The following is a 190,605-nucleotide window of genomic DNA, read 5'->3' on the forward strand; positions in this document are numbered from 1 at the left end:
ATTTTGTGAAAACAGTTTAACCAAATTAACCTACGATGTTACGAGTAAGGAGCTAGTTTCGTTCATGATAACTCGGCATGCCTGCGGGGTCTCCCATTTCCTCTATTTTCCCGCAGGAGTCAAGTTTATCCTCCACAATCCACTTATGGTTTTAACATCAAGTCTAAAAGCAACAATGTTTACGAAAAGAGCCTTTATAAAAAATCTCCTATCAGTAATGATAGGAGATTTCTTGAATTCATGCAAATATTTGATTTTAGATCCAGCCTCTGAAGCGGGATGCTTCTGCCATTTTGCGGACCCCGACCATGTATGCTGCGAGACGCATATCAACACGTCGTGTTTGTGCTGCATCATAAATATTATTAAACGATTTAACCATAACTTTTTCAAGCTTTTCATCAACTTCTTCTTCGGACCAGTAATAGCCTTGGTTGTTTTGAACCCATTCAAAGTAAGAAACGGTAACGCCTCCTGCGCTTGCCAATACATCCGGCACAAGGAGGATGCCGCGGTCAGTGAGGATTTGCGTTGCTTCAAGCGTCGTCGGGCCATTTGCAGCCTCTACAACAATACTTGCGCGGATTAAGTGTGCATTCTCTTCTGTGATTTGATTCTCAATCGCAGCCGGCACTAAAATATCACAGTCAAGCTCGAGCAGTTCCTTATTTGAAATTGTATCATTGAATAACTTTGTTACTGTTCCAAAGCTGTCGCGGCGGTCAAGCAAGTAGTCAATATCAAGACCTTCTGGATCATGCAGACCTCCATACGCATCTGAGATCCCAATAATTTTCGCACCTGCGTCATGCATGAATTTCGCTAAGTAGCTTCCAGCATTTCCAAATCCCTGTACAACAACACGGGCGCCCTTAAGCTCAATTCCTTTTTTCTTGGCAGCTTCATATATACAAATCGTAACGCCCTTCGCAGTTGCTGATTCACGGCCATGTGAACCTCCAAGCACTAAAGGCTTTCCTGTAATAAATCCAGGTGAATTAAATTCATCTATTCTGCTGTACTCATCCATCATCCACGCCATAATTTGTGAATTGGTGAAAACATCCGGAGCAGGAATATCTTTTGTCGGTCCGACAATCTGGCTGATCGCTCTTACGTATCCGCGGCTCAAGCGCTCTAATTCACGGAATGACATATCACGGGGATCACAGACAATACCGCCCTTTCCACCGCCGTAAGGCAAATCAACAATGCCGCACTTTAAACTCATCCATATTGACAGCGCTTTAACTTCAGTTTCGGTTACACCCGGATGGAACCGGATTCCGCCCTTAGTAGGTCCTACTGCATCGTTATGCTGGGCGCGGTAGCCAGTAAAAATCTTGACTGAGCCGTCATCCATTCTTACAGGTATTTTTACCGTCATCATTCTCAGCGGTTCTTTTAATAATTCATAAACTTCTTCAGGGTATCCTAGTTTCTCTAGGGCTTTATGTATCACCGTTTGTGTTGATTTCAACACATCATGCTTTTCTCGTTTATGATCGGTGCTTTTTTCGGCTACCATTCGAGTAAACCTCCTACTGTCTTTTCAATTGTGTGGAAATGTCCACCTTTCATGACATAGTATACACCTTCAGATGTTTTCTGCAAAGTAGAAAAAGCAGAAATAAAACAAAAACAAACTCATTTTTGTAAGCGATTTCAATGATGTGGTGTTAATGGGTAAAATTGGCTATATATTGCGGATTGAAGTTTGAAAATAGTGAATATTTTCAACTGCTCGAGGATTTAATCTTCTTCGCCAGTCCATTTTTGAGCACAGTTTCAACATGACAAACGGCCAAATCAAAAAACAAAACCTGCAGTAAATCTGCAGGCGTTATTTGTTATTTTGTTTTACTCCAATAGTAGTGATGCAGTTTTTCAATTGCACCATCTGCCATTATGCATTTTCCGTATTCATGGAGATAATGAATGGAGATCATGGATGGATTACCGTATTCTGCAATGATTGAAATTAAGGAATCCACTTCGATCGGCTGATGCTCATCTAGCATGAAGTAAAATCTGTTCTGATGGGAGTATACGGCTCCTTCTTTTATTCCTTGCGAGAAGAGTGCATTTGACAGCTGTATGATGTCTTCAAACTCATTGAATTCAAAAATAATATCATAGCTTTGATCGAGCTCCACTTGCATCTCAATGTAATCATCTGCGTAATCTTCATCAGTCTCTTCTTCCTCATGGTTTTTGGTCACGATGATGACCATCCCCTGAGCTTGAAGAGAGTATACTTCAACTGCAATTGGCCCGCTTGGTTCAAAGCCAAGCTCTTCACTTGCTTCATCCATCATTTCTCTGAAAAGCTGATGCACTTTCAATGAATCTTTCCATAAGTCTTCCTTCGTAAGTCCTCTGTCCATTAGATCGTCTATTGTTAAGAAGATTTTTATCTTGTTATAGTTCAATCGCTCTAGCCGCATCCCTTACCCTCCTGCCGTCAGAACGCCCTTTTCCTTATCATATGAAATACAGATGGGATGGTTCGTTGATTTTTAACAAGTTTACACTCTCTTATCCCATTAAGACAAGCAAAAGATTTCGGGGTGCTCAGGTTACACAGAAAGGCGTTCTTTAAGCCAATTGTCCCACTGGTTTTTCGTATCCCCGACGAAAAATGATTCATAGTTTTTCAAATGCTCTCTTGGAACTTTATTAAAGGCGTTGCCTCCTAGACCTATGATCAAGCTGCTGTATTTTTTTGAAAGCTCCTCAACTGACTCGACCGTTTTTGCAATGTTTTCCTGCAGAGTGCATGAGTAGAATAAAAACCTCGGATTTACTTCTTCAAGGACAATATCGATATCCCCGTCGGCGATGCTCGTCCCAAGATAAATGACTTCAAACCCTTTTCTTCTTAAATAAAGAGTAAAGATCAGAAGTCCCAGTTCATGCCATTCTCCTGGCCCGCAAACAGAAACTACTTTCGGAAGCAGTCCGTTTACAGGCAGGGTATGTAGGATGATCCCGATTCTCGAACGGAGAAATGACGACGCAAAATGCTCATGTGCAGAAGTAATTTTGCCATTTTCCCACATGTCTCCGATTTTCACGAGAAGAGTTCCTAAAATGTCGATGAGGACTTTGTCAATTGAATAAAGACTAAAAGCCTTATTTAATAGTTCATGCGCCTGATTCTCATCAAATGAAAGCAAAGCCGAAAGCAGCTCTTCTGTTAAATCCAACGCATGGTCAGGTGTATCGGAACTTGCTGACACTGCAAGAGGCTCTTCTGAAGCAAGGCCGCTGTTTTCAAGCAAATTAACTGCCTGGCTGATGGTAAAGCCTTTATTTACTTTGTTGATCAGCCACTTTAAAATTTTTATATGTTCTTCTGTATATAAACGGTGCCCTGAATCATTTCGAACCGGTGCAATCATATTATAGCGTCTTTCCCAAGCTCTTAATGTCCCTGGTTGGATTCCAAGCATTTTGGAAACTGCCTTAATGTTGTATTTGCCTTCTTGACCAGACATATCTAATCCTCCAATAACAAAAATCACTGTACTCAAAGTATATAGGATTAAACAGCATGTGTAAACTTTGTATAACAAATGAATAATCCTGCAATTGCAGCACATTTTTTCATTAGATATGTACACTAAAATCTTAATGAGCTTTTTTAGGCGAGAAATTTTGAAGGTTTGCCGTTGCCAGCCCATATAAAACTGTAAAAGCTGCTAATACTAAAGTTTGCCAAAATCCTATTTGAAATAATATATAAAAATTAATAAAAACACAATAACTAATCGTCGTCTCAAGCACATCGCCTTCGTTTCTTGCGATTTTAAACGTTAGTCTTAATGCTGTTTTTATAAGAGAAGCGTGCAGGATAAATCCAATTGAAAATAGGATCATTGAAAAAAAGGATCTTGCAGGGTTTAATACGAGCATCATAATAAATTCAGACAGTTGAAACGGAAGCTGTACAGGTATCCAAATGCATGCTAAATAGGCAGATAAGTACCCGATGATCAAAAACGCGGCATGTTTAAACAAAAAAATCCCTCCCCTACACTTTTATATGTAGGGAAGGGGGGTTTATTCATCTTCGTGGATATCGAGGACTCTGAATCCTGACTTTTCTATTCTTTCGATAAACCGGCTGATATTGTCCTTTTTTTCAATTTTCATGACAATTCTTCTGACCATGCTTTCGGTTTCATCAAACGTTACAAGGGAAATGATGTCTTCATGAAACTGCCTTGCAAGCTCTGTCAGCCTTGCGATCCTGCCCTCTGTTTCAACTGAGGTAAATGCAATTCTGACTCCTTTTTTGTTCATTCCGAATGCGCTTTGAAATTGTTCAAGAACATCATATCTCGTAACAATACCCAAGTATTCCTTTTCTTCTCCAACTACGGCAATCAGCGGAAAGTCTTTTAACTGCAGCAGCGTTTTTTCAAAAATCTCATCACCTTCAAGGAAAACATCCCGATTGACGGCAATTTCTTCCGCTTTTTTATTTTTCAAGAAATCGTCTTTCTGTACATTAGATTCAAAAAAATGCTCATATAGGTGATAACGGGTGATCATCCCTATGTATGCCGTCCCCTCCAAAACCGGAATTCCATCAATCTTATGTTTTTCCAGCTTTTCAAGCACCGTATACAGCGAATCCTCCGCTGCGGCATGTATTGTTCTTGCCTTAGGAATCATCGTACTTTTAACAAACATCGCATCACCCCATTAACGTTTTAGCATACATTCGCTGTTATTTGCTAAATTCCTTTATACTCCTTCTATTTATTTGCTTTCAAAATACAGGTTAATATCAAAATCCTTCTTCATCATGTCATAAACCTCGCCTCTTTTTTTCCAGTGATAAGGCTGTGGCCACAATTCAGAGCTTTTCCGGATAATTTCCGTTCTTAAGCCATGATATTCCTTTTCGTACTTTTCTTCTTTTTTCTTATAATAATGAGATGTTGCATACCCTGCCCCTATGGTTAATATGATGAAAAAGTGAAAGGCGCTTCCAACTACTTGACCGAGCATATAGCCAATATCGCTTCCGTTGGGAACAACAATCAATTGATAAAAGTAGAGAAAAAAGGCCATCCCGCCTGTCAGTGTAAACATCTGGAATCTAAAACAGTTCTTTTTATACCGCTCATATTTTCGTTTTTTATTCAGTACGCTCTGAAGCATTTGTTTAGTCGCTAAGTCGGTAGAATCACTAAGCTGCTGTATTTGCTTTTCCACACACATCACATCTCCTGGGAAAGGTTCTTTTCTTATACCAGATTATATGATGTTGTCCATCTTGATATGAAAAGCAAGCATGAAAAAAAACGCATGCTGTTTTCATGCGTTTACTGTTTAATCGGTATTTTAAGTACTTGACCTTCATACACACCGTCTCCGCTCATCTGGTTCCATTGCTTAATTAAAGCCTCGCCTGAGCGGTCACTGTAATATTTCACGGAGATTCTGTACAGATTTTCTTCAGGACCCACTGTGTGTTCGATTACTTTGTACTCTTCTTTTGGTTCGGGTTCGGGCTCTGGTTTTGGTTCTGGTTTTGGTTCTGGTTCTGGTTTTGGTTCTGGTTCTGGCTGTGTTTTTTCAGGTTCAGGCTCTGCTGAAGTTTGCTGAGCTGCCGCCTCTGTTTTGAAAGTTGTTTCTGCTGAGCTTACAGACGCTTGATCAGCTTCTTGTGATTTTGTTTCAGATTCTTCTAAGGACTGTTCGTCAGAAGACTGCTCTTCTTCTTCCTCTTCATCACCATATTTTATTAAGACATCTTCATAGTCGGAAATATTTTCTCCATTGACGGTTTTACTGCGGTCATCGAAATAAGAAATAATGTAGTAAAACACTATGGGAAGCAGAAAAAAGAATAAGGCCAGTATGCTTATAGCGGGATATTTATACTTTGATTTCTTTTTGTCTTTCTTTTTATGAAGTTCACTTCTGGATGGATAGCTGCCAGTTCTTGATTTGTATTCATCTATCTTATTTTTCCTGGAAGAGCGTGACGCAGCTGCTTCTTCATTTTTACTCATATTTTTCACCTCCGTTAATGTACTGCAAACGAATTTGAATGGCAAACACCAAATCGATTAAGAAATGTGCAAAGACTGTGACGAATAAATTACCTGTCCAATCATACACAAAACCAAGCAGCAAACTGATCAGCATCACCATAATAAACAGCAGACCTTTTGTTATATAACGAAAATGCAGGACTGCAAAGATGATGCTTGCTGTCCAAATGCCAAAATGAGTCTGAATGACACCGCGAAATAAAAGTTCTTCTGTAAAGGAAATTAACAGACATAGAAAGAAAATATGCGGCAAGGAACGGTGTCTGAACATTTTTTCATTGATGCCGCCATCATCATACCATTCTTTCGGCATAGTGTGCATGATGATCCAATCGAAAATCATCACAATAACAGCAGTCAATCCGCCGAACAGCAAGATTTCTGCCAGTTCAGGCCTCCATATTTCCTTAAAATCAGACAATCTGTTAAATAACATCATACTTAAAAAGACGGAAATTGTAAGTAGTAAAATTTGAGTAAAATAGAGCTGCTGAAGCAGCTGCCCATCTGTCATTTTTTTGACAAGTTCATTTTGACGCTTAACCATTTCATCACTCGTTCTGGCCAAAAATAGCCTTTAATTCTGCCTTCCACTCAAGGAGATGCAGATGCGTATGCTTCTCTTTCTTTTCTTCATAAAGTAAAAGATCAAGTCCGCACCTGTCACAGCAAATCTCCTGTGATTGGAAATTTTTTTCTTCAAAGTAATTGAGAATGCCTTGTCGCCTGCATTCTTTTGACAGCAGCCATTTCATAACTGCGTCTAATTTTCTTTTTTTGAAAGAACGCCTGTCTTCAATTTTCCCCCAAATGAATTGAATCGCCTGTTGTTCATTTCCGGACAGGGGATATGGGATCTTTTCGATATGATGAAGAATAAATCTTCCCTGTATTTCATTTACGCCAGCCGTTTCAAATGATCCTTCAGCATCTCTGCCTGCAGAGATTTGATAAATGGTCTGATGGAGCTGTTCATACGTTGAAAACTCAGATTCCAGCAGGGATAAAGGTATTTCCATATCTCCGCTTCCAATAAGAGATATTGCTACACTTGGCAGTCCATCTCTTCCGGCTCTTCCTATTTCCTGCACGTAGGATTCCATTTGAGAGGGAAAATGAAAATGGATGACATATCTGACATTCCCTTTATTAACACCCATTCCAAATGCATTTGTGCAGCAGACCACATCTAATTGATCATATATAAACTGCTGCTGAATCAGTGTCCTCTGCTCTTGCTCCATCCCGGCATGATAACAGGCAGACTCGCTAATGCCCTCCATTTTTAGAAATTGCGCAAGGTTTTCCGTCCATTTTCTGCTTGAGCAGTATATAATACCAGGGCCTTTCAGGGTTTTTACTAGTTCAGATACTCGTTTCATCTTACCTTCAAGTGAATGGCACTCCTCAATTTTAATAGCAATATTGCTCCGGTTAACTGATTGAATATGCCTTTTTGCGTTCGTCATGTGGAGAGATTTTTCAATATCCTTAAGCACCTCTGGTGTCGCAGTCGCAGTCAGTGCCATGCAAGGTGCCCAGCCAAGTTTCTCTCTTAATTCACCTAGCTTTGAGTAGTCAGGTCTGAAATCATGACCCCATTGAGAAATACAGTGAGCTTCATCAACTACAAATAATGAGAGTTTTATCTCCCGAAGTGCAGAAGCAACTGCTTCAGACTGCAGAATTTCTGGCGATGCAAAGATATATTTGTATTGATTCAGTCTGCTTAATGCTCTTTGTCTTTCCATATAAGGGAGAGCGCCATTTAAGCCAATGACCCTCTTCTCCCCCCGGAGGCGAATTTGCTGAATCTGATCTTCCATTAGTGAAAGGAGCGGTGAAACGATCAGAACCGTCCCTTCCAGAATGTAAGCAGGCAGCTGATAGCAAAGCGACTTCCCTCCTCCTGTAGGAAGAAGGGCGATTGCATCATGGCCGTCTATAATGTCCGTTATGATGGTTTCCTGGCCAGTTCGAAATGAATCATGTCCGAAATGGCGCTTTAATGCTTGTTTAACGTTCATGACTTCCTCCTAAAGACGTGTAAAAGCGAGCCTGATCTGAAAATATGAATAACGGTCATTCAGCGCTTCTTTTACAATTCTCAGCTGATGCGTGTTTAATTCCTCAATCTTCCTAGCAATAACCTGAAGACAATCATCCGCTAAAAACATGGAAAAATCAAAAGCAGTGTCATTCAATGAAATCTCCACAACATGATCTTCAATCGTGCTTAATTTTAAATGCCTGATTCTTGCAATGTCCTCTATTGATTTTCCCAATTGGATCAGCTGCAGCGTTTTTGAAGTGGATTCGGTAAGAGGGTGAACTTTTGAAAGGTCTTGTATCACAGAGTTCAAAAGCGGATATTGATGTTTTTTCAGGCTGCATTCTTCTAGTACACGGTGTATAACGTTCCAAAACAGAAGTTTTATGTACTCTGCATCTTCTTTAAATTTTTCGCCAAGCTGTTCATATGTCAGGCCAATGCGCTGATTTGAAGTCAATTGATATACCCAAATCGCCGCCTCCCGATCTGAAAACCGCTGAAGATGACTGAGCATTTCCTGATAAAGACCATCTGAGAGCTCCATTTTATTTAGAGATGACCTTTTAAAAAAATGCTTTACCCAACGCTGCACTTTTTCATCTTTTGTAACAGGCAAGTATTTTGTGCTGCCTGCTTTTGTATGAGAAAGAACTTGAGTCATCAGCATCAGTCTTTTCCAGAAAAGAAATCCGCTTGATGAAAAGATGGATCCATTCAAGCTTTTAGGAAGTGGCTTATTTTTCAGTACTGTTTCAAGAAGAGTTTCAGCTTTTTTTGTTAAAATAAGAACATCTTTTTCTGAATAAATTAAGTATCCATTTTCAATGAGATTTTGCACAGCTGCTTCAAACTCTTTTCGCTTTAAAGCCGGATACATGCCGAATAAGTTTGAAAGGTGAAAAAGCTTGCTGTCCTGAATCGTCTGTGAGGATTTTTTCCCTTTTAATAAATGGAAAACGGCTGATGAAGAGCGTTCCCCGCCGAATTTCTTAAGACAATCTAAATAGACAATATCTAAATAATTTTGAGTCATTCACATCACCTTACACTTTTTGACACGTTTCGATTCTTGCTTCTATTGTAACAGATTCTATCTGAAAATTGGCGTTTAAAGTTGCCTGTAAAGGGTATCTTAATTACTAGAAAGCCTTGTATGATAAGCATTCTCATTGTACTTTCCTATTGAAAAGTTTCGAAAACAGATTTACAATGTATAAATATAAAGAGGTACGCACCTGATTTTTCAGTTTTTCACTGACAAATGAATGAATGTACCATATCATAGAGTGTGACCATTTCAGAGGAGGTTTTTTTATGGCAAAGTTTACAATCGTTGACAAAGATACTTGCATTGCTTGCGGTGCATGTGGAGCAGCAGCACCAGACATTTATGATTATGATGATGAGGGTATTGCATTCGTAACCCTTGATGATAACCAGGGAATTGTCGAAGTACCTGAAATCTTAGAAGAAGACATGATGGATGCTTATGAAGGCTGTCCGACAGATTCCATTAAAATTGCTGACGAATCATTTGACGGCGACGCTTTAAAGTTTGAATAGCACACAAAAAACCCTCTGCCGCGGCAGAGGGTTTTTCTTTATTCATTTATTATGCAGCACGTTTATAATCAGTTTGTGCATGAACCCATGTTTTAAGCTTCGCGAAGATTGCCATAAACACAAATCCCATGGCAATTCCTTTAATTAAGTTAAACGGCAGAATTCCCGCTGCGATTAGGGCGCGCAATTCTGGCGCTGCCATAGCCGGGGCATTAAGGAACCATGTGTATGCCGGAATAAACAGGTAATAGTTTAGGACACTCATGACTAAAGCCATCACGATTGTGCCGATTGAAAGTCCAATTGCAAGGCCTCTCATTGAATTCATTTTACGGTACATATAGGAAGCAGGCAGAATATATAAGACACCTGCAGTAAAATTAGCCAGCTGCCCTACAGGAACGCCTGTTGCATTTCCCATAATAATGTAATGAAGAATATTTTTGATTGCTTCAACCATAATACCGGCTCCAGGCCCAAACAAAATAGCTGCGATAATGGCCGGAACATCTCCGAAATCAAGCTCTAAAAAGCTTGAGAACCCAATCGGAAAATTAAAAATCATTAATACAAACCCTACACTTGCAAGCATTGCGATTGATACTTGCTTTTTCACCTTACTTTGCTGCATCTTTCTCTCTCCTTTTTCGATCCATCCGGAAAGAAAGGAAACGTTCTGTTTATCCAAGCAAAAATAAAACCCTTTGCGCATCGTACACAAAGGGAGAAATTAAGCAAGGTTAAATAAACGATTAAAATTTGCATTTTAACCGCCAGAACCTCCATCTTCTCCCATCCAGACTATACTGTCGGCTCTGGAATCACACCAGATCCTGCCAAACTGCAAACGGCTCGCGGGCTAGAAACATTTGTTTCATTACCGCCGGTCGGGAATTGCACCCTGCCCCGAAGATAGATCATATTATTTTGTTTTCGAGATAAGTATACTGCATCCTTTTCATTTTGTGAATATAAATGCTTTAAATCGGATCAGCATTCTTTTTCCAATTAAAGTCTTTACCCTTTTAACGCTTTACTGTTATTGACATAATAATCTTAATATGATAAATTATCTGATATTTAATAGAAGTGCTTAGGGGGATAATCATGTATCGAATACTAGTGTCAGATTCAATGAGTGCAGACGGGCTTCAGCTTTTGCTTGCAGCAGAAAATGTAGAGGTTGTTCAGAAAAAAGCGTCAGAGGCAGCAAATGAGCTCCATACGTTTCACGCCTTGCTTGTCAGAAGTGCCACTAAAGTTACGGATGAATTAATCGCTAAAATGCCGTCCCTTAAAATAATTGCAAGAGCCGGTGTTGGAATCGATAACATTGATCTTGATGCAGCGACTAAACATGGTGTTGTCGTCATTAATGCACCTGATGGAAATACGATTTCTACAGCTGAGCATACATTTGCGATGATGACTTCCCTTCTCCGCCATATTCCGCAGGCAAATGTATCTGTTAAGTCTAATGAATGGAATCGTACAGCATTTGTCGGAACTGAACTTTACGGCAAGACATTGGGAATTGTCGGACTCGGCAGAATCGGAACAGAAATCGCAAAACGCGCGCAGGCTTTTGGAGTAAATGTGCTTGTTTTCGATCCATTTTTGACCCGTGACCGCGCTGCAAAAATATCAGTAAAAAGCGCGAGTCTTGATGAACTTCTAGAGAAGGCAGATATCATTACTGTACATACTCCTCTCACAAAAGAAACAAAAGGACTTATCGGAGCAAAATCCTTGCCTAAGACAAAAAAAGGCGTTTATTTGCTCAACTGTGCACGAGGCGGAATTATCGATGAAGAAGCCCTTATTCCTTTCTTAGAAAACGGGCACATTGCAGGTGTAGCGCTGGATGTATTTGAAACAGAACCTCCAGTTGATCACCCGCTGCTGGCCTTTGACAATGTAATTGCAACTCCTCATTTAGGAGCTTCTACGAAGGAAGCTCAGTTAAACGTTGCAGCCCAGGTCGCACAGGATGTTCTGCATTTTCTGGACGGCAAAATGGTGACGACATCTGTTAACCTGCCGACATTAACAAAAGAAGTGTTCGAAAAAATTCAGCCATTTTACAAGCTTGCCAAAAAAATGGGGAACGTCGTTTCTCAGTGCATGAAGGAGCCTGTGAATGACATTTCCATAAAATATGAAGGATCTGTAGCAGAACTTGAAACTTCATTTATTACAAAAAGTTTGATTGCAGGGTTTTTAACACCCCGTGTTGCTTCTAATGTAAATGAAGTAAACGCAGGCATGATTGCAAAAGAACGCGGAATCAGCTTCAGCGAAAAAATCACTTCAAATCAGTCAGGATATGAAAATTGCATCACAGTAACAATCCATGGTGACCATACAACCTTTGAAATAAAAGGCACGCACATCCCTCACTACGGTGAACGAATTGTAGGCATTAATTCTTTCAATATCGACTTTTACCCATCAGGACATCTTATTTATATTCAGCATACTGATAAACCGGGGGTCATTGGGCGCGTTGGCCGAATTTTAGGTGATCATGAAGTAAACATCGCCACCATGCAAGTAGGCCGTAAAAATGCAGGCGGAGAAGCCATCATGATGCTCTCATTCGACCGTTCCCTGGACGATGCTCTGCTGAGGACCCTATCCGAAATTGATGATATCGTGTCAATTAGAGCCATTGAACTCTGAAATGCAGAATCGCCCGTTTAGCTCAGACAGACAGAAAAGGCTCATCCAGTAAAGGCGCTTTTTGCCTTTGCTGGATGAGCCGTTCTGGCCGAGGAGTTGGGCGATGGAGCTCTACACCATGAAATGCTGAACCGACTGCTCAGCAAAATAAAAAGAAATTAACATTAAAAAAACAGAGAACAGTCTTCCTGCTCTCTGTTTTTTTATGTTCTTTTTATCGGAATTTCAATCTCAACAGCCGTGCCTTCGCCAACTTTGCTGCTGAAAGATATTTTTCCATTATGTGATTCAATGATTCTGTAGCTTACGGTAAGGCCGAGTCCTGTTCCTTTTTCTTTTACCGAATAGAATGGTTCACCGAGTCTTTTAAGTCTTTCTTCTTCCATTCCTTCACCATCATCAGCAATCACGACGAAGGCATGTTCCTGATTGTGGCTGACTTTAATCTCAATGGTTTTAGAGCAGGCTTCAATCGAGTTTTTAATGACATTAATAAAGACTTGTTTAAGCTGATTTGGCTCACAATCAATATCCGGCATGCCAGCTGCATGCTCAAATTCAATATTAACGCCGTACATATTAGCCTGTGACTCCAAAAGCGATATAACGTTGCACATAAGCTGGTTCAAATTTGTTTTTTTGAAATGAATATTCTGCGGTTTGGCCAAAACAAGGAGTTCACCGACGATTTCATTAATCCGGTCAAGCTCGCTTTCCATGATTTCGTAATACATTTTGTTCACACTGTCATTTTTATTCATCAGCTGAACAAACCCCTTTAGAGAGGTGAGAGGATTTCTTATTTCATGGGCAACACTTGCAGCAAGCCCTCCCACAACACTTAATTTTTCAGCCTTCTGCAGACGGTCCTCGGCTTCTTTCATTTGTGTAATATCCCGCCCGATTACAACAAGAGCTTTTCTTGACCCGTCATCGTTAAATAGCGGAACTTTGATCGTATCAAACGTTTTGAAGGTTCCGTCAGGCAAAGGAATAATTTCTTCACAGCGGCTGACAGTTCCGCCCTGCCATGTAATTTCATCAGATTTTTCGCAAAATAAAAGAGCCTCTTTATAGAAATCCGTGTATTCAGCAAGCTCCCGGTCACTTTTCCCTTTATATTCAACACCCTGCAGCTGAAATAGATTCAAACCAAACGTATTGACTTCTATCCATTTGCCCTGGCCATCTTTAAAGTTCACAAAATCCACCATGGAATTAATCAGGGACAAAAGCTTTTCTTTCTCCCGCTCCAACTCCTTAAACTGTTCGTTTTCATTGATTAAGTAGTAGATGAAGATGCTTGTGGCGATGATAAAAACAATGGCTTTAAATTTTGAAATAATAACAAACGTATAAATATCGTAGTCTAAAATCGCAATTAAATGATCTGTTCCAAAAATCCAGATCAAACTGATAAAAAAATATATGTAAAGGACTTTTTTCTTTTTTGACATGAAATTCTCCCGCTAAATGATGTGTAGACTTTCATTTTACTACTATTAGCATCTAAATAGATAGGAGACGATTGAATTTTTTCTTATTTTATGAGATGAGAACCTTCAGAAACTAAACTCTTTCCATAAAAAAGTGTCACTCTATATAGAATGACATTTTTTTATACAACTATTTAAGCGGCACTTCTTTTCGCTCTCCTTTTTGGAACGTCATTAATGAAGTATATCCGACATTTTTTGCAAGAGCGATGGCCTGATCATAATCCGCCCCAACATCACCAGGTATATGTGCATCAGAAGAAAGGACAATCGGAATGTTTTTCTGAAAACATAAAGATAGAAGTCTTTCATCCGGATACAGCTGCCCAACAGGCTTTCTCAAACCGGCCGTGCTGATCTCAACACAGGTTTTCGATGCGGCAAGGGCATCTGTAGCTCTATCATATTGCTTCATCAAAAATTCTTCATCACTTGGCACATACTTAAAAATCTTCACTAAATCAAGGTGTCCTACAATATCAAATAAATTTGACTGAGCAAGTGTTACAACCTGATCGAAATATTTTTCATATACTTCATTTACATCGCGCCTGTCCCATTCGTGAAGAAACTCTTTTAAATCAATGCCAAAGTCATCAACCCAGTGGATGGACCCGATAACATAATCAAAATCATATGTATCAATGAAAGTTTTCATCTCAGCATGCTTTCCTGGTGTATAGTCCATTTCAATAGACATTTTCACATCAATTCCATGATTCCATGCCTCTTTAAAAAGTGCAACATAGTCCTTCATATCATAGTATCGTCTTTCTTCTACCCACGGATTGCTTAGTATATCTTTTGTCTGATAAAAGTGATAGGCATGTTCTGAGATTCCAAAGTGCTGAATGCCTTTTTTTGCAGCTTCATCTGTGAATTGCTTCAAATAATCAAGTGTCAGGCTGCCTCGTTCTAAATGATTGTGATAGTCTGTCCGCATCGTCTGCCCCCCGTAAGTTTTGTCCATTATAACTTTTTTTGGGCAGTGTGACAATGCATTTTCTGTTTATTCTGAAGAACTGGAATGATTAGAGATTTTCAAATTCTGATCGGGGAAGATCGCTTCCGTTTTTAAACGATTTTCTTTTTTCAGCTGATGAACAGTCACTTGAAACTCATCTGCAATCGAGAAAAGGGTATCTCCTTTTTTCACAGTGTACGTTTTACTATCCGGCTTATCTTTAACTATTAACATTTGGCCTATTGCCAAAGTGCTAGATGATAGTCCGTTCATCTCTTTCAAGGCTCCAATGGAAAGACCGTATCTCTTTGAGAGCCCCCACAGCGTGTCCCCTTTTTTCACAGTAATAGAATCTGGATTTTTCACCGCAGCTGATGCTGGCATCGTGAGGACCGGCACGGCTTCAATTTTACTTGCAGCCACCATCAGAAATGGATTAACGGCATTTTTCTTATCGAAGGTCCACTTTCCTTTATGTACTTCAAAATGAAGATGTGTTCCTCTGGATGCGCCTGTATTTCCAATAACGCCTATTTCATCTCCATTCTTCACTTTGGAACCTTCTGAGACTGATCTTTTGCTTAAATGAGCATATACGGTTTCATAGCCTTCTGGATGCTGAATAAATACCACATGTCCGTATGTATCTGAATAATAGGATTTCGTCACAAGACCTTCTTGTACGGACTGAATGATAGTTCCTTCTGGAGCTGCGATATCAATCCCTTTATGTTTTCCGCTTCTTGTTCCAAACGTATCAGTAATGGTCCCCTTTATGGGGCTGGACCAACTTAATTCTTCAGCGCCGGATCTTCCTTCAGCCTTTGCCAGGGTGCCGCTTACGAATAATAGAACGATGCATAAACCAACTAATAACGCGATTGATAACCTTCTTAACAAATCTAACATAACTTCCCCCTAAGCTCTTGTTTGTCAAAAAATGACCAATACTAGTATTATGCAGTGATTTCCAATTCATACATAAGGATTTATGGGGGATTGAATTGTTTAAGACGGTGCGAGCAGGAGTAACCCTGTATTTTCGCAGGAAAAGCAGCGTTCTATTTTAATCGGATTTTCTTTTAATTGCGAAAATCAATCATTCCTATGCGGAATATATCGGTTTCTTTACGCTTAGGGATCCGGCTGATTTCTCATAGGTTGTTGTATGGTGAATTGACTCTTCAAAATCACGAATCTCAATGCAAAATCAGTTTTGAGGGACTAACTTGGGTATTCAGGTGCGAGTTTGAGCTGCAAATTGGTTTTGAAGGTATTTTAACTTTGACTTCGGGTTTTCCCGCTTCCCCCTATTTTCCGCAGGAGCAAAGCAAACTTTACGAATTTATTTCCTAACAAGAAAAAACCGCAGCATTCATCGTGCAGCGGTCATAACACTTCTCTATTCATTTAAATCGACAGGATTTGGGGAAAACGGCACAGGCACTGCCTCTGTCAAATCCATTTCTCCAACTCTGTCTACATTTAATCCTTCGAACTTCACACTCTCATATCCAAACTCTTTAGCAGTCATTAAGATGGCTTCAAGCATCAGAGTATCTGTTTCATTATCATCAATCGTTGATTCAGAAGTAAATTCAATGGTCACATCATCATTTGTTTCTTCAATGTCTTTGATGACAACTGTTTTTTCGATGACAGGCTTAAGCCCGAGTGTTCCATTTCCTTTCATTGCGGACAATGCCTCAGACAGTTTATCGAATGGGAGCAAGGATGGGGCTAGAAGTTTAGGCGCTTCAATGCTCTCCTGGTAAAGGAAATACGCTTTTCTTTTAAGAGTGCCAAGTTTCATCCCTTCCAGGAAGCCATATGCACCCAGTTCTATTCCCTTCTCTCCATTCTTAAAGTACTCTGCTTCTTCAATGCCCTGCCAGCGGAAGGACTCTTCAATGCCTTCTGTAAAAAGTTTATTGTCCGTTTCTGATGCGGACAGAGCGAAAGGATTTTCGTTAACGTCGATTAAAAGTTTAGATGGAGTCCCTTCTGCATAAGCAAGCTTCAACCCTGATAAAGAAGAAGAACTTAGCCCTGCCTGTGCCGGATTAAAATCTGAAAGAACCGATTGAAACATGGTCAGATAATCTTCACTCTTTTCCATTTGAAAGCTGAGAGTGATCATATTTTGCACCTGCTGATCAGGATAAGCAGCAGTGACAATGGAAAAACCGTCTTCAGAACGGGCTACAAACGTGCTTTTTTCAGAGCCGCCTGTCAGTTCAGCCTCTTTTTTTGATTCAGCATTCTCTGAGAATGGCTGTGCCTGGTCTAAACTTGCTTTATCCATGCTTGATTCTGACTTACTGCTGCTTTGATTTATACCTAATTGATTAATGAAAAAAGGCGATATTAGTAATAGAATAAAAAGTGCGGCAATACTTGCGAAAGCAGGTGTTACCCAAGGCTTCCTGTGTTTATATTCTTTTTTAGGCAATCGGGCATAAATTTCAGCAGTAGTCCGTTTATCTTCAATCAGCGGCAGCTTTTTTAAGGCTTCGGCAATTTGATCTTCATTCCAATTTGATTTGTTCATCCTTTTAAAATCCCCTCCTCCCTCACATTATGGTCAATCAAATGTTGTTTCAATACTTTTAATGCCCTGTGCTGGGTGGTTTTCACTTTACTCTCAGTAAAGCCAAGTGCAGCAGCGGTCTCAGCAATGGACAGCCCTTGCAAATAACGCAAAATAATGACAGAGCGCTGATCAACTGTGCAGCTGTCGAGAGAACGGTAAATCCCCTGCAATTCTTCATTTTGAGCGGCAATTTCCTCAGGCATTGGCTGCAAATCCTTTATTTGCTGCCGGTCCCAATCAAATGTTTCCAGAATTCTTTGCTTCAAGGTTTTTTGCTTTCTGAAAAAGTCGATGGCTACATGCCTTGCTATGGAGAAAATCCACGTTTTTTCACTGCTTCTTCCTTCAAAGCTGTCATAGGATTTTAAAATTCGTATATAAACTTCCTGAACGAGGTCTTCAGCCTGCTCACGATTTTTCACCATATAAAATAAGAATTGAAAAATATCACCATGATACTTTTCATAGATCCTCTGAAAGGACTCTTCCATGAATGAACCCCCGATCACACCATTAGTCGATTTTCTTGTGTAAAAAGTTACATATTATTCACTATATATCTGTTCAAAATAAAAAGGAAGGTGCTCCCTTCCCTCATTTCCAACTATTTTATGACTGTTTGGGCTTCGTAAATACGATCGCGCTTCTTTCGTATTCCACATCTTTAGAACCGAGTCTCGCATTTGCGACTCTAGCTGCAGCAAAGAAGTAATCTGACAATCTATTCATATATTTTAATACATGTTCATTGATCTCTGTTTGCTTCTGCAGGGAAACGATGCAGCGTTCAGCTCTTCTTGCTACAGTTCTTGCAATATGTATGGCGGATGCGGCGTGTGTGCCTCCAGGAAGAATAAAGCGCTGCAGCGGCGGAGCCTCAGCAGAATACTGATCAATTCTTTCTTCTAAGAATGCAATCATTTCAGCTGTTGTTTTATACGGATGCTTTTGTTTGCCATGTATGACCGCAAGATCGCTTCCGCAGTCAAACAGCTCATGCTGAATTTTTTCAAATTCATGATACAGGTCTGTCAGTTTATCTTCATGGAGCCACGTCATGGCAAGTCCGACAAATGAATTTACTTCATCAATCGTGCCGTATGCCTCTACTCTTAAATCATCTTTATCGACTCGGCCGCCAATAATGCTTGTTTTCCCTTTGTCGCCTGTTCTTGTATATAAATTCATTTTTCAGCAGCTCCTTTAGGGTTTAAAAGTAAAAAGAGCGAAACTAATCGCTCTTTTATTTTACCATTTTTCTTATTGCATTGTTACGCCATAATCCTTCTTTTTCAAGTAATACTCAAACGTTTTTCTCATGACAGGATAAAGCAAAAGAAAGAAAATGCCATTTCCGATTGCATGTGCTGTATCAAACGGCAGACCAGCAAGATAATAGGCGAATCCATGGTCAGTCAAGACAAACATATTCAGTGAAACAACAAATCCGAATAGGTATCCTGCTAATACAGAAATCGGTGTAAAGATGATCAGGCGATTTGATTTCACATATTTGCCTAAAAGACCTGATATCAATGCGAGAATGCCCCATGCGAGCATTTGCCAGATTGTCCATGTTCCCATCCCGAGCAGCAAATTGCTCAGGAAGCATCCTAAAACGGCTACAATCATGCCATTTACAGGGCCAATTAATATAGAAGTGATGAGAATAATGGCAGTCATTGGCTGAATGTTCGGCACAAATTGAAAAGCCATTCTTCCAACAACTGATAATGCGATCAGCAGCGAAAGCAGACTGATTCTTCTAGTTGTCATAGCGCGCTCCAGGATTACTCATATTTTCTTAAATCGAACTCAACTTTATCTCCATCTTTCAGCTCGATTTCATTAGCTCCCGTCATAGCGTCTTCTCCATTAACAATTAAATGCCAGTAAGTTTTATCCGCATCGCTTGCCATGATTCCATCAATCCCGCTGATGAAGCCGCCAGCTTCTTCCACTTCGAAATTCGCTTTCATTGCATCCATCAGTGTCTGGCCTTCTTCAAAAGCTACTTCTTTAGAATCGACTTTCTCCGCCATTTCATTTTTAGTAAGTGTGACAGCAGCTTTCAATTCTTCTGCTTCATCAGCAGCCTGTTCAGATTTTGGAGCTTCCTTCTTCGGTTCCTCCGCTGTATTTCCGCAAGCTGCAAGCAGCGCTAAAAGGAAAACGGACAGTAAACTTATTAATTTTTTCATAACTAATCTCTCCTTCTTCTGTATGTATCTATTTAGTGGATCATGAAACCCATAAGAAAAGGTAAATTGCCTTGATATGCTATGACACGGAAGTCAGACTCTGGAGCTTGATCTTTATATTCTGAGAAATATGAAAAAGCCCATCTCCTCAGATGGGCTTAAAAACGGCATAATTAGATTCAGATTGTATGCAAAGAAACATAAATCCTGCCGTTTCTATGCTCAAGCCCCCGAAGAATACAAACAATGTAAGAGATATCGGCAGGTCTACTGACTTTTGCGTCATCCTCCACTCGAACCTTCCCATATAATAAACAGCAATAGAGCCATCTGATTATACAGTGGTTTAGCCAAAGTTTCGTCGGCAAATACAGTTGCGGGGACAGTTCAGGCATTTCACCTGATTCCCTATTAAGCGTAAAGCACCTATATCTCAAAGTATACGATTTTATTAATTCAGTCTTATTTTACATAAAACGACTAAGGTCTTCAACAGAAATTTCATTCGGTGTTTCTTATGAAACAAGAATTTTCGTCATGTTCTATCAGAAACATCGCTTTTTCGAGGCAAATAGAAGCTGAACGCTGTCCCTTCATTTACCTTGCTGTGAACATTGATAGTGCCTGCATGGGCATCTACGATGTTTTTTGCAATCGCAAGGCCAAGCCCAGTGCCCGAACGTCCTCTCGTTCTTGCTTTATCCGCTTTGTAAAAACGTTCAAAGACAAAAGGCAAATCCTCTTCTACAATACCTGTTCCTGTATCTTTTACGTCAATTTTCATGCCTCCTGCAACGGTTTGAACATGAATTTCAACAGATCCCCCTTCAAGGGTATGTCTGATCGCATTATCAACAAGGTTCGTCAAAACTTGTTCAATCTTATCCGGATCAAGGACAAACTCAGGATCATCTAGTGAAAAAGAGGAGGTTAACGAAATTTTTTTGTCTCTTGCAAGTCCCTGGAATTTCCGGCTTATTTTCTCAATAAACTCATGAACCAAGATTCGCTCTAAATTAAGAGAGATGTGCCCTGCTTCCATTCTTGCAAGATCAAGCAAATCGTTAACAAGTCTTCCCATGCGCAGCGATTCATCATAGATGACCTGAGCAATCTCTTTTTTTTCTTCCTCAGAGCTCGCAATGTCATCGACAATCGCTTCACTGTATCCCTGCAGCATGGCAATCGGCGTTCTCAGCTCATGACTGACATTGGCAATAAAATCTTTACGGAGCTTATCGAGTCTTCTTTCTTCTGTCATATCCCTCAGAACAGCAACTGCGCCCCGTACATAAGACTGGTTATAAAGAGGGCTCATGACCATCACCCAGCTCCTGCCCTGCAGATTGACCTCTACTATATGTTCTCTCTCTGTATTGACGACTCTTTGAAATAATTCTTTCGCTTCTGGAGGGATTTCCTCCCCCTCATTGATTTGCATCTTTTGTTCGTAGTACCAGGACTGAAGAAAACGTTCAGCAGGCGGATTCGTCACCAGAATCGTCCCATCAATATTAAGCGTGATGACGCCGTCTGCCATACTGCTTAATATGCTTGTTAAATGTTCTTTTTCCTGGTTAAGTGCATTAATGTTGAATTTCAGCTGCCTGCCCATCTGATTAAACGCGATGGCAAGCTCGCCAATTTCATCGTGACTTAAAATCGGCACCTTCGTATCGAACTTACCGCGTGTAAGCTCTTGCGTTGCTTCCCTCATTTTTCTGAGCGGATAGGTAATTCTAGTTGATAAAAAGAAAGCGAATATCGTCGTTAATACAATTGCAATACCTGCAGCAAGCAGAATATACTTTGTTGTATGCTTTGTTGTTTCGTGAACAGCAAGCAGTGACTGTGACATAAACACTGCCCCGTTTTCTCCATTTTTCAGCTCATAGGGTACGCCAACGACCAGCACTTCATCATTGTTGTCCGAGCTGATCTGCTGCTCTTTGGAGAGTTCCGTGAGCTTGCTGACATTTTTTTGATCTGTAAAAACTTTAGAAAGCTCGCGGTCTTTCTGAATATCCTGCATGTCAAAAACCGGGGTGCTCTCGAATTTTTTGGGCGAAAACCAGTATTTGTCCTGATCTTCAACGATGATGATGCTTGTAAGTTCATCCGCCAGTTCCCATGAAATTGACCGCGCCAGTTCCTGATCTTCATGTTTTTCTAGAATAACCGAGATTTTGTTGGCTAATTGTGTAAGCTCCCGTTCGGCCTCATCCACATGATAATTTTCAATGAATTCAAGAAGAAGCACAGTCAGAATTAATAAAACAAATGAAACGAGCAATAAAATGGTAAACCACAATTTACCGACTACGCTTTTCCAAAACATCATTCACTGCCTACCTCAAATTTGTATCCAACTCCCCATACCGTGACAATCATGGTGGCTGCATCAGGTGAAACCTTGCTCAGTTTTTCTCTCAGCCGTTTGACATGAGTATCAACCGTTCTCAGATCCCCGAAGAACTCGTATTGCCATACTTCTTTTAACAGTTTCTCGCGGTCGTATACTTTATCAGGCGTTTTTGCGAGAAAATAGAGCAGCTCATATTCTTTTGGAGTTAAACTGACCTCTTTGCCGTCTGCAAGCACGCGATGTGCATCGTGATCGATGGAAAGATGCGGGAAGACAATCACATTCTTAGCTTTCGTTTCTGTTTTCAGGAATGATGTTGTCGATGAGCGCCTCAGCAGTGCTTTCACTCTTAAAACAACTTCTCTCGGACTGAAAGGCTTGACGATGTAGTCGTCTGTTCCAACTTCAAATCCCTGAACTCTGTTCACTTCTTCCCCTTTTGCTGTAAGCATAATGATCGGAGTCGCTTTTTTCAGGCGCAGCTGTCTGCATACTTCAATCCCATCAAGGCCCGGCATCATTAAGTCAAGCAGGATTAAGTCGTATTCTGCAGACAGGGCCATTTCAAGAGCATCACTGCCGTTGTCAGCTTCTTCAATTTGATAGTTTTCTCTTTCTAAGTACATTTTCAAAAGTCTTCTGATTCTGTCTTCATCATCTACGACCAGAATTTTATAGTTCATGTTGTTTTCCATCTTGCTTCTCCTCCTTAAAAAACTCCTATAGCATTATCTTACCAAAAAACCTTCACTTTATATGAGTGAAGGCTCTTTAGCAAGAAAAGCAAGTTCTGCCTATGCGTAAGAATGCAGGCCGGCAATGACCAGATTAACGAAAATCAAGTTAAACATGATGATGGCAAATCCAATAACAGCAAGCCATGCTGATTTTTCTCCCTGCCATCCTTTTGACAGGCGCAAATGCAGGTAGGCTGCGTAGAAAAGCCATGTAATTAATGCCCATACTTCTTTAGGGTCCCAGCCCCAAAAGCGGGTCCAGGCAATTTGTGCCCAGATCATTGCAAAAATGAGCGCTCCAAGCGTAAAGACCGGAAACCCGATTGTAACTGAGCGATAACCGATTTCATCTACTAAGTCAAGATTCACATTTTTGGTGAGAGGCTGAAGGAAAGCTGAGATTCGCTTTCTCAGAATTAAACGGATTGCTCCGTATAATAATAACCCGGCAGCAATTGACCAGATGACAGTATTCAGCTTTCTGGCAGAAATGAGAGCAGGAACTTCGATAAAAGCTTCCATTTTACCTTCTGTTAATAGCTCGCCTTTATGCGGCCCTACAAGGGCAGGCAGATTATAGATCATTTCAGCATTCTGATCATTTTTATCTGTCCATTTATATACGGCTTCATAATCCATCATTCTGAAAGTGCTTGTAATGGCAACGAATGCAATCGTAGCTACAAGTGTATACATAACTACTTCAAGCCAGAATGTTTTCTTGGAATTTTTCGACTGATCCACTGTCCTGATCAGATAAATGACACCTGCTATAAAGCTGATGGCAAGAATCGCCTGTCCAAGAGCGGCTGTTGTCACATGAATGTGCAGCCAGCTGCTTTGAAGCGCAGGAATAAGCGGTGAGATATCTGACGGAAACATGCTTGCATAAGCGATAAGCAGCAAAGCAACCGGCAGAGTGAAAAGTCCTAAAATGGACACTTTATAAATAAAGTAGAGTACTATAAATGCAAGAACGAGCATCATGCCAAAGAACGTTGTAAATTCAAACAGATTGCTGACCGGTGCATGACCGGATGCGATCCATCTCGTTATGAAATAGCCAGCTTGTGCTGCAAAAGCAAGAATTGTGATCGCAATACCCGCAGACGCCCATTTGCTTGGCTTTTTATATTCTTTTCTCTTATCACGGATGGCTCCGCCAAAAAGAAATGTCGCAGCCAGATATAAAATGAATGCTGCAAATAGCAAATTACTGCTTAGAGCCGCCACACCTTTTCCTCCTCTATGATCTGTCTTATTTCTCGTCTGACTGATCCTTCAGCTTTTCAATTTGCGTGCCCTCAAGGACCGTATCAATCTCATTTTTAATTCCGTACCAGTTCTTATTTGTATGCGCTGCAAGAAGAATCCCATCTCCGCTTCGTCTGATCCAAATGCGGCGATGATTCCAATACATGCCCTGGGTGACACCGATCATGAAAATGGCTCCGCCAAGTCCAAGAAACCAAAGAGTATTGTCTTTGCGCACAGTAAGAGCTGAGAGATTCTTTGTTTCCACGCCCTCAAACTTCATTTTCAGCTGATTGTCTTCGTTTGGTTCAATTGTCTGCTGAATGGCTACGAAGCTTGTTTCGCCTTCAGGTTTATGTGGAGAAATCATTTTAAATACAAAAGCAGGATTATCCGGTATTCTCGTTTTCGTAGCAGGTTCTCCCTCGCTGTTAAAATAAAAATCAGGAAGGTAGCTTGCCACTTCTACTTTATAGCCATTGCCCAAATCAAATTCTTTTTGAGGATCAAGCAAGTCGATTGTCAGCTGTCCAAAGTTTTCCTCGGTCTCTTTGTCTACTAAACTAAATGTCATTTTGTTCAATTCATTTAATTTGAAATCAACTTGATACAAAGCGTATGAATCATGCTTAAGCGGCTGATTCACTTTGATTTGCTCATCCTTTATCTTCTTAAGCTCAGGCTCTTCACCAAGGACTGCTTCGCCTTGTCTTTCGTACAAAGTGACGTTTGTCTGATAATTCTTAGCAACGCTTCCATCACCTACTCTAGTAATAGCATCCTGGAAGACTTCATCTTCGCTGTCTTTTTTGTATGTTTCCATCACAAACTTTTCGCTCTTGAGAAAATATTTTCCTTCTGTACCAGGAATGACGTTCGTTTCCCCTTCGCGTATCCAAATGACATCATCCACATACATGCCAGGAACAAACCTGAGCATCGCTCCAAACAAAAAGATGATCAAACCGATATGATTGACATAAGGACCCCATCTTGAAAAACGATTTTTCTCAGCAAGGAGATTGCCATTTTCCACTCGGACATGATAGCGTTTTCTCTTTAACTTATCTTTAATGGCTTCAAGCTGTTCTTCCGTATTCATAACAGAAGCTGTTTCGCTGAATAACCGCTGTCTTCTCATAAAGCTTTCATGCCTGGTGACACCTTGTTTTTTCAGCGCCCGATAGAGCGGAACAAACCGGTCTAAGCTTGCAATAACCAATGAAGCAGCCAGCGCTCCAATTAAAACCATGTACCACCACGAGCTGAATAGTTCATGAAACCCCATTTGGTAATACAGCTGACCAATTACACCGTACTCCTCGCGGTAAAACTGTTCAGGCGTTACATTCGGCGGAATGTACATGACCTGCGGCAGAATCGTCCCAATTGCAGAAGCAATTAAGATCAGGACAATAATCCATATTCCGACTTTTACAGATGAGAAGAAGTTCCATATCTTATCGATTGGCGTTTTCTTATAGGTCTGTGAGCGTCTTGCACTCCCATCATATTTCATATCCAATAGCTTGTCAGGAGCAGCCTGATTATTCCTGTCCGTTTCCCCGGCAGGACGACCGCAGGATTCACAAAGAATCGTTCCGTGCGGATTATTGTGTCCGCACTTGCATTTCACTTCATTCATGATGAAAACTCCCCGTTTACGGCTTGATTGATTCCATATAATCCCTGACCATCCGCTCGTTCATCTGGCCCGTGATTATTTCAGCTACTTTTCCATCTTTATCTATCAGAAATGTAGTCGGAAGAGGGACAACACCGTATGCTTCTAACACTTGCCGGTCCTTATCGAGGACGACAGGAAAAGATAAATCATATGTATCCGTAAAATTCTGTACGGCAATCTTTGACTCAGCGATGTTGACGGCAAGCACCTCTACACCTTGTTCTTTATAATAATCATACTGATTTTGCATGTAGGGCATTTCGCGTTTGCACGGTTCGCACCAAGTTCCCCAAAAGTTCAGGAAAACGCCCTTCCCTTTATAATCTGAAAGCTGATGCTTGTCCCCGTTAATGTCTGTTAAAACAAAATCAGGGGCATCGCTTCCAACTTTTACCTTTTCCTTGCTTGAGAAAAAATTTGTGTATAACGTATATCCAAGTGCTGCAACCAGCACTGACAGAATAATCGACCTCATGAGCAAACGTCTTTTTTTCATAAAAAACTCTCCCATATCCTCATACATTTCAACTCATTATATCACTGTTTATTTCAAACATTTTCTTGATAATTTGAAGTTTATGTGAAAATTAAGGGCTTACTTTCCAAACTTGGCAAGTGATCTGAGCTGTTTGACTTCATGCGGAGATAATTCACGCGCATCTCCTGTTTTCAGCCCTTTCAGGTCCAAGAATGCATATGTTTCGCGCTTTAGTTTCAGTACAGGATGTCCAATCGCCTCGAACATGCGGCGGACTTGACGGTTTCTGCCTTCATGAATCGTCAGTTCAATAATGCTTGTTTCCTTCTTTTTGTCGAGTGACACAAACTTCACTTTGGCAGGAGCTGTTTTCCCGTCTTCGAGCATAATGCCCTTTTCTAGCGACTTCAGCTTTTCACGAAGCGGAATTCCTTTCACTTTGGCTACATATGTTTTCTCTACTTGATTGCTTGGATGCATAAGAAGATTGGCAAAATCACCGTCGTTTGTCATGATTAAGATGCCGGAAGTATCGTAATCAAGCCGGCCAACCGGATAAATGCGTTCTTTAATCTGCGGAAAAAAGTCTGTGACTGTTTTTCTTCCTTTATCATCAATGGCAGAAGATATTACACCGCGCGGTTTGTATAGGATAAAATAAACTGGCTCTTCCTTTTCAACAGGAACTCCTGCAACTTCAACACGGTCATTTCCAGAAACTTTAACGCCAAGCTCCCTTACGACTTTCCCGTTGACGGTCACTTTTCCTTCTAATATAAGCTCCTCTGCTTTTCTTCTTGATGCAAGACCTGCATGAGCTATCACTTTTTGTAAACGTTCCATTTCTTTCACCTCGTTAACATCTTACTTCTTATCATTTTTTTATACAAGTTCTCATTAAATCGTCAGCGCAGGCATGGCAGATAAGGATCCGGCAGAAAAGTCCGGGTTTGACTTTTTTACGGATCTGTTCTGACCGATGAGTCAGGTGCTGAAGTTTTACATCAATGCGCAAAATTATTTGCTTTCATATAAAATAAAGTGAACCTCTATAAAAAATGCATGAAGCCTTATTATCTCACAAAAACATGAACAATGAGACAAAAATATTTCATTCCAAAAAAAAGAGGACTCCTGCCAGGCTTGAGTCCCGTCAATAAAATTAAAGTTTGCTGCTCTTAGAAAAAATGGTTATAAACCTTGAGTGGATTGCAGCGGAAGGCACTTGACTCCTGCGGGAATAGAGGCTCCCAGCCGGACAGCAGAAAGTAATTGCCTTCAGCGGAATTAAATATCCAAAAACTACAATCAATGCGAAAACAGCGAAATTAAAATAGCATCATAACAATGACGATTGAAGCAATAATTCCCATAAGGTCAGCAAGCAGACCGACTTTAAGAGCATCCCCCATTTTTTTAACTCCTACAGCCCCGAAATAGACCGTCAGAATATACAAGGTTGTATCTGTGCTACCCTGCATGACGGCCGCAAGTCTCCCAATAAACGAATCAGGTCCGTAAGCTGCAATCAGATCTGTAGTCATACCAAGTGCTGCTGTTCCTGAAATAGGCCTGATAAATGCGAGGGGAACGATCTCGCTTGGAACACTGATGGCATCCAGAGCCGGTTTCATCATCCCCACAAAAAATTCAAGAGCTCCTGAAGCCCTGAAAATCGTAATCGCAACTAGCATGCCCACTAAATAAGGAATAATTGAAAACGCAATATCAATTCCTTCTTTTCCGCCCTCTACAAACGTTTCGTACGTAGGCACTTTTTTGAACGTCCCATATAATAGAATGAACCCGATGATCAGCGGGATCATCCATAAAGAGATTAAACTGATCATTGCCATCCTATTTTTTCTCCTTTCGCATTCTTCTATGATAGAAATAGCGGTCTATCAAAATAGCGCCAATCGCTGAAATAATCGTCGCAAGCAAAGTGGGGCCGACAATATCTGTTGGAGATTTAGAACCGTATGTCATCCTGACGGCAATAACGGTCGTTGGAATTAAGGTAATACTGGACGTGTTCACGGCAAGAAAAGTAATCATAGACCTGCTTGCTTCAGGTTTGTCTCCATTTAATTTTTTCATCTGTTCCATTGCTTTGATGCCAAGCGGAGTTGCCGCATTCCCAAGTCCGAAAAGATTGGCAATCATGTTTGACAAAATATAGCCCATTGCCGGATGATCTGCAGGAATTTCCGGGAAAAGTCTTTTTACGAATGGCTTAAAGAGCTGCCCAAGCTTTTCAAGCAAACCTGCTTTTTCAGCAACCTTCATCAGTCCGAGCCAGAATACAAGGACACTGATCAGTCCGATGCTGATGGTTACAGCATCTTTTGCACCTTTGAAAACAGCAGCATTCACTTGTTCCATCGTTCCATTGATCATGGCAAAGACGATGCCGATGACAGTCAGCCCAACCCAAATAATATTAATCATGATTGCTCAAGCCTGCCCTAATGAAAAACAGCTTGCGGAATTTCTCCCACAGCGAGGCGTTTGGTTTATTTGTCAAACCATTATCATAATAAATGGGCACTTCATCCACTCTTTCATCATCAACTATAATCGTCATTTTTCCCACAACGTTCGGAACATCCTCCGGGTCCTTCCAGCTTTTTTCCGGTTTTACTATGGAGACATCAATTCTAAGGTCGTCTTCTTCGTCCTCTGTTAATGGATAAAACACATCTCTTTTTATAAAAAGCTTATTTTTATAGATTTTATCTTTAATATCTATCTTTTTTAACGTACCAGATTCTTTAATTTTGAATAAATCATATTTGCTGAACGCCATGTTAAACATTTCAATATGATCATTCCAATCATCTGATGCATCAATAGTCACAGCGACGAGATTCATGCCATTTTTTTGAGCTGTGGAAACGAGTGTGCGTTTCGCTCTTTTGGTATAGCCTGTTTTCCCTCCGGTGCTGTACTCATATAGACTAGTCAGCAGCTTATTCTTATTTCTCCATACACGGTCCCATTGTTCATTCGGATTTGGTGCACGATGAACCTTTGTTCCGGAAATTTTTTGATACATCGGATTTTCCATTGCGTACCTTGTCAGGATCGCCATATCATAAGCTGACGAATAGTGATTTTCGTGATCATCCAAACCATGCGGATTGGCAAACTCCGTATTCATCATACCGATTTCAGCAGCTTTTTGATTCATTAAATGGACAAATCCCTCAACGCTGCCTCCCACATGTTCAGCAATGGCAACAGCTGCATCATTTCCTGAACGGAGCATCAATCCATATACAAGATCTTCAAGCTTAATTTTCTCTCCTTCTTGCAAATAGACCGCAGAACCCTCTGTATGTATCGCACGATTGCTTACCGTTGCCTTCTCGTCCATTTTTCCGGATTCAATTGCAAGAATCGCTGTCATAATCTTTGTTATGCTGGCAATTCTTCTTTTTGCATGGGCGTCTTTCTCAAATAGGACTCTGCCGGATTCCTGTTCAATTAATATCGCACTTCTTGCACTTACGCCCATTTCAGCAGAAGAATGGCGAGGCAATCCTGAAATCAGCAAGAAGAAGATGAGTACGATCGCTGCTATCTGTTTCCATTGCCGCATAACACCCACGTCCTTTTATTGTTTTGTACAAGTTTATGCGGATGGACAAAGGTTATGAACGTTAAATTTGAAAAACTGCAGGGGGAAACAGGGATGAATCAGCAGGAAGACATAAAAAAACAGCCGCTCTGTGAGTAACAGAACAGCTGCCATTTTTTTATTTGGGTCTTTTTATAAACTTTGTTGCTTTTAGATTAAATGTTTATACCCTTAAGTGGATCTACGCTGCAGGAACTTGACTCCTGCGGGAAATAGAGGGAAATGGGAGACCCCACAGGCATAGCCGAGGAGGCTCCCAGCCGGACCGCGGAAAGGCAACATTTATTATCAAAAACAACAATCATGCGAAATCAGACTTTTATTTCGACTGGATCATTTTCGTACGGTAATCTGTCTCGTAATACTCGAGTTCCTCGCGGATTTCCTGAAAACCGCTTTCTAGAGAGGCAATCATGACCTTAAGTGATTCTGGAGCCGTGTGGCGGTATTTGATTGCATTTTTGCCGGTATAGGCAGATCTGCTGTCTTCATACCAAACATCATTTTTCGGATTATAAAATTCTTCAATGCACTGATGATAAATTTTATATAGAGCTTTTTCAGCTGCCGGCTTTCTGAAAGGCTCATTTTGAAGAACAATGTGACAAGCTTCAAGCCCCTCTTCGCAATAAACAGAAAGTCTTCTCAAATTACGGAAAAGATCCTCATAATACGTCTCATCCCCTGCTGTTTCATCCAAAAATGATGAAATCGTTGCATGATTTAAAAACGTATTCAGCTCCTTTACGACGTTTCCTAAAAATACTTCAACTTGTTCTGTTTGTGCTTTTACGATCATATTTCCCATTGAAACACATCCTTTCAAATTCTTAAGCTATTTTTTATGTATGGGTGTTTTTAGCTTTTGAACAACTTCTGACCATTTCATCGTCTGATTTCGGTTCATCTCCGGAATCAATTCAATAGCTGCACGAAGGTCGATTCCCTGAAGATACATGAGAAATTCTTCTTCTGTGTTCAGATAGAGCCTTTTGCGCTCTAAAAGTGTTTCGTTTTGAATGATGCATATCAGTGCCATTACGTCTTTAATGCTCAGGTCCGACCCTTCAAAGAGAAAAGGATTTTGTTCTCTGAATTTGTCTTCGAAATACCTCACATACAAAACATAAAATGTTTTCTCCATCTTTTTTGACACAATTGTGATTTCAGAGCGGTTAAAAAAATCTTCGGATGTATTCGGCATCTCTTTTACTAATTCATACCCTCTGCCATTTTTTATAATCACCTGACAAGCACCCCTATGCGTTTTTCATTCAAAAAAAGGAACAAAGATATTCCTTTGTCCCGTTCTCCTCTATTTTATCATAGGTCATGATGCTATTGTGTAAATTATTTGATTTCTTCAAAAGTTTGATTAAAGTTCTCAAAAAAGAGATCGGCTTCTTCATTAAAGGAGTCATCATCATCTTTTTCAGGAAGCGGCGGAAGTTCTTTTATCGTTTTTAATCCGAAGTATTCAAGGAATTCCTTTGTCGTTCCATATAAAATCGCTCTTCCTGTTCCTTCAGCCCGTCCCACTTCTTTCACAAGCACTTTAGAAGTCAGTGTCTGCAGCGGACGCTCTGATTTTACGCCGCGGATATCTTCGATTTCAGCCCTTGTTATAGGCTGACGGTATGCGACAATCGCCAGAATTTCAAGAGCTGCCTGAGATAGTGCGGTGTGATTGGGTGTTTCAACCAGTTTTTTCAAATAGGCAGCATGCTTTTTTTTTGTCGTTAATTGAAAGACTCCCGCCACTTCAATCAATTCGATGCCGCGCTGTTTTTTCTTGTAATCATTCTGAAGTTCCTGTATGACTTCAGAAATCGTTCCCTCTTCTGTTTCAAGTACGGACGTCAGCTGTTTCATTGACAGCCCTTCATCCCCTGCAGCAAATAGAAGAGCTTCAATGATGGATTTCCATTTCTCCAAGGTTTTAAGACCTCCCCAGAATATAAATATCAGAAAAATTTTCTTCTTGTTCAATCATGATGTTGTTTTTTTTCATCAATTCCAAGATGGCAAGAAATGTGACAACCAGGTGATCCTTTTGATCGGACGGAAAAAGCTCAGTAAATTTTCGCCGCATTGGATTCCGCTTCAATTCCATAAGGATTTCATCCATTCTCTTTTCAATCGGTATTTCCTGGCGTGCAACTCTTGTCTGCAATGGTTTCTGAAGCTTCTTTCTCCGCATCATCTTCTGGAAGGCACCGAGCATATCGTAGATTGATACATTCATAGATTCTTTATCAAATACAGGCTCACCGGCAAACTCACTTAAATCGCTAGGGGGTTTTGTATAAACCTGAGAACGTTCTTCTTCCATATGTCTCAGATCAACTGCCGCCTCTTTGTACTTTCTGTATTCGATCAGCCTTCTCATCAGTTCGTCCCGCGGATCTTCCTCAGGTTCAAACCCAAATTCGTCCTCCACCAGCTCTTCCTCATGCTTTGGAAGCAGCATTCCGCTTTTGATGGAGAGCAGAGTTGCCGCCATTACTAAATATTCTGAAGCTACATCAAGCTGGAGTTCTTTCATCGTATGTATATAAAGCATATACTGCTCTGTAATTTCAGCTACTGGTATATCGTATATATCAATCTCGAGCGTATTGATTAAATGCAATAGAAGATCGAGCGGCCCTTCAAATGCGTCAATTTTCACTTTGTACTGCAACTTCATCCCACCACTTCATTCTGTACCATTCATGTCGGCTACCCTATAGTATAGAACATTCTGCTTCCAATCTCCAACACTTATTTTCAGAGAGGAAAAGTCCTCAGGTTCAAAAAAAGTCCAGAATTGTGATAAACGCCCAAACAAACACATGACAACCCACATAAGATACTTATGTAAATGCAAGATACTTAAGGAGGAACAAGTAAATGGGAGATAAAGGTTACGGTTCAGGCTTTGCATTAATCGTTGTATTGTTTATTTTGCTGATTATTGTTGGAGCAGCTTGGCTATACTAATTTTCATTCAAAAGGTGCTCTTCATGAGCACTTTTTGTGTTTCATAAAGGCAAGTCATAGAGTTTATGCTACACTAATCAATACATAAGCATAGACAATGGGGTGATGGTTTGTATCCGAAATCATATATAGAGTACCTTGTTCATTTTCACGGAGACCGCGATTACTTCGAATGCCATGAAGTGCTTGAAGAATATTGGAAAAAAGATCCTCCCGGGCAGAGAAAGATATACTGGGTTGGTCTGATCCAAATTGCGGTCGGCCTTTATCATCACAGAAGAGGCAACTGGAAGGGCGCTCACCGAATGATATCCAATGCCCTTGCCATATTGGAGCAGGAAAAAGACGCTATCCTCTCCCTTGGTTTAAATCCTGAGAAAACGGCGGAACTTTTAAGAAAAAAAAGCAAAGACATCGAAAACAAACGTCCATATGAAAGTGTGAATCTGCCGATTGAAGACAGCGATCTCCTTCGTACTTGCATCGAATATTGCACAAAGCATCAGCTTCAATGGGGGAATCCAAGCGACCTCTCCGATGAATTCCTGATTCATAAGCATACGATGCGGGACCGGAGTGATGTGATTGCGGAAAGGAAGAGCAGCCTGATCCGCAATCAGAAAAAAAACAGATGAAGCATATGCTTCATCTGTTTTTTAATCGCAATCTGTGCATTTCTCAAAAAATGCTTTTGTATGTTCGTCTGGGATAACTGTTTTTGTCTTGTACTGTTCTTTTAATGCCGTCACCATTTTCTTGCCGATTCCCTGATGGCGATGCGAAGGGTTCACACTTACATGCTGAATCTTCACGTGATCATCATCCTGAAACACTACTCCGATTGTTCCAATGATATCTTCATCTTTCCAAAGAAACAGCTGCCATTTCTCATCTGTTTCATATTGTTTCATCGTCTGCTGCAAATGTTTTAAATCTTTTTCATTTGGCATAAAAGACAGAAGACCCATTGCAATTTTTTCAAAGCTTTTCTTATAGCGAATTAACATATGAACCCCTCATTAACGAAATAACCTTCCGATTAGAGAAAGCAAAAACAATAAACTTGCGCCTATCATGATGTAAAATAAAATTCTTTCCTGATTTCTTCCTTTATCTTTTTGATCTCGATTCAAGAAGAATCACTCCTCAGAACATTATAAACAGTTTTCCGCCTATTTTAAACACTTTTGCCTAAAATTAATCCATTGTACGCATTAAATTCGCCATTTCAATCGCCGCAACCGCTGCTTCATAGCCTTTATTCCCAGCTTTTGTTCCCGCTCTTTCAATCGCCTGTTCGATTGATTCGGTTGTCAGGACACCGAAGATTACCGGTACTCCTGTAGACATTGAAGCTTGAGAAACTCCCTTCGCTGCTTCATTGCAGACATAGTCATAGTGAGTTGTAGAACCTCTTATGACTGTTCCAAGAGTAATAACTGCATCATATTTGTTTGTAGAAGCCATTTTTTTCGCAACGAGCGGAATTTCAAATGCTCCAGGAACCCATGCAAGCTCTACATTTTCATCTTCTACTCCGTGGCGTTTTAAAGCATCCACTGCTCCGCTTAAAAGCTTGCTTGTAATAAACTCATTGAATCTTCCTACGATGATCGCTACTTTTAATCCTGATCCGACTAAATTTCCTTCATATGTTTTCATGTACAGTTCCTCCGATTATAAGTTTAGTAAGTGCCCAAGTTTACTATGCTTTGTTTTCATGTAGCCTTCATTTTCTTTCTTAGATGGCATTTGAATAGGTACGCGGTCAACTACGGCAAGGCCATACCCTTCAAGTCCGGCAATTTTTCTAGGATTGTTTGTCAGCAGCTTCATTTCTGAAACGCCAAGATCTCTTAAGATTTGAGCCCCTATCCCATACTCTCTTAAATCATCTGCAAATCCAAGCTTGTGATTGGCTTCTACTGTATCGTAACCTTCTTCCTGCAGTGCATAAGCCTTCATTTTATTCAGCAGGCCGATTCCCCTGCCTTCTTGTCTCATGTACAAGAGAATGCCGCTGCCGGCTTCCTCGATTTGAGCAAGCGCTGCATGCAGCTGCGGGCCGCAGTCGCACCGGTTCGATCCAAAGACATCTCCGGTCAGACATTCAGAATGAACTCGGACAAGTGTCGGCTTATCTTCTGAAATCTCCCCCTTAACAAGGGCAATATGTTCTTTACCATCAAGGATATTTGAATATCCGACTGCCCTGAACATGCCGAATTCAGTCGGAAGTTTTATGTCCGCTTCTCTCTTAACGAGAGCATCTGACATATTGCGGTAATGAATCAAGTCTTTGATGGTAATCATTTTCAAATCAAGCTCTTTGGCAATTTCAATTAAATCAGGAACCCGCGCCATTTCGCCATCTTCTTTAATAATTTCACAAATTACTCCGACCGGGCTCACTCCGCAGAGTTTAGCCAGATCAACCGCTGCCTCTGTATGCCCTGCTCTTCTTAAAACTCCGCCCTCTTTTGCAATGAGAGGGAAAATATGGCCGGGTCTTTTAAAATCAAGCGGCTCTGCATCTTCTTTTAAAATAGCTTTAATGGTTTCTGAGCGTTCTGACGCACTGATTCCGGTTTTGGTTGTTTTGTAATCAATACTGATCGTAAAGGCAGTGCCATGCGGATCTGTATTGTCATTTACCATAGGATGAAAATTAAACTTTTCAGCATATTCCTCTGTCAGAGGTACACAAACAAGCCCTCTGCCGTGCTTAATCATGAAGTTAATGACCTCAGGCGTTGCATACTCAGCCAGCGCAATAAAATCACCTTCGTTTTCGCGGTCTTCATCATCTACTACGATGACTGTTTTTCCAAGTTTTAAATCGTCTAACGCTTCTTTAATGGAATGAAATGTCATGATGATCCCCCATTCTAATAAAAACCATTTTCTTTTAGAAAATCCGGTGTTAAAGATGAAGATTTTGAGTCTGACTGCATCACAAACTTTTTGACATATTTTCCGAGCATATCGCATTCGATATTTACGGTATCCCCTGCCTTTTTGCCTCCAAGCACCGTTTCAGACAAGGTGTGGGGAATAATTGATACCGTTACTTTTTCATCCTCTAAACCAAATATGGTTAGGCTGATGCCGTCAATGGCTATGGAGCCTTTCATGACTAATGTTGACGTTATTTCTTTACTCACCTTGATCTCATAGTAGACCGCATTGGCTGAAGGCTTTTTGCGGATGATGATTCCGGTGCCGTCTACATGCCCTGTTACAAAATGGCCACCAAAGCGTCCATTGGCGGACATCGCCCGCTCCAGATTGACGGATGAACCAGGCCCCAGCGAATTCAGGGAAGTTGCTTTGACTGTTTCGGGCATCACATCCACAGTAAACGATCCAGCAGTGTAGGCTGTTACTGTTAAACAAACGCCATTAACGGAAATACTGTCTCCAAGATTCACATCATCTGTAATTTTCTCTGCATGTATGGTCATTTCAATCGCATTCTCATTTCCCTGCATACTCGCGACTGTGCCGATTTCCTCAATGATTCCGGTAAACATTCCCTATCACCCCTCTTTTTTCACACAGACTATTTTGAGATCATCTCCGATTACCTCAGTTTCTTTTATTCTTAGTCGAATTGCCTCATTTATACGGCTGAAGCCTGCACCGGCTACTGCAGGAGGGGCCTCTTTTCCGCCGATGAGCATCGGGGCAGTATAACTCACCACTTGATTGAACAGCCCGCTTTTTATAAAACTGCCATGAACTGTGGCGCCGCCCTCTACGAAGAGCGATGTGATGTTTCTTTCTCCAAGCAGGTGTAGAAGATTATCTATCTCAATAGCCGGAGTATTCATTTGAATGATAACCGCGTTTTTCTTTTGAAAAGACTCTATCCTTTTAATAGAAACTTCACTGCCGGTAATAATCCATACAGGTGAAAGACCATCGTTGACCAAAGCAGCCGTTTCCGGTGTTCTAAGGTTCGTATCCAAAACAATCCTGACTGGCTGCTTTTTGGGGTTTTCAAGCCGGCAAGTCAGTGATGGATCATCTTTTATCACAGTTTCCACGCCAGCTAAAATCGCATCGTGAAGTTCACGGTATTTGTGAACATCTTTCCTTGCGGATTCACCTGTTATCCACTTGCTTTCACCTGTGACAGTAGCTGTTTTTCCATCAAGGCTGCCCGCCCATTTTAGTGTTACAAAAGGACGTTTCGTTTGAATGTAATGGAAAAAGACTTTATTCAGCTCTTCTGCTTCGTTTTTTAATACTCCTGAAACCACTTCGATTCCAGCAGCTTGAAGCTTCTCCATTCCTCTTCCTGCTACAAGCGGATTCGGGTCTTCCGCTGCAACAACCACTCTTTTCACCTTTGAAGAGATGAGGAGGTCAGCGCACGGAGGTGTTTTTCCATGATGACTGCAAGGCTCGAGCGTCACATAGACGGTTGAATCCTCAGCTTGTGAGCCTGCCATTCTTACAGCATGAACTTCAGCATGAGGTTCACCTGCTTTTAAATGGGCGCCCATTCCAATGATCTGTCCATTTTTCACTATAACAGCTCCAACGAGCGGGTTTGGACTTGTCTGTCCAGAACCTTGTTCTGCGAGCTGAAGGGCCACTTTCATATAATCCTGATCTTTCAATGCACTGCCCCCCTTTAGAATAAAAATAAAAAGCCCAAGGTAATAGATACCTGGGGCTTTGTAAGGGATTTCAGTCACATATGCATGCCAAACAAGAGTACTATTCATCTGTTTTTTCAGAAAAATAATACCCGCGCGTTCACATTGTGTTCCTTCTCCCATCCAGACTATACTGTCGGCTCCAGATTTTCACTAGATCCACCGCCCGCAATAAATGCAGCCGGGTCACGGACTTAAAAGCTTTTGCTTTATCACCGCCGGTTGGGAATTTCACCCTGCCCCGAAGGAATTCAATGAATATTAAATTTTCCTATATCCTATCTTATCGGGATATTTGAAAGAATGCAATGATTTAATCTCTTGATTTTCTTATGGGAGATGTTTTGGGATTCCGACGTTTGTTTACCCTCCCAGATCGTTTCTCGGTTTTGGAGGGCACGATTCCGACGTTTGTTTACCCTCCCAGAACGTTTCTCAGTTTTTAATGGTAAGATTCCGCCGTTTGCCTACCCACCCAAATCGTTTTCCGGTTTTTGAGGGTACGATTCCTCTGATTATTGCAAACATGATCTTTCTTTACTCACCAGGTATATAAAATGTAGCTTTGCCTTATCCTGCCTTTAAAAAATGATTATTTAAGAGTTTCCTTACCGTCTTTTTCGATTTTACTAGATGACACCATTCCCAAATCTGATCAACAGTCAGCTTTCTTTCCGGGAAGAGAAATTGAAATTCTTCAATTGCCCGCAGGATCGCAGGAGTGTACGCTTCCGTAGTTTTGCAAGTGGAGCAATGAAAATAAGAGTTTCTGAATGAAGTATAAATTGTGCCGCATAACCGGCATATTACCCCTTCCCAACCTCCCCATACTCGTACTCAGGCAAGCGCTCAAAAGGAGATTCCTCCATATGAAGTGCCAAAAGCTTCTCCGCAAGCTTCGAGTGAATTCCTTTCATGGTACCCTCATTATTCTTTTTTAATGTTTTTGCAAATCGGTTCAATTGAGAATGAAAAACGATAGGGTGTGAGGACGGTGCGTGATAGAGGTGAAATTGGGGATTGATAAAAACCAGAAAGGCTTCCACAGGAAATTGGAAGTGGTGTTCCTGCATCAAGATTCTAAACAGCGTATCGTTTCTCTTCAGCTGCAGCAAGGGGTTTTTGACTTCTTTTTTTACTGAAGTGAGCCATTTCTCTTTTTCCAGGTGATAGTCTCCTTCGAAGTTCTTCACTTCAAACAAATAGAGTTTTTGGGGCGTGAGGTACAAAGAATCGATTTGATAAGTTGTATGGTTCGTTTGCAGCAGCAGGTCACTCAGAATAATTCCGCTGCCTCGATTCTGTTTAAGCCAAATCTCAAATTTCTTCTCCCCTTCAAATCCTTTTTCAAGATTAAAATAATGATTTGCTTCTTCTGCGTTCAGTTCCAATCGGCTATTCAGCCTCCGGTACATCAGCAGCTCTTTTGACTCGCAAAGATTTTTCACTTGTTATTACCTCCTTTTTTCATCGTATAACAAGAAGAAAATTCCATCAAATGCCGAAAATTGAATTTTCTACGAATAAAAAAAGCGCAAGCGCCCGCTTACGGTTCTTAAGGAAACTTGGCACTTTTATGTGGCATCATGCTGCCACATAAATACTTAGCATATAAAAAAGCCGCCCCACAAAGGACAGCTTTAACCTTGCTTATTCTTCCCAGACTTTAACTTCTTTCATAACATCGCCTTGCTTGATTTTATAAATGTTGTCCATGCCTTCAACCACTTGGCCGAAAACAGTGTGAACGCCATTTAAATGAGGCTGCGGCTCGTGAACGATGAAGAACTGGCTGCCGCCTGTGTCTTTTCCTGCATGAGCCATTGATAATGCTCCTGCTACGTGCTTGTGAGGGTTTCCAGCTGTTTCACATTTAATAGAGTAGCCAGGGCCGCCAGCGCCTGTTCCAGTCGGGTCTCCGCCTTGAGCAACAAAGCCTGGAATAACACGGTGGAAGTTTACTCCGTTGTAGAAGCCTTCGTTTGCAAGCTTCTCAAAGTTTTCAACTGTTTTTGGTGCTGCCTCAGGATAAAATTCGATCACTAGTTGATCGCCGTTTTCCATTGTAATTTGACCTTTTTTCATATGTATGAAACCTCCTGCTTCTTTTTTTCGTCTAATAGACTGAACGTTATTCATTCTACTATATTACGTTCAAGAAAGCCAAGGAGATCGTCTGCCGCCGCACCAAGAAGATACGACAGCCAAAAAACTCTGTCGCCAATCAGAAAAAAATACTATAATGAAGGTTGCTGTCATGAACTAAGGAGGTCTTTTTTTGAAAAAGATATTGGTTTCTATTATGGCGTTTGCATTATTTGCGTTCCCGACGATCGGGCTTGCAGATGCAGCTGCCGGAGATAAAATTATCACACTCGGAAAGAACTTAACAGAAGAGCAGAAGCAGTCTATGCTTAGCGAGATGGGCGCTGATGACAATTCACAGGTTATTGAAGTGACGAATGAAGAGGAACATAAATATTTAGGAAACTACATTCCTAAAGCCCAGATTGGAACAAAGGCGATTTCATCATCAGCCATTACAATCGAAAAAAGCGGATCAGGTCTTGAAGTAGATACAAAAAATATTAATTGGGTAACAGATGAAATGTACTTGAATGCCCTGATGACAGCTGGTGTTAAGGATGCAACAATACAGGTTACAGCTCCTTTTGAAGTTTCCGGAACGGCAGCGCTGACCGGATTATTAAAAGCATACGAAGTTACTTCGGATGAAGCCATTCCAGAAGAAGTCAAGCAGGTGGCAAACGAAGAGCTTGTCAAAACAGCAGAGCTTGGAGATAAAGTCGGCGAAGAAAATGCAAGTGCGCTAATGGCGAAAATCAAAGAAGAAATTGCAAATAATGGCGTGCCGGAAACAGATGCGGAATTCCGCGAATTAATTGAAAAAGCGGCAAGCGACCTTGGCATTACTCTGTCAGAAGAAGAAATTAACAGTCTCGTTGAATTATTTAACAAAATGAAAGAAGTCAACGTTGACTGGGATCAAGTCGGACAGCAGCTTGATAAAGCAAAAGATAAGATTTCTAACTTTATAGATTCAGAGGAAGGACAAAACTTCCTTGATCAGCTGAAGGAGTTTTTTATCGCTCTATGGAATGCGATCATCTCCATTTTCAGCAATAAAGATAATGCATAAACAGTAAAAAAAGACGAGCCGGCCGGCTCGTCTTTTTTTCATCTTAACTTTGGGTCACTTTTGATTTTAAAGGCAGATCAAGCGCAACTAAATCCTGATACGTTTCTCTTTTAATCACAAGCTGTTCTTCTCCATTTTCTGCAAAAACAACCGGAGGACGCGGAATACGGTTGTAATTGTTCGCCATGGAGTATCCGTATGCTCCTGTACAGAATACAGCCAGCAGATCATCAGGGTTGGCCTTTGGAAGCGGCAGATCCCAAATCAGCATATCGCCGCTTTCACAGCATTTTCCTGCGATTGAAACAGACTCATCATTTTTATCATTCATGCGGTTTGCAAGCGCCGCTTCATATTTTGCCTGATAGAGGGCAGGGCGAATGTTGTCGCTCATTCCGCCGTCAACAGATACATACTTGCGGATATTCGGCACTTCTTTTTCAGACCCGATGGAATAGATGGTTGTTCCGGCATCGCCAACAAGTGAACGGCCCGGCTCAATCCAGATTTCCGGCATCTCAATGCCGCTTTCAGCCACAAGACCTTTTATGCTTTTAACGATTTTTTCAACATAATAAGTAGCCGGAAGAGGTTCATCCTCATCTGTATAGCGGATGCCAAACCCCCCGCCCAAGTTCACTACTTTAGGTTCATATTGGAAGGTATCTCTCCAGTAGCTGACTTTAGTGAAGATTTTTTCTGCAGCAAGAACGAAACCGGTTGCATCAAAGATTTGTGATCCAATGTGGCAATGGTAGCCGAGCATGTTGAAGGCAGATGAAGAAAGAACATTTTCCATTGCACGTTCCACTTGGCCATTTTGCAGATCAAACCCAAATTTTGAATCCTCTTGACCTGTTGTAATATAATCATGCGTATGCGCTTCAACTCCAGGAGTAACCCTGAGCAGAATCGGTACGACTGTATTTTCTTGTGCAGCAAGTTCTTTCAGAAGCTCTATTTCGTGAAAATTATCAACCACGATACAGCCGATTTTCAGCTTGATCGCCATTTCTAATTCTTCTTTACTCTTATTATTTCCATGAAAGTGGATTCTATCGGCCGGGAAACCCGCTGTAACAGCCGTATAAAGCTCTCCCCCTGAAACAACATCCAGTGATAATCCCTCTTCTTCAACAAGCTGAAACATCGCAACGGATGAAAAGGCTTTGCTTGCATAGGCTACCTGCGCTTTTACTCCAAGCTTTTCAAATGTATTCTTAAAGCTTCTCGCACGGTCGCGAATAAGCGCAACATCATAGATGTACAGGGGTGTTCCATATTTCGATGCCAGTTCGGCCGCATCAACTCCGCCAATTTCCAGGTGATTCCGCTCGTTAACTTTACTGCTTCCATGTAAGAACAATTTAACATTCCCTCTTTCATCTCGGGTAAAAAGGACAAAAAGACAGTCGCTGACTCATGGCTTTAACAACTGTCCTTTTATTCGTTTCCTTCAGGTAAATTAAACTTACAATATCACAAAAGCCATGCACTTTCAATCTTACTTAGGCTGTTTTCTTACATTTTGAGGATGGACAATACTGGGTCTGATTTTCGCTCCCGGAACTGACGTGCGAATGAGTATCTGCCAGAATGCTTTTGGATTAAATGGAAGGAATGGCCATAGGTATGGCGTATTCAGAGACCGGATGTGTGTCAGAAATAAAAAGATAACGGTTGCGCCAATGACCAATCCTTCTGCCTTGAATAAAGCAACTGACAGCAGCAGAACAAGCCGCATCATCTTATTGGCGATGCTGAGCTCATAGCTTGGAGTAGCAAACGTGCCAATTGCAGCAATGGCCACATAAAGAATAACTTCCGGTACAAAGAGCCCTACATCAATTGCAATTTGCCCGATCAATGCCGCTGCAATTAATCCCATCGCAACAGAAAGAGCGGTTGGTGTATGAATGGCGGCCATTCTTAAAAATTCGATCCCCAGATCGGCCATGAATATCTGAACGACAATGGGTATATTCTTTTGCTCATTCGGTCCGATATAGGCAATGTTCTCCGGCAATAAAGAAGGCTGAAGCACGTACATAAACCACAAGGGAACGATAAGGATTGAACCGATAATCCCAAGGAAACGAACCCACCTTAAAAACGTTCCGACAGCAGGCGCCTGGCGGTACTCTTCTGCATGCTGCACGTGATGGAAGAAGGTTGTCGGGGTTATGATCACACTTGGCGATGTATCCACAATAATTAATACATGGCCTTCTAATAAATGATTGGCTGCTACATCTGCCCGCTCTGTATATCTGACAAGGGGATAAGGATTATAGCCCTGCTTAACTAAAAATTCTTCCACCGTTTTATCCGCCATAGTCAGACCGTCAATTTTAATTGTTTCGAGCTCTTTTTTAACAACTTCTATCAAATTCGGGTCAGCAACATCTTCTATGTAACAAAGACAGATATCCGTTTTAGAGCGCTCACCGACCTTCATCATCGAATACCTTAAGCGTTCATCCCTGATTCTTCTTCGGATAAGCGCTGTATTCACTATGATATTCTCTACAAATCCGTCTCTTGATCCCCTTACGACTTTTTCAGTATCCGGTTCCTCAGGGTTTCTGCCGGGATAGCTCCTTACATCAACAACCAGCCCGTAATCGCACCCTTCAATCATAAAGACGACAAGGCCTGACAGCACTTGATCAACGGCTTCATCGATCGTTTTAATTCTTTGAACCTGCTGATTCACTAAGCGGTTTTCGACGATTTCGTTTACTTTCATCTTCTCGTGTTCATAATCATTTATCTCAATTAATTCTTTTAAAAGCTGAATGATGTAGGAGGTATCGCAAAGTCCATTGACATAATACAGATTCACGCCAATGCCCATCACAGTAATTTTACGGACACCCAAGTCAAAACTCTGATTTAACCCTACATGATTTTTAAAATAATTCTCATTTACAACGAGCTTAGGAGAGATTGATGTCTTTTGTTTCACGTTTTCGCTCATCTGCCATGCCGCTCCTTTCAAGAATCAGTTCTACCGCCTTCATTGTTATCGGTGATCCATGATCTAAACTGTCTTTACGGGACATTTTACCGATGTCCCCAATGCCGACTATGATAGGTACATCCAGTTTGTCCAGGCAATACACCGTATCACCAGTCATTTTCCCTACCTCAAATTCACGGATTCCGCTTTTATCCACTCCGTACTCAGAGATAAGTCCGTCACGGTCAATGGAAACGTCAATATTGGTCCACTCTGATCCGTGCGTTTTTGCGGCAACTGCAATCACACCAAGCACATCGACCTGCGGATGTTCCGCTACGTACTTCATGGCTCTTTCACCTGGTCCCTCTTCCAATAAACCGCAATCATCAAACATGACAAAAACAGGGTCGTAAGGGGTTTTCAATATTAACTTCACAATCTCAGGCCCCGTTAAAAAAGTTGGATTGCCTTTTGACTGAGAGATGCACCTCCCGCCGATCTGCTTTGCAGCATACGCAATGGTTTTAGCTGCATAAACATCCCCGTCTGTTACTAATATGACCCTTCTCGTTTCTGTCATAGGATGATCTTATCCTTTCGGCTTGAAAATAAGTGCTACAAAAAATGCAAAGACAATTGCTGAAGAAATCCCCGCTGATGTCAATTCAAAAATTCCGATTCCGATTCCAATAATGCCGTGTTCATCTGCCTGATGCATTGCACCATGCAGCAAAGAATGTCCGAAGCTTGTAATTGGAACAGTGGCCCCTGCCCCGGCAAATTTAATAAAATTATCATAGATCCCAAACCCGTCAAGAATGGCACCAGCTACAACAAACGAACTCATGACATGAGCCGGTGTCAATTTTGCCACGTCAAGGAGAAGCTGGCCGATGACGCATATTGCTCCGCCTACTACAAACGCAATTAAATATTCCATTATCCGATCACACCCCTGTTCACACGTTCAAACACGACGCCATGAGCAATAGTCGGTATCGACTCTTTTTGCTGAATCATTGTCGGACTAAGCAGCGCACCTGTTGCAACAACCATCACACGATTAAGGTTTCCGCTCTTCAGTTCATTAAATATGTGGCTGTAGGTGACAACTGCAGAACACCCGCATCCGCTTCCGCCTGCAAAAACATTTTGATCAGGACGGTAAATCATTAATCCGCAGTCATTATGATTTGCATAAACGTCGTAGCCTTCTTCTTTCAGCAGGTCCTTTAGAATCGGGCTTCCGACAGATGCCAAATCCCCTGTCACAATCAAATCGTAGTCTTCAGGCTTACTGTTCAAATCTTTAAAATGCTGCGCGATCGTATCGGCAGCTGCCGGCGCCATCGCGGACCCCATATCAAATGGGTCTGTAATCCCAAGATCCGCCACTCTTCCTATCGTTGCCGAAGTAATCATAATGTCACTTGGATCACGGCTAACGATGACGGCCCCTGAACCTGAAATGGTCGATTGTGCAGTATCCGGTTTTTGCCCGCCATATTCTGTTGGATACCGAAATTGTCTTTCCGCTGTTGCATTATGGCTGCTCGTAGCTGCCATGACGCGATTCGCAAATCCCCCGTCTACAAGAGCTGAGCTTACAGCGAGCGTTTCCATTGAAGTTGAACAGGCACCGAACATACATAGAAAAGGAATCTTATTTTGCCTGGCCGTATAATTTGCCGTCACGTTTTGGTTTAATAAATCTCCAGCAAGGAAAAAATCTATGTCCTCTTTCGTATAATTTCCTTTTTTCAATGCATGTTCAATCGCATCTTCCATTAAACGTCTTTCCGCAAGTTCCCAATTATCCTCATCACAGTGAAGATTATCATAGGTTTTGTCGTATAATTTCCCAAATGGCCCATCTGCTTCTTTCGGACCGACAGCAGTACCGCTTGCCTGCACGTAAATCTGATTCTCAAATTGCCATGTCTGTTTTCCAGTCAACCTCATTGCTCAGACACCTCCTCGTTAAAATGCCAATCCATATAGATACCGGATAATTCCAACAACATATGCTGCAACAACCCCAAAAACAATAACTGAGCCTGCCAGTTTAAACATGTTCGTAGCCACACCGAGAACTAATCCCTCACTGCGGTGCTCAAGCGCCGCACTTGTCATGGAGTTTGCAAATCCAGTAACAGGAACAGCTGACCCCGCACCGGCAAATTGTCCGATGCGGTCATAAATACCAAAGCCAGTCAGCAGTGCTGAAATGAGAACTAAAGTGGCTACAGTCGGATTCCCCGCTGTTTTTTCAGTAAAGTCAAAAAAGGTCATATACATATTCTGGATAGCCTGCCCTAAGGTGCAAATCAGACCTCCAACAACGAATGCCTTTATGCAGTTCAAAAGATAAGGCGGTTTAGGCTGATAGGTTTTTATGTTGTTTTTATAATCGTCTTTCAATTTTGAGGTACTCATTTCTTTCTCCTCTCATGTCTTATTGGTCAACAAAATAAAGCCAGTGAAACAACGATCCTGCTACTTTGCCAAAAACGATGGCCATTAAAAGAATCACGATTTTATCAGCAATCCCAATCCGTTTAGCCATAATTGGAAAGACATTTAAAACTTCTGTCAGCGCGGCTGCAAGCATTCCGATAAAGATTCCATTAATTAATCCAATCGGTACAAGAAAATACTCTGATAAGTAAAGCTTGGAGTCTCTGAGACTTACCCATCCCCCTGTAATGGCGCCGGCTACGATGGCCCATTCATATGCTTGAATCAGATCGACTGTTTTCGTCAGCTGTGTTAACCTCGGTATGATGCCAAGCACAGTTAAAAAGGCTACAAAGCCAGAGCCGACTGCAAGACCTCCCGAGAGTCCGATGAAAATGGTGATCAGAATATTAATTGTCATCAATTTTCTTCATGCTCTCTTTATTTTCTTTCATAGATACGTACATATCCATATCAAGCTGGTAGTTGAACATTTCTACCTCAAGAGGACTTGGCTCTTCATTAATTCTTTTCTTGAAAAGGTGATTGAAGAAAAGAATCATCCCTAATCCGAGGCCTATGGAATAAGGAACCTGCAGGAGAAGGGGATGTTCTGACGTCTCACCTGTAATAATGGTATAAAGACGCATATGCACAAGCTGCATGCTGACATCTTCGTGAAAATTCATAATCGCAAGAGCTGCACCCACAAAGAGCAGCAGCCAAACGAGTGCGAATAAAACAGGAGAATACGTCTTCTTTTGATACATAATTTCAACAATCGTCTGTGCTGGTCCAACCGCCTGAACATCTATATCAGGATCTGTTTTATGTACTTCAGACAGCACGCGCATGACATCGATCACAACAATATTTTTGTCACTTGGCTGAACTTTATGGACCTCAAGTTCTCCAATCATGTCGCGAAGCTGCTTTCCGGCAACAATCTGAGCAATCTTAGAGACGGTAATACAATCGTCCGGATGGACTTGTACGCGATGACGCAGTCTGATGTACACCGTTTTTTCCATCACATTTCACTTCCTGAAAATAGGATTGTATCTGTAGTATGCATTGGGAGAATTTATATCATGCAGATTGCCCGGATGGTCCATTAATTACCAAAGGGTTCGTTGGTGCAGTGATTAATGGCGGGTGATGATTGGATCGATGTTTACCAGCAGGATTTGCCTGCCTCCTATCTGATTCGGACTTTTTATTCGCCGCTAGGTCAGTCTCATTTACCGAAAAAGGCGAAAAAGGCTTCTTATTGGCCGGACATCTTCATGATTCAATGCTCAAAAAAAGTATGCCCCCTTATTCTGCATTTATTTTCTAAAAAGCAAAAAAGACACATCCATATCGGATATGCCTTTTCCATATTTATTGATCCATGCGGTCTTTCATCTGCTGGAGAATTTTCTTCTCCAGCCTCGATACTTGAACTTGTGATATGCCCAGCCGCTCAGCAACTTCTGATTGTGTCTGGTCTTTGTAATACCTTAAATAAACAATCAGCTTTTCACGTTCATCGAGCTCTTTGATTGCATCCTTCAGGACAATTTTATCAAACCATTTCGTCTCTCCTGAATCAGCGATTTGATCAAGGAGTGTGATGGGGTCACCGTCATTTTCATAAACGGTTTCATGGATGGAGGAAGGTGCGCGTACCGCTTCTTGTGCAAGAACGACTTCTTCAGATGTGATTTCAAGGTAGGCTGCAATTTCAGAAACAGTCGGCACCTTGCCTAATGATTTGGATAAATCATCTTTGGCCCTTCTGATTTTATTGCCGAGTTCTTTTAGGGAACGGCTCACTTTTACTGTGCCGTCATCTCTGATAAAGCGCTGAATTTCACCAATAATCATCGGTACAGCATAGGTTGAGAATTTCACATCGTAGGATAAATCAAACTTATCTACCGATTTCAAAAGGCCGATGCAGCCAATTTGAAACAGGTCATCTGCTTCATAGCCCCGATTTAAAAACCTCTGAACAACCGACCACACAAGACGCATGTTTTTCTCAACAATGGTATCTCTGGCTGTTTGATCGCCCTGCTGGCTGCGCTTAATCAACTCTTTCACTTCATGGTCCTTTAACTGTGTTTTTGAGATATCGTTCTTGACCTCCACATCCATAGCAAGTCTCCTTAATTTACTAAAGCTTTGCTTTTCGATAAGTGTTTTGTAAGCTTTACCGCTGTACCCCGTGATTTTGATGATTCAATCTGCACTTCATCCATGAAATTCTCCATGATTGTAAAACCCATACCTGACCGTTCAAGTTCCGGTTTTGTTGTATAAAGCGGCTGTCTTGCTTCCTCTACATCCGGTATTCCCATGCCCTCATCTCTGATCGACAGCCTGACCACACTGTCTTCTAGTGTTACTGAGATGTAAACAATACCGCTTGGATCATTATCATAGCCATGAATAATGGCATTGGTCACCGCTTCAGAGACAACTGTCTTAATTTCGGTTAACTCATCAAGCGTAGGATCAAGCTGAGCAATAAATGCCGCAACAGTCACCCGGGCGAAGGATTCATTTTGGCTGAGGGCTGAAAATTGAAGGTTCATTTCATTTTTCATGATGCTACCCCCAGTGTCATCAGCGCTTTTTCCTCCGATGGCTCCAGACGAATGATTTTAAACAGCCCAGACATATCGAACAGTCTTTTCACTGAAGGAGAAATTGCACAAACGACCATTTCTCCGCCAAATTGCTTCACTTGCTTATATCTTCCAAGAATTACGCCCAAACCAGAGCTGTCCATAAAGGATAATTGCTCCAAGTTCAGTACGATATGCTGAATGTCTTCTGATGCAAGAATTTCTGTCACTTTCTGCCGCAATTCCTCCGACGTGTGATGATCCAATTCTCCGATCAGACGAATGCACAGGACAGATTGCTTTACATCAAGCTCTACTGCTAGACTCATCCATACTCCTCCTTCAATTTCTGGATAATGTCTGTTTCGAGGTTTTGATGTGCTTTTCCTGCCCTATGACAAAACTAGTGGAGATTCGCCAACATCAGCTAGACTTCTTCATGCAGTCAGCCTGATTTCGTGAAGTCTCCAAGGACTCGTTTAAAGAGTGTCCACCAACCGGCCTGCTCTATGTCGCCCTCAGCAACAAGCGGACTTTCCACCACAACTTTATTGTCTTTTTTCAGAATCAGTTTTCCAAGTTCATCCCCTTTTTTCAGAGGAGCCTGCAAATTCTGCTTCATGACGACTTCCTGAGTAACATCTTTGACACTTCCGCCTTTTTTCGTCAAAACAGAAATCGGCTCTGAGGTAACAAGGTTGAGATTTTTGCTGTTTCCTTTGCTGATTTTCATATTCGCCACAACTTCATTGCGTTTAAATAAAGGATGTGTTTCATACTGGCTGAATGCGTAATCAAGCATTTTTGTCACCTGCGCATTGCGGTCTTTTGGTGTCGGTGCACCCATGATGACAGCAATGACACGCATGTTTCCTTTTTTGGCTGTAGCAGTTAAACAATATTTTGCTTCATTCGTAAACCCTGTTTTTACACCATCTACGCCTTTATAAAATTTCACAAGGCGGTTTGTATTGACCAGCCAGAATTTTTTGTCTGTATCCTGACGCAAATAATCTTCATATTGCCCTGTGTATTTTGTAATGCCTTCAAATTTCAATAGCTCTTTTGCCATGACGGCCATATCATGTGCTGTGCTGTAATGATCTTTTTCAGGAAGACCTGTCGGGTTTTGAAAGGAAGTGTTCTTCAGCCCGAGTTCTTTTGCCCGATTGTTCATTTTTTCAACAAACGCATCTTCAGACCCTGCAATTCTCTCAGCCATGGCTACAGATGCATCATTTCCTGAGGCAATCGCAATCCCTTTCAGCATTTCATGAACGGTCATTTCTTCTCCAGGCTCAAGGAAAATTTGAGAACCGCCCATAGAGGCAGCATGTTCGCTCGTACGGACTTTTTCATCCATTTTCAGCTGGCCTTTATCAATCTCTTCCATAATCAGCAGCATCGTCATAATTTTCGTCATACTTGCTGGAGGAAGTTTTTCATCACTGTTTTTATCATATAGAATGTTTCCGGTGTCACGTTCAATCAGAACAGCTGATTTTGCCTGATCTGCAAGCTGTACTGAACCTTCTTTTGCAAATGCCGGTGATGCAATGGTTAATATCATGGTGCTAATCGCTACGGTAGATAGTAGACGTTTCATCTCCAAACCCTCCATTCTTATACACCCCATTTTTTCCAATTGAAGAAAAAATATACTTGCGGACAATAAAAAATTGCATACAAAAAGCCGGGATTTTCTCCCGGCTTTCATGTACTATTATTCTTTAATTGTATCGTGAACAAGCGGCGGTGCTTTTACTGAGTCAGCTGTTACTTTAATGCTCTCATACAGCTTTGTTTTCACTTGTTCTACATCTTGCTGATTGCTGTAAATCGTTACAAGCGAATCGCCTTTTTTAACAGCATCCCCGATTTTTTTATTCAGCATCAGGCCTACAGCAAGGTCAATTTCTGATTCTTTAGTAGCTCGTCCTGCACCAAGCCACATTGCTGCAACTCCAACAGAATCTGCCACGATCTCAGAAACGTAGCCATCTTCTTTTGCTTCAAGTTCTACTTTGTAGCTCGCCTGAGGCATCTTGCTTGGATCATCAACAACTGAACCGTCTCCGCCTTGAGCTTCTAAGAAGATTTTCAGTGTTTCAAGCGCTTTTCCATTTTGGATAACTTCCTCAAGCATCGCTCTTGCTTCCTCAAGAGAAGAGGCTTTTTCAGCTAAGAATACCATGTAGCTTCCAAGCGTTAAGCAAAGCTCATGAAGATCCTCAGGTCCTTCGCCTTTTAATGTATCAATCGCTTCTTTAATTTCTAAAGCGTTCCCGATTGCATAACCAAGCGGCTGGCTCATATCTGAAATAACAGCCATTGTTTTGCGGCCGACAGCATTTCCGATTTCAACCATTGCCTGAGCAAGCTCTCTCGCATCATCAAGATCTTTCATAAATGCGCCTGCTCCTGTTTTCACATCAAGAACGATCGCATCTGCACCTGCTGCGATTTTTTTGCTCATGATCGAGCTTGCAATCAATGGAATGCTGTCAACTGTAGCTGTTACATCACGCAAAGCGTAAAGTTTTTTATCCGCTGGAGTCAGGTTTCCGCTTTGGCCAATGACAGCAATTTTATTCTGGTTGACCAATTTGATGAACTCATCGTTTTCGATTTCAACGTGGAAGCCAGGAACAGCTTCAAGCTTATCGATTGTGCCTCCAGTATGGCCAAGACCGCGGCCTGACATCTTAGCAACCGGAACGCCTACTGCAGCAACAAGAGGTCCCAGCACAAGAGTCGTTGTATCGCCTACGCCGCCTGTGCTGTGCTTATCAACTTTAATGCCTTCGATTTTGCTTAGATCAATCGTATCGCCAGAATGAACCATCTCCATCGTCAATTGAGCGCGCTCTTCCTTAGTCATTCCTTTAAAATAGATGGCCATTGTTAAAGCACTCATTTGATAATCCGGAATATCCCCATTTGTATAGCCTTTGATGATAAAGCTGATTTCTTCTTTCGTCAGTTCCTTGCCGTCACGTTTCTTTTCAATTAAGTCAACGATTCTCATGTTTTACCCACCTTTGTCAGTTTGATTCGTGTATGTCTGAAACAATTTTCTTTACTAGATTCAAGAAATTAGCTTTTACTTTTTCAGTCGTTTCCATGACTTCATCATGTGATAATGGCTGATCTAAAATACCGGCTGCCATATTAGAGATGCATGAAATCCCAAGCACTTTCATCCCTGCATGATTGGCTACGATTACTTCAGGAACTGTAGACATGCCGACAGCATCTCCTCCAAGCACGCGTGCAAGACGCACCTCTGCAGGCGTTTCATATGCAGGTCCTGTGTTTCCTACATAGACACCTTCCTGAACTTTAATGCCAAGCTCGGAAGCCGCATTTTTAGCAAGCGTTCTGAGCTCTCTGCTGTAAGCCTGAGACATATCAGGGAAGCGGACGCCTAAATCAGAATCATTTGGTCCGATTAATGGGCTGGTCCCCATATTATTAATATGATCAGAAATAATCATTAAATCACCAGGTTCAAACGATTCATTTACTCCGCCGGCAGCATTTGTAACAATGATCGTTTTTACACCCATTTCCTTCAGCACACGGACAGGGAACGTCACTTTTTTCATGTCGTACCCTTCGTAAAAATGGAAACGTCCCTGCATGGCAACAACGTTAGCTCCTTTTAAGGTGCCGAATACAAGCTGTCCTGCGTGGCCTTCTACAGTCGAAACCGGGAAATTCGGGATTTCCTCATATGGAATTTTCACCGCATTTTCGATCTCATCAGCAAGTACTCCAAGGCCAGATCCTAAAATCAACCCGATCTCAGGCAGGTCTTTAACTTTTTCTTTCATATATTGGGCAGATTGTTTGATTTCCTGAATATTCATTTACCGCTCCCCCTTATTTCTTTAATTCCATTAAGAAACTTTTTCCATGCTTTGGCATGCTCACTTTAAAGTTGTCAGCAATTGTAGCCCCAATATCTGCAAACGTGTCACGTACCGGAAGCTCAGAACCGCTACCTAATCTTGGGCTGTAAGCGAGCAGTGGAACGTATTCACGCGTGTGGTCTGTCCCGTGATGAACAGGATCATTGCCGTGGTCAGCTGTAATAATTAAGAGATCATCTTCTTTTAATTTAGAAAGCAGTTCAGGAAGACGCGCATCATACTCTTGAAGTGCAAGACCGTAGCCTTCAGGATCACGTCTGTGTCCGAACAGTGCGTCGAAGTCTACAAGATTGACAAAACTAAGACCAGTGAAGTCGCGATCAGCTGTTTCAGCAATCTTGTCCATGCCATCCATATTGGATTTCGTGCGAAGCGCATCAGTAATTCCTTCTCCGTCATAAATATCAGAGATTTTACCGATTGCAATGACATCAAGACCTCCGTCCTTCAGCTCATTCATGACCGTTCTCTCAAACGGCTTTAAGGCATAATCATGACGGTTAGGCGTTCTTTGGAAGTTCCCCGGATTGCCTACAAATGGACGTGCAATCACGCGGCCTACCATATACTTTTCATCAAGTGTCATTTCGCGGGCCATTACACAGATTTTCAGCTGCTCTTCAATCGGAACAATGTCTTCATGAGCGGCAATTTGCAAGACGGAATCTGCAGAAGTATAAACAATCAGAGCTCCTGTTTTCATGTGCTCTTCGCCAAGTTCATCTAAAATTTCAGTTCCTGAAGCAGGTTTGTTGCCGATGATTTTTCTTCCTGTTTTTTCCTCAAGAGCCTCGATCAATTCATCAGGGAATCCATCTGGGAATACTTTAAATGGTGTTTCAATATGAAGACCCATGATCTCCCAGTGACCTGTCATCGTATCTTTGCCGTTAGATGCTTCCTTCATTTTCGTATAGAAAGCTTGAGGTTTTTCCTGCACTGGTATGCCCTGGATTTCTTCGATATTGCTCAATCCAAGCTTTGCCATGTGCGGCATTTGCAGGCCGTTCATATGTTCCGCAATGTGTAGAAGAGTGTGTGAGCCAGTGTCGCCAAAATCAGCTGCATCAGGCGCTTCGCCGATTCCCACTGAATCCATGACAATCAGAAATATTCTTTTATATGTATAATCAGACATGTAAATCCTCCTTTAATCGTTCAGAGATCACTCTTTGTATAACATTCCCAATTGTCCAGGAATGATTAGCTGCTTTTTATTGGTCAGAAGTCTGACATCTAAAGTATAAACCGTTTTCATGCCTTCTGACAATAGATATCTTGATATTCTTCTATAGTTCCGTTTTCCTTTTACACGTTTTTTAAAACATGAAGCTGTCCGCAAATAGAATGTTTCATATTTGTTTCTCAGCAACAATTCCCGCAAACAGAACAAAAAAAGCCACCGCATTAACTGCGAATGACTTCAAGCTCTCGGATGATATTGTTTATATACATCTTTTAATCTAGTTTTTGAAACATGAGTATAGATTTGCGTTGTAGAAATATCGGCATGTCCGAGCATTTCCTGAACAGCCCTTAAGTCTGCGCCATTTTCAAGCAGATGGGTTGCAAAAGAATGACGAAGCGTATGAGGGGTCAGCTCTTTGCTGATGCCTGCCTCCAGGGCAATTTTTTTAAGATTCTTCCAATAGCCCTGTCTGGTCATGCGGTTTCCATGATGATTTAAAAACAAGGCTTCCGTCGGATTTTTCTTTGAGGCTAATTTCGGTCTGCCCAGTTCGACATAGGATTCAAGCGCTTCTGATGCTGTTCTGCCAATTGGAACGATGCGCTCTTTGTTACCTTTCCCGAAGCAGCGGATAAATCCCATTGTTAAATGAACATCGCTCAAATCCAGATTGATCATTTCACTTACCCGGATGCCTGTTGCGTAAAGAAGCTCAAGCATCGCTTTATCCCGGTATCCGAATGGCGAAATCAATTTTGGAGTATCAAGCAGTTTTTCAACCTCTGTAAGAGAAAGTACTTTAGGCAGTGTCCGTTCAACTTGAGGAGATTCGATATGAACAGTCGGATCATGATCGACTGCTTTTTCTCTTAGAAGAAACTGATGAAAGTTGCGGATGGATGCGGTATGGCGTGCAATCGTCTTGCTTGATTTTCCCGCTTCCTTCAATGATTTTAAAAAATGAATGATGGATAATCTAGTGACATCCTGAAATGAAGTAAGCTGCTCCTGTGCAGTAAGAAATTGATGATAGCTCTTTAAATCGCGTTCATACGAAATGATTGTGTTATGGGAAAGTCCTCTCTCCACAACCAGGTAATGCATGAAATCCTGAATTTGATCTTTCAATCTCCTCTACTCCCCGTTTAAATAGAAGAAAAACAGACGATTAAGCCAGTGCTCTTCTTCGTCCGCCACCATTTTCGTGACTTTCAGGGCTGCACCCTCAGGCTGGTCATATCGGTGGATTTCTTCATACTCTAAGTTAATCCAAATGATAGCATAATAGAAAAGAATCGTAAATCCAGTAAACAGGATAAATACTTTAATCATATCAAATAGTGTTCTCGCTGCTCTCATCGCGGCAGTCCTCCTTTGGCCGGTCTTTCATCTTAAAACATATGCCAAAAAGGACAAACTTTATACTAGAAAATACAAAAAAACCTCTCCTGTTTAACCGGAAAGGTTTATTGTTCATCTTCTTTTTCTTTTTTTTCCTGACAGCGGTAGCATATGCCATGAAACGTCAGACGATGATCTTTAATTTTAAAATTGAAGTCGCGTTCGACAATCTGTTCAACATCTTCTAAGAGGTCATCCTCAATTTCCGCGACTGAGCCGCATTCGATGCACACAAGATGATGGTGAAAGTGAGCTGCGCCTTCTTTTCTTAAATCATAGCGTGATACGCCATCTCCAAAATTTATTTTATCGACAATTTTAAGTTCTGTAAGTAGTTCCAACGTTCGATAAACAGTTGCTAAACCAATCTCTGGCGCCTTTTCCTTAACGAGGAGGTAAACATCTTCAGCACTCAAGTGATCTTCTTCGCGTTCAAGCAAAACCCTTACGGTAGCTTCGCGCTGAGGAGTCAGCTTGTAGCTGGATGAATGCAACTGCTTCTTTATACGCTCAATTCTGCTTTCCATAACACACATTCCTCCCTCGCCACGTTCCTCATTCATTATATCAAAAGAAAGGGATGTGTCCAACTAAAATAATTACAATCTAATAAATGAAATGATTATTAAGTAAAAATCATTCTATTTAGAAACAAGTTCAATGACGTTCTTCATCAGGATCGGCGACGCATATGCCTCAAGAGTTGAGGCAATCATCGTCAGCGCTGAAATAAACATAAAAACGGCCGCGTATTTTGTAAAAAGGGCGAAAGGCGATTCTGTTAAATTTGTTTTCTTCATCAGCAGCTGCTTAACAATTTTCAATGAGAAAGAGATTGCAACCGTCCCCATGATAATAAATGCCGGTATTAAGACTATATTCTGAGGCAAAACCGATACAAATGAAAGCATAAAGCCTTGCCATCCCATTTGATTCACTAAAAATCCCACCGTAAATCCAACGACCATTCCTTTTAAGAATAACATAATCAGAATGACCGGCAAACCGATAATTGAGATGCCGAGCACCCACATCAGTCCAAGATATTTCAGGTTATGAAAGAAACTCTGCTGAAGCATTTCAACCGAGCTTGCCACTTTCCCTTCAGATACTTGTCCGAAAAACCGGCTTAAATAAAAATACAAATCTTCTTTTTGTGTAAAATTCATGCTGTTGACAATGACTGCACCGAAAATGACCCCCATCAAAAACAAGACAAATACAAATAGATAAAGCGATGAGCGTTCTTTTATATGCTGAATAATCATTGCTTTTAATGGATGTTTGCGCATATACCTTCCTCCTAGTGTTCTCTTACTAGATTGTATGAAAAAAGGAAGAAACTATGCCATTCTATCATTGCATTTTTTTCCAAGTATAATATAATACTAAAAAATCAGAAAGGCGGTTTTATTATGAAAAATCCATTATTAATTGATTTTCCGACTGAAATCACGACTGAAAGACTCTATATCCGGGCTCCGCGTCCGGACGATGGAAAAGAAGTCAATGCCGCCGTCAATGAATCTTTGAATGAGCTTAAACCGTGGATGCCTTTTGCTCAGAAACCCCCTGCACTTGAAGAGACGGAAGCAAATATTAGACAGGCGTGTGCAAAGTTCGTCTTGCGTGAGGATCTGAGGCTCCTTATCTTTGACCGTGAGCAAGGTCATTTTATCGGAAGCACGGGCTTTCACCGAATAGACTGGGATGTTCCCAAGGTGGAGATTGGATACTGGATATCAACGAGATACGCAGGATATGGCTATATGATGGAAGCGGTTGAAGCTCTGACGATGTTTGCTGCAGAAGAGTTCGGGGCTAAACGGGTGGAAATCAGATGTGATCCTGAGAATATAAAAAGCCGCCGTATACCGGAGAAATTAGGTTTTATTTTAGAAGGAGTTCTTAGACAGGATGATGTTTCTGCTGACGGCAGGACATTGCGCGATACGTGTGTGTTTTCGAAAATTTTTTAATTTCTTTTAAGATAAACAGCTTTGCTGAAAATCGGATAGAAAGCAAAGCCTGTAAATATACCAAGAACATTTAACATGAGATCATCAATATCGAGGCTTCCTCTGTTTGTCAGCAATTGTGAAATTTCCACTAATGCAATCACTGATACAGAATAAGCAATTGTTTTCCTCTTGGAAGCTGCTCTGCTTTTAAGGTAAATGCCATAAGGGACAAACAAACCAATATTCGCTGCAAGATTATAGACAGCGATAATCGGTGAAACCTGACCTGAAAGATAGTAGCTGATTGTATCAAACGGAACGAGATTATAGCTGTTCCCTCCCGAATCCGGTCTCACAAACAGCAAGATCAGAAGACTGATGGTATAAAGGATCAGACAAGCATAAAACAGCTTTTGCGGGACCATCATCACCTGCTTCTTCCATAAGGAAAGAAGAAATGCCGTGAGTGCCGTTACACAGATCCATACCACAGCTATAACAACCGGGTGTAAATATGCGGTTAAGCGGAGCCATATCGGAAGCAGCAGAAAAAAGATGCTTTGCGAGACCGCAAGTGAAATCAAATACGTTTCTCTCATGTTCTAATACCTTTCAACCTTATATTTTCTGAAGGCACTTTACACTAAAGTGCCTTCATTATTTAGGAGCGATTTTCCCGTACACTCCTCCACCGCCAGGAACAGCACTAAGCTTCCCCTCCCTCGCTGCGATGATATAATCTGCTGTTTTGGCCGGCAGGACCATTAAAAGATCCTTTCTTGAGATTTCATTTAAAATAACCATCTCAGTTCCAAACGCCGTTTTCAATTTTTCAAGCGTTTTTGGACCGATTCCAGGGATAAACTGCAAAGGCACTTGATGGATATATGGCGGACGCTGCGGTTTCTCAGCATTGTTGTCTGAGAGCTCTTTCAAGCGCGTGCTGACCCCTTTTGTCGATCTTTTGCTGCCGCAGCTTTGACAAACCATGTCCACTGACTCTTTTTGTGTGCCGCATTTCTCGCAGGTTGTGCCATAATACTTTCCTAAAAGCGGATTTAAGCCATGATTGGAAAGAATCCCCCGGTTTCCTATTCCTTTTAGAGCCTTTTTCAGTTCTTCGAAGGATGGCTCTTCTAATTGAAGCTTCTGATACTCCCTTCCAATCTTAGCAAGAGAGTGTGCGTCAGAGTTTGTCAGAAAAGGATACGGATTCAGCTCAGACAGATGGGAGGCCATTTCAGTGTCAGAGCTTAAGCCAAGTTCAACCGCATCAATCAAGCCAGGGTCCAACACTTCTTCAAGTGCAGAAGATACCCCGCTGCCGTACAGACTTTTATGGGGCGTGAAAATATGAGCCGGAATAAATAAGCCGCCAAGCTCGTATACTTTTCCCTGAAGAACCCGCGCATCTGCATATATTCTTTGCGTGCTTAATGTCCTATTTTTCAGCCGCAGCGACAGCCATTCGGAAAACTGCTTCATCTGCTGAATAGCCGGCATATAGACAAGCACATGCAATGGACCTTTGCATGTGGAGTCATATACTTCAATTTCAGAGCCCAGAATCATGGTGGTCTGTTTGAATTGAATTCCTCCCTCAGCATGCTCTGTCCAAAGTCCTTCATTCAAACCCTGCTCAAGCGTATCCAAAATCTCGGGTACGTGGCAGTCAATAATTCCGATGATATCCATTCCTTTATGCTCGCTTGCTTCAATCAATATATTTTCAAGCGTAAGCTTATTTGAAGCAGTAATCTTAACAGGTTTGCCGGAACGTGTTCGTCCGATATGAATATGTAAATCTGCAAAATAGGTATTCATCTTATTTTTGAAGAGCCAGTTTCAGCTGCAAATACTGAACGGCGTATGCTGTTTTCGCATCGAAAATCCGCTGATCGTCAATCATTTGCTGCGCTTCCTCAAGTGTCACCTCCAGAACATCTACAAATTCATCCTCATCAAGCTCTGCCTTTTCGGTTAAAATCTGCAATTCTTCCGTAAAATATAAATGCACAAGTTCATCCGCAAACCCTGGTGAAGTATAAAAAGAGATTAAGTGCTGCAGCGAATCCGTTGTGTACCCTGTTTCTTCTTCTAATTCCCGTTTAGCCGTGACCTCAGGAGATTCCCCTTTTTCAAGCTTGCCGGCAGGGATCTCAACGAGGACACGCTCCATTGCTTTCCGGTATTGCTGAACCATGACAATTTTGTTCTCTTTAGTGATGGCGATAACAGCGACCGCACCCGGGTGCTTAATAATTTCCCTTGTGCTTGTTTTTCCATTCGGAAGCTCTACTTCTTCTAAGTACAAATCAATAATTCGACCGGAAAATAATTTTTCAGATGATTTTGTTGTTTCTTTTAAATGATTCATACTCATTCCTCCGCGTTCTACAAATTCTGCTTTTCACATACATTTTATCATATTTAGAAAAGCGGAACCGACTGTTTAGACCCGACAGACAAATAAGGATAAGGCTGAAAAGGCGCTTTTTGCCTTTACAGACGGAGCCGTTTTGGCCGAGGGGCTAGGAGGCGGAGCTAGACACCACGAAAAGCGGAAGCGCCCGTTTAGCTCAGGCAGGACGGGTTCGAGCTGGCGCGGAACAAAGATAGATGAGAAAAAATTAATACTCCTCACCAATTAACGAAAGAAACGAGGCGAGCGCATATGAAGATCTACCTTCTTGACAAAGGCGTCGTGCTGGTCGGCAAAGCTTGGGAAGTCCGGGAAAAACTGAAGGAATACAGCCGGAAATATGAAACGGTTGAACAGTGGACAAAAGATAAGTAAGCGTCACAATTGCATTTCCACCTCTCTTGTACTAATGTCTAATCAAGACATATAGGCAGGAGTGATACGATGAATAAAAGACAATTGGGCACATCAGATTTAATGGTCAGTGAATTGGGACTTGGCTGCATGTCTCTTGGAACAGATAAAGAACAGGCTGAATCCATCATTGATGCAGCTCTATATGAAGGAATCAATTATTTTGATACAGCGGATTTGTATGATTTCGGATTAAATGAAGAGTTTGTAGGCGATGCCTTAAAAAAACGAAGAAAAGATATCATTCTTGCAACGAAAGCCGGAAACCGCTGGAACGAGAACAAAGACGGCTGGACGTGGGATCCCTCTAAAGCCTATATAAAAGAAGCGGTGAAAAACAGCCTTAAACGATTAAAGACAGATTACATCGATTTGTATCAGCTGCATGGCGGCACAATGGAAGATAACATTGACGAAACGATTGAAGCGTTTGAAGATCTGAAAAAAGAAGGCGTCATCCGCTATTACGGAATATCTTCGATTCGTCCAAATGTCATTAAGCAGTACTTGGAAAAATCATCGATCGTATCCGTCATGATGCAGTACAGTCTGCTCGACAGACGTCCTGAGGAATGGTTTTCTCTTCTTAAGGATCAAAACGTCAGCGTGATTGGAAGAGGTCCTATGGCAAAGGGTCTTCTAACAGACAATTGGGAGTCCAAGCTCTCTGAGAAAGGCTATTTATCCTATAGCGAAGAGGAACTGCATCAGCTGCTTCCATCCATCGATGCTGAAACTGATTTATCGATGACAGAAACCGCCGTTCAGTACTGTCTGAAGCAGGCTGCAGTAGGATCCATCATTCCGGGTGCCAGCAAAATTGAACAGGTTCAGGCTAATTGCCGTGCTGCAAATGCTCGTCCTCTATCTGGCGAGGAATATATAGCGCTGCAGGCACTTACGAAATTTGATAAATATGAGCAGCATCGGTCATAAGGAATAGTTTAGAAGGTCTCCCCGGGTGTGGGGAGCCTTTTTTATCCCTCTCTTACTCGTTTATAGCCCTCATTGACTTCCTATTATTCAAGAAAAAATATATTGATCAATCTCAAACTCTGCTTGTATCTCATTTAAGGTAGATATTACTTCATTGTCTAAGTAATACGCAGGAGACTGTCCATTTTCCATTTTAGTAATAACTGTAAATAAGTAGGTCAAATTCCATAATAAATGTTGGTGCTACCGCTTTGGCATTGATACTATGCTTCGCCCTTTCGACCGCAAGTGCTTTCGTCAACTACAAGGCTTCCTTTACTGGACCTGTAAGCCGCACGTTTATAATAACCGACAAATGCCATTTGAGAGGAAATATTAAAAATTCTGCCACTGCTTTGAGCAATCAAATATTTTGCAGCTGCCTGACTGCTGAAAAATGCGGATTTCAAATTCAAATCGAGAACAGTGTTCCAATCTTCTTCTGTAACTCCCATCGCTGGCTTAGCGATATTTACACAGCATTATTCTTCCCTCTTATTACTTTCCCAGGAATTGCCTTTGCATAGTTGTCGTTGTAGAATTTCGAAGACAAAAAACCCGATTATTTGAAACGCTTGTTAAACGTTTCAAATAATCGGGTTATAGTCGTTAAGATAGTTAAGATAATATCCTCTATTTTTCTAAATTCTTAAAACCATTCCATCTTCTACAAGCTGTTTTTGAAGCTCTTTGACATTAATTTTCGATGGTGTTGTGCCAATTGTATGGGCAAGTGCAGCCGCAGTCCCAGCTGCCTGTCCAGCTGCCATAGCGCTCGGAGTTAACCGAGTGGTCGCAAGTGCTTCATGGGAAGCAGACATACAGCGTCCGGCTACTAGTAAATTCTCGATTTTCTTCGGAACTAGGCAGCCGTAAGGAATATCGAATGAACCATCGCCCTCAACAAATGCGATTTCCATCCCTCTTCCGCTCGGAGCGTGAATATCAATAGGATATCCGCTTTTTGCAATGACGGCGTCAAACTTCCGTCCGGCTACAACATCCTCTTTAGTTAATACATATTCTCCTTCAATTCTGCGGGATTCACGAATTCCAATTTGCGCACCTGTGCTGGAAATTGAGGCATTTTCAAAACCAGGGATCCACTTATTAAGAAAATCGGCCACCATTAGCACCTGTTTGCGGCCTTCGAATTCAGCCTTAGTTAAATCCTCAATCTTCGTTCCATCCAAATCCTGAACTCTCGTCATATTCACGAGTACTTCATCTTCAGCCGGGCCTGCAAAGAACAAAACCTGGTCACGATTTATTGGTAAATTCGCTTCCTTCCATTCCTTATAAAATCCCTGTACTGCAGTTAACGGCAGCTCAGGAATTTCTTCAAATGGGGTTTTTCTAAAAAAGTTTTCGGGATGCTTGATCATTTGTTCTTTCACTTTTTGAAGATCGACGCCTCTCATTCTGAACTTCATCGTTAATGGCTGAGTTTTCTGGTCATCATCACGGCCTTTAAGAGTTGGGGCTCCTGAAAGGTACGCGATGTCAGCATCGCCGGAAGTATCTACAAACACGTCTGCGTAAACCCTTTGACGTCCTGACTTTGATGTAATCTCAATATATTGAATGTGATCATTTTCAACTTCAACATGATCTACAAAGCTATGAACTAATAAATCAGCTCCGGCTTCTTCAAGCATTTCAACAGCTAGCACTTTGTACACCTCGGGATCATATGGGGTTACGGAATAGACAAACCCGCACGTATCACGAAGGTGCCCCGGCGAAGCACCGCGATCCTTTAAGCGCTGGACAATTTCCTCAGCAATCCCTTTAATCACCTGTGTCCCATTTTCAGTGTGGTAAGTCATCCACGGGTAAACACTTGCAATTGTGGACATCCCCCCAAGAAAACCATGTCTTTCTACTAATAATACTTTTTTATGTTTACGGCCTGCAGCAATAGCGGCGTTGATTCCGGCTGGCCCGCCGCCCACTACGACAATATCATACTGTTTTGTCATTTTTGTTCCTCCTAAAAGAAGCTTGTTGGTTCTACTAGTATACTAGCCGAAGAAGGCGGACTTTTTCTATAAAAGAACGAATGTTAAAACATGTTTCAAACAGGGAAGCATCTAAAAAACATGTTTTGAGAATTGCCATTTACGATAAATGCTGTGCTATAGTTACGTTGTTGAAAACGCAATCATGTATATGCAGAGGTTTTATAGGGGGGGTTTATATGAAAAAGAAATTACAAAGTTATTTATCAATGCTTGGTCGATCGTTTCTTTTAGCAGTAGCGGTTATGTCATTCTTCGTCCTGCTGTTAACACTTGGTGCGGTTCTGAAAAACCCGCATTTTATTGAAGCGGCTCCATTCTTAGGGAGCATTTGGATTCAATTTGTTGCTAATGCGCTTAGTGAGTCTGGCCTCGTTGTAATCCGGTTTATGCCGATCGTATTTGCAGTATCTATCGCAATAGGCATGTCGGAAAAGGGATCTAAGGATCTTGCAGCTTTTTCAGCTGTTATCGGCTACTTATTTATGATCACTTTCTCCGGCTTGACGATGTCCACTTTCGGCATGGCAGTGCCTCCCGATGTTTTAGTTGGCGAAAACAATATGGTAAGCATCACCCAAACGCTCGATATGAGAAAAGCGATGCAGACGATGATTCTTGGTGTCCAAACGATTGATACTGGGGTACTTGGAGGTGTGATCGTTGGTACCGTCGCAGCATGGGCAACCAAACGATACAAGTCAAAATCACTGCCGATGATTTTCAGCTTTTATCAAGGTAAGCATTTCCCTCCAATTGCTACTGGCTTCGTCTTTATGCTTGTGGGTATCGCAATTCCGTTTATCTGGCCAATTATCGGCGGCGGAATATACAGCGCTGCCCAAATTGTCACAGGAGCAGGGGTAGTTGGTTCATTCCTATTCGGTTTTATCGAAAGAATATTGATTCCAACTGGTCTTCACCACGTTTGGTACTCTTTGGCTCACTTTACTCCTGTTGGAGGAGTAAAAGAAATCTGCGGGGAAGTTTACACAGGGACAAAGGCTATTACAACAGGGGCGCTTGGCTGTGGCCAGTTCAGCGGAGATCTTTCAGAGATTACCCGCGTATGGCTTGGCCAGGGTGCTACGCCCATTAAAGTATTTGGTGTACCTGGGGCTTTAATTGGTATTTACCTAGCTGCAAAAAATAAGAACAGAGCAAAGGTTATCGCGATTTCAGCGGCAAGTGCTTCTTTCTTTGCTGGAGTAACTGAACCATTCGAATTCTTATTCATGTTTTTGGCCCCTGGATTATTCTTAATACATGCAGCATTAACTGGATTATCATTTGCCGTATTAGATGTTGTCGATGCGTCTTACTTAGGCGGAAACAACATTATCGAACTTGTCTTTAACGGTTTCTTTCAGGGACATAAATCAACATGGATTCCTGTCACACTAGTCGGTATCGCGATGTTCTTCATCTATATGTTTACGTTTAAGTGGTATATAGAGAAATTCAATATTATGACGCCTGGACGCGAACCGGAAGAGGAAACTGAAGATGTTTTAAAGGCAGAAGTAGAAGCTTCAAAACTTATTAGATCCAAAACTGACAAGAACGAAGTTGCCAAAAGTCTAATTGAGCACCTGGGCGGCAAAAAAAATATTAAAGATTACTCAAACTGTATTTCCCGTCTGCGAATATTCGTTCATGATCCATCGCTAATTAATAAAGATGCGCTCAAAAAGGTACCGGATTCTCTTGGTATGGCACAGCCATCTGACGAAGAAGTTCATATAGTCTTCGGCATGAAAGTATCTGAATACCGTGAAGCAGTTGACCGTTTGCTAGACTAATAAATTACTAAAAAATTGAGGTGCATATAAATGAAAACATATAAAATTGCCGTGGCCGGTGGAGGTTCCACGTATTCACCAGGAATTGCAAAAGCATTAATGCTCAAGAAGGATGAATTCCCGGTTAGCGAAATTCGTCTATACGATATCAATGAAGAACGCCAGAGGAAAGTTGCGCTGATTACAGAAAAAGTAGTGGCTGAATTTGATCCGAACGTAAAAATAACATCTTCAACAAATCCAAAAACTGCATTTGAAGACGTAGACTTTATCTTTGCACAACTTCGTGTGGGTGGAAACGCTATGCGTGAAAAGGATGAAAAGATTCCGTTTAGCCATGGTATTGTTGGCCAGGAAACATGCGGCCCAGGCGGGATGGCATACGGAATGAGGACAATTGCGCCAATGATTGAACTATGCGATTTTGCTTCAAAGTACGCTCCTCAAGCGTGGATCATAAACTATTCAAACCCGGCAGCAATTGTGGCGGAAGCAATTCGTAAAGAGCGCCCCAATGCCCGCATCCTGAACATTTGTGATATGCCTATAGGAATGATGCTTCGCATGGCAGAAATCCTCGGTGCAGATAAAGATGAAATTGAAGTTGATTACTTTGGTTTAAATCACTTCGGCTGGTTTACCGACGTGTATGTCAAAGGTGAAAGCCGCATGAATGAATTGCGCGAGTATATGAGCGAGAATGGCCTTGTGACTCCAGAACAGTCAAAGGACTTGCAGCACTCCGATGTTGACTGGATCAAAGCGCATAAGAACGTGGCGAATATGCTCAAGCTTTTCCCTGAGTATATACCAAGCTCTTACTTACAATATTATTTGATTCCGCAAACCGTTGTGGAACAGACAAATCCGGAGTATACAAGAGCAAACCGGGTTATGGATAACCGTGAGAAGAACTTGTTTGATTCCATTGATCACTTGGAGGAAACAGGCGAATTCAAGGAAGGCTTCAAGGTTGGGGTCCATGGTACATTTATCGTTGACGTCGCGATGTCAATTGCCTTTGACCGACGCGAGCGTTTCCTGCTTATTGTGGAAAACAATGGGGCTATTCCTAACCTCCCTTCCGATGCAATGGTAGAAATTCCTGCTTACGTAACAAGCAGAGGACCTGAACCTATACGTTTGGAACCAATTGGGCTGTTCTACAAAGGTTTGATTGAGCAGCAATTAGCATCTGAAAAGCTTCTTGTTGAAGCTGCACTGGAAGGTTCATACCAAAAAGCACTGCAGGCATTTGCCCTAAATAAAACCTTCCCTTCAGCTGAAGTGGCCAAAACCGTTTTGGATGACCTGATTGAAGAGAATAAAGAATTCTGGCCAGTTTTAAATTAATATAATGAAAAGAGGGGGCTTTCCGAAAAGTCAGTTATCACTGACTTTCAGGTTAGCCCTTTCTTTTGGGACCTTGCCCAATCAAAAGTGACAGCACTACGGCGACTAATGTCACTTTTTATGCTTTGCACCGTTATAAGTGGCAGCACTGCTGGAAATGACGCCTCTAATTATTTTCATAGAAAAGCAGGCAGGAAAAACAGAAGTTTTTCCTGTCTGCTTCATTTTAGGGACTTATTGGACACAGCCTCTTTTTCATAATTGGATTCTGCAGGTTTCTATTTTATAATGACGTTAAGACTAAAGGAGTGCGAACCATGAAACGTTTATTGCTTAATAAAGTCCTAGCTACCATTGGGGACACCATCAATGATACGGAATATACGATTCTTCTCGATTTAATTGAACATATTGATCAGCTGCAAACCTACAGCATCCGCGAAGCGGCTAAAAATAATTTTGTATCTACATCAAGTATTTCAAGGCTTTGTATAAAGCTTGGGTTAAGCGGTTACAGTGAATTGAAATTTCATTTGAAAAACCAATACGATTACCTTCAAGAGAATCAGGATGACACCCATTCTTCAATGAAGAAAACGGCTTCAGTGCTTCTGGATACTTTTCAGCAGAATTATAAGAAAACAATTGACCCGCTTAATGAGACAGACCTGAAACAGTTTATTAAACTGTTAACTGGTTCTTCACATATAGGTGTGTGCGGCTCAGGGATCTCAGAGATTGTCGCAAACTATTTTACCCAACGATTCCAAATCATTGGAAAGAATACATGGCTGGTTAATGTAAGTGCTCCTGGCGGAATATACATGAACCAATTGGCCAAAAGCCAGCTTATGGTTGTGTTTTCAAGGTCTGGTGAATCATCCTATATATTATCAAAAGCTCAGATCGCAAAACGTCAGGGAATTAAAATTGCGGCTATTACAAGCAGTCAAAACAGTACTCTAGCCGAAATGGCTGACTTAATTTTGCCAATATACGGTTCTCGTGAACCTCTTGATGTGTCCTATAATATCACCTCTTACAACTCGATTGTAGTTCTATTCATTGACCTTCTACTACAGTTGTATATGGAGGCTGCTGGTGATAGCAGGAAGTAAAAAATACTTACTGAATTGATATCTATCAGCAGGATTCATCAGTGCCAATTGGAGCGAAATTTTGGCTTGCAAAATAAGATAGAGTAATATTCATTAGTACTTTCATTGAATTCTATCATAACTATTTTTTACATTGGACTACAAAAAAACAGAACCACGCACCACTTCCCCTTTTAAAAACATTCTATCTTAAAGAACACCTTTTTAAGTATGAGCTGGTTTAACTATGACAAATTCGCTTCTGTTAATTCAATATACATCCCAAAGTTTGTATCCATGCGAAAAAATGCCTCCGCAACTGCGGAGGCATTTATCATCCTGTTATTTATAATCAGACCACTTCATATTGCTGTCATTGAGCAGCTCTTCAAAGCTTTTGTTCTTCTCTTTTTCTTTTTTCTCTTTGAGTTTTTGAAGGCGTTCTTGCTCTGCCTTCTGCTCCTGTTCTTCCATCAAGCCTTTTTTCATGTTTGATAGCTTTTGGAACAAGTCAGACTCAAGATGATCTTTTAAGTTTAGGCTGTCGTCTGTTTTTTTAGGCTGAGGTCTTTGCTGTTTTTTTTGTTTTTTAGCCATGATGATCACTCCCGTATCCTCTCATTATATACAAGAAAGGTGGTTTATAGAAAGCGATTTGACCTTTTAATAAGCATCAAGCTTTACATCGTCTCCGATGATCAGCTCGGGCTCTGTTGATTTTTTGATATCTTCGATTGTGTAGCCTTTTGCGACTTCGACAAGCTTCAGGCCAAGCTCTGTTACATCAATGACAGCTTGATCTGTAATGATGCGGTGGACAACTTGTTTCCCCGTAAGCGGCAATGTGCACTCATTGAGAATTTTTGACTCGCCGGATTTGTTCACATGCTCCATGATGACAATGATTCTTTGCGCGCCGTGTACTAGATCCATGGCACCGCCCATTCCTTTAATCATCTTGCCTGGAATCATCCAGTTTGCGAGATCTCCTTTTTCGGATACTTCCATGCCACCGAGAATTGCCACATTTACGTGTCCTCCGCGGATCATGGCAAATGATTCTGCACTGTCAAAATAAGCAGACCCTGGAATAGCCGTAACCGTTTCTTTTCCCGCATTGATTAAGTCAGGGTCCACATCCGCTTCTTTAGGATAAGGCCCAATTCCAAGAAGTCCATTTTCAGATTGAAGGACAACCTGTTTGTTTTCGCTGATATAATTGGCAACAAGTGTCGGCATGCCGATTCCCAAGTTCACATAGAAACCGTTTTCAATTTCCTGTTCCGCTCTTCTTGCAATTTTTTCACGCACTCCTACTTTATCCTGTATCATCCCTTTGCCTCCTGTCATCCTGTCTTTTGTACTGTTAATCGTTCAATGCGTTTTTGCTGCTCACCAAGTATCAATGATTGTACATAAATGCCGGGAGTGTGAATCTCACTTGGAGCAATCTCACCAACCTCAACAAGTTCTTCAATTTCAGCAATTGTTACTTTTCCCGCTGCTGCGATCATCGGATTGAAGTTTTGAGCCGTTTTATTGTAAAGTAAATTGCCCATTTTATCAGCCTTCCACGCACGGACAAGGCTGAAGTCTGCCGTAAGCGCTTCTTCAAGCAAATATTCTTTTCCGCCGAAGCTTCTCGTCTCTTTGCCTTCTGCGATTGGCGTTCCTACACCTGCAGGCGTATAGAAAGCCGGAATTCCTGCACCGCCTGCCCGAATTTTTTCAGCGAGTGTTCCCTGCGGGACAAGTTCAACTTCAATCTCCCCTGAGAGCACTTGACGTTCAAATTCTTTATTTTCGCCAACATATGAGCTGATCATTTTTTTGATTTGCTTATTTTTAAGAAGCAGGCCAAGACCCCAGTCATCTACTCCGCAATTGTTCGAGATGATCGTTAAATCCTTTACGCCTGTTTCTACTAATGCAAGAATCAGATTCTCAGGAATTCCGCATAAGCCAAATCCGCCAACCATTAATGTTGATCCGTCTTTTATATCCTTTACTGCTTCTGTAAAAGATGTATGCACCGTTTTCATTTTTTTCACCCCAGGAATTATAGATTTTCAATGATTGTTGCTACGCCTTGTCCGCCGCCGATGCAAAGTGTCGCCAAACCGCGTTTTGCATCTCTGCGCTTCATTTCGTGAATGAGTGTAACAAGGATTCTTGTGCCGCTCGCTCCGATTGGATGTCCAAGAGCAATCGCGCCGCCGTTTACGTTCAGCTTTTCTTTATCAAAATGAAGTTCGCGGTCAACGGCAATGGATTGTGCTGCGAATGCTTCATTTGCTTCAACAAGGTCAATATCCTTCATGCTGAGCCCGCTTTTCTTGAAGGCTTTTTGCACAGCTGCAACCGGTCCAATCCCCATAATGCTCGGATCTACGCCAGCGTTGCCGTTCGCCGTAATTTTAACTAGCGGCTGAATGCCAAGCTCTTCCGCTTTTTTTCGGCTCATCACAACTACGGCAGCTGCACCGTCGTTTATTCCGGATGCATTGCCTGCTGTGACAGATCCGTCTTTTTTGAAAGCTGCCCTTAATCCGCCAAGCTTCTCAGCTGTTGAACCCGCACGCGGAAACTCGTCTGTATCAAATGTGACGGCATCTCCTTTACGCTTGGGAATAACGACAGGCGTAATTTCATCTTTAAACGTTCCAGCCTGAATAGCGTCTGTTGCCTTTTTCTGGCTCCAGGCAGCAAACTCATCCTGCTCTTCTCTTGAAATTTCATATTTATCGCATAAATTTTCAGCTGTTACGCCCATATGATAATTGTTGAAAGCACACGTTAATCCGTCGGAAACCATTGTGTCGATCAGCTTTTGATCGCCCATTTTGAATCCGTCCCGTGCATTTTTTAATATGTACGGTGCCTGGCTCATATTTTCCATACCGCCGGCAACGATAATGTCAGCATCTCCGGACAAAATAGCCTGTGCAGCAAGATGAACTGTTTTCAGCCCTGAACCGCACACTTTATTGATTGTCATAGAAGGAATGTTTTCCGGCAATCCTGCTTTAATAGCTGCCTGACGCGCTGGATTTTGCCCAAGTCCAGCTTGAAGGACATTCCCCATGATGACCTCATCGACCTGCTCCCCTTTTAATCCCGCTTTTTCGAGAGCGTCTTTAATGACGATAGCTCCAAGCTCAGGAGCAGATACGCCCTTCAGCGATCCGCCAAAACTTCCAATTGCCGTACGGACTGCACTTACGATGACCACTTCATTGTTGCTCATTTTCTCATTCATCCCCTTTTTCATTGGTTCATAGATTGGTTTCGCTAAATAAAGATAAATTCCTTCAAAATTTTCAAGATTCAAATTTCATTTGCATCTAATCCTAGTTAACTACTAATATAGAAATATGTAAACCCTTTCATAGAAAAGCGGAACCGACTGCTCAGCTCCGACAGACAGATAAGTCTCATCCAGTGAAGGCGCTTTTTGCCTTTGCTGGATGAGACGTTCTGGCCGAGGAGTTAGGAGGTGGAGCTAGACACCACGAAAACCGGAATCGCCCGTTTAGCTCCGACAGACAGATAAGTCTCATCCAGTGAAGGCGCTTTTTGCCTTTGCTGGATGATCCGTTCTGGCCGAGGAGTTGGGAGCTGGAGCTAGACACCACGAAAAGCGGAACCGACCGTTTAGCTCCGACAGACAGATAAGTCTCATCCAGTGAAGGCGCTTTTTGCCTTTGCTGGATGAGACGTTCTGGCCGAGGAGTTGGGAGGTGGAGCTAGACACCACGAAAACCGGAATCGCCCGTTTAGCCCCGACAGGCAGATAAAGATCCAACAGAAAAGGCGCTTTTTGCCTTTACTCGTTATGCGTTCGAGCTGGAAATACAAAAAAGCGAAACCGTCCATTTATTCTCACATCACCCATTGCAGAAAGGCTGGTGCTTCAAGTTGAATCTTCCTGAACATGTGACATTAATTGAAGTAGGCCCCCGTGACGGGCTTCAAAATGAAAAAAATGAAATTCCGACTGATGTTAAGATTCAGTTTATCAAGGAGTTAAAAAAAGCTGGTTTTAAGGAAATGGAGCTGACATCATTTGTTTCTCCAAAGTGGGTGCCGCAATTGAAGGATGCTCTAGACATCATTCAATACTGCACAGATGAACACCGGAATCTTGTGCTGACTCCAAACGAAAAAGGCGTAATGCGGGCAAAAGAGGCAAAGTGCCGGGATGTAGCCTTTTTCGTAGGTGTAAGCGAGTCCTTTAACTTAAAGAATATTAATTCAACAACGAAAGAGAGCATGGATAAGCTTTTGCCGCTGATCCGCGAGTTAAAAGAAGACGGATTTTTTGTTCGCGCCTGTATTTCAACTGCTTTCTACTGTCCGTATGAGGGGAAAATTCACCCTGATGCTGTGCTGGACATTTGTCAGCAGTTTGCGGATGCCGGAGTGGATGATTTGAGTGTGGCTGACACGATTGGAATGGCTAATCCTCTTGAGGTTTATGAGCTTTTCTCCCGCTTGAAAGCGCAATTTCCCGACATGCTGCTGACAGCCCATTTTCACGATACACGCGGGATGGCACTGGCGAATATTTATGCTGCTCTGCAGGCGGGAGTCGACAGGTTTGATACTTCTGCCGGCGGGCTTGGAGGCTGTCCGTTTGCACCAGGCGCTACTGGAAATGCTGCGACTGAAGATGTTCTTCATATGCTGAAGGCTTTGAACATTGAGACTGGGATTGATATGAATCAGCTTTTAAAAGCAGTTGAAGTGATTGAGCCCCATCTTGCAGGAGCGATTCAAAGCAAACAGCATCAGCTGAACAAACAGGAAAAGGCGGTTAATTAAGACATGCAGAAAAAGCTTAAATAAAGAGAATGAATGCAGAAATAATGGCGGCAGCACAGCTTGGCAAGCCTAGTAAAAACAGCTGGATAGCCCAGTTTGTCCTCGCTTCCCTGTGCTCCTTTGTTTCTGAAAGAAAATTAGCCCTTATGCGGTCTCCGCCGAGAAAGGCATTTGTCAGCAGGCCTGAGATCCCGAAGCAAATCAGAACAACTCCTGACATCATGATGAAAAACAATTGAATATCATTTGCAGCAAAGCTGATGATACCTGCTATACATGCAGTCAGAATTCCAGTTCCCAATGCTTTCATGTTTTTCACGCTCCTTTCCCTTTATACGTAATGGACAAGCAGGATGTTTCGTTACATTGTATAATTTCTATTCTTTTTCCAAACGTTAGGATTATAGAAAGGAGCGATATCTCATGTCACATGAAAAAACATCAAAAAGTCAAAAAGGAAAACCGAATGCTGATACAGTAAAGCAAACGATGGCGTTTGAAGAAATGGAAAAGGCCGTACATCCGACAAAGCGGCAAAATTCTGAGCAGTGATCATGCGGCAAGCCGTCCCCCGGCTTGCTGTTTTTTTGCCCCAATTGCTGTAATCCTTATTTCCTGTCCCCCTTTTCTCATGCTAAAATAATTTCATTAACCTTTGAGAGGAAGAATGCAGATGAAAAAATGGCTGATCGGAGCAGGCATTGTTCTCTCCTATATTTTTATCGTGGGATTCTTTTTTACCAATCAGATGATGTATATGAAAAAGAAGACGGATAAAGAAATTATCGACCGTGAAACGAAGGATGGACATTACGACGAGAAGGAATATGATTCTTATAACAAAATTGAAGTTTCCATCCCTTCGAAATTCGGCTATGACATTAAAGGCTTGCTCATCGCCCCTCATAAAACCTATTCATATGTGATTATTTGCCACGGAGTCACAATGAACCGGTATAATTCCATCAAGTATATGAAGCTTTTTCTAAACCGGGGGATCAACGTGCTGATCTATGATCACCGCAGACACGGAGAATCAGGCGGCAAAACAACAAGCTTTGGACATTATGAAAAATTTGACCTGCAGTCTGTTGTGCACTGGCTGAAGGACCGGGTTGGCGATGAACTGCATCTCGGCATTCACGGAGAATCAATGGGAGCTGTTACAACACTGCTTTACGGGGGACTGGTTGAAGACGGTGCTGATTACTATATTGCCGATTGCCCTTTTTCTGATTTACAGGAGCAGCTGCTGTATCGCTTAAAATCCGATTTTAAACTTCCTGGCTACCTGGTTATGCCGATCGCAAGACGCTTTCTAAAACTCCGCGACGGCTATTCGCTTCAGGATGTTTCCCCTATTGCCGTGATTGACCGGATTCAGCATCCTGTTTTATTTATTCACAGCAAGGACGATGATTACATTCCGGCTGCGATGACACAGCAATTGTTTGATAAAAAGCCTGGCTTCAAAAAGATTTACTTTGCTGAAAAAGGTGCGCATGCTATGTCATATACTGAAAACCGGGAAGAATATGAGCGCATAATCGATGAATTTTTTGAAGAATTGAAGAAACACAGGCACACTGCCAAGATATAAGGGAAACGCCCGAATTCAGTCCCTGAATCCGGGCGTTTCCTATTAACCAAGAACATCTGTTATTTCTTTCATGTTTTCGCCCATATAGGCGATGGCTTCGTCAATTGTGGCAAACTCTTTTGCCTCAAAGGTCATTTCATCCTGCAGAAGCCAGACATCTTTCTTATCCTCGTATACTCCTCCGATGGACCAGTGAAGCAGCGTATAAGGATGATTGCTGTTTAAAAAGGAAACCCAAGTTTTATTCAACGCAATATTTTTAAGTGATGTTAAGCGGTCCTTCATCTTTTTCTCCACCTCACTTTACTGTTAAGCTCATGCGGGGATTCAAGATTTGTGAAGGACATGTCAGCATGTATGTGTTTGCTGTTTCATTAAAATCGATGGTCATTTTTTCATCTAAGAAAACCATTTTCGATTTTTCAACAAGTACCGGAAATGCGTTTGTGTCAATTTCCAGATCATCACTGTCTTTTTCATCTATGAGCCAGAGTGCCGTAACACCGCTGACAACGCAGCCGCAGCCGTCTGTATCATATTTTAATTTGATGTGCTTATCTGAATTCTCCTGAACGTTTCCTGAAATTTTTTTGATTGCACGATCTGTCCATTTTATTTCCATCATCTATGTCTCCTCATTTCAGCTTGCATACGGCCATTTTATCATAAGTTTCCAAAATACGCATAAGGGCCTGCTTTGTCACGTTGAAATGCCTGATTGAATACATCTGTGTATAGAAAAAAGGAGGGTCATGAAAGATGGATAAAGCTCAAATCAAAGTGAATGATAATGGATCGCTTCGTGTGACCGGTGATGTGGAATTAGTGGACGCTGAGGGAAACGTGTTTCAAACCAAACAAAGCTTTTCGCTTTGCCGCTGCGGGTTATCAAAGAAGATGCCGTTTTGTGATGGATCACATAAGGGCACGTTTCAGTCGGTTGTGCGCGCTGAATAGCGAAGTGTGAAAAACTTTACAGCTAAAAATTTCTGTTAAACCGAAAAATGGACTGTCCTAAAAGACAGTCTATTTTTCACGAATATCTGTTATTTTGTTCAATGGCAGATCAAAGCGGACTTCTTCTGCATTTACGATCCGAATGCATCCGCGGATCGGATCTACATAGTGCACATACCCTTCCTGCACATGAAAACCGTGATTTTCATAGTACGTAAAAGCAAGCTCGCGGTTTTCTTCCATGGCAAGACTGATCAATTCATTGAAATGCTCCAGCTGCTGCTCATCCACCGAAGGCTTTTCTGCATATCCCTGTTCAATTTCAAGCTCCCGCAAAATTTTCACATGCTCAGGCAGCATCATGGATGTCCATTTGATATTGCCCCGATCCCGAATCATGTCGATCCCTCCTTTTGTTAAGCTTTGTGTCCGCCGACAAGCTTGGCGCGATGCCTCGCGGTGCCGGCGTTTGTATAGGAAACGGCGCGCAGCAGGGCATTAGAGCCGTATTTCCCCCGAATGGAGTCCATCACATAACCGAGGATCTGTTCTTTTTCACGATTAGGCTGAAACAAATCCAGCTGCATTTCAGCATCATCTTCAATATTGGACAGAGCAATGGAGATTTTCCGGACAGTTTTATTTGCATAAAATTGATCAAATAACGCGATGCATGTTTCGTAAAGCTCCATTGTGATATTGGTCGGCTGGCGCATCGTCCGGGAGCGGTGAAAACCGCCCCCAAGCTCATCGTGACTGTAGCCGATGCCAAGGCTCACCGTTCTGCCCGCTTTCCGGTGACTGCGTGCTCTTCTTGCGACCTCCTCGCACATCTCAAGGATGACATGCTTCACTTCTTTCGGGTCGGGATAGTCCCGCATGAGGATCTGGCTTTTGCCAAAGCTGATCTGCCCCTGCAGAATCGGCGCTCCAATTTCAGACAGATCAATGCCCCAGGCATGATAATAGAGCTGATTTCCCATAATGCCGAATTTCTTCTCCAGCACCTCAAGCGGATGACGCGCAAGCTGTCCCACATTAAAGATTCCCATCCGGTTCAGTGTTTTTTCCACCTGGCTGCCTATGCCCCACATTTCCCGGAGCGGCGCGACCTTCCAGAGCTTTTCCTTCACATCAGCATACGTCCATTCGGCAATCCCCTTTTTCTTCGCCTCCAGATCAAGGCAGATTTTAGAGAGCAGCATATTAGGACCGATGCCAATCGCGCACGGGAGAGAAAATTCGCGTTCCATGTCATCTCTGATTTTTGCTGCAATGGTCCAGGCGTCTCCCCATATCCCCTCGACTCCATCGACTTGAATAAAGCTCTCGTCCACGCTGTAGGTATGGATGGCATCCTTTGGAACATACCGGTGGAATAGACGTGTAAGCTCTGTTGAAATGCGGACAAAGGATGCCATCTTTGCATTTACAATATGAATGCAGGGATCTTTTGGAATTTCGAACAAACGAGATCCGGTCTTAATGCCAAAGTCCTTTTTCAGACAAGGTGAAGCTGCGAGCACTATGCTTCCCTGCCGCTCTGTATCACCGACAACAGCTAAATGGCATGTCAGCGGATCAAGTCCTTTCAGAACCGCTGCACAGCTTGCATAAAAGCTTTTCATGTCAATGCACAGAATTTTTCGTTTTGGAAATTGACTGTAATCCTCAATCATAGTTCTTACTCCTCATTACAGAATATATGTTCGTGTTTATTATATGACTAATAGTAAGCGAATATACGTTCGATTTCAATGGTAGTTTTTACTACGAAAAGCGGAACCGACTGGTCAGCTCCGACAGACAGATAAGGATCCGTCAGTGAAGGCGCTTTTTGCCTTTGCTGCGGATCCGTTCTGGCCGAGGAGTTAGGAGGTGGAGCTGGACACCGAGAAAAGCGGAATCGCCCGTTTAGCGCAGGCAGACAGATAAGGATCAGGCAGTGAAGGCGCTTTTTGCCTTTGCTGGCTGATCCGCTCTGACCGAGGAGTTGGGCGATGGAGCTAGACAATACGAAAAGCGGAACCGACTGTTCAGACCGAGGAGTCAATACCGAATTGATGGGGTTTCCAATTTAATTGGAGGATTTTGTTTTGGCCGAGGGGCTAGGAGGTGGAGCTGGACACCGCGAAATGCGGAACCGACCGTTTAACGCAGATAATTCCCCGCTTGGCATCAGGCGTGCAGCCGCTTATAATCAGTGTAAGAAGAGGTGGAACATGGACGAAAAGTGGATTTATAAAATGATTCAGCAATCCTTTCAGCAGTATGAGCTGGAGGGATCGCTCAGTGAAAAAGAAGCACATGGCCTTGTTGTAAAAGCACTAGAAAAAAAGCAGCAGGAAGACACAGAATGGTTTGAAGTTATTGAGGATGTTGTATATGGATATGTGACGAACCAGGAGCTTTAATCACGAAAAGCGGAATCGTCCGTTTAGCTCAGGCATGACAGATAAGGATCAGCCAGTGAAGGCGCTTTTTGCCTTTGTCCTCTTTTTCGGGCAACAGCAGAAACCCCCAGCCAGCCTCCAAAAATGCACAAAACCGGCCTATCAACGGCCGGTTTTGTTTTATTTCCTTGATAACGCCTTCCCTGCCACTTTCTCAAACAAACGGGGCATTAGCTGATAAAAGCTGCTGCCGGCATTCATCCAGCCGGGCAGGTTAATTTCACGCCTGTTTGAAAACATAGAGTCAACGATTTTCTCTGACACCTTATCAGGACCCAGCATAAAGCGTTCCACATTCTTCACGTAATTGCCGCTTTGGTCAGCGATGTCGAAGAAGTCTGTTTTGATTGGACCTGGATTTACCGAGGTGACATGAATGTTCGTCTCTAAAAGCTCCATCCGCAGGCTGTTTGTAAAACCGAGCACAGCATGCTTGGTAGCAGAATACAAGCTTGATTTAGGCGTGGCAAGCTTTCCTGCCTGGGAAGCGATATTGATGATGTGGCCAGCGTTCCGCTCCTTCATAGCAGGCAGCACCATTTTTGTGCATGCAATCAAACCGAAGACGTTCACTTCAAACATGGATTTCATTTCATCAAGAGTCGCATCTTCAACCGTGTTAAAAATACCGAATCCGGCATTGTTTACGAGAACATCAATTTGCGGGATATCACTCAAAATCTGTTCAAATGTTTTCTGAACAGCATTCAAATCACTGATATCAAGCTGATAGTATGGACAAGAAATATTATAGTTTTTTGTAATATGCAGAGCGGCTGCAGCAAGGCGGTCTGCTCTTCTTGCAAGTAAAATAGGATGTCCGCCGCTTTTAGCTACGAGCACAGCCATTTTTTGACCGATTCCGCCTGACGCTCCTGTTATGACTACGTATCGATTTTTCAGTTTTTCATTCATTTCGCACACCTCAGCAAGAATAAATTTTCTGTGCTCCCTCCATATGCCCTTTAATTTCTCCCAATGCCTCTAAGTAATCCAGCTGTCCGACCGTTTCAGACATGGTGAGCATCATTTGTCTTTTATAAAGATGCGGAAAGAGCCTCTGACAGGCTTCAAATGCTGTCATCGGTTTTTCTTTTATGTAGCCGCGCACTTCAAATGCACGCTCCTCCTGTTTTTTCAAACGGTAGCGGATCAAATCATGCGGCTTTAGAACCGTTTCCCCGTGTCCTGAAAGAACGTTTGAAATCGGAATTTTCAGCAGGGAATTAAATGATTCGTTAAATTGGATCTGAGGTCTTGGCCGCTCTCCCCCATCCATTGGAGGCTCAAGCAGCGGATTTGCCGATATGTGCTGAAGAAGATGATCCCCGCCAGCCATCAGTCCGTCCTCTGCACGATAAAGGGCAATATGGGTTTGAGCATGCCCCGGGGTTTCAATGACATGCCAGCCATCCATGCCTGGAACAGCGTCCCCTTCCCTGAGAGATAATGTTAAGTTTCGTTTGCAGGCATACTTCATCGATGAATCAAACTTGGCCAAATTCGTAAGCAGGCGCTCATCAATGCCAAATTCCGTGAACAGTTTCATAAAGAATTCTTTTTGAGACGTCATAAAGGATTCATCCTGAATGATCCATGGAGCATTATATGGATGCCCAATCACGTCCACCGACTGAGGCAGGTAATCAAGCAGCCCGACATGATCTGGATGATGATGCGTCAGGATTACCTGCTCAATGTCTTCAACTCTGTATCCTGCCCGCTCCATTTGAGTGTTCAGGGCAGCGAGAGCTTCAGGTGTCTTAGGTCCGGCATCAATCAGTGTGAGCCTATCTCCTTTAACAAGATAAACATTCACATCTCCAACTGGAAAAGGAGTCGGCAAGGTTAATTTGATGATCATATCTGATTTCGTTTTCATACCATCTTCCTCATTTGTTATTTTTATATAAGTCTAATATATTCAATGCACCAATAATGAATGCTTATTCATTGATTATAAAGCTTATTTTACACGTTCCCTGCAAATGTGTCATTATTTTCAAATAATTCATCACCGAAAAAGGAAAAAAATCCGCTTGACAAACACTTGTCCAACCTCGCATAATGATGAAAATCACTTTAACGCACAAATGCACGAAATGAATATAGATGAAGCAATGAACAGGAATAGTAAATCAAGCAATGATAAACAGAGAGTGAAATCCGCCGGCTGAAAGGTTTCACCATCCTCTTGCTGATTGAACCTGCCCTGTGAGCTCTCAGGCAAACTTGACGTGATCCCTCGTTACGGGATTTTAAGTTGGGGTCATGCATCGCGCATTTCCCAATGAAGGTGGTACCGCGGAAACCTTTTCGTCCTTTATTTTTAATTGGATGAAAAGGTTTTTTTATTTGCGCTATACATGATCTGCTTTGCAGAAAAAAAGGAGGAATTCACATGAATACAATCGCGTTTGTAGGTGCAGGATCCATGGCAGAAGCCATCATAAACGGATTAGTCAATGGCGGTGTCTGCCTCCCTGAATATATAAAAGTCACAAATCGCTCAAGCATGGAAAGGCTGGACTTTCTTAATCAGGCTTACGGAGTGTCCGTTACAAAAAACAAACAGGAGACAGTTGGGGGTGCATCGATTATTATCCTTGCTATGAAACCAAAAGATGTCAAAGCAGGAATTGAGAGCATCAAGGATTATGTGGACAGCAGTCAGGTCATTATTTCCGTTCTCGCCGGCATCTCGAGTGAAACCATCCGGAAGCTTTTCGGAAAAGAGCTGTCGATTGTCCGCGCGATGCCAAATACATCGGCTGCGCTTCAGAGATCGGCAACAGCACTTGCATGCAATTCAGCTGTAACAGCGGATCAGCTGAAGCAGGCAGCAGGGCTTTTTGAGGCAATCGGGACCGTTACCCATGTTTTAGAACATCAGCTGGATGCTGTAACAGGCCTCTCCGGAAGCGGTCCCGCTTATATTTATTATATCGCGGAAGCACTTGAAAAAGCAGCTGAAGAAACGGGTCTTGAAAAAGAGACAGCGAAAGCATTGATTGCACAGACACTGCTCGGGGCAGCCGAAATGCTGCTGACTTCAGAAAAAGAGCCTGCAGTGCTACGAAAAGAGGTCACAAGTCCCGGCGGCACGACTGAAGCCGGTATAGAGAAGCTTGAGGAATATAAAGTCAGCGAAGCAATCGCTGCCTGTGTTAAAAAAGCGAAAGAGCGTTCGCATGAGCTTGGAGAGATATTTGCAAAAAATGCATTAAAAGAGCATACTTAAAGAGATTGGGTGCAGGAAAAACAGCGGGCTTGTTGAAGTAAAAAAGACAAGGTCAAGCCAAGTCATAATTCAGACAGGTGATAAAATGTATACAGTATTTTCGACTTTTGATGTGCCGAATGAAAAAGCAGATGAAGTCATTTCCATATATAAGAATCGTTCCCGGATGGTAGACGATGCAGAAGGCTTTGTCGATTTTCTCCTTCTGCAAAACGATAAGCGCGCAGGAGAATTAACGGTACAGCTTATTTTTAAGAGTAAAGAAGATTACTTGAACTGGGTAAAAAGCGCGGATTTCAAGAAGATTCATGATCTTGAAAAGAAATATCCCGATCAGGAACTTGCGGCTGTGATTCCTAAAGTCAAACAATACAAGGTGGTTGCGCGATGAGTTTTTTTCCGGCAGACCAAATTGTCCATGACGTAACCGAGAGAATCTATCAGAAGGAGCCTTCTCTGCTGGAACGTTTCGGAGAAAAAGGAAAAAAGAAATGCAGGGAAGACAATCATCACCACTTAAACCATCTTAAAACAGCTTATGAACTGCAAAATGAGCAGGTTTTTACAGATTATGCGAAATGGCTGAATGGGATTTTAGTGAAACATGGCATGAAAACACAGCATTTGATTGACAATTTCATGCTAATTAAAGAAGTGCTCCTCTCGGCTGAGTTCGAGGACGCAGAGACAGTATCAGATTATCTTTCATATTTGGATGCTGGCATCCGCTCACTTTTACTAGAAAAAGAGAAATAAAGAGAAACGGGGTGTTCTGTTTTGAAGAATTCTCAAGCACTGGAGTTTGCTCAATTACTATTGAATAGCGATGAGCATGCAGCAGTCCAGCTGCTCAAGGCACACAGTCACCTGTCACGGACCCAACTGTTTGAAGAACTGATAACGCCTGCGATGCAGCATGTAGGCGAGTTATGGGAAAACAATGAAATTACGGTAGCAGATGAGCATTTGGCAAGCGTAGTTTGTGATTTTATTTTATCAACGCTTTATCCGCCGATGCAAAATTCAGCATCGGAAGGCAGAAAGAAAGCAATGCTTTTGTGTGTTGAAGGAGAGCAGCATTATTTGGGCCTGAAAATGGTCAACAGCTTATTCGAAGAAAAAGGGTATGAAACACACTATTTAGGCCCTAACCTTCCGCTTGAATACGCCATTAAGAAAGCTGAGCTCTGGAAGCCTGAAGTCATTTGCCTCTCCATATCCATTGTGTATCATCTGCCGAATATAAAGAAGTATGTGGATGCACTGGCAGCATTGCCGAACCATCCAGTCATCCTTATCGGAGGCAGAATCGTTAATCAATATGATCTGCATCCTTATTGTTCAGGCCAGGCAGAAATTATGTACGATGTAAAAGCCGTAGAGAACTGGCTGAACAAAAACAGCATGATTGAGAAGTATAAAGATCACACGCTCGCAGAAGAAAGCAAAACTTTAACTCCATTAAACTAAGAAAAGCGCAAGCGCCCGTTTAGCGCAGGCATGACAGATAAGGATCTGCAAGTAAAGGCGTTTTTTGCCTTTACTTGCAGATCCTTTCTGGCCGAGGAGTTGGGCGATTCCGCTCGCCATGGAAGCGCAAAATTTTATACTTCTTATCTCTTAAAAAAAGAGACTGTCCTGCATCCTTTTATAGGATCTGGCCAGTCTCTTTTTTCAGTCTGATAGAGTTAGAGAGCTGAATGCTGTTTTTAAGCCATGGCGGAGCAGCCTCATTCGCCATGACCTCTTCAAATGTCATCCAGGCAGCAGATGTGACCTCATCTTCGCTCTTTGCATAAGGCCTCCCGCTCTTATGTTCACACAAAAAAACCACATCAACCACATGGACTCCGTCATCCGAAACAAAAGAAGTACTGTGCACATAACTCATGTCCTCACTAATCTCAATGCCGGTTTCTTCCTCGATTTCACGTTTCAGCGTCCGTTCTAAAATATTGGAAGAAACCCCTTCCTGTTCCACTTTTCCTCCTGCAAGGGAAAGCTGTCCCGGTGCATGTTTTTCCATCATGCTTCTTTCAATAATCAGCCATCGGCCATCTTTAAAGACAGCACCTTCAACATTCACAACAAACATGCAAACCGCTCCCTCATCCGTAAATTAAATCACAAAAGCTCTAAAAGTACTTTTTCCTTCAGGCAGAACGCCATGCCATAAGTAATTCTCCGCAGAAACCTTCATAAAAATGAAATCAGCTATTCTCATCCTCAGGCCTTCAGATGCTGCAAAAGCCAATCCATCGAGAGCTCTTCCACCACGTCCAAATACCCCATAAAACTATGAGCTGCGCCATTTATAATAACAAGCTTCGATTCCTTTGACAGAAACTTCATTCCTTCCCGCGATTTATCTGAAAGCATCTTTTCTTCCCTGTCATGATTGCCATGAATGATTAAGACAGGACACGATATGGAAGACAGCAGTTTTTTCTGATTACACTGTTCAAAGTCATCAAGCATTTGCTGCTCAATGATCACTTTCTTTCTAGGTCCATTTGTCAGCAGCTGTGTTATTTTCCCGGTTTCCCTCAGTTCTTTCATTTGCACCGGTGTAAAGTGCTCGTTCCAGTCATATACCGTCCCGCCTGTCGAAGCACCAGTAAGCACCATTGTCTGAATGTCCTTAGAATAGCTCATCAAACAGATTCTGCTCCCTAAACTGTGTCCGTAAAGAGCAATTTTATGTAAGCCTTTTCGTTTTACAAACGCAATTGCAGCCTGCAGATCATCTGCTTGTTTAGCCATTGTAAGTGAATCGTCATCGCTTTCCCCGCAGCCGCTGAAATCAAACGCCAGTACATGAAAGCCTGACGCTTGAAACCGCAGCGCAAAGCGGTCAAACCTCCCGCGGGAGGACTTATCTGAAGTAAAACCATGGCACATAATGATGACGCCATCTGATGGTGCAGCATAAAAATTACCGATCAATGTTAATTGCCGGGAATTCTTTATTTCAACTCGCTCAAACTTCATTGGTCAAAAATCCTCTTCAGTGTAAAGGAAAGCAGCTCGGGACACGTTTCAAAAGAATAAGGAAGATGCAGACGCTCCGTCCATTTATGCGGATCCTTTCCGAATGGCCCCACATTTAAAACAGGAATGTTCAGTGCTTTGATTTCCTCAAGAGGAAGCTGATAATGGTCCCCGTAAATCGGCATATTGTCTGTCAGCTCACGGATGGATTCTTCGCTTTCTTTAATCTGCAGAAAGCTCAAATCGGAGAGTCCGGCAAAATACTGCTGATTTTTGAGTGAAATCTGAAACTGATCCTTCGCGCAGCTTTGAACTTCAGAAAGAATGCCCTGTATAAAATCATCCTCTTTTGATGAAACAGATGGATAAAAAGGCGGACTGTAAAATACAACAATCAAAGGCGCAAGCTCCTTGCACAGCCCGGATAAGCCAGAGACGATTTTATTTGTGAAATGACGATCATCCAGATCGCCGCGGTTCGCTTTTAAATAATGAATATGCCGGTTCACTTCAGCCTCTCCAACTTTCATCACGGCGTATTTAAGCAGATCATCATAGGACATAACGGTTACCTTATATGATGCGGGTGTAAAGGATACTGACTGGCTGTAATGTTTTGCTTTCTTATCGTAGAAGCGCTCAATATTGTCTGCCGCCTGCTCTGCTGTTTTCATGAGCATGCCGTGGAGTTCAAGCATGCTGCGTTTCATTGTTAAAATATTAAAAAGTGTAACGGCTTCGTGCGGAATTTGCACCGAATACTCTTCCTTTAAATCCTTTTGCATCAGATTCATCGGCGGCGGTGTGACTTCGTCATCGACTTTTTCGCTGAAGCGCTCGTTCAGTTCAAGGAGCCTATTCAGCTCAGATACCATAAGGTTTGCGTTTAATCCTGAAAAAGGCTCTCCTACATGGGTTTCGACTCCGCTGCAGTAAAATCCCGCAAGCACTTTTCCGATTGAACCGCTGTATACATAATAATTTTTATCATTCGGGTATCTTGAAAACATTGGCTCAGAATTTACGCATGCCCGGTATGAAAGATTGAATTGATTTTTCAGCTCTGTCAAAACAGGAACCGCGCCGAGCATTCCGGCAGAATTCACTTCTTCGTCAGGGACAGTCAGCAAAAGGAGGTTCCCTTCAAACTCGCCATTCATTGCACGCTCAAGCATTCCAAGCTGAACCGTAAGACCCGCTTTCATATCCATAGTGCCGCGGCCAAAAAGCCACTCGCCTGTCTCGATATCGTCTTTAACATGAGGCGGCAGGAGATCAGCAGAGTTAAGCAGCTCCTTCGTTAATTCATGAGGATGGAACGCTAAATGCTGCAGATGACCGTAATCTTTCACATCAACCACATCAAAATGACTTAATAACAGCACGGTTTCATCTGTCTGCTTTTCGCTTTTTACAAGAGCAGTCAGAAAATACCGTCCATCAGCAAGCGGGTGAAGCTGCAGAAAGTCCGGATTTTCTTTAAAATAAGGGAAATCATTCAGCACATAATAAAGATGCTGGGCAAGTGCAATCTCATCTTTTGATCCTGTAATGCTTGCAAGGTTCACTAGGCCTGTTAATAGTTCCATCAGCTGCTGTTTTGTTTGCCATTTTGAATTCATGATGAGACCTCCTAAAATAGATGCTGTTTCTATTCTAAAGAATTTTCGCAATTTTTAAAAGAGGGTGTCAGGCAACTTAAATGAAGTATGGACATTAAGCTGTTATACTTTTTATAAAATTCACTTCAGGGAGGCAAATCTAAATGAAAAACCATTTATTCACACCATATACTGTAAAGAATATTACACTTAAAAATCGCATTGTGATGTCTCCAATGTGCATGTATTCTTCCCACCGCGAAGGCGGCATGGTTGAAGATTTTCATATGACACACTATATCAGCCGTGCTGTCGGCGGTGCTGGACTGATCATGATTGAAGCAACGTCTGTTACTCCCCAAGGAAGAATTTCCCCTCAGGATTTAGGGGTATGGAGCGATGACCATGTAGAGGGTCTTGCAAAGCTTGTAGACGGCATGAAGCAATACGGGGCAAAAACAGCCATTCAGCTTGCACATGCAGGAAGAAAAGCCGTTCTTGAGGGCGAAATTGTATCCGCCTCTGCTCTTCCGTTCAACGAGAAAAGCAAAACACCTGTTGAAATGACAAAAGAAAAAATCCAAGAAACCATTCAGGCTTTTAAAGATGGAGCAATCCGCGCTAAAAAAGCCGGATTCGATATTATTGAGCTTCACGGCGCGCATGGATACTTAATTAACCAGTTCCTTTCGCCGCTTTCCAATAAGCGGGCAGACGAATACGGCGGAAGCAAAGAAAACCGCTACCGCTTCCTGAAAGAAATCATTGATGCAGTGAATGAAATTTGGGACGGACCTCTGTTCGTCAGGGTTTCTGCGACTGATTACCATCCTGAAGGACTTAACCAAGAAGATTACGTAGAATATTGCTCATGGATGAAAGAACAAGGAGTTGACTTGATCGATGTAAGCTCTGGCGCCCTTGTTCCAGCAGACATTAAAGTCTTCCCTGGCTACCAGGTGAAGTTTGCCGAGCGCATCCGCGAAGGCGCAGGCATTGATACTGGTGCTGTCGGCCTAATTACGACAGGAATTCAGGCGGAAGAAATACTTGGAAACGGCCGTGCAGATCTGATCTTCCTGGCACGCGCCCTTCTCCGCGATCCATACTGGCCGCGTACGGCAGCTGCGGATCTCGGCGTTGAGATTGAAGCACCTAAGCAGTATGCTCGCGGGTGGTAAAACTGTGAAAAGCAGCCATTGGGCTGCTTTTTTGTGTGTGCTGGAATCTGGTTTAAGGAATGAATATTTGTGAATCGTACCACGAAATCCTGTTTTTCAATTTCATAGGGTACGATTACGGGCGAATCGCTACACGAAATTCTGTTTTTCGATTTCATAGGGTAAGATTACATGCGAATCGTATCACGGAATTCTGTTTTTCAATTCCAAGGGTACGATTACGCTCGAATCGTACCACGAAATCCTGTTTTTCGATTCCATAGGGTACGATTACGCTCGAATCGTACCACGAAATCCTGTTTTTCGATTCCATAGGGTACGATTACGCACAATTCGTACCACGAAATTCTGTTTTTCAATTTCATAGGGTACGATTACATGCGAATCGTATCACGAATTTCTGTATTTTGATTTCATATGGTGGCATAGCACCAGCCCCTCTTTCCCAATTGCTAAAAACCTTTCTCATCTACCAGCTTCACTTTATCCTTAAGCAGTTCAACCTCTCCTCCCCCGGGCACCAGCTCATCTTGCTGATAATACCAAAGGACTGTGTTTTGCAGATTGTATTTTTGAGCAATTTCCTGCTCCAGCATGCCGCCAACTTGGAGCGTGCGTGCTTCGGCTCCATTTATTTTTACTTCCAGAGATCCTTTCTCATCAGAGAGAAGGCCATAAATCATAGAGTTTCCATAGAAATGATAATTTAAGAGTTCACTTTCTGCAGGACGATCTTTCAGCGGATTCGTTGAAATGGAACTGGCTTTCCAGCCATAAATGCCTTCTTTTAAAAAGGCCGTTCCTAAATGATTCTTTTGGTCAATAAAAAAGAAGAGGGCTTCATCATTTATTTTATAGGCTGGAATGACTACTTCCATATCATGTTTCGTATGCTGCAGCGCTTCAAGAGGCTCATCGAAGGATTGTGATATTTCTGTCATTGACCAAATAACAAAGGCCAGACCAAAACAAATGAATAAACCTAAGAATACTTTGTATTTATTCACCAAATCCCCCCATTCTTCAAATGTCTCCTGTTATTTTTATATTCTAGGAATTTATGCCGTATTCCTTTTAACATAAGAGGGAAATAATCTGCAGTATTTCGCTATTTTCAGGCAAGAAAAAAGGAACTTCATCAAAAAGTGATGCCGTTCCTCTCTCATTCATTATTTTGTTTCGCGGTGCAGTGTCACTTTTTTAAGTCTTGGTGAATATTTTTTCAATTCCAGACGGTCTGGATTGTTTCTCTTGTTCTTTTTTGTGATGTAATTACGGTCACCAGTCTCCGTGCATTGCAGGGTTACGTTCACTCTCATGTCATGTTTCCTCCTATAAAAATCATAAAACGTAATAATTACGATTTGATATGATCATTCTATCTGCTCTTCCCTCCTGTGTCAACTCCATATTCTCTGAATGTCTGCTTCGCCAGCTTGTTTAAGCGTAATTTTATACACATCGGGATTCGTCATGATCATCAAGTGATCGTATCCATAAGTATCATCAAAAGATCTCAGCAGCAGGGTTATTAAATTCCCATGACTGACAAGCACTGTATGATTTTCCTTTGAAGCCGTGATTTCGGCTAAAAGAGAATAAACACGCTCCATGCCCGATTGGTTGGACTCACCGCCTTCAAATGCAAGAGATAGATCGTCAAATGTATCCTTAAGCCTGTCTTTCCAGTCCTCCATGTTCTTTCCGCTCATGACTCTTTCAGAAAGACGTTCATCAAGATTCAATTCAATGTTTTTCTTTTCTGCAAGCGGTACGGCCGTTTGAATGGCACGGAGAAAAGGACTTGAGATGATTTTATCCATTTCAAGTCCTTTAAAAAATTCTGCAAGATTTTGAGCCTGGATAAGTCCTTCATTTGTAAGCTTATCATCAAATGCCTGACCCTTTGCCTGACAATGCCGGACAGCATAAATAATTTTAGTCATGTGCTCTCTCCACTTCAAAACATGAAAAATCGTCAGCAACCGATGTATTTTTAAAGATTGAGGCTGCTTCGTGCAAAAGTGTGTCCTTATCATCATCCTGATAGCGTGCGCTGATGTGAGTCAGAACCAATTTTTTTGCATTTGCTTCTAAAGCAGCCGCAGCAGCCTGGGCAGTCGAAGAATGGAAATATTGGGATGCAAGCAGCTCATCTTCCTCTCCGAACGTCGCCTCATGGACAAGCATGTCTGCGTTTCTTGCAAGCTCCACGATTTGCGGACACTTCCTCGTATCTCCTAATATTGTCACGATTCTGCCTTTTTTAGGGGCTCCAAGGAAATCAGCGCCAGATAACATTCTGCCGTCTTCTAATTGAACGGTTTCGCCATCTTTTAATTTTTTATAAACAGGCCCCGGATCAACACCTGCTTCTTTTAATTTGTCCACAAGCAGCATTCCGGGAGCATCTTTTTCGGTAATCCGGTAACCGTATGAAGGAACCCCGTGTTCCAGCTTTTTCGCTTCAACTGTAAACTGCTCATCTTCAAAAACAAACCCATCCTCAATTTCAACGATTTCAAGCGGATATTTTAAATGGGTAAAGCTTAACTCAAGGGATGATTGAACATACTCTTTAATTCCGGCTGGACCATAGATTGTCAGAGGCTCGTCCCCTCCCTGAAAGGAACGGCTTCCCAAAAATCCCGGCAAACCGTAAATATGATCTCCATGCATATGTGTTATAAAAATTTTCTCGATTTTTCTCGGTTTAATCGTTGTATATAATATTTGATGCTGCGTTGCTTCTCCGCAGTCAAACAGCCAGACAGCTTTTCGCTCCTCCAAAAGACGGAGTGCGATTGAGCTGACATTTCTTGCTTTCGCGGGCATTCCAGCACCCGTTCCTAAAAACAGCAGATCCAAAATGGCTTCACCTCGTCCGGTTTTCTTATCTTTTAGAATACATGACTTAGAGGAAAATATGAAGAATGAAAAGGGATTTAAATGATTTAGAAGAATATATCTTTATTTTGAGGAAAGGTGATTCTATGGAACCCCCAAAACACATCGTAGCTGTATCAGCTTTTATTACAAATAAAAAACAAGAAGTGCTGCTGGTGAAAACCTTTCTCCGGAAAGACACGTGGGAGCTGCCTGGAGGCCAGGTTGAAGAGGGAGAACCGCTCCAACAGGCTCTCTGCCGCGAGATCCTTGAGGAAACAGGTTTCATTATTCAGCCAGCACGCATCAGCGGAGTTTATTACAACGCAACAGGCAGCATTTTAAACATCGTTTTTCATGCAAATCTGCTCAGCGGAAAACTCGAAAAACAGCCTGATGAAATCATGGAAGCTGCTTTTTTTAAGCTGGAGAAGGAAACAATAAAAAACTATATTAGACGGGATCACTTAGTCCCCCGTGTACTTGATGCGATGTCCTCTTCATCTTCTGTTCCCTGCGAAACATGGACAACCGCTCCTTTTAAAAGAATAGAGCGGCTGAATTAAAGCGAAAAGACACCGAAATCGGTGTCTTTCTTCTTGCCTATTCCTGACGCTTTAACACTTCCTGCAGCGAAATGTTTTTAATTTTCCGTTTTGAAAGCTGCAGAGATGTCCAATAAGCCAGATAGACAATGATAAACCCTGCTATAAGCATAATCGGTTCCGCTTCAATCGGCAGTGAAAAGCTTGTTGATTCGGAAACGGAAGCCATAAGACCTTTATAGCTGATGAAAGCGAGAGGAACTCCCAGAATATAGCCAATGATCACAATAGGAGTGTAAACATTTAAAAGAACAGATGAGATTTCTTTTTGCTCATATCCCATGACTTTAAGCAATGATATATTGACTGTATTTTCTTCCATGATCAGGCTTGTAATTAAATAAATGATGATTAAGCCGATTATAAAAGCAAATAAACTGATGACAGCGACAGAATATTTTGTAGGCTCAAGCAGAGTTTCAAACACCTTTTTCATTGCTTGTTTATCTTCAATCATAGTAATGGGTTCGTTTGGGTTCTCCTCTGGTTTTTCATTCGTCCATTTTCCAAGGTACGCCGTATTCTCCAAATCTAAAAAGCTGTTTACTTCTTCTCTTGGCAGATATATGGCGTGGCCAATGAATATTTCAGCAATGCCGGTGATTTTAACGGATTGTTCCTTCTGAGTCCACTGATTGCGGATGGTAACGGAATCTCCTTTTTGCAGACCTTCTGCAGCAGCCAGCGCCTGTGTGACAACAGCTCCGTCTGATAAGCTTTGATTCAAATCGGATCCCCTGCTGTCAATCAGCTTCAGCATGGAGGTATCCGCATCTATTCCATAGAGCTGTGTTTTTGCATCCTTTTTGTCTCCGCTTTTAAGTGTTACTTCAGAAACAGTAAACGGACTGTCTCCGCCCGTCATTTCATTGGTTTTTAAATCTTGATAATAAACTGCATATTCATACCGGTAAGCATCCTCGTAAGTCTTTTTCAGAAGCTGATTCATAGAGTTCATCGAAATGAATCCAAACGTGAGAAGGATAGCCGAGAAAAGAATTCCAACAAATAGAACGAAACTTTTCGACGGATTGCCAATCAGCATTTTTAACCGGAAACGTGCTTTAAAGGAAAGCCTTTTTGAAAGACTGACGGTTCCTTTTTTTGAAAAGGCAGGTCTAGTATTCAGCAGCTGAAGAGGCGGTTTTATTACCGTCTTTCGGATCGTAAAGAAACCGGCTGCTCCGATGACAATAATCGGCACTGCAAATCCAAGCACAATCGTATACGGATCAAAGGCAAAGCTTTTTAAAATCGGCAGATTATAAAAAGACGTATACAGACTTGTCATCGGCTTTGAAGCAAGTATTCCGATTGCCATTCCAGCGGCTGAACCGGCAGCAGAAACAGCAAGAGGGTATACCATAAAGGAAGAAGTAATCTCTCTTGCTGTATAGCCTAATGCTAAAAGAGTGCCAATTTGTTTAGCCTGAAGCTCAATTTGCCTTTTAACAATCAGGACGACGATGAATAAGGAAAGCAGTCCGATAAATAAGGGCAAAACCGTTCCAAATGACTGATTCGATTCAATCTCTGCATCGATATATGAAATCCGGATATTATCCTCAGCATCTGTCCATTTTGTGACAGGAACAACCGCCGAAACGGCTTTTTTCAGCTCATCCGTCTGCTGCTCCTCTTTTTTTAAAAGACCTGTGTAGTAGACGGGCGCCTGACGATTATCTGGAAAATCAGCCTTTCTTATTAATGCTGCACCAAAAGTCTTGGAATCATAAAACAGATCGTTTTCATTTTGTACGCCGTAAATGTAATCCGGCAAGTGCACATGTGCCGTTACAGTATAAGTTTTCCCGCCGGCTTTCCATTGATCACCGACATCAAGGCTGTGGTGGCTGGCATAGGCAACGGTAAGAGCAGCTTCATTTTTCTTCTCCGGCAGTTCTCCTTTTTCAACGAAGGGAAGGTTCATTCCGCTTTGAAGAGACAGAAAACGAACGGTCGTCCCCTCTTCCCATTCCGCATCAAGCCAGGATCTTTCCTCTAAAACAAGATTAAACTTATTTTCCAAGTCATCCATCTGCCCTTTTGTGAGCCTTTCGCCTGCAGCAAATTGAAAGTCTTCCTGCTTATAATTTTTTCTGAATAATTGATTGCTCGAATCCATCAGGGCCATCGAGCTTGAAAGCATGACAAACAGCATGACAGCTATGGCTAATAGAAATACAGCTCCTGAAAATTGCAAAGGCTTATGCCGCATCCCGCGCACAGCCATTTTACGGATTTTCATACCCATCTCACCTGCTCAGCCTCGATTGGCTCTTCATTTTTTATCGTTTCAATGACCATGCCGCTTTTCATTTTCAAAACGGTATGTGCCATATCCGCAATACCTGGATTATGAGTGATGATCAGCACCGTCGTTTGATAAGCGCGGTTCACTTCTTGAATCAGCGACAGAATCTTTTTACCTGTCTCTTCGTCTAAAGCACCTGTTGGCTCATCGCAAAACAAAATACTTGGATTTTTGACGATGGCACGGGCTATCGCCGTTCTCTGCTGCTCTCCTCCGCTTAATTGGTGCGGAAATTTATGCTGATGGTCATACATTCCCACTTTTTTAAGAATTTCATCTTTCTGCAGCGGTGAGGTGCTGATTTCAGAGCCAACTTCAACATTCTCCCTTACTGTCAAAGACGGAATCAGATTGTAGGATTGAAAAATAAAACCTGCATGTTCTCTCCGGTAAGTAGTCAGCTCTTTATCTTTTAACTGATGAAGCTGCAATCCTTGTACAGTCACTTCTCCTTTATCAGCCCGGTCAATTCCTCCGGTGACATTCAGCAGCGTAGACTTCCCTGATCCCGATGGACCCAATATCACGACAATTTCACCCTGGTTGATCGTTAAACTTACATCTTTGAGTGCAGCAACCTCTACTTCTCCTGCTTTATAAGATTTGCTGACGCCTTTTAATTGGATACTCATTTTGCACCCCCGTAAGTTATGAAATATTTATTAAATTAAATTTCATAATTATCGTACATCAGAAAATTGCCGTCGACAAGTAGTTTTTGAACTATTTTTCAAATTCCATTTCATCTTTCATCTTTTTTTCCGATTTATGGATAGCAATCAATTGGTTCATACTACTTATGTATGAAAATAATCTTAAATGTTTGATTTACTTCATTTTTAGCATTAAAATTAAGTACTTGAACAGGTTACATACTTTTTTAATAAATCCGGCTGATATAAAGTGAGGTTCAATACATGAATACGGAACAAAAACCAAAAGCAGTAATTGTAATATTCGGAGCAACAGGAGATCTTGCAAAACGAAAGCTTTTCCCATCCATCTACCGCCTGTACCGCAGCAAGAAAATAGATGCTGATTTTGCAGTTGTCGGTGTCGGAAGAAGACCGTGGACAAATGATGAATTCCGCTCGAATATCAGTGAATCGATTCAATCATCGATCAAGAAATCATCAGAGCTTGAAGAATTCACATCACACTTTTATTATCATCCGTTTGATGTGACGAACCCATCTTCGTACTTAGAATTAAAAGGAATCCTTTCCGATATGGACAGCAAGTATCAAATTCCGGGGAACCGCATGTTCTATATGGCCATGGCACCTGAATTCTTCGGAACGATTGCGCGCAATCTCAAAAAAGAGGGCTTAACTGCAACAGAGGGCTGGAGCCGCCTTGTGATTGAAAAACCATTTGGACATGATTTGCCTTCAGCACAGCTATTAAATGATGAAATCCGCGAAGCTTTTTCTGAAGATCAAATTTACCGGATTGATCATTACTTAGGAAAGCAAATGGTCCAAAATATAGAAGTGATCCGTTTTTCAAACGCGTTGTTTGAATCTGTCTGGAACAACCGCTATATCTCAAATATCCAGGTAACTTCAAGCGAAGTGCTTGGTGTGGAAGACCGCGGACGTTACTATGAAAATTCCGGCGCCCTTCGGGATATGGTTCAGAATCACCTAATGCAAATGGTTGCCCTGCTTGCAATGGAGCCGCCAATTAAGCTTGAAACAGATGAAATCCGTTCGGAAAAAGTAAAGGTCATGCGTGCACTCCGCCCGATGACGGAAAAAGATGTTCCGGATTACTTCGTCCGCGGACAATACGGCAAAGGCGAATCTGAAGGAACAGCGGTTCCCGGCTACCGCGAAGAAAGCAACGTAGATGCGGAATCCAATACAGAAACATACGTAGCAGGCAAAGTCATGATTGATAACTTCAGATGGGCAGGTGTTCCATTCTACATCCGTACCGGAAAACGAATGGCCGCGAAATCCACAAAAATTGTTGTTCAATTTAAAGATTTGCCGATGAACCTGTATTCAAATGATGTTGACAGCAAGCATCCAAACCTGCTTGTGATTCATATTCAGCCTGATGAAGGTATTACCCTTCATTTGAATGCTAAAGAATCAGGCGGCGGATCCTATGTAAAACCGATCAAGCTAGACTACTGCAGCAATTGTGTTGATCAATTCAATACACCTGAAGCGTATGAAAAGCTCATCTACGACGGCTTGCGCGGAGATGCTACTAACTTTACTCATTGGGATGAAGTCTCCCTCTCATGGAGCTATGTTGATACGATTTCAAAAGCATGGGAATCGAATAAAGCGGAATTCCCTAACTATGCATCCGGCACTATGGGACCAAAAGCAGCTGACGAACTTCTTGAAAAAGACGACTTCCAGTGGTGGCCAATTACCGATATGGTCGATTAATTTTTCGAAAACGCCTGAGAATTCAGGCGTTTTTCTTTGTATATGCCTGCTGAGGACATCTGTTATCATGCATAAAAAAATCACTTCAACTGTGAAGTGATTTTTTCTTTGATTCGATTTTGACGTACGACCAGAAAATAAGGAAAGAGAGTCCAATCAGGCCGGTCAATCCCCAAAAGATGTTTGCATAGATCAAGGAAGCTGGAATGCCTTGCTGCCATTCAATCAATATACCTGAGAGAGCTACGCCAAAAGCCCCTCCAAAGAATTGAATCAGCTGGGTCAGGCCCATTCCCGATCCAATATCATCCTCCGGCAGGATGCGGGATGCCTCATTGGCTATACTTGAAGTTAAGCTTGAAAAACCAGTGCTCATAAACATATAGGCAATCAGGATGGCGTATGGGGATTTTCCAGCGAACAAAGCCAAAATCAGCAATGAAATCAGCAGCATCCCATGGCCAAAAGAAATCAGCGGTACATTTCCAAACCTGTCAATCAGCCTGCCGATGAATTGGGCTGCAACAGCAGACAAGATGGCACCAGGAAAAATAATAAGTCCGATGGCTGCCGGATCTTTACCAAACAGTTCAGTAAGAATAATCGGCATCATAAAGAGTGCTGAAAAATGAAGGATAAATCCTGAAAAAGCAGCTGCAGCCAGCTTGACATACTGCCTATTTCTAAACAGCGAAGGCTGAACAAATGGGATGCTGACTTTGTGGATATGCTTCCAGAGAATGAACAGCATCAGCAGTGTTCCTGCCAGAAGCGGGAATGATAAAGTGGATAAAAAGAGCAGCAGTCCCGTGACGCCGAGTCCTGTAAGCAGCCCGCCGACCGAATCGAAATGCACTTTTTGCACGTCCTCTTCAGGCAATAGCTTTTTGAACATCGGAAGAAGAAAGACAACAAATCCAGTAATGACAAAAAGGTAATTCCATCCGAGGTAGGTTGTAATGGCTCCTCCGATGACCGGACCAAGGCCGAAACCAAGCGATGCTGCAGAGGAAATCAGCGACATCGCCTTTCCCCTTCTTGAAATCGGGATGTATTTGCCGGCAAGAACCATCGCAAGGCCCGGAACTGCTCCCGCCCCTGCTGCCTGCAGAACTCTTGCGAATAAAAGCAAATAAAAGCTATGTGAAAAGAAACCGATGATAGAGGCTGTTCCCAGCATGGCAAGCCCGATGGCCAGCAGCCTTGATATAGGAATAAAATCTGACAGGCGGCTGTAAGTCAGTGTTGATATGGCAAAAGCAATTGAGTATCCGGACACAATCCAAGAGGCAGTGCCTGATGAGAGAGACAAATCACGAAGCACACTAGGCAATGCAACATTAAACATGGTTGTGTTCATCACGACGAGCCAGACTGTTAAGCTCCAAAGCAATACAATTTTGTTTTCATGCTTTAAGCCGGGGACTGCTAAACGTCTCTCTGCAGATATAGTTGTCATGCGATCCCGCCTTCAGCTAATTATTTCGTTTACCTAAAGAAATATATACTCCGCCGGCCGGATACGTCAACTTTTTTGCATCACAAAAATAACGGACAATCATAGTCTAACGGGCTCCGTTTTGACTGAAATCTAACTGACAATATTTATTTGCATAAAAAAAGAAGGCTAACTTGTTATGGATAAGCCCCCGATCGCTGAATAAAAGTGCACCTGCAGAAACCATCACCTTTGTTGAAGAAAGTCTCCTGTGAATGTATATTTTAATACCTTTCGGAAAAGGCCCGGTTGAAGCCTGGAAGATGCTAAAACCCTGGAAAGTCAGCACCTTTGCTAAAGTTATTTGCAGTTATAAAAATTGACCAGCGTCTATCCTAGTGGAACTTTTTCCCTTAACCTGCTTTAACGTCGCTACTATAAGAAAGCTGACAATCACTAATAGAAGCCATGAACTCACCTTTCCCAGATGAACGAGACTCCAAGCATCGGATTGGTTTGGATATTCCCAAGCTCCAAAGAACGTTGCAATATTTTCGGCTATCCATATAAAAAATCCGATGAATACAAAAGAAAGGGCGAGCGGCATACGGTAACGTGTTCCATCAACCTCGTATGTGACCCATGATTGCCAAAAGACGATTATTACAAGTCCAGATAACCAAAAGCGGACGTCAATCCAATAATGGTGTGTAAAAAAATTTAAATAAATCGCAGCGGCAAGAGGTACAACTGCCAAAAACGGCGGCCATTTAACCAGTTCAACTTTAAGCCTCCTCCACGCCTGGCAAAGATAACTCGCTACACTTGCGTACATGAATCCGCTATACAAAGGAACTCCAAAAATTTTAAAATATCCTTCCTGTGGATAAGACCAGGAGCCCATATGTACCTTAAAAAGTTCAAGAGCAAGTCCAATAAGGTGGAACAATGTGATCACCTTTAGTTCATCACGTGTTTCAAGCCCAGAACGCACCATCCACCACTGCATCAGAAGGCAGATGAGGAGCAGACAGTCATACCTTGGCAGGAACGGAAGCGGCAGGATTTGTGTAAAAGCCAAAGAGGCAAAAATAACGACAGGAAACAAACATGATAGGACCTGCTCCCATCCAAAACGAACGAGTTGTGTGATTGCTCTCATAAATTTTGCCTCCAAAGAATTTTTCTGAATAAAATGTACGTCCTGCTTAGTTGGTGTCTTCATCACTTCGGTATTCTAAAATATCTCCCGGCTGACACTCTAAAGCCTTGCAAATCGCCTCTAAAGTTGAAAATCTAATTGCCTTTGCCTTTCCATTTTTCAAAATAGAAAGGTTAGCCATTGTTATGCCAACCCTCTCAGAAAGTTCTGTTACGCTCATTTTCCTTTTAGCCAGCATCACATCAATATTGATTATAATCGCCATGTTATTCACCTCAGACCGTTAGATCATTTTCTGATTTTATATCAATAGCCTCTTTTAATAGTTTTTGCAGAACTGCGGCAAAGACTGCAATCACAAATGAAGCAAAGATGATGACCAATCCGATTAATATGATACCCGGGGCGTCGTCCATCTCAGCCATGAGATAGAACAGCGGCATACCCAGCACATACAAGATACTGATACTGAATGCACAGTATTTTATATTCTTTAAAGCTCCTACAGATAATTCCGAGAAAGCTTTATTCTTGTCAATATAGCTTAAAAGTTTAAAAGCTTGATACAGAGCAAAGTAAAAAGGTATTGCCGTAGCATACAAATCAATTAGAACGAGATATTTCATATAAGCAAGATCTGGATACAATTCAGCTGCAAAATCCGCTATCTCAGGCACCAAAAATATGCACAAAGCAAGAACTGGAATTCCAATAAGAATGACAGCTACCTTTAAAAAGAGTGTTGTTCTCCGTTTCATAAAAATCACCCCGCGATTTATTTTCAATTTGAATTTAACACAATATTTATCGATTTACAATAAAAATTTATTATTTTTTATAATGTTTTTGTTGAAATACAAGTGTTAGTTTTATAAAAAAACGTCACCCATTATAAAGAAATGCTCTAAACGCTATCTCATTCTAAGAGTAAAAAACTTAGTTTGTTCATTAGACAAACTAATCTATGTTTGATATAATTCAGATAATATTAATTCTGCTATTCTATGAATCAATTCATTAAAGAAGGAGGAATGGGGCAATGGCAGATCATTATGGACCGTTTTCATTATTAATGTAAGCGCTATCTCTCCCATTTTGGCCTGACCATTTGCCCAACACACATGACACATCAAAAAAGTTCTCGTTACATGATTTTCATTACTTTAGTTGCAACGCTCGGCGGATTGCTCTTTGGCTACGATACGGCCGTCATTTCAGGTGCGGAGAAGTCGGTTCAGACATATTTAATTGATAGCCTGGGCCTCAGTTCATTCATTCACGGGGCGACCATTTCCAGTGCCTTGATCGGGTGTATTATAGGCGGATTGCTGTCCGGTTATTTTTCATCGGCTTTTGGACGCAAGAAATCGCTGATCATCGCTGCAGTCTTATTCTTACTATCTGCTTTAGGCTCGGCTTATCCTGAGTTTCTCTTTTTTACGAAAGGGGAACCGACCATGGGATTGTTGCTTGCCTTCAACCTTTACCGAATTATAGGAGGAATCGGGGTCGGACTAGCCTCTGCGATTGTCCCGATGTATATAGGGGAAATCGCTCCAGCAGGTATACGGGGCAGATTGGTTTCTTTCAATCAATTTGCCATAATCTTCGGCATGCTTGTAGTGTACTTTGTGAATTGGGGTATCGCCAAAGGACAGACCCTTGATTGGATAAATGATCTCGGATGGAGATACATGTTTGCTTCAGAAGCAATTCCGGCCTTGTTATTCGGCGTGTTCCTCTTCTTTGTTCCCGAATCGCCCCGCTACCTGTCGCTAAAGAACAAAAATGAAAGCGCATTATCTGTATTAATTAAGATTAATGGTGCTTCAGCAGCCAAGTCCATTTTGCGTGACATTAAAGAATCCGTAAATGTTTCGTCTGAAAAACTGTCTGCCTTTGCGTATGGTAAAACGCTGATTTTCATCGGCATCCTGCTTTCTGTGTTTCAGCAATTTGTCGGGATTAATGTTGCTCTTTACTATGCACCGCGGATTTTTGAAAGCATGGGAGCCGGGAAGAGTGCTTCCATGCTCCAGACGATCGTGATGGGTCTGATCAATGTCATTTTTACCGTCGTGGCCATCATGACGGTCGACCGTTGGGGACGCAAGCCTCTCTTGTTTGTAGGATCGATTGGGATGGCAGTAGGGATGTTCGGTGTCTCCGGCCTCGCTTTTTCAAACATTATCGGGATCAGTACGCTGTTATTCATCATGATTTACACAGCCTCCTTTATGATGTCCTGGGGTCCAATCTGCTGGGTATTGATTTCAGAAATCTTCCCGAACCGGATCCGCGGGCAGGCCGTTGCCATCGCCGTAGCCGCCCAGTGGGCAGCCAACTATCTGGTCTCCTCCACATATCCGATGATGATGGAATACAGCGGAGGAATGACATACGGCATTTATGGCTTGATGAGTGTCCTTTCTGCACTGTTTGTGTGGAAATTCGTCCCTGAAACGAAAGGAAAATCCCTTGAGCAAATGGAAGAGTTGTGGAAAGTACCTGCAGCTTCCAAGAAAACAAACGCAGTATAAAACGTTGAAGCATCTGTGTATGTTCAGATGCTTTTTTCTAAATTAAATAGAGGTGAAATCATGAACATAACAGAAAAAAACCTCCCATCCAACTGGAAGGAGTTTACATTAACAAATGATAATGGAATGAGCATCAGTCTAGTAAACTATGGCGGCATCATTACACGCATTATGGTTCCTGACCGCCATGGCCATGCGGAAAATGTCGTCCTTGGCTATAAGAATCCCAACGATTACAAGACCGATTCCAATTTCTTCGGAGCCATAATCGGCCGTGTTGCCGGCAGAATCAAAGACTCCTCCTTTGAACTCAATGGTAAAGTATATCATCTTGAATCAAATGAAGGATCCCATCACATCCACGGTGGATCCCATGGCTTTCATCAAGTCCTGTGGAAAACGGAAACCCATCAGGAAACCGGCCATGTCGCAGTAAAACTCACCCATTCCACTAAAGACGGAGATGGCGGCTACCCGGGAAACATCAGCGCGTCGGTCACCTATCGGTTAACAAATGAGAACGAACTGATCCTTGATTATACGGCAGTAACCGATCAGCCAACTCCCCTTACCCTGACCAATCATTCCTACTTTAACTTAAGCGGGGAGGCAAAAGAGACCGTCCACCAGCATGATGTTACCATTGATAGTCACCGCTATCTGGAGCTTGATGACGACCTGATTCCAACAGGCTCTATCCTGGAAGCAGCGAACACCCCTTTTGACTTCCGTCACGGCCGCCGGCTGCATGAGGGCATCACGTCACGAAACGAACAAACGACCTGCGCCGGCAACGGGTATGATCACTATTTCCTTTTCGGCCACACCCGGCCAGAAAGTGTTGTGGTTAAAGAAGCAACCAGCGGCCGGGTGCTGGTCATTGAATCGGATCAGCCCGGTATGGTCATGTACACGTCTAATAATCTGATAAACGGTCTTGAATTGACTGGTGCTCCATCCAGGAAGTATGCAGGGGTCTGCTTTGAAACCCAAAGCTCCCCTGCCTCTCTCCATCATCCGGGGCTGCCAGAAGTGATCCTGCATCCAACTGAACGCTATCAGCAGCGAACTGTCTATCGTTTTACAACAGAATAAGAAACAGACCTCCAGCATGAACTGGAGGTCTTCTCTTTTCTTTAATATGCGCCGCGAATATACTTATGAACTTCTTTCTCATAAAACGCCTTCAGCTTCACAAGCTCCTCCCGGCTGAACTCCTTCACCTCCAAAGCCTTCAGATTGTCCTCTGCCTGCCTCACATTTCTGAATCCCGGGATGACACTGGTCACCCCTTCCTGCTGCATGATCCATTTGATGGCTGCCCGGGTCCGGTTCCCCCGCTCCTTCTCGATCCATGACAGCTTGTCGCTCAACTCGACACCTTTTTGAAAATCAAGCCCGCCAAACGTTTCCCCGACATTGAAGGCATCTCCGTTCCGGTTAAAATTCCGATGGTCGTCCTGTTCAAACGTCGTCTCATGCGTAAACTTCCCTGCTAACAGTCCGCTCGCCAATGGCACTCGTGCCAAAATCCCGACGTTCTTTTCCATTGCCATCGGAAACAGCTTCTCTAAAGCCTTCTGCCTTAAAAGATTGAAAATCACCTGCAGGGAGCTGACCCCGGTATTCTCCAAGCAAAAGATTCCTTCCTCAATTGTCTCGACACTCACCCCATAATAGCGGATTTTCCCTTCATCCTTCAGCTTTTCGAGCACTTCAAAAACCCTGCCTTCCTTCAAGATCTGAATCGGCGGGCAATGGATCTGATAGAGGTCAATTGATTCCCGCTCCAGTCTTCTGAGACTGTTTTCACAAAAAGTCCGTACACTCTCCATGGAGTAAGTTTCCGGGTCGCAGATATCGGCACTCCGGCAAAATTTCGTCGCGATGTGAATGGATGATTCTTTTCCTTTCATCGCTTTTGCCAGCAGCTCTTCACTATGCCCGTCCCCATAAACATCGGCCGTGTCAAAGAAATTGACCCCCTCCCCGATCGCGTGGTCCAATGCTCTTAGCGCTTCCTGATCATCTATTTTCCCCCATGCACCCCCGATGGCCCATGTTCCGAAGCTCAATTGACTGATATTCATATCCGTATTCCCCAGTTGGTTATAGTTCAAAATCATCCACTCCTTTTCCAGTCAAAATAATGAAAGGCTGCCTTTCGAATAATATCGTCAAAGGCAGCCTTATCATGTGTGTCGTCTTATTTCCGGTAAGAAACCAACTTCTCATTTAGTGCTTTCGTCTGGCCGTACACTTCTTGATAGAGACTGAATAACTCCTTGTAGGTCTCTACACGGCTCTCATCCGGTACAAATTCTTTATCGATTTTCAAAAACGTGTCCGCACATTCTTGTAAAGATGCAAACCATCCACAGCCGTAAGCCGAAAGCATCGCAGCCCCCATTCCGGGTCCCTGCTCGCTTGAGAGCTTCACAATCCTCGCATCGAAGATATCCGCCTGCATCTGAAGCCAGTCTTCATTCTTCGTCCCGCCTCCCGTGGAGACAATCGTATCAATTTTTTTCCCATTCTCACGGAAAATCGTCAGCGACTCATTCAATGAAAATGTGATCCCTTCCATGACAGCGCGAACAAAGTCCTTTCGTTCATGGGAGCTGTCCATGCCAATGAAACTTGCCCGTATGGCGGCATCCGCATGGGGTGTCCGTTCCCCTGCCACATACGGGGTAAACAGCAATCCATTTGAACCAGGAGGCACCGTTCCCACCTCACTTACGAGATCTTCAAAGGGTTCATTCGGGGCAAACACATTCTTGAACCAGCTTAAGCTGTAGCCGGCTGCAAGGGTCACCCCCATCGTATAATATGCGCCCGGTGCTCCATGATTGAAATAATGGACCTTTCCTTTAAAATCCTTATCATCACTGGACTCATAAGATAGTACCACGCCTGACGTACCTATACTGCACAGTGTTTTGCCGTTTTCCAAAATTCCGGATCCGATTGCGCCGCAGGCATTATCAGCCCCGCCGGCAAACACCTTCACGGAAGGGGATAAGCCGGTTAATTCTGCCATTTCAGCAGAAATTGTCCCTACCTTCTCATGAGACGCTACCAAAGGAGGGCACAGTGCTTCATCGATTCCTGTCAGCTCGCAAATTTCTTTGCTCCATTCATTTGCCGATATATTCAACAGTAATGTCCCAGCAGCATCCGAGTACTCCATATGCAGTTCTCCCGTCAGCTTGAACCGCAGATAATCCTTCGGCAGGACAAAGGTTTTTGCCTGCTCGAAAATTTTCGGTTCTTGCTCCTTGACCCACAGCAGTTTCGGCAGAGTAAAGCCTTCCAATGCCGGGTTCTTCGTGATGGCAAGCAACCGCTCTTCGCCCACCATATCATAAATCTGCTGACACTGGGCCGTGGTCCTGGTATCATTCCAAAGGATAGCATTCCGGAGCACCTCATAATTCTCATCAAGGAGTACCATCCCATGCATCTGCCCGGAAAAGCTGATCCCCTCGATATCCTCGTGGTTTCCCGTAAAGCCCTTGAGAAGATCGGTCAGTCCGGAAACGGTCTGTGTCACCCATACTTTCGGATCCTGTTCACTATAGCCGTTTTTTTCGTGGATAAGGGGATAGTCCTTGGATACTTCTTGAACAACGTCCCCGTTTTGATTTACAAGTAATAGCTTGACTGCGCTTGTTCCAAGATCTACTCCAATAACGTATTTCATCCTGCACCTCTTACCTCTTTATTCTCCCGCATACGCTTTCAATAAATATTGATTGATGGTGGCTTTAAGGCTTTCCAGGCGTCCGGATTGATGCTTCACTTCCGTTAAGCCAAGGGCATGCTCCTCAAGCTTGCGGAAATCAGTCTTTCCTTCTGCAATCTCAAGCCCGATGCCTTCTGTAAAGCTCTTATAGCGGTTTTCTAAGACGCCGTCCAGTACCTTATCATCGATGAGCTTCTGAGCAACCTTTAAGCCGACCGCGAAGCTGTCCATTCCGGCAATGTGGGCATGGAATAAATCGTCCGGCTCGAATGATCCTCTTCTCACTTTTGCATCGAAGTTCAGACCGCCGCGTCCAAGTCCGCCATTTTTAAGAATTTCGTACATTGCCAGAGTAGTAGAATATAAGTCTGTGGGGAATTCGTCCGTATCCCAGCCCAATAACGGATCTCCCTGGTTGGCATCAACAGAGCCAAGCATATTGTTCACACGCGCATAACGAAGCTCATGCTCGAAGGTATGCCCAGCCAATGTTGCATGGTTCGCTTCGATATTGAATTTAAAATGCTCTTGCAGGCCGTAATGCTGCAGGAATGCATAGCCTGTTGCCACATCGAAATCATATTGGTGGGTCGTCGGCTCTTTTGGTTTTGGTTCGATCAGAAACTGAGCATCAAAGCCGATTTCCTTTGCATAGTCGACAGCCATATGCAGAAAACGTCCAAGATTATCCAACTCAAGCAACATGTCTGTATTCAGCAGCGTTTCATATCCTTCACGGCCGCCCCAGAAGACATAGTTTTCTGCCCCTAATTCCTTCCCGATTTCCAAGCCTTTTTTTACTTTCGCTGCAGAGTAGGCAAAGATATCAGCACTGTTCGACGTAGCGGCTCCATGGACAAAACGGGGATGAGTGAAATTGTTCGCCGTATTCCAAAGCAATTTTGTCTTGCTGCCTTTCATATAATCCTTAATCATGCTGACGATCACATCAAGGTTTTGATTTGTTTCCCGCAAGCTGCTTCCTTCAGGCGCGATGTCCACGTCATGGAAGCAAAAGAATGGGACATCGAGCTTTTCAAAAAATTCAAAAGCCGCTTCGACACGTGCTTTCGCTAAATCCATCCCTGTGTATTGACCCCATGGACGAAGCATTGTGCCGGTTCCGAATGGATCCGAACCATCCATCGTAAAGGTATGCCAGTACGCTATGCCAAAACGAAGGATCTCTTCCATCGTTCTTCCGCCGATCTCTTCCTTCGGATTATAAAATTTAAACGCAAATGGGTTGGTTGATGCTGAACCCTCAAATTGAATCTTATCAATGTTTGCAAAGTAAGCCATTGTTTGTTCCTCCTAAAATTTTTTCATGACGTGCCTCGTTATCCGGAGTCATTAACTCCCAACGATTGTTACGTAAATCAATACTGCCTAACTATCTGCTTGATGCTAAAGAAAGAAAATGTAAATGCTTACAACGATATTATAGCAACATCCCATTAGTTTGTCTATTGAATAAACAAAGTTTTTACAAAGAGCTGTCATACCGGACGAGATGCCGTATAATAGTCCTTAATGATTAAATCCTGCCTTTTCAATGGAGGTGCTTAAACTCTTGAACACTTGGAACAACGTGTTATACAGCTTATTTGTATGGATTACACGGCTGGCTCTCATTCATATTTTGTGGGTGTCATTCACCGTCGCAGGCGGCCTCTTACTCGGATTCTTCCCGTCGACGGCGGCTTTATTTGTGATCATGCGGGATTGGATCAGGGGAAAAACGGATCTTCCGGTACTCTCTTCCTATTGGCACTATTATAAAAAGAATTTCTGGAAGAGCAATCGCCTGGGAATCTATATCATGGCCCTCGGGCTCTTGATCGGTCTTGATTTATGGTATATTCAGTCGGCTGCCGGTGAATGGTTCACATGGACCCGGATCCCCCTTTTCGCCTTCATGCTTCTTTTTCTATTATTCTTGTTTTATCTGTTCCCTGCATTTGTTCACTTCGACTTGAACGTTCGGAATGTCCTGAAGCAGGCGTTCCTGATCATGCTGATCAGCCCGTTCCATACACTGCTGATCCTGCTCTGCCTTGCCGCGCTTTTCGTGTTCATGTACTTGGTGCCGGGACTCGCGTTTTTATTTGGCAGCAGCGCATATGCCTTTGTCACAATGTGGCTGTGCCTTCATGCGTTTCAGCGGATCCAGTAAAAAAATCACTTTCTCTGCCACCAGAGAAAGTGATTTTTTTTTGAATCACCCTTTCACTGCACTGGACGAGATCCCTTCGACCACTTTATTACTGAAGAAGACGAAAGCCAGCAGGATCGGCAGCACACTGATAATGAGCGTGGCCCCAATCGCTCCCCAATCCGTCATGTACTGCCCGATAAAGTTCTGGATCCCGACTGTCAGGGTTTTATATTCATCCGAGCTGATGAACGTATTCACAAAAACGAACTCATTCCAGTTATAAATCATATTGATGATGACGGTCGTCGACATAACTGGGACCGTCATTGGAAGGATGATGCTGAAGAATAACCGGTGAACGGAACATCCATCTATGATTGCGGCCTCCTCGATTTCACGCGGCAGCGTATAATAGAATCCCAGGAGGATCATCATTGTGATTGGCAGATTATAAGCCGTATACGTGATGACGATGGACCACGGATTGTCGATTAAATTGATGTTCAGGAACATATTGAACAGCGGGATGATGGACGAGTGAATCGGGATCATCAACCCCACCATGAACAGTCCCAGCACCAATTTGCTGAGTTTCCATTCCATTCTCGTTATCACGAATGTGGCCATGCTGGCGAACAATACTGTTAAGAGAATGGCGACCCCCGTAATCCAGATGCTGTTCCAGAAGTAGCCGCCGATTCCGCCTTCCCACACCTTCGCATAATTCTCCCATCTGAATTCAGACGGCAGGGCAAACGGAGATTTCGAGAAGATGTCCTGATTGCTCTTCAGGGAAAACAGGAACAGCCAGAGCACCGGAAAAATTTGAAAAATGGCAACCACTGCTAAACAAAAATAAAGAATAAAGTATCCTGTACGTTTCAAGATCCAGCCCTCCATTTAATATTGAATTTCTTCCTTGGCTGCTGTGATATTACGGACTATGACCGTAACGACTAATGTGATGATCAGCAATAGAAATCCGATGGCACTTCCATAGCCGAAGTCATTGCTGGAAAAGGCCAGTTTATACATATAAGAAGCCATGACCTCACTCGCACCATTCGGTCCCCCTCCGGTCATCACATAAATCAGATCGAAATATTTCAACGATCCGACCACCGCCAGGACAATCGTAACTTTCACGACCCCCATGATTAAGGGAAGCTTGATCTTATAGGCAATCTGAAACGCGGTCGCCCCATCAATCTTTGCCGCCTCCACCAAGGATTCCGGGATATTTTTCAAGGCTGCATAATAAATCAAAATATAAAATCCGGCATATTGCCAAAGAATCGGAATAAAAATCGCATACAGAACAACCGAAGGCTCAGCAAGCCAAGCCGGCGGATCTTCCACCCCAAGCTTCATAAGGATATTATTCAACATCCCGTTTGACGGGTTATAAACCTTGATCCACAGCTGTGCAATGGCGACAGACGACAGGAGCATCGGAATTAAATAGATCTTCCGCAGTAAGTCGGCTCCTTTTATTTTCGAGGCCAATATTAATGAAATGGCCAGATAAATGATCAAACTGAGCGTGGAAAAAACGGCGAGTAAAAAAGAATGAAGGGCACTGTCCCAGAATTTTTCATCCTGTATGGCATCCACATAGTTCTCAAGCCCGATGAACTCCATGGCCCCGATGCCATCCCAGTCCATCATTCCATAATATCCGGTCAGGATGAGCGGGATAAAAATTAACACGCCAATCAAGAGAAGCGCCGGAAAAAGATATAACGCAATCACCCATTTATTTGACATTACTTGTTTCACAGCATTCAACCCCATAGTTAAAAATAGAAAAGGACAAGCCGGTGTAAGGGTATGTCCTTTCCTTTTTGATCGTTCAATCCGGCATTCTGCTACTCTTCCAAAAGAGCCTTTTCATGTGCTTCTGTAAATTCTTCCGGTGTCACTTCTTTTCCAAACAATGATTGAATCATATCCAAATGAACCTGCGCAGCATCTGCACTCATTTGAACATCAGCAAATAACGTGATATTGCTTGTGTTACTCAAATCATCCAGTACGTCGACATACATATCCGGCAGGTCCAATGATGCGGCATCAACCTTCGTGGCCGGAATGACGCCAGCATCCGTCACCGACTTCTCTCCCCACTCCTGTACGAAATAGGAGACAAATTCCTTCGCTTCTTCCTTCACATCCGAATCCTCCGCCACGAATAACCCGACACCTGGACCTCCGACATAACTGTTCGTATCCCCTTTTCCATCAACGGCCGGGAAGCTGAAGTATCCAATTGAATCCCTGAATTCCTGAGGAACATCTTCATTGGTCGTGTAATTCGGAAGATCCCACGTTCCGATTAAGTACATCGCAGCCTGTTCATTCATAAACATGCTCTTCGCTTCTTCATCGGACAGTCCATTGAATCCTTTGACAAACGCATTCATATCTACTAAGTTCTGAATCTCTTCCGCAGCAGATGCAAGGGCCGGATCCTCGAATGAACCGGAGCGGTCAATCGCATCCGTCAATGCTTTCCCTTCTCCTAGTCGATCTGCCATATACATATACCATAGAGAACCCGTCCAGCGGTCTTTATTCCCGAGCGCAATCGGAGCAACCCCATTCGTCTCTAACGTTTTCACGATATTCTCAAACTCTTCATATGTTTTCGGAGCATCGACGCCGTATTTTTCAAAAATGGCCTTATTATAAAAGACCGTCGCAATATTTAATTCGAGCGGCAGTCCATATGTACTCTCATCTACCGCATAGGCTTCTGCCGTACCTGAAACAAATTTGTCCTTTAAATCTCCTTCAAGCAATTCATCAAGCGACGCAAACTTATCGCCCTTAACATAAGGCTCCATGAATCCTGCCGCCCAGGTCATCCCCACATCCGGCAATTCATTGGATGTTGATAATACTTTTAGCTTATCTTTATACTGTTCATTGCTCAGCACTTCCATTTCAATGTTTACATCAGGATGTTCACTTTCAAAATCTTTAATGATTCCGCTTACAATTTGATGATGCTGCTTTGAACTTCCTTCTGGCCAAAGATGCATGAACTCAATCGTTTTCCCATCTTTTGAATCGTTGGCTTCATCAGATCCAGAGCATCCCGTCACCAGCAGCAGACAAGAAAAAATGGCAAACAATGTTGTAACCGCTTTCTTATTTCTCAAACCAAATACCCCCAATATTCGTATTTTTGAAACAACTTTAGTACTAAAATTAGATTACCACCGAAAACAATGTTTGTCTAGTGGATAAACTAAGTTTATAATAGAAGCAGCAAATGGTACAATATAGGTAAAAATAGAGAGAATGGAGCTTTCGAATGAAAATGATCCAAACGTACAACCAGCATGTTGTCAAAAAAGGCAACAAATCACTCGTGCTGCAAACCATCCAGGAGTTCACCCCCATCTCCCGGGCCGACATTGCCAATAAAACGGGACTGAATAAAGGAACGGTATCCTCCCAGGTAAGCGAGCTTCTGAAGGAAAATCTGATCCTTGAGTCCGGCCCCGGGGTATCAAGCGGCGGAAGAAGACCGGTCATGCTGCTGTTCAATCAGGTCGCAGGCTACTCGATCGGGGTGGATATCGGGGTAAACTACATCCTCGGAATCCTGACCGACCTTCAAGGGAATATTTGTCAGGAGCAACAGGTTCAATTCCATGATTTAAACTATGAAGAAATCAAACTGAAATTATTCAGCATTGTTGAATCCCTGATCAATTCTATGCCCAAGAGCCCCTATGGTCTGGTTGGCATCGGAATCGGTGTACCGGGGACGGTGAGTACAGACGGAGAAATCCTCCTCGCACCCAATTTAAATTGGAAAAATATCAACCTTAAAGAAACAATGGAAGAAAAATATAAAGTCCCCGTTCAAATCGAGAACGAAGCCAACGCCGGTGCCTGCGGCGAGAAGAAATTCGGTGCAGGTAAGGATTTGACCAACATCATTTACGTGAGCGTCGGTATCGGAATTGGAACCGGCCTGATTCTGAACGGTGAATTGTTTAAGGGGAATAACGGCTTCTCCGGCGAGCTTGGCCACATGACCATTGAAGCAGACGGCCCTGAATGCAGATGCGGAAATAAGGGATGCTGGGAATTGTATGCTTCGGAAAAAGCCCTTATCCAATCTGCCGAACAGGACGGAATCCAGGCTGAAAACGGCCGCAAGCTTTCTCTGGAAGCACTAAACGAACTGGCTGAAAATGGGGATGCGAAGGTCATCAAAGTATTCGAAGGAATCGGTGAGTATTTAGGAACCGGGATCACAAACATCATTAACATATTCAATCCCGAACAAGTCATCATCGGCAACCGGCTGGCCTCCTCTTCCAAATGGCTGGAGGAGCCAATAATTAAGAAGCAGCATCACTCACTTTTTACACACCAGAAAGATTTAAGCATCACCTTTTCACAATTATCCACCCATGCTGCGGCATTGGGTATGGCTGCTTATGCAAGTGAGAATTTCTTAACCATCGATATTCAAGAGGTATAAGGATATTTTTTATAAGGAGAGGTGCAAACCCATGACCATGATTCAAAACCCGATTCTACCGGGATTCAACCCGGATCCATGTATTTGCCGTGCAGGTGAGGATTACTACATTGCGGTCTCAACCTTTGAATGGTTTCCTGGAGTAGGAATCTATCATTCGAAAGATTTAAAGCATTGGCGGCTCGCATCGCGGCCGCTGAACCGCCTAAGTCAATTAAATATGTTGGGCAATCCGGACTCAGGCGGTATTTGGGCACCTGCCCTGTCTTATCATGATGATACATTCTGGCTGATCTATACCGATGTCAAGGTGGTGGATGGTCAGTGGAAGGACTGCCACAACTATCTTGTTACGTGCGACGCCGTCGACGGTGAATGGTCCGAACCGATCCATTTAAACAGCTCAGGCTTCGACCCCTCCCTCTTCCATAACGACGACGGGAAAAAATACCTCGTCAATATGCTCTGGGACCACCGTCCTGGCCATCACAGCTTCTATGGCATTGTCATGCAGGAATACAGCATCAGCGAACAAAAGCTGATCGGAAAAAAGGACATCATCTTCAAAGGAACCGATGTTTTGCTGACCGAGGCGCCGCATATATACAAAATGAACGGGTACTACTACCTTCTGACCGCAGAAGGCGGTACCAAATACGACCATCAGGCTACCATCGCACGTTCCAAACACCTTTGGGGACCATATGAAGTACTTCCTGACAATCCGTTGATAACGTCCTTCCCATATCCGAGGAATCCGCTGCAAAAAGCAGGGCACGCGTCGATGGTGCAAACTCATACGGATGAATGGTTCCTGGTCCATCTGACGGGACGGCCGCTGCCTGAGGAAAACAAACCGCTCCTTGATCCACGAGGCTATTGTCCTCTCGGCAGAGAAACAGCCATTCAGCGCCTGGAATGGAAAAATGATTGGCCATATGTCGTTGGCGGAAACCAGCCTGCCGTTGAAATCCAGGGACCTGATATTGAAGAATTCAAATGGGAAAAGGACGTTGAAGAAAAGGATGATTTCGACACGGACATCCTAAACCTTCACTTTCAGTCCCTGCGCATCCCGCTTGGGGAAGACATCGTGTCCTTAAAAGACAACCCCGGTCACTTGCGCATGTATGGAAGAGAATCCCTTACATCTAAATTCATTCAGTCTTTTGTGGCGAGACGCTGGCAGCATTTCAACTTTACGGCCGAAACAAAAGTCGCCTTTTATCCAGACACCTTTCAGCAGGCTGCCGGACTAGTAAACTACTACAATACTCAAAACTGGACTGCCTTTCAGATTACCTGGCATGAACAAAAAGGGCGCATACTCGACCTGACTATCTGCGACAATTTTAATTTCGAACAGCCAATGCAAAAAAATCCAATAGTCATACCTGACCACATTGAATATGTCTACTTACGAGTACACGTTAATACTAATATCTATCATTACTCCTACTCATTCGACGGTGAAAACTGGACGCAGATCCCAATCAAACTTCAATCCTACAAGTTGTCCGATGACTATATCAATGGCGGAGGCTTCTTCACAGGTGCTTTTGTCGGGATTCAGTGTCAGGATACCTCCGGTCAGCGATTGCACGCAGACTTTGATTACTTTATTTACCGTTAAAGAAAAGGTTTACGGCAAAAAACACATGATCGCCCTCGTTAAAGGGTGTCATGTGTTTTTTCGCCTTTACAGGTGTAACTTATAGCGAGCTTTTTCGCCTTTTCAAATCCTGTCTGACGCTGTTAGTTTCAAATTCCGTTTGTTACTCTGCAACGCTCTTTTCATAACCCCGGATTTACCAGTTGAGAAACATAAAAAACACGGAGCATACCGCCCCGTGTTTTTTTCATTACTTAGACATCCATTCTGTATGGAAAATACCTTCTTTATCTGTACGCTGATACGTATGAGCTCCAAAGTAGTCACGCTGCGCCTGAATAAGGTTGGCAGGAAGCGTTTCTGTACGGTAGCTGTCATAGTAAGATAACGCAGCTGAGAAGCTAGGCACTGGTACTCCCTTCTCAATCGCAACCGTTAAGACCTTGCGGAGTGCTCCCTGGTACCCTTCAGCAATTTCTTTAAAGTATGGATCTAAAAGCAGGTTTGCAAGGCTTTCATCCCGGTCATATGCATCTTTGATTTTTTGCAGGAATGCAGCGCGGATGATGCAGCCGCCTCTGAAAATCATCGCGATGTCACCATACTGAAGGTCCCACTTATATTCATCAGAAGCTGCTCTCATTTGAGCGAAGCCTTGTGCATAAGAACAAATTTTACTCATATAAAGAGCTTTGCGCACAACTTCAATCAGCTCTGCTTTGTCGCCTTCATAAGAAACAGCTGCAGGTCCTGATAAGATTTTGCTTGCTTTCACGCGCTCATCCTTCATGGCAGAAATGAAGCGTGCAAATACAGACTCCGTAATAATCGGAAGCGGAACACCTAAATCAAGGGCGCTTTTGCTTGTCCATTTTCCAGTTCCCTTTTGGCCTGCAGTATCCAAGATAACATCTACTAGAGGCTTTCCTGTTTCTTCATCCGTTTTAGTAAAGATGTCAGCTGTGATTTCTATTAAATAGCTGTCAAGCTCGCCTTTATTCCAGTCCGCAAATACTTCATGCAATTCCTCTGCAGATAAACCAAGAACATTTTTTAAAATAAAATAAGCTTCTGAGATCAGCTGCATGTCGCCGTATTCAATGCCGTTATGAACCATTTTCACGTAATGGCCTGCACCATCAGGACCGATATATGTAGTACATGGATCTCCATCAACTTTTGCAGAAATCGCTTCGAAAATAGGTTTTACTAGATCGAATGCTTCTTTTTGTCCGCCAGGCATAATGGATGGTCCTTTAAGTGCTCCTTCTTCGCCTCCGGATACACCAGTGCCGATGAAGTGAATGCCGCTCTCGGCAAGCTCCTTGTTGCGGCGCTGTGTGTCTGTATAAAGCGTGTTTCCGCCGTCAATTAAAATATCCCCTTTGTCTAAATGAGGAAGCAATTGTTCAATAGTAGCATCTGTTGCAAAGCCCGCTTTGACCATTAACAAAATTTTGCGGGGAGTTTCTAGTGATTGAACAAATTCTTCAATGCTGTATGTACCAACAAGATTTTTACCGCTGTTTTCTTTCAGCATTTCCTCTGTTTTATCAGAAGAACGATTATAAACCGATACGGAATATCCGCGGCTTTCTATATTAAGAGCGAGGTTTTTGCCCATGACGGCCAAACCGATGACGCCAATTTGCTGTTTTGACATAATAATACTTCCCTTCTCAATCAATTTTTTTAAAGACAGAGCTCATGTATACATGCACATGGATTCTTCATGTAAAATAACACAGGAACCTTGCTTTTATCAAGTAAAGTGCCTTGCTCATTCCCTTAAAAAATCTTTATTAAAACTTGTGCCGCTTGTCTTATCATCTTCTGATTTGTCCACTTTCATCCCGCGTTTCACCATGCTGCCGCCATATTTTCTATTAATATCTTCAATGGTTTTGTAAAGCGGTTCTTTTTTGGCATCCTCCTGAAAAGAAAAAAGATCCAGCTGCTTATAAGCGTCCTCTTTCTGAACGAGATCCTGGCATGTAATCCCAAGAAGGCGGATTGGTTCACCTGTCCAATGTTTATCAAACAGAGCTTTAGCATGTGTAAGAATATCTTCTTTCTCTACAACGGGGTTGTTCAGCTTTTTACTTCGAGTAAATGTGCTTCGGTCAGAATAGCGAATTGTCGTGAAGATTTTCGTGCCGAGAACATCCTTCCGTTTCATTCTGCTGCTTACCGATTGGGACAGACGGTTCAGTGTTTCATAAAGAATTCTCGGCTCTGTCGTATCTTTTGATAATGTAGTTGAATTTCCAATGCTTTTAAAATCATAGATAGAGTCAGGATTTACCTCTCTGTCATCGATTCCATTCGCTCTTTTTTTAAGCCTCTCGCCATTAATTCCGAGAAGCTGCTTTAACCCGATCGCATCTGCATCTGCAAGGTCTTTTATTGTTTGAATGCCAATTGTTCTTAATTTATCCGCTGTTTTTTCGCCAACCCCATGCATCTCGCTTACAGGAAGCGGCCAAAGCGTTTTACCCAGTTCCCGCTTTCTGAGTACTGTGATGCCAAGCGGTTTTTTCATATTGGATGCCATTTTGGCGAGAAATTTATTAGGTGCGACGCCGATGCTTGCAGGCAGCAAAAGTTCTTCCATCAGCCTGTCCTGAATGGTCTTTGCGATTTGAAGAGGATTGCCCTCCTTTAAAAACTCAGTTAAATCCATATAACCTTCATCAATTGAAACGGGCTCTACAAGATGGGTAAACTCCCGCAAAAGATCGAACATGGCTTTAGAGGCTTTTCTGTAACGGTCAAAGTTTGGTTTGCGCACAATCAGTTCAGGACAATGGCGTTTCGCCTGCCAAAGCGGCATTGTTGTTTTTACTCCCTTAGCCCTCGCCTCGTAACTGCAGGTAACCACAATTCCTTTTCTTTCTTCAACGTTCCCTGCAATGGCAAGCGGCTTTCCTCTGAGTTCGGGATCAAATGCCATTTCAACCGATGCATAAAAGCTGTTCATGTCCACATGAAGAATCACTTTTGGCCCGCTTTGCTCTTTCATTTCCGTTCAACTTCTTTCCAGACTGTTGTTAATCTTAAGTTTACCATAACAGCAGGAAAAACCGCCATTCAGCATAAAAAGATTGACAAGTTGCTGTTTGTCAGAGTAAATTATATCTTGTCTGTTTTTTATTATACTGAACAAATGAATAACAAGCTTAATCTATCCAGAGCGGGGGAATCATGCAATTGGTAATCCATTTACCTTGGGGTGAATCCTTTAAACAAAGGCAGGGAACTCTCAATCCCGAATCCGACAGTTAACCTCGTGTGCTTTATTGAGAGAAAGAACTTTAGTAAATTAAAGACCTTTCTTTTTTAAGAGCGGTCTTTTTTTGTATTTTCAGACAACTTACAACTTAGAGGGGGTTCATACATGAAGAAATTTAAATTGGGACTGGCTTCCCAAATTTTCATCGGTTTGATTTTAGGGATTTTGGTAGGTGTTATTTGGTTTAACGATCCGCGTGTTGCAGCGTTCCTGCAGCCGCTTGGTGATTTATTTCTTCGGTTAATTAAAATGATTGTCATTCCTATTGTCATTTCCAGCTTAATTGTCGGTGTTGCCGGAGCAGGCAATGGAAAACACGTTGGAAGGCTTGGCGGCAAAACAATCCTTTATTTTGAAATCATTACAACAGTTGCGATTGTTCTTGGCGTATTGCTTGCCAACGTCTTCCAGCCTGGACAAGGTGTTGACCTTGAGTCTGCTCAAAAGACAGATATCCAGCAGTATGTGGACACCTCTGAGGAACAAAGTGAAAAAACGGTCGCAGAAACGTTCCTTCATATCGTTCCGACAAACTTCTTTAAATCTGCCGTTGAAGGAGACATGCTTGCTATTATCTTTTTCTCAGTTCTGTTTGGACTTGGCGTTGCCGCCATTGGAGAACGTGGAAAACCTGTCCTGCAATTCTTTGACGGTGTTTCACACGCGATGTTCCACGTCGTGAATCTTGTTATGAAAGTCGCTCCGCTTGGTGTGTTTGCCCTGATTGGAGTAACCGTGTCAAAGTTCGGAATCGATTCTTTATTGTCTCTAGGAAAATTAGTTCTGCTAGTATACGCTGCCCTGATATTCTTCCTGATCGTTGTTTTAGGAGCAGTTGCCAAATGGGCAGGGGTTAATATCTTTTCACTCCTGCGCTACATTAAGGACGAATTGCTTCTGGCATTTAGTACATCCAGCTCTGAAACCGTTCTTCCGCGAATCATGGAAAAGCTTGAAAAAATGGGCTGTCCTAAAGGAATCGTTTCATTTGTCGTTCCGATTGGCTATACCTTTAACCTCGATGGATCTGTGCTCTATCAGGCAATCGCAGCGTTGTTCCTTGCTCAGGTTTATGGCATTGAATTGACAATTGTCCAGCAATTGACGCTGATCTTAGTCTTGATGGTCACTTCAAAAGGAATGGCTGCTGTTCCAGGCACATCATTCGTTGTCCTGCTTGCTACCCTTGGGACCATCGGAATTCCTGCAGAAGGACTTGCCTTTATTGCAGGTGTTGACCGCATCATGGACATGGCGCGCACGGTAGTAAACTTAGTTGGAAATACATTGGCTGCTATTGTCATGTCAAAATCAGAAGGAAAATACAATCGCATTAAAGCGGACGAAGTGATGAAAGCAAGTGCATAAAATAGGATAGCTCCCGGCGGTTTGCCGGGGGCTTTTTTTATGATTAATCAGCTGGAAAACTCTTGCAAGCCTTATAACTTTCCAACCACAATGAATATTTTTTAACACATTTTAATCAGTTGACTCATATTCTTAAAACGATGGTATGACAGGAGGCGATTTGTATGAAAAATGATCAGCAAACGGACGCATTATCATTGCTGACCTGGTGCAAAGAAGCGGAAGAATATGTGGAAAGTCTACGTGATCAAGTTCAAATCAAAGAAATAACTGCGATCAAATCTCAACTTCTGCAGTTAATAGAAGATCTGAATTCTGTTGACGAGGAAACAAATGCAGGTCCTTTCTTTCAAAGAGCACATGAACTTCATAATCAAATACTTAATACTCTCGTTGATGAGAGAACAACTGAAGAGCTAAATCGAGCTTTAACAGTCCCGATTGGAAGGCATAAACTTCCCCCGCTCCCATATGCTTATAACGCATTAGAGCCCTATATATCAGAAGAAATTATGCGTTTGCATCACTTGAAACATCACCAAAGCTATGTCGATGGACTGAATAAAGCAGAAAAAGAGATGGAAACAGCCAGGAGAAATAATGATTATAAGTTAATAAAACATTGGGAAAGAGAAGCAGCATTCCACGGAGCCGGTCACTATCTGCACACCATTTTCTGGAGTATTATGGCACCTCATTCCGGAGGGAAACCTGGCGGACAGCTTCTTCGGGCAATCAATGAATCATTTGGAAGTTTTGATTCATTCAAAATGCATTTTACAGAAGCAGCCAAAAACGTAGAAGCAGTCGGCTGGGCAATTCAAGTTTGGTCACCTAGATCTCACAGACTGGAAATCTTAACAGCTGAAAAACATCAAAATCTGAGTCAATGGGATGTTATCCCTTTACTCGTGCTGGACGTTTGGGAACATGCCTATTATCTGCAATATAAAAATGAGCGTCCAAAATATGTGGAGAATTGGTGGAATGTAGTTAATTGGAAAGAAGTTGAAAGGCGGTTTAATGCCGCAAGCTCGCTAAAGTGGCAGCCATACTAACCAGAATTAGCTGATTTTGTGAAACCCCTTCTTTATCAAATCCAAACCGATCAAAAAACACATTGGTTGTGGCAGAAAATTATTATATTCAAGCCAACACTATTATCTTAAGTTCGATTCATTGGGAGAGTGTATCCACTTTCTTCTTCAAAAGCCTTTAAATAAAATGGGGTCTTTCGTACTTTATAAAATCGACAAACAGTTTTTAAGGGTGCGATTTCGTCGTGCCCCTATATAATTTTCGAAGTACAGCAAAACACACCACTCAGCCAAAATGGTGTGTTTATATCCACTTCTTTTCAGCTAACTTCAAAATTACTTGCACTCCACCTTTTCATACCCAAACCGCTCAAGAAACTCATTGTAGGCTTCCATTCTCCCAAGGATTTTCCCTTTCTCAAGTTCATTCATGTTATTCTGCAGAAGCTTGCAATTCTCCTCCGCTCTTGTTTTCACATAGGAAGCGATGGCGCTTTCATTAAATGTATTCATATTGATCACCTCTCCTTAATAAGGAAAGTACCCCGCTGCCCTCTTTGACAAACTATTATTAGCACATTCAAAAAAGCCCCTCACCTGTTTAAAAGGCAAAGGGCTCAGAGCTTACTTCTTCCAATTTTTCTGAATAAATTCTTCTCTTCCAGACTCTTCTCTTTCTTGCTTATACTTCTGCGGATTTTTAGCATAAAACTTTTGATGATATTCTTCTGCAGGGTAAAAAGGAGCTGCAGGCAGGATTTCAGTGACAGCCGGATTTTTAAAGCGGCCGCTTTCGTCAATTTCCTGCTTTGTCTTTTCTGCTTTTTGCTTTTGTTCTTCGGTGTGATAAAAAATAGCTGTGCGGTACTGGCTTCCTCTATCAAAGAACTGTCCGCCGTCATCAGTCGGATCAATTTGCGGCCAATACAGCCCGAGCAGTCTTTCATATGAAAATACTTCAGGTTCAAAGGTAATTTCTACAGCTTCGCGATGGCCTGTCTCACCTGTCTTAATTTGTTCATAAGAAGGGTTTTCCAAGGTTCCGCCTGTATAGCCTGAAACAACCTCAATGATTCCAGGCTGCTCGTCAAACGGCTTGACCATACACCAGAAACACCCTCCGGCAAACGTTGCTTTTTCTCTCTTATTCATGCATGACACCTCTATTTTCTAAATAAGAAACAGCAGGAGCAATCGCTGCGCCTGCCATTCATTTTGGATTATTCGCCTTTAGCTACTTCTTCAATGATAGCCACAACGAGTTCAGCTGTTTTCACAAGCTCTTCTATCGGCATCTTTTCATTTGTTGTATGAATATCTTCGTATCCTACTGCCAAATTCACGGTTGGAATGTCAAATCCGGCAATCACATTGGCATCACTGCCTCCGCCGCTTGTTTGAAGCTCGCTTGTGCGTCCGATTGCTGCAGCCGCTTTTTTAGCGACTTCAACAACATGATCACCCTCGCCGAATTTAAATCCTGGATACATCACTTCAATATCCACTTCAGCTCGTCCGCCCATTTCAGCAGCAGCGCTCTCAAAAGCTTCTTTCATTTTCGCCACTTGAGCTTCCATTTTTTCAGGAACCAAAGATCTTGCTTCAGCTAAGATATTCACATGATCGCAAACGATGTTAGTTTGCGTGCCTCCTTCAAAACGGCCAATATTAGCTGTTGTTTCTTGATCAATTCTGCCTAAAGGCATTTTTGCTATCGCTTTGGCTGCAATGGTAATCGCAGATACACCTTTTTCAGGAGCGACACCGGCATGAGCCGTTTTGCCAAAGATGGCTGCTTTTACTTTAGCCTGTGTTGGAGCTGCTACAATGATTGTGCCAACTTTGCCATCACTGTCTAATGCATAACCGAATTTTGCTGTGATTTGAGAACCATCTAAAGCTTTTGCGCCTACAAGGCCAGATTCTTCACCTGCGGTAATAATAAATTCGATTTTTCCATGTGCGATGTTATTTTCCTTTAAAACGCGGACGGCTTCAAGCATCGCGGATAAACCAGTTTTATCATCAGCACCTAAAATCGTTGTTCCATCTGTCACGATGTAATCATCTTTAATGGAAGGCTTAATGCCTTTTCCAGGAACAACTGTATCCATATGTGACGTAAAGTAAATTGGATCTACTCCGTCCTTTACAGCTTCCAGAGTACAAATTAGATTTCCTGCTCCGTGTCCAGTGACGCCAGTTGTATCATCTTCCACTACATGAACTCCAAGTGCTGAGAACTTTTCTTTTAAAACTTTTGCTATTTCTGTTTCGAATTTCGTTTCTGAATCAATTTGCACAAGCTCCAGAAATTCATTCACTAAGCGTTCTTGATTAACCATATGTATTTCCTCCATAAATTGTATTAAAGCGGAATGTTTCCATGTTTTTTGACAGGTCTTTGCTCCTGCTTTGTCCGCAGCATTTCAAGCGCCTGAATCAATTTGATTCTTGTATCCCGCGGATCAATGACATCATCGACCATGCCCTGACTTGCAGCAACATACGGATTTGCAAATTTCTCCCTGTATTCTTCAATTTTATTTGCTCTTGTTTCCTCAGGATTATCACTGTTTTCAATTTCTTTAGCGAAAATGATATTCGCAGCACCCTGAGGGCCCATTACAGCAATCTCGGCATTAGGCCATGCAAACACAAGATCCGCTCCGATGGATTTGCTGTTCAGTGCAACATATGCTCCGCCGTAGGCTTTTCGCAAAATAACCGTCAATTTAGGAACAGTTGCTTCTGAATAGGCATATAAAATTTTTGCTCCGTGTCTGATGATTCCCCCGTGCTCCTGCTTAATTCCCGGGAAAAATCCCGTTACATCTTCAAATGTAATAATCGGAATCTGGAAAGAATCACAAAAACGGATGAACCTGGAAGCTTTATCTGAAGAATCAATATCCAGTCCGCCCGCCATATACTTTGGCTGATTGCAGACAAGTCCTACGACTTCTCCTTTTATTCTTGCAAAACCGACGACAATATTTTTTGCAAAGTCCTTTTGCACCTCATAAAAAGAATCGGCATCAGCCACTTCTTGAATCACCACTCGAACATCATAAGGCCTGAGAGCATCAAATGGAATGCAGTCTGTCAGATTCGGACGATAATCTGAATCATCTTCGAATGGCAAAATCTGTGCTTTTACCTGATTATTCTGCGGCAAATAAGTGATTAATTTTCGAACTTGAGAAAGCACCTCTTCTTCTGTTTCGCCAGAAAAATGGGCATTTCCGCTGATTGTATTATGTACTTTAGCTCCGCCTAGATCTTCGGAACTGATTTTTTCGCCTGTTACGGTTTCGATCACTTTAGGCCCTGTTATAAACATTTGACTCGTTTTCTCGACCATAAAGACAAAGTCTGTAATGGCAGGAGAATAGACGGCACCGCCTGCACAAGGACCAAGGATAACCGAAATTTGCGGTATAACGCCTGAATAGATGGTATTGCGGTAAAATATCTGCCCATATCCATCTAATGATACCACACCTTCCTGAATTCTAGCACCTCCGGAGTCGTTGAGGCCAATGAAAGGCGTTCCGCTTTTCGCGGCAAGATCCATGACTGCAGCAATTTTTTTGGCATGCATTTCTCCAAGTGCTCCTCCAAAAACGGTAAAATCCTGTGAGAATAAGTAGATTGGCCGCCCATGGACTTTGCCGTAGCCTGTGACAACTCCGTCTCCAGGTCCTTTTTTCCCGCTAAGGCCAAAGTCATTGCAGCGGTGCTCAATAAAAGGATTCATCTCTACAAAAGTTCCTTCATCTACTAATAGATCAATTCGTTCTCTCGCTGTCAGCTTTCCTTTTTCATGCTGTTTTTCAATGCGTTCATCTCCGCCGCCCATTTCCACTTCACGCCTTCGATCATACAGTTCATTTATTTTTTCGAAAATATCTATGCTCATCGAACATTACCTTCTCTCTTTTCACATAGTTCCACTAATACTCCATTTGCAGCTTTAGGATGCAAAAAAGCGATGGAAGCGCCGCCTGCACCGCTCCTTGGAGTTTCATCAATCATTTTCACTCCATTATTCCGTAAATCTTCGATCCGTTTCTTTATATCATCCACTCCTAAAGCCAAATGATGTATGCCCTCTCCCCGTTTTTCAATAAATTTGGCTACAGCACTGTCCTCTGAAGTGGGCTCAAGCAATTCAATTTTCGTCTCGCCGATTTTCAAAAAAGCGACTTTCACCTTTTGCTCTTCCACGTGCTCAATACCCTGAAGCTGTAATCCGAGAGTCTTCTCATAAAACGGAAGCACCTCAGAAATGGAACGCACCGCTACCCCTATGTGATCTACCTTTTTAATCATCTCTTCCCTCCTCTTGTTGAAAACGCTTAACTATTATGAACATGACTTACTTCTTTATTTACTGTCAATATTCCTGCTGTTTCGACTAAAATGTGCAATTTTGTTCATACTCCTCCCTTGTCCAGTCTAATTATACACGTTAAAATATAGACAGAATCCTATATAGGAGTGAAGATAATGTCTAAAAGATTTCAAAAAGTAATTGTTTATTTGATGCTTGCTGTAATGATTGCAACAACATTGCTTGCTGGGATGAGCATGTGGTTTTAATAAGAAATGCGGAGCCGGCTGTTTAGCCCCGAAAGGCAGATAAGAATCCGGCAGTGAAGGCGCTTTTTGCCTTTGCTGACGGATTTGTTCTGTAACGGAACCGGCTGATGACCGGCATCTTATACTAAAAAAGGTGATTCCCTTATTGGGAAACACCTTTTTTCATTGCGCCTTTTTCAGCAGCTATTTTTTCAAACGGCTTATTGTTTTTTGTAATAAATACCTTTGTGCCGATTGGAATATGTTCAAACAGAATTTCTACTTCCTCATTATACATACGCACACAACCCTGGGTCACAAAGGAACCAATTGAATCTTCATTATTCGTTCCATGAATGCCATACGTTCTGCCATCAGAATTTTCTGCATCGAATCCGATCCACCTGGTCCCAAGCGGGTTTTTAGGATCGCCGCCCGGAATATTCTTTTTTCGGTAATACGGATCTGCCGCTTTCACAGTGATCGTGAATTCTCCTTCTGGTGTAAGCTCTTCATTCTTGCCTGTAGCAACGTCAAAGATTTTCATAACCTGACCATTATCTATATATGCAAGTTCGTTCGACTGCTTATTGATAATGACATATGGATCCCCGACAGATGGATTTTCTCCGAGCGGCCAAAGCGGAGAGAGAAACAAGATGGAAAGAAGCAATACTTTCATGATGAATCATCCTTTTTTCTTTATGTTGCACTGGAAGGATGAAATTCATGCTCTGCAGATATGCCTTTAAACTGACTTTTTATGACAAGATACTGCTCCATTTCCCGTACAAAGTGCAGAAGAGCGGCTCTTGCTTCAAACTCTTCCCGGGTTTCAGGAAGCGGCATTTCTTCAAAACTTTTTCTCATATGATGAAGTTTGACTAAAAACTTGTGTGCCGTATTACCAGGGTGTATCGCTTCTCTGACTTCCTGAATAAATTCAGCGATAATTTCGGCCTGATCAACCGTTACATTCACGGAAGTAATAATCGGAAGGACCCGTTCGATAATTTCAAATTGTTTTTCCCTCATTTTAAAATAGTGGTAATAGAGATTTTCATGTCTCATAAAATGGTTTTCGACATCTCTGAATGCCAGAGTTTTGGCTTCGTTTATTAAGAGAGCGGTCTCCGTTATTTCTTTTCCGTCCCATGAACTATCGTTTGATAGTAAATACTCTTCAATTTCCAGAAAGATCTTCGAAAGATTATCTTCAATTTTCAGCTGATATTCTTTCAGCTTTTTATCAACACTCGGCATATAAAGGTTCATAATCAGGGCAACCCCTATCCCGGTTGAGATAAGCGCGATTTCATTCAAAACAAGACTGAACGTAATATGTGAGGATGTGTATAAGTGCAAAATGATAACTGAACTGGTCACAATCCCTTCTTTTGCATGGACAATTACTGTCACAGGAATAAAAAACAGTAAAAGAAGACCGATAACAAAAGGATAATAGCCAATTCCTTCAAAGAAGACAAATGAAAAGAGAATGGCAATTAAACAAGCAAAAAATCTTGCCCAGGAAGTCTGCAATGATTTCTTCTTTGTTACCTGAATACAGAGAATCGTCAGTATCCCGGCTGATGCGAAATTATCGAGCTGAAACAGCTGCGCCAGACTGATGGCAATCGCTGCTCCCAATGCAGTTTTAAGTGTGCGGTATCCGATTTTAAACATTTTCTTGCCCCTTGCTTCATTATTCTGTTTGTTAGTGTAACCAAAAAGAAGAATGATTTTTGAATAAGTCTTATGTGTGCTGCTGCGGTTTTTAAAAGAACCGCTAATTTAATGGTGTTTCTTTTCAAATTAATATGTATAAATGATTATGGCCAAACCTTTTAAAAAACCAAAAAGAAAAAGATGATCATCATGATCATCTTTCACTTTAGGATTATAGCATTTTTTCAAGGAAAATTTGTGCACGTTTCGTTTTAGGATTTGTAAAAAATTCCTTAGGCGGTGCATCTTCAACTAAAATGCCCTCATCCAAAAAGAGGACTCTGTCTGCTACTTCTCTTGCAAATCCCATTTCATGGGTTACAATCGCCATCGTCATACCGGAGAACGCAAGATTTTTCATAACCTCCAATACTTCCTTTACCATCTCTGGATCAAGAGCAGAGGTAGGTTCATCAAACAGCATAACCTCGGGGTTCATTGCAAGCGCCCTTGCAATCGCAACCCGTTGCTTTTGTCCGCCTGATAACCTGCTTGGATATTCATGAGCTTTTTCAGCAAGACCGACTTTCTTTAAAAGTTCGTGCCCCTGTGCTTCTGCTTCCTTTTTGGAAGTTCCCTTAACCGTTAATGGTGCGTATGTTAAGTTTTCCAAAACGGTTTTGTGAGGAAAAAGATGAAAATGCTGAAAAACCATTCCGACATTTTGACGAACTTTATTGATATCTGTTTTTGGATTTGTAATATCATGATCTTTAATCCAGACATGTCCGTCTGTTGGATCTTCCAAACGATTCAAACAGCGCAGAAAGGTAGATTTCCCTGAGCCTGATGGCCCGATAATCGCGACAACCTCTTTTTCAGCAATTGATGTGGTAATTCCTTTAAGCACTTCTAATTTACCAAATGACTTATGAAGATTTTCTACTTTAATCACTGCGCGCCATTCTCCTTTCAACGAGTTTGCCAAGGAGCGTTAAGATGATAACCATGACATAATAGATTAAACCCGCAATTAAGATCGGTTCAAAATAACGGTATGTTTGTCCTCCGACAATATACGAACTTCTCATGATATCCTGTACGCCAATGATGGTTACAATCGCAGATTCCTTAGTGAGCGTAATGAATTCATTCATCAGTGCAGGAAGAATATTTTTGATGGCCTGAGGAAAAATGATATCTTTCATCATTTTTGAATAAGGAACACCTAGAGCCATTGCAGCTTCGCGCTGCCCTTTATCAATTGCCATGATGCCTGCTCTGATAACCTCAGAAATGTATGCGCCTGAATTCAGGGCAAATGTTGCAACTGCTGCTGGATAAGGATCAATCTCAAAGCCAAGTATTTGCGGTGCACCATAATAAATGATTAATAATTGCAAGATGAGCGGCGTGCCGCGAAAAACGGATGTATATGCATCTGCAATCCACATCAGCGGCTTAATTCTGCTGATCTTAAGCAGTGCAAGAATGACAGCAAGAATAAATCCAATTAAAGCAGAAAGTCCTACAATTTTCAATGTAACAGGTATCCCCTGAAGAATAAAAGGTATGGAGGGTGCTATAGCCGGAAAATCCAGATTCATTTTTCATGACACTCCTTTCTGTATAAGGAAATAAGAAAAGCGCAATCGCCCGTTTAGCGCAGGCAGACAGATAAGGATCCGACAGAAAAGGCGCTTTTTGCCTTTCCTGTCGGATCCGTTCTGGCCGAGGAGCCTGAGCGTTGGAGCTAGACACCAATGCGCAAAAATTTTATACATTCTTATTTCTTAAAAAACGTTCAACACTCGTTCCGTTGAACGTTTTTTTAAGTTAACTTATTTTTCTTCTCCGCCGAACCATTTCACGACTAATTTTTCAAGCTCGCCGTTTTCTTTCATTTTCTGAAGCTCTTTGTTGAATTCTTCTGCATACTTGCTGTCTTTAGGGAAAGCAATCGCAGAACCTGCTTCTTCTGTTTCACCGTCTTCAATTGTCACGCCTTCTAGCTCTTTATCCTTTTCAAAATAGCCTTTTGCTACTGTGTCTTCAATAATCGCTGCATCAAAACGGCCTGATTTCATTTCTTGAATCAGTTCAGGAATTCTGTTGCGGTTTTCAACTTTGATGTTTACCTCTTTAGCGATTTCCTCCGCTTTGCCTTCTTGGATTGAAGCAAGCTGAACGCCCACTGTCTTTCCTTCTAAATCTTCAACAGATTTAATGCCGCTGCCTTTTGGAGAGACGATCATATGTTTAGCTGTATAGTATACATCTGAGAAATCCACGCTTTTTTTTCGTTCTTCCGTTGGTGTCATCCCTGCTAAAACAATATCAGCCTTGTTAGCCTGAAGTGCTGGGATTAAACCAGTGAAATCCATGTCCTGAACTTCAATTTCATAACCAAGCTCTTTGCCGATTGCTTTGGCAAGGTCGATGTCAAATCCAATGATTTCACTTCCTTTAGCAGTGTCAATGTACTCAAAAGGAGGATAATCTGCCGATGTTGCCATTTTTAATACTTTTTTCTCTTCTCCAGATCCATTGTCTGAAGATCCGCATGCAGCTAGAACTCCAATCACTAAAATCGAAATCACAAATAATAATAGCTTCTTCATTTTCTTCCCCCTGTAATTTTCTTAAAATTCTAAATTTATTAATATTATCTTCTATAGAATAATATTTTACAAGTGTTTTTTTACGAATAAATATCCGAATAAATGTATTTTAACACATACTTATAAATATGCAATATATAGATTAATAATTTATTTTTATGCAAAAATATTATATTGGAAAAGAATGTTAAACTTTTCGGAAATATAAAAAACCACAAAAAAAACTGCCGTAAAAACGGCAGTTTAGATTTCTTCGCAATGCTGATCAAAAGCTTCTTGAAGCTTTGCTACAACACTCATTGGATCGTGTCCTTCAATTTCATGGCGCTCAACCATAGCTACAAGCTTGCCGTCTTTTAACAGGGCAAACGATGGTGAAGAAGGCGGATAACCAGTGAAATGCTCTCTTGCATATGCAGTTGCATCTTTATCCTGTCCTGCAAACACAGTGACAAGACGGTCAGGTCTTTTATCATAATGAACAGAGTGAGCAGCTGCAGGTCTTGCAATACCGCCTGCACAGCCGCATACTGAGTTGACCATCACAAGAGTTGTTCCTTCTTGCTTAAATGTTTCTTCCACCTCTTCAGGTGTAGTTAATTCTGTATATCCTGCAGCCGTGATTTCTTTTCTTGCTTGTGCGACTACATCATTCATAAACATATTAAAATCGATATTCACGTTATAACCTCTCCTTTACTAACAATACATACAGTTTACCAAGAGTTGCGGCAAATGACCACTGAAATGCGGAACCGACTGTTCAGACCCGACAGACAGATAAGAATTCACCCGAAAAGTCCGGGTTTGACTTTTTGGGGGAATTTGTTCTGGCCGAGGGGCTAGGAGGTGGAGCTGGACACCACTGAAATGCTGAACCGCTTGTTTAGCGCATGAAGATAGATAAATTTTGTCTTCGGGAGAAAAACGGCACTTATCTGCTTAAAAAAGCAGAGATCAGCTCTTTTACACTGCCTGAAACCGGACGCTTTCCTTCCACCACATCTTTTTCATAGCTCTGCATATTGCCTTTTATATAAGTATGCTGAAAAAAATGATGCTTCAGCTGTTCTTCAATCATCTCATAGAGCCATTCCTTCTGCTGAAGCTTCCTTCTGCCATCGAACATTCCGCTTTCTTTTGTTTTCTGTGCAAAAACATTGATTGTCTCCCATATTTCCTGTATTCCTGTTTCATGGAGGGCAGAAGCAGTCACTGCTTTCGTTTCCCAGCCTTGTGTATAGGATTTTAGAAAATGAAGAATATGATTGTACTCATGTTCCGCTTTTTTTGCATGATCACGATTATCTCCATCAGCTTTGTTGACGACCACGAGATCGGGAAGCTCCATAATTCCTTTTTTCATCGTCTGCAGCTCATCTCCGGCACCGGTCAAAACCAATAAAAGGAAAAAATCAACCATGCCTCTTATGGCAAACTCACCCTGTCCGACACCAACAGTTTCAACAAGGATCACATCGTACCCTGCGGCCTCGCAAACAATGATGGATTCCCTTGTTTTCCTCGTGACGCCTCCAAGTATTCCGCTTGATGGAGAAGGTCTGATAAAGGCATCCGGATTGCGTGAGAGCCTTTCCATTCTCGTTTTATCTCCCAGTATACTTCCTTTTGAAACTTGGCTGCTCGGATCGACAGCAAGTACAGCCACTTTATGTCCGAGGCTGCACAAATACGTCCCGAAAGAATCAATGAAAGTGCTCTTTCCTGCACCAGGAACCCCTGTTATCCCGATTCGTATCGAAGAAGTCTCTTTTTGCTGGAGCTCTTCAATCATTTGCTGCGCTTTTTCAAAATGCTTTTCGGCATTGCTTTCCACTAGAGTAATAGCCTGGGCAACAGCCACTCTGTCGCCATTCAGAACACCTTCAATATAGTACTCTGCACTCTTTTCCATACTTCCCGCTTTTTTACGCTTTTGAGGACTTCCTGTCATTCCTCTGCATCCTCATAGCCAAGTCTTTCGTAAATCTTCTCAAGCATAACTTTTGCTGCATTCGGAATAACAGTACCTGGTCCAAATATAGCAGAAGCCCCGCTGTTTAATAAAAATTCATAATCCTGATATGGAATAACTCCTCCGACAATAACGACAATGTCTTCTCTGCCAAGTGCCTTCAATTCTTTTATCAATTGCGGAAGAAGGGTTTTGTGGCCTGCTGCAAGAGAACTCATGCCGACAATATGAACATCATTTTCAACTGCCTGGGCAGCTGTTTCCGCCGGTGTTTGAAATAATGGACCGATATCCACATCAAAACCAAGATCTGCATATGCCGTTGCCACAACCTTTGCACCGCGGTCATGACCATCCTGTCCCATCTTGGCGATTAAGATGCGGGGTCTTCTTCCTTCCAGCTCGGAAAATTCATCCGTCATTCTTCTTACACTTTCGATTTCTTCTTCATTAGAAAATTCAGAGCTGTACACGCCGCTGATGGAACGGATCACTGCCTGATGCCGTTTGGATGCCTTTTCAACCGCATCAGAAATTTCGCCTAAAGTTGCTCTTGCTCTAGCTGCCTCAACAGCAAGCGCAAGCAAATTCCCTTCTCCGCTTCTGACAGCCTCTGTTAATGCTTCAAGTGTCAGGTCCACTCTGCCCTGATCACGTGCCTCTCTCAAAGTCTGAAGCCTTTCAATCTGTTTTCTTCTTACGATTGTGTTATCTATATTCAAAATTTCAATCGGGTCCTCTTCCTCCACTTGAAATTTATTGACGCCTATAATTGTTTCCGTTCCCGAATCTATCTTAGCCTGCCGTTTAGCTGCCGCTTCTTCAATTTTCATTTTAGGAAGCCCTGTTTCAATCGCCTTTGCCATTCCTCCAAGGTTTTCCACCTCTTCAATATGCGCCCATGCCTTATCCATCAGCTGTTTTGTAAGAGATTCTACATAATAAGAACCCCCCCATGGATCGATCACATCGCAGATACCGGTTTCCTGCTGCAAATAAAGCTGAGTGTTTCTGGCAATGCGTGCTGAAAAATCAGTTGGAAGTGCGATGGCTTCATCCAGTGCATTTGTATGCAGTGACTGGGTGTGGCCCATAACAGCAGCATGTGCTTCAATGCATGTTCTGACAACATTGTTAAACGGATCCTGTGCTGTCAAACTCCAGCCTGAAGTTTGGGAATGTGTTCTGAGAGCCAGTGATTTAGGGTTTCCAGGATTAAATTCTTTGACAATTTTGGCCCACATTAGCCTTGCCGCCCTCATCTTTGCAACTTCCATAAAATAATTCATGCCGATTGCCCAAAAAAAGGAAAGTCTCGGAGCGAATTCATCAATATCAAGGCCTGCTTTTAACCCTGTCCGGATATATTCAAGTCCGTCAGCCAATGTATAAGCAAGCTCGATATCCGCTGTGGCACCCGCTTCCTGCATATGATAGCCGGAAATACTGATGCTGTTGAATTTAGGCATATATTTCGCCGTATATTCAAAAATATCCCCGATAATCCTCATTGATGTTTCTGGAGGATAAATGTATGTATTCCGGACCATATATTCTTTTAAAATGTCATTTTGAATCGTGCCTGCCAGTTTATCCTTAGAAACTCCCTGTTCCTCAGCCGTCACAATATAAAAGGCCATGATTGGCAGAACAGCTCCGTTCATCGTCATTGATACTGACATTTGATCCAGCGGAATCTCATCAAAAAGGATTTTCATATCAAGAATGGAGTCAATAGCTACGCCTGCTTTCCCTACATCCCCTTCAACTCGCGGGTGATCAGAATCGTATCCTCTGTGGGTCGCGAGATCAAAAGCAACGGATAAACCCTTTTGTCCCATGGCTAAATTCCGTCGGTAGAAAGCATTGCTGTCTTCTGCGGTTGAAAAACCGGCATACTGCCTGATTGTCCAGGGTCTGTTCACATACATGGTTGAGTAAGGCCCTCTAAGAAAAGGCGCAATGCCCGGATAGCTGTCCAAATAAGGCATATTTTTTCGGTCTTCTGAAGTATAAGAAGCTTTTAAGGGAATCCCTTCATTCGATTGAAAAGATTCGGCAGCGTGAACGTTTTCCTGATTTTTTTCGGCAGAACTGCCGCTGATCAATTCTACATTCGCAAGATTAATTCGAGTCATATTACGATACCCCCAATTGAAGCTGCAATTTTTTTAAGAAGGCATAAACATCCATTCCGTGATAGATGCATTCATGAATGCCGCGCTGTTCAAGTTTATCTTTATCAAGCCGTCCCGCTGCATAAACGCTTGCGCCTTGCAATCCCTTTATGAAATCAAGCGATTCGTACGCCTCATCTTTCCCGCATACGATGATAGGCTTGTCCGGCCATTCCAGCTGATCAGCTTTCAAAATCACAGTCTCTATACCACCTGCAGAAAGCATGCCTGTTACAAAATCAAGCCGCGGTTTATATTCAAGCAGCTTTCCAAGCACTATGACTCCAACTTTTGGATAGTTCCCGAATTTGCTTTTGTATCTAGCTGAATCAGCCCTGAGTCCTTCAAATTGTTCAGCAAGCCTCATTGATAACAGATGAGTCAATTCGTCATTTGACTTGTCACCTATTAATCCTGCATTTATTTCACTTGCTTTTACCGTTTTTGCGTCTTTCATCCATTCTTTCAATGAGGCGTCGCGGCCAGTCCCGCCCGCTTCTGTAATTGGAATTTGCCCTTCAGTTTTTCGGATTTCTAGTTCAGGCTCCTGCAAATTCGCATAATGGTTCGTTCCAATCAGCTGCACCTTTCGTTTACTGACATCTTCCAGTCTTAGCGCCAGAAGAGTACGCAATTTTTCCTGAATATAATTTTGCCTTGCTGCCTGCACGAATCCGCCCATCGTTTCAATCGACTGAATTTCCTTCCAGGCAAGTTCCGCAAGCTCAGCAGTGATCTCTTCAATGTACCATGAGCCTCCTGCAGGGTCAGCAACTTTAGACAGAAGACTTTCTTCTTTCAAAATAAAGTGAGTATTTCTTGCAATTCTGTCTCCTGTTTTGCTGACGTCACCAAGCACTTCATCAAAAGGTGCAATCGTTAAGCTGGTCACCCCGCCGATAGCAGCTGAAAATGCTTCTGTAGTTGCTCTCAGCATATTTACGTGCAAATCATGCTTTGTCTTATTGAATGTTGATGCAGCGGCATGCAAAACAAGAGGATAACGATCCGCACTTGCCCCAAATGCTGTCAGGATGGTTGTCCATATTTTTTTAGCCGCTCTGAATTTAGCAATCTCCATAAAAAAATTAGATCCGGCAGAGAACGTAAAACCGACCCTGTCAGCAAACTGGTCGATCCAAAAGCCACGTTCTTTTAATGCATTTAATAACTCAATTGCATTAGAAAACGTATATGCCAGCTCTTCTTTTGCAGATCCGCCTGCATTGTAGAAAATTTCACCATTAAATAAAACAGCTCTTACATTAGGCAAATTTTCCTGATCCAGTATTTCGATCATTTCCGCCAGCCATTCTATTTTCTTCGTTGAAGAAACAAGGTCCGATCCGCTAATCCATTCACCGTATGGATCAAAAGCGAACGAGCCTTTACAATCTTTATTTTTCAAATACGTTATAAACAATGGGAAGAATCCGATATTGCCCTGCAATGAGATATGGAATTCTGTTTGTTCCAAGTCGATGCCATCGAATGCTGTGCAAATGTCCTGATAGGTTTCCAAATACCTAATGTCTTCTAAGTGAATGATATCCTGGCCCCGCTGCATGGTTTGCCGAATTTCTTCATTTAACTGTTCTGGTGTTTTTGAGCGCTGAAGTTTTTGGCTGACAGACCAATCATTTCTTTTCTGGACAGCGGTGCCCATATTTTCCCCGCTGGATTGCGTATTGTGCTCAGTATATAATGGATTTAGAGTAATGCCTTCATATGTTTTTTTGGAAAGACTTTGAATGCTTTTCCCCTTTAAAGCTTTCTCGGCCTCTTCCACCCACATTTGTTCGGATGCTTTTTCAAAATCATTTATTTCATGATTGATTCTTTGCTTCATACTCCCGCTTCCCGGATAGGAAGCCCACCCCCTTGACGCAAAAGAATGCGTTTACATTTTTGAAAATAGTAAAAACTTAATCTATTTCATTTTATTATACCTTTACGCAATCAGCAATTCTATTTCAATAATGAAACCTTAAAGCTCATTTAGACGTATTTATCTAAAAAATGTTTCAATTATATTAAGAGAGGTTAATTTAAAGATGAAGAGAAAATTCGGAGAAAAAAAGAAACGCAAAAAACGGGGGAATTGGTTAGTCGACACTTTACTTGAGTGTATCGGCTTGATTGAATATCTTATCCTTCTTCCGTTTAGAATTCTCATTTTCACTATAAAGTCCTTAATCAATTTATTTAATTTTTAATCCTATTCTGCAAACTCATAAGGGGTTTTTTTATGGCGAAATATAAAAAAGGCATGCTGATCTATAATGGAAATGCCGGCCAGAAGGATGCTGAAAAAACACTTGGCATCTGTGTTCCGATTATTTCTCTGCATGTGGAACAGCTCTTGCTGCTTCAAACATCAAAACCTCTGGATGCACAGGAATACTGCAGGTCGCACGGTGAGAACATGGACATCGTGATTATACTGGGCGGAGATGGCACGGTACATGAGTGTATAAACGGACTTGGCGGACTGATTCAAAGACCGGTTATCGCCATTTTGCCCGGCGGAACATGCAACGACTTTTCAAGAACACTCGGCATTCCGCAAAATTTAAAGAAAGCCACTGAATCATTATTTGCAGGTGAAATCCGCGGAACAGACGCTGCAGAAACCAGCGAAGGATACTTCCTCAATTTTTGGGGCATCGGCCTTGTTGCGGAAACATCTGAAAATATTAATGACACCGAAAAAGCACTGCTCGGAAAAGTCAGCTATTTTCTAAGCGCGTTTCGAACGATTAAATCCATGAAGCCCTTTCACTTCAGACTGAAGCTTGATGACACCTGGATTGAAGAAGAAGCGATTATGGTGCTGATTGCCAATGGCAAAATCATCGGCACAAATGTGCTGCCTCATCCTGATATCAAAATCGATGACGGCCTTGCCGATATTTTCATTATTAAAGAAGCCAGTTTTTCACTTATTAAAGAAGTGATGACAATGAAAGATAACATTGAATGGAATCATATAGATTCTCAGCTGATGCACTATCAGGCAAGCAGCATGCAAATTGAAACAAAAGAAGAAATGAGCGTCGATACAGACGGCGAAGTTTATTCAAAAACACCAGAAACCATCACGATCTTACATAACCACTTTCAAATGCTTTCTCCTAAGGAGCAAATATAATAAAAAGCCATCACATGACAAAAAGTGATGGCTTTTTTACTTATTGTTAAGGAAATTATAAAAGGTAAAAAGTTGTGGATATATAAATAAAGTTATCTGCGGTAAGCGTAAGCGTCTAGATCCTCGGTAAACGAATCCGCCAAAAAAGTCGGAACCCGGACTTTTCTGTCGGATTCTTATCTGCCTGCCTGCGCGGGCCTTGGCATTTCCGCTTTTGTTCTTAATAAACAGAAGTCGTTTCTTTTGACGTATTCTCTAAAATTTCTTTTACTCTGGCCAGGAATCTGCCGCACACTAAACCGTCAAGCACACGATGATCAAGAGACATGCATAGATTCACCATATCGCGTACCGCGATCATACCGTTGTTCATCACAACTGGACGTTTTACGATGGATTCCACCTGAAGAATGGCAGCCTGCGGGTAGTTGATGATCCCCATAGACTGTACAGATCCAAATGAACCTGTATTGTTTACTGTAAAGGTGCCGCCTTTCATTTCATCTGCAGTTAACTTCCCAGCACGGACCTTGCCTGCAAGTTCAGAAATTTCACGGGCTATGCCTTTGATTGTTTTTTCATCAGCATGTTTAATCACGGGAACATACAAAGCATCTTCTGTTGCAACCGCGATTGAGATATTGATGTCTTTCTTTTGAATAATGCTCTCGCCTGCCCACATTGAATTGATCTGCGGGAATTCTTTTAATGCTTGAGCGACAGCTTTGACGAAAAATGCAAAGAATGTAAGATTAAATCCTTCTTTTTGCTTGAATTCATTCTTGATTGTATTGCGGTATTCAACCAGATTGGTTGCATCCACTTCAATCATCGTCCAGGCATGAGGTGCCTCATGCTTGCTTCGCAGCATGTTAGAAGCAATCGCTTTGCGGATGCCGGTAACAGGAATTTCAATATCTCCCGGCTGTGCAGAAACAGATGCAGCAGGTGCTGATTGTGCAGTTTTCTGCGGTGCAGCTGCTGGTGCAGTTTGCTGTACGTCTGCTTTAGCTGGTGATTCTTGTGCAGCAGCATTTCCTTTGTCCGCTGATGAAGGGATATTTCCGCTCTCAATGATTTGCTGCAGGTCTTTTCTTGTAATTCTTCCGCCGGCGCCTGTACCTGCAACCTGTTCAAGATCGATGTCGTTTTCCTGTGCTAAGCGCAGGACAGCAGGAGAATATCGTTTCTTGTTTGATTGGTCTGTTTGCTCTGCAGGTTCTGCTTTTTGCATTTCCTCTGAAGCCGATGAAACTGGTGCGATTGATGCTTTAGCATCTTCGCTTTCACCGCCGACTTCAACTTTACAAATAATTTCGCCGACAGCGAGCGTATCACCTTCATCTGCAACCAATTCTTTGATTACGCCTGTAAATGAAGATGGAACTTCTGCATTTACTTTATCTGTCATAACCTCAGCAATCGGATCGTATTTGTTTACAGTATCACCGACTGATACAAGCCATTTGCTGATGGTGCCTTCCGTTACACTTTCCCCAAGCTGGGGCATTGTCATCTGTTCAACTGCCATGTCTGTTCCCTCCTCAAATGAAAATCTTCTTTAAAATTCAGCAAGCTTCCGCATAGCCGCTTCTACTTTATCTGGATTGATCATAAAATATTTTTCCATTGTTGGAGCATATGGCATTGCCGGCACATCAGGCCCTGCAAGACGCATGATTGGAGCATCCAAATCAAATAGGCAGTTTTCAGCGATGATGGCTGACACTTCGCTCATGATGCTTCCTTCTTTGTTGTCTTCTGTAAGCAGCATCACTTTTCCTGTTTTAGAAGCAGCTTCAATAATTGCTTCTTTATCAAGCGGATATACTGTGCGCAAATCAAGAATATGCGCTGAAATGCCATCCTGTGCAAGTTTTTCTGCAGCTTGGAGTGCAAAATGCACGCACAGGCCGTAAGTGATGATTGTAAGATCTTCACCTTCACGCTTCACATCGGCTTTTCCGATCGGCAGTACATAATCATCGTCAGGAACCTCGCCTTTGATGAGGCGGTATGCTCTTTTATGTTCAAAAAACAGAACTGGATCATCGTCTCTAATTGCAGCCTTTAAGAGTCCTTTTACATCATAAGGAGTTGAAGGCATCACAATTTTAAGACCAGGCTGATTGGCAAATAAAGCTTCGACCGATTGAGAGTGATAGAGAGCTCCATGTACGCCTCCTCCATAAGGAGCACGGATCGTAATCGGACAATTCCAATCATTGTTTGAACGATAGCGGATTTTGGCAGCCTCTGAAACGATTTGATTGACTGCAGGCATGATAAAGTCCGCAAATTGCATTTCTGCGATTGGTCTCATTCCGTACATGGCAGCGCCAATTCCCACACCTGCAATCGCTGATTCTGCAAGCGGAGTATCAATGACGCGCTCTTCTCCAAACTTGTCGTACAATCCGGCTGTTGCTTTAAAAACTCCGCCTTTTTTGCCTACATCTTCCCCAAGCACGAAAACTTTTGGATCACGTTCCATCTCTTCACGAATCGCCATCGTGACAGCTTCTATATAAGAAATGACTGGCATTGTTCTTCCCCCTTACTCTGCGTATACATATTTAAGTGCTGACTCTGCATCTGCATATGGAGCACTTTCAGCGTAATCTGTTGCTTCGTTTACAACCTTCATGATCCCGTCATGAATTTCTTTTTCCAACTCATCCGTCATGACGCCAGTTTCTTTTAAATAAGCGGCAAATTTTAAGATCGGATCATTCTTCTTAGCTTCTGAAACTTCTTCCTGCCCGCGATATGAACGATCATCGTCATCACTTGAGTGAGGAGTCAGACGGTATGAGATTGCTTCTATAAGTGTAGGACCCTCTCCGCGGCGGCCTCTGTCTGCAGCTTCTTTTACTGCCTGATACACTTCAAGCGGATCATTTCCATCCACTGTAAAGCCAGGCATTCCATAGCCAATCGCACGGTCTGAGATTTTCTCGCATGCAACTTGCTTTTCGTAGGGAACACTGATTGCATATTTATTATTTTCACACATGAAAATAACAGGCAGCTTATGTACTCCTGCAAAGTTTGCTCCTTCATGGAAATCTCCCTGGTTTGAAGAGCCTTCCCCAAACGTGACAAACGTGACAAGATCCTTTTTCTCCATTTTGCCCGCAAGAGCAATTCCAACCGCATGCGGCACTTGAGTTGTAACCGGTGATGAGCCTGTAACAATGCGATTTTCTTTTTGGCCAAAGTGACCGGGCATTTGGCGGCCTCCTGAGTTTGGATCTTCTGCTTTTGCAAATCCGGAAAGCATCAATTGCTTTGCAGTCATGCCAAACGCAAGCACAACACCCATATCACGGTAATAAGGAAGGGCATAGTCTTTTTTGCGGTCAAGTGCAAATGCAGCACCAACCTGAGCCGCTTCCTGTCCCTGACATGAAATCACGAATGGAATTTTCCCTGAACGGTTGAGCAGCCACATGCGTTCATCGATTTTGCGCGCCATGACCATTGTTTCATACATTTCAAGAACTTCTTGATCAGATAAACCAAGTGTTTTATGACGATTTTCAGCCATCATTTTGCCTCCTTAAAAATCAGTATGTAAGGGATATGTTCCCTTTAAGAATGAATTGCTTTCCCATCAACAGCAAGTGCCGCTTCACCTATTGCTTCAGACAGAGTTGGATGAGGATGAATGGTTTGTCCAATTTCCCACGGTGTTGCATCAAGCACCATCGCAAGCCCTGCTTCAGAAATCATATCAGTTACATGCGGTCCAATCATATGAACACCAAGGAGATCATCTGTTTTAGCATCGGCAATTAATTTGACAAACCCATCGGATTCCCCAAAAACAAGCGCTTTGCCGATCGCACGGAATGAAAATTTACCTGTTTTCACTTCATATCCCGCTTCTTTCGCTTCATCTTCTGTATAGCCGACACTTGCAATTTCAGGTGTGCTGTATACACATCTGGAAACTTTCTTATAGTCAATTGCAGAAGGAGTATGTCCGGCAATATGTTCAACTGCTGTAATGCCCTCATGTGAAGCCACATGCGCAAGCTGAAGTCCGCCAATAACGTCGCCAATCGCATAGATATGTGATTCTTTCGTCTGCATAAATTGATTGGTCTTAATGAAGCCATTTTCAAGCTGAATATCTGTATTTTCAATCCCGATGCCTTCAACATTTGCCTGACGTCCAACAGATACAAGAATTTTTTCAGCAGAGAATGTCTTCACTTCACCTTTATGCTCAGCACTGATAGAAACAGCTTCTCCTTTTTCAAGGGTTTCAGACAGAACTTTAGCCCCTGTTACAAGGTTAATGCCTTTTTTCTTAAGCAAGCGCTGCATTTCTTTGGATATTTCAGCATCTTCAGTAGGAAGGATACGGTCTGCGTACTCAAGGACAGTTACCTCAAGTCCAAAATCAGACAGCATGGATGCCCACTCTATTCCAATTACTCCACCGCCAACAATAATGATTGATTTAGGCAGCGATTCAAGCGCAAGTGCTTCATCTGACGTTAAAACAGATTCACCGTCAATTTCAAGGCCAGGCAGACTGCGCGGTCTTGACCCTGTAGAGACAATCACATTTTTAGGAATGAGCATTTCATTCTCTTCGCCGTTATTCATTTCAACAGAAATGGTTCCGGGCATTGGGGAGAAAATAGACGGACCCAAAATACGGCCTGTCCCTTCATAGACATCGATTTTTCCCTGCTTCATTAAATGCTGGACGCCTTTATGCAGGGCATCAATAATCGATTGTTTGCGCTCTTGAACCTTCGTGAAATCGAGCTCAACACCTGATGTAATGACGCCAAACTCTTCGCTTCTTTTCGCTGTAGCAAACACTTCCGCACTTCTAAGCAACGCTTTGCTTGGAATACACCCGGCATGAAGACAAGTGCCTCCTAGTTTTCCTTTTTCAACAATCGCTGTTTTTAAACCCAGCTGGCTTGCGCGAATCGCGGCTACATATCCGCCTGTTCCGCCGCCTACAATGACGAGATCATAATCTGTTGCCATGCTGATGCTCCTCTCTTTTAAACCTGGTTGTAGATCTTAGAATCCACTCTTTTATTCGGATATTCCTTGGCTTCTTCTTCCCCGCGGAGAACGCGAAGAGCCCCTTCAGTTAATGCCTGAAGTTCATTTTCACCCGGAAAGACATTCACATCTGCAATCCAATCAATGTAGGAAGAAATTTCTTTTACGAATTTTTTCCCGTAGGCAAGGCCTCCTGTAAGAATGATTGCATCTACTTTCCCTTTTAAAACAGCGCTTGCTGCACCGATTTCTTTGCCGATTTGATAGGCCATTGCATCAAATACAAGTTTAGCCTTTTGATCACCAGCAGAGATCATGCGTTCAACCTTCTGGCCGTCATTGGTGCCAAGATACCCGACCAGCCCGCCTTTTCCAACAAGCATTTTCATAACTTCCTCACGATAATAATCACCTGAATAACAGAGGTTCACCAGATCACCTGCAGGTACAGTGCCTGCCCGTTCAGGACTGAAAGGGCCATCTCCATGAAGTCCGTTGTTGACATCAATTACTTTTCCAAGCCTGTGTACGCCGACCGTGATTCCGCCGCCCATATGAGCCACAATCAGGTTCATTTCGCTGTATTTTTTGCCGTACTGCTGAGCAACTTTCCTTGCAACGGATTTTTGGTTTAAGGCATGAAAAATACTCTTTCGTTCGATGGATGGAACTCCGGATACTTTTGCAATCGTTTCCATTTCATCTACAACTACCGGATCCACAATGAAAGAAGGTATATTTAGCCCGCCGGCTATTTCAAATGCGATGATGCCTCCCAAATTTGAAGCGTGCTGTCCTGCAAAACCGATGCGGAGATCTTGCAGCATTTGTTCATTTACATGGTATGTTCCGCCCTCTATCGGACGAAGCAGTCCGCCTCTTCCGCATACCGCGCTTAATTTAGAGATGTTAATGCCTTCTTCATCCAGCGTTTCAAGTATTGTTTGTTTTCTGAATTCATACTGATCAATAACGCTGTTAAAAGCATTAATTTTATCTGCATCATGACGGATTGTTTTTTCAAAAATCGATCGTTCATTATCAAATACACCAATTTTCGTCGAGGTCGAACCCGGGTTTATGACGAGAATCCGATATTCTTTTTCTTGCAACTTCCAAAACCTCCAAATATGAGAAAGATCAGACAGCGCATCGACACGCTGCCTGCTTAACTCTTCTCAAAAAAATTGCCTATTAGCGGCGGCTTAAAATGTGATGTCCATTTTGCAGAAACTGACTGCGGGAATTTCTCATTCTTTCAATGCGCTCTTCCGCTAAACGATCAGCTGCCGCATATGTAGGGATGCCGTCGCGTTTTGCAATTTCAAATACACGTTCAATATTTTGATAAATGCCTTCTACTTTTTTCATCGCTCTTTCGCTGTTGTAGCCAAGCAGCTCATCCGCTACATTAATTACGCCTCCAGCATTAATGACATAGTCCGGTGCATAAGCAATTCCCATTTCATGTATCGTATCGCCATGACGAGTTTCTCTTAATTGGTTATTTGCAGCACCTGCAATGACCTTAGCTTTGATTTGCGGGATCGTATCGTCATTGATAGTAGCTCCAAGTGCACACGGTGCATAAATATCGCAGTCCACTCCGTAAATTTCATCTGGATCTACAGCTTTAGCTCCGAAAGCTTCAACAGCTCTTTGAACCGCTTCTTTATTAATATCCGTCACAATCAGCTGTGCGCCTTCTTCGTGCAAATGTCTGCAGAGGTTGAATGCAACGTTGCCGACACCTTGAACTGCAACAGTCTTGCCTTCTAATGAATCTGTGCCGAACGCAGCTTTTGCAGCAGCTTTCATTCCGCGGTATACGCCGAACGCCGTTACAGGAGACGGGTTTCCTGAAGATCCGAAAGCAGGTGAAATACCCGTTACATAATCTGTTTCTTCGTGGATCAAATCCATATCTTCAACAGTAGTGCCGACATCTTCAGCTGTAATATAACGGCCATTAAGTCCTTGAATGTAGCGGCCGAAAGCGCGGAACATTTCTTCGTTTTTATCTTTGCGGGGATCACCGATGATAACTGTTTTCCCTCCGCCAAGGTTTAATCCTGCAGCTGCATTTTTGTAAGTCATACCCTTGGCTAAGCGAAGAGCATCTTCAATTGCATCTGCTTCTGAAGCGTATGTCCACATGCGCGTGCCGCCAAGTGCAGGTCCTAAAGTTGTATCATGAATAGCGATAATAGCTTTCAGCCCTGATTGTTTATCTTGGCAAAATACCAATTGCTCATAATCATATTGTTCCATATATTTGAAAATTTCCATGTGTAATTCCTCCTAAAGTTCTTTTCATTTCATATCCGGTTTGTCTCTTAACTAGAACAAATCGCCAAAGCTAGCGAGTATAGCTTGCTTTCAGCTGAATCAGCACGGCTGGTTAAGACAATCGGGGCTTTTGCACCTGCAATGATGGCTCCTACTTTTGCATTAGCAAAATACATGAGCGATTTATATAAAACATTGCCAACTTCAATGGTTGGTACTAAAAGAATATCAGCCTGTCCTGCGACAACGCTTGTGATGCCTTTATGCTCTGCAGCTTCAAATGAAACAGCATTATCAAGTGCAAGCGGGCCATCAACGATACAATCTTTTATCTGCCCTCTTTTGTTCATTTGGCTGAGAGCAGCTGCATCGAGCGTCGCCTGCATGGAAGGATTTACAACTTCAACAGCTGCAAGGGGCGCTACTTTTGGAACATCTATCCCAATCTTCCTTGCTACCATGACAGAATTTACAAGAATCTGCTTTTTCTGCTCCAGATCTGGTGCAAGATTCATCGCTGCATCCGTTACAATCGTGTATCTGTCGTAGCCTGGCACTTCAAAAACCGCTACATGGGATAGAATTTTGCCCGTGCGAAGTCCATATTCCTTGTTTAAAACCGCTTTTAAAATAACGGCTGTAGGAACATTTCCTTTCATTAATACGTCCGCTTCATTTTGAAAGACAGCTTTAACAGCAAATTCTGAAGCTTGTTCAACGGATCTTGCATGCTTAATTGAAAACTTTTTAGCGTCAGCACTTCTTTCTTGAAGCATGATTTCAATTTCTTCTTTATTTCCGAACAAAATAAATTCGGCCAGTCCCCGTTCTGAAGCTTCCAAAACTGCTTCAAGCACTTCTGGATCTTCTGCAGAGGCCACTGCCACTGTTTTGTTCTCAAGCTGGGCTGCTTTTTCTAGCAGGTCTTCTAAGTTCATCGTGTTTTCAACCCCTTCAAGATGTAGTCACAGCACCCGTTATTTTATAATGCAAGAAGCGTGCCAACATAAAATCTTGTAAACGCTTCATCTCATCGAGCATAAAACATGCAATTTGTTTCATACCATGCAATATATTGCGTGCATTACTTTGCAAGATTGTATTTTTCTATTTTATAATACAGGTTTCTTAGCGAAATACCTAATGAAAGGGCGGTTTTTGTCCGATTAAAATGATGCTTGTTCAATGCTTCTCTTATTAATACTTCTTCTAGCTGTTCGATTGATTCTGCAAGAGTCTGATTGCCGCTGCCTTCTATAGAATAGGCTATTACCCCGGACTTTTTTTCATCATCCTGTGCGAGTTCCGGCAAATGCTGAGCAGTAATTTCGGTTTCATTGTATTTCATAAAAATCATGGCTCTTCCTAGAACATTCTCAAGCTCCCTTACATTACCAGGCCAGCTGTGCGCAACAAGCATGCTTAAAGCTGATTCTTCAATTCCTTCAATACTTCTGCCATAGTCCTGATTCAGTTTTCTGATAAGATGCTCAGCAAGCATAGGAATATCACTTTTCCGGTTCCTGAGCGGCGGGATCGAAATTGGATAACGATTTAACCGGTAATACAAATCTTCACGGAATGTGCCGTCTGCCATAGCCTTTTCAATATTAATATTTGTTGCAGCGATAACTCTTACATTAATTGGAATGGTTTTCGTTGAACCAACGCGGACAATTTCTTTTTCCTGCAGCACACGGAGCAATTTTGCCTGTACATTTGCCGAAAGCTCGCCAATTTCATCAAGAAAAATGCTCCCTTTGTTGGCTTCTTCAAAAAAACCTCTTTTTCCGCCCCTCTTCGCTCCTGAAAAAGCCCCTTCTTCATAGCCGAACAGCTCGCTTTCAAGCAGCGTTTCTGAAATAGCCGCACAATTCACACGGATAAACTTGTTATACTTCCGGTCGCTTGCATTATGGATTGCATGGGCGAATAATTCTTTTCCTGTCCCTGATTCCCCTCTTAATAGAACAGTCGCAGGTGTTTTAGCCCCTAGCTTCGCTTGTTCAATCGCAAGCTTGATCTCTTCGCTTCCCCCGATAATATCTTCAAAGGCATACTTCGCTTCAAGTGTTCTGATGATTTGTCTGGCTCTGTGCAATTCTGTCGTTAAAGTCTGAATCTCGGACACATCATGAATAATGCCCACACTTCCTTTTAGTTTTCCATCAACAATGATCGGAGCTACATTTACAATGACGTCTTTCTTGCCAGGGCCAACCTTCATCCGCACACCTCTGACAGGTCTTCTCGTTTCAAGAACCTTCATATGCATGCTTTCACCCTCAGATATATCAGCCGTCGCAGGCTTTCCCAGCACTTGTTCTTCAGTCAGGCCAGTCATCCTTGAATAAGCAGGATTAATCAAAATCCCTCTTCCTTCTTCATCTACAACAGTTATGGCCTCGTCAGATGATTGAATGATGGCTTGAAGAAGCGTTTGAATTTCCTTTAAGTTTGTCATTTCTTCTGCAAGGTTCACAATATCGGTAATATCTTTAAACAAGGAAAGGGCACCGAGCAGTGTTCCCGAGTCATCAAAGATCGGGATTCTTGTTGTAATAATTTTAAGGCCATTTTCAAGTACCTGTTCCTGATTCATTTCCACTTCTTTTGTTTTCAGGATTCTTGGAAGCTTGCTTGAAGGAATCATCTCTTCAATAAGACGTCCAATCACATTTCCCTTTTTTAACCCTGTCATCCGCTCTGCTGTTTTATTGAAAAGAATCAGCCGTTCCTTATCATCGATGACGATCATGCCGTCATTCGTTGAATCAAAAATGGTTTCATGCTTATGTGTAATATCTTTTAACGCTGTAATTAAATCCTCTTTCTGATTGATCAGATTGGAAATAATGTGAGCGACAGTCCCTGGGATAATGACCGTATTTCTGCTTCTGCACTGCAGCAGGTCCTCAAATACCTCATTGCTTCCAGTTGCCTCAATCACAATATTGATCTGATCGGAAAGCAGCGGCTTCCATTCAGAACTTGTCAAAATTCCAAGCTTTTTTGCAAGCTGCATGCCTGGCGCTTCCGGTTCAATGTCCACTACTGCCATAATTTCCATCGCTTTTATTTCCAAAAGCATTTTGAGGAGTGTTGTCCCGCCTTTTCCCGCACCTACCAGCAAGACCTTTTGCATAATGTTAACCCCTTACCGTTTTTTATATGTAAAATATGTATATGAATGATTTGTGCAAAATTTTGCACGGTTTTATCATATCATTTTTTGTTCACTTGACAAATTGTTTTTTTCGTTGAACAATTTAAACAGACAAAGGGGAAAGGAATAAAAAAATGATACGAATTTTCGCTTTATTAATCATGGTGATTCCCGGAGTTTTGGCCGGCTACGGCATTAAATTAATGCGTGATATGCTCTTTGGAATTCTTCAAGCTCCTTTTTCAAACCTGGGTCTGCAATTCACTGCCGGGCTGCTTTTATTTATAGGCGGATTAAGTTTTGTCGCAGGATTTATTTTTTACCGTGACCGCAAACGAAATAAAGTGCAGAAAAAATTCCAGAAAAATAAAAGAACCCCGTTAGTTTAAGTTAAACGGGGTCAAATTATTTCTTTTTTTAGCAATAGGGCCTTTTCGGGGTAATCCGTGAAAAATCCTGCACACTCTGATCTGAAAAGCATTCGCATTGTTGTGTCATCGTTGACTGTAAACGGACGCACCTGGATTCCATTAGCCTGAGATTGAAAGATCACCTGCTGATCAGCTGCATAATGGATAGGATGAATTCCGCTGGCTGAAAGTGTTTTGGCATAATTCCAAGGTTCAAATAACCTCTCGCTTATAAGGGCTGCGGTTTCAAGTTCAGTTGAGATACTGCGGCATCTCATCAGACTGTCATGATTAAAAGATGAGAGAATGACGCGATTTTGCATGTTATGAGTGAAAATCTGCTGTATGACTTTTTCTTCAAGGTTTTCATATTGAATCCGATCATTTTTCAGTTCGATATTCACCAGAAAATTTGAAGTTCCGCTCCATGAAAGCACTTCTTCAAGAGATGGGATACCTGCTATTCCTGTGTATTCAGGAAAGCGGCAGCATGCATCCAATGTTTTAAGCTGCGAAAAAGTTAAGTCTTTCACAAAACCATTGCCATTCGTTGTACGATCAACCGTTTCATCATGAATAACAACTGGAACTCCGTCCTTGGAAAGATGAACATCCAATTCAATTCCATCGGCACCAAAATCAATTGCCGCCTTAAAAGAAGGCATCGTATTTTCAGGATATGTACCTGCAGCACCTCGGTGCCCGAATATTTTGGTCATGAGCATCACCTGTTTCCAGTATTTTTTAGAAAGGAGCATATAAGAGCTATGAGACCACTTCCAATATCCGCTGAAACAGCGATAAAGCTTTCAGAGGAACTAAACGTGCCGATTGAACAAATCATGCATATGCCCCAGCATATCCTTCTTGCTAAGCTTGCTGAAATGCAGAATAAAAAAGACAAAGAAGAGCAGTAAACAGCAAAGAACCCAATTTTCACTTGATTGGGTTCTTTTTTATGATCCTGCCTCTAAGATTCTAGCTCTCTCAAGAAGCTTTATGCTCTAAACGCAATTTGTCAGCGACCATTGCGATGAATTCTGAATTTGTCGGTTTCGCTTTAGACATGCTTACTGTATATCCGAATAAAGAGGAAATCGATTCAATATTCCCGCGGCTCCACGCTACTTCAATTGCATGGCGGATCGCACGCTCGACACGGCTTGCTGTCGTGTTATATTTTTTGGCGATATCAGGATACAGCACTTTTGTAATGGATCCAAGCAATTCGATATCGTTATACACCATTGAAATGGCTTCTCTTAAATATAAATAGCCTTTTATGTGGGCAGGAACGCCAATTTCATGAATGATGCTCGTAATGTTCGCATCAAGGTTTCTTCCCTTATTTTCGGACTGGGATCTGAGAGAGGAGTTAGATCTTGAAAGAATCGGCGCTGCTGATTTTCCGCTTACTTGACGAATATGATTAACCAGGTTTTCCATATCAAAAGGTTTTAAGATGAAATAAGATGCACCAAGGTCAACTGCTTTCTTTGTCACATCTTCTTGCCCGAAAGCTGTAAGCATGATGACATTAGGCTGTTTGGATTTTTCCATCTCTCTCACCTTTTTCTAAAACAGCTAGTCCGTCCAGATGAGGCATGATAATGTCCAGAACCAAAACATCTGGATCTTTATCCTTTAACATATTCAGACACTCTTGTCCGTTGTAGGCAATACCAAGCACTTCCATGTCTTCCTGACTTGAAATAAATTCATCCAAAAGCCCCACTAGCTCCCGATTATCATCAACGACACACACTTTTATTTTCTTCAATTAAGCTTCCTCCTCAGTCTTCATTTCCCGCCTAAATCGATAGTATCTCTATACATCATTCTAAATGAGAATTTCGACAATGCAACAAAAATTCCTCTTATTTTTTTAAAAAATACCAAAAAAATGAAATATCTAAATTATTCTTCAATTTGCTCACGTTTTCGACGAGTTACGCTATTTTTCTTTTCCAAAGTTAAACAGTTTTGTCGAAAAATCTTCTTCCTTACATTTTACCTAAAATTAGACGATAAATAAAGTCAAAAAAAAATAGCTGTTAAGAAACTTGTCTCAACAGCTAATTCATCAGCTCGCTTTTTTTGCATCTTTATGATAGATATCAATACCTGCTTCACTCAGCATCCACTCGATATGAACACCATAACCTGACGTTGGGTCATTTACGAAAACATGTGTGACTGCTCCGATTACTTTCCCGTTTTGAATAATAGGACTTCCGCTCATCCCCTGAACAATACCTCCGGATTTCGCTAAAAGTGCCGGGTCGGTAATTTTAATGACCATCCCTTTTATCGCAGGAAATTTTTGAGGAGTTGAACTGACGATTTCAACATCAAATTCTTCTACTTTATCCTGGTCGACCACTGTCAAAATGTGAGCGGGACCTTCTTTTACTTCGTTTGATAATGCGATTGGCATTGGCTTATCGTAAAGTCCATTTGCCATGTCCTCATTTAGCTTCCCGAAGATTCCAAACGGGCTGTTCCTTGTAATATTGCCGATTACATGACGGTCGCTTGAAAATCTTGCCAGCTTTTCGCCAGGATTCCCGTTGCTTCCTTTTTCAATCGATGTCACTGTTGATCTTACGACTTGCCCATCCTGTACGACAATCGGCTTTTTCGTATCCATATCAGATATAACATGTCCAAGGGCGCCGTATTTTTTTGAATTTGGATCATAAAAAGTCATGGTCCCAATTCCTGCTGCGGAATCACGTATATATAAACCAATTCGGTATGCACGTTCATTTTCATCTTTCAAAGGAACTAATTTTGTTTCAATTTCTTGATTCTCTCTGGATATAACTAAATCAAGCGGTTTGCCTGTTTTTCCAGCTTCCTGTATAAACGGCGTTACATCACTCATGCTCTCGACTGTTGAGCCATTTATTTTCTTAATAATGTCTCCGACCCTAACACCTGCAATTTCGCCAGGTGACTTTTTGCCTTCTGCTGTTTTAATTTGATGATGACCTACAACAAGTACACCAAGCGTATTCAGTTTCACACCGATTGATTGACCGCCTGGAATGATTTTAAAATCTTCAAGCACTTTTACATCAACTTTTTTTATGGGAATTCCCGCTAAATCAAATACTATTTCACCAACTCCGCTTTGCTTTCCTTCGATCTGAAGGGATTCAGCACCGGTTTTAATTGAAAAAACCTGTTCTGAATCGCTGGCTTTGGCACCAGCCTGCAGAGATGTTTCCATTGATAATTGCTGATTTTCAAATACGGTTAAAGAATTTGGCAATTGAATGTATTCTTTAACAGGTTTTACAAATCCTAAACTCATTAAAGAAACAAGGAGAATACAACCAATTATTTTTCTAATTTTATCAAAGCCCAAATATACACACTCTCCTCGCTCCTTACACCACACCAATACATCGGCTACATTCATTAATTTTGCCTTCTGAAGGCGCATTTATAACTGATATTAAAAGAAAATGTTGCTGTTTTGATGTATAACGCATGTAATGCTCAGAAATAAGGAAGCGGATTGGTTAGTTGGCCGTGATAAATCGGCTATATGCTTGATTTGACGTAAAAAATCCAAAAAAAATACTGCCGGGGATGGCAGTATTTATAAGCTCTTGACCGTGTCAGCTAGAGCAAGCAGTTCTTTTGCGTGCTGTTTTGTTAAATCTGTTACTTCAACGCCGGCGATCATCCTGCCGACCTCTTTTATTTTTTCTTCTTCCAGAAGCGGTTTTACGCTTGTTTTGGTTCTTCCTTTAACCGTTTCTTTTGATATGAAAAGGTGTGTGTCTGCCATCGCAGCTACTTGTGGAAGATGCGTAATACAAAGGACCTGTGACCCGACAGAAACTTTGTAAATTTTTTCTGCAATCGCCTGTGCAACCCGTCCGCTTACACCTGTGTCCACCTCATCAAAAATAATGGATGTGACACCCTGGTGCTTTGAAAAGATGCTTTTCATGGCAAGCATAATCCTTGAAAGCTCTCCGCCGGAAGCAATTTTAGAGAGTGGTTTTAATGGTTCACCAGGATTGGTCGATAAGTAAAATTCCGTTTCATCCACGCCATTTTCTCCAAATTTAGCAGGTACACCATCAATTTGAGGCGCATCCTTGCTTCCTTCCCTTACGCCAAAAACAACCTCAAATTTTGTTTTTTCCATATACAATTCTTTCAACTCCCGCTGAATTTGCTTTGTCAGCTCAGCGGCGCTTTTTTTCCGGACGGCAGTCACGTTTTTTGCTTCAACGATCAGATCTTTCACCAGGCTGTCCAACTCGTTTTTCAGCTTGAACAAATGACTGTCTCGGTTTTGGATCGTATCAATTTCTTCTTCAATGGCCGCTGCGTATTCCAGGATTTCTTCTACATCCTGTCCGTATTTTCTCTTAAGATGAGTAATTTCCCCAAGTCGTGTTTCGATTTCATTCAATCGCTCAGGATCGAATTCCAATTGATCCAGCTCATTTCGAATCTGAAAAGATAAATCCTCTAGCATATAATAGCAGTTTGAAATGGTTTCGGACATTTCTTTCAGCGACTCATTTATTGCTGATACTTCTTCTAATTGACTCATGGAATGGCCAATATAATCGAGGCCTCTTTGCTCGCCGTGCAGTGAATTATAGCTATTTTGAAGTGATTCAAATATTTTTTCAAAGTTGGATATTTGGCTTTTTTCTTCCATCAGCCTCTCATCTTCTTTGATTTTTAAATCTGCTTTTTCAATTTCTTCAAGCTGAAACTGAATCAAGTCAAGCCTATGGGCCATTTCCTGTTCATTTTCAGACAGCTGTTTTATTTTTTTCACAAGCTTTGCGTATGTATCGTAAATTTCTCTGTATGAAGCAAGTGCATGATTGATTTTTCCCGAGCCGAACTGATCGAGAAGCTTCCAGTGGTTTTCCTCGTTCATGAGCTCCTGATTGTCATGCTGTCCATGAATATCAATAATCATTTGTCCGATTTCTCTAAGAATTCCAATGGTGACAAGCTTCCCGTTAATACGGCAGATGCTTTTTCCTGAGGATGAAATGTCGCGTCTTAAAACAATCATTCCGTCGCTCGTATCGATTCCAAAATCATTGCATCTGTCTATACAGGGGTGTTTTTCATCATCAAGTAAAAAAAGACCCTCTAATTCAGCACGTTTCTCTCCGTAACGAACAAATTCAGATGAGCCTCTTCCGCCGACAAGCAAATGGACGGCATCAATGATAATCGATTTACCTGCTCCGGTTTCTCCAGTTAAGACGGTCAGCCCTTTCTCAAAGGAAACCGTCAATGATTCAATAATTGCAAAGTTTTTTATTGAAAGTTCCGCTAACACAGCGCCGGATCCCCCCTTAAATATTTCGTTATTAAAGCATATCCAGAAAACGTTTCGAAATAATTGAAGTATCCTCAGGCGTACGGCAAATGATGAGAATCGTATCATCTCCGCATATAGTGCCCAGAATTTCATTCCAATCAAGATTATCAATTAATGCACCAATGGCATTAGCATTGCCAGGCAGCGTTTTCATGACGATGTTATGCCCTGCTGAATCAATTTTCACGAAGGCATCCATTAAAGCCCGCTTCAGCTTTTGCAGCGGATTAAAACGCTGATCTGCAGGAAGACTGTATTTGTACCTGCCGTCAAGCATAGGCACTTTCACTAAATGAAGCTCTTTAATATCTCTTGAAACAGTGGCCTGTGTCACGTTGAAGGCAGCTTCCTTAAGCATGTCCACTAACTCATCCTGAGTTTCAATTTCATTATGAGTAATCAGCTCGCGGATTTTTATGTGTCTTTGACCTTTATTCATTAGGCACCCCTTGTTAACTGTATGTTTATACTGAATATGTTATATGATATTTTAATAAAAGTACACGTTTTTGTCGAAGTGTATGTTCTTATTTTAATCAAAACAAACAGGAATAATAGCTGCTCTATTATTCCTGTTCCGATTTTTTGCTTTTTAGTTCATTATGGGCTTTTTCAACCACGCTGTCGATTGTATCCGGAAACCTCATGCTTCCGGGGGCATCTGATCCGTTCCAGAGCAGATGAAGCAGAAATTCAATATTGCCGTCTCCTCCCGTTATAGGAGAAAAAGACAGATTGCAGCAGTCATACCCTTCTTTTAGCGCAAAGTCAGTAATATACTCCAATACCAATTTATGCGTTTTTGGCTCCCTGACAATCCCCTTTTTCCCCACAAGCTCCCTGCCTGCTTCAAACTGCGGTTTAACAAGCGCGATGCAGTCACCGCCGGCAACTAGAATCTTTTTAAGTGCCGGCAGAATTAATTTCAGTGAAATAAATGAAACATCTATCGAAGCAATTTCAGGCAGCCCTTCTGAAAAATCAGCTGGCGTTGAATATCTGAAATTTGTCCGTTCCATGACAACAACCCGTTCATCCTGGCGGAGTTTCCATGCAAGCTGGTTATAGCCAACATCAAGGGCATATGACAGCTTGGCCCCATTCTGGAGGGCGCAATCCGTAAATCCTCCTGTTGAAGAGCCTATGTCGAGGAGAATTTTATTTTCAACTGAAAGATCAAATTCTTTTAATGCTTTTTCAAGTTTCAAACCTCCGCGGCTTACATATCGCAGCATATTTCCCTTAATCGTAAGATTTAAAGCAGGATCTACTTTCTCGCCCGGTTTTTCAACTCTTTCTTCGTTTGCATAGACGAGCCCTGCCATAATGGCACGCTTCGCTTTTTCTCTCGTTTCAATCAGCCCTCTTTCAACGAGGAGGATATCAATTCTTTCTTTTTTCGAACTCATTCATTAAACCCTTTTCTCTTTCGGTTTTGATATGCTTAAAATCCGTTCCTCTGCGTGAAAAGCCGTTAATCCTATTTCTTCAAGCAATTTATTTACGCTGCCGTGTTCAATAAAACGGTCAGGAATGCCCATTCGGTCTATAACGGCATCTGAATGGCCATGCTCATGAGCAAATTCAAGCACCGCACTGCCGAATCCGCCTTGCAGAACAGCCTCTTCAATTGTAAGCACAGGAATTTTTTCAGCAAAGATTTCTGAAAGCAGTGCCTCATCAAGAGGTTTGATGAACCTTGCATTCACCACACGGACTGAAATATCTTTTTTCGCAAGACTTTCCGCAGCCTTCATAGCCATTTCAATCGTTGTGCCGAAAGTCAGGATAACAGCATCTGTACCCTCTCTGATTACTTCCCATGTTCCGATTGGGATTTCTTTCAGCTCGTCATCCATTTTCACGCCAATTCCATTTCCTCTAGGATAACGCAGTGCGATTGGTCCATCATTATATTTTAAAGCAGTATAGACTAAATGCTGTCCTTCATTTTCATCTTTAGGCATCATGACTACCATGTTCGGCAAATGCCTCAAGAACGCGATATCAAAAACACCCTGATGTGTCTCACCATCAGCACCAACTAATCCTGATCGGTCAATTCCGATGAAAACATTGAGGTTTTGACGGCATATGTCATGAACGACTTGATCGTATGCACGCTGAAGGAATGTTGAATAGATGGCCAGAAACGGTTTCATATCCTGTGTGGCAAGTCCGGCTGCCACTGTAGTTGCATGCTGTTCTGCAATTCCGACATCAAACATCCGGTCAGGAAATTCGCTTGCAAAGCCTTCAAGTTTTGAACCGACAGGCATAGCCGGTGTAATGGCAACGATTCGATTGTCTTCCCGCGCCATTCTTCTGACGGTCTCGCTGACAAGACTGCTCCACGCAGGACCTGCGGTTTCACCCTTTACAAAATCGCCCGTTTCAATCTTATACGGTCCAGTTCCATGCCATGTTCCAATTTTATCTGTTTCAGCAGGCTGATATCCTTTGCCCTTTTTTGTAATGACATGTAAAAGAACAGGTCCTTTTGTTTTTTTAGCATACTGCAGATTCTCAAAAAGATCATCGTAATTATGGCCATCTACAGGGCCGAGATATGTAATTCCAAGCTCCTCAAAAAAGATGCCTGATACAAGCATATATTTTAAGCTGTCTTTTACACGTTCGGCAGTCGCTGCAAGCTTACCGCCAACAGCAGGTATTTTCTTCAGAAGATACTCAAGCTCATCTTTAACCCATTGATATTTTCCTGCAGTTCTTAATTTTCCAAGAACATTATGAAGAGCACCTACATTTGGTGCGATAGACATTTCATTATCATTCAAAATGATGATCATATCTTTTTGTTCGTGTCCGATATGATTAAGCGCTTCGAGAGCCATTCCTCCTGTCAAGGCGCCATCACCGATAATCGGCACGATATGATCTTTTGTCCCCTTTAAATCTCTTGCAATGACCATTCCCATTGCTGCAGATAAAGAAGTAGAACTGTGTCCTGTTTCCCAAACATCGTGCTCGCTTTCGTTGCGTTTAGGAAATCCGCACAGACCCTGATATTGCCTGATTGTATCGAATTCGCATGCCCGGCCAGTCAAAATTTTATGAACATACGATTGATGCCCCACATCCCACAGGAATTTATCATTTGGACTGTCAAATATTTTATGCAAAGCAATTGTCAGCTCAACAACGCCAAGATTAGGTCCGATATGACCGCCGCTGACAGAGAGCTTCTCGATTAAAAATTTGCGAATTTCGGCACTCAATTGCTCTAGTTCATTATTTGATAGCTTCTTAAGGAATGAAGGGTCTTTAATGGATAACAGATCCAAATGGATCACTCACTTTCAGTTCATTTTCTACATGGTTTATTTAGTGTTTAAAATAGCCGCTAACACAGCTGTGATAACGGCGACATTTGCAGCATTTCATGAAATTCTTTTTTCATCCTGATATCCCGCGCTGTATGGAATCGATATGTATAAAATATGGTGTAAGTATAACATACCGTAATAAAAACCTCAATTTGATGGTGTGCTATAACAGATTGAAGAGATATTGAGCAGAAGGTGAAACCGAATAGAGGTGAAAAAAACCGTTAAAATCAAAAACGTGACATTCAGCTGTCACGTTTTTGGTTTAATGATCTCTTGAAGCAATTAAGTCGCATAATTCCTCAAGCAAGCCTGAATGGATATTAATATCTGTCAGAATCGCTTTTGCATGGCTAATATGGTCTTCCAGTTTCTGTTTTGCACCATGTAAAGTAAGAAGTGACGGATAGGTCGTTTTTTGATTCGTTTCATCCGATCCGACAGGTTTTCCTATTTTAAACTGCTGGCCTTCAATATCTAAAATATCATCCTGAATTTGAAAGGCAATTCCGATATGATAAGCAAATTCACGAAGCTGAGCGATTTCCGCGCGTGAGGCATCAGCTAAGATTGCTCCCGCGATAATACTGAAAGCGAGTAATTTTGCCGTTTTATGTTCATGAATAGATTCCAGCTCTGAGAGGGTCAGGTTTTTCGCTTCTCCCTGCATGTCTGCCACCTGGCCCCCTACCATTCCTTCAATGCCTGCAGCTTTTACTAATTCACTGATCAGGGCAAGGCGCTTCTCTGCAGAAATGTCCTCCTGATCAGCAATCAATCCAAAGCTGTGCGTAAGTAGGCCGTCTCCTGCAAGAATGGCCAGTGCTTCTCCGAACACTTTATGATTTGTAGGCTTTCCTCTTCTTAAATCATCATCATCCATAGAAGGAAGATCATCATGAATAAGAGAATATGTATGAATCATTTCCACTGCGCAAGCAGCAGGGATTCCGATTTCTTCCTTCTTTCCGAAAGCATGCAGCACGGCGAACACTAAAGCAGGGCGAATTCTTTTGCCGCCCGCGCTAAGCGAGTAAATCATTGCCTCTTTAATAGAAGGAGGGGCAGAGAGCCTGCTGATGTATAAAGGCAGCTCTTCCTCAATTTTTACTTTTCTGGAAGAAAGAAAAATGTCAAGAGACAGCGTCATTACTCTTCCTCCTGCAGATCAAAAGGGGCAAGCTCTCCGTCTTCGCGGAGAATCTGGTCCATTTGCTTTTCAACCGTCTGCAGCTTATCATGGCAAAGTTTTGAAAGCTTCATTCCGTCCTGAAAATAAGCGATTGCTTTCTCAAGAGGCACATCGCCCTCTTCAAGCTTTTCGACTATTTGTTCGAGCTCTTCCATGGCTTGTTCAAAAGTAGCTTCTTTTTTCTCACTCATAAGCTTTTCGCTCCTCCACTCCTGTAACTTGGCAGATAACCTGCCCGTCCTGCATTTGAATGTGAAGATCATCACCTGTTTTGACTTGCGAGATGCTTTTCACAAGATTTTCATTCTGATAAGCAATGCTGTATCCCCGCTCCATTATTTTCAGCGGACTCAGTGCGTTCAGGCTTGCGGTCATTGACTGAAATTCCGCCTGTTTTTGACGCAGCAGAACGGACATATCCCTGTTCATTTTCTTGATCAATTGCTGATGCTTCTCTTTTTCACGGTGGATTTGTTCACGGGGATGCAGACGGGATAAACGATTTTTTAATTGATCATATTTGTCCTTTTTCAGCTGAATGGACCTGATGCTTTCTTTTTGCAGTGCTTCTACTAATTGATCGAGCTGCTGTTCCTTTTGCTGATACAGCTGCTTCGGATATTTAAAGGCATAAGACTTTTGATAATAAGCCAATTGCTCTTTTTTCGAAGAAATCTTTTCCTGCATTGCGCGCAGCAGACGGGTTTGCCGATTGGAAGTTCTCTCCAGAAGCTCTGCAAAATGCGGCACTGCAAGCTCTGCTGCTCCAGTTGGAGTAGGCGCCCTTAAATCTGCAACAAAATCTGCAATTGTATAATCCGTTTCATGTCCCACAGCTGAGATGACCGGAACCGCGGAATTGAATATTTCTCTAGCAACCATTTCTTCGTTAAAAGCCCATAATTCTTCGATCGATCCTCCGCCGCGGCCAACAATCAGCACGTCCAGATAGCCCAAGGCATTGGCCTGCTTAATCGCTCCAACAACAGACGGGCCAGCATGGATTCCCTGCACAAGTGCAGGGAGAATGATGACTTTAGCTGAAGGATAGCGGCGCTTGATTGTAATCAAAATATCCCGGATTGCAGCTCCTGTAGGCGAAGTAATGACACCTATTGCCTGAGGGTATTTTGGAATCGGCTGTTTATGCTTTTGATCAAACAGTCCTTCTTGTTCGAGTTTCTTTTTAAGTTCCTCATATGCAAGGTACAGACTTCCGATACCGTCAGGCTGCATTTCTTTCACGTACATTTGATAGCTGCCGCTCGGTTCATAAACAGAAATTTCACAGCGAAGCAGCACTTTCATGCCATTTTCAGGCTTGAATTTAAGCGATGAATTTTGGCCTGCAAACATAACGGCTGCAATCCGGGCACCTTCATCCTTTAATGTGAAATACATATGGCCTCGGCTGTGCATTTTAACATTTGAAAGTTCACCCTTCACCCAAATATCCTTCAGGTGGGGATCGACATCAAACTTTCGTTTAATATACTTTGTTAAGGCTGTAACTGTCACATACTTCATTTCACTCATCGCCAAAGACTCCTTTAAAGCTCTTTACTTACCTGCAGTCTTTCAGCGGAATTTCTTGCTGATTTTACTACATTGTGAGCAAGCATAGTAATCGTCATCGGACCTACCCCGCCCGGAACAGGAGTGATGTGGCTTGCTATTTGCTTTGCATCTTCAAAAACGACATCGCCGCACAGCTTCCCTGTCTCAAGCCTGTTGACACCAACATCGATTACAACAGCATTTTCTTTTATGTGCTCGCCTGTAATGAAATTAGCTCTGCCGACAGCTACAACTAAAATATCGGCTTGCTTTGTTACTTCTTTTAAATCCGGCGTTCTTGAATGACAATACGTAACGGTAGCATGCTCATTCAGAAGCAAGATGCCGACCGGTTTGCCTACGATATTGCTTCGTCCTACTACTACAACATGTTTACCCGCAATTTCAATATTTGCAGATTTTATCATTTCCACAATTCCAGCAGGTGTGCACGGCAAGAATGTATCTTCGCCGATCATCATTTGCCCGATATTAAGAGGATGAAATCCATCTACATCTTTTAAAGGAGAAATTTTTTCAATGACTGCTTTTTCTTGAATATGATCTGGCAATGGAAGCTGTACAAGGATGCCATGGCAGCTTTCATCATGATTATATTTCTCAATCACATCCAGAAGTTCTTTTTCTTCCATTGATTCAGGAAAATGTTCAAGCGTGAACGCCACGCCGATTTCTTCTGACGCTTTTTGTTTTCCTTTAATATAAGAAATAGATGCTGGATGATCGCCTACTAAAATTACGACAAGTCCGGGCACAACACCTTGCTGTTTTAATTCTTTCACTTCCTGTGCAAGCTGTTTGCGTTTTTCCTGAGCTAATTCTTTTCCGCTGATTATTGAAGCTGTCATTGTTTGTTCCTCCTCCGAGTATTGTGATTGGTTATTTATCAATCGTCTGTTTAATGTTTGAGAGGACACCATTAATAAACTTCGGTGATTGATCATCCCCAAAGGTTTTTGCGAGTTCAATTGCTTCATCAAGAGTTACATTGACTGGAATTTCTTCAATATACATCATTTCGTATACAGCGAGACGCAGTACAGATCGATCTACATTTGCAAGTCTCTCAAGTTTCCATTTCACTAAATGAGGTTTGATTTGTTCATCAATCTCTGCCATATGCTCAATTGTTCCAAGAACAAGAGCAGTCATAAACTCGTCAAGTTCTTCCCCGTCAAGCGCATGAGACATCGCTTCTTTAGGATCAATATCACTTACATCTATTTGAAAGAGTGCCTGCAGCGCTTTTTCTCTTGCTAATCTTCGTTTCATTTGTTCTTGCTCCTTTATGTACAAAAATGTCGAAATGTCATAAAAAGATAATACCATATTTCATGGACATAAGCACATCGTTAAAAACCTTTTCTGTCGAAATGACGAATAAAAAACTTCACATACAACTTAACATTCGTATTTAACCAAATGTTCAATCTATTTAGGTAAAAAAAAACCAAAGGAAGATCTCCTCTGGCTTTACATTTCCTGGTCGACTTCAATTTCCTGTGACTTTGTTTCAAATTGAATGCCCACTACATGAATATTAATTTCATTGATTTCAAGTGCTGTCATGTTGTATAAAGCCTGGCGCGTATTATCCTGAATGCGCTGAGCAACCGTAGGAATGGAAACTCCGAACATCATGACACAATATACATCAATCGTAATTCCGTCTTCTGAAAGATCAACTTTTACACCTTTGCCGTGATTTTTTTTCCCTAAACGCTCAACTACGCCAGATGCGAAGTTGCCGCGCATTTGGGCAACGCCTTCTACTTCAGAAGCTGCAATACCGGCAATAACCTCAATGACCTCAGGGGCAATTTCAACCTTGCCAAGACCATTTTCTTCATGAGTCATTTCAAGTAATTTGTTTTCTTTCAAGAATCAGCACCTCCATATATTTTTCAAGCTTCCATCACTTTATGGATTTCTAAAAATTTCGTATTAAACTCCCCAGATACAAACGTTTCATGCTCAAGCAGCTTTTGGTGAAAAGGAATCGTTGTATGAATTCCTTCAATCACAAATTCACCCAGGGCACGCTTCATTCTCGCAATTGCTTCTTCACGCGTAGCGCCGTATGTAATCAGTTTAGCAATCATCGAGTCATAGTATGGCGGAATTGTATAGCCCGGGTACACTGCAGAATCTACTCTAACACCCAGTCCGCCGGGCGGCAAGTACATCTCTATTTTTCCAGGTGACGGCATAAAATTCTTCTCTGGATTCTCTGCGTTGATCCGGCATTCGATGGCCCAGCCATTGAAAACAACATCTTCCTGCTTAACGGACAGGGCAGACCCTGAGGCTACTTTAATTTGTTCTTTAATCAAATCAATGCCTGTTACCATTTCAGTCACGGGATGCTCAACTTGAATACGTGTATTCATTTCCATGAAATAAAATTTATTTTCAAGATAATCAAAAATAAATTCTACTGTACCTGCTCCCGTATAGTTTACTGCTTCTGCTGCTTTAACAGCTGCTCTTCCCATCGTCTCGCGCATTTCCGCTGATAATGCCGGAGAAGGTGTTTCTTCAAGTAATTTTTGAAGACGGCGCTGAATTGAACAATCTCTTTCACCCAGGTGAATGACATTGCCCAGGGAATCAGCCATAACTTGAATTTCTACATGCCTGAAATCCTCAATGTACTTTTCAATATAGACTCCGGGATTTCCAAAAGCAGTTGCTGCTTCCTGCTGAGTAATTTGAATGCCTTTAATCAGCTCTTGTTCTGTTTTAGCGACCCGGATCCCTTTTCCGCCTCCGCCTGCTGTTGCTTTAATTATAACAGGATACCCGATATCATTTGCAAGCGAGACAGCGTCGCCTGAATCTTTAATAATTCCCTGTGAACCCGGAACAATCGGCACTCCCGCTTTTCTCATCGTTTCCCTTGCAACATCCTTTGTTCCCATTTTAGAAATGGCATCAGCGCTTGGTCCCACAAAGATGATGTTGCATTCCTGGCAAAGCTCTGCAAAGTCAGCATTTTCAGCTAAAAAACCGTAGCCGGGATGTATGGCTTCACTGCCGGTTAATTTCGCAACACTAATAATGTTCGTGAAATTCAAATAGCTGTCTTTTGAAGCTGTCGGACCGACACAATACGCTTCATCAGCCAGCTGAACATGCAATGAGTCCCTGTCTGCTTCTGAGAAGACTGCTACCGTCTCTATTCCAAGTTCTTTGCACGCCCGAATAATCCGAACCGCAATTTCTCCTCTGTTTGCTATAAGCAATTTCTTAATCATAGTTTCTCTCCTTACTCTGGTCTGACAAGGAATAATGGCTGACCGTATTCAACAAGCTGACCATTTTCAGCTAGAATCTCAACAATTTCCCCTTTTACTTCTGCTTCTATTTCATTAAACAATTTCATGGCTTCAACGATACAGACAACTGAATCAGATGTCACTTTTGATCCTACTTTTACATAGTCGTCTGTGTCCGGAGAAGATGCAGCATAAAACGTTCCAACCATAGGAGACGTGATTTTATGTAATGATTCCTCCTGAACAGGAGCTTCTGCTTCTTTCTTAGGCTGTTCTTTTACTTCCTGCATTGCTGCCACAGCCTGTGGAGCAGGGCTTTGGCTCTGTTCGACTGCTGCTACTGAAGTAACGCGATTTGCAGCTTTCTCTAATTCATCCAAACGTTTTTTCAATTTAATTTTTGAACCTTCATGTTCATAAGTAAATTCATCAATAGAAGACTGGTCAATGAGTTTGATCAGTTCTCTGATTTCTTGTATCTTCAACATCTGCTGGCACCCCTATTCAAATTCTTGATGATTTCTTGACCATCTTATTTGTTTTATAATCTAGTACTAAAACTTAGTCCTATTATACATCTTACGACAGGTCATGCATTAAATTCAATATTAATTCTTTCCTGAAGAAGAGGATCTTAATATGTAAGACTACTTTAAATTATAAGGTAAATCAAAAAAATATGAAACGTTTACACCAATTAAATAGAAAATCCCCGTGTGGCAGACACACAGGGAAGTTGCTGTTTATTGATTAGAAGGCTCCAATGTAACCGCTACATCTTTCATGCCTTTCATCTCACTGCTGACAAGCTGAATGATTTTGTTTGCTTCAGATGCTGAGCTCTCTTTTGCTTTCACCGTTACTTTCACTTTCTCTCCTTCGATGCGGACGAGAGCATCGTCATAGCCATTGGATTTAATGAACGTTTCAAGAATTTCCTCATTGGCCACCGCTTCATCAATCGCATTCATTTCATCTCTGGCTGCACTTTTTTCAGCGGCTGATACATCTTTGCTTGCCACGATATCCTCTAAGCTTTCTTTCCTAGCACTTCTTGTATCTTCAAGCTGCAGACGCATGGTAGCAAACAGCTCATCGTTTGAAACCGATACAACTGTTCCATCCTCAGCCTCCTCGATCGTAACTTCCCCTTTATCATTTTCCTTTTCTGTCTCTTTCACGGCTTCTGCTTTGTCACCTTTTTCAGCCTCTGCTCCAGTTAATGCCACATCGTTTTTCACTTCTTCGGGAGTTGTAATATAGTAGACTGACAGGACTACAACCAAACTTAACATCGTTAATAACCAAACCGTTTGTTTTTTCAGCATCATTCGTGAATCCTCCTTTATTTCCCTTTTTTAGCTGCAACTGCAACGCGGTGGCTCGGTACCCCAAGCACTCTCGTTACAGCTTCAACAATTGATTTTTTTATTTGAATGTTATCAGCACCCGCAGCTACAACAAGCACTCCCCTTATTTCCGGTTTCTTGGTCTGAAGGATGATTGGAGTTTCCTGCTCTCCCTTTCGGATAATGACAACGGATTCTTCTGTTGATCCATCTTCGACCGTCCTCTTCCCTCCCTGAGGATCAGTCTCTTCTGTCGTCTGGCTTTGTGACACGCTGTTTTTTTCAAGAATTTGCTCTGATGTGGCATCTACATTGACGACAACCATTGCATTCTCAATGCCAATCATTGAATCGAGCGCTTCTTTTAATTGATTCTCATATTCTTGCTCGTATTTATCGATAGACCCTGAACCCCCGCTTTCTTCAGAGGGTTTAAAGACATCGGCATCACCTGAAGCTGTTGATGTCAGACCGGAGACTTGCGACACCTTCGGCAAACTTGCCTCATTCGTGAAAAGGTTGCTGATCAGCATAAAACCAATTCCGATTGCCAAAACGATTAGTACATAGTGATACTTAGATGGTTTTTTGCCGTTTTCAATGTTTATCATGCTTTTTAGCTTCTCCAACAAATTCTTTGGATTACTCATCTGTGCTGCCCTCCCCTCCTTCCATTTTCAAGGAAATCTTATCAGGGTCAACTTCCCAGATACTTGCCAGGTACGATTTAATCTCTGATGCCTGCCTGATTTGATTTTCTTTTTCAGTCTCTTCTGTTTCCGCTGCACCAAGTAGAACTGGCTGAATGGTTTCAACCGCTTCGGATTCTGCTTCCTCTGCTTCAAGTATCACCTCTATGCCCTGCAGACTTTTTTGAATTTCTTCAAATGGTTCATCTACAGTTAGAGAGATATGTTTAATCGATACATCATAGCTTTGCACCAGCTCCTCTTTTGCCTGTGATTTTAATTGGACAGCCATGTTTTTTAAAATATATGCATCGTTGGAAGCTTGTATTTCTTTTTTTTGCAAATCAATCATTTTTTTTATCTCTTCTTCCTTTGTTGGAGATTCCATTTGAACATCTGATACAAGCGTATTGATGTCAGCTGATAATAATTTGAAGACCGGCGAGAGAATGATGACGATAAGCAGAAGACTGATGACCATTTTTGCGTACTTTTGCATGGCTGAATTCGGCAGCAGCAAATCAAGGATGACAGCAAGCATAATAAATAGAATGATATTCGCTATCCATTCTGTTAAAAAAGACATGCCTCATCCTCCTAACGAACCATCATGGTAATGTTTCCAGCAGCAATAATGACCGTAATACTTAAGAAAAACATCAAAGAAACAATGGCAAGTGCGGCAAAAATATAAATCACGCTTTTACTGATGATATCGAGGCACTTGATAATCGGTCCTCCGCCGAGCGGCTGCAGCAGGGCAGCCGTAAATTTATAGATAAAGGCAAGTGTCAAAACCTTTATCGCAGGAAACGCTGCGATAAAAAGCAGGATCGCGACGCCGATAATCCCGACTGTATTCTTTAAAAGGACTGAAGCACTGATGACTGTATCCGTTGCGTCGGTGAACATTCTGCCAAGCACCGGAATAAAGTTGCCTGTGACAAATTTAGCTGTTCGAATCGCCATACCGTCAGATACGGCTGCAGATGCTCCCTGAACAGAGATGACACCGAGAAAGACGGTTAAAAACGTTCCGAGAAGGCCAATACTTATATTGCGCAGCAGCTGTGCAAGCTGGGTCACTTTGTATTGATCTGTCAATGTACTTACGATGCTTAACAGAGCTGAGAGGAATAACAGCGGCAGAACGATTTTTTCAATCAATACCCCGCTTGTGTTCATAAGGAAGAGGATGACAGGATGGAAAAACGCTGCTGAGATTAGGCCGCCAGAAGCCGCCATGAGCGCAAGCAGCAGGGGAATCAGCGCCAAGATAAAACTTGTCATCGTCTGTATGGCTTCAACTGTGTATTCAATCGCTATGTGAAAACTATTAAGAGCGATAATCATCAGCACCATATAGACAAGCGCATATGCTACTTTGCTTACCGTACTTTGGCTGAATGCATCTTGAAGCAGCTGCAGAAGCATACTGAAAATCGTCAGCAGAATTAGAGTTCCGAGCAACTTGCCGTTTGCAATGATTTCATGAAAAATATATTTCAAAAACGCTTTTGACCATTCCTGGAAGGACAATTCCTTTTCTCCATTTAAAAATTGAAGCAAGCTTCCTTTTTGACTCTCTGGAAGATACCCTCCATACTCTGTCATAATGTCATCCCAGAATTTTTTGATTTCCTGAATTCCGAGCTTGTCTATTTGCTGATCAATTAAGTCCTGCTGCGGTGGAGGGGGAGAGGCTTGTACAATCACTGGAAAAGAAAAAAAGAAAAGAAAGAAGATGGCGATGATTCCTTTTTTCATTTTACTCACCCCTTAAAGCCTCGCTATTAAGCCGGTATTAATCCGATAATGGTTTCTATAATGACAGTTAATATCGGCACTGCCATGGCCAGAATCAAAATTTTTCCGCCAAGCTCAATTTTTGAGGCAATGGCGCCCTGTCCGGCATCTTTTGTAATCTGAGCTCCAAACTCTGCAATATAGGCGATTCCGATTATTTTTAAAATGGTTTCTACATACATCATATTAATATTTGCATTCAATGCTATTTTTTCAATCATCGTGATAATCTGTGAAACCTGATCGACCAGAAATAGAAAAATGACACAGCCGACAAAGACTACAAGCATAAAAGCATATGTCGGCTTTTGTTCTTTTACGATTAATGCTAGAAAAGTGGCCACTAAGCCAAGTCCGACAATCTGGATAATTTCAATCGCAGAGCCCCCCTATCCCTGAAAGAGGAAGACTGATTTTATTTTTTGGAACAGATCCTCAACTATGGAAGCAACCATGAACAGAATGTAGATAAATCCAAGCAATGTAACCCATTGTGCATATTCTTTCTTTCCCATTTGATCAAGTATCGTATGAAGAAATGCCACAACAATTCCAATTCCCGCTATCTGAAAAATGATATTCACATCTACTCCCATTACATGTAATCCTCCTGACTGCTACATCAATAAAATAACGAGCAATAATCCAGATAAAAAACCTAAGCTTTTCAGCATTGTTTCATAGCGGCTTTGTTTATCAAGAGCATCCGCTTCTTCTCGTTCAAGATGGGTTAAGGTCAGGCGAATATGTTTTTGCTGCGACACTATGTCGTGCTGTCCGAGCGTCTCTCCAAATTGCTTTAAAATTTCATATTCTCCCTGCTTAAATGCCGTCATCCGCCAAACTTCCTGCAGGCTATTTTCCCAGGCTGCCTTCACACTTGTATGCCCTGCGGACAGTCGTTTTGAAAACTCTTCAAAAAACCATGAGAGCGGCTTTGGCATCTGTTTTGACAAAGTGGCTGCTGCTTCTTTGAGAGGTGTGTGCGCATACATAATTTCTGCCTCAAGAGCCTGGAGAGCAACCTTTAGCTGCCTCAGCTGGCGAGGACGCTCACTTATATGCTTCGCCACTTCAAACCCTGTCCATGTAGTCGCTAGCAAAATAAATACAGCTCCAAGTATTTTTATCATGACGGTATACTCACTTCATTCCGTATCAGCCGTCTATCAGCATCCAATATTCTTTGAACTGTCCCAGGCCCATTCGTTCTTGAGAGTTCAATATACCGTTTAAAAATGCCATGCTCTGCCAAAGGCTTTATTGTCGGGCGTGAAATGAGGTCGTCAAGTGAATAGCCGTGCACAGAAATGAAAAGCCCTACTCCGGCATGAACGGCCTCTAAGATAGCTTCTGTATCTTCCATCCTGCCTGCTTCATCCACAACCAGAACATCCGGACTCATCGACCTGATCATCATCATCATTCCCTCTGCTTTCGGACAAGCATCAAGCACGTCCACTCTTTCCCCGAATTCATGCTGGGGAATTCCATTGATGCAGCCTGCAATTTCTGACCGCTCATCCACAATTCCTACTTTTACGGAAGGAATACTGCCTGTTCCTGTACTCATTACTCTTGCAAAATCACGAAGAAGAGTTGTTTTTCCTGTTTGAGGGGGACCAATAATCATTGTATTCATCCAGGCTTTATGATAGATGCTGGAAATAAAAGGTTCAGCAATGCCTTTTTTCTGTTTTGCCACACGAATATTAAAGGATGTTACATTTCGAATTGCTTTCACAGCGCCGTTTTCTGTAATAACACGGCCTGACAGTCCCACGCGGTGGCCGCCCTGTATCGTAATAAAACCTCGCTTCAGCTCCTCTTCAAGCGTATAGATGGAGTATTGGCTCAGCTCATTTAAAAGAGATATTCCGTCTTGATAAGTAGCCTCGCAAGGCAGAAAAAATGGTTCTCCTGCTATTACAATTTCTACTCTTTTCAAAATCCTGATTCGGATCTCTTCAATTTTTTCAAGCGCTTCCCGCGGCAGGTTCAGCACGTGTTTTCTTATAGTTTCAGGAAGCATCTCTGTAATCTCGTTCAACTGGCTTCCTCCTTGCATAGTCTCTTGATACTCTAATGTTTATGCAGGCTTGGACACAATATGACTTCTTATGTTACTTATAGACTCCAATTAATATAAAAGACACCCCGATTGCGATAAAAATCAGTTTTGCATATGAAAGCTGCTCTGCAATCTGAAAGATTCCTATTGTCATGGTTAAAATAAAAATAATCGGGCCAACAATGGCAAGCATGGAATTAATTAATACAGCTTTGCGCACATCGTTGAAGACGAGCATTAATATAGCTGCCGTCATTTCAATGCTTGCAGATAATAATCTTAATAGAGCCATTGATCTTACTGCCGGATCTAAATTAGCAAGGTAGTGTTTCATCTTGTCCTCCTCCGTGGTTATTACTAAAACCTATGAAGAATAAAGGATAAATAGACAAAAAGAATTCTTGACAGAATTTTCAGATTTAATAATAATAGGTAGAAAGGGGGATGTGTCATGGGATTTGGAGTGGAAGCTTATGAATTATATAACTATTTACAATGGTTCATTGGAATGATGATTTATATTTTCATACCGGCAGCACTTCTTTTCAGAGCGGGTAAAAAGAAAGAGGATAAGGGAAAAGTCTTCCAGACGCAGCCACTATTAGAGGATACAAAAAACTCCATCTGAAAAGATGGAGTTTTTGATGACTAAGCTCTTGAAACGTATGAGCTGTCAGTAGTATTAATAATAAGAACGTCTCCTTCATTTACAAAGAAAGGAACGTTTACAACCAGGCCAGTCTGCACTTTTGCAGGCTTCGTTCCGCCTGAAGCAGTATCGCCTTTGATGCCAGGCTCCGTCTCAATAACTTCGAGTTCAACTGTGTTTGGAAGTTCAACTCCAAGCGTTTCGCTTCCGAACATCATGATGGACACTTCCATGTTTTCTTTTAAGAACTTCAATTCGTATTCAATAGATGCTTCCGGAAGTTCCACTTGATCGTATGATTCATTATCCATGAATACATGCTGATCTCCATTTGCATAAAGATATTGCATTTTGCGGTTCTCAATTTGAGCTTTCGCAACTTTTTCACCAGCGCGGAATGTTTTTTCCTGAACAGCTCCTGTACGCAGGTTGCGAAGTTTAGAGCGTACAAATGCTGCTCCTTTACCTGGCTTTACGTGCTGGAAATCCATTACGCGCCAAATGCCATTATCTACTTCAATTGTTAAGCCTGTACGAAAATCATTAACTGAAATCATTTATGTTCCTCCTATGTAAATGCTGCTTTATTAACGTTCTGGAAGCTTTTATTATAAAATAATAAGCTCTTTTGGGGAGTGTGTTAGCGACTCATTACCGTCCTCTTTAACGACTGTATCATCCTCGATGCGGACCCCGCCAAGCTTTGGTATATAGATGCCAGGCTCGACAGTTACGATCATGCCCGGTTCAAGAACCGTTTCAGATTTGACAGACAGTGACGGCCCCTCATGAACTTCCATGCCGAGACCATGACCAGTTGAATGGCCGAAATATTCACCGTAGCCGTTTTCGGAAATATAGTCTCTTGTTAGAGCATCTGCTTCTTTTCCCGTCATTCCGGCTTTTATCCCATTCATTCCCCGCAGCTGTGCTTCGAGTACAATGGAATAAATCTTCTTCAGCTCATCACTTGGATCTCCCACCGCAATCGTTCTTGTAATATCTGAACAATATCCTTTGTAGTATGCACCAAAATCAAGTGTTAAAAAATCGCCTTTTTCAATTTCTTTTTCACTGGCTACACCGTGCGGCAGCGCAGAGCGATATCCTGATGCAGCAATAATATCGAATGAAGAAGAAACAGCGCCTTGTTTTCTCATGAAAAATTCAAGCTCATTTGCGACTTCAATTTCCTTCATACCCGGACGAATGACTGTCAAAATGTGCTTAAATGCAGCATCTGCAATCTCCGCAGCTTCCTTTAATATCTTAATCTCTGCTGCAGACTTAATCAAGCGTAACTTTTCTACAGCACCGGAGACGGGAACAAACTCAATCTCTTTTAATTCATCCTTATAAGCAGTGTATGAAGCGAAGGATAGATCATCCTGCTCAAAACCAAGACGTTTTATCGACATCTTAGCGGCTTGGGCTGCCACCTCTTCAAGAATCGGTCCTTTATGCTGAACAATCTCAAAACCCTCAATTTGTTTCGCTGCCTGCTCGGTGTATCTGAAATCTGTAATAAATACAGCATGCGAGTCAGTTATGACCGCAACACCGGAAGAGCCTGTAAAGCCTGTCATATAACGGCGGTTGTAGCTGCTCGTAATAAGAATCCCGTCCACATCAAGTTCTTTTAATCTGTTTCTCATTTTCTCAAGCTTCATCTTATTTCTCCCCCATCTTTTTATGTAATGCGAGTAAAGCATATTGATAACCCTCAAAACCAAGGCCGATAATTTGCCCTGCAGTTACAGGGGCCGTAACAGACTGATGCCTGAATGGTTCACGGCTATGTACATTAGATATATGAACCTCGATGACAGGCAGGGAAACGCTTGCAATTGCATCTCTTATGGCATAGCTGTAATGAGTAAAAGCCCCGGGGTTAAGCACAATTCCATCATACTGATCGTCTGCCTCATGAATCGCATCAATCAAGTCCCCTTCATGATTTGATTGAAAGCAGGTGATTTGAAATGCTTGATTTTCTGCAAATAACATTAATTCACGTTCTAAGTCTGTAAGCGTTTTGCTGCCATAAACATCAGGCTCCCGCAGACCAAGTCGATTGAGATTTGGACCATTAATAATCAAGAAATGCCGCATCATAAAAACTCCTTGCTTATATAATCTAAAAAAAATAGAATGTTCAATTTATGAACATTCTACCATAATCGCCGATTACTTTCCTTAATGTTGAGGTGACGCCTTCGCATTTTTTTTACTTAAGAGCTCGTTATGTTCAAAGGAAATGGTATAGCCGACAAATACTCCATATAAAATATAAAGACATATTGTCGTAACGGTAGTCAGCCGTTCAAGTTCAAAGACAGATTTTAAATTAGGAAAAATCGGATTTAAAAGGAAGAATACGAGCGCCCATAGCGAGAGACCAAAAGCAAGGCCAACAAACATGGATGAGAATCTCTTTAAAACAAGATAATACAAAAGCGCCGTACCGACGGAAAGAATGCCAATGCAGAATACTGAAACAAAGTTTCCTATGACGCCATTTTTCCATTCTCCTAAAATAAAGGGCTGAAGCAATAAATTCGGGCTAATTTCTGTTAGATTCAGGACATAAGCTAAATAACCGAGCAAACTCCAAATCACTCCGCCTGCAAAACCTGTAATCACCACTCTTCCTATAAAAGGAATCGATTCACCTGGCTTATCAGGATCATCTCTTTTTTCTCCGGCAGAATTAGATTGAAAATCATCTGTCATATGTACACCTCCTGCTCTTAGTATGTGCAGGAATTCTGCTCCCTCATTCAAAAAGGATACAAATCAGATGTCTAGCAAAGATCTGCGGGGTTATACTACTAAGAGTGAGACATCGCTTGTTCAGCACTGACAGTAAAATATAAGCTGATCTTTGTCTTAAGCTCTTTTCGTAAACTTTGTTGCTATTAGTCTAAATATTTGAACGCATAAGTGGATTGTAGCGGAAGGAACTTGACTCCTGCGGAAAATAGAGCAAAATGGGAGACCCCACAGGCAAAGCCGAGGAGGCTTCCATGCTCCCCGCGGAAAGCAAGTTCCTGGAGCGGAAAGGAACGGTCAACATTAATAATCGAAAACAATATCCTTTGCGAATACAGCAGCCTTGTCTTAAAATAGAAAAATTGATCACAATCTAAAAAGAATTAAATTCAACTGCCTAGAGGTTTATCCTGTTTTTATGTAGAATATAAACATAACATTCTCTGCAGCTTTGTTTAAAAACAGTCCAAAAAGAGAATAGATAGGTAGGTTGGTGAAAAATGTCAAAGCAGAATAAGCCTGCATATGGCGGGCAAGCAGTGGTAGAAGGCGTCATGTTCGGCGGAAAGCATCATTATGTAACAGCCATCAGACGCAAAAACAAACAAATCGACTATTTCCGGTTACCGCGAAAATCAAGCAGCATGATGACAAGCCTTAAAAAGATTCCATTCATTCGCGGCATCGCAGCTATAATAGAAGCAAGCGCAAATGGAACGAAGCACCTGAATTTTTCAACAGACAGGTATGATCTCGATCCTGAGGAAGATGAAATACTCAAGCAGCCTAAAAAAGAATCAAAGATGACGATGATTCTTGGAGTTGCAGCAATCGGTGTTCTTTCCTTTCTCTTCGGGAAATTCATTTTCACTTTAGTGCCACTGTTTCTGGCTGAGCTGACAAGGCCCATTTTCTCTTCTGACCTTGCACAAATATTAATCGAAGGGCTATTCAAATTAATTCTGCTCTTAGTCTATATTTATGCGATATCATTTACTCCGCTGATCAAGCGTGTTTTTCAATATCACGGTGCAGAGCATAAAGTCATAAATTGCTATGAAAATGAAATGCCGCTTACGATAGAAAATGTTCAGAAACAAACTCGTTTGCATTACCGGTGCGGAAGCAGTTTCTTGTTATTCACTGTTATTGTAGGGGTATTTGTTTACATGCTTGTTCCGACAGAACCGCTTTATGTGCGTGTCCTTAACAGGCTGGCATTAATACCTGTCGTGATTGGCATTTCATTTGAAGTCCTTCAGTTTACAAATAAACTCAGGGATGTTCCTGTTTTAAAATGGCTCGGTTATCCCGGCTTAAGTCTTCAGCTGCTGACGACGAAAGAACCTGACAACGATCAGGTCGAAGTTGCCATCGCAAGCTTTAATGAATTGCTGCGGATGGAAAAGGAAACTGAAGAAGGTATAAAAACGGAACAAATTGTATAAGCTGAACTTCATTAATTCATTTTCATCTTGGGAGGTGGACTCATGAAAAATCGTGTGAATCCATTTGTGATGATTGTGTTAGCTCTTGGCGGCATCGGGTTCCTGGTTACACTTATAACCAGACCCGGATTCCTCTTCAGAGAAATGCTGATCTTCGTTATTGTTCTAGCCATCATCTATTTTGTTGTCCGTTACTTTACAAAACAAAGAATGGGAAAAGACTCTTCCTCATACTCTAAAGCTGCTAAACATTCTAAAAGACGTTTCAGCGACCGCAATCAGAGCAGCTCCCATTTGAAAAGCGTTTCAACGCAAAAAAAGAGCAGCAAAACATCTGCTCTTAAAAAGAAACAAGCCTCTCATTTAACAGTGATTGAAGGAAAAAAAGGCAAAAAGAAAAGCAGGGCATTTTTCTAGCCTGCTGTTAATACGTCCATTTTTTTAAGAAAAGTTCAGTACGGCTTCTTCCTAGCTCAATTAGAGCTAGTTTTTTTTGTTCTGTTAAGTCAAATTCAGTCGTTAAAATACTTTCGACGGGCAGAAAAATGATATTTTTTTCATGCCTGCTCGAAATATGCCTGGCATCATGCGCGTCTTTCATCGTTTCAAAAAGAGCGCCATACATTTCTATTGCATTTCGGATATTGTTTCTCGGCCTCTCTTCATCTCTTGGACTTAGTTTAATGCCAAGAACCGGCCGTGCCTGAATCGATTTCTTTTCTTTAAACAGCCAAATTGGAAAATTGCTTAAAACTCCCCCATCCACGACAATATTGGTTCCTTCAGCAGAAGTCAGTTTGACAGGTTCAAAAAAATAGGGAAGACTGCAGCTCATAAGTACAGCTCTCGCAACAGAAAAACGTTCTGGAACAAGCCCGTACCTTGGCAAGTCATCCGGAAGCACAATAATTCTTCCATTAGTCAGATCAGAAGCAACGATTTTAAGGGAGCCTGGTCTTAAATCACCAAAGGTCGATACCCCTCTCTCCTTCAGCTTGCCTGCTATCCATTCTTCAAGCTTGCCGCCCTTATAAAGACCCAGCCGCCAATAGATATTCAGCCATTTCATAAATTTAAATGGAAGGATGGTAGGATTTCGTTCTAAAAACTTTCCAAGCTCCATATCATCCATCATTGTTATAATTTCATCACTTCGGTATCCCGCAGCAATAAAGGCAGCAATAATGGATCCGGCGCTGGTTCCTGCTACCCTTACAAATTGCAGGCCCCTTTGCTCAATTGCCTGATAAGATCCAATTAGTGCAAAGCCTTTAATTCCACCGCCAGAGAAGACGCCATCAATATACACAGAAGTTCCTCCCCTCTTCTCCCATTCTTACATTGTAAGTTGGGGAGGCGGAAAATAGACCTTTTCTGCACGTTTAGGACAGCGCTCTTTCATTGAGCATTTTTTGTTAGGCTATTTTCGCATAGATTGTTGTTTTGATGATAAATGTAGTCCGTTGCTTTCCGCGGTCCGGCTGGGAGCCTCCTCGGCTTTTTGCCTGCGGGGTCTCCCATTTCCCTCTATTTTCCCGCAGGAGTCAAGTGGTTCCACCACAATCCACTAAGGTTTACAGCATTTAGTCTAAAAGCAACAATGTTTACGAAAAGAGCCTTTTGTTAATATTCAAAATGGATTCTGAGGCCATTTTTCAGTATAAAAACAATTAAACGCAAAAAAGACGGAAGCATTTGCTTCCGTCTTCTTAGGACTCGCTGTCCTGTTCATTCTGTTTTTGTATAGCACGCAGCGTTTCAACGCGCGCTTCATCCCCTTCGAAGAATTGCACAAGATCGCCGATGCGGTCAATGGCATTCCAGCTAAGATGATGCTCGATGCCTTCAACATCATTGTAAATTTTTTCTTCATCCACGCCGATCAGCCTCATGAACTGCTCTAAAAGCTCATGACGGTAAACAAGACGCTTTCCAATTTTTTTGCCTTTTGGCGTTAAGATAAGTCCACGGTATTTTTCATATATGAGATATTCATCTTTATCTAGTTTTTGGACCATTTTTGTTACTGAGGAGGGATGAACGGAAAGTGCTTCCGCAATATCAGAAACGCGGGCATATCCCTTTTCTTCTATTAATAAATAAATTTGTTCAATATAATCTTCCATACTCGGTGTTGGCATGAGGTCCCCTCCAAAAAACGTTCAAAACATAGGAAATCATTACAAGTGTACACTAGTTTAAGGGTGATGACAAGGAAGGCTTCGTTCTAATTGCGAAAAGAAAAGAGCTGGCAATCCAGCTCTTTATCTTATAAACCACACTTCAATTGTGCTCCGCAGCTAGTACAAGTGTTGCAGCCGCCGATGTCTTCAACCGTACCTTCCCGGCAGACGGGACATGTATTTCCTACCTCGTTGCCAATCGTTACATTTGTTGATCTTAATGCCTGTATTGTATCAACCAGCACAACTTTTCCTTTTTCTTTAGCTGGTGCTTCTTCACTCTCAGCGAATGTGTTTTCTTCCGCTTTTAAAGTCAGAACCTGCGTGTCACGGCTGCCGTCAACGTAAACCGTTCCGCCTTTTGCGCCGCCTTTATATAAACGTTCGTAAACTTTTTGTACTTGATCGACCGTATATCCTCTTGGTGCATTTACAGTTTTGCTGATTGAACTGTCAATCCAGCGCTGAATTACACACTGTGCATCTGCATGAGCTTCTGCACTCAATTCCATTGCTGAAATAAACCATTTTGGCAAATTATCAGGATCTGCTTCCGGATGCTGATCCAGATATTCCTGAACGATATCCGCTTTAACTTCGATGAACTTTCCTAATCTTCCGCTTCTGTAGTAAGAGAACGAGAAGTAAGGCTCTAGTCCAGTGGATACTCCAACCATTGTCCCTGTGCTGCCCGTAGGTGCAACAGTCAATAAATGGGAGTTTCGAATGCCGTATTCTTTAATATCATCTAAAAGATCAGCAGGCATTTTGCTCATAAAGCCTGTTTTTGTGAATGCATCACGCAAACGATTTGTATCTTCTTCTGTTTCACCAGTGAGGAACGGAAAGCTTCCTTTTTCTTTTGCAAGCTCAACAGAAGCTTTATAAGCAGTTGTAGCGATCGTTTCAAAGACTTGATCAATCAATTGATTGCCTTCTTCTGAACCGTATTCTGTTTCACAATAGATCAGCAGATCATGCAAGCCCATAACGCCAAGGCCGACACGGCGTTCGCCTAAAGCCTGCTTCTTATTATCTTCTAAGAAATAAGGTGTTGCATCGATGACGTTATCCTGCATGCGGACACCGACTTCAACCGTTGTTTTCAGCTTTTCAAAATTGACTGTTTTGCTTTCTTTGTCTGCCATTTCAGCAAGATTGACTGCTGCAAGGTTGCAGACAGAATAAGGTGCGAGAGGCTGTTCTCCACATGGATTTGTTGCTACTACCTTTTGTCCATACGCTTTAGCATTCGTCATGTCGTTTGCATTGTCGATAAAGAAAATGCCGGGCTCTGCTGAATATGTCGCACAAATATTGATTAAGTTCCAAAGTTCTTTCGCTTTGATTGTGCGGTATGTGCGGACTTTGTATCCCAGCTTCTCCCACTCGCGGACATCGCCATGATTGTGCCAGTCTTCGTTATAGGCTTTCATTTGGTCTGTATTATAGCTTTCCACATCAGGGAAGCGAAGCTCGTAATCTTCATCTTTTTCAACAGCATCCATGAAATCCTTCGTTAACGTAACGGAAATGTTGGCGCCTGTAAGGAATTCAGAGTTATGAACGCTGTATGTTCCTCCAGTCACAAGCTTTAATTCTGCATCTTTAATGATTTTTTCGTTAAATCCGCCGAAGCCTGGAATTTGCTTGTAGTTCACAATGCTTTGGTACATAGCTTTTTCATCCTCAGTCAGAGGCTTGAACTTTAATTTTTCCTGTGCGTATTTCTTGATTGTTTCGTCATTCGTATTTTCTATTAAATAGCGTAAAATACGAGGGTTTTGCATTTTTGAAATGATAAATTCGATAATGTCAGGATGCCAGTCGGCAAGCATGATCATTTGAGCGCCCCTGCGCGAACCCCCTTGCTCAACTAAATGCGTCAGTTTCGCTATATCATCCAGCCATGAGACAGAACCGGACGATTTGCCGTTCACACCGCGTGCGAGTGTATTTCTTGGGCGCAGTGTTGAACCGTTTGTTCCAACGCCGCCGCCTCTGCTCATGATTTCCATTACCTGCTTGCGGTGCTCTGAAATGCCTTCGCGTGAATCCTGCACAAATGGCATCACGTAACAGTTGAAGTAAGTCACGTCTGTGCCTGCTCCAGCTCCGTATAAAACACGTCCCGCCGGCACAAAGTTCAATCCGACTAATTCCTGATAGAACTTCTGGAACCATTCATTCCGCTTCTCTTCTGTTTTTTCAACAGATGCAAGCCCTGTTGCATTTCGTTTTGCAATTTGCTCGTAAAATACTTCAAGCGGTTTTTCAATGACATCCAAAGAACGATGGATAACTCCCGTTTCAACCTCTTCAGGCTTTTCAAGTGAATGGCGGTACTCTTCTTCAACCTGTACACTTGCCATTTTAGTCTGCCAGTCAATCTCTAAAATATAGCCAAGCCCTCTTGCAGGGAATTTTGGATCCTCTTTAATCGTCAGAACGACAAAATCCCCTTTTGATAATGTCAGCTTTTCAGTGTCTTTAAACGTGTATCGGTCAAGCATGACTAAACGCGATACCCCTTTGTGTGTCAATTTCATGTCATCAGTTATTGGGTGAACTTGGGGAAACAATGTAATATCGTGGTTCAGCTTGTCCACATCAAGTTTTAAATTTTCATTTAGTGCTACGGTCATTCAAACAACTCCCCTATCTATCTTTACTTGATTTAATTTATCACACAGCGACCTTTTTATCAATATATAGTATTCTATTTTTGTTCAACAATACTATATATGGATAAACAGGCAAACCTATTTTATTTTGTCAAATTAATAACTGCACAAATGAAGCAGAAATAATGAGAAAAAAGAAGATAGGAACTCCATAATCACTTTTTTTGATGAATTTTGTCGCTTGCAAAATCCGAAGAGATCTCGAAGTTAGAAAAATAAGGAATGGTTTGAAATAATTTGAAAAGCATCACAAAAAAATAAACAAAAGCGACTAAGTTCAAGTCGCTTATCGTTTATAGTTCCACTCATCTGTATCATATTTTTCCATTGCAATCTTCTCTACATATGCATGTTCTTCATCTGTCAGTGTATAAGGCTCAAGCGAAATATTCAGACCCATCTCAAAGCCCTTTTTAAATGCATGCTTTGCCTCATACAGAGTAACAGGAATTTCACGCAAAGCATTGACAGCAACTGCCTTATTTTTAAAATTTTTCTGCATTCGTTCTTTTACCCGCTCACTTGGATACTTAAACAGGTTAAAAAGCATTTCTTCATCTATATCGAGCAAAATGGAGCCGTGCTGAAGAATGACTCCTTTTTGGCGCGTTTGAGCGCTCCCTGCTACCTTGCGTCCTTCTACAACAAGTTCATACCAGGATGGTGCGTCAAAACATACGGCAGACCGCGGATTCTTAAGCCCCTGTTTCTCTTCCTCCGTTCTCGGAACGGCGAAATATGCATCAAGTCCCAGTTCCCTGAAACCCTGAAGAATACCTTCAGATATGACTCTATATGCTTCTGTTACAGTCTTTGGCATTTCAGGATGCTCTTCTGACACGATGACGCTGTAGGTCAGCTCTTTGTCATGAAGAACTCCCCTGCCTCCTGTCGGCCTGCGCACAAAGCCCAGCCCGTACTCTTTAACGGCATCAAGATCAATTTCTTTTTCGGCTTTCTGAAAATATCCAACTGAAAGAGTGGCCGGGTTCCAGCCGTAAAAACGAATGACCGGCGGGATGATCCCCTGACTGTTCCACTCAAGCAGCGCTTCATCTAATGCCATATTATAGGACGGGGAACAATTCCCTGAATCAATAAATCTCCAAGTTTCTTTTGCCATCTTCATACCCCATTTTCCATGATAAGTATGTATTTCATTTTCTGTGCCTTACCTAGTCTATCAAAAAGAAGGCATGGTTGAAAATATTTATGTCTTATTCATAGATGACAATTTGATCCTGCTCTTATATAATAGTAATTGTCCAATATTATTAAAGTTCATTTGAACTTGTCTTAGAAAAGTTGCTTATAAAGGAGTCGGGTCAGCTTGACAACATGGATTTTTTTATTGATTCTATTAGGCGCACTAGCAGCCTACACGATTTACTCTTATTTTTATCAGCGTAAAATTATGAAAACATTAACGGAAGAAGAATTCCGAGCAGGATACAGAAAAGCTCAGTTAATTGATGTCCGTGAACCAAATGAATTTGACGGCGGACATATTCTTGGAGCAAGAAACATTCCTTTATCCCAAATGAGACAAAGACATAAGGAAATCCGCAAAGATCAGCCTGTCTACATCTACTGCCAAAACACTGTCAGAAGCGGACGCACAGCTCAAATGCTGAAAAGAAAAGGCTACAATGATCTTTACATGCTTAAAGGCGGCTTTAAAGGCTGGGGCGGAAAAATTAAAGCAAAGAAATAAGAAAAGCGCAAAATTTTATACTTTCTTATCTCTTAAGAAGAAGTCTGCAGACAGTTCTGCAGACCCTTTTTTGTCTAATATAGAAAAAAGGATCCGCATAAAGAGCGAATCCTTTTTTTTGCGCCTTTTATTGCTTTTGATAACGCAAGATCGGTTTTCTTGCTGCAGTAGTTTCATCTAAGCGGCTGACAACTGTCGTATGCGGAGCTTCCTGTACGATTTCAGGGTTTTCTTCCGCTTCTTTTGCGATTTGGAGCATTGCCTCAATAAATGAATCTAAAGTTTCTTTTGATTCTGTCTCAGTCGGTTCAATCATGATGCACTCTTCAACGTTTAACGGAAAGTAGATTGTTGGAGGATGATAGCCGAAATCAAGCAGCCTTTTTGCAATATCAAGCGTACGGACCCCTAATTTTTTCTGGCGCTTGCCTGAGAGAACAAATTCGTGCTTGCAATGTCTGTCAAACGGCAGATCATAAGCTTCTGAAAGTCTTCTCATCATATAGTTGGCGTTTAGTACTGCATATTCCGTCACCGCTTTTAATCCATCAGGTCCCATTGTGCGAATATAAGTATATGCACGGACATTGATGCCGAAGTTTCCGTAGAATGGCTTCACTCTGCCGATGGACTGCGGGCGGTCATAGTCAAACGTATATTTATCATTTCTTTTTACTAAAACAGGTTTTGGCAAGTACGGAATCAGATCAGCTTTTACTCCGACCGGACCAGATCCAGGACCGCCTCCTCCGTGAGGACCGGTAAATGTTTTATGAAGATTTAAATGAACGACATCGAATCCCATATCGCCGGGGCGGGCCTTGCTTAGTACGGCATTTAAATTTGCACCGTCGTAATAAAGCTTGCCTCCTGCATCATGAACAATTTTCGCCATTTCCAATATATTTTCTTCAAAAAGACCAAGGGTATTAGGATTCGTCAACATAAGCGCAGCTGTATCGTCCCCTACCACACGCTTTAAATCATCAAGATCTACAAGGCCCTGTTCGTTTGATTTAACTGTAATTGTCTCAAATCCTGCTACTGTTGCTGATGCCGGATTTGTTCCGTGAGCCGAGTCAGGAACAATCACTTTTGTCCGGTTCAGGTCATTGTTCGCTTCATGATAAGCACGGATCATCATCAGGCCGGTCCATTCACCATGAGCTCCTGCTGCGGGCTGAAGTGTAACTTCATCCATTCCGGTAATTTCAATGAGATGTTCCTGTAAATCATACATTAGCTCAAGGGCACCCTGAACTGTACTTTCATCCTGCAATGGATGAATATGAGCCAATCCTGCCATACGTGCAACATTTTCATTAATTTTCGGATTGTACTTCATCGTACAGGATCCAAGCGGATAAAACCCTGAATCAACTCCATGGTTTCTCTTGGAGAGAGCTGTATAATGTCTCATAATATCAAGTTCAGATACTTCCGGCAGTTCAGGTTCATCTGTACGCAAATATTCACTTGGAATCAATTCATCTGCTGCCATTTCAGGGATATCCAATGAAGGCAAACTGTAGCCTGTTCGTCCTGGTTTTGTCAGTTCAAATATTAATGGCTGATCCTGCTTATTCATGTCCATCCCCCAATTCCTTAACAAATAAGTCAATTTCTTCTTTTGTGCGCAATTCAGTTACCGCAACAAGCATGTGGTTTTCAAGCTCCGGGTATACAGTGCCCAAATCGAAACCGCCAATGATGTTCTTTTGAATAAGTTTTGCATTTATCTCTTTAATCGGTTTGTTTAATTTAATGACAAATTCGTTAAAAACAGCCCCTTCGAATGGAACGTCAATCCCGCTTGCAGCAAATGCTTTTTTAGCGTAATTTGCTTTTTGAATATTTTGCAAAGCCATCTCTTTTACACCTTTTTTTCCCAATGCAGTCATGGCAACCGAGGCTGCCAAAGCGTTTAAAGCCTGATTTGAACATATATTAGAAGTCGCTTTGTCACGTCTAATGTGCTGTTCACGTGCCTGCAGGGTTAACACAAACCCGCGTCTGCCCTGTTCATCTGTCGTTTGTCCCACCAATCGTCCCGGCACTTTGCGGAGCAATTTCTGAGTTACAGCAAAATAACCGCAGTGTGGACCGCCAAAAGCAGTAGGAATACCGAATGGCTGAGCATCGCCTGCCACAATATCAGCTCCAAATTTCCCAGGAGGTGTTAAAGCTCCCAGCGCAAGCGGATTAGAAGACACGATAAACATGCTCTTTCCTGTGTGAGCAATAGGTTCAATGTCTTTAAGCGGCTCGACTTGCCCGAAGAAGTTTGGATATTGCACAACGACAGCCGCAACATCGTCTGACATTTCCGCTTTTAAAGCTTCAAGGTCGGTTACACCATTTTTCACAGGCACTTCTACTACTTCAATGTACTGTCCTTTTGCATATGTTTTCAGAACATCTCTGCTTTCCGGATGAACAGCTTTTGAAACGATGACTTTTTTCTTTTTTGTCTGGCCGGCAGCAAGCATGGCAGCTTCAGCCAGAGAAGTACCTCCGTCGTACATGGATGAGTTTGCAACATCCATTCCAGTAAGCTCAGCGATCATCGTTTGAAATTCAAAGATGGCCTGAAGCTCGCCTTGTGATATTTCCGGCTGATACGGAGTGTAGGCTGTATAAAACTCTGACCTTGAAATAACATGATCTACGATGATTGGCATGTAATGATCATATACACCTGCACCAAGGAAAGAAGCATTGCTTCTTAAATCCTTGTTTTTAGAAGCAAGCTCACTCAGCTCACCTACAAGTTCCGTTTCAGACTTTGCTTGTTTGATCTTGTATTCCCCCTGAAAACGCACACTCTCGGGAATATCTGAGAAAAGCTCATCTATAGAAGATACTCCGACAGCATCAAGCATTTCCTGCTGATCTTGTTCTGTCATCGGCAAATAACGATGTTTCATGGATGTGTTCCCCTTTCAAACTAGTTCATTTTTTTGGTCGTTTATAAAAAGGTGTTGAAACTACAACTGCTTTTAAGCGTTTCTTGCGCACTTGAACACTCACTTCAGAGCCTGGTTCTGCAAATTCCTTTTTCAGCAGAGCCCAGCCAATATTTTTCTTTAATGTAGGAGATTGTGTGCCAGTTGTTACCTCGCCGATTTGTTCTTCTCCATGAAATACTTCATAACCATGCCTTGGAATTCCCTTGTCAATCATCTCTAAACCGACAAGCTTTCTTGCCGTGCCATTCTCTTTTTGTTCTTTTAATATATCTTTCCCGATGAAGTCTGCCTCTTTATTCGGTTTTACGGCAAAGCCAATCCCTGCCTCAATCGGAGTAATGTCCTTAGTAAGCTCCTGGCCATACAAAGGAAGATTTGCTTCAAAGCGCAGTGTATCGCGTGCCCCTAAACCGCAAGGAAGAATTCCTTCATTTTTGCCTGCATCTAAAATCGCATTCCACAGGGAAGGCGCTTCTGAAGAAGGGCAATAGATTTCAAAGCCGTCTTCGCCTGTATAACCCGTTCTGGAAACAAGTGCTTTTACATCATTTATGACAACATTATCTTTGAATTTAAAAAACTTGATTTCACTTAAATCTGTTTCTGTTAATTGTTGAAGAATTGATTCAGCTTTAGGACCCTGAATGGCCAGCTGGGCAATATCAGATGAAATATTATGCAGCTGTGCATCTCCGAATATGTGCGAGCCCAGCCAATCATAATCTTTTTCAATATTGGAAGCATTTACTACTAATAAATAATGAGAGTCTGATTTTTTATAAATTAATAAATCGTCCACAGTTCCGCCATCTTCATAGCACATAGCCGTGTACTGCGCTCCGCCGTCTTTCAGCAGGGAGACATCATTTGTCATCGTTTTTTGTAGAAAAGCGAGACTGTCCGTGCCTGTCACTTCAATTTCACCCATATGCGAAACATCGAATAATCCTGCCATCCCCCGAACTGCTTCGTGCTCCTCTTTAATAGAAGAAAATTGAACGGGAAGATCCCATCCTCCAAAATCAATGGTCTTTGCTCCGTGCTCTTTATAAACATCAAATAATGGTGTTCGCTTTAAATCCGCCATAATCAAATCGCCTCCCCAAAAAGTATAAAAAAGGACAGAGACCTCCCTTTATGTAAAAAGGAAGTCTCTGTCCCTGCACCTGAAAGTTTACCTTGCCAATATATGCAAAGCTTTCCCCTTTGGTGGTTTGCTGCTTTCACAAACTCTCTCCAGAGTTGCGTCAAACAAGAGTTCTTTTGCCTGAGAGATTCACAGATGTTTGCTCCTTCGGCGCTGCGTTTGCGGCATACATCCAATGAAGCCGCCGGCAGTCTCTCCCCTTGTTCTCATTCGCTCATATTTTCTTTAAAACTGGTCATACTAAGAGATAACATTCTTTGACATTTTGACATTTTTGACAAAAGAAGCATGCTGACTGAAAAGTAAGTATGTTAGCAACTTTCTTACTTAATTAACATCCTACCATTATGAACAATATTCATCAATCTATTTTTACACAAATATTAAACATATATTTTAGTTTAATGTTCGTGTTTAACCTGTTTTATTTGTATTTTATCATAATAAACTACGAATTCACACTTTAAAGTGAACGATTCAATATAACATTACCTTTTCTTGAAAGGGCTGTCATTAATGAATGTAAAAATCAACTTTGATTCCTCCTGGCAGGATACTTTTTTTAAGAAACTTGAAGATGATGGCCCATGGGCAAGCTGGGAAAATTACAAACTCGCCTGTGAAGTGCAAAAACATTTAATTGTTCCTTCATTTGAAGGCTTGCAGGCACCAAATCATCTGACCGATTTCACACCGCTTCCGCACCAATTAGAGGTTGCAAGACAAGTAGTAGAGCATATGAACGGCAAAGCGATACTGGCAGATGAGGTAGGGCTTGGAAAAACGATTGAAGCTGGACTGATTGTAAAAGAATATATGATCCGCGGACTGGCCAATAAAATCTTAATTCTTGTGCCGGCCTCCCTTGTTTCACAATGGGCAAGAGAACTGCATGAAAAATTCTATATTCCAGCTGTTGAGCAGAAAAAGAGCTATGTATGGGAAGCATGTGATGTGGTTGTTTCTTCTATTGATACAGCAAAACGAAGTCCTCACAGGGAAATTGTCCTTGCCCAGCAATATGATTTAGTCATTATAGATGAGGCTCATAAACTCAAAAATAATAAAACAAAAAACTATGAATTTGTTCAGAGCCTGAAAAAGAAATACTGCCTGCTTCTGACAGCAACTCCAATCCAAAACCGTGTAGAAGAGATTTTCAACCTTGTCTCTCTTCTCAAACCAGGTCATCTTGGAAACGAAGCTTATTTTTCAGAAGTTTTCTCAGCAAAAAATCGCTCACTCGAACATCATGAGCATCTGCAGGAGCTTGTCAACAAGGTAATGATTAGAAACCGCCGCGGCGATACCGGAATTGACTGGCCTAAACGCCATGTTGAAACGGTTCCAATTGAACTCTCTCCAACTGAACGGAATTTGTACACAGCCATTTCAAGGCTGAAATCGTTTGGAACGGCTGCTGCAAGCATGTTTTCCATCATGACCCTTCAAAGAGAAGCTTGCTCAAGCAGAGAAGCAGTTTATATGACGCTGAAAAAAATGATCGAGCGGCCAGAAGGTGAAGCCTCCCCGCTTCCTGAACCTATTATCAGGGAATTGATGCAGTGCATTGATGAGGTGGACGGAAACTCTAAAGCACAAAAAACAGTGGAGCTTATTAAAAGAATTGATGATAAAGTGATCATTTTTACTGAATACCGTGCCACTCAATTTTACCTGCAGTGGTTTTTGCAGCAGCACGGCATTACTTCTGTGCCTTTCCGGGGAGGATTTAAGCGGGGCAAAAAAGATTGGATGAAAGATTTATTTAAAAACCGCGTGCAAGTCCTGATTGCAACAGAAGCCGGGGGCGAAGGCATAAATCTTCAATTTTGCAATCACATCATCAATTATGACCTGCCCTGGAATCCCATGCGGCTTGAACAAAGAATTGGCCGGATTCATCGCCTCGGTCAGGAAAAGGACGTTTACATCTATAACATGGCTACAAAAAACACGGTCGAAGAGCATATATTAAAACTGCTTTATGAAAAAATTAATCTCTTCGAAAAAGTCATCGGTGAGCTTGATGAAATCTTAACAAAACTGGATATTTCCAATTTTGAAGATCATTTGCAGGACATTCTCTTTCAATCAAAAAGCGAGGGCGAAATGAAAATCAAAATGGAAAATTTAACATCCATCCTTCATTTTGCAGAACAGGAACAATCAGAACAAAAAGCTGCAAATGGAAAATAAAATCAGGCAAGGAGGCCAGAAGATATGCTTCAGCAAGAGATCAGCCAATTCCTAGAAAGTTTTTTCACAGCAAATTCTTGTCAGATTACAGATAAACAGCCAGAGTATATGACTGTGCAGTTAACAATCGAAATGGATAAAGAGCTGATGAATCGGCCTTTTTACTGGACTTATCTTGAAAAAACCGGCGGTGTTCCAAATCCTATGCAGCTTACATTTCTTACAGATGCCAAACAGGCTCCAGAAGATTTAAAAGGAGAAATCATGCATTTCGGAGCACCGCGGCTCCATCAAATTTTCCGGACGAGCAAAAAGCTTGGAAGCCACATCCGGCTTTATGAAAGTCCTCCGAACAAAGGAAGCTCGCAATCTCTGCATCCATGGCTCGGAGTAAATATCATGGTATCTTATCAGAGCGACAAAAAGAAGGACCAGCTTTATTCAATCGGTCTCCATTTGATCAGCGGCGCAATCATTGAAAACTTCCAAAATCAATTGGAAAAAATGACGCTTACTCCCCGCATTCCTGATCTTTGTTTTACGACCTCCCCAATGATTAAGGAACAAAGCGGGTTAAATCGAATTCAGAACTATATTCAATCCATTATTGAGCAGGATGACCACTCTTGGGCGGAAGATGCCAGACAGCGCTGGAATGCTGATATGATGCTTCTCAGTCATTTTTATGAAGATCTTGATGAAAAACCGGAAGCCTACCAATTAGAAAAAGAAGCATTGAAAGAATTATATGATCCGCAAATAAACGTTTCGATTGTAAATGGCGGAATTTTTTATTTGTCGCAAAATGCGTTCTATTAATGTCGAAAACTGCAAAATCTCATTTTCTATTTTGAAAATGAGATTTTGCAGTTTGTTTTATTCCGTAAAATTTTCTGTCGTTTCTTAAAAACAAAACCCAACAAAATGCCTACATTAAAGGAAGTTTCACCCAATTAATTCTAATATTTTCAAAAAAATTAAAAAATATTTTACAATCGACACATTTCAGCACAAAAAGCAAAAATCATTTTTTATAATAGTAGTAAATAAGATACACTCACCTTAAGGACTAAAGAAACAAAAAATGATTTATGCAAAATGGACGATTGCACATAATCAGACAAAGGCAAACTTGCTGAAAGGCAAGGACGCAAAGTCACAGATCTAAGGTTCACAAAAACTATGATGGCTGGACTGCCTGAAATACAGAGACGTATTTTAGGAGGAGATAAAATGGAGATATTAATGAAGGAAGTAGAAAAGATGGATCAGGAATGGAAAGAGTTAATCCTGTCAGCTTTGAAAATGGGCATCAGCAAAGAAGAAATTAGAGAATTTTTGAAAACGCAAACACTAAAAAATTGACAAACAAGAATTGTACATATTTTTTTTTGTAAAAATCGTTCTATATATATAACACCACCTTCGTTATATGCTATAATGGCTCTGGGAAGGTGATCATATGATTGGTGAACGCATCCGTAAATACCGCAAAGAACGAGGACTTTCTCTATCAGAGCTTGCCGATCGCGCTGGTGTTGCTAAATCGTATTTGAGTTCAATTGAACGGAATCTGCAGTCTAATCCTTCTGTTCAATTTCTTGAAAAAGTCTCAACCGTACTGGGAGTATCTATGAATACCCTGATTTTAGACGAACCAATTTATGAGACTAAAAAAGATAATCTTGATAATGAATGGGCAAACCTCGTGAAAGAAGCGATGGATTCTGGTGTGACGAAGGATCAATTTCGTGAATTTCTTGAATTTAACCGGTGGAAAATGAACCAAGATAAATAATAAAATCCTGCACCAAATGAAAAGAGCCTTAAATCAGGCTCATTTCATTTGGTGCTTTTTCAATTTTGGTTCACCATGCGGCTAAACGTTAAATGACTCGAATCAATAACGAACAAAGGGTTCTGGTATTTTGCCAGAGCGTTTTTATTATGCGTATTTATTAAAATTGCCGGTTAATTTTATCCTATTCTTCATTAAATAGTTTTCTGGATTAAAACTAGCTGTATGCACCGCTCGAATAGCTTTTATTTTTGTCAGATCATTTGTGCAGATTGGACAAATCCATCGATCTGCCGGACAGCTGCTGAATGAAGGCTGATAACAGCGATTGCAAAGTTTTTTATACATTATACTGTCCTCCGCTCTAAATGAAAATGAAGTGAATCCAATAGACATGCATCGCCAACACAATTCCATAAGCAATAGAAGCTGTATAAGCAATGAATTTTACTGCTGATGAAGAAGGCAAGCACCTGAAATAAATAAATAAAAGCAAAAAAATAGAAAAGGATAGTTTGAAACCTGCAAATAAAAGGGGATGTATCTCATAGAGCAGCTTCATAAATGGATTAGCTTCAGCTATTAAATCGTATTTAAGACCGATAACAGTAAGCAACGCATCTAATGCATTAACAACAGCCAAAAATACGAAAGCACGTTTCAAGGGCGTCTCCCCTTTTTGGTTGATTTAACGTTAAAATTTCTTAATTAAGAACGATTTAACTGCAATTTATTGCTGCCTGCTCTATTTTTGTGCACAGCTTTCAACCAGTTATTAATTATAACGATCTATTAAATTATAAGATGTTAAAGAAAAATAATATATCATTAAAAACCGTCATTTTTTCGTTTTAAAGAACATTTTTCGCGCACAATCTGCTATTTGCTCTTATTTTCTTACTATTTCATTACTTTATATAGAACAAATTGTTCTATATAATGAAAACACACTGATATTAAAGGAGCATTATTGATGATTGGGGAAAGGATTAAATCATTACGGCAAAAGAAAGGATACTCCCTTTCTGAACTTGCAGAGTTATCAGGAGTTTCAAAATCCTATTTAAGCTATATTGAGCGGGATATTCAAAAAAATCCTTCCATGCAGTTTTTGACTAAAGTAGCAGTTTCATTAGGAACGGATCTTGAACAGCTTCTAGCAGTGGATCAGGATTCAAAACTTAAGGCTGAAAAACAATTGGACGAAGAATGGACGGATCTCATTTCTGAGGCTATTGACCAGGGATTGACGAAGGATGACTTTCGCACCTTTCAGGATTTTATAAAATTTAAACGATATAAAGAAAAAAAGAAACAATGAGGCAAGTATATGAAATGAAAGAGCTTCAGTCCGACTCACATGGCTTTTTTATGGAAGAAGCTAGAGCTATTGAACAGATATCTTCTTTACTCTGTGAAAACGAAAAAAAGAATCAAGCCGCCAACGGACGGCTTGATTCCGCTTAATCTCCCCCGCCTCCTCCACCGCCGTCACCTCCTCCTGAATCTCCTCCGCCTCCCCAGTCAAAGGAGCCAGAGTCAGAGTGATGGCGATCATCCGAATCTGTTCCGGCAAAAGGAAACATTGCGGAGGAACCGGTGCCTCTGTGTCTGTTTTTACTTCTATTCCCATCTTTAACAATTGCAGCAATAAGGATAATAAAAAAGAAAATAATCACGAATACCATTTTATTGCCCCCTTCAGATAATAACCCATTTTTGAATAACGGCTCCTTTTTTGGTAAAAATAACTAAAAAGGAAGGTGATACGTTTGAAAAAATCGATTGTTTTATTGCTTCTTCTCTTTATATACGGATTAACTCCTTCATTGGTTTCAATTTCCAGTGATGTTTCTGCCGCACAGCACACAGATTGGAAAAACGTTGCTGTCAAAGAGACAAAAAAACGTTATCCTTTGTCACAGGTTCTATTTGCACAAAAGATTTGGGATAATACTAAAAAGAATCAAACAGTAAAACAATATAAAGTTACAGTACGTGAAGGAATGAAAGACATTGGCGTTTTTGTAACAATCTCTTACGATGCCAAAACAGAAAAAGTAAAAAAGATTCAAGTATTAGAAGAGGCAGACTAAAGGAATAAGAAACGATACCAGAAAAGGTACCCAAAAGGGTACCTTTTCTGGCTACACAAGGAGATTCTGTTTTAACTTCTCAATATGACCCTGATTTATCCCGCAAACCTCTTCCGCATACTTTTCAAACGTTCCGTACTTCTTCAACATTTCCTCATAGACTTCAAGCAAATATTCCCGTCTCACTTCTAAAACTGGCTTTAATTGTTCAGAAGACACACGGAACAAACTAAAATATCTTATTAATCGCTCAATTTTTTTCATGCGCGGCCCAATGAGCTCGTTTGATATGAGATAATGATCCGTCACATCATCAATCGATGCTCCTGCCAAAAGCTGAATAAAAGCTGAAACAAAACCTGTTCTGTCTTTACCGCCAGTACAATGGATAAGAGCAGGAAGCTGGTCTTCATTTGAAAGCTGCACCATTATTTCTCTTATCTGTTTCCCGCTGTCAAATGCCATTTGACGGTAAAGATTTTCCATAACCTCTAAAAAATCAATTCCGCCTGATCTCCCTGCAAGAAACTTAAAGAATTGAAAATGCGTAAATTCCTGGCTTTGATCCTGGAAGGAAATTTTTATAACCTTTACCCCGTGTTCATCCGTTATTTTACTTGGCTTTGATTTTTGTTCCCGCAATGTTCTTAAATCACAAACCATTTTAATGTTCAGCTGTGCCATCTTATGAAGATCTTGCTTAGATAATTTAGAAAGCTCATCTGAGCGGAAGATAACACCTGTTTTTATTTTCCGCCCATCTTTTGTGACAAGTCCGCCAATATCGCGGAAATTATAAAGTCCATCAAATTTTGGCTGCATATCGGTCTCCATCTTTTAGTTCATTCACAAATTCATTCTTCTATCCAAAATAATTCTTCCATTTTAAGCGAAAATACTTTGCAGATTTTTAAAGCTAACAGCAGCGATGGTATATAATCCCCTTTTTCGATTGCTGCGATTGTCTGTCTTGTAACTTCTGCTCGTGCTGCAAGGTTTTCCTGAGTAAAATCAAACCTTGCACGCATTTCCTTTACTCGATTTTTTAAAATCACGTTGTCACCTTCTAGCTATTTCTACTTATATTGTAAAGTTGAATAACCTTATTGTAAAGCCTACTTAACATTACACTTAAAAAAAGGCTGTTTTGAATTGCACCCAAATTTTAGATCATTCTAACATTACGGGGTCACTCAAACCAGCACCTGCCCTTTTATCTTCTTTTCTTCATAAAAAACATGACGGCAAATGGCAAAATTCCGAACCATCTGCTAGCAAATGGAGTCCGCTCCGTTTTGCGGATTGACTTTTTGGCTTTTCGTACTTCCTTTGGTGTATCCATATAACGAACTAATTGCTGTGTCATATATTTCACATAATCATTGGTAGACAAAACAAACACCTCATACACACTTTTTTACTCAGTATTGCCAGTGTCTTGTCTTTCTAATCTCTCAATCATTTCTTCAGTAACTTCATTGATTGATTTTCCTGTCGTTTTTATCATAAATGAGCAATCTTCATAAGCAGTTTTTCGGGACAAATACAATTCAGTAAGATCTTCTTTTGAAGCATGGAGTGCAAGTGGCCGATTTTCATCCTCTTTTAGGCGTTCAAAAATAACATCCAGATCCGTATGCAAAAATACAACTATTCCATTCTCCATCATATACTTTCGGTTTTCTGTACGGACAGGAAGCCCGCCTCCTGTTGTAATGACCACATCTTCAAGTGGGAGCTTCCGGATGGATTTTGTCTCCAGATCCCGGAAGAATTCTTCTCCCTGTTCTTTGAAGATTGTCTTCACTTCTTTTCCGGTCATTTCTGCAATGAATTCATCCATATCATAAACAGGAACTTTCAGCCTTTCAGCCAAAGCTTTTCCGATGGTTGTTTTTCCAGTTCCCATAAATCCTGTTAAAAAAATAGCCTTCACAAACATTCACTCCGCATTTTTTTCATAACTTTAACACAGATATGCTCAAAATGGGAAATGATTTTCAAGCGAACTTCTAATATACCGTCCAATAGACAATTTTCTTTTGCGTGATGCTGTATCTATATTTAGCTGAAGTAAAATTCTTATTTTCTGTTTCGCATGAAAGTTCTACAAGAATATGTTCCGGATCAATTTCAGTAACCGTATAAATTATTGTTCCTTTTTTTAATTTTATGAGCTGCTGTTCTGTTGCATCTTCTCCAGTAATTTGATTTAAAGAGTGTTTAACCCCGAATAGCATAAGATTTTCTAATAACACCGACTGGCTTCTTTCCTCGTAGAACTTTTTTTCTGTTATATATAAAGCTGAATGATGAAAGGCAACCATAAGAAAAAATAGAGCCAGTATCGAGACTGAGGGAAGAATATATCCTCTTTCGTTTTTCATTGCATGGCCTTCAGTTCATGAAAATTTCTGATACTGCAGCGGTATTCATTATCTGTCATGCTGGTAACCGTAAGAGCGGCACCGCCTGCAATCGGCTCAAATTTAATCGTTTTAACATTTCTGAGACAGATGATATGCCCCGTTCCATCAACTTGTCTGCGAATAAGAAATCCGTATTTTTCATATTCAATGATTCTTCCTGATTTTGAAGTAAATGAAATTCTTTCGGGCTCAACGATTAAATTCGTCCCTTCCCGCATTTCAATAACGGTCTGCTGCAGAAAAACTTCCCATTCCAGAAGATTCAAATCATTTTCCCTTTCAGATATTCTATAAAAGTATGGAATAAGGATGGCCGAAGAAGAAACAATTATAACGACTATGCTTAAAGAGAACAGCATGTTTAGAAACGTAAATCCTTTATTCTCAAAAAGAATACAGGCATTCTGCTTCCCCAGCTTTATGGCTTTCCCATTTGATGCAAGCTTGATCAATTCCTTCCTCCTTGCTCCATATTATCTCAAACCTTTGATTTTTAACGGAAAGATTACGGTTCTCTTTTGCAAAGCTTTCAAAATTCAGGGTTTCAATGTGATCTTTCAGCAGAACCAAAGCTTCATGCTTGATCTTAGTTTCTTCCCGCTCTTTTTTTAAATAAACCGATGCCGGAAGCAGCATAAGAGAAATCATCGACCATATACTGAAGGCCATAAGTATTTCAGCCATAGTAAACCCATTACAGCCCTTCAACATTCATTCGCCCCATTCCCATATAAAAGATCATCTTGTACTTGTTTTTGCGATAGGCAACATTCATTGTTCCGCTTGCTGTTATTCCGCCTTCGCTATTAAATTGAACCCTGGCATCCATTGTTGCGGGGGTAATATAAATATCGGAATCATAGTTTACCGTGAATAACCTCTTTGCTGGTATCCCGCTCTCTACACCGATGTACTGGTTTTTGGCTGTATCAAAAAGAATCATAACCCCTTTTTTATTCGAGATTGCATGCTGCTGAGCATAAAGAACATCCCTTTCAAGCGCTTCAAAAAATAATTCTGCCGTTTTTTGACTTTGAAATGGCTGTATGATGAGCATCGTTAACATCATCAGGACAGATACAATACTCATTACCATAATCGTTTCTGCTAATGTATAGCCTGATTCAATCTCCTGCCTTCTCAGCAACCTTGCCTTCGCCATCAATAATCAGCTCGGTTCCATTCGGGCATACAGGTGATTCCTCAATATATTTCTCTGTCTTAAGGTCATCTATTGAGGGTATCGATTTTAGTTCAATTTGATAGGCAGTGGACTGAGCCTGTAAAGTATTTTTCAAACCTTCGCAGCCTTTTGCCTGTATATTTGAGTGATGCTTCGTAATGTTCGGAATGGTGATCAAAAGCAGGACAGAAATTACAAGCAAGACGATCAGCATCTCTATTAATGTAAAACCTTTCTCATTTTTAACCATGGTGGTCCTCCTCTTTTTTATTGGCTGTTTTCGCATAGATTGTTGTTTTTCATGATATATGTTGTCCGTTCCTTGCAGCGAGAGGAACTTGCTTTCCGCGGGGAGCATGGGAGCCTCCTGATATGAACGAAACTGTCAAGGCTCCCACTCTAAATTGGTAATTGTCTTATTTTTGGGTAACTTTAAGAAGAGA

At 41.9% G+C, this 190,605-nt stretch carries 207 protein-coding genes, 1 pseudogene and 6 riboswitches; of the genes and pseudogenes, 45 read left to right on the forward strand and 163 right to left on the reverse strand.

Going from position 1 to position 190,605, the window contains the following annotated elements; genetic code table 11:
- Positions 1-256: 256 nt before the first annotated feature.
- From GJU41_RS16030 to GJU41_RS16075, 10 genes are all read right to left on the reverse strand, one after another.
- A complete protein-coding gene (locus tag GJU41_RS16030) occupies positions 257-1,528 on the reverse strand; it encodes a Glu/Leu/Phe/Val family dehydrogenase (protein ID WP_070877563.1) in 1,272 nt (423 codons plus the stop codon).
- Between the two features lie 322 nt (positions 1,529-1,850).
- On the reverse strand, positions 1,851-2,447 hold the full coding sequence (locus GJU41_RS16035; RefSeq protein ID WP_154319098.1) for a genetic competence negative regulator: 597 nt from the start codon (positions 2,445-2,447) through the stop codon (positions 1,851-1,853).
- Positions 2,448-2,579: 132 nt separating this feature from the next.
- Positions 2,580-3,500 carry a MerR family transcriptional regulator gene (locus GJU41_RS16040; RefSeq protein ID WP_070877565.1) on the reverse strand — a complete coding sequence of 307 codons (921 nt, stop codon included), beginning with the start codon at positions 3,498-3,500 and terminating at the stop codon, positions 2,580-2,582.
- 133 nt (positions 3,501-3,633) lie between these two features.
- Positions 3,634-4,023 (reverse strand): hypothetical protein, encoded by a 390-nt coding sequence (locus GJU41_RS16045; RefSeq protein WP_070877566.1) that lies wholly within the window; start codon positions 4,021-4,023, stop codon positions 3,634-3,636.
- Between the two features lie 42 nt (positions 4,024-4,065).
- A complete protein-coding gene (locus GJU41_RS16050; RefSeq protein ID WP_070877567.1) occupies positions 4,066-4,701 on the reverse strand; it encodes a CBS domain-containing protein in 636 nt (211 codons plus the stop codon).
- Between the two features lie 69 nt (positions 4,702-4,770).
- A complete protein-coding gene (locus GJU41_RS16055) occupies positions 4,771-5,229 on the reverse strand; it encodes a DUF2663 family protein (protein WP_170292811.1) in 459 nt (152 codons plus the stop codon).
- Between the two features lie 110 nt (positions 5,230-5,339).
- The gene (locus GJU41_RS16060; RefSeq protein ID WP_154319099.1) at positions 5,340-6,032 is read right to left on the reverse strand and encodes a LysM peptidoglycan-binding domain-containing protein; all 693 of its coding nucleotides are present in this window, start codon (positions 6,030-6,032) and stop codon (positions 5,340-5,342) included.
- On the reverse strand, positions 6,025-6,621 hold the full coding sequence (locus GJU41_RS16065) for a CPBP family intramembrane glutamic endopeptidase (protein WP_070877570.1): 597 nt from the start codon (positions 6,619-6,621) through the stop codon (positions 6,025-6,027). The genes GJU41_RS16060 and GJU41_RS16065 overlap by 8 nt, the downstream gene beginning before the upstream one ends.
- A gap of 4 nt (positions 6,622-6,625) precedes the next feature.
- Positions 6,626-8,101, reverse strand: a complete 1,476-nt coding sequence (locus GJU41_RS16070; protein ID WP_070877571.1) for a RecQ family ATP-dependent DNA helicase — start codon at positions 8,099-8,101, stop codon at positions 6,626-6,628.
- A 9-nt stretch (positions 8,102-8,110) separates the two neighbouring features.
- Entirely contained in the window at positions 8,111-9,160 is a 1,050-nt protein-coding gene (locus GJU41_RS16075) for a YpbB family protein (protein ID WP_070877572.1), read from the reverse strand.
- Between the two features lie 281 nt (positions 9,161-9,441).
- On the opposite strand from GJU41_RS16075, the gene GJU41_RS16080 reads away from it, so the two are divergent.
- Positions 9,442-9,690: a ferredoxin gene (locus tag GJU41_RS16080; RefSeq protein WP_070877573.1), complete on the forward strand. Its 249-nt coding sequence runs from the start codon at positions 9,442-9,444 to the stop codon at positions 9,688-9,690.
- A gap of 49 nt (positions 9,691-9,739) precedes the next feature.
- On the opposite strand, the gene GJU41_RS16085 is transcribed toward GJU41_RS16080, so the two are convergent.
- The gene (locus GJU41_RS16085; RefSeq protein WP_070877574.1) at positions 9,740-10,321 is read right to left on the reverse strand and encodes an ECF transporter S component; all 582 of its coding nucleotides are present in this window, start codon (positions 10,319-10,321) and stop codon (positions 9,740-9,742) included.
- Positions 10,322-10,470: 149 nt separating this feature from the next.
- Positions 10,471-10,608: riboswitch (FMN riboswitch) on the reverse strand.
- A 189-nt stretch (positions 10,609-10,797) separates the two neighbouring features.
- On the opposite strand from GJU41_RS16085, the gene serA reads away from it, so the two are divergent.
- On the forward strand, positions 10,798-12,372 hold the full coding sequence (gene serA, locus GJU41_RS16090) for a phosphoglycerate dehydrogenase (protein ID WP_154319100.1): 1,575 nt from the start codon (positions 10,798-10,800) through the stop codon (positions 12,370-12,372).
- 203 nt (positions 12,373-12,575) lie between these two features.
- On the opposite strand, the gene GJU41_RS16095 is transcribed toward serA, so the two are convergent.
- The 21 genes from GJU41_RS16095 to GJU41_RS16195 all read right to left on the reverse strand — a co-directional run bounded on the left by GJU41_RS16095 (position 12,576) and on the right by GJU41_RS16195 (position 32,473).
- Positions 12,576-13,829, reverse strand: a complete 1,254-nt coding sequence (locus GJU41_RS16095; protein WP_154319101.1) for an ATP-binding protein — start codon at positions 13,827-13,829, stop codon at positions 12,576-12,578.
- A gap of 169 nt (positions 13,830-13,998) precedes the next feature.
- Positions 13,999-14,811 (reverse strand): histidinol-phosphatase, encoded by an 813-nt coding sequence (locus GJU41_RS16100; RefSeq protein ID WP_070877576.1) that lies wholly within the window; start codon positions 14,809-14,811, stop codon positions 13,999-14,001.
- 66 nt (positions 14,812-14,877) lie between these two features.
- The gene (locus GJU41_RS16105) at positions 14,878-15,741 is read right to left on the reverse strand and encodes a M23 family metallopeptidase (protein WP_154319102.1); all 864 of its coding nucleotides are present in this window, start codon (positions 15,739-15,741) and stop codon (positions 14,878-14,880) included.
- Positions 15,742-16,234: 493 nt separating this feature from the next.
- The gene (locus tag GJU41_RS16110; RefSeq protein ID WP_154319103.1) at positions 16,235-17,383 is read right to left on the reverse strand and encodes a GerMN domain-containing protein; all 1,149 of its coding nucleotides are present in this window, start codon (positions 17,381-17,383) and stop codon (positions 16,235-16,237) included.
- Positions 17,380-17,916 (reverse strand): RNA polymerase sigma factor SigX, encoded by a 537-nt coding sequence (gene sigX, locus GJU41_RS16115; RefSeq protein ID WP_070877579.1) that lies wholly within the window; start codon positions 17,914-17,916, stop codon positions 17,380-17,382. The genes GJU41_RS16110 and sigX overlap by 4 nt, the downstream gene beginning before the upstream one ends.
- Positions 17,917-18,034: 118 nt before the next feature.
- The gene (locus GJU41_RS16120; RefSeq protein WP_070877580.1) at positions 18,035-18,613 is read right to left on the reverse strand and encodes a cob(I)yrinic acid a,c-diamide adenosyltransferase; all 579 of its coding nucleotides are present in this window, start codon (positions 18,611-18,613) and stop codon (positions 18,035-18,037) included.
- Between the two features lie 72 nt (positions 18,614-18,685).
- On the reverse strand, positions 18,686-19,201 hold the full coding sequence (locus GJU41_RS16125) for an ECF transporter S component (RefSeq protein WP_070877581.1): 516 nt from the start codon (positions 19,199-19,201) through the stop codon (positions 18,686-18,688).
- A gap of 14 nt (positions 19,202-19,215) precedes the next feature.
- Entirely contained in the window at positions 19,216-19,626 is a 411-nt protein-coding gene (locus GJU41_RS16130) for a DUF4430 domain-containing protein (protein WP_154319104.1), read from the reverse strand.
- Positions 19,627-19,869: 243 nt separating this feature from the next.
- A riboswitch (cobalamin riboswitch) is annotated at positions 19,870-20,071 on the reverse strand.
- A gap of 90 nt (positions 20,072-20,161) precedes the next feature.
- Complete coding sequence (locus GJU41_RS16135) at positions 20,162-21,967, reverse strand: ATP-binding protein (protein ID WP_070877583.1); 1,806 nt, start codon at positions 21,965-21,967, stop codon at positions 20,162-20,164.
- Complete coding sequence (locus GJU41_RS16140; protein WP_070877584.1) at positions 21,964-22,686, reverse strand: response regulator transcription factor; 723 nt, start codon at positions 22,684-22,686, stop codon at positions 21,964-21,966. The genes GJU41_RS16135 and GJU41_RS16140 overlap by 4 nt, the downstream gene beginning before the upstream one ends.
- Before the next feature lie 99 nt (positions 22,687-22,785).
- The gene (gene ccsB / locus GJU41_RS16145; RefSeq protein ID WP_170292812.1) at positions 22,786-23,961 is read right to left on the reverse strand and encodes a c-type cytochrome biogenesis protein CcsB; all 1,176 of its coding nucleotides are present in this window, start codon (positions 23,959-23,961) and stop codon (positions 22,786-22,788) included.
- Between the two features lie 25 nt (positions 23,962-23,986).
- Positions 23,987-25,627, reverse strand: coding sequence for a cytochrome c biogenesis protein ResB (gene resB / locus GJU41_RS16150; protein ID WP_070877586.1), 1,641 nt, complete (start codon positions 25,625-25,627; stop codon positions 23,987-23,989).
- A gap of 16 nt (positions 25,628-25,643) precedes the next feature.
- On the reverse strand, positions 25,644-26,165 hold the full coding sequence (gene resA / locus GJU41_RS16155) for a thiol-disulfide oxidoreductase ResA (RefSeq protein ID WP_070877587.1): 522 nt from the start codon (positions 26,163-26,165) through the stop codon (positions 25,644-25,646).
- Positions 26,166-26,264: 99 nt separating this feature from the next.
- Positions 26,265-26,990, reverse strand: a complete 726-nt coding sequence (gene rluB, locus GJU41_RS16160; protein ID WP_070877588.1) for a 23S rRNA pseudouridine(2605) synthase RluB — start codon at positions 26,988-26,990, stop codon at positions 26,265-26,267.
- 485 nt (positions 26,991-27,475) lie between these two features.
- A complete protein-coding gene (locus GJU41_RS16165) occupies positions 27,476-28,003 on the reverse strand; it encodes a spore maturation protein (RefSeq protein WP_070877589.1) in 528 nt (175 codons plus the stop codon).
- A 1-nt stretch (position 28,004) separates the two neighbouring features.
- Complete coding sequence (locus GJU41_RS16170) at positions 28,005-28,598, reverse strand: nucleoside recognition domain-containing protein (protein ID WP_070877590.1); 594 nt, start codon at positions 28,596-28,598, stop codon at positions 28,005-28,007.
- Complete coding sequence (locus GJU41_RS16175; RefSeq protein ID WP_154319105.1) at positions 28,591-29,751, reverse strand: D-alanyl-D-alanine carboxypeptidase family protein; 1,161 nt, start codon at positions 29,749-29,751, stop codon at positions 28,591-28,593. Before GJU41_RS16175 ends, GJU41_RS16170 begins: the two co-directional genes overlap by 8 nt.
- Positions 29,752-30,109: 358 nt before the next feature.
- A complete protein-coding gene (locus GJU41_RS16180; protein ID WP_070877592.1) occupies positions 30,110-30,598 on the reverse strand; it encodes a YpuI family protein in 489 nt (162 codons plus the stop codon).
- A gap of 27 nt (positions 30,599-30,625) precedes the next feature.
- On the reverse strand, positions 30,626-31,036 hold the full coding sequence (locus GJU41_RS16185) for a hypothetical protein (protein ID WP_070877593.1): 411 nt from the start codon (positions 31,034-31,036) through the stop codon (positions 30,626-30,628).
- 104 nt (positions 31,037-31,140) lie between these two features.
- Positions 31,141-31,725, reverse strand: a complete 585-nt coding sequence (scpB, locus tag GJU41_RS16190; protein WP_070877594.1) for an SMC-Scp complex subunit ScpB — start codon at positions 31,723-31,725, stop codon at positions 31,141-31,143.
- Between the two features lie 4 nt (positions 31,726-31,729).
- The gene (locus tag GJU41_RS16195; RefSeq protein ID WP_487247388.1) at positions 31,730-32,473 is read right to left on the reverse strand and encodes a segregation/condensation protein A; all 744 of its coding nucleotides are present in this window, start codon (positions 32,471-32,473) and stop codon (positions 31,730-31,732) included.
- Positions 32,474-32,682: 209 nt separating this feature from the next.
- On the opposite strand from GJU41_RS16195, the gene GJU41_RS16200 reads away from it, so the two are divergent.
- Positions 32,683-32,772 (forward strand): YjcZ family sporulation protein, encoded by a 90-nt coding sequence (locus GJU41_RS16200; RefSeq protein WP_070877596.1) that lies wholly within the window; start codon positions 32,683-32,685, stop codon positions 32,770-32,772.
- Positions 32,773-32,882: 110 nt separating this feature from the next.
- Positions 32,883-33,407 (forward strand): DUF309 domain-containing protein, encoded by a 525-nt coding sequence (locus tag GJU41_RS16205; RefSeq protein WP_070877597.1) that lies wholly within the window; start codon positions 32,883-32,885, stop codon positions 33,405-33,407.
- Between the two features lie 21 nt (positions 33,408-33,428).
- Here the strand turns inward: GJU41_RS16205 and GJU41_RS16210 are convergent, their stop codons facing one another.
- The 7 genes from GJU41_RS16210 to GJU41_RS16240 all read right to left on the reverse strand — a co-directional run bounded on the left by GJU41_RS16210 (position 33,429) and on the right by GJU41_RS16240 (position 39,524).
- Positions 33,429-33,779 carry a GNAT family N-acetyltransferase gene (locus GJU41_RS16210; RefSeq protein ID WP_070877598.1) on the reverse strand — a complete coding sequence of 117 codons (351 nt, stop codon included), beginning with the start codon at positions 33,777-33,779 and terminating at the stop codon, positions 33,429-33,431.
- Positions 33,780-33,969: 190 nt separating this feature from the next.
- Positions 33,970-34,434: a 6,7-dimethyl-8-ribityllumazine synthase gene (gene ribH, locus GJU41_RS16215; protein ID WP_070877599.1), complete on the reverse strand. Its 465-nt coding sequence runs from the start codon at positions 34,432-34,434 to the stop codon at positions 33,970-33,972.
- Positions 34,435-34,449: 15 nt separating this feature from the next.
- Entirely contained in the window at positions 34,450-35,646 is a 1,197-nt protein-coding gene (locus tag GJU41_RS16220) for a bifunctional 3,4-dihydroxy-2-butanone-4-phosphate synthase/GTP cyclohydrolase II (protein ID WP_070877600.1), read from the reverse strand.
- A 14-nt stretch (positions 35,647-35,660) separates the two neighbouring features.
- The gene (gene ribE, locus GJU41_RS16225; RefSeq protein WP_070877601.1) at positions 35,661-36,305 is read right to left on the reverse strand and encodes a riboflavin synthase; all 645 of its coding nucleotides are present in this window, start codon (positions 36,303-36,305) and stop codon (positions 35,661-35,663) included.
- A gap of 6 nt (positions 36,306-36,311) precedes the next feature.
- Positions 36,312-37,400, reverse strand: coding sequence for a bifunctional diaminohydroxyphosphoribosylaminopyrimidine deaminase/5-amino-6-(5-phosphoribosylamino)uracil reductase RibD (ribD, locus tag GJU41_RS16230; RefSeq protein WP_070877638.1), 1,089 nt, complete (start codon positions 37,398-37,400; stop codon positions 36,312-36,314).
- 146 nt (positions 37,401-37,546) lie between these two features.
- Positions 37,547-37,692, reverse strand: a riboswitch (FMN riboswitch).
- A gap of 553 nt (positions 37,693-38,245) precedes the next feature.
- Positions 38,246-38,887, reverse strand: coding sequence for a nuclease-related domain-containing protein (locus GJU41_RS16235; protein ID WP_154319106.1), 642 nt, complete (start codon positions 38,885-38,887; stop codon positions 38,246-38,248).
- Between the two features lie 202 nt (positions 38,888-39,089).
- Positions 39,090-39,524, reverse strand: a complete 435-nt coding sequence (locus GJU41_RS16240) for a peptidylprolyl isomerase (protein WP_070877602.1) — start codon at positions 39,522-39,524, stop codon at positions 39,090-39,092.
- A 193-nt stretch (positions 39,525-39,717) separates the two neighbouring features.
- Between GJU41_RS16240 and GJU41_RS16245 the strand changes: the two genes are divergently transcribed.
- On the forward strand, positions 39,718-40,599 hold the full coding sequence (locus GJU41_RS16245) for a DUF1002 domain-containing protein (RefSeq protein WP_070877603.1): 882 nt from the start codon (positions 39,718-39,720) through the stop codon (positions 40,597-40,599).
- 43 nt (positions 40,600-40,642) lie between these two features.
- On the opposite strand, the gene lysA is transcribed toward GJU41_RS16245, so the two are convergent.
- From lysA to spoIIM, 19 genes are all read right to left on the reverse strand, one after another.
- Positions 40,643-41,965 carry a diaminopimelate decarboxylase gene (gene lysA / locus GJU41_RS16250; RefSeq protein WP_070877604.1) on the reverse strand — a complete coding sequence of 441 codons (1,323 nt, stop codon included), beginning with the start codon at positions 41,963-41,965 and terminating at the stop codon, positions 40,643-40,645.
- Between the two features lie 138 nt (positions 41,966-42,103).
- Complete coding sequence (locus tag GJU41_RS16255; RefSeq protein ID WP_070877605.1) at positions 42,104-43,579, reverse strand: spore germination protein; 1,476 nt, start codon at positions 43,577-43,579, stop codon at positions 42,104-42,106.
- Entirely contained in the window at positions 43,539-44,144 is a 606-nt protein-coding gene (spoVAEA, locus tag GJU41_RS16260; RefSeq protein WP_070877606.1) for a stage V sporulation protein SpoVABEA, read from the reverse strand. The genes GJU41_RS16255 and spoVAEA overlap by 41 nt, the downstream gene beginning before the upstream one ends.
- 9 nt (positions 44,145-44,153) lie before the next feature.
- Positions 44,154-44,504: a stage V sporulation protein AE gene (spoVAE, locus tag GJU41_RS16265; protein WP_070877607.1), complete on the reverse strand. Its 351-nt coding sequence runs from the start codon at positions 44,502-44,504 to the stop codon at positions 44,154-44,156.
- Complete coding sequence (spoVAD, locus tag GJU41_RS16270; protein WP_070877608.1) at positions 44,504-45,526, reverse strand: stage V sporulation protein AD; 1,023 nt, start codon at positions 45,524-45,526, stop codon at positions 44,504-44,506. The genes spoVAE and spoVAD overlap by 1 nt, the downstream gene beginning before the upstream one ends.
- 18 nt (positions 45,527-45,544) lie before the next feature.
- Positions 45,545-46,000, reverse strand: a complete 456-nt coding sequence (spoVAC, locus tag GJU41_RS16275) for a stage V sporulation protein AC (RefSeq protein ID WP_070877609.1) — start codon at positions 45,998-46,000, stop codon at positions 45,545-45,547.
- Positions 46,001-46,019: 19 nt separating this feature from the next.
- Positions 46,020-46,442, reverse strand: a complete 423-nt coding sequence (locus GJU41_RS16280; RefSeq protein WP_070877610.1) for a stage V sporulation protein AB — start codon at positions 46,440-46,442, stop codon at positions 46,020-46,022.
- The gene (locus tag GJU41_RS16285) at positions 46,432-47,052 is read right to left on the reverse strand and encodes a stage V sporulation protein AA (protein ID WP_070877611.1); all 621 of its coding nucleotides are present in this window, start codon (positions 47,050-47,052) and stop codon (positions 46,432-46,434) included. The genes GJU41_RS16280 and GJU41_RS16285 overlap by 11 nt, the downstream gene beginning before the upstream one ends.
- Positions 47,053-47,404: 352 nt before the next feature.
- A complete protein-coding gene (gene sigF, locus GJU41_RS16290; protein WP_070877612.1) occupies positions 47,405-48,163 on the reverse strand; it encodes an RNA polymerase sporulation sigma factor SigF in 759 nt (252 codons plus the stop codon).
- An 11-nt stretch (positions 48,164-48,174) separates the two neighbouring features.
- Positions 48,175-48,615: an anti-sigma F factor gene (gene spoIIAB, locus GJU41_RS16295; RefSeq protein ID WP_070877613.1), complete on the reverse strand. Its 441-nt coding sequence runs from the start codon at positions 48,613-48,615 to the stop codon at positions 48,175-48,177.
- Positions 48,612-48,965 (reverse strand): anti-sigma F factor antagonist, encoded by a 354-nt coding sequence (gene spoIIAA, locus GJU41_RS16300; RefSeq protein ID WP_070877614.1) that lies wholly within the window; start codon positions 48,963-48,965, stop codon positions 48,612-48,614. The genes spoIIAB and spoIIAA overlap by 4 nt, the downstream gene beginning before the upstream one ends.
- A 116-nt stretch (positions 48,966-49,081) precedes the next feature.
- A complete protein-coding gene (locus GJU41_RS16305; RefSeq protein WP_070877615.1) occupies positions 49,082-50,242 on the reverse strand; it encodes a D-alanyl-D-alanine carboxypeptidase family protein in 1,161 nt (386 codons plus the stop codon).
- Positions 50,243-50,359: 117 nt separating this feature from the next.
- Positions 50,360-51,664 (reverse strand): pyrimidine-nucleoside phosphorylase, encoded by a 1,305-nt coding sequence (locus tag GJU41_RS16310; protein ID WP_070877616.1) that lies wholly within the window; start codon positions 51,662-51,664, stop codon positions 50,360-50,362.
- Between the two features lie 16 nt (positions 51,665-51,680).
- Positions 51,681-52,508 carry a purine-nucleoside phosphorylase gene (locus GJU41_RS16315; protein WP_070877617.1) on the reverse strand — a complete coding sequence of 276 codons (828 nt, stop codon included), beginning with the start codon at positions 52,506-52,508 and terminating at the stop codon, positions 51,681-51,683.
- A 13-nt stretch (positions 52,509-52,521) separates the two neighbouring features.
- Entirely contained in the window at positions 52,522-53,709 is a 1,188-nt protein-coding gene (gene deoB / locus GJU41_RS16320; protein WP_070877618.1) for a phosphopentomutase, read from the reverse strand.
- A gap of 285 nt (positions 53,710-53,994) precedes the next feature.
- Entirely contained in the window at positions 53,995-54,888 is an 894-nt protein-coding gene (gene xerD, locus GJU41_RS16325; protein ID WP_070877620.1) for a site-specific tyrosine recombinase XerD, read from the reverse strand.
- 6 nt (positions 54,889-54,894) lie between these two features.
- A complete protein-coding gene (locus GJU41_RS16330; protein WP_070877621.1) occupies positions 54,895-55,119 on the reverse strand; it encodes a YqzK family protein in 225 nt (74 codons plus the stop codon).
- A 107-nt stretch (positions 55,120-55,226) separates the two neighbouring features.
- Entirely contained in the window at positions 55,227-55,688 is a 462-nt protein-coding gene (gene fur, locus GJU41_RS16335) for a ferric iron uptake transcriptional regulator (RefSeq protein WP_070877622.1), read from the reverse strand.
- Between the two features lie 114 nt (positions 55,689-55,802).
- A complete protein-coding gene (spoIIM, locus tag GJU41_RS16340; RefSeq protein ID WP_070877623.1) occupies positions 55,803-56,453 on the reverse strand; it encodes a stage II sporulation protein M in 651 nt (216 codons plus the stop codon).
- Positions 56,454-56,576: 123 nt separating this feature from the next.
- Between spoIIM and GJU41_RS16345 the strand changes: the two genes are divergently transcribed.
- Complete coding sequence (locus GJU41_RS16345) at positions 56,577-57,140, forward strand: GNAT family N-acetyltransferase (RefSeq protein ID WP_070877624.1); 564 nt, start codon at positions 56,577-56,579, stop codon at positions 57,138-57,140.
- Here the strand turns inward: GJU41_RS16345 and GJU41_RS16350 are convergent.
- The 3 genes from GJU41_RS16350 to GJU41_RS16360 are packed head-to-tail and all read right to left on the reverse strand — an operon-like array spanning position 57,137 to position 59,499.
- Complete coding sequence (locus GJU41_RS16350; protein ID WP_070877625.1) at positions 57,137-57,721, reverse strand: VanZ family protein; 585 nt, start codon at positions 57,719-57,721, stop codon at positions 57,137-57,139. The genes GJU41_RS16345 and GJU41_RS16350 overlap by 4 nt on opposite strands.
- Before the next feature lie 58 nt (positions 57,722-57,779).
- Positions 57,780-58,946 (reverse strand): endonuclease Q family protein, encoded by a 1,167-nt coding sequence (locus GJU41_RS16355; RefSeq protein WP_070877626.1) that lies wholly within the window; start codon positions 58,944-58,946, stop codon positions 57,780-57,782.
- Between the two features lies 1 nt (position 58,947).
- A complete protein-coding gene (locus tag GJU41_RS16360; RefSeq protein ID WP_070877627.1) occupies positions 58,948-59,499 on the reverse strand; it encodes an NUDIX hydrolase in 552 nt (183 codons plus the stop codon).
- Between the two features lie 297 nt (positions 59,500-59,796).
- Here GJU41_RS16360 and mciZ point away from each other — a divergent pair, with 297 nt between their 5' ends.
- Positions 59,797-59,919 carry a Z-ring formation inhibitor MciZ gene (gene mciZ, locus GJU41_RS16365; RefSeq protein ID WP_070877628.1) on the forward strand — a complete coding sequence of 41 codons (123 nt, stop codon included), beginning with the start codon at positions 59,797-59,799 and terminating at the stop codon, positions 59,917-59,919.
- Positions 59,920-59,988: 69 nt separating this feature from the next.
- Positions 59,989-60,894, forward strand: coding sequence for an aldo/keto reductase (locus tag GJU41_RS16370; RefSeq protein WP_070877629.1), 906 nt, complete (start codon positions 59,989-59,991; stop codon positions 60,892-60,894).
- Between the two features lie 263 nt (positions 60,895-61,157).
- On the opposite strand, the gene GJU41_RS16375 is transcribed toward GJU41_RS16370, so the two are convergent.
- Positions 61,158-61,388 (reverse strand): SDR family oxidoreductase, encoded by a 231-nt coding sequence (locus GJU41_RS16375; protein ID WP_224771117.1) that lies wholly within the window; start codon positions 61,386-61,388, stop codon positions 61,158-61,160.
- A 186-nt stretch (positions 61,389-61,574) separates the two neighbouring features.
- A complete protein-coding gene (locus tag GJU41_RS16380) occupies positions 61,575-62,915 on the reverse strand; it encodes an FAD-dependent oxidoreductase (RefSeq protein WP_070877630.1) in 1,341 nt (446 codons plus the stop codon).
- A gap of 218 nt (positions 62,916-63,133) precedes the next feature.
- Here GJU41_RS16380 and GJU41_RS16385 point away from each other — a divergent pair, with 218 nt between their 5' ends.
- From GJU41_RS16385 to GJU41_RS16395, 3 genes are all read left to right on the forward strand, one after another.
- A complete protein-coding gene (locus tag GJU41_RS16385) occupies positions 63,134-64,756 on the forward strand; it encodes a PTS transporter subunit EIIC (protein WP_070877631.1) in 1,623 nt (540 codons plus the stop codon).
- Between the two features lie 30 nt (positions 64,757-64,786).
- A complete protein-coding gene (locus GJU41_RS16390) occupies positions 64,787-66,109 on the forward strand; it encodes a 6-phospho-alpha-glucosidase (protein WP_070877632.1) in 1,323 nt (440 codons plus the stop codon).
- Positions 66,110-66,426: 317 nt separating this feature from the next.
- On the forward strand, positions 66,427-67,227 hold the full coding sequence (locus GJU41_RS16395) for a MurR/RpiR family transcriptional regulator (RefSeq protein ID WP_070877633.1): 801 nt from the start codon (positions 66,427-66,429) through the stop codon (positions 67,225-67,227).
- Between the two features lie 321 nt (positions 67,228-67,548).
- On the opposite strand, the gene GJU41_RS16400 is transcribed toward GJU41_RS16395, so the two are convergent.
- From GJU41_RS16400 to GJU41_RS16415, 4 genes are all read right to left on the reverse strand, one after another.
- Complete coding sequence (locus GJU41_RS16400) at positions 67,549-67,803, reverse strand: DUF3886 domain-containing protein (RefSeq protein WP_154319107.1); 255 nt, start codon at positions 67,801-67,803, stop codon at positions 67,549-67,551.
- 66 nt (positions 67,804-67,869) lie between these two features.
- Entirely contained in the window at positions 67,870-68,538 is a 669-nt protein-coding gene (locus tag GJU41_RS16405) for a CoA transferase subunit B (RefSeq protein WP_070877635.1), read from the reverse strand.
- 14 nt (positions 68,539-68,552) lie between these two features.
- A complete protein-coding gene (locus GJU41_RS16410) occupies positions 68,553-69,248 on the reverse strand; it encodes a CoA transferase subunit A (protein WP_070877636.1) in 696 nt (231 codons plus the stop codon).
- Positions 69,249-69,265: 17 nt separating this feature from the next.
- A complete protein-coding gene (locus tag GJU41_RS16415) occupies positions 69,266-70,453 on the reverse strand; it encodes an acetyl-CoA C-acetyltransferase (protein WP_070877640.1) in 1,188 nt (395 codons plus the stop codon).
- A 671-nt stretch (positions 70,454-71,124) separates the two neighbouring features.
- On the opposite strand from GJU41_RS16415, the gene GJU41_RS16420 reads away from it, so the two are divergent.
- The gene (locus tag GJU41_RS16420; RefSeq protein WP_070876736.1) at positions 71,125-72,030 is read left to right on the forward strand and encodes a hydroxymethylglutaryl-CoA lyase; all 906 of its coding nucleotides are present in this window, start codon (positions 71,125-71,127) and stop codon (positions 72,028-72,030) included.
- A gap of 16 nt (positions 72,031-72,046) precedes the next feature.
- Here GJU41_RS16420 and GJU41_RS16425 read toward each other — a convergent pair whose 3' ends face one another.
- The gene (locus GJU41_RS16425) at positions 72,047-72,340 is read right to left on the reverse strand and encodes a DUF5316 domain-containing protein (protein WP_070876735.1); all 294 of its coding nucleotides are present in this window, start codon (positions 72,338-72,340) and stop codon (positions 72,047-72,049) included.
- A 113-nt stretch (positions 72,341-72,453) separates the two neighbouring features.
- Here GJU41_RS16425 and GJU41_RS25265 point away from each other — a divergent pair, with 113 nt between their 5' ends.
- Together GJU41_RS25265 and GJU41_RS16430 are read left to right on the forward strand one after the other, a co-directional pair.
- Positions 72,454-72,582 (forward strand): hypothetical protein, encoded by a 129-nt coding sequence (locus tag GJU41_RS25265; protein ID WP_263596930.1) that lies wholly within the window; start codon positions 72,454-72,456, stop codon positions 72,580-72,582.
- A gap of 121 nt (positions 72,583-72,703) precedes the next feature.
- The gene (locus tag GJU41_RS16430; RefSeq protein ID WP_154319108.1) at positions 72,704-73,630 is read left to right on the forward strand and encodes an alpha/beta hydrolase; all 927 of its coding nucleotides are present in this window, start codon (positions 72,704-72,706) and stop codon (positions 73,628-73,630) included.
- 42 nt (positions 73,631-73,672) lie between these two features.
- On the opposite strand, the gene GJU41_RS16435 is transcribed toward GJU41_RS16430, so the two are convergent.
- Positions 73,673-73,915 (reverse strand): DUF2552 family protein, encoded by a 243-nt coding sequence (locus GJU41_RS16435; RefSeq protein WP_070876733.1) that lies wholly within the window; start codon positions 73,913-73,915, stop codon positions 73,673-73,675.
- A 13-nt stretch (positions 73,916-73,928) separates the two neighbouring features.
- Entirely contained in the window at positions 73,929-74,252 is a 324-nt protein-coding gene (locus GJU41_RS16440) for an iron-sulfur cluster biosynthesis family protein (protein WP_070876732.1), read from the reverse strand.
- Between the two features lie 137 nt (positions 74,253-74,389).
- Between GJU41_RS16440 and GJU41_RS16445 the strand changes: the two genes are divergently transcribed.
- The gene (locus GJU41_RS16445; RefSeq protein ID WP_070876731.1) at positions 74,390-74,587 is read left to right on the forward strand and encodes a CDGSH iron-sulfur domain-containing protein; all 198 of its coding nucleotides are present in this window, start codon (positions 74,390-74,392) and stop codon (positions 74,585-74,587) included.
- Between the two features lie 69 nt (positions 74,588-74,656).
- Here GJU41_RS16445 and GJU41_RS16450 read toward each other — a convergent pair whose 3' ends face one another.
- Together GJU41_RS16450 and GJU41_RS16455 are read right to left on the reverse strand one after the other, a co-directional pair.
- Positions 74,657-74,986 (reverse strand): YolD-like family protein, encoded by a 330-nt coding sequence (locus tag GJU41_RS16450; RefSeq protein ID WP_070876730.1) that lies wholly within the window; start codon positions 74,984-74,986, stop codon positions 74,657-74,659.
- A 17-nt stretch (positions 74,987-75,003) separates the two neighbouring features.
- Positions 75,004-76,266 (reverse strand): Y-family DNA polymerase, encoded by a 1,263-nt coding sequence (locus GJU41_RS16455; protein ID WP_154319109.1) that lies wholly within the window; start codon positions 76,264-76,266, stop codon positions 75,004-75,006.
- Between the two features lie 417 nt (positions 76,267-76,683).
- Between GJU41_RS16455 and GJU41_RS16460 the strand changes: the two genes are divergently transcribed.
- Positions 76,684-77,001 (forward strand): YqzH family protein, encoded by a 318-nt coding sequence (locus tag GJU41_RS16460; RefSeq protein WP_070876729.1) that lies wholly within the window; start codon positions 76,684-76,686, stop codon positions 76,999-77,001.
- Between the two features lie 159 nt (positions 77,002-77,160).
- On the opposite strand, the gene GJU41_RS16465 is transcribed toward GJU41_RS16460, so the two are convergent.
- Positions 77,161-77,955, reverse strand: coding sequence for an SDR family NAD(P)-dependent oxidoreductase (locus GJU41_RS16465; RefSeq protein WP_154319110.1), 795 nt, complete (start codon positions 77,953-77,955; stop codon positions 77,161-77,163).
- A 10-nt stretch (positions 77,956-77,965) separates the two neighbouring features.
- Entirely contained in the window at positions 77,966-78,922 is a 957-nt protein-coding gene (locus GJU41_RS16470) for an MBL fold metallo-hydrolase (RefSeq protein WP_154319111.1), read from the reverse strand.
- A 519-nt stretch (positions 78,923-79,441) separates the two neighbouring features.
- Here GJU41_RS16470 and proC point away from each other — a divergent pair.
- The 4 genes from proC (at position 79,442) to GJU41_RS16490 (ending at position 81,751) form a co-directional block, all read left to right on the forward strand.
- Positions 79,442-80,281, forward strand: a complete 840-nt coding sequence (proC, locus tag GJU41_RS16475) for a pyrroline-5-carboxylate reductase (protein WP_083328200.1) — start codon at positions 79,442-79,444, stop codon at positions 80,279-80,281.
- 85 nt (positions 80,282-80,366) lie between these two features.
- A complete protein-coding gene (locus tag GJU41_RS16480; protein WP_070876725.1) occupies positions 80,367-80,672 on the forward strand; it encodes an antibiotic biosynthesis monooxygenase family protein in 306 nt (101 codons plus the stop codon).
- Positions 80,669-81,037 (forward strand): globin family protein, encoded by a 369-nt coding sequence (locus GJU41_RS16485; protein ID WP_191559211.1) that lies wholly within the window; start codon positions 80,669-80,671, stop codon positions 81,035-81,037. Before GJU41_RS16480 ends, GJU41_RS16485 begins: the two co-directional genes overlap by 4 nt.
- 21 nt (positions 81,038-81,058) lie before the next feature.
- The gene (locus GJU41_RS16490; protein WP_224771460.1) at positions 81,059-81,751 is read left to right on the forward strand and encodes a cobalamin B12-binding domain-containing protein; all 693 of its coding nucleotides are present in this window, start codon (positions 81,059-81,061) and stop codon (positions 81,749-81,751) included.
- Between the two features lie 178 nt (positions 81,752-81,929).
- Here GJU41_RS16490 and GJU41_RS16495 read toward each other — a convergent pair whose 3' ends face one another.
- The 3 genes from GJU41_RS16495 to GJU41_RS16505 form a co-directional block, all read right to left on the reverse strand.
- Positions 81,930-82,376: an NUDIX domain-containing protein gene (locus GJU41_RS16495; protein WP_154319112.1), complete on the reverse strand. Its 447-nt coding sequence runs from the start codon at positions 82,374-82,376 to the stop codon at positions 81,930-81,932.
- Between the two features lie 131 nt (positions 82,377-82,507).
- Entirely contained in the window at positions 82,508-83,272 is a 765-nt protein-coding gene (locus tag GJU41_RS16500) for an alpha/beta hydrolase (protein WP_070876721.1), read from the reverse strand.
- Positions 83,269-84,894, reverse strand: a complete 1,626-nt coding sequence (locus GJU41_RS16505; protein WP_154319113.1) for a M20/M25/M40 family metallo-hydrolase — start codon at positions 84,892-84,894, stop codon at positions 83,269-83,271. The genes GJU41_RS16500 and GJU41_RS16505 overlap by 4 nt, the downstream gene beginning before the upstream one ends.
- Before the next feature lie 143 nt (positions 84,895-85,037).
- On the opposite strand from GJU41_RS16505, the gene namA reads away from it, so the two are divergent.
- Entirely contained in the window at positions 85,038-86,054 is a 1,017-nt protein-coding gene (gene namA, locus GJU41_RS16510) for an NADPH dehydrogenase NamA (protein ID WP_070876719.1), read from the forward strand.
- A 452-nt stretch (positions 86,055-86,506) separates the two neighbouring features.
- Here the strand turns inward: namA and GJU41_RS16515 are convergent, their stop codons facing one another.
- The 4 genes from GJU41_RS16515 to rnz form a co-directional block, all read right to left on the reverse strand.
- Positions 86,507-87,061 carry a hypothetical protein gene (locus tag GJU41_RS16515; protein ID WP_154319114.1) on the reverse strand — a complete coding sequence of 185 codons (555 nt, stop codon included), beginning with the start codon at positions 87,059-87,061 and terminating at the stop codon, positions 86,507-86,509.
- 162 nt (positions 87,062-87,223) lie between these two features.
- Complete coding sequence (rpmG, locus tag GJU41_RS16520; protein ID WP_070876717.1) at positions 87,224-87,373, reverse strand: 50S ribosomal protein L33; 150 nt, start codon at positions 87,371-87,373, stop codon at positions 87,224-87,226.
- Between the two features lie 81 nt (positions 87,374-87,454).
- On the reverse strand, positions 87,455-88,000 hold the full coding sequence (locus tag GJU41_RS16525; RefSeq protein ID WP_154319115.1) for a histidine phosphatase family protein: 546 nt from the start codon (positions 87,998-88,000) through the stop codon (positions 87,455-87,457).
- Positions 87,993-88,922 carry a ribonuclease Z gene (gene rnz, locus GJU41_RS16530; RefSeq protein WP_154319116.1) on the reverse strand — a complete coding sequence of 310 codons (930 nt, stop codon included), beginning with the start codon at positions 88,920-88,922 and terminating at the stop codon, positions 87,993-87,995. Before rnz ends, GJU41_RS16525 begins: the two co-directional genes overlap by 8 nt.
- A 125-nt stretch (positions 88,923-89,047) precedes the next feature.
- Between rnz and GJU41_RS16535 the strand changes: the two genes are divergently transcribed.
- Complete coding sequence (locus GJU41_RS16535; protein ID WP_070876744.1) at positions 89,048-89,506, forward strand: NUDIX hydrolase; 459 nt, start codon at positions 89,048-89,050, stop codon at positions 89,504-89,506.
- 37 nt (positions 89,507-89,543) lie between these two features.
- Here the strand turns inward: GJU41_RS16535 and GJU41_RS16540 are convergent, their stop codons facing one another.
- Both GJU41_RS16540 and GJU41_RS16545 read right to left on the reverse strand, forming a co-directional pair.
- Positions 89,544-91,793, reverse strand: a complete 2,250-nt coding sequence (locus GJU41_RS16540; RefSeq protein ID WP_170292813.1) for an ABC transporter permease — start codon at positions 91,791-91,793, stop codon at positions 89,544-89,546.
- Complete coding sequence (locus GJU41_RS16545; protein WP_154319118.1) at positions 91,790-92,491, reverse strand: ABC transporter ATP-binding protein; 702 nt, start codon at positions 92,489-92,491, stop codon at positions 91,790-91,792. Before GJU41_RS16545 ends, GJU41_RS16540 begins: the two co-directional genes overlap by 4 nt.
- 285 nt (positions 92,492-92,776) lie before the next feature.
- Here GJU41_RS16545 and zwf point away from each other — a divergent pair, with 285 nt between their 5' ends.
- On the forward strand, positions 92,777-94,267 hold the full coding sequence (gene zwf, locus GJU41_RS16550) for a glucose-6-phosphate dehydrogenase (protein WP_070876712.1): 1,491 nt from the start codon (positions 92,777-92,779) through the stop codon (positions 94,265-94,267).
- Between the two features lie 85 nt (positions 94,268-94,352).
- On the opposite strand, the gene GJU41_RS16555 is transcribed toward zwf, so the two are convergent.
- The 4 genes from GJU41_RS16555 to GJU41_RS16570 all read right to left on the reverse strand — a co-directional run bounded on the left by GJU41_RS16555 (position 94,353) and on the right by GJU41_RS16570 (position 97,625).
- Positions 94,353-95,726 carry an MFS transporter gene (locus GJU41_RS16555; protein ID WP_070876711.1) on the reverse strand — a complete coding sequence of 458 codons (1,374 nt, stop codon included), beginning with the start codon at positions 95,724-95,726 and terminating at the stop codon, positions 94,353-94,355.
- A 349-nt stretch (positions 95,727-96,075) separates the two neighbouring features.
- Complete coding sequence (locus tag GJU41_RS16560; RefSeq protein WP_154319119.1) at positions 96,076-96,867, reverse strand: DUF817 domain-containing protein; 792 nt, start codon at positions 96,865-96,867, stop codon at positions 96,076-96,078.
- Between the two features lie 46 nt (positions 96,868-96,913).
- Positions 96,914-97,132 carry a helix-turn-helix domain-containing protein gene (locus GJU41_RS16565; RefSeq protein WP_070876709.1) on the reverse strand — a complete coding sequence of 73 codons (219 nt, stop codon included), beginning with the start codon at positions 97,130-97,132 and terminating at the stop codon, positions 96,914-96,916.
- 10 nt (positions 97,133-97,142) lie between these two features.
- Positions 97,143-97,625 carry a DUF2975 domain-containing protein gene (locus GJU41_RS16570; protein ID WP_070876708.1) on the reverse strand — a complete coding sequence of 161 codons (483 nt, stop codon included), beginning with the start codon at positions 97,623-97,625 and terminating at the stop codon, positions 97,143-97,145.
- Positions 97,626-97,988: 363 nt separating this feature from the next.
- Here GJU41_RS16570 and xylE point away from each other — a divergent pair, with 363 nt between their 5' ends.
- Positions 97,989-99,407 carry a D-xylose transporter XylE gene (gene xylE, locus GJU41_RS16575; protein ID WP_070876706.1) on the forward strand — a complete coding sequence of 473 codons (1,419 nt, stop codon included), beginning with the start codon at positions 97,989-97,991 and terminating at the stop codon, positions 99,405-99,407.
- A 27-nt stretch (positions 99,408-99,434) separates the two neighbouring features.
- Entirely contained in the window at positions 99,435-100,502 is a 1,068-nt protein-coding gene (locus GJU41_RS16580; protein WP_224771461.1) for an aldose epimerase family protein, read from the forward strand.
- 41 nt (positions 100,503-100,543) lie between these two features.
- On the opposite strand, the gene GJU41_RS16585 is transcribed toward GJU41_RS16580, so the two are convergent.
- From GJU41_RS16585 to xylA, 3 genes are all read right to left on the reverse strand, one after another.
- Complete coding sequence (locus GJU41_RS16585) at positions 100,544-101,527, reverse strand: aldo/keto reductase (RefSeq protein ID WP_154319120.1); 984 nt, start codon at positions 101,525-101,527, stop codon at positions 100,544-100,546.
- 86 nt (positions 101,528-101,613) lie between these two features.
- Positions 101,614-103,113, reverse strand: coding sequence for a xylulokinase (xylB, locus tag GJU41_RS16590; protein WP_154319121.1), 1,500 nt, complete (start codon positions 103,111-103,113; stop codon positions 101,614-101,616).
- A gap of 18 nt (positions 103,114-103,131) precedes the next feature.
- A complete protein-coding gene (gene xylA / locus GJU41_RS16595) occupies positions 103,132-104,457 on the reverse strand; it encodes a xylose isomerase (RefSeq protein WP_070876702.1) in 1,326 nt (441 codons plus the stop codon).
- Between the two features lie 271 nt (positions 104,458-104,728).
- Between xylA and GJU41_RS16600 the strand changes: the two genes are divergently transcribed.
- Positions 104,729-105,331, forward strand: a complete 603-nt coding sequence (locus tag GJU41_RS16600) for a YesL family protein (RefSeq protein ID WP_154319122.1) — start codon at positions 104,729-104,731, stop codon at positions 105,329-105,331.
- 45 nt (positions 105,332-105,376) lie between these two features.
- Here GJU41_RS16600 and GJU41_RS16605 read toward each other — a convergent pair whose 3' ends face one another.
- The 3 genes from GJU41_RS16605 to GJU41_RS16615 all read right to left on the reverse strand — a co-directional run bounded on the left by GJU41_RS16605 (position 105,377) and on the right by GJU41_RS16615 (position 108,477).
- Complete coding sequence (locus GJU41_RS16605; RefSeq protein ID WP_154319123.1) at positions 105,377-106,198, reverse strand: carbohydrate ABC transporter permease; 822 nt, start codon at positions 106,196-106,198, stop codon at positions 105,377-105,379.
- A gap of 15 nt (positions 106,199-106,213) precedes the next feature.
- Positions 106,214-107,092 carry a carbohydrate ABC transporter permease gene (locus GJU41_RS16610; protein ID WP_170292814.1) on the reverse strand — a complete coding sequence of 293 codons (879 nt, stop codon included), beginning with the start codon at positions 107,090-107,092 and terminating at the stop codon, positions 106,214-106,216.
- Between the two features lie 89 nt (positions 107,093-107,181).
- The gene (locus tag GJU41_RS16615) at positions 107,182-108,477 is read right to left on the reverse strand and encodes an extracellular solute-binding protein (protein WP_070876698.1); all 1,296 of its coding nucleotides are present in this window, start codon (positions 108,475-108,477) and stop codon (positions 107,182-107,184) included.
- A 155-nt stretch (positions 108,478-108,632) separates the two neighbouring features.
- Here GJU41_RS16615 and GJU41_RS16620 point away from each other — a divergent pair, with 155 nt between their 5' ends.
- Both GJU41_RS16620 and GJU41_RS16625 read left to right on the forward strand, forming a co-directional pair.
- Entirely contained in the window at positions 108,633-109,817 is a 1,185-nt protein-coding gene (locus GJU41_RS16620) for an ROK family transcriptional regulator (RefSeq protein ID WP_070876697.1), read from the forward strand.
- Positions 109,818-109,848: 31 nt separating this feature from the next.
- The gene (locus GJU41_RS16625) at positions 109,849-111,450 is read left to right on the forward strand and encodes a glycoside hydrolase family 43 protein (protein ID WP_070876696.1); all 1,602 of its coding nucleotides are present in this window, start codon (positions 109,849-109,851) and stop codon (positions 111,448-111,450) included.
- 229 nt (positions 111,451-111,679) lie between these two features.
- Here the strand turns inward: GJU41_RS16625 and gndA are convergent, their stop codons facing one another.
- Together gndA and GJU41_RS16635 are read right to left on the reverse strand one after the other, a co-directional pair.
- A complete protein-coding gene (gene gndA, locus GJU41_RS16630; protein ID WP_070876695.1) occupies positions 111,680-113,092 on the reverse strand; it encodes an NADP-dependent phosphogluconate dehydrogenase in 1,413 nt (470 codons plus the stop codon).
- Between the two features lie 117 nt (positions 113,093-113,209).
- Positions 113,210-114,451, reverse strand: a complete 1,242-nt coding sequence (locus GJU41_RS16635) for a DNA polymerase IV (RefSeq protein ID WP_154319125.1) — start codon at positions 114,449-114,451, stop codon at positions 113,210-113,212.
- Positions 114,452-114,595: 144 nt separating this feature from the next.
- A riboswitch (cyclic di-AMP (ydaO/yuaA leader) is annotated at positions 114,596-114,740 on the forward strand.
- 86 nt (positions 114,741-114,826) lie between these two features.
- On the opposite strand from GJU41_RS16635, the gene gltT reads away from it, so the two are divergent.
- Positions 114,827-116,089 carry a glutamate/proton symporter GltT gene (gene gltT, locus GJU41_RS16640; RefSeq protein ID WP_154319126.1) on the forward strand — a complete coding sequence of 421 codons (1,263 nt, stop codon included), beginning with the start codon at positions 114,827-114,829 and terminating at the stop codon, positions 116,087-116,089.
- A 164-nt stretch (positions 116,090-116,253) separates the two neighbouring features.
- The gene (locus GJU41_RS16645; protein ID WP_154319127.1) at positions 116,254-117,147 is read left to right on the forward strand and encodes a superoxide dismutase; all 894 of its coding nucleotides are present in this window, start codon (positions 116,254-116,256) and stop codon (positions 117,145-117,147) included.
- A gap of 315 nt (positions 117,148-117,462) precedes the next feature.
- Here the strand turns inward: GJU41_RS16645 and GJU41_RS16650 are convergent, their stop codons facing one another.
- The 5 genes from GJU41_RS16650 to mce form a co-directional block, all read right to left on the reverse strand.
- Positions 117,463-117,639, reverse strand: coding sequence for a hypothetical protein (locus GJU41_RS16650; RefSeq protein ID WP_154319128.1), 177 nt, complete (start codon positions 117,637-117,639; stop codon positions 117,463-117,465).
- A 111-nt stretch (positions 117,640-117,750) separates the two neighbouring features.
- Complete coding sequence (msrA, locus tag GJU41_RS16655; RefSeq protein ID WP_070876692.1) at positions 117,751-118,278, reverse strand: peptide-methionine (S)-S-oxide reductase MsrA; 528 nt, start codon at positions 118,276-118,278, stop codon at positions 117,751-117,753.
- A gap of 68 nt (positions 118,279-118,346) precedes the next feature.
- A complete protein-coding gene (locus tag GJU41_RS16660; protein WP_070876691.1) occupies positions 118,347-119,471 on the reverse strand; it encodes a M20/M25/M40 family metallo-hydrolase in 1,125 nt (374 codons plus the stop codon).
- A gap of 23 nt (positions 119,472-119,494) precedes the next feature.
- On the reverse strand, positions 119,495-121,042 hold the full coding sequence (locus GJU41_RS16665) for an acyl-CoA carboxylase subunit beta (protein ID WP_170292818.1): 1,548 nt from the start codon (positions 121,040-121,042) through the stop codon (positions 119,495-119,497).
- A gap of 2 nt (positions 121,043-121,044) precedes the next feature.
- Complete coding sequence (gene mce, locus GJU41_RS16670; protein ID WP_070876690.1) at positions 121,045-121,461, reverse strand: methylmalonyl-CoA epimerase; 417 nt, start codon at positions 121,459-121,461, stop codon at positions 121,045-121,047.
- Positions 121,462-121,638: 177 nt separating this feature from the next.
- Between mce and prli42 the strand changes: the two genes are divergently transcribed.
- Positions 121,639-121,731: a stressosome-associated protein Prli42 gene (gene prli42, locus GJU41_RS16675; protein ID WP_154319130.1), complete on the forward strand. Its 93-nt coding sequence runs from the start codon at positions 121,639-121,641 to the stop codon at positions 121,729-121,731.
- A gap of 142 nt (positions 121,732-121,873) precedes the next feature.
- On the opposite strand, the gene GJU41_RS16680 is transcribed toward prli42, so the two are convergent.
- The 9 genes from GJU41_RS16680 to GJU41_RS16720 form a co-directional block, all read right to left on the reverse strand.
- Entirely contained in the window at positions 121,874-122,392 is a 519-nt protein-coding gene (locus tag GJU41_RS16680) for a L,D-transpeptidase (RefSeq protein ID WP_154319131.1), read from the reverse strand.
- 20 nt (positions 122,393-122,412) lie between these two features.
- A complete protein-coding gene (locus GJU41_RS16685; protein WP_070876689.1) occupies positions 122,413-123,396 on the reverse strand; it encodes an aromatic acid exporter family protein in 984 nt (327 codons plus the stop codon).
- Between the two features lie 214 nt (positions 123,397-123,610).
- Entirely contained in the window at positions 123,611-124,333 is a 723-nt protein-coding gene (locus tag GJU41_RS16690; protein ID WP_170292815.1) for an amino acid ABC transporter ATP-binding protein, read from the reverse strand.
- Positions 124,326-124,985, reverse strand: coding sequence for an amino acid ABC transporter permease (locus GJU41_RS16695; RefSeq protein ID WP_070876687.1), 660 nt, complete (start codon positions 124,983-124,985; stop codon positions 124,326-124,328). Before GJU41_RS16695 ends, GJU41_RS16690 begins: the two co-directional genes overlap by 8 nt.
- 234 nt (positions 124,986-125,219) lie before the next feature.
- Positions 125,220-125,999 carry a transporter substrate-binding domain-containing protein gene (locus GJU41_RS16700; protein WP_070876686.1) on the reverse strand — a complete coding sequence of 260 codons (780 nt, stop codon included), beginning with the start codon at positions 125,997-125,999 and terminating at the stop codon, positions 125,220-125,222.
- Positions 126,000-126,242: 243 nt separating this feature from the next.
- Positions 126,243-126,680 (reverse strand): BrxA/BrxB family bacilliredoxin, encoded by a 438-nt coding sequence (locus GJU41_RS16705; RefSeq protein WP_070876685.1) that lies wholly within the window; start codon positions 126,678-126,680, stop codon positions 126,243-126,245.
- 253 nt (positions 126,681-126,933) lie between these two features.
- On the reverse strand, positions 126,934-127,953 hold the full coding sequence (gene meaB / locus GJU41_RS16710; protein ID WP_154319133.1) for a methylmalonyl Co-A mutase-associated GTPase MeaB: 1,020 nt from the start codon (positions 127,951-127,953) through the stop codon (positions 126,934-126,936).
- On the reverse strand, positions 127,950-130,112 hold the full coding sequence (gene scpA, locus GJU41_RS16715; protein ID WP_154319134.1) for a methylmalonyl-CoA mutase: 2,163 nt from the start codon (positions 130,110-130,112) through the stop codon (positions 127,950-127,952). Before scpA ends, meaB begins: the two co-directional genes overlap by 4 nt.
- A gap of 1 nt (position 130,113) precedes the next feature.
- Positions 130,114-132,000, reverse strand: coding sequence for a methylmalonyl-CoA mutase family protein (locus GJU41_RS16720; protein WP_154319135.1), 1,887 nt, complete (start codon positions 131,998-132,000; stop codon positions 130,114-130,116).
- A gap of 399 nt (positions 132,001-132,399) precedes the next feature.
- Between GJU41_RS16720 and GJU41_RS16725 the strand changes: the two genes are divergently transcribed.
- The gene (locus GJU41_RS16725) at positions 132,400-133,302 is read left to right on the forward strand and encodes a diacylglycerol/lipid kinase family protein (RefSeq protein WP_070876681.1); all 903 of its coding nucleotides are present in this window, start codon (positions 132,400-132,402) and stop codon (positions 133,300-133,302) included.
- A gap of 220 nt (positions 133,303-133,522) precedes the next feature.
- Here the strand turns inward: GJU41_RS16725 and GJU41_RS16730 are convergent, their stop codons facing one another.
- From GJU41_RS16730 to GJU41_RS16765, 8 genes are all read right to left on the reverse strand, one after another.
- Positions 133,523-134,833: a dihydrolipoamide acetyltransferase family protein gene (locus tag GJU41_RS16730; RefSeq protein WP_154319136.1), complete on the reverse strand. Its 1,311-nt coding sequence runs from the start codon at positions 134,831-134,833 to the stop codon at positions 133,523-133,525.
- A 30-nt stretch (positions 134,834-134,863) separates the two neighbouring features.
- On the reverse strand, positions 134,864-135,847 hold the full coding sequence (locus tag GJU41_RS16735) for an alpha-ketoacid dehydrogenase subunit beta (protein ID WP_154319137.1): 984 nt from the start codon (positions 135,845-135,847) through the stop codon (positions 134,864-134,866).
- Positions 135,848-135,859: 12 nt separating this feature from the next.
- Positions 135,860-136,852 (reverse strand): thiamine pyrophosphate-dependent dehydrogenase E1 component subunit alpha, encoded by a 993-nt coding sequence (locus tag GJU41_RS16740; RefSeq protein ID WP_154319138.1) that lies wholly within the window; start codon positions 136,850-136,852, stop codon positions 135,860-135,862.
- A 44-nt stretch (positions 136,853-136,896) separates the two neighbouring features.
- A complete protein-coding gene (gene lpdA / locus GJU41_RS16745) occupies positions 136,897-138,318 on the reverse strand; it encodes a dihydrolipoyl dehydrogenase (protein ID WP_154319139.1) in 1,422 nt (473 codons plus the stop codon).
- A gap of 17 nt (positions 138,319-138,335) precedes the next feature.
- A complete protein-coding gene (gene buk, locus GJU41_RS16750) occupies positions 138,336-139,451 on the reverse strand; it encodes a butyrate kinase (RefSeq protein ID WP_154319140.1) in 1,116 nt (371 codons plus the stop codon).
- A gap of 82 nt (positions 139,452-139,533) precedes the next feature.
- Positions 139,534-140,628, reverse strand: coding sequence for a branched-chain amino acid dehydrogenase (gene bcd / locus GJU41_RS16755; protein ID WP_070876675.1), 1,095 nt, complete (start codon positions 140,626-140,628; stop codon positions 139,534-139,536).
- A 47-nt stretch (positions 140,629-140,675) separates the two neighbouring features.
- On the reverse strand, positions 140,676-141,566 hold the full coding sequence (yqiS, locus tag GJU41_RS16760; RefSeq protein ID WP_154319141.1) for a phosphate butyryltransferase: 891 nt from the start codon (positions 141,564-141,566) through the stop codon (positions 140,676-140,678).
- A 146-nt stretch (positions 141,567-141,712) separates the two neighbouring features.
- On the reverse strand, positions 141,713-143,773 hold the full coding sequence (locus GJU41_RS16765) for a sigma-54 interaction domain-containing protein (RefSeq protein WP_154319142.1): 2,061 nt from the start codon (positions 143,771-143,773) through the stop codon (positions 141,713-141,715).
- A 155-nt stretch (positions 143,774-143,928) separates the two neighbouring features.
- Here GJU41_RS16765 and GJU41_RS16770 point away from each other — a divergent pair, with 155 nt between their 5' ends.
- The gene (locus GJU41_RS16770; protein WP_154319143.1) at positions 143,929-144,183 is read left to right on the forward strand and encodes a DUF2627 domain-containing protein; all 255 of its coding nucleotides are present in this window, start codon (positions 143,929-143,931) and stop codon (positions 144,181-144,183) included.
- A gap of 11 nt (positions 144,184-144,194) precedes the next feature.
- On the opposite strand, the gene GJU41_RS16775 is transcribed toward GJU41_RS16770, so the two are convergent.
- The gene (locus GJU41_RS16775) at positions 144,195-144,923 is read right to left on the reverse strand and encodes a glycerophosphodiester phosphodiesterase (protein WP_070876671.1); all 729 of its coding nucleotides are present in this window, start codon (positions 144,921-144,923) and stop codon (positions 144,195-144,197) included.
- 48 nt (positions 144,924-144,971) lie between these two features.
- On the opposite strand from GJU41_RS16775, the gene GJU41_RS16780 reads away from it, so the two are divergent.
- Positions 144,972-145,121 (forward strand): YycC family protein, encoded by a 150-nt coding sequence (locus GJU41_RS16780; protein ID WP_070876670.1) that lies wholly within the window; start codon positions 144,972-144,974, stop codon positions 145,119-145,121.
- Between the two features lie 70 nt (positions 145,122-145,191).
- Here the strand turns inward: GJU41_RS16780 and spo0A are convergent.
- From spo0A to GJU41_RS16895, 23 genes and pseudogenes are all read right to left on the reverse strand, one after another.
- Positions 145,192-145,984, reverse strand: a pseudogene (gene spo0A / locus GJU41_RS16785) (sporulation transcription factor Spo0A).
- Positions 145,985-146,287: 303 nt separating this feature from the next.
- On the reverse strand, positions 146,288-147,577 hold the full coding sequence (spoIVB, locus tag GJU41_RS16790; protein ID WP_170292816.1) for a SpoIVB peptidase: 1,290 nt from the start codon (positions 147,575-147,577) through the stop codon (positions 146,288-146,290).
- Between the two features lie 237 nt (positions 147,578-147,814).
- Positions 147,815-149,539, reverse strand: a complete 1,725-nt coding sequence (gene recN / locus GJU41_RS16795) for a DNA repair protein RecN (protein WP_070876668.1) — start codon at positions 149,537-149,539, stop codon at positions 147,815-147,817.
- 31 nt (positions 149,540-149,570) lie between these two features.
- The gene (gene ahrC, locus GJU41_RS16800) at positions 149,571-150,020 is read right to left on the reverse strand and encodes a transcriptional regulator AhrC/ArgR (protein ID WP_070876667.1); all 450 of its coding nucleotides are present in this window, start codon (positions 150,018-150,020) and stop codon (positions 149,571-149,573) included.
- 127 nt (positions 150,021-150,147) lie between these two features.
- Positions 150,148-150,990 (reverse strand): TlyA family RNA methyltransferase, encoded by an 843-nt coding sequence (locus GJU41_RS16805; RefSeq protein ID WP_070876666.1) that lies wholly within the window; start codon positions 150,988-150,990, stop codon positions 150,148-150,150.
- Between the two features lie 3 nt (positions 150,991-150,993).
- Positions 150,994-152,886: a 1-deoxy-D-xylulose-5-phosphate synthase gene (dxs, locus tag GJU41_RS16810; protein ID WP_070876665.1), complete on the reverse strand. Its 1,893-nt coding sequence runs from the start codon at positions 152,884-152,886 to the stop codon at positions 150,994-150,996.
- 307 nt (positions 152,887-153,193) lie between these two features.
- Complete coding sequence (locus GJU41_RS16815; RefSeq protein ID WP_070876664.1) at positions 153,194-154,078, reverse strand: polyprenyl synthetase family protein; 885 nt, start codon at positions 154,076-154,078, stop codon at positions 153,194-153,196.
- Entirely contained in the window at positions 154,078-154,311 is a 234-nt protein-coding gene (locus GJU41_RS16820; protein ID WP_070876663.1) for an exodeoxyribonuclease VII small subunit, read from the reverse strand. Before GJU41_RS16820 ends, GJU41_RS16815 begins: the two co-directional genes overlap by 1 nt.
- A complete protein-coding gene (gene xseA, locus GJU41_RS16825; RefSeq protein WP_070876662.1) occupies positions 154,304-155,656 on the reverse strand; it encodes an exodeoxyribonuclease VII large subunit in 1,353 nt (450 codons plus the stop codon). The genes GJU41_RS16820 and xseA overlap by 8 nt, the downstream gene beginning before the upstream one ends.
- A gap of 14 nt (positions 155,657-155,670) precedes the next feature.
- Complete coding sequence (folD, locus tag GJU41_RS16830) at positions 155,671-156,546, reverse strand: bifunctional methylenetetrahydrofolate dehydrogenase/methenyltetrahydrofolate cyclohydrolase FolD (protein WP_070876661.1); 876 nt, start codon at positions 156,544-156,546, stop codon at positions 155,671-155,673.
- A gap of 31 nt (positions 156,547-156,577) precedes the next feature.
- A complete protein-coding gene (nusB, locus tag GJU41_RS16835) occupies positions 156,578-156,970 on the reverse strand; it encodes a transcription antitermination factor NusB (RefSeq protein ID WP_070876660.1) in 393 nt (130 codons plus the stop codon).
- 201 nt (positions 156,971-157,171) lie between these two features.
- A complete protein-coding gene (locus GJU41_RS16840) occupies positions 157,172-157,579 on the reverse strand; it encodes an Asp23/Gls24 family envelope stress response protein (RefSeq protein WP_070876659.1) in 408 nt (135 codons plus the stop codon).
- 23 nt (positions 157,580-157,602) lie between these two features.
- Positions 157,603-158,955, reverse strand: a complete 1,353-nt coding sequence (gene accC / locus GJU41_RS16845) for an acetyl-CoA carboxylase biotin carboxylase subunit (protein ID WP_070876658.1) — start codon at positions 158,953-158,955, stop codon at positions 157,603-157,605.
- Between the two features lie 11 nt (positions 158,956-158,966).
- Positions 158,967-159,464: an acetyl-CoA carboxylase biotin carboxyl carrier protein gene (gene accB, locus GJU41_RS16850; protein WP_070876657.1), complete on the reverse strand. Its 498-nt coding sequence runs from the start codon at positions 159,462-159,464 to the stop codon at positions 158,967-158,969.
- Positions 159,465-159,719: 255 nt separating this feature from the next.
- Positions 159,720-160,304, reverse strand: a complete 585-nt coding sequence (locus GJU41_RS16855) for a SpoIIIAH-like family protein (RefSeq protein ID WP_070876740.1) — start codon at positions 160,302-160,304, stop codon at positions 159,720-159,722.
- Between the two features lie 17 nt (positions 160,305-160,321).
- Entirely contained in the window at positions 160,322-160,975 is a 654-nt protein-coding gene (gene spoIIIAG, locus GJU41_RS16860; protein ID WP_070876656.1) for a stage III sporulation protein AG, read from the reverse strand.
- Positions 160,968-161,600 (reverse strand): stage III sporulation protein AF, encoded by a 633-nt coding sequence (spoIIIAF, locus tag GJU41_RS16865; RefSeq protein ID WP_070876655.1) that lies wholly within the window; start codon positions 161,598-161,600, stop codon positions 160,968-160,970. The genes spoIIIAG and spoIIIAF overlap by 8 nt, the downstream gene beginning before the upstream one ends.
- Before the next feature lie 11 nt (positions 161,601-161,611).
- Positions 161,612-162,781 carry a stage III sporulation protein AE gene (spoIIIAE, locus tag GJU41_RS16870; RefSeq protein ID WP_070876654.1) on the reverse strand — a complete coding sequence of 390 codons (1,170 nt, stop codon included), beginning with the start codon at positions 162,779-162,781 and terminating at the stop codon, positions 161,612-161,614.
- A gap of 26 nt (positions 162,782-162,807) precedes the next feature.
- Positions 162,808-163,197, reverse strand: coding sequence for a stage III sporulation protein AD (gene spoIIIAD, locus GJU41_RS16875; RefSeq protein ID WP_175443507.1), 390 nt, complete (start codon positions 163,195-163,197; stop codon positions 162,808-162,810).
- Between the two features lie 12 nt (positions 163,198-163,209).
- A complete protein-coding gene (gene spoIIIAC, locus GJU41_RS16880) occupies positions 163,210-163,416 on the reverse strand; it encodes a stage III sporulation protein AC (RefSeq protein ID WP_029279768.1) in 207 nt (68 codons plus the stop codon).
- 21 nt (positions 163,417-163,437) lie between these two features.
- Entirely contained in the window at positions 163,438-163,953 is a 516-nt protein-coding gene (spoIIIAB, locus tag GJU41_RS16885; protein ID WP_070876652.1) for a stage III sporulation protein SpoIIIAB, read from the reverse strand.
- Positions 163,950-164,870, reverse strand: coding sequence for a stage III sporulation protein AA (gene spoIIIAA, locus GJU41_RS16890; RefSeq protein WP_070876651.1), 921 nt, complete (start codon positions 164,868-164,870; stop codon positions 163,950-163,952). The genes spoIIIAB and spoIIIAA overlap by 4 nt, the downstream gene beginning before the upstream one ends.
- 73 nt (positions 164,871-164,943) lie before the next feature.
- Complete coding sequence (locus GJU41_RS16895) at positions 164,944-165,225, reverse strand: YqhV family protein (protein WP_070876650.1); 282 nt, start codon at positions 165,223-165,225, stop codon at positions 164,944-164,946.
- A gap of 117 nt (positions 165,226-165,342) precedes the next feature.
- On the opposite strand from GJU41_RS16895, the gene GJU41_RS16900 reads away from it, so the two are divergent.
- Entirely contained in the window at positions 165,343-165,519 is a 177-nt protein-coding gene (locus GJU41_RS16900; protein WP_154319145.1) for a hypothetical protein, read from the forward strand.
- Positions 165,520-165,539: 20 nt separating this feature from the next.
- On the opposite strand, the gene efp is transcribed toward GJU41_RS16900, so the two are convergent.
- The 4 genes from efp to GJU41_RS16920 form a co-directional block, all read right to left on the reverse strand.
- Positions 165,540-166,097 carry an elongation factor P gene (gene efp, locus GJU41_RS16905; RefSeq protein WP_070876649.1) on the reverse strand — a complete coding sequence of 186 codons (558 nt, stop codon included), beginning with the start codon at positions 166,095-166,097 and terminating at the stop codon, positions 165,540-165,542.
- Positions 166,098-166,148: 51 nt separating this feature from the next.
- On the reverse strand, positions 166,149-167,210 hold the full coding sequence (locus GJU41_RS16910) for a M24 family metallopeptidase (protein WP_070876648.1): 1,062 nt from the start codon (positions 167,208-167,210) through the stop codon (positions 166,149-166,151).
- 1 nt (position 167,211) lies between these two features.
- Complete coding sequence (gene aroQ / locus GJU41_RS16915) at positions 167,212-167,652, reverse strand: type II 3-dehydroquinate dehydratase (RefSeq protein WP_070876647.1); 441 nt, start codon at positions 167,650-167,652, stop codon at positions 167,212-167,214.
- 84 nt (positions 167,653-167,736) lie between these two features.
- Entirely contained in the window at positions 167,737-168,273 is a 537-nt protein-coding gene (locus GJU41_RS16920; RefSeq protein ID WP_070876646.1) for a YqhR family membrane protein, read from the reverse strand.
- Positions 168,274-168,812: 539 nt separating this feature from the next.
- Here GJU41_RS16920 and GJU41_RS16925 point away from each other — a divergent pair.
- Both GJU41_RS16925 and GJU41_RS16930 read left to right on the forward strand, forming a co-directional pair.
- Positions 168,813-169,760: a DUF1385 domain-containing protein gene (locus tag GJU41_RS16925; RefSeq protein WP_070876645.1), complete on the forward strand. Its 948-nt coding sequence runs from the start codon at positions 168,813-168,815 to the stop codon at positions 169,758-169,760.
- A 42-nt stretch (positions 169,761-169,802) separates the two neighbouring features.
- A complete protein-coding gene (locus GJU41_RS16930) occupies positions 169,803-170,177 on the forward strand; it encodes an SA1362 family protein (RefSeq protein WP_070876644.1) in 375 nt (124 codons plus the stop codon).
- Positions 170,178-170,184: 7 nt separating this feature from the next.
- Here the strand turns inward: GJU41_RS16930 and GJU41_RS16935 are convergent, their stop codons facing one another.
- The 4 genes from GJU41_RS16935 to GJU41_RS16950 form a co-directional block, all read right to left on the reverse strand.
- Positions 170,185-171,069 (reverse strand): patatin-like phospholipase family protein, encoded by an 885-nt coding sequence (locus tag GJU41_RS16935; RefSeq protein WP_070876643.1) that lies wholly within the window; start codon positions 171,067-171,069, stop codon positions 170,185-170,187.
- Positions 171,070-171,469: 400 nt separating this feature from the next.
- Positions 171,470-171,901: a transcriptional regulator MntR gene (mntR, locus tag GJU41_RS16940; protein WP_070876642.1), complete on the reverse strand. Its 432-nt coding sequence runs from the start codon at positions 171,899-171,901 to the stop codon at positions 171,470-171,472.
- A 128-nt stretch (positions 171,902-172,029) separates the two neighbouring features.
- Entirely contained in the window at positions 172,030-174,588 is a 2,559-nt protein-coding gene (locus tag GJU41_RS16945) for a vitamin B12-dependent ribonucleotide reductase (RefSeq protein WP_070876641.1), read from the reverse strand.
- A gap of 325 nt (positions 174,589-174,913) precedes the next feature.
- A complete protein-coding gene (locus GJU41_RS16950; RefSeq protein WP_070876640.1) occupies positions 174,914-175,750 on the reverse strand; it encodes a lipoate--protein ligase family protein in 837 nt (278 codons plus the stop codon).
- A 219-nt stretch (positions 175,751-175,969) separates the two neighbouring features.
- On the opposite strand from GJU41_RS16950, the gene GJU41_RS16955 reads away from it, so the two are divergent.
- Positions 175,970-176,341: a rhodanese-like domain-containing protein gene (locus tag GJU41_RS16955; protein WP_224771138.1), complete on the forward strand. Its 372-nt coding sequence runs from the start codon at positions 175,970-175,972 to the stop codon at positions 176,339-176,341.
- A 127-nt stretch (positions 176,342-176,468) separates the two neighbouring features.
- On the opposite strand, the gene gcvPB is transcribed toward GJU41_RS16955, so the two are convergent.
- From gcvPB to gcvT, 3 genes are read right to left on the reverse strand one after another with little or no spacing between them, the layout of a single operon-like run.
- Complete coding sequence (gene gcvPB, locus GJU41_RS16960) at positions 176,469-177,929, reverse strand: aminomethyl-transferring glycine dehydrogenase subunit GcvPB (protein ID WP_070876638.1); 1,461 nt, start codon at positions 177,927-177,929, stop codon at positions 176,469-176,471.
- A complete protein-coding gene (gene gcvPA / locus GJU41_RS16965) occupies positions 177,922-179,268 on the reverse strand; it encodes an aminomethyl-transferring glycine dehydrogenase subunit GcvPA (protein WP_070876637.1) in 1,347 nt (448 codons plus the stop codon). The genes gcvPB and gcvPA overlap by 8 nt, the downstream gene beginning before the upstream one ends.
- A 25-nt stretch (positions 179,269-179,293) precedes the next feature.
- Positions 179,294-180,397 carry a glycine cleavage system aminomethyltransferase GcvT gene (gene gcvT, locus GJU41_RS16970; RefSeq protein WP_070876636.1) on the reverse strand — a complete coding sequence of 368 codons (1,104 nt, stop codon included), beginning with the start codon at positions 180,395-180,397 and terminating at the stop codon, positions 179,294-179,296.
- Between the two features lie 158 nt (positions 180,398-180,555).
- Positions 180,556-180,667: riboswitch (glycine riboswitch) on the reverse strand.
- A 306-nt stretch (positions 180,668-180,973) separates the two neighbouring features.
- Here gcvT and GJU41_RS16975 point away from each other — a divergent pair.
- The 4 genes from GJU41_RS16975 to GJU41_RS16990 all read left to right on the forward strand — a co-directional run bounded on the left by GJU41_RS16975 (position 180,974) and on the right by GJU41_RS16990 (position 184,454).
- Positions 180,974-182,656, forward strand: a complete 1,683-nt coding sequence (locus GJU41_RS16975; RefSeq protein WP_070876635.1) for a DEAD/DEAH box helicase — start codon at positions 180,974-180,976, stop codon at positions 182,654-182,656.
- A gap of 24 nt (positions 182,657-182,680) precedes the next feature.
- Positions 182,681-183,475 carry a YqhG family protein gene (locus GJU41_RS16980; protein ID WP_070876634.1) on the forward strand — a complete coding sequence of 265 codons (795 nt, stop codon included), beginning with the start codon at positions 182,681-182,683 and terminating at the stop codon, positions 183,473-183,475.
- Positions 183,476-183,771: 296 nt separating this feature from the next.
- A riboswitch (cyclic di-GMP riboswitch) is annotated at positions 183,772-183,858 on the forward strand.
- Positions 183,859-183,889: 31 nt separating this feature from the next.
- Positions 183,890-184,021: an anti-repressor SinI family protein gene (locus GJU41_RS16985; RefSeq protein WP_083328201.1), complete on the forward strand. Its 132-nt coding sequence runs from the start codon at positions 183,890-183,892 to the stop codon at positions 184,019-184,021.
- A 97-nt stretch (positions 184,022-184,118) separates the two neighbouring features.
- A complete protein-coding gene (locus GJU41_RS16990; protein ID WP_070876633.1) occupies positions 184,119-184,454 on the forward strand; it encodes a helix-turn-helix domain-containing protein in 336 nt (111 codons plus the stop codon).
- A gap of 364 nt (positions 184,455-184,818) precedes the next feature.
- Here GJU41_RS16990 and GJU41_RS16995 read toward each other — a convergent pair whose 3' ends face one another.
- Positions 184,819-185,118, reverse strand: a complete 300-nt coding sequence (locus tag GJU41_RS16995) for a DUF5658 family protein (protein ID WP_070876632.1) — start codon at positions 185,116-185,118, stop codon at positions 184,819-184,821.
- A gap of 309 nt (positions 185,119-185,427) precedes the next feature.
- Here GJU41_RS16995 and GJU41_RS17000 point away from each other — a divergent pair, with 309 nt between their 5' ends.
- Both GJU41_RS17000 and GJU41_RS25270 read left to right on the forward strand, forming a co-directional pair.
- Positions 185,428-185,775, forward strand: a complete 348-nt coding sequence (locus GJU41_RS17000; RefSeq protein WP_070876631.1) for a helix-turn-helix domain-containing protein — start codon at positions 185,428-185,430, stop codon at positions 185,773-185,775.
- Positions 185,776-185,789: 14 nt separating this feature from the next.
- The gene (locus GJU41_RS25270; RefSeq protein WP_263596931.1) at positions 185,790-185,921 is read left to right on the forward strand and encodes a hypothetical protein; all 132 of its coding nucleotides are present in this window, start codon (positions 185,790-185,792) and stop codon (positions 185,919-185,921) included.
- Here the strand turns inward: GJU41_RS25270 and GJU41_RS17005 are convergent.
- The gene (locus tag GJU41_RS17005; RefSeq protein ID WP_070876630.1) at positions 185,918-186,142 is read right to left on the reverse strand and encodes a hypothetical protein; all 225 of its coding nucleotides are present in this window, start codon (positions 186,140-186,142) and stop codon (positions 185,918-185,920) included. The two genes, GJU41_RS25270 and GJU41_RS17005, sit on opposite strands and share 4 nt — an antisense overlap.
- 84 nt (positions 186,143-186,226) lie before the next feature.
- Here GJU41_RS17005 and GJU41_RS17010 point away from each other — a divergent pair, with 84 nt between their 5' ends.
- On the forward strand, positions 186,227-186,550 hold the full coding sequence (locus tag GJU41_RS17010; protein WP_083328195.1) for a DUF3889 domain-containing protein: 324 nt from the start codon (positions 186,227-186,229) through the stop codon (positions 186,548-186,550).
- A gap of 51 nt (positions 186,551-186,601) precedes the next feature.
- On the opposite strand, the gene GJU41_RS17015 is transcribed toward GJU41_RS17010, so the two are convergent.
- The 9 genes from GJU41_RS17015 to comGC form a co-directional block, all read right to left on the reverse strand.
- Entirely contained in the window at positions 186,602-187,372 is a 771-nt protein-coding gene (locus tag GJU41_RS17015) for a tyrosine-protein phosphatase (RefSeq protein ID WP_224771113.1), read from the reverse strand.
- A 32-nt stretch (positions 187,373-187,404) separates the two neighbouring features.
- Positions 187,405-187,602, reverse strand: a complete 198-nt coding sequence (locus GJU41_RS17020; RefSeq protein ID WP_224771137.1) for a helix-turn-helix transcriptional regulator — start codon at positions 187,600-187,602, stop codon at positions 187,405-187,407.
- Positions 187,603-187,763: 161 nt separating this feature from the next.
- Positions 187,764-187,943 (reverse strand): YqzE family protein, encoded by a 180-nt coding sequence (locus tag GJU41_RS17025; protein WP_070876628.1) that lies wholly within the window; start codon positions 187,941-187,943, stop codon positions 187,764-187,766.
- A 24-nt stretch (positions 187,944-187,967) separates the two neighbouring features.
- Entirely contained in the window at positions 187,968-188,486 is a 519-nt protein-coding gene (locus tag GJU41_RS17030) for a shikimate kinase (RefSeq protein WP_070876627.1), read from the reverse strand.
- Between the two features lie 76 nt (positions 188,487-188,562).
- Positions 188,563-188,937 (reverse strand): competence type IV pilus minor pilin ComGG, encoded by a 375-nt coding sequence (comGG, locus tag GJU41_RS17035; RefSeq protein WP_070876626.1) that lies wholly within the window; start codon positions 188,935-188,937, stop codon positions 188,563-188,565.
- A complete protein-coding gene (comGF, locus tag GJU41_RS17040; protein ID WP_070876625.1) occupies positions 188,934-189,431 on the reverse strand; it encodes a competence type IV pilus minor pilin ComGF in 498 nt (165 codons plus the stop codon). The genes comGG and comGF overlap by 4 nt, the downstream gene beginning before the upstream one ends.
- Entirely contained in the window at positions 189,364-189,690 is a 327-nt protein-coding gene (gene comGE, locus GJU41_RS24690) for a competence type IV pilus minor pilin ComGE (protein WP_070876624.1), read from the reverse strand. The genes comGF and comGE overlap by 68 nt, the downstream gene beginning before the upstream one ends.
- Entirely contained in the window at positions 189,674-190,141 is a 468-nt protein-coding gene (comGD, locus tag GJU41_RS17045; RefSeq protein WP_139149106.1) for a competence type IV pilus minor pilin ComGD, read from the reverse strand. Before comGD ends, comGE begins: the two co-directional genes overlap by 17 nt.
- Positions 190,104-190,412, reverse strand: coding sequence for a competence type IV pilus major pilin ComGC (gene comGC, locus GJU41_RS17050; RefSeq protein ID WP_070876622.1), 309 nt, complete (start codon positions 190,410-190,412; stop codon positions 190,104-190,106). The genes comGD and comGC overlap by 38 nt, the downstream gene beginning before the upstream one ends.
- Between the last annotated feature and the right edge of the window lie 193 nt (positions 190,413-190,605).

It is taken from the genome of Metabacillus idriensis, from assembly GCF_009674765.1.
In the GTDB taxonomy this organism is placed as follows: Bacteria; Bacillota; Bacilli; order Bacillales; family Bacillaceae; genus Bacillus_P; species Bacillus_P idriensis.

What these genes read in the sequence shown, in the direction of transcription:
- GJU41_RS16030 (WP_070877563.1), bottom strand. Translation starts at nt 1,528, where the DNA reads ATGGTAGCCGAAAAAAGCACCGATCATAAACGAGAAAAGCATGATGTG.
- GJU41_RS16035 (WP_154319098.1), bottom strand. Translation starts at nt 2,447, where the DNA reads ATGCGGCTAGAGCGATTGAACTATAACAAGATAAAAATCTTCTTAACA.
- GJU41_RS16040 (WP_070877565.1), bottom strand. Translation starts at nt 3,500, where the DNA reads ATGTCTGGTCAAGAAGGCAAATACAACATTAAGGCAGTTTCCAAAATG.
- GJU41_RS16050 (WP_070877567.1), bottom strand. Translation starts at nt 4,701, where the DNA reads ATGTTTGTTAAAAGTACGATGATTCCTAAGGCAAGAACAATACATGCC.
- GJU41_RS16060 (WP_154319099.1), bottom strand. Translation starts at nt 6,032, where the DNA reads ATGAGTAAAAATGAAGAAGCAGCTGCGTCACGCTCTTCCAGGAAAAAT.
- GJU41_RS16065 (WP_070877570.1), bottom strand. Translation starts at nt 6,621, where the DNA reads ATGGTTAAGCGTCAAAATGAACTTGTCAAAAAAATGACAGATGGGCAG.
- GJU41_RS16070 (WP_070877571.1), bottom strand. Translation starts at nt 8,101, where the DNA reads ATGAACGTTAAACAAGCATTAAAGCGCCATTTCGGACATGATTCATTT.
- GJU41_RS16075 (WP_070877572.1), bottom strand. Translation starts at nt 9,160, where the DNA reads ATGACTCAAAATTATTTAGATATTGTCTATTTAGATTGTCTTAAGAAA.
- GJU41_RS16080 (WP_070877573.1), top strand. Translation starts at nt 9,442, where the DNA reads ATGGCAAAGTTTACAATCGTTGACAAAGATACTTGCATTGCTTGCGGT.
- GJU41_RS16085 (WP_070877574.1), bottom strand. Translation starts at nt 10,321, where the DNA reads ATGCAGCAAAGTAAGGTGAAAAAGCAAGTATCAATCGCAATGCTTGCA.
- serA (WP_154319100.1), top strand. Translation starts at nt 10,798, where the DNA reads ATGTATCGAATACTAGTGTCAGATTCAATGAGTGCAGACGGGCTTCAG.
- GJU41_RS16095 (WP_154319101.1), bottom strand. Translation starts at nt 13,829, where the DNA reads ATGTCAAAAAAGAAAAAAGTCCTTTACATATATTTTTTTATCAGTTTG.
- GJU41_RS16100 (WP_070877576.1), bottom strand. Translation starts at nt 14,811, where the DNA reads ATGCGGACAGACTATCACAATCATTTAGAACGAGGCAGCCTGACACTT.
- GJU41_RS16105 (WP_154319102.1), bottom strand. Translation starts at nt 15,741, where the DNA reads ATGTTAGATTTGTTAAGAAGGTTATCAATCGCGTTATTAGTTGGTTTA.
- GJU41_RS16110 (WP_154319103.1), bottom strand. Translation starts at nt 17,383, where the DNA reads ATGAACAAATCAAATTGGAATGAAGATCAAATTGCCGAAGCCTTAAAA.
- sigX (WP_070877579.1), bottom strand. Translation starts at nt 17,916, where the DNA reads ATGGAAGAGTCCTTTCAGAGGATCTATGAAAAGTATCATGGTGATATT.
- GJU41_RS16120 (WP_070877580.1), bottom strand. Translation starts at nt 18,613, where the DNA reads ATGAATTTATATACAAGAACAGGCGACAAAGGGAAAACAAGCATTATT.
- GJU41_RS16125 (WP_070877581.1), bottom strand. Translation starts at nt 19,201, where the DNA reads ATGACAACTAGAAGAATCAGTCTGCTTTCGCTGCTGATCGCATTATCA.
- GJU41_RS16130 (WP_154319104.1), bottom strand. Translation starts at nt 19,626, where the DNA reads ATGAAAAAATTAATAAGTTTACTGTCCGTTTTCCTTTTAGCGCTGCTT.
- GJU41_RS16135 (WP_070877583.1), bottom strand. Translation starts at nt 21,967, where the DNA reads ATGATGTTTTGGAAAAGCGTAGTCGGTAAATTGTGGTTTACCATTTTA.
- GJU41_RS16140 (WP_070877584.1), bottom strand. Translation starts at nt 22,686, where the DNA reads ATGGAAAACAACATGAACTATAAAATTCTGGTCGTAGATGATGAAGAC.
- resB (WP_070877586.1), bottom strand. Translation starts at nt 25,627, where the DNA reads ATGAATGAAGTGAAATGCAAGTGCGGACACAATAATCCGCACGGAACG.
- resA (WP_070877587.1), bottom strand. Translation starts at nt 26,165, where the DNA reads ATGAAAAAAAGACGTTTGCTCATGAGGTCGATTATTCTGTCAGTGCTG.
- rluB (WP_070877588.1), bottom strand. Translation starts at nt 26,990, where the DNA reads ATGGAACGTTTACAAAAAGTGATAGCTCATGCAGGTCTTGCATCAAGA.
- GJU41_RS16165 (WP_070877589.1), bottom strand. Translation starts at nt 28,003, where the DNA reads ATGGCAATGATCAGTTTAATCTCTTTATGGATGATCCCGCTGATCATC.
- GJU41_RS16170 (WP_070877590.1), bottom strand. Translation starts at nt 28,598, where the DNA reads ATGATTAATATTATTTGGGTTGGGCTGACTGTCATCGGCATCGTCTTT.
- GJU41_RS16175 (WP_154319105.1), bottom strand. Translation starts at nt 29,751, where the DNA reads ATGCGGCAATGGAAACAGATAGCAGCGATCGTACTCATCTTCTTCTTG.
- GJU41_RS16180 (WP_070877592.1), bottom strand. Translation starts at nt 30,598, where the DNA reads ATGGGAAATATGATCGTAAAAGCACAAACAGAACAAGTTGAAGTATTT.
- GJU41_RS16200 (WP_070877596.1), top strand. Translation starts at nt 32,683, where the DNA reads ATGGGAGATAAAGGTTACGGTTCAGGCTTTGCATTAATCGTTGTATTG.
- GJU41_RS16210 (WP_070877598.1), bottom strand. Translation starts at nt 33,779, where the DNA reads ATGTTAATTCGCTATAAGAAAAGCTTTGAAAAAATTGCAATGGGTCTT.
- ribH (WP_070877599.1), bottom strand. Translation starts at nt 34,434, where the DNA reads ATGAAAACATATGAAGGAAATTTAGTCGGATCAGGATTAAAAGTAGCG.
- GJU41_RS16220 (WP_070877600.1), bottom strand. Translation starts at nt 35,646, where the DNA reads ATGACATTTCATTCCATTAAAGAAGCGTTAGACGATTTAAAACTTGGA.
- ribE (WP_070877601.1), bottom strand. Translation starts at nt 36,305, where the DNA reads ATGTTTACCGGAATCATTGAGGAAATCGGCACAGTCGCGAGTATGCAG.
- GJU41_RS16240 (WP_070877602.1), bottom strand. Translation starts at nt 39,524, where the DNA reads ATGAAAAAAGGTCAAATTACAATGGAAAACGGCGATCAACTAGTGATC.
- GJU41_RS16255 (WP_070877605.1), bottom strand. Translation starts at nt 43,579, where the DNA reads ATGAGCGAAAACGTGAAACAAAAGACATCAATCTCTCCTAAGCTCGTT.
- spoVAEA (WP_070877606.1), bottom strand. Translation starts at nt 44,144, where the DNA reads ATGACAGAAACGAGAAGGGTCATATTAGTAACAGACGGGGATGTTTAT.
- spoVAE (WP_070877607.1), bottom strand. Translation starts at nt 44,504, where the DNA reads ATGGAATATTTAATTGCGTTTGTAGTAGGCGGAGCAATATGCGTCATC.
- spoVAD (WP_070877608.1), bottom strand. Translation starts at nt 45,526, where the DNA reads ATGAGGTTGACTGGAAAACAGACATGGCAATTTGAGAATCAGATTTAC.
- spoVAC (WP_070877609.1), bottom strand. Translation starts at nt 46,000, where the DNA reads ATGAGTACCTCAAAATTGAAAGACGATTATAAAAACAACATAAAAACC.
- GJU41_RS16280 (WP_070877610.1), bottom strand. Translation starts at nt 46,442, where the DNA reads ATGACAATTAATATTCTGATCACCATTTTCATCGGACTCTCGGGAGGT.
- GJU41_RS16285 (WP_070877611.1), bottom strand. Translation starts at nt 47,052, where the DNA reads ATGGAAAAAACGGTGTACATCAGACTGCGTCATCGCGTACAAGTCCAT.
- sigF (WP_070877612.1), bottom strand. Translation starts at nt 48,163, where the DNA reads ATGGATGTGGAGGTCAAGAACGATATCTCAAAAACACAGTTAAAGGAC.
- spoIIAB (WP_070877613.1), bottom strand. Translation starts at nt 48,615, where the DNA reads ATGAAAAATGAAATGAACCTTCAATTTTCAGCCCTCAGCCAAAATGAA.
- spoIIAA (WP_070877614.1), bottom strand. Translation starts at nt 48,965, where the DNA reads ATGAGTCTAGCAGTAGAGCTTGATGTAAAGCAATCTGTCCTGTGCATT.
- GJU41_RS16305 (WP_070877615.1), bottom strand. Translation starts at nt 50,242, where the DNA reads ATGAAACGTCTACTATCTACCGTAGCGATTAGCACCATGATATTAACC.
- GJU41_RS16310 (WP_070877616.1), bottom strand. Translation starts at nt 51,664, where the DNA reads ATGAGAATCGTTGACTTAATTGAAAAGAAACGTGACGGCAAGGAACTG.
- GJU41_RS16315 (WP_070877617.1), bottom strand. Translation starts at nt 52,508, where the DNA reads ATGAATATTCAGGAAATCAAACAATCTGCCCAATATATGAAAGAAAAA.
- deoB (WP_070877618.1), bottom strand. Translation starts at nt 53,709, where the DNA reads ATGTCTGATTATACATATAAAAGAATATTTCTGATTGTCATGGATTCA.
- GJU41_RS16330 (WP_070877621.1), bottom strand. Translation starts at nt 55,119, where the DNA reads ATGAGAGCAGCGAGAACACTATTTGATATGATTAAAGTATTTATCCTG.
- fur (WP_070877622.1), bottom strand. Translation starts at nt 55,688, where the DNA reads ATGGAAAGCAGAATTGAGCGTATAAAGAAGCAGTTGCATTCATCCAGC.
- spoIIM (WP_070877623.1), bottom strand. Translation starts at nt 56,453, where the DNA reads ATGCGCAAACATCCATTAAAAGCAATGATTATTCAGCATATAAAAGAA.
- GJU41_RS16345 (WP_070877624.1), top strand. Translation starts at nt 56,577, where the DNA reads ATGAAAAATCCATTATTAATTGATTTTCCGACTGAAATCACGACTGAA.
- GJU41_RS16350 (WP_070877625.1), bottom strand. Translation starts at nt 57,721, where the DNA reads ATGAGAGAAACGTATTTGATTTCACTTGCGGTCTCGCAAAGCATCTTT.
- GJU41_RS16355 (WP_070877626.1), bottom strand. Translation starts at nt 58,946, where the DNA reads ATGAATACCTATTTTGCAGATTTACATATTCATATCGGACGAACACGT.
- GJU41_RS16360 (WP_070877627.1), bottom strand. Translation starts at nt 59,499, where the DNA reads ATGAATCATTTAAAAGAAACAACAAAATCATCTGAAAAATTATTTTCC.
- mciZ (WP_070877628.1), top strand. Translation starts at nt 59,797, where the DNA reads ATGAAGATCTACCTTCTTGACAAAGGCGTCGTGCTGGTCGGCAAAGCT.
- GJU41_RS16370 (WP_070877629.1), top strand. Translation starts at nt 59,989, where the DNA reads ATGAATAAAAGACAATTGGGCACATCAGATTTAATGGTCAGTGAATTG.
- GJU41_RS16375 (WP_224771117.1), bottom strand. Translation starts at nt 61,388, where the DNA reads ATGGGAGTTACAGAAGAAGATTGGAACACTGTTCTCGATTTGAATTTG.
- GJU41_RS16380 (WP_070877630.1), bottom strand. Translation starts at nt 62,915, where the DNA reads ATGACAAAACAGTATGATATTGTCGTAGTGGGCGGCGGGCCAGCCGGA.
- GJU41_RS16385 (WP_070877631.1), top strand. Translation starts at nt 63,134, where the DNA reads ATGAAAAAGAAATTACAAAGTTATTTATCAATGCTTGGTCGATCGTTT.
- GJU41_RS16390 (WP_070877632.1), top strand. Translation starts at nt 64,787, where the DNA reads ATGAAAACATATAAAATTGCCGTGGCCGGTGGAGGTTCCACGTATTCA.
- GJU41_RS16395 (WP_070877633.1), top strand. Translation starts at nt 66,427, where the DNA reads ATGAAACGTTTATTGCTTAATAAAGTCCTAGCTACCATTGGGGACACC.
- GJU41_RS16400 (WP_154319107.1), bottom strand. Translation starts at nt 67,803, where the DNA reads ATGGCTAAAAAACAAAAAAAACAGCAAAGACCTCAGCCTAAAAAAACA.
- GJU41_RS16405 (WP_070877635.1), bottom strand. Translation starts at nt 68,538, where the DNA reads ATGATACAGGATAAAGTAGGAGTGCGTGAAAAAATTGCAAGAAGAGCG.
- GJU41_RS16410 (WP_070877636.1), bottom strand. Translation starts at nt 69,248, where the DNA reads ATGAAAACGGTGCATACATCTTTTACAGAAGCAGTAAAGGATATAAAA.
- GJU41_RS16415 (WP_070877640.1), bottom strand. Translation starts at nt 70,453, where the DNA reads ATGAGCAACAATGAAGTGGTCATCGTAAGTGCAGTCCGTACGGCAATT.
- GJU41_RS16425 (WP_070876735.1), bottom strand. Translation starts at nt 72,340, where the DNA reads ATGAAAGCATTGGGAACTGGAATTCTGACTGCATGTATAGCAGGTATC.
- GJU41_RS25265 (WP_263596930.1), top strand. Translation starts at nt 72,454, where the DNA reads ATGTCACATGAAAAAACATCAAAAAGTCAAAAAGGAAAACCGAATGCT.
- GJU41_RS16430 (WP_154319108.1), top strand. Translation starts at nt 72,704, where the DNA reads ATGAAAAAATGGCTGATCGGAGCAGGCATTGTTCTCTCCTATATTTTT.
- GJU41_RS16435 (WP_070876733.1), bottom strand. Translation starts at nt 73,915, where the DNA reads ATGAAGGACCGCTTAACATCACTTAAAAATATTGCGTTGAATAAAACT.
- GJU41_RS16440 (WP_070876732.1), bottom strand. Translation starts at nt 74,252, where the DNA reads ATGGAAATAAAATGGACAGATCGTGCAATCAAAAAAATTTCAGGAAAC.
- GJU41_RS16445 (WP_070876731.1), top strand. Translation starts at nt 74,390, where the DNA reads ATGGATAAAGCTCAAATCAAAGTGAATGATAATGGATCGCTTCGTGTG.
- GJU41_RS16450 (WP_070876730.1), bottom strand. Translation starts at nt 74,986, where the DNA reads ATGATTCGGGATCGGGGCAATATCAAATGGACATCCATGATGCTGCCT.
- GJU41_RS16455 (WP_154319109.1), bottom strand. Translation starts at nt 76,266, where the DNA reads ATGATTGAGGATTACAGTCAATTTCCAAAACGAAAAATTCTGTGCATT.
- GJU41_RS16465 (WP_154319110.1), bottom strand. Translation starts at nt 77,955, where the DNA reads ATGAATGAAAAACTGAAAAATCGATACGTAGTCATAACAGGAGCGTCA.
- GJU41_RS16470 (WP_154319111.1), bottom strand. Translation starts at nt 78,922, where the DNA reads ATGAAAACGAAATCAGATATGATCATCAAATTAACCTTGCCGACTCCT.
- proC (WP_083328200.1), top strand. Translation starts at nt 79,442, where the DNA reads ATGAATACAATCGCGTTTGTAGGTGCAGGATCCATGGCAGAAGCCATC.
- GJU41_RS16480 (WP_070876725.1), top strand. Translation starts at nt 80,367, where the DNA reads ATGTATACAGTATTTTCGACTTTTGATGTGCCGAATGAAAAAGCAGAT.
- GJU41_RS16485 (WP_191559211.1), top strand. Translation starts at nt 80,669, where the DNA reads ATGAGTTTTTTTCCGGCAGACCAAATTGTCCATGACGTAACCGAGAGA.
- GJU41_RS16495 (WP_154319112.1), bottom strand. Translation starts at nt 82,376, where the DNA reads ATGTTTGTTGTGAATGTTGAAGGTGCTGTCTTTAAAGATGGCCGATGG.
- GJU41_RS16500 (WP_070876721.1), bottom strand. Translation starts at nt 83,272, where the DNA reads ATGAAGTTTGAGCGAGTTGAAATAAAGAATTCCCGGCAATTAACATTG.
- GJU41_RS16505 (WP_154319113.1), bottom strand. Translation starts at nt 84,894, where the DNA reads ATGAATTCAAAATGGCAAACAAAACAGCAGCTGATGGAACTATTAACA.
- namA (WP_070876719.1), top strand. Translation starts at nt 85,038, where the DNA reads ATGAAAAACCATTTATTCACACCATATACTGTAAAGAATATTACACTT.
- rpmG (WP_070876717.1), bottom strand. Translation starts at nt 87,373, where the DNA reads ATGAGAGTGAACGTAACCCTGCAATGCACGGAGACTGGTGACCGTAAT.
- GJU41_RS16525 (WP_154319115.1), bottom strand. Translation starts at nt 88,000, where the DNA reads ATGACTAAAATTATTTATGCTGTCCGGCATTGTCAGGCAAAGGGTCAG.
- GJU41_RS16535 (WP_070876744.1), top strand. Translation starts at nt 89,048, where the DNA reads ATGGAACCCCCAAAACACATCGTAGCTGTATCAGCTTTTATTACAAAT.
- GJU41_RS16540 (WP_170292813.1), bottom strand. Translation starts at nt 91,793, where the DNA reads ATGAAAATCCGTAAAATGGCTGTGCGCGGGATGCGGCATAAGCCTTTG.
- GJU41_RS16545 (WP_154319118.1), bottom strand. Translation starts at nt 92,491, where the DNA reads ATGAGTATCCAATTAAAAGGCGTCAGCAAATCTTATAAAGCAGGAGAA.
- zwf (WP_070876712.1), top strand. Translation starts at nt 92,777, where the DNA reads ATGAATACGGAACAAAAACCAAAAGCAGTAATTGTAATATTCGGAGCA.
- GJU41_RS16555 (WP_070876711.1), bottom strand. Translation starts at nt 95,726, where the DNA reads ATGACAACTATATCTGCAGAGAGACGTTTAGCAGTCCCCGGCTTAAAG.
- GJU41_RS16560 (WP_154319119.1), bottom strand. Translation starts at nt 96,867, where the DNA reads ATGAGAGCAATCACACAACTCGTTCGTTTTGGATGGGAGCAGGTCCTA.
- GJU41_RS16565 (WP_070876709.1), bottom strand. Translation starts at nt 97,132, where the DNA reads ATGGCGATTATAATCAATATTGATGTGATGCTGGCTAAAAGGAAAATG.
- GJU41_RS16570 (WP_070876708.1), bottom strand. Translation starts at nt 97,625, where the DNA reads ATGAAACGGAGAACAACACTCTTTTTAAAGGTAGCTGTCATTCTTATT.
- xylE (WP_070876706.1), top strand. Translation starts at nt 97,989, where the DNA reads ATGACACATCAAAAAAGTTCTCGTTACATGATTTTCATTACTTTAGTT.
- GJU41_RS16580 (WP_224771461.1), top strand. Translation starts at nt 99,435, where the DNA reads ATGCTTTTTTCTAAATTAAATAGAGGTGAAATCATGAACATAACAGAA.
- xylB (WP_154319121.1), bottom strand. Translation starts at nt 103,113, where the DNA reads ATGAAATACGTTATTGGAGTAGATCTTGGAACAAGCGCAGTCAAGCTA.
- xylA (WP_070876702.1), bottom strand. Translation starts at nt 104,457, where the DNA reads ATGGCTTACTTTGCAAACATTGATAAGATTCAATTTGAGGGTTCAGCA.
- GJU41_RS16620 (WP_070876697.1), top strand. Translation starts at nt 108,633, where the DNA reads ATGAAAATGATCCAAACGTACAACCAGCATGTTGTCAAAAAAGGCAAC.
- GJU41_RS16625 (WP_070876696.1), top strand. Translation starts at nt 109,849, where the DNA reads ATGACCATGATTCAAAACCCGATTCTACCGGGATTCAACCCGGATCCA.
- gndA (WP_070876695.1), bottom strand. Translation starts at nt 113,092, where the DNA reads ATGTCAAAACAGCAAATTGGCGTCATCGGTTTGGCCGTCATGGGCAAA.
- GJU41_RS16635 (WP_154319125.1), bottom strand. Translation starts at nt 114,451, where the DNA reads ATGAAAGAGCAAAGCGGGCCAAAAGTGATTCTTCATGTGGACATGAAC.
- gltT (WP_154319126.1), top strand. Translation starts at nt 114,827, where the DNA reads ATGAAGAAATTTAAATTGGGACTGGCTTCCCAAATTTTCATCGGTTTG.
- GJU41_RS16645 (WP_154319127.1), top strand. Translation starts at nt 116,254, where the DNA reads ATGAAAAATGATCAGCAAACGGACGCATTATCATTGCTGACCTGGTGC.
- GJU41_RS16650 (WP_154319128.1), bottom strand. Translation starts at nt 117,639, where the DNA reads ATGAATACATTTAATGAAAGCGCCATCGCTTCCTATGTGAAAACAAGA.
- msrA (WP_070876692.1), bottom strand. Translation starts at nt 118,278, where the DNA reads ATGAATAAGAGAGAAAAAGCAACGTTTGCCGGAGGGTGTTTCTGGTGT.
- GJU41_RS16660 (WP_070876691.1), bottom strand. Translation starts at nt 119,471, where the DNA reads ATGGTTAATCAAGAACGCTTAGTGAATGAATTTCTGGAGCTTGTGCAA.
- mce (WP_070876690.1), bottom strand. Translation starts at nt 121,461, where the DNA reads ATGATTAAAAAGGTAGATCACATAGGGGTAGCGGTGCGTTCCATTTCT.
- prli42 (WP_154319130.1), top strand. Translation starts at nt 121,639, where the DNA reads ATGTCTAAAAGATTTCAAAAAGTAATTGTTTATTTGATGCTTGCTGTA.
- GJU41_RS16680 (WP_154319131.1), bottom strand. Translation starts at nt 122,392, where the DNA reads ATGAAAGTATTGCTTCTTTCCATCTTGTTTCTCTCTCCGCTTTGGCCG.
- GJU41_RS16685 (WP_070876689.1), bottom strand. Translation starts at nt 123,396, where the DNA reads ATGTTTAAAATCGGATACCGCACACTTAAAACTGCATTGGGAGCAGCG.
- GJU41_RS16695 (WP_070876687.1), bottom strand. Translation starts at nt 124,985, where the DNA reads ATGAATCTGGATTTTCCGGCTATAGCACCCTCCATACCTTTTATTCTT.
- GJU41_RS16700 (WP_070876686.1), bottom strand. Translation starts at nt 125,999, where the DNA reads ATGAAGAAGCTATTATTATTTGTGATTTCGATTTTAGTGATTGGAGTT.
- meaB (WP_154319133.1), bottom strand. Translation starts at nt 127,953, where the DNA reads ATGACAGGAAGTCCTCAAAAGCGTAAAAAAGCGGGAAGTATGGAAAAG.
- scpA (WP_154319134.1), bottom strand. Translation starts at nt 130,112, where the DNA reads ATGACTCGAATTAATCTTGCGAATGTAGAATTGATCAGCGGCAGTTCT.
- GJU41_RS16720 (WP_154319135.1), bottom strand. Translation starts at nt 132,000, where the DNA reads ATGAAGCAAAGAATCAATCATGAAATAAATGATTTTGAAAAAGCATCC.
- GJU41_RS16725 (WP_070876681.1), top strand. Translation starts at nt 132,400, where the DNA reads ATGGCGAAATATAAAAAAGGCATGCTGATCTATAATGGAAATGCCGGC.
- GJU41_RS16730 (WP_154319136.1), bottom strand. Translation starts at nt 134,833, where the DNA reads ATGGCAGTTGAACAGATGACAATGCCCCAGCTTGGGGAAAGTGTAACG.
- GJU41_RS16735 (WP_154319137.1), bottom strand. Translation starts at nt 135,847, where the DNA reads ATGCCAGTCATTTCTTATATAGAAGCTGTCACGATGGCGATTCGTGAA.
- GJU41_RS16740 (WP_154319138.1), bottom strand. Translation starts at nt 136,852, where the DNA reads ATGGCTGAAAATCGTCATAAAACACTTGGTTTATCTGATCAAGAAGTT.
- lpdA (WP_154319139.1), bottom strand. Translation starts at nt 138,318, where the DNA reads ATGGCAACAGATTATGATCTCGTCATTGTAGGCGGCGGAACAGGCGGA.
- bcd (WP_070876675.1), bottom strand. Translation starts at nt 140,628, where the DNA reads ATGGAAATTTTCAAATATATGGAACAATATGATTATGAGCAATTGGTA.
- yqiS (WP_154319141.1), bottom strand. Translation starts at nt 141,566, where the DNA reads ATGAACTTAGAAGACCTGCTAGAAAAAGCAGCCCAGCTTGAGAACAAA.
- GJU41_RS16765 (WP_154319142.1), bottom strand. Translation starts at nt 143,773, where the DNA reads ATGCAAAAGGTCTTGCTGGTAGGTGCGGGAAAAGGCGGGACAACACTC.
- GJU41_RS16770 (WP_154319143.1), top strand. Translation starts at nt 143,929, where the DNA reads ATGATACGAATTTTCGCTTTATTAATCATGGTGATTCCCGGAGTTTTG.
- GJU41_RS16775 (WP_070876671.1), bottom strand. Translation starts at nt 144,923, where the DNA reads ATGACCAAAATATTCGGGCACCGAGGTGCTGCAGGTACATATCCTGAA.
- GJU41_RS16780 (WP_070876670.1), top strand. Translation starts at nt 144,972, where the DNA reads ATGAGACCACTTCCAATATCCGCTGAAACAGCGATAAAGCTTTCAGAG.
- ahrC (WP_070876667.1), bottom strand. Translation starts at nt 150,020, where the DNA reads ATGAATAAAGGTCAAAGACACATAAAAATCCGCGAGCTGATTACTCAT.
- GJU41_RS16805 (WP_070876666.1), bottom strand. Translation starts at nt 150,990, where the DNA reads ATGAGTTCGAAAAAAGAAAGAATTGATATCCTCCTCGTTGAAAGAGGG.
- GJU41_RS16815 (WP_070876664.1), bottom strand. Translation starts at nt 154,078, where the DNA reads ATGACGCTGTCTCTTGACATTTTTCTTTCTTCCAGAAAAGTAAAAATT.
- GJU41_RS16820 (WP_070876663.1), bottom strand. Translation starts at nt 154,311, where the DNA reads ATGAGTGAGAAAAAAGAAGCTACTTTTGAACAAGCCATGGAAGAGCTC.
- xseA (WP_070876662.1), bottom strand. Translation starts at nt 155,656, where the DNA reads ATGAGTGAAATGAAGTATGTGACAGTTACAGCCTTAACAAAGTATATT.
- folD (WP_070876661.1), bottom strand. Translation starts at nt 156,546, where the DNA reads ATGACAGCTTCAATAATCAGCGGAAAAGAATTAGCTCAGGAAAAACGC.
- nusB (WP_070876660.1), bottom strand. Translation starts at nt 156,970, where the DNA reads ATGAAACGAAGATTAGCAAGAGAAAAAGCGCTGCAGGCACTCTTTCAA.
- accC (WP_070876658.1), bottom strand. Translation starts at nt 158,955, where the DNA reads ATGATTAAGAAATTGCTTATAGCAAACAGAGGAGAAATTGCGGTTCGG.
- accB (WP_070876657.1), bottom strand. Translation starts at nt 159,464, where the DNA reads ATGTTGAAGATACAAGAAATCAGAGAACTGATCAAACTCATTGACCAG.
- GJU41_RS16855 (WP_070876740.1), bottom strand. Translation starts at nt 160,304, where the DNA reads ATGCTGAAAAAACAAACGGTTTGGTTATTAACGATGTTAAGTTTGGTT.
- spoIIIAG (WP_070876656.1), bottom strand. Translation starts at nt 160,975, where the DNA reads ATGAGTAATCCAAAGAATTTGTTGGAGAAGCTAAAAAGCATGATAAAC.
- spoIIIAF (WP_070876655.1), bottom strand. Translation starts at nt 161,600, where the DNA reads ATGTCTTTTTTAACAGAATGGATAGCGAATATCATTCTATTTATTATG.
- spoIIIAE (WP_070876654.1), bottom strand. Translation starts at nt 162,781, where the DNA reads ATGAAAAAAGGAATCATCGCCATCTTCTTTCTTTTCTTTTTTTCTTTT.
- spoIIIAC (WP_029279768.1), bottom strand. Translation starts at nt 163,416, where the DNA reads ATGGGAGTAGATGTGAATATCATTTTTCAGATAGCGGGAATTGGAATT.
- spoIIIAB (WP_070876652.1), bottom strand. Translation starts at nt 163,953, where the DNA reads ATGATAAAAATACTTGGAGCTGTATTTATTTTGCTAGCGACTACATGG.
- GJU41_RS16895 (WP_070876650.1), bottom strand. Translation starts at nt 165,225, where the DNA reads ATGAAACACTACCTTGCTAATTTAGATCCGGCAGTAAGATCAATGGCT.
- GJU41_RS16900 (WP_154319145.1), top strand. Translation starts at nt 165,343, where the DNA reads ATGGGATTTGGAGTGGAAGCTTATGAATTATATAACTATTTACAATGG.
- efp (WP_070876649.1), bottom strand. Translation starts at nt 166,097, where the DNA reads ATGATTTCAGTTAATGATTTTCGTACAGGCTTAACAATTGAAGTAGAT.
- GJU41_RS16910 (WP_070876648.1), bottom strand. Translation starts at nt 167,210, where the DNA reads ATGAAGCTTGAGAAAATGAGAAACAGATTAAAAGAACTTGATGTGGAC.
- aroQ (WP_070876647.1), bottom strand. Translation starts at nt 167,652, where the DNA reads ATGCGGCATTTCTTGATTATTAATGGTCCAAATCTCAATCGACTTGGT.
- GJU41_RS16920 (WP_070876646.1), bottom strand. Translation starts at nt 168,273, where the DNA reads ATGACAGATGATTTTCAATCTAATTCTGCCGGAGAAAAAAGAGATGAT.
- GJU41_RS16925 (WP_070876645.1), top strand. Translation starts at nt 168,813, where the DNA reads ATGTCAAAGCAGAATAAGCCTGCATATGGCGGGCAAGCAGTGGTAGAA.
- GJU41_RS16930 (WP_070876644.1), top strand. Translation starts at nt 169,803, where the DNA reads ATGAAAAATCGTGTGAATCCATTTGTGATGATTGTGTTAGCTCTTGGC.
- mntR (WP_070876642.1), bottom strand. Translation starts at nt 171,901, where the DNA reads ATGCCAACACCGAGTATGGAAGATTATATTGAACAAATTTATTTATTA.
- GJU41_RS16945 (WP_070876641.1), bottom strand. Translation starts at nt 174,588, where the DNA reads ATGACCGTAGCACTAAATGAAAATTTAAAACTTGATGTGGACAAGCTG.
- GJU41_RS16950 (WP_070876640.1), bottom strand. Translation starts at nt 175,750, where the DNA reads ATGGCAAAAGAAACTTGGAGATTTATTGATTCAGGGAATTGTTCCCCG.
- gcvPB (WP_070876638.1), bottom strand. Translation starts at nt 177,929, where the DNA reads ATGAATAAGCAGGATCAGCCATTAATATTTGAACTGACAAAACCAGGA.
- gcvPA (WP_070876637.1), bottom strand. Translation starts at nt 179,268, where the DNA reads ATGAAACATCGTTATTTGCCGATGACAGAACAAGATCAGCAGGAAATG.
- gcvT (WP_070876636.1), bottom strand. Translation starts at nt 180,397, where the DNA reads ATGGCGGATTTAAAGCGAACACCATTATTTGATGTTTATAAAGAGCAC.
- GJU41_RS16975 (WP_070876635.1), top strand. Translation starts at nt 180,974, where the DNA reads ATGAATGTAAAAATCAACTTTGATTCCTCCTGGCAGGATACTTTTTTT.
- GJU41_RS16980 (WP_070876634.1), top strand. Translation starts at nt 182,681, where the DNA reads ATGCTTCAGCAAGAGATCAGCCAATTCCTAGAAAGTTTTTTCACAGCA.
- GJU41_RS16985 (WP_083328201.1), top strand. Translation starts at nt 183,890, where the DNA reads ATGGAGATATTAATGAAGGAAGTAGAAAAGATGGATCAGGAATGGAAA.
- GJU41_RS16990 (WP_070876633.1), top strand. Translation starts at nt 184,119, where the DNA reads ATGATTGGTGAACGCATCCGTAAATACCGCAAAGAACGAGGACTTTCT.
- GJU41_RS17000 (WP_070876631.1), top strand. Translation starts at nt 185,428, where the DNA reads ATGATTGGGGAAAGGATTAAATCATTACGGCAAAAGAAAGGATACTCC.
- GJU41_RS25270 (WP_263596931.1), top strand. Translation starts at nt 185,790, where the DNA reads ATGAAAGAGCTTCAGTCCGACTCACATGGCTTTTTTATGGAAGAAGCT.
- GJU41_RS17005 (WP_070876630.1), bottom strand. Translation starts at nt 186,142, where the DNA reads ATGGTATTCGTGATTATTTTCTTTTTTATTATCCTTATTGCTGCAATT.
- GJU41_RS17015 (WP_224771113.1), bottom strand. Translation starts at nt 187,372, where the DNA reads ATGCAGCCAAAATTTGATGGACTTTATAATTTCCGCGATATTGGCGGA.
- comGG (WP_070876626.1), bottom strand. Translation starts at nt 188,937, where the DNA reads ATGAAAAACGAAAGAGGATATATTCTTCCCTCAGTCTCGATACTGGCT.
- comGE (WP_070876624.1), bottom strand. Translation starts at nt 189,690, where the DNA reads ATGTTGAAGGGCTGTAATGGGTTTACTATGGCTGAAATACTTATGGCC.
- comGD (WP_139149106.1), bottom strand. Translation starts at nt 190,141, where the DNA reads ATGGCGAAGGCAAGGTTGCTGAGAAGGCAGGAGATTGAATCAGGCTAT.
- comGC (WP_070876622.1), bottom strand. Translation starts at nt 190,412, where the DNA reads ATGGTTAAAAATGAGAAAGGTTTTACATTAATAGAGATGCTGATCGTC.